The organism is Pandoraea faecigallinarum (assembly GCF_001029105.3).
GTDB classification, from domain to species: Bacteria; Pseudomonadota; Gammaproteobacteria; order Burkholderiales; family Burkholderiaceae; genus Pandoraea; species Pandoraea faecigallinarum.
Genome location: NZ_CP011807.3, coordinates 2,476,169 through 2,706,854 on the forward strand (window position 1 = coordinate 2,476,169; position 230,686 = coordinate 2,706,854).

The 230,686-nt window shown below is 64.4% G+C and carries 187 protein-coding genes and 1 pseudogene (2 of these 188 cut by a window edge); 68 read left to right on the forward strand and 120 right to left on the reverse strand.

The features are described 5' to 3' along the window. Together AB870_RS10945 and AB870_RS10950 are read left to right on the forward strand one after the other, a co-directional pair. Positions 1-2,361: the 3' portion of a TonB-dependent receptor gene (locus AB870_RS10945; protein ID WP_047908017.1), read on the forward strand. It extends 150 nt beyond the left edge of the window; the window shows 2,361 of its 2,511 coding nt (coding positions 151-2,511); the start codon falls outside the window, past its left edge; its stop codon occupies positions 2,359-2,361. Between the two features lie 154 nt (positions 2,362-2,515). Beyond that, a complete protein-coding gene (locus AB870_RS10950; protein WP_237170096.1) occupies positions 2,516-3,388 on the forward strand; it encodes an IclR family transcriptional regulator in 873 nt (290 codons plus the stop codon). A 72-nt stretch (positions 3,389-3,460) separates the two neighbouring features. Here AB870_RS10950 and AB870_RS10955 read toward each other — a convergent pair whose 3' ends face one another. The 14 genes from AB870_RS10955 to AB870_RS11020 form a co-directional block, all read right to left on the reverse strand. After that, positions 3,461-3,964, reverse strand: coding sequence for a flavin reductase family protein (locus AB870_RS10955; RefSeq protein ID WP_237170097.1), 504 nt, complete (start codon positions 3,962-3,964; stop codon positions 3,461-3,463). 82 nt (positions 3,965-4,046) lie between these two features. Next, the gene (locus tag AB870_RS10960) at positions 4,047-4,475 is read right to left on the reverse strand and encodes a MaoC/PaaZ C-terminal domain-containing protein (protein WP_053059676.1); all 429 of its coding nucleotides are present in this window, start codon (positions 4,473-4,475) and stop codon (positions 4,047-4,049) included. Next, on the reverse strand, positions 4,472-4,957 hold the full coding sequence (locus tag AB870_RS10965) for an FAS1-like dehydratase domain-containing protein (RefSeq protein WP_047908018.1): 486 nt from the start codon (positions 4,955-4,957) through the stop codon (positions 4,472-4,474). Before AB870_RS10965 ends, AB870_RS10960 begins: the two co-directional genes overlap by 4 nt. A gap of 59 nt (positions 4,958-5,016) precedes the next feature. Further along, on the reverse strand, positions 5,017-6,183 hold the full coding sequence (locus AB870_RS10970) for a thiolase family protein (RefSeq protein ID WP_047908019.1): 1,167 nt from the start codon (positions 6,181-6,183) through the stop codon (positions 5,017-5,019). Beyond that, positions 6,180-7,367 (reverse strand): acyl-CoA dehydrogenase family protein, encoded by a 1,188-nt coding sequence (locus tag AB870_RS10975; protein WP_047908020.1) that lies wholly within the window; start codon positions 7,365-7,367, stop codon positions 6,180-6,182. The genes AB870_RS10970 and AB870_RS10975 overlap by 4 nt, the downstream gene beginning before the upstream one ends. Before the next feature lie 54 nt (positions 7,368-7,421). Further along, the gene (locus tag AB870_RS10980; RefSeq protein WP_047908021.1) at positions 7,422-8,600 is read right to left on the reverse strand and encodes an acyl-CoA dehydrogenase family protein; all 1,179 of its coding nucleotides are present in this window, start codon (positions 8,598-8,600) and stop codon (positions 7,422-7,424) included. After that, complete coding sequence (locus tag AB870_RS10985; protein WP_084663562.1) at positions 8,597-9,670, reverse strand: ABC transporter ATP-binding protein; 1,074 nt, start codon at positions 9,668-9,670, stop codon at positions 8,597-8,599. Before AB870_RS10985 ends, AB870_RS10980 begins: the two co-directional genes overlap by 4 nt. After that, positions 9,670-10,752, reverse strand: a complete 1,083-nt coding sequence (locus tag AB870_RS10990; RefSeq protein ID WP_084663564.1) for an ABC transporter ATP-binding protein — start codon at positions 10,750-10,752, stop codon at positions 9,670-9,672. Before AB870_RS10990 ends, AB870_RS10985 begins: the two co-directional genes overlap by 1 nt. After that, entirely contained in the window at positions 10,752-11,651 is a 900-nt protein-coding gene (locus AB870_RS10995) for an ABC transporter permease (RefSeq protein WP_047908022.1), read from the reverse strand. The genes AB870_RS10990 and AB870_RS10995 overlap by 1 nt, the downstream gene beginning before the upstream one ends. Beyond that, positions 11,644-12,561 (reverse strand): ABC transporter permease, encoded by a 918-nt coding sequence (locus AB870_RS11000; protein ID WP_047908023.1) that lies wholly within the window; start codon positions 12,559-12,561, stop codon positions 11,644-11,646. The genes AB870_RS10995 and AB870_RS11000 overlap by 8 nt, the downstream gene beginning before the upstream one ends. Continuing rightward, positions 12,558-14,348: an AMP-binding protein gene (locus AB870_RS11005; protein WP_167362695.1), complete on the reverse strand. Its 1,791-nt coding sequence runs from the start codon at positions 14,346-14,348 to the stop codon at positions 12,558-12,560. The genes AB870_RS11000 and AB870_RS11005 overlap by 4 nt, the downstream gene beginning before the upstream one ends. Before the next feature lie 47 nt (positions 14,349-14,395). After that, a complete protein-coding gene (locus tag AB870_RS11010; protein ID WP_084663566.1) occupies positions 14,396-15,961 on the reverse strand; it encodes an ABC transporter substrate-binding protein in 1,566 nt (521 codons plus the stop codon). 64 nt (positions 15,962-16,025) lie between these two features. Next, entirely contained in the window at positions 16,026-16,799 is a 774-nt protein-coding gene (locus AB870_RS11015) for an SDR family NAD(P)-dependent oxidoreductase (RefSeq protein WP_047908024.1), read from the reverse strand. Positions 16,800-17,159: 360 nt separating this feature from the next. Beyond that, the gene (locus AB870_RS11020) at positions 17,160-18,809 is read right to left on the reverse strand and encodes an FAD-dependent oxidoreductase (protein ID WP_084663568.1); all 1,650 of its coding nucleotides are present in this window, start codon (positions 18,807-18,809) and stop codon (positions 17,160-17,162) included. Positions 18,810-18,880: 71 nt separating this feature from the next. Here AB870_RS11020 and AB870_RS11025 point away from each other — a divergent pair, with 71 nt between their 5' ends. Next, positions 18,881-19,102: an acyl-CoA carboxylase biotin carboxyl carrier protein subunit gene (locus AB870_RS11025; protein WP_047909101.1), complete on the forward strand. Its 222-nt coding sequence runs from the start codon at positions 18,881-18,883 to the stop codon at positions 19,100-19,102. 92 nt (positions 19,103-19,194) lie between these two features. Here the strand turns inward: AB870_RS11025 and AB870_RS11030 are convergent, their stop codons facing one another. Next, on the reverse strand, positions 19,195-20,796 hold the full coding sequence (locus AB870_RS11030) for an ABC transporter substrate-binding protein (protein ID WP_237170098.1): 1,602 nt from the start codon (positions 20,794-20,796) through the stop codon (positions 19,195-19,197). Positions 20,797-21,053: 257 nt separating this feature from the next. Here AB870_RS11030 and AB870_RS11035 point away from each other — a divergent pair, with 257 nt between their 5' ends. The 11 genes from AB870_RS11035 (at position 21,054) to treY (ending at position 44,210) form a co-directional block, all read left to right on the forward strand. After that, positions 21,054-22,592 (forward strand): acyl-CoA carboxylase subunit beta, encoded by a 1,539-nt coding sequence (locus tag AB870_RS11035; RefSeq protein WP_047908026.1) that lies wholly within the window; start codon positions 21,054-21,056, stop codon positions 22,590-22,592. A 62-nt stretch (positions 22,593-22,654) separates the two neighbouring features. Beyond that, positions 22,655-23,443 (forward strand): enoyl-CoA hydratase/isomerase family protein, encoded by a 789-nt coding sequence (locus tag AB870_RS11040; RefSeq protein WP_047908027.1) that lies wholly within the window; start codon positions 22,655-22,657, stop codon positions 23,441-23,443. A gap of 97 nt (positions 23,444-23,540) precedes the next feature. After that, the gene (locus tag AB870_RS11045) at positions 23,541-24,494 is read left to right on the forward strand and encodes an IclR family transcriptional regulator (protein WP_084663572.1); all 954 of its coding nucleotides are present in this window, start codon (positions 23,541-23,543) and stop codon (positions 24,492-24,494) included. A gap of 100 nt (positions 24,495-24,594) precedes the next feature. Next, positions 24,595-25,947 (forward strand): acetyl-CoA carboxylase biotin carboxylase subunit, encoded by a 1,353-nt coding sequence (locus AB870_RS11050; protein ID WP_047908028.1) that lies wholly within the window; start codon positions 24,595-24,597, stop codon positions 25,945-25,947. Positions 25,948-26,314: 367 nt separating this feature from the next. Then, a complete protein-coding gene (locus tag AB870_RS11055) occupies positions 26,315-29,656 on the forward strand; it encodes an alpha-1,4-glucan--maltose-1-phosphate maltosyltransferase (RefSeq protein ID WP_053059680.1) in 3,342 nt (1,113 codons plus the stop codon). Further along, positions 29,653-33,045 carry a maltose alpha-D-glucosyltransferase gene (gene treS / locus AB870_RS11060; RefSeq protein WP_047908029.1) on the forward strand — a complete coding sequence of 1,131 codons (3,393 nt, stop codon included), beginning with the start codon at positions 29,653-29,655 and terminating at the stop codon, positions 33,043-33,045. Before AB870_RS11055 ends, treS begins: the two co-directional genes overlap by 4 nt. Then, the gene (gene glgB, locus AB870_RS11065) at positions 33,042-35,402 is read left to right on the forward strand and encodes a 1,4-alpha-glucan branching protein GlgB (protein WP_047908030.1); all 2,361 of its coding nucleotides are present in this window, start codon (positions 33,042-33,044) and stop codon (positions 35,400-35,402) included. Before treS ends, glgB begins: the two co-directional genes overlap by 4 nt. A gap of 3 nt (positions 35,403-35,405) precedes the next feature. Continuing rightward, complete coding sequence (gene glgX / locus AB870_RS11070; protein WP_064674815.1) at positions 35,406-37,529, forward strand: glycogen debranching protein GlgX; 2,124 nt, start codon at positions 35,406-35,408, stop codon at positions 37,527-37,529. A gap of 47 nt (positions 37,530-37,576) precedes the next feature. Continuing rightward, positions 37,577-39,361, forward strand: a complete 1,785-nt coding sequence (gene treZ, locus AB870_RS11075) for a malto-oligosyltrehalose trehalohydrolase (RefSeq protein ID WP_047909106.1) — start codon at positions 37,577-37,579, stop codon at positions 39,359-39,361. After that, positions 39,358-41,583 (forward strand): 4-alpha-glucanotransferase, encoded by a 2,226-nt coding sequence (malQ, locus tag AB870_RS11080; RefSeq protein WP_047908031.1) that lies wholly within the window; start codon positions 39,358-39,360, stop codon positions 41,581-41,583. The genes treZ and malQ overlap by 4 nt, the downstream gene beginning before the upstream one ends. A gap of 20 nt (positions 41,584-41,603) precedes the next feature. After that, complete coding sequence (treY, locus tag AB870_RS11085) at positions 41,604-44,210, forward strand: malto-oligosyltrehalose synthase (RefSeq protein WP_167362696.1); 2,607 nt, start codon at positions 41,604-41,606, stop codon at positions 44,208-44,210. 37 nt (positions 44,211-44,247) lie between these two features. Here the strand turns inward: treY and AB870_RS11090 are convergent, their stop codons facing one another. The 7 genes from AB870_RS11090 to AB870_RS11120 form a co-directional block, all read right to left on the reverse strand. Next, complete coding sequence (locus tag AB870_RS11090) at positions 44,248-44,475, reverse strand: hypothetical protein (protein ID WP_047908032.1); 228 nt, start codon at positions 44,473-44,475, stop codon at positions 44,248-44,250. A gap of 1 nt (position 44,476) precedes the next feature. Beyond that, positions 44,477-46,897, reverse strand: a complete 2,421-nt coding sequence (locus AB870_RS11095) for a catalase (protein ID WP_047908033.1) — start codon at positions 46,895-46,897, stop codon at positions 44,477-44,479. An 18-nt stretch (positions 46,898-46,915) separates the two neighbouring features. Then, positions 46,916-47,551, reverse strand: coding sequence for a DUF4142 domain-containing protein (locus tag AB870_RS11100; protein ID WP_053059682.1), 636 nt, complete (start codon positions 47,549-47,551; stop codon positions 46,916-46,918). A 47-nt stretch (positions 47,552-47,598) separates the two neighbouring features. After that, complete coding sequence (locus AB870_RS11105; RefSeq protein ID WP_047908034.1) at positions 47,599-48,465, reverse strand: SDR family oxidoreductase; 867 nt, start codon at positions 48,463-48,465, stop codon at positions 47,599-47,601. After that, positions 48,462-49,028 carry a hypothetical protein gene (locus AB870_RS11110; protein WP_047908035.1) on the reverse strand — a complete coding sequence of 189 codons (567 nt, stop codon included), beginning with the start codon at positions 49,026-49,028 and terminating at the stop codon, positions 48,462-48,464. Before AB870_RS11110 ends, AB870_RS11105 begins: the two co-directional genes overlap by 4 nt. A 46-nt stretch (positions 49,029-49,074) precedes the next feature. Then, a complete protein-coding gene (locus AB870_RS11115; RefSeq protein ID WP_047908036.1) occupies positions 49,075-49,371 on the reverse strand; it encodes a DUF2795 domain-containing protein in 297 nt (98 codons plus the stop codon). 121 nt (positions 49,372-49,492) lie between these two features. Next, on the reverse strand, positions 49,493-50,524 hold the full coding sequence (locus AB870_RS11120; protein WP_047908037.1) for an SDR family oxidoreductase: 1,032 nt from the start codon (positions 50,522-50,524) through the stop codon (positions 49,493-49,495). A gap of 682 nt (positions 50,525-51,206) precedes the next feature. Here AB870_RS11120 and AB870_RS11125 point away from each other — a divergent pair. Both AB870_RS11125 and AB870_RS11130 read left to right on the forward strand, forming a co-directional pair. Beyond that, complete coding sequence (locus tag AB870_RS11125; protein ID WP_084663576.1) at positions 51,207-52,544, forward strand: glycosyltransferase family 4 protein; 1,338 nt, start codon at positions 51,207-51,209, stop codon at positions 52,542-52,544. Beyond that, positions 52,541-53,569 (forward strand): UDP-glucuronic acid decarboxylase family protein, encoded by a 1,029-nt coding sequence (locus AB870_RS11130; RefSeq protein ID WP_047908038.1) that lies wholly within the window; start codon positions 52,541-52,543, stop codon positions 53,567-53,569. The genes AB870_RS11125 and AB870_RS11130 overlap by 4 nt, the downstream gene beginning before the upstream one ends. Here the strand turns inward: AB870_RS11130 and AB870_RS11135 are convergent. Both AB870_RS11135 and AB870_RS11140 read right to left on the reverse strand, forming a co-directional pair. Further along, positions 53,467-55,275 carry a thiamine pyrophosphate-requiring protein gene (locus tag AB870_RS11135; protein ID WP_047908039.1) on the reverse strand — a complete coding sequence of 603 codons (1,809 nt, stop codon included), beginning with the start codon at positions 55,273-55,275 and terminating at the stop codon, positions 53,467-53,469. The two genes, AB870_RS11130 and AB870_RS11135, sit on opposite strands and share 103 nt — an antisense overlap. Positions 55,276-55,465: 190 nt before the next feature. Continuing rightward, positions 55,466-57,241 carry a PAS domain-containing hybrid sensor histidine kinase/response regulator gene (locus AB870_RS11140; protein ID WP_157112295.1) on the reverse strand — a complete coding sequence of 592 codons (1,776 nt, stop codon included), beginning with the start codon at positions 57,239-57,241 and terminating at the stop codon, positions 55,466-55,468. A 32-nt stretch (positions 57,242-57,273) separates the two neighbouring features. On the opposite strand from AB870_RS11140, the gene AB870_RS11145 reads away from it, so the two are divergent. Together AB870_RS11145 and AB870_RS11150 are read left to right on the forward strand one after the other, a co-directional pair. Further along, entirely contained in the window at positions 57,274-58,044 is a 771-nt protein-coding gene (locus tag AB870_RS11145; protein WP_047908040.1) for a PIG-L deacetylase family protein, read from the forward strand. Beyond that, the gene (locus AB870_RS11150) at positions 58,023-58,982 is read left to right on the forward strand and encodes a glycosyltransferase family 2 protein (RefSeq protein ID WP_047908041.1); all 960 of its coding nucleotides are present in this window, start codon (positions 58,023-58,025) and stop codon (positions 58,980-58,982) included. The genes AB870_RS11145 and AB870_RS11150 overlap by 22 nt, the downstream gene beginning before the upstream one ends. Before the next feature lie 62 nt (positions 58,983-59,044). On the opposite strand, the gene AB870_RS11155 is transcribed toward AB870_RS11150, so the two are convergent. Then, a complete protein-coding gene (locus AB870_RS11155) occupies positions 59,045-60,418 on the reverse strand; it encodes a sigma-54-dependent transcriptional regulator (protein WP_047909110.1) in 1,374 nt (457 codons plus the stop codon). A gap of 241 nt (positions 60,419-60,659) precedes the next feature. Between AB870_RS11155 and AB870_RS11160 the strand changes: the two genes are divergently transcribed. Continuing rightward, positions 60,660-61,652, forward strand: a complete 993-nt coding sequence (locus tag AB870_RS11160) for a sigma-54 interaction domain-containing protein (protein ID WP_047908042.1) — start codon at positions 60,660-60,662, stop codon at positions 61,650-61,652. A gap of 43 nt (positions 61,653-61,695) precedes the next feature. On the opposite strand, the gene AB870_RS11165 is transcribed toward AB870_RS11160, so the two are convergent. The 9 genes from AB870_RS11165 to AB870_RS11205 form a co-directional block, all read right to left on the reverse strand. Next, positions 61,696-62,640, reverse strand: a complete 945-nt coding sequence (locus tag AB870_RS11165; protein ID WP_047909111.1) for a glycosyltransferase family 4 protein — start codon at positions 62,638-62,640, stop codon at positions 61,696-61,698. A gap of 5 nt (positions 62,641-62,645) precedes the next feature. Further along, positions 62,646-63,785, reverse strand: coding sequence for a glycosyltransferase family 9 protein (locus tag AB870_RS11170; RefSeq protein WP_047909112.1), 1,140 nt, complete (start codon positions 63,783-63,785; stop codon positions 62,646-62,648). 74 nt (positions 63,786-63,859) lie between these two features. Then, on the reverse strand, positions 63,860-64,864 hold the full coding sequence (locus AB870_RS11175) for a glycosyltransferase family 2 protein (protein WP_047908043.1): 1,005 nt from the start codon (positions 64,862-64,864) through the stop codon (positions 63,860-63,862). Continuing rightward, on the reverse strand, positions 64,861-66,672 hold the full coding sequence (locus AB870_RS11180; RefSeq protein ID WP_047908044.1) for a carbamoyltransferase family protein: 1,812 nt from the start codon (positions 66,670-66,672) through the stop codon (positions 64,861-64,863). The genes AB870_RS11175 and AB870_RS11180 overlap by 4 nt, the downstream gene beginning before the upstream one ends. A 1-nt stretch (position 66,673) precedes the next feature. Continuing rightward, on the reverse strand, positions 66,674-67,879 hold the full coding sequence (locus AB870_RS11185) for a glycosyltransferase family 9 protein (RefSeq protein ID WP_053059685.1): 1,206 nt from the start codon (positions 67,877-67,879) through the stop codon (positions 66,674-66,676). After that, the gene (locus tag AB870_RS26770; protein ID WP_167362738.1) at positions 67,876-68,499 is read right to left on the reverse strand and encodes a D-glycero-alpha-D-manno-heptose-1,7-bisphosphate 7-phosphatase; all 624 of its coding nucleotides are present in this window, start codon (positions 68,497-68,499) and stop codon (positions 67,876-67,878) included. The genes AB870_RS11185 and AB870_RS26770 overlap by 4 nt, the downstream gene beginning before the upstream one ends. After that, on the reverse strand, positions 68,496-69,278 hold the full coding sequence (locus AB870_RS11195; protein WP_047908046.1) for an SDR family oxidoreductase: 783 nt from the start codon (positions 69,276-69,278) through the stop codon (positions 68,496-68,498). Before AB870_RS11195 ends, AB870_RS26770 begins: the two co-directional genes overlap by 4 nt. A gap of 335 nt (positions 69,279-69,613) precedes the next feature. Continuing rightward, the gene (locus AB870_RS11200; protein ID WP_418304006.1) at positions 69,614-70,138 is read right to left on the reverse strand and encodes a hypothetical protein; all 525 of its coding nucleotides are present in this window, start codon (positions 70,136-70,138) and stop codon (positions 69,614-69,616) included. After that, a complete protein-coding gene (locus AB870_RS11205; RefSeq protein ID WP_064674816.1) occupies positions 70,113-72,413 on the reverse strand; it encodes an ATP-binding cassette domain-containing protein in 2,301 nt (766 codons plus the stop codon). Before AB870_RS11205 ends, AB870_RS11200 begins: the two co-directional genes overlap by 26 nt. 297 nt (positions 72,414-72,710) lie before the next feature. On the opposite strand from AB870_RS11205, the gene galE reads away from it, so the two are divergent. Next, positions 72,711-73,730: a UDP-glucose 4-epimerase GalE gene (gene galE / locus AB870_RS11210; protein WP_047908048.1), complete on the forward strand. Its 1,020-nt coding sequence runs from the start codon at positions 72,711-72,713 to the stop codon at positions 73,728-73,730. A gap of 8 nt (positions 73,731-73,738) precedes the next feature. Here galE and AB870_RS11215 read toward each other — a convergent pair whose 3' ends face one another. From AB870_RS11215 to AB870_RS11345, 27 genes are all read right to left on the reverse strand, one after another. Next, a complete protein-coding gene (locus tag AB870_RS11215; protein WP_053059687.1) occupies positions 73,739-74,509 on the reverse strand; it encodes an FAD-dependent oxidoreductase in 771 nt (256 codons plus the stop codon). A gap of 20 nt (positions 74,510-74,529) precedes the next feature. Next, the gene (locus AB870_RS11220; protein ID WP_047908049.1) at positions 74,530-75,597 is read right to left on the reverse strand and encodes an asparaginase; all 1,068 of its coding nucleotides are present in this window, start codon (positions 75,595-75,597) and stop codon (positions 74,530-74,532) included. Between the two features lie 142 nt (positions 75,598-75,739). Further along, the gene (locus tag AB870_RS11225; RefSeq protein ID WP_047908050.1) at positions 75,740-77,185 is read right to left on the reverse strand and encodes an NAD-dependent succinate-semialdehyde dehydrogenase; all 1,446 of its coding nucleotides are present in this window, start codon (positions 77,183-77,185) and stop codon (positions 75,740-75,742) included. A gap of 51 nt (positions 77,186-77,236) precedes the next feature. Then, positions 77,237-77,539 (reverse strand): hypothetical protein, encoded by a 303-nt coding sequence (locus AB870_RS27530; protein ID WP_174554709.1) that lies wholly within the window; start codon positions 77,537-77,539, stop codon positions 77,237-77,239. Beyond that, on the reverse strand, positions 77,499-78,818 hold the full coding sequence (locus tag AB870_RS11235; protein WP_071386865.1) for a type II toxin-antitoxin system HipA family toxin: 1,320 nt from the start codon (positions 78,816-78,818) through the stop codon (positions 77,499-77,501). Before AB870_RS11235 ends, AB870_RS27530 begins: the two co-directional genes overlap by 41 nt. Continuing rightward, a complete protein-coding gene (locus tag AB870_RS11240) occupies positions 78,811-79,176 on the reverse strand; it encodes a helix-turn-helix domain-containing protein (protein WP_237170099.1) in 366 nt (121 codons plus the stop codon). Before AB870_RS11240 ends, AB870_RS11235 begins: the two co-directional genes overlap by 8 nt. Positions 79,177-79,236: 60 nt before the next feature. Further along, positions 79,237-79,923, reverse strand: coding sequence for a hydrolase (locus tag AB870_RS11245; RefSeq protein WP_047908052.1), 687 nt, complete (start codon positions 79,921-79,923; stop codon positions 79,237-79,239). A gap of 231 nt (positions 79,924-80,154) precedes the next feature. Beyond that, positions 80,155-83,343 carry a hypothetical protein gene (locus tag AB870_RS11250; RefSeq protein WP_157112296.1) on the reverse strand — a complete coding sequence of 1,063 codons (3,189 nt, stop codon included), beginning with the start codon at positions 83,341-83,343 and terminating at the stop codon, positions 80,155-80,157. Between the two features lies 1 nt (position 83,344). Then, positions 83,345-84,751, reverse strand: a complete 1,407-nt coding sequence (locus AB870_RS11255; protein WP_237170100.1) for an ATP-binding protein — start codon at positions 84,749-84,751, stop codon at positions 83,345-83,347. After that, positions 84,715-89,148 (reverse strand): contractile injection system tape measure protein, encoded by a 4,434-nt coding sequence (locus tag AB870_RS27400; RefSeq protein ID WP_053059689.1) that lies wholly within the window; start codon positions 89,146-89,148, stop codon positions 84,715-84,717. Before AB870_RS27400 ends, AB870_RS11255 begins: the two co-directional genes overlap by 37 nt. Before the next feature lie 2 nt (positions 89,149-89,150). After that, a complete protein-coding gene (locus AB870_RS11265; RefSeq protein ID WP_047908055.1) occupies positions 89,151-91,916 on the reverse strand; it encodes a hypothetical protein in 2,766 nt (921 codons plus the stop codon). Beyond that, a complete protein-coding gene (locus tag AB870_RS11270) occupies positions 91,913-92,305 on the reverse strand; it encodes a hypothetical protein (protein ID WP_071386866.1) in 393 nt (130 codons plus the stop codon). The genes AB870_RS11265 and AB870_RS11270 overlap by 4 nt, the downstream gene beginning before the upstream one ends. Then, positions 92,302-93,120, reverse strand: coding sequence for a hypothetical protein (locus tag AB870_RS11275; protein WP_071386867.1), 819 nt, complete (start codon positions 93,118-93,120; stop codon positions 92,302-92,304). Before AB870_RS11275 ends, AB870_RS11270 begins: the two co-directional genes overlap by 4 nt. Further along, the gene (locus AB870_RS11280; RefSeq protein ID WP_047908058.1) at positions 93,092-94,687 is read right to left on the reverse strand and encodes a baseplate J/gp47 family protein; all 1,596 of its coding nucleotides are present in this window, start codon (positions 94,685-94,687) and stop codon (positions 93,092-93,094) included. The genes AB870_RS11275 and AB870_RS11280 overlap by 29 nt, the downstream gene beginning before the upstream one ends. A 21-nt stretch (positions 94,688-94,708) precedes the next feature. Then, complete coding sequence (locus AB870_RS11285; protein WP_064674817.1) at positions 94,709-96,946, reverse strand: hypothetical protein; 2,238 nt, start codon at positions 96,944-96,946, stop codon at positions 94,709-94,711. 9 nt (positions 96,947-96,955) lie between these two features. Further along, positions 96,956-97,423, reverse strand: coding sequence for a GPW/gp25 family protein (locus AB870_RS11290; protein WP_047908060.1), 468 nt, complete (start codon positions 97,421-97,423; stop codon positions 96,956-96,958). A 16-nt stretch (positions 97,424-97,439) separates the two neighbouring features. Beyond that, positions 97,440-97,742 carry a PAAR domain-containing protein gene (locus AB870_RS11295; RefSeq protein WP_046292002.1) on the reverse strand — a complete coding sequence of 101 codons (303 nt, stop codon included), beginning with the start codon at positions 97,740-97,742 and terminating at the stop codon, positions 97,440-97,442. Positions 97,743-97,857: 115 nt separating this feature from the next. Further along, positions 97,858-99,648, reverse strand: coding sequence for a type VI secretion system tip protein VgrG (gene vgrG / locus AB870_RS11300; protein WP_047908061.1), 1,791 nt, complete (start codon positions 99,646-99,648; stop codon positions 97,858-97,860). Between the two features lie 4 nt (positions 99,649-99,652). Then, positions 99,653-100,336 (reverse strand): CIS tube protein, encoded by a 684-nt coding sequence (locus AB870_RS11305; RefSeq protein WP_047908062.1) that lies wholly within the window; start codon positions 100,334-100,336, stop codon positions 99,653-99,655. A 3-nt stretch (positions 100,337-100,339) separates the two neighbouring features. After that, complete coding sequence (locus AB870_RS11310) at positions 100,340-100,534, reverse strand: DUF5908 family protein (RefSeq protein ID WP_047908063.1); 195 nt, start codon at positions 100,532-100,534, stop codon at positions 100,340-100,342. 30 nt (positions 100,535-100,564) lie between these two features. Further along, on the reverse strand, positions 100,565-101,029 hold the full coding sequence (locus AB870_RS11315; protein ID WP_047908064.1) for a phage tail protein: 465 nt from the start codon (positions 101,027-101,029) through the stop codon (positions 100,565-100,567). Positions 101,030-101,117: 88 nt separating this feature from the next. Continuing rightward, positions 101,118-101,576 carry a phage tail protein gene (locus AB870_RS11320; RefSeq protein WP_039398341.1) on the reverse strand — a complete coding sequence of 153 codons (459 nt, stop codon included), beginning with the start codon at positions 101,574-101,576 and terminating at the stop codon, positions 101,118-101,120. Between the two features lie 106 nt (positions 101,577-101,682). Then, positions 101,683-103,359: a phage tail sheath family protein gene (locus AB870_RS11325; protein WP_047908065.1), complete on the reverse strand. Its 1,677-nt coding sequence runs from the start codon at positions 103,357-103,359 to the stop codon at positions 101,683-101,685. 22 nt (positions 103,360-103,381) lie between these two features. Then, a complete protein-coding gene (locus tag AB870_RS11330; protein WP_157112297.1) occupies positions 103,382-104,296 on the reverse strand; it encodes a hypothetical protein in 915 nt (304 codons plus the stop codon). Between the two features lie 14 nt (positions 104,297-104,310). Beyond that, positions 104,311-104,886 carry a Pvc16 family protein gene (locus AB870_RS11335; RefSeq protein ID WP_047908067.1) on the reverse strand — a complete coding sequence of 192 codons (576 nt, stop codon included), beginning with the start codon at positions 104,884-104,886 and terminating at the stop codon, positions 104,311-104,313. Between the two features lie 335 nt (positions 104,887-105,221). Then, complete coding sequence (locus AB870_RS11340) at positions 105,222-106,985, reverse strand: ATP-binding cassette domain-containing protein (protein WP_047908068.1); 1,764 nt, start codon at positions 106,983-106,985, stop codon at positions 105,222-105,224. Between the two features lie 145 nt (positions 106,986-107,130). Then, positions 107,131-110,427 (reverse strand): hypothetical protein, encoded by a 3,297-nt coding sequence (locus AB870_RS11345; RefSeq protein ID WP_047908069.1) that lies wholly within the window; start codon positions 110,425-110,427, stop codon positions 107,131-107,133. A 286-nt stretch (positions 110,428-110,713) separates the two neighbouring features. Here AB870_RS11345 and chrA point away from each other — a divergent pair, with 286 nt between their 5' ends. Beyond that, positions 110,714-111,958, forward strand: coding sequence for a chromate efflux transporter (gene chrA, locus AB870_RS11350; protein WP_047908070.1), 1,245 nt, complete (start codon positions 110,714-110,716; stop codon positions 111,956-111,958). Between the two features lie 74 nt (positions 111,959-112,032). Here the strand turns inward: chrA and AB870_RS11355 are convergent, their stop codons facing one another. From AB870_RS11355 to pdxR, 3 genes are all read right to left on the reverse strand, one after another. Then, positions 112,033-114,750: a penicillin acylase family protein gene (locus AB870_RS11355; RefSeq protein WP_084663584.1), complete on the reverse strand. Its 2,718-nt coding sequence runs from the start codon at positions 114,748-114,750 to the stop codon at positions 112,033-112,035. Between the two features lie 97 nt (positions 114,751-114,847). Continuing rightward, positions 114,848-115,786, reverse strand: coding sequence for a serine O-acetyltransferase EpsC (gene epsC / locus AB870_RS11360; RefSeq protein ID WP_047909120.1), 939 nt, complete (start codon positions 115,784-115,786; stop codon positions 114,848-114,850). 189 nt (positions 115,787-115,975) lie between these two features. Further along, positions 115,976-117,412, reverse strand: coding sequence for a MocR-like pyridoxine biosynthesis transcription factor PdxR (pdxR, locus tag AB870_RS11365; protein WP_047908071.1), 1,437 nt, complete (start codon positions 117,410-117,412; stop codon positions 115,976-115,978). A 129-nt stretch (positions 117,413-117,541) separates the two neighbouring features. Here pdxR and AB870_RS11370 point away from each other — a divergent pair, with 129 nt between their 5' ends. The 5 genes from AB870_RS11370 to AB870_RS11385 all read left to right on the forward strand — a co-directional run bounded on the left by AB870_RS11370 (position 117,542) and on the right by AB870_RS11385 (position 122,042). Next, a complete protein-coding gene (locus AB870_RS11370) occupies positions 117,542-117,973 on the forward strand; it encodes a carboxymuconolactone decarboxylase family protein (protein ID WP_047908072.1) in 432 nt (143 codons plus the stop codon). 256 nt (positions 117,974-118,229) lie between these two features. After that, positions 118,230-119,162 (forward strand): D-alanine--D-alanine ligase family protein, encoded by a 933-nt coding sequence (locus AB870_RS25585; RefSeq protein ID WP_157112298.1) that lies wholly within the window; start codon positions 118,230-118,232, stop codon positions 119,160-119,162. Then, positions 119,162-120,340, forward strand: a complete 1,179-nt coding sequence (locus AB870_RS25590) for an MFS transporter (RefSeq protein WP_084663588.1) — start codon at positions 119,162-119,164, stop codon at positions 120,338-120,340. The genes AB870_RS25585 and AB870_RS25590 overlap by 1 nt, the downstream gene beginning before the upstream one ends. Beyond that, positions 120,337-120,960 carry a C39 family peptidase gene (locus tag AB870_RS25595; protein ID WP_084663589.1) on the forward strand — a complete coding sequence of 208 codons (624 nt, stop codon included), beginning with the start codon at positions 120,337-120,339 and terminating at the stop codon, positions 120,958-120,960. Before AB870_RS25590 ends, AB870_RS25595 begins: the two co-directional genes overlap by 4 nt. A 53-nt stretch (positions 120,961-121,013) precedes the next feature. Then, complete coding sequence (locus tag AB870_RS11385; protein ID WP_084663591.1) at positions 121,014-122,042, forward strand: threonine ammonia-lyase; 1,029 nt, start codon at positions 121,014-121,016, stop codon at positions 122,040-122,042. A gap of 76 nt (positions 122,043-122,118) precedes the next feature. Here AB870_RS11385 and AB870_RS11390 read toward each other — a convergent pair whose 3' ends face one another. Beyond that, positions 122,119-123,060, reverse strand: coding sequence for a LysR substrate-binding domain-containing protein (locus tag AB870_RS11390; RefSeq protein WP_047908075.1), 942 nt, complete (start codon positions 123,058-123,060; stop codon positions 122,119-122,121). Between the two features lie 254 nt (positions 123,061-123,314). Here AB870_RS11390 and AB870_RS11395 point away from each other — a divergent pair, with 254 nt between their 5' ends. Genes AB870_RS11395 through AB870_RS11405 form a run of 3 tightly spaced genes read left to right on the forward strand, consistent with a single transcriptional unit; the run spans position 123,315 to position 126,787 of the window. Further along, on the forward strand, positions 123,315-124,706 hold the full coding sequence (locus AB870_RS11395; RefSeq protein WP_084663593.1) for a 2-hydroxycarboxylate transporter family protein: 1,392 nt from the start codon (positions 123,315-123,317) through the stop codon (positions 124,704-124,706). Between the two features lie 53 nt (positions 124,707-124,759). Continuing rightward, on the forward strand, positions 124,760-125,947 hold the full coding sequence (locus AB870_RS11400; RefSeq protein ID WP_047908077.1) for a CaiB/BaiF CoA transferase family protein: 1,188 nt from the start codon (positions 124,760-124,762) through the stop codon (positions 125,945-125,947). A 3-nt stretch (positions 125,948-125,950) separates the two neighbouring features. After that, positions 125,951-126,787 (forward strand): HpcH/HpaI aldolase/citrate lyase family protein, encoded by an 837-nt coding sequence (locus tag AB870_RS11405; RefSeq protein WP_047908078.1) that lies wholly within the window; start codon positions 125,951-125,953, stop codon positions 126,785-126,787. A 66-nt stretch (positions 126,788-126,853) separates the two neighbouring features. On the opposite strand, the gene AB870_RS11410 is transcribed toward AB870_RS11405, so the two are convergent. Further along, positions 126,854-127,246, reverse strand: coding sequence for a carboxymuconolactone decarboxylase family protein (locus AB870_RS11410; protein ID WP_047908079.1), 393 nt, complete (start codon positions 127,244-127,246; stop codon positions 126,854-126,856). Further along, positions 127,243-128,847 carry a methyl-accepting chemotaxis protein gene (locus tag AB870_RS27410; protein ID WP_071386868.1) on the reverse strand — a complete coding sequence of 535 codons (1,605 nt, stop codon included), beginning with the start codon at positions 128,845-128,847 and terminating at the stop codon, positions 127,243-127,245. Before AB870_RS27410 ends, AB870_RS11410 begins: the two co-directional genes overlap by 4 nt. A 488-nt stretch (positions 128,848-129,335) precedes the next feature. On the opposite strand from AB870_RS27410, the gene AB870_RS11420 reads away from it, so the two are divergent. Then, positions 129,336-130,601, forward strand: coding sequence for a phosphatidylserine decarboxylase family protein (locus AB870_RS11420; protein ID WP_047908080.1), 1,266 nt, complete (start codon positions 129,336-129,338; stop codon positions 130,599-130,601). 292 nt (positions 130,602-130,893) lie between these two features. Here AB870_RS11420 and AB870_RS11425 read toward each other — a convergent pair whose 3' ends face one another. Further along, a complete protein-coding gene (locus AB870_RS11425) occupies positions 130,894-131,784 on the reverse strand; it encodes a LysR substrate-binding domain-containing protein (RefSeq protein ID WP_047908081.1) in 891 nt (296 codons plus the stop codon). Positions 131,785-131,885: 101 nt separating this feature from the next. Between AB870_RS11425 and AB870_RS11430 the strand changes: the two genes are divergently transcribed. Next, on the forward strand, positions 131,886-133,187 hold the full coding sequence (locus AB870_RS11430) for an aspartate aminotransferase family protein (RefSeq protein WP_047908082.1): 1,302 nt from the start codon (positions 131,886-131,888) through the stop codon (positions 133,185-133,187). 133 nt (positions 133,188-133,320) lie between these two features. Here the strand turns inward: AB870_RS11430 and AB870_RS11435 are convergent, their stop codons facing one another. Then, entirely contained in the window at positions 133,321-134,226 is a 906-nt protein-coding gene (locus AB870_RS11435) for an alpha/beta hydrolase (RefSeq protein WP_047909123.1), read from the reverse strand. Between the two features lie 210 nt (positions 134,227-134,436). Between AB870_RS11435 and AB870_RS11440 the strand changes: the two genes are divergently transcribed. From AB870_RS11440 to AB870_RS11505, 15 genes and pseudogenes are all read left to right on the forward strand, one after another. Continuing rightward, positions 134,437-134,844 (forward strand): hypothetical protein, encoded by a 408-nt coding sequence (locus AB870_RS11440; RefSeq protein WP_047909124.1) that lies wholly within the window; start codon positions 134,437-134,439, stop codon positions 134,842-134,844. 225 nt (positions 134,845-135,069) lie between these two features. Next, the gene (locus AB870_RS11445) at positions 135,070-136,596 is read left to right on the forward strand and encodes a glycosyltransferase family 39 protein (RefSeq protein ID WP_197683859.1); all 1,527 of its coding nucleotides are present in this window, start codon (positions 135,070-135,072) and stop codon (positions 136,594-136,596) included. 78 nt (positions 136,597-136,674) lie between these two features. Beyond that, a complete protein-coding gene (locus tag AB870_RS11450; protein WP_047908084.1) occupies positions 136,675-137,652 on the forward strand; it encodes an aliphatic sulfonate ABC transporter substrate-binding protein in 978 nt (325 codons plus the stop codon). Positions 137,653-137,670: 18 nt separating this feature from the next. After that, a pseudogene (locus AB870_RS27535) lies at positions 137,671-137,792 on the forward strand (DSD1 family PLP-dependent enzyme); the annotation flags it as partial. 93 nt (positions 137,793-137,885) lie between these two features. After that, a complete protein-coding gene (gene hutC, locus AB870_RS11455) occupies positions 137,886-138,641 on the forward strand; it encodes a histidine utilization repressor (protein WP_047909125.1) in 756 nt (251 codons plus the stop codon). 214 nt (positions 138,642-138,855) lie between these two features. Then, the gene (gene hutU / locus AB870_RS11460; RefSeq protein ID WP_047908085.1) at positions 138,856-140,535 is read left to right on the forward strand and encodes a urocanate hydratase; all 1,680 of its coding nucleotides are present in this window, start codon (positions 138,856-138,858) and stop codon (positions 140,533-140,535) included. A 58-nt stretch (positions 140,536-140,593) separates the two neighbouring features. Further along, a complete protein-coding gene (hutH, locus tag AB870_RS11465) occupies positions 140,594-142,126 on the forward strand; it encodes a histidine ammonia-lyase (RefSeq protein ID WP_047908086.1) in 1,533 nt (510 codons plus the stop codon). A 188-nt stretch (positions 142,127-142,314) separates the two neighbouring features. Then, complete coding sequence (locus AB870_RS11470) at positions 142,315-143,694, forward strand: amino acid permease (protein ID WP_047908087.1); 1,380 nt, start codon at positions 142,315-142,317, stop codon at positions 143,692-143,694. Between the two features lie 7 nt (positions 143,695-143,701). Continuing rightward, positions 143,702-144,919, forward strand: a complete 1,218-nt coding sequence (hutI, locus tag AB870_RS11475; protein ID WP_047908088.1) for an imidazolonepropionase — start codon at positions 143,702-143,704, stop codon at positions 144,917-144,919. A 28-nt stretch (positions 144,920-144,947) separates the two neighbouring features. Beyond that, positions 144,948-145,910, forward strand: coding sequence for a formimidoylglutamase (gene hutG / locus AB870_RS11480; protein WP_047908089.1), 963 nt, complete (start codon positions 144,948-144,950; stop codon positions 145,908-145,910). Positions 145,911-146,162: 252 nt separating this feature from the next. Next, a complete protein-coding gene (locus tag AB870_RS11485; protein ID WP_047908090.1) occupies positions 146,163-147,125 on the forward strand; it encodes a LysR family transcriptional regulator in 963 nt (320 codons plus the stop codon). Positions 147,126-147,213: 88 nt separating this feature from the next. Continuing rightward, complete coding sequence (locus tag AB870_RS11490; RefSeq protein WP_047908091.1) at positions 147,214-148,218, forward strand: ABC transporter substrate-binding protein; 1,005 nt, start codon at positions 147,214-147,216, stop codon at positions 148,216-148,218. 70 nt (positions 148,219-148,288) lie between these two features. After that, positions 148,289-149,056 carry an ABC transporter permease gene (locus AB870_RS11495; RefSeq protein WP_047908092.1) on the forward strand — a complete coding sequence of 256 codons (768 nt, stop codon included), beginning with the start codon at positions 148,289-148,291 and terminating at the stop codon, positions 149,054-149,056. 164 nt (positions 149,057-149,220) lie between these two features. Then, positions 149,221-149,988, forward strand: a complete 768-nt coding sequence (locus tag AB870_RS11500; protein WP_047909126.1) for an ABC transporter ATP-binding protein — start codon at positions 149,221-149,223, stop codon at positions 149,986-149,988. Between the two features lie 50 nt (positions 149,989-150,038). Then, positions 150,039-151,367, forward strand: a complete 1,329-nt coding sequence (locus AB870_RS11505) for an NAD(P)/FAD-dependent oxidoreductase (RefSeq protein WP_047908093.1) — start codon at positions 150,039-150,041, stop codon at positions 151,365-151,367. 175 nt (positions 151,368-151,542) lie between these two features. On the opposite strand, the gene AB870_RS11510 is transcribed toward AB870_RS11505, so the two are convergent. The 3 genes from AB870_RS11510 to AB870_RS11520 form a co-directional block, all read right to left on the reverse strand. Further along, positions 151,543-151,941 (reverse strand): GFA family protein, encoded by a 399-nt coding sequence (locus AB870_RS11510; RefSeq protein ID WP_047908094.1) that lies wholly within the window; start codon positions 151,939-151,941, stop codon positions 151,543-151,545. Positions 151,942-152,140: 199 nt separating this feature from the next. Beyond that, on the reverse strand, positions 152,141-152,584 hold the full coding sequence (locus AB870_RS11515) for an Rrf2 family transcriptional regulator (protein ID WP_047908095.1): 444 nt from the start codon (positions 152,582-152,584) through the stop codon (positions 152,141-152,143). Between the two features lie 22 nt (positions 152,585-152,606). After that, positions 152,607-153,314 (reverse strand): class I SAM-dependent methyltransferase, encoded by a 708-nt coding sequence (locus tag AB870_RS11520; RefSeq protein ID WP_237169921.1) that lies wholly within the window; start codon positions 153,312-153,314, stop codon positions 152,607-152,609. 212 nt (positions 153,315-153,526) lie between these two features. On the opposite strand from AB870_RS11520, the gene AB870_RS11525 reads away from it, so the two are divergent. Then, on the forward strand, positions 153,527-155,149 hold the full coding sequence (locus tag AB870_RS11525) for a hypothetical protein (protein WP_053059693.1): 1,623 nt from the start codon (positions 153,527-153,529) through the stop codon (positions 155,147-155,149). A gap of 136 nt (positions 155,150-155,285) precedes the next feature. Next, on the forward strand, positions 155,286-156,782 hold the full coding sequence (locus tag AB870_RS11530; protein WP_047908096.1) for an MFS transporter: 1,497 nt from the start codon (positions 155,286-155,288) through the stop codon (positions 156,780-156,782). A gap of 13 nt (positions 156,783-156,795) precedes the next feature. Here the strand turns inward: AB870_RS11530 and AB870_RS11535 are convergent, their stop codons facing one another. The 9 genes from AB870_RS11535 to AB870_RS11575 all read right to left on the reverse strand — a co-directional run bounded on the left by AB870_RS11535 (position 156,796) and on the right by AB870_RS11575 (position 166,007). After that, complete coding sequence (locus AB870_RS11535) at positions 156,796-158,205, reverse strand: amino acid permease (RefSeq protein WP_047908097.1); 1,410 nt, start codon at positions 158,203-158,205, stop codon at positions 156,796-156,798. A gap of 50 nt (positions 158,206-158,255) precedes the next feature. Continuing rightward, a complete protein-coding gene (locus AB870_RS11540; protein ID WP_084663597.1) occupies positions 158,256-159,623 on the reverse strand; it encodes a porin in 1,368 nt (455 codons plus the stop codon). Positions 159,624-159,629: 6 nt separating this feature from the next. After that, the gene (locus AB870_RS11545) at positions 159,630-160,535 is read right to left on the reverse strand and encodes a dihydrodipicolinate synthase family protein (RefSeq protein WP_047908098.1); all 906 of its coding nucleotides are present in this window, start codon (positions 160,533-160,535) and stop codon (positions 159,630-159,632) included. Between the two features lie 93 nt (positions 160,536-160,628). Then, positions 160,629-161,585 (reverse strand): alpha/beta hydrolase, encoded by a 957-nt coding sequence (locus AB870_RS11550; protein ID WP_047908099.1) that lies wholly within the window; start codon positions 161,583-161,585, stop codon positions 160,629-160,631. After that, positions 161,585-162,346, reverse strand: a complete 762-nt coding sequence (locus AB870_RS11555) for an ABC transporter ATP-binding protein (protein WP_197683867.1) — start codon at positions 162,344-162,346, stop codon at positions 161,585-161,587. Before AB870_RS11555 ends, AB870_RS11550 begins: the two co-directional genes overlap by 1 nt. Positions 162,347-162,483: 137 nt before the next feature. Then, the gene (locus AB870_RS11560) at positions 162,484-163,227 is read right to left on the reverse strand and encodes an ABC transporter permease (RefSeq protein ID WP_053059695.1); all 744 of its coding nucleotides are present in this window, start codon (positions 163,225-163,227) and stop codon (positions 162,484-162,486) included. A 68-nt stretch (positions 163,228-163,295) separates the two neighbouring features. Continuing rightward, positions 163,296-163,853 carry a VOC family protein gene (locus AB870_RS11565; RefSeq protein WP_047909132.1) on the reverse strand — a complete coding sequence of 186 codons (558 nt, stop codon included), beginning with the start codon at positions 163,851-163,853 and terminating at the stop codon, positions 163,296-163,298. Between the two features lie 74 nt (positions 163,854-163,927). Next, positions 163,928-165,013, reverse strand: coding sequence for an ABC transporter substrate-binding protein (locus tag AB870_RS11570; RefSeq protein ID WP_084663599.1), 1,086 nt, complete (start codon positions 165,011-165,013; stop codon positions 163,928-163,930). 37 nt (positions 165,014-165,050) lie between these two features. Then, complete coding sequence (locus AB870_RS11575; protein WP_047908102.1) at positions 165,051-166,007, reverse strand: fumarylacetoacetate hydrolase family protein; 957 nt, start codon at positions 166,005-166,007, stop codon at positions 165,051-165,053. A gap of 158 nt (positions 166,008-166,165) precedes the next feature. On the opposite strand from AB870_RS11575, the gene AB870_RS11580 reads away from it, so the two are divergent. Next, the gene (locus AB870_RS11580; RefSeq protein WP_047904833.1) at positions 166,166-167,170 is read left to right on the forward strand and encodes a 2-hydroxyacid dehydrogenase; all 1,005 of its coding nucleotides are present in this window, start codon (positions 166,166-166,168) and stop codon (positions 167,168-167,170) included. A 138-nt stretch (positions 167,171-167,308) separates the two neighbouring features. Here the strand turns inward: AB870_RS11580 and AB870_RS11585 are convergent, their stop codons facing one another. The 3 genes from AB870_RS11585 to AB870_RS11595 form a co-directional block, all read right to left on the reverse strand. Then, on the reverse strand, positions 167,309-169,141 hold the full coding sequence (locus AB870_RS11585; RefSeq protein WP_047908100.1) for an LVIVD repeat-containing protein: 1,833 nt from the start codon (positions 169,139-169,141) through the stop codon (positions 167,309-167,311). Positions 169,142-169,245: 104 nt separating this feature from the next. Then, positions 169,246-170,295, reverse strand: coding sequence for a porin (locus AB870_RS11590; RefSeq protein ID WP_047908101.1), 1,050 nt, complete (start codon positions 170,293-170,295; stop codon positions 169,246-169,248). Between the two features lie 265 nt (positions 170,296-170,560). Then, positions 170,561-171,028 (reverse strand): VOC family protein, encoded by a 468-nt coding sequence (locus tag AB870_RS11595; protein WP_047904834.1) that lies wholly within the window; start codon positions 171,026-171,028, stop codon positions 170,561-170,563. Between the two features lie 253 nt (positions 171,029-171,281). Here AB870_RS11595 and AB870_RS11600 point away from each other — a divergent pair, with 253 nt between their 5' ends. From AB870_RS11600 to AB870_RS11625, 5 genes are all read left to right on the forward strand, one after another. Then, on the forward strand, positions 171,282-171,935 hold the full coding sequence (locus AB870_RS11600) for a GntR family transcriptional regulator (RefSeq protein ID WP_044455870.1): 654 nt from the start codon (positions 171,282-171,284) through the stop codon (positions 171,933-171,935). 516 nt (positions 171,936-172,451) lie between these two features. Next, a complete protein-coding gene (locus AB870_RS11610; RefSeq protein ID WP_047904836.1) occupies positions 172,452-172,955 on the forward strand; it encodes an inclusion body family protein in 504 nt (167 codons plus the stop codon). Positions 172,956-173,034: 79 nt separating this feature from the next. Continuing rightward, positions 173,035-173,598, forward strand: coding sequence for a hypothetical protein (locus AB870_RS11615; RefSeq protein WP_047904837.1), 564 nt, complete (start codon positions 173,035-173,037; stop codon positions 173,596-173,598). Positions 173,599-173,901: 303 nt separating this feature from the next. Further along, the gene (locus AB870_RS11620; RefSeq protein ID WP_047904838.1) at positions 173,902-175,149 is read left to right on the forward strand and encodes an amidohydrolase family protein; all 1,248 of its coding nucleotides are present in this window, start codon (positions 173,902-173,904) and stop codon (positions 175,147-175,149) included. Between the two features lie 164 nt (positions 175,150-175,313). Then, positions 175,314-176,153, forward strand: a complete 840-nt coding sequence (locus AB870_RS11625; protein ID WP_047904839.1) for a bifunctional allantoicase/(S)-ureidoglycine aminohydrolase — start codon at positions 175,314-175,316, stop codon at positions 176,151-176,153. Positions 176,154-176,220: 67 nt separating this feature from the next. On the opposite strand, the gene AB870_RS11630 is transcribed toward AB870_RS11625, so the two are convergent. The 10 genes from AB870_RS11630 to AB870_RS11675 all read right to left on the reverse strand — a co-directional run bounded on the left by AB870_RS11630 (position 176,221) and on the right by AB870_RS11675 (position 187,555). Continuing rightward, complete coding sequence (locus AB870_RS11630) at positions 176,221-177,093, reverse strand: LysR substrate-binding domain-containing protein (RefSeq protein WP_197683842.1); 873 nt, start codon at positions 177,091-177,093, stop codon at positions 176,221-176,223. Between the two features lie 170 nt (positions 177,094-177,263). Beyond that, positions 177,264-179,057, reverse strand: coding sequence for a gamma-glutamyltransferase family protein (locus AB870_RS11635; protein ID WP_047908103.1), 1,794 nt, complete (start codon positions 179,055-179,057; stop codon positions 177,264-177,266). Positions 179,058-179,192: 135 nt separating this feature from the next. Continuing rightward, a complete protein-coding gene (locus tag AB870_RS11640) occupies positions 179,193-179,729 on the reverse strand; it encodes a DUF1097 domain-containing protein (protein WP_047904841.1) in 537 nt (178 codons plus the stop codon). Between the two features lie 28 nt (positions 179,730-179,757). Beyond that, entirely contained in the window at positions 179,758-181,029 is a 1,272-nt protein-coding gene (locus AB870_RS11645; protein WP_053059325.1) for an amidohydrolase family protein, read from the reverse strand. Between the two features lie 251 nt (positions 181,030-181,280). Continuing rightward, positions 181,281-181,943, reverse strand: a complete 663-nt coding sequence (locus tag AB870_RS11650; RefSeq protein ID WP_047904842.1) for a hypothetical protein — start codon at positions 181,941-181,943, stop codon at positions 181,281-181,283. Between the two features lie 120 nt (positions 181,944-182,063). Next, positions 182,064-182,708, reverse strand: coding sequence for a response regulator (locus AB870_RS11655; RefSeq protein WP_047904843.1), 645 nt, complete (start codon positions 182,706-182,708; stop codon positions 182,064-182,066). Beyond that, positions 182,696-183,811, reverse strand: coding sequence for a PAS domain-containing sensor histidine kinase (locus AB870_RS11660; protein ID WP_047904844.1), 1,116 nt, complete (start codon positions 183,809-183,811; stop codon positions 182,696-182,698). The genes AB870_RS11655 and AB870_RS11660 overlap by 13 nt, the downstream gene beginning before the upstream one ends. 316 nt (positions 183,812-184,127) lie before the next feature. After that, positions 184,128-185,753, reverse strand: coding sequence for an AAA family ATPase (locus tag AB870_RS11665; RefSeq protein WP_047904845.1), 1,626 nt, complete (start codon positions 185,751-185,753; stop codon positions 184,128-184,130). 90 nt (positions 185,754-185,843) lie between these two features. After that, positions 185,844-186,572 carry an alpha/beta hydrolase gene (locus tag AB870_RS11670; RefSeq protein WP_047904846.1) on the reverse strand — a complete coding sequence of 243 codons (729 nt, stop codon included), beginning with the start codon at positions 186,570-186,572 and terminating at the stop codon, positions 185,844-185,846. A 92-nt stretch (positions 186,573-186,664) separates the two neighbouring features. Then, the gene (locus AB870_RS11675) at positions 186,665-187,555 is read right to left on the reverse strand and encodes a LysR family transcriptional regulator (RefSeq protein WP_047904847.1); all 891 of its coding nucleotides are present in this window, start codon (positions 187,553-187,555) and stop codon (positions 186,665-186,667) included. A 96-nt stretch (positions 187,556-187,651) separates the two neighbouring features. On the opposite strand from AB870_RS11675, the gene AB870_RS11680 reads away from it, so the two are divergent. After that, on the forward strand, positions 187,652-188,674 hold the full coding sequence (locus AB870_RS11680; protein WP_047904848.1) for an NAD-dependent epimerase/dehydratase family protein: 1,023 nt from the start codon (positions 187,652-187,654) through the stop codon (positions 188,672-188,674). Between the two features lie 50 nt (positions 188,675-188,724). On the opposite strand, the gene AB870_RS11685 is transcribed toward AB870_RS11680, so the two are convergent. Together AB870_RS11685 and AB870_RS11690 are read right to left on the reverse strand one after the other, a co-directional pair. Continuing rightward, positions 188,725-189,582: an IclR family transcriptional regulator gene (locus AB870_RS11685; protein WP_053059326.1), complete on the reverse strand. Its 858-nt coding sequence runs from the start codon at positions 189,580-189,582 to the stop codon at positions 188,725-188,727. 33 nt (positions 189,583-189,615) lie between these two features. After that, positions 189,616-190,293, reverse strand: a complete 678-nt coding sequence (locus AB870_RS11690; protein WP_047904849.1) for a cupin domain-containing protein — start codon at positions 190,291-190,293, stop codon at positions 189,616-189,618. Between the two features lie 212 nt (positions 190,294-190,505). Here AB870_RS11690 and AB870_RS11695 point away from each other — a divergent pair, with 212 nt between their 5' ends. Continuing rightward, complete coding sequence (locus tag AB870_RS11695; protein WP_047904850.1) at positions 190,506-191,768, forward strand: MFS transporter; 1,263 nt, start codon at positions 190,506-190,508, stop codon at positions 191,766-191,768. Positions 191,769-191,916: 148 nt separating this feature from the next. Here the strand turns inward: AB870_RS11695 and AB870_RS11700 are convergent, their stop codons facing one another. The 5 genes from AB870_RS11700 to AB870_RS11720 form a co-directional block, all read right to left on the reverse strand. Further along, a complete protein-coding gene (locus AB870_RS11700) occupies positions 191,917-193,806 on the reverse strand; it encodes a feruloyl-CoA synthase (protein ID WP_084663601.1) in 1,890 nt (629 codons plus the stop codon). After that, positions 193,791-194,975, reverse strand: coding sequence for an ABC transporter substrate-binding protein (locus tag AB870_RS11705; protein ID WP_084663603.1), 1,185 nt, complete (start codon positions 194,973-194,975; stop codon positions 193,791-193,793). The genes AB870_RS11700 and AB870_RS11705 overlap by 16 nt, the downstream gene beginning before the upstream one ends. Positions 194,976-195,039: 64 nt before the next feature. Beyond that, positions 195,040-195,963, reverse strand: a complete 924-nt coding sequence (locus AB870_RS11710) for a beta-keto acid cleavage family enzyme (RefSeq protein ID WP_047908108.1) — start codon at positions 195,961-195,963, stop codon at positions 195,040-195,042. Between the two features lie 70 nt (positions 195,964-196,033). Then, positions 196,034-196,960 (reverse strand): 3-hydroxyacyl-CoA dehydrogenase NAD-binding domain-containing protein, encoded by a 927-nt coding sequence (locus AB870_RS11715; RefSeq protein WP_047904851.1) that lies wholly within the window; start codon positions 196,958-196,960, stop codon positions 196,034-196,036. Positions 196,961-197,005: 45 nt separating this feature from the next. Further along, positions 197,006-197,764, reverse strand: coding sequence for a crotonase/enoyl-CoA hydratase family protein (locus tag AB870_RS11720; protein ID WP_047904852.1), 759 nt, complete (start codon positions 197,762-197,764; stop codon positions 197,006-197,008). Between the two features lie 221 nt (positions 197,765-197,985). Between AB870_RS11720 and AB870_RS11725 the strand changes: the two genes are divergently transcribed. The 5 genes from AB870_RS11725 to AB870_RS11745 all read left to right on the forward strand — a co-directional run bounded on the left by AB870_RS11725 (position 197,986) and on the right by AB870_RS11745 (position 204,861). After that, the gene (locus tag AB870_RS11725) at positions 197,986-198,900 is read left to right on the forward strand and encodes a helix-turn-helix transcriptional regulator (RefSeq protein ID WP_084663605.1); all 915 of its coding nucleotides are present in this window, start codon (positions 197,986-197,988) and stop codon (positions 198,898-198,900) included. Between the two features lie 103 nt (positions 198,901-199,003). Then, complete coding sequence (locus AB870_RS11730) at positions 199,004-199,525, forward strand: sigma-70 family RNA polymerase sigma factor (RefSeq protein ID WP_047904853.1); 522 nt, start codon at positions 199,004-199,006, stop codon at positions 199,523-199,525. Continuing rightward, a complete protein-coding gene (locus tag AB870_RS11735; protein WP_047904854.1) occupies positions 199,522-200,571 on the forward strand; it encodes a FecR domain-containing protein in 1,050 nt (349 codons plus the stop codon). Before AB870_RS11730 ends, AB870_RS11735 begins: the two co-directional genes overlap by 4 nt. Positions 200,572-200,686: 115 nt before the next feature. Further along, a complete protein-coding gene (locus AB870_RS11740) occupies positions 200,687-203,287 on the forward strand; it encodes a TonB-dependent receptor (protein ID WP_237169923.1) in 2,601 nt (866 codons plus the stop codon). Positions 203,288-203,295: 8 nt separating this feature from the next. After that, complete coding sequence (locus AB870_RS11745; RefSeq protein WP_053059328.1) at positions 203,296-204,861, forward strand: enterochelin esterase domain-containing protein; 1,566 nt, start codon at positions 203,296-203,298, stop codon at positions 204,859-204,861. Between the two features lies 1 nt (position 204,862). Here the strand turns inward: AB870_RS11745 and AB870_RS11750 are convergent, their stop codons facing one another. Then, positions 204,863-205,312, reverse strand: coding sequence for a helix-turn-helix domain-containing protein (locus AB870_RS11750; RefSeq protein WP_047904855.1), 450 nt, complete (start codon positions 205,310-205,312; stop codon positions 204,863-204,865). A 115-nt stretch (positions 205,313-205,427) separates the two neighbouring features. On the opposite strand from AB870_RS11750, the gene AB870_RS11755 reads away from it, so the two are divergent. Next, positions 205,428-205,958: a DUF2938 domain-containing protein gene (locus AB870_RS11755; protein WP_237169924.1), complete on the forward strand. Its 531-nt coding sequence runs from the start codon at positions 205,428-205,430 to the stop codon at positions 205,956-205,958. A gap of 164 nt (positions 205,959-206,122) precedes the next feature. Next, positions 206,123-206,908 carry an FRG domain-containing protein gene (locus tag AB870_RS11760; protein ID WP_047904856.1) on the forward strand — a complete coding sequence of 262 codons (786 nt, stop codon included), beginning with the start codon at positions 206,123-206,125 and terminating at the stop codon, positions 206,906-206,908. A 12-nt stretch (positions 206,909-206,920) separates the two neighbouring features. On the opposite strand, the gene AB870_RS11765 is transcribed toward AB870_RS11760, so the two are convergent. Both AB870_RS11765 and AB870_RS11770 read right to left on the reverse strand, forming a co-directional pair. Beyond that, positions 206,921-208,285: a sensor domain-containing protein gene (locus tag AB870_RS11765; RefSeq protein ID WP_053059329.1), complete on the reverse strand. Its 1,365-nt coding sequence runs from the start codon at positions 208,283-208,285 to the stop codon at positions 206,921-206,923. 151 nt (positions 208,286-208,436) lie between these two features. Next, positions 208,437-208,685, reverse strand: coding sequence for a hypothetical protein (locus tag AB870_RS11770; RefSeq protein ID WP_064674819.1), 249 nt, complete (start codon positions 208,683-208,685; stop codon positions 208,437-208,439). A gap of 282 nt (positions 208,686-208,967) precedes the next feature. Between AB870_RS11770 and AB870_RS11775 the strand changes: the two genes are divergently transcribed. Then, positions 208,968-209,438 carry a VOC family protein gene (locus AB870_RS11775; RefSeq protein ID WP_047904859.1) on the forward strand — a complete coding sequence of 157 codons (471 nt, stop codon included), beginning with the start codon at positions 208,968-208,970 and terminating at the stop codon, positions 209,436-209,438. On the opposite strand, the gene AB870_RS27090 is transcribed toward AB870_RS11775, so the two are convergent. The 3 genes from AB870_RS27090 to AB870_RS11790 all read right to left on the reverse strand — a co-directional run bounded on the left by AB870_RS27090 (position 209,371) and on the right by AB870_RS11790 (position 214,696). Further along, positions 209,371-212,517 carry a VTT domain-containing protein gene (locus tag AB870_RS27090; RefSeq protein ID WP_064674820.1) on the reverse strand — a complete coding sequence of 1,049 codons (3,147 nt, stop codon included), beginning with the start codon at positions 212,515-212,517 and terminating at the stop codon, positions 209,371-209,373. The genes AB870_RS11775 and AB870_RS27090 overlap by 68 nt on opposite strands. Next, complete coding sequence (locus tag AB870_RS11785) at positions 212,518-213,141, reverse strand: DUF4142 domain-containing protein (protein WP_047904860.1); 624 nt, start codon at positions 213,139-213,141, stop codon at positions 212,518-212,520. A 70-nt stretch (positions 213,142-213,211) separates the two neighbouring features. Continuing rightward, entirely contained in the window at positions 213,212-214,696 is a 1,485-nt protein-coding gene (locus tag AB870_RS11790) for a sigma-54-dependent transcriptional regulator (protein ID WP_047904861.1), read from the reverse strand. Between the two features lie 166 nt (positions 214,697-214,862). Here AB870_RS11790 and AB870_RS11795 point away from each other — a divergent pair, with 166 nt between their 5' ends. After that, a complete protein-coding gene (locus AB870_RS11795) occupies positions 214,863-215,852 on the forward strand; it encodes a sigma-54 interaction domain-containing protein (protein WP_047904862.1) in 990 nt (329 codons plus the stop codon). Between the two features lie 39 nt (positions 215,853-215,891). Here the strand turns inward: AB870_RS11795 and AB870_RS11800 are convergent, their stop codons facing one another. Continuing rightward, positions 215,892-217,076: a BON domain-containing protein gene (locus AB870_RS11800; protein WP_064674821.1), complete on the reverse strand. Its 1,185-nt coding sequence runs from the start codon at positions 217,074-217,076 to the stop codon at positions 215,892-215,894. A gap of 565 nt (positions 217,077-217,641) precedes the next feature. On the opposite strand from AB870_RS11800, the gene dapA reads away from it, so the two are divergent. Continuing rightward, positions 217,642-218,673 (forward strand): 4-hydroxy-tetrahydrodipicolinate synthase, encoded by a 1,032-nt coding sequence (gene dapA, locus AB870_RS11810; protein ID WP_084663611.1) that lies wholly within the window; start codon positions 217,642-217,644, stop codon positions 218,671-218,673. Between the two features lie 50 nt (positions 218,674-218,723). On the opposite strand, the gene AB870_RS11815 is transcribed toward dapA, so the two are convergent. Both AB870_RS11815 and AB870_RS11820 read right to left on the reverse strand, forming a co-directional pair. Then, positions 218,724-220,388, reverse strand: coding sequence for a methyl-accepting chemotaxis protein (locus AB870_RS11815; protein ID WP_084663613.1), 1,665 nt, complete (start codon positions 220,386-220,388; stop codon positions 218,724-218,726). Between the two features lie 187 nt (positions 220,389-220,575). Beyond that, positions 220,576-221,097: a DMT family transporter gene (locus AB870_RS11820; protein ID WP_047908116.1), complete on the reverse strand. Its 522-nt coding sequence runs from the start codon at positions 221,095-221,097 to the stop codon at positions 220,576-220,578. Between the two features lie 97 nt (positions 221,098-221,194). Here AB870_RS11820 and AB870_RS11825 point away from each other — a divergent pair, with 97 nt between their 5' ends. Continuing rightward, positions 221,195-222,112: a LysR family transcriptional regulator gene (locus AB870_RS11825; RefSeq protein WP_047904864.1), complete on the forward strand. Its 918-nt coding sequence runs from the start codon at positions 221,195-221,197 to the stop codon at positions 222,110-222,112. Between the two features lie 100 nt (positions 222,113-222,212). Here the strand turns inward: AB870_RS11825 and AB870_RS11830 are convergent, their stop codons facing one another. From AB870_RS11830 to AB870_RS11840, 3 genes are all read right to left on the reverse strand, one after another. After that, positions 222,213-222,677, reverse strand: a complete 465-nt coding sequence (locus AB870_RS11830) for a nuclear transport factor 2 family protein (RefSeq protein ID WP_047908117.1) — start codon at positions 222,675-222,677, stop codon at positions 222,213-222,215. Between the two features lie 86 nt (positions 222,678-222,763). After that, positions 222,764-223,618 carry an MBL fold metallo-hydrolase gene (locus AB870_RS11835; protein WP_418304007.1) on the reverse strand — a complete coding sequence of 285 codons (855 nt, stop codon included), beginning with the start codon at positions 223,616-223,618 and terminating at the stop codon, positions 222,764-222,766. A gap of 44 nt (positions 223,619-223,662) precedes the next feature. Next, a complete protein-coding gene (locus AB870_RS11840) occupies positions 223,663-224,199 on the reverse strand; it encodes a hypothetical protein (RefSeq protein ID WP_047904866.1) in 537 nt (178 codons plus the stop codon). 174 nt (positions 224,200-224,373) lie between these two features. On the opposite strand from AB870_RS11840, the gene AB870_RS11845 reads away from it, so the two are divergent. Beyond that, entirely contained in the window at positions 224,374-225,285 is a 912-nt protein-coding gene (locus AB870_RS11845) for a LysR substrate-binding domain-containing protein (RefSeq protein WP_047904867.1), read from the forward strand. 42 nt (positions 225,286-225,327) lie between these two features. Here the strand turns inward: AB870_RS11845 and AB870_RS11850 are convergent, their stop codons facing one another. The 7 genes from AB870_RS11850 to AB870_RS11880 all read right to left on the reverse strand — a co-directional run. After that, positions 225,328-226,080: a sulfite exporter TauE/SafE family protein gene (locus AB870_RS11850; RefSeq protein ID WP_237169926.1), complete on the reverse strand. Its 753-nt coding sequence runs from the start codon at positions 226,078-226,080 to the stop codon at positions 225,328-225,330. 112 nt (positions 226,081-226,192) lie between these two features. Further along, positions 226,193-227,083, reverse strand: a complete 891-nt coding sequence (locus tag AB870_RS11855) for a helix-turn-helix domain-containing protein (protein WP_047904869.1) — start codon at positions 227,081-227,083, stop codon at positions 226,193-226,195. A gap of 90 nt (positions 227,084-227,173) precedes the next feature. Then, positions 227,174-228,052 (reverse strand): trans-aconitate 2-methyltransferase, encoded by an 879-nt coding sequence (gene tam, locus AB870_RS11860; RefSeq protein ID WP_084663615.1) that lies wholly within the window; start codon positions 228,050-228,052, stop codon positions 227,174-227,176. A 46-nt stretch (positions 228,053-228,098) separates the two neighbouring features. Continuing rightward, complete coding sequence (locus AB870_RS27095; protein ID WP_047908119.1) at positions 228,099-228,950, reverse strand: anti-sigma factor family protein; 852 nt, start codon at positions 228,948-228,950, stop codon at positions 228,099-228,101. Further along, a complete protein-coding gene (locus AB870_RS11870; RefSeq protein WP_053059697.1) occupies positions 228,943-229,632 on the reverse strand; it encodes an RNA polymerase sigma factor in 690 nt (229 codons plus the stop codon). Before AB870_RS11870 ends, AB870_RS27095 begins: the two co-directional genes overlap by 8 nt. A 124-nt stretch (positions 229,633-229,756) precedes the next feature. Continuing rightward, a complete protein-coding gene (locus AB870_RS11875; RefSeq protein WP_047904871.1) occupies positions 229,757-230,128 on the reverse strand; it encodes a cupredoxin domain-containing protein in 372 nt (123 codons plus the stop codon). 14 nt (positions 230,129-230,142) lie between these two features. Continuing rightward, positions 230,143-230,686, reverse strand: the 3' portion of a protein-coding gene (locus AB870_RS11880) for a metallophosphoesterase family protein (protein ID WP_084663617.1). It continues 440 nt past the right edge of the window; 544 of the gene's 984 nt are visible here — the last part of the coding sequence; its start codon lies beyond the right edge, outside the window — the gene reads right to left on this strand; the stop codon is at positions 230,143-230,145.

Below are 230,686 nucleotides of genomic sequence, written 5' to 3' on the forward strand. Positions count from 1 at the left end.
GGCGCGGCGATCGAAGTCGACGTGCCGGCGCAATCGCTGTCCGATGCATTAGTGCTCTTCGGGCGTCAGGCCGATCTCCAGCTCTTCTTTTCGCCGGATCTCGTGAGCGACAAGGCGGCGCCGGCCGTTCGCGGCACCATGACTGCCGAGGCGGCGTTGTCCGCGCTGCTTCGGAACAGCGGGATCGGTTATCGGCGCAGCGGCAATACGGGGTACGTGCTGGTGCCCGTGGCAGACAGGAAGGGCGAGGCGTCGGTGAGCGTCCCCGCAAGTTCGCTCGCGCTGGCACCGGTCGAGGTGACGGCGTCGCGCACGTCGAGCGACCTTGTCCGCCCCACGCGTCAGGTAACGGTCATCGAACGCGCCGAACTCGATGAGCTCAAGACCGCGTCGGGCAATCTGGCAACGGTGCTGGCCAAGGTCGTGCCCGGCATGGCCGACTCCAGCCGCACGGTAACGGACTACGGCCAAACGCTTCGCGGCAGGGGCATGCTGGTGCTGCTCGACGGCGTGCCGCTCAATACCAATCGCGATTCCGCGCGCAATCTCGCCAACGTCGATCCCGCGCTGGTGGAGCGTATCGAAGTCTTGCGCGGAAGCAGCTCGATCTACGGCGGGGGCGCGACGGGCGGCATCGTCTCCATCACCACGCGGCCTGCCGGTGGCGAACCCAAGGCGGATACCACGGTCTCGCTGAGTTCCCCGCTCTCGCGATTGCGGGCAGACGGCCTGAGCGCCGACATCCAGCAGCATTTCTCCGGCAGTCACGACATGATCGACTATGCGTTCGATGTCGGCGGCCGTCGCATCGGAAACAGTTATGACGCGCGCGGCAACCGCATCGCCCCGGAGCCGAGCCAGGGCGACCTGTTCTCTTCGAACAACTACAACATCGGCGGCAAACTCGGCCTGCGGTTCGCGCCGGACCAGCGTGTGCAACTGTCAGTGAGTCACGTCAACTCGTCGCAGGAAACGATCTACGCCTCGGACCCGTCGGTTGCGCGGCTGCCGGCAGGCAGCGTGCCCGCGCGCGGTATCGGCGGGCTTGAGCTCGACGAACAGAACCAGATTCGCAATACGCTCGTCAATCTCGAGTACGAGCATCGCAACCTGCTGGGCAGCCAGGTGTCGGCGCAGTTCTACTATCGCGATTACTTCACCCGTTTTACGCCCTTCGATGCGCGTGCCGTGGCCACGCGCGGCGCGAACGTCGACCAGACGATGCAGGATTCCACCGTCTTCGGCAGCCGCCTGACGATCAAGACACCCTTTGGCGCGGAGAAAAAGACGCGTCTGGTCTGGGGCATGGACTTCGAGCAGGAAAAAAGCGACATGCCGCTCGACATCTTCGACCCCAAACTGTATGACGCGAGCGGTGGACGCGTATTTCGCAAGGTTGGCGAGGCGACGTATCTACCGCCGCTCACCACACGCAGTCTTGGCGGCTTTGCGCAGCTTCAACACAAGTTCAACGATCACTGGTCGACGGAAGGGGGGCTGCGCTACCAGTACGCGGCGGCAAGCTTCAGCGATTTCGTGCCGTTGTCGCAGTCCAAAGTCGCCAATCCCGTTGGTGTGAAAGGCGGCACGGTGAACTACAGCGCGGTACTGGGCAATATCGGCGTGACGTATTCGCCGGTCAAGGGCCACGAATTCTATGCCGCATTCAGCCAGGGTTTCAGCTTGCCGGACATTGGCGTGCAGGTGCGCAACGCCCGGCCGGGCTTCGACATCAATTCTTCCGATCTTCGTCCGGTCAAGACGAACAACTACGAGTTGGGATGGCGAGGCATCTTCGGCAATACGCTCACCTCGCTTGCCGTGTTCTACACGACGTCGGATCTCGGTGACGTTCAAAGCTTCAACAACGGCCTGATCCTCACGCGGACGGCGGAAAAGATCTTCGGCGTAGAAGGGGCGGCGGATTATCTTTCGGACGACGAACGCTGGGGACTCGGCGGGACGTTCACGTGGATGCAAGGCCGCGAAACGCCGCAAGGTGCGAATAGTCAGGACATGAGCGGCTATCGGATACCGCCGCTCAAGCTAACGGGCTACGTCCAGTTCAAGCCGACGCCGAAGTGGAGCAACCGGCTTCAGCTCACCTACTTCTCGGGGCACGACTACCGTCTCAACGGTGTGAACAGCTTTGGCCGGATGGACACGTCGAGCTACACGACGGTCGATGTCATCAGCCGCTACGAAGTCACGAAGAACGACATCGCGACCATCGGCATCCAGAACCTGTTCAACCGGTATTACTACCCGCTCTACAGTCAGTTGCTTCGAAACAGCAACAATACGAGCCACTTGCCCGCGCCGGGCATCACGCTGACGGCGACGTATCAACACCGTTGGTAAAGGTGAAGGTAAAGCTAAAGGCAAAGGATCCGATGCGGGCGCCGATGGCAGCGCGCGCATCGGCCCCGCAATCACGTCTCATCCCCGCAGGCGGATATAGTACGATCTCGGTATCGCAAGACCCGTTGCGCTCACTCTTCCGCCCTCTTCCATCGTGCCCACGAAAAGCGTCGAAATTGCGCCCAAGGCGCCCAAGTCAAAAGCCAAGGCGAGCGTCTCTCCCGCGCTGGAAAAAGATGTTGGCAACGCTCCGCCGCTCGGCACGCAAAGTATCCACCGCGCCGTGACCGTGCTGCGCGAGGTCGCCGCCCATGGCATGAAAGGCCTGCGCCTGTCCGACATTGCGGACGCCCTGGGGCTGGAACGCCCGACCGCCCACCGCATTGTCAAAGGGCTCGTGGCGCAAGGCATGCTGATGCAAAATGCCGAGTCCCGGCACTATCACCTCGGTCATGTCGTGTATGAACTCGGGCTCGCGGCTTCCCCCCATTTCAGCTTGCGCGAGCTTTGCCAGCCGACGCTGCAAACGCTGGCCGACAAGTCGGGCGACTCCGTCTTCCTGATGGTGCGCAGCGGCCTGGACGCCGTCTGCATCGACCTGCTCGAAGGTGGCTACCCCATTCAGACCCGTACGCTGGAGATCGGTGGACGCCGCCCGCTCGGCGTCGGTGCCGGCAGTCTGGCGCTGCTCATCTCGTTGCCGGACGACGAACGCGCACGCGTGATGTCGACCAACGCCGGGCGCCTCGCCACCTTCGGTAATTTCACGCAGGCGCGATTGGAAAAGGCGATTGCCGCCTCGACGCAGGCAGGCTACGCGATCAACGAGGAAGATGTGCTGCCCGGCGTCTCGGCCATCGGCATGTCGATCCGGCCGCGCCAGGGCACGCCGTACGCCGCGATCAGTATCGCTGCCATCGAGTCCCGGCTCTCCGGCGCCCGGCGCATCGAAATGGCCAAGCTGCTGCAAAAGGAAGTGCGCGCCCTCGAGAAGAAACTTGAAGCCGAAGCGCTGCACTGGGAATAAGGCGGTGCGGGGCGTCGGAGCATCGTGCCGCCGCATCGCCCCCCCTCACTCAAGCCCGACGCCGCCGGCACATCACCCCAGCGCAAGGTCCGGGTGCGGCGTGGGCACGCCGTAAGCCCCGCCCGCGTAGAGCAGCGGCACCCGGTCGCAATGGTGCAGGTCCATCACCTCGCCAACGAAGATGAAGTGGTCTCCCCCTTCGTATTTGAACGCCAGCGTGCATTCGAACCACGCCACGCAGCCGTCGAAAATCGGCATGCCGCCCCGGCCCGCGCGCCACTCCACCCCTTCGAAGCGGTCCGGCACGGGCGACGCGAAACGCGCGGCGAGCGGCATCTGATCCGCGCATAACACGTTGATCGCAAAGCGTCCCGACGTCTCGAAGACTTCGAGACTGCGCGAGCGCTTGTTGATGCTCCACAGCACCAGCGGCGGCGAGAGCGACACCGAATTGAATGAGTTCGCCGTCAGGCCCACTGGCGTTCCGTCGGGCATGGTGGTCGTCACGATGGTCACACCAGTAGCGAAACGCCCCAGTGCGTGACGAAAATGGCTGGCATCGAACGTCGTATTCACGGAAGCCTCCTCGAAAGACATCATGACTGTTTCGACCGGTGACACCGCGCCCGGGCGTGGCGCGGCACCACAGGCAATGCCGTCAGTGCGTGCGCGGCGCCGCTACCACGGCTGCCCCGCTCGCGACCGTCTTTTCGCCGACACGCGCCACGATTTCGCAGCGCAGACGCCGGCGCCCGTCGCTGCCCGGCGCACAGTCCGCCACCGTGCCGACCACCATGACGACGTCGCCCGGGCGCACCGGCGCATTGAATCGCGCCTCGATATCGACGATGGCCGCCGCCGGCCCGGCCCAGTCGGATACCGCGCGTCCCATGAATCCCATGGTCAGCATGCCGTGCGCGATCACGCCGCCCAGACCCGCCTCCTGGGCGTAGGCGTGGTCGTAATGGATACGGTTGTAGTCGTCCGACGCGCCCGCATAACGCACGAGTTGCGTGGTCGTCACGGCCGGTATCGACAGCGCGAAGGTGTCGCCCACCCGCGCCTGCAAAAGATGCATCCCGTTCATGCCAGACTCCTCGACGCGACTTGCTGCGCCGATCGATAGACGGTGGTGCGTCGCACGGTAAACACGCATTCCTGCGCCACACCGTCGTCGCCCAACAGATACCCCGACATCACCTGACGCAGCAGCGACATCGCGCCCCGTGCGCCGGTCTTTTCGTCGACGCCGACGAGTTGGAGCCGGCATTCGAAGCGCATGCCGGCCACGATGGGCCGGTGGTAATGAAACCCCATCTCGCCCGCCACGATGCGCCGCCGGTCGAGCGCCGCAATCCATGGCGGGTCTGCCGGTGCGCGAAAGCACGTCGGAAACGTGGGCGGTGCCACGATGCCCTCGTAACCGTGGCGGCGCGCGAACGCCGCGTCGCGGTACAGTGGATTCCCGTCGCCGATCGCATCGGCGAATTTGCGAATGGCGCCGCGCTCGACTTCCACCACAAACGGCGGTGCGCTCGTGCCAATCAGCGAACGGTCGATCTCGCTCATCGTTATCCTCCAGCGTCGCACTCCAGCGTCGCAATAATTCCCGTCGAACGCGTCGCCGCTCACTCGACGCGCTCGACAATGGTCGCCGTGCCCAGTCCGCCGCCGCAGCACATCGACTGCAACCCGTACAAGCCGCCGCGCAACTCCAGTTCGTCGACGAGGCCGGCCATCAGACGCGCGCCCGTCGATCCGAGCGGATGGCCCACGGCAATCGAGCCGCCGTTCACGTTCACGCGCGCGAGATCCGGTTTGATTTCCGCGAGCCACGCACCGAGTACCGACGCGAAAGCCTCGTTGATCTCGAACAGATCGATATCTTCGAGGGCGAGTCCACTGCGCGCGAGAATCCGCTGCGTGGCCGGAATCGGTCCGGTGAGCATCATCGCCGGATCGACGCCGACCACGAGTTGCGAACGCAATATGGCGCGCGCACGCAGCCCATACTCGCGCGCCCTGGCCGCCGTCATCATCAACACGGCCGCGGCGCCGTCCGAGACCTGGCTTGCATTGCCCGCCGTGATCCGGCCGTCCTCGCGAAACGAGGCCTTGAGCGTTGCCAGTTTCTCCAGCGAGGTATCGCGGCGCACCCCTTCGTCGCGGGTCAGTGCCTGGGCATCGGCACCCATCACGGGCAGAAGCTGACGCGCGAACCTGCCGGCATCGTGCGCTGCCGCGCTGAGGGTATGGCTGCGCAGGGCGAGTTCGTCCAGATACGGACGTTCGAGCTTCCAGTGCGCCGCGATGCGTTCGGCGGCAATTCCCATCGACGGCATCGAGAAACGCTCGACCAGCGATTCGGGATAACGCCGTCCGTAGCGCGTGTCGTCGTTGCCGCCCTGCGTCGTCGACATCAACTCGACACCCGACGCAATCACCACGTCGCAAGTGCCGCTGCGAATCAGGTTGTCGGCGAAGTGGATCGCCTGCTGCGACGATCCGCAGGCACGCTGCACCGTCGTGCCCGGCACGGTGACCGGGAAATCCGCCATGAGCAGCGCGGTGCGTGCGACGTTGCCCGCCTGCTCGCCTACCTGCGTGGCGCAGCCCGCGACAACGTCGTCGACGTCGCCTGCCGGCACGCCGTTGCGCGCGAGCAGCGCGCTCAATACCTGAGCGAGCAGCGCCGCGGCATGCCACTGCCTGAGAGCGCCGTTGCGACGCCCAACCGGCGTGCGCACCACGTCGACGATGACCGGATCGCGGTCGGCCAGCGCAGAGATCTTCATTCGCCGGACTCCCCGGATCGGGGCGCCCACTGGCTATTCTTCCGGCCCAGCAGGTGACCCGCGATCATGTTCTTGTGGATTTGCAACGTGCCGCCGTAGATCGAGCCACCGCGCACCTCGCGATACAGACGCTCGACGGGGTACTCCGCCATGTAGCCATAGCCGCCGAGCAACTGGATTGCGTCGTCGCAAATCTCCTTGGCGGCTTGCGCGACGTAGACCTTCGCGACTGACGTCTCGAGCGGCGATGGCAGCCCGCTCGCCGTGTTCGAGGCCGCCCGGTAGGTCAGCATCTGCGCCGCTTCGAGCTTGACCTTCATGTCGGCCAGCATCCATTGCAACCCCTGGAAATCCGCGAGTTCGCGCCCGAACTGGCGGCGTTCCTGTACGTACTGCAATGCGAACTCGAACGCAGCCTGCGCCGAGCCGAGCATGCGTGAAATGCTGCCCAGGCGCTCCACGTTGTACACGCTGATGAGTTTCGCGAAGGCGTGGCTCTCGGCGAGAATGTTTGCCTTCGGCACGCGGCAGTCGTCGAAGTAAAGCTCATATTGCCGCTCGCCCGCCATGTTCAGCGTGCCGCCGCTGCACGAGAATCCGGGCGCGTCATGCGGCACCATGATCGCGCCGATGTCGCTCGCCCGCCCCGTGTTGCCGAAGCGGCAATACAGCATGGTGTAGTGATGTCCCTTGGCCGCACTGATGAAGATCTTCTGACCGTTGATGATGACGTCGTCACCCTCGATGCGCGCACGCGTCTTCATCGCAGTGGCCGCCGAACCGGCATCCGGCTCGGTAATGCCGATCGACACGCCGATTTCGCCGCGCGCCACCCCGCTCACGAAGCGTGACTTCTGCGCGTCGGTGCCGAGTTCGAGCACGGCGCCGATCGCGCCCGTCGACGTGCGATGCGCCAGACCACCCAGCGTGGAGTCAACACGCTGAATGGTCTGGATCAGCAGCAGCGTCTCCAGTAGCGGCAGGCCGACGCCGCCGTATTCCTGCGGCATGTTCAGCGCCAGCAGGCCGGCTTCGGCCATTTGCCGGCGAAGGCGTTGCAGCGGTGCGAAATCACCCTTCGTTTCGGCCTCGTGGGCCTCCTTCGCAAGCGGCAGCAACTGACGACACAATTTTTCGGTCGCATCGATCAATTCGCGCTGCGATTCGGTAAGCTGAAAATCCATGGAAACTCTCGAAGACTAGGTTGACGAGGGCGAACCCGGCACAGACCTGCGCACTCAGCGCTGCAACGTCGAATCGAAGGACTCGCCGAGTTCGGCGGCACCCACGATCTGCGCAGTTTTGTCGTGCCCCACGTGCAGGATGTGCGTGTTCAGATCCCGAATCAGGCGGGCCAGCGGGAATTCATCGAACAGCGCTGTCGAGCCGGCCAGCATGATGAGCGTGTGCGACATCTCCAGCGCGGCATGCGCGCAGATCGACTTCGCCTGCATGGAGATCAGCTCGGCACGCTGTACGTCGCCCGCACGCCAGGCGTCGATGGCGTTCTCGAACACGACCTGTGCACCGTGCAGTTGCGTCTTGGCTTCGCCCATGCGCAGCTGCACGAACGGATCCTTGCCACGGCCGCGCTCGACAAGGCTCTGACGTACCCACTCGTAGGCGCCCTCGATCATGCCGAGATAGTTCGCCGTGAAACCCAGATGGAAACGTCCCTGCCAGCGCCCGCGCGGGTACACGCCCGGCTCGCCCAGCACGTGCAGTTCGTCGATGAAAACATCGTTGAGATAGATTTCCGGGCTCGGGCACACGCGCATGCCGGTCGGGCGATACCAGTCATGATTGATGCTGAGTCCTTCCATGCCCGGCTCGACGATGACCATCAAGTGGGACTTGAAGTACTCGGTCTCGCCCTCGATGGTCGCGAACACGATGGCGACGCCGTTCTCGTAACCGTTGGTCGCATAGTTCTTGTTGCCGTTGACGATGTAGCCGCCTTCGACCTTCTTCGCAGTGGTTTTCAGCACATACATGTGCTTGCGCCCTGCCTCGCTGCCGACGAACGACGACACACTCATCTTCTGCGTCATCGGCTTGACAAAGCGCTCGCGCTGCGCGTCCGTGCCGAGTTCGTCGAGCGCCCACGCCACATGGTTCTGCACCTGCATGCAGTGCGCGGTGCCCGGCGACACGCGCGCGACGCGTCGCATCGCTTGCAGGAACGTGGCCGGATCCGCCGACATCACGTTGCTGCCCAGGCCCCCGTGCTCCTTGCGCACGGTGGCGGTCAGCAGGCCGAGTTCGAACAGATCCTGCAAGTTCTCGAACGGCATGGCCGCCGCGTCGTGATATTCGCGCTCACGCGCCGGGAAACGGCTTTGCACGACCGATTCCAGCGCCGCCAGCACATCGGGGTTGCCCTGCCTGGACAACGAAGGGGTTTCCGCAAAATTCATGTTGCCTCCTGAAAGGGGACCGCCTGTGCCTCCGAAGCGGAAGTCTTGGCGGTTTCTATCGCTTTCGGGCCGATGGCGTGCGCAGCGGTGTTCGCTGTCGCAACGGGAATCGTCTCCGCGAAATGACATGTCACCCAGTGGCGCGGCGCAATCTCCCGGGCCACCGGTTTTTCTTCACGACACCGTGCTGCCGCATGCGGGCAACGCGGATGGAATGGGCATCCCGACGGGGGATTCATCGGCGACGGAATCTCGCCCGCAACGGCCTGCCCGCCCTCGCTGCTGCCGCGAGCGTCCACCGAGGCGATCAGCGCCTGCGTGTACGGGTGACGTGCGCCGCCCATCAGGGTCGAGGTGTCGGCTACCTCCATGAACTCGCCGAGATACAGCACCCCGATGCGCTGGCTCATGTACGCCACCACTGCGAGATCGTGCGAGATCAGCAGGTACGTAAGATCGAACGTGCCTTGCAAGTCCTTGAGCAGATTCAGGATTTGTGCCTGAATGGACACGTCGAGCGCCGAGACCGGCTCATCGAGAATCATGCAGCGCGGACTCAGACTGAGCGCGCGTGCGATCGCCACGCGCTGGCGCTGGCCTCCCGACAGCTCGTGCGGGAACTTGCGCGCCGCCGCGTCCGGCAGGCCGACGAGCCGAAGGAGTTCTGCGACGCGCCGGGCGCGTCCCGAGTCGTCGAGAGTGCGGTGAATACGCAGGGGCTCGTCGATGATCCGGCCGATACGCATGCGAGGATTGAGCGCGCTGTACGGGTCTTGCAGCACGGGTTGCAGCATCCGGTGAAACTGCTCGCGGGCCGACGCGCTCAACTGCTGGACATCCTGCCCGTCCACCGTTACCTCGCCGCTCGTGGCCGGTTCGGCCAACATCAGCATCTTGGCGATGGTGCTCTTGCCGGAGCCGGACTCGCCTACCAGGCCGAAAGTCGCGCCCGGTGCCACGTCGAACGTCACCCCCGCCACGGCATGCAACGGCCGCGCCCGGCCCAGCAGCCCGCGACGCACGTCGTATGTCTTGCGCAGATTGCGCACGCGAAGATACGGTTGGGCCATTACGCCACCTCCCTGCGCACTCGCGCTTCGCCGTCGATGTCCACCGGGGCGCCGGTAGGGTCGCGACGGCCCTGATGGTCGTGAGCACGCGGCGCCGCCGGCTGCGACCATAGGGTCATCGCCTCCCAGCACGCGCTGCGGCGGGCCCCACCTTGCCATTCGAACCAGTCGGGATAGGTCTCGCCGCACTGCTGCGTCGCGAGCGGGCAGCGCGGCGCGAACCGGCAACCTCGCGGCCATTCGGTGAGTCCCGGTTGTTGTCCCGGAATCGCTTCGAGACGCTTCTCGTACCGCCCCAGCGATGGCACGGCGCGCAGCAGACCGGCCGTGTATGGGTGTGCCGGGCGCGCAAACACGTCGGCGATCGGGCCCGACTCCACGATGCGTCCGCCATACATGATGGCGACGTCGTCGCAGAACTGCGACGCCAGATGTAAATCGTGGGTGACGAAGATCAGCGCCATGTTGCGCTGCTGCTGAAGCTCGCGCAGCAGCTTGAGGATCTGCAATTGCACGGTGACGTCGAGCGCGGTCGTCGGCTCGTCGCAGATGAGCAACTCCGGCGAGAGGGCGATATTGATGGCGATCGACACACGCTGACGCATGCCGCCGCTGAACTGGAACGGGTAGCTGTCCAGACGTTCCAGCGCGGCGGGAATCTTCACACGTTCGAGCGCATCGACGCAAAGCCGGCGCAGTTCGACCTTGTCGCGAATGCCCTGATGCACGCGGAAGATCTCGGCGACCTGATCGCCGATGGTCAGCAAGGGGTTCAGCGAGGTCATGGCGTCTTGCAGAATCATGCCGATCTCGCGGCCGCGAATTCTGGCCATCTCCGCATGCGAGAGCTGTGTCAGATCGCGCCCCTTGTAGCGCACTTCGCCTTGCACGACACGGCCGTTCGACGGCAGCAGCCCGAGCAGCGTGTTGCATGTCATGCTCTTGCCGGAACCCGATTCGCCGACGAGCGCCAGCGAGCGCCCCGCTTCGACGCGCAGACTCACGTTGTCCACCGCCGTCACGACGCCGTGCTTGCCGCGCAGCATCGTCGTGAGATTCCTGGCTTCGAGAAGCGCTGCCATTACCACCCCCTCGACATCGTCGGGCTCAGCCGGTCGCGCAGCGCGTCCCCAAGCTGGTTCGCCAACAGCACGGTCACCATCAGCACCATGCCCGGAATGCCGCAGATCCACCACGCGGTTTCGAGGTATCCCCGTCCGTCGGCGATCATGGCGCCCCATGAAGGCGTGGGCGGCTGAACACCCAGACCGAGGAACGACAGCGTGGCTTCGAGGATGATGATGGTGCCGATGTCGAGCGTGGCGAGCACGATGAACGTGTTCACGACGTTCGGCACGATATGGGCGAACATCACGCGAAAGCGCGACGCTCCGGCGAGCTTCGCGAGCAGCACGAAGTCGCGCGAGCGCAGCGACAGCGCTTCGGAGCGCGTCACGCGTGCGAAACGTGCCCAGTTCGCCAGACTCAGGACGATCACGAGATTGAACACGCTAAAGCCGATGGCACCGACCAGTACCAGCGCAAGAATGACCGCCGGCAGCGCCAGTTGAATATCGGCCACGCGCATCGCCACGGCATCGACCCATCCGCCGAGATAGCCGGCGGCGATACCGAACAGGCTGCCGAAGATGCCCGCGATCAGCACCGCGCAAAACGCCACGTACAACGAAATCCGCGACCCCCAGACCACCCGGGAGAGCAGATCGCGTCCCAGCTGATCCGTGCCGAACCAATGGGCGGCAGACGGCGGCTTGAGAATGTCGCTCAGCGAAATCGCGTTCGGGTCGTAGGGCGCGAACCACTGCGGTGCGAGCGCAACGGCGATCAGTGCCAGCGCGAGCGCCATGCAAACCCAAAGCTGAACGTCGCGCCAGATTCCCCGGCGCGCGCGCGTGGGCGGCGCCGGTACGCTGCGTTCCGCCGGGCGCTGTTGTAAGTCGAGAGGGGTGAGCTCATGCATAGCGAATCCTCGGGTCGACGTAGGCGTAGAGCACATCCACCGCCAGGTTGAGCAAGGTGAAAATCAGCGCGCCGACGGTGACGGCCGCCTGCACGACCGTGTAGTCGAGATTGGAGATCGAATCGAGAATCAGGCGACCGATGCCCGGCCACGAGAAGATGAATTCGACCGACACTGCCCCGCCCATCAGAATGCCGAACTGCAACGCGGTGAAGGTAATCATCGGCAGCAGTGCATTGCGCAGCGCGTGCCGGAAGATGATCGTGCGCTCGGGCACGCCCTTGATGCGCGCGAACTTGATGTATTCCGTATCCAGCACTTCGGACATGCTGGAGCGGGTGAGCCGCATGATCCCTGCCGCCGAATACCAGCCCAGCGCAACGGCCGGCATCACCAGATGCCAGAACGTGCCGTAGCCATTGGTCGGGAACCACGACAACTGGATCGAGAACAAGCGGATGAAGAGCAGGCTGAACAGGAACGGCGGGGCGGCCTGTCCCAGCACCGCGAAGAGCTTCGCGCACTGGTCGACGGCGCCGCCACGGCGCACGGCGGCAATCGCACCGAGCGGCACGCCCACGAGAATGCCGAGTCCGAGCGCCGAACTCGTGAGCAGCAGCGTCGGTCCGAGGGCGCCCAGCACGACGTCGAGCGCGGGCCGGGAGAACCGGTACGACATGCCGAGCTGCCCTTGCAGCAGATGCAGCAGGTAGCTGCCGTACTGCACCGCGACCGGGCGGTCCAGCCCCATCTGGTGGCGCAGCAGCGCGCGGTCGGCCTCCGTTGCCTCGGGCGGAAGCATCAGGTGCGTCGGGTCGCCGATCAGCCGCACGATCAGGAAAATCACGAGGGTGACGAGCAACACCGTCATCAGCGATTGCGCCACGCGGCGCGTCAGATAGCGGATCATGCGTGCGCCCCTGCGTCGGCCCCCGTATGCGGCGGGGCGTCGCCGTCCGGGGTCAGATTTCGTATGGCGCGATCGCGCAGTTCCAGCTTGCGGATCTTCTGGCTGCCGGTCAGCGGCCAGGCATCGACGAACTCGACGTAGCGCGGCACCTTGTAGCTCGCGATGTGCTCACGGCAGTACTGCTGCAAGGCGAACGGCGAAATGTCCGCCCCGTCCTGCCGCTCGATGTACGCATAGCCCACTTCGCCCAGACGCGCGTCCGGGACACCGACCACGACCGCCTGACGCACGCCCGGGTAGGTTTTCAGGAAGACTTCGATTTCCTGCGTAGCCACATTGAAGCCCCCCGGTTTGATCATCTCTTTCACGCGGCCGCGATACGTCAGATAGCCGTCGTCATCGAGTTCGCCCAGATCGCCGGTGAGCAGCCAGCCGTCGGCGTCGATGGCCTTGCGGTCCTCCTCGGGCATGCGGTAGTAGCCCTTCATCACCACATAGCCAGAGACGCAAATCTGCCCGACCGAGCCGGCCGGCAGGGTCTTGCCGGTTTCGATATCGGTAATGCGCACCTTGACGCCGCGCACCGGGCGCCCGTTGGTGCGGGCGCGCTTCTCATAGGGATCGTCCCAGCGCGTGCGCACGACAGCGTTGGATGTCTCCGACATGCCGTACGCGCTCACGAGTTCCGGCACGTTCAGCGTATGGCTGACCCATTCGAACGACGCCGTCGGCAATGGCGCGCCGGTGCCCGTGCGCAGACTCGACAGGTCGTACTTGCCGATGTCGGGAAACGCTTTGAGATCCTGCACGATGGTGTCGACGAAAAAGCTCACGGTGATGCGCTCACGCTCGACGCACTCGCAGAAGGTCTGCGGCGAGAACTGATCGGCGATGACCATGGCCGCGCCGGAAAGCGCCATTGCCAGGGTGTAAAACGTGCCCGTGGCAGTGAATAGCGGGACACACGACAGGTAACGGTCCTGCGAGGTCAGCCGCAGGCATTGAGCCGCGTAGTGGTTGTTCGCGAGCAGCGCGCCGTGGCGCACCATCGCCCCCTTGGGAAACGATGTCGTGCCCGATGTGTAAAGAATCTGCGCCACGTCGTCGGGCTTCACCTGAGCGAAGCGGCGCTCCAGTGCGCCGTCGTTCAGGCACGACTTCCCATGCGCCTCGATGGCATGGAAGTTTTCCATCCCGCCAGGCAACGTCCGCTCGGTCGGCAGGCCGATGACACGACGCAACGCCGGCATGCGCTCGCACTGCCACGCGCCGCGCCGTTGCGCGGTCCACTCCGGATCGAGTTGGGCGAGGATGTCGAAGTAACGCACACCGCGCGCGGACGATCCGCCACCGCGCTCCTGCACGATCAGCGTGGTGGCTTCGGATTGCCCGAGTACGTATGCCACGTCGCTATCGCGAAAGCGCGTGTTCACCGGCACGAGTACCGCGCCGACGAGCGGCACGGCCCAGCGGGCGATGAGCCACTCGGTGCTGTCGGACATCCACAGTGCCACGTTCTCGCCGGGCGCCACGCCCAGCGACATCAGGCCGCGCGCAAACGCACGAATACGCTGTGCAAGCTGGGCGAAGGTCAGGCGGGTCTCGCCGTGCACGACGGCTTCACGCGTTGCATGCGCGTTGGCGATCCAGGTCAGTGCACTGGCGAAGGTCTCGCGCGTCCAGTCGATCGCATCGGCCCGCGCAGCAGCAGCGGCTGCAGCAGCCGTCGCGTCCGTGGCGGCGGGCGTACGGCCCGCGCCCCAGGCGCTTTCGTCATCTCTGTTCATGATGGAGTTGTTCATCGGTTCGCGTGCGTTGCACTCTCTGAGACGGCCTACTTCCAGCTCAGGTTGCGCAGGTTGTAATACCCGCTGCCGTGCTGCGGCTCCCAATTCAGCTTCACGTCTTGCGCGAAGGTGTAATACAGCTCCGTAATCAGCACGGCATGGCCGTCGTCATGCAGCACGCGGCCGATCTTCTTGAAGATTTCGTCGCGTTGCTCGCGCGAGGTCGCGGCGTCGCCCTGCGCGACCAGCGTCTCCACTTCCGGATTGAAGTAATCGGACCATGTCCCCTCTTTCGTGGCCGCGCCGCTGATCGGGTGCACCGGGTCGTAGATGGCGTTGGAGAACTGCATCATCGTCATCGGCCCGCCCTTGTGCGTGTTGTTCAATCGGCTCCACGCGGCGTAGTCGATAACCTTGACGTTCGTCTTCACCCCCACGGCGCTCCAGTACGCGGCGATCACCTCACATAGCTCCTTCGGGTTGTCGGTCGGGCACAGCAGATCGGTCGTGAAGCCGTTCGGATAGCCCCCTTGTGCCAGCAGCTTGCGCGCCTGCGCCGGATCGTACGGATACGGCTTGAGCGTGCGATCGACGCCATACGGATAGCTCGACGACACGTATGACGACATTTGCGCCCCTACACCATGCAGCGCCTGGCTGATGATCGCCTTGGAGTCGAGCGCGTAATTCAGCGCAAGACGCACGTCGCGCTTCGAGAGCGGCGTGCCCGGCACGTTCGAGTACAGGCGTACGGCGAGCGGGCTGCCGACCGGCACCGACTTCACGCTCAGGCCGGCATTGCCCTTCAGGCGCGCCACGTCGACACTCGGCACATAGTCGATGACGTCGACCTCGCCATTGAGCAGCGCATTGATGCGGCTGCTCGCCTCCGGAATCACCTTGAAAACGAGGTGTTTGATCCCCGGCTTCGGTCCCCAGTAACCGTCGAAGCGGTCCAGCGCGACCGACTGTCCGATCTTCTGCTCGACGAACTTGTACGGCCCGGAGCCGACCGGCGCCCGCGCGAACGCTTCCGGAGATGCCAGCCCCTCCGTATAGGCCTTCGGTACGAGCAGCAGATAGCCTGCGATCTTGTTCAGGAATGCCCCGTCCTGACGCTTGAGATGGAAGATGGCCGTGGTGTCGTTGGGCGCATCCACGCGCTCGACGAGATTGGTGAAGTACGGCCGCCGCGTGCTCTTCGTCTCGGGCGCCAGAATCCGTTCGAGCGAGTACTTCACGTCCTTTGCCGTGAGTTTGGCGCCGTTGTGGAATTTCACGTCGTTGCGCAGCGTGAACGTGTACTGCAAACCGTCGGGCGAGATTTTCACGCCGGTGGCAACGCTCGGCTTCAGGTTGCCGTCGATGTCGAACGCGTAGAGCGTGTCGAACAGCTGCCAGCCGTAGCGCTGCGAATCGCCGGTAGCCGCCACTTGCCCGTCGAGATTGTTGATGTCTTTGCCGACCGCGAAAACGACCGTTTCGCGATCGACTGCGGGTTTGCCGCCGATGGCCTGCGCAGCCGTCGATGTCCACAGGCTCGCGCACAGCGCGATACCCGAACCGATCCACGCCAGCGTGCGCGGCCATGCCTGCAATGCCCGTGTGTGCATTGAATTCTCCAAAGAAGTGCCAGGAAGGGCAAATCGGGACGATGCGATTTTCCGCCTGCCGGCGTTAGCGCAACGTCTCCGGACCGCCCTTCACATAGATGATTTGCCCCGAAACGAACGATGCGTCTTCGCTGCAAAGGAAGGCGACGACGTTGGCGATGTCACGCGGGACACCGACGCGGCCGAGCGGAATGTTCCTGGCTCGCTGGCGTTTGTATTCTTCGGGATCGATGCCGCGACGCTGCGCGGTCTGGCGCGTCATTTCGGTGTCGACAAACCCCGGCGCCACGGCATTGACGTTGATGTTGAACGGGCCCAACTCGATGGCGGCCGTTCTTGTGAAGGCTTGCAGGCCCGCTTTGGCGGACGAGTAATTCGCCTGCCCGCGATTGCCGAGTGCGGAGGTGGAAGACAGATTGACGATCTTGCCGCTGCGCTGCTCGACCATGTGGCGCTGCGCCGCGCGAGTGCACAGGAAAGTGCCCCGCAGGTGGACGTTCATGACGCGGTCCCAATCGTCGACCGACATCTTGAACAACAGATTGTCGCGCGTGACGCCCGCGTTGTTCACGAGTACGTCGAGGCCGCCGAATTGCGAGATCACCTGTGTCACTAGCGTCTCGACCTGCGTCTCGTCGGTGACGTCGCAGCCGAAGCCCACGGTGTCATACCCGCCCTCGTGCAGCAACGCGTGCGCCGCGCTGTGCGCAGCCTCTGCGGAAATGTCGCAGATCGCCACGCGCGCACCCTCCTGCGCGAACCGTTCGGCCGTTGCGTAGCCGATGCCACGCGCGCCGCCCGTCACTAGGACCACCTTTCCCTGGAAGCGATTGCTCATGCGCTTGCGTCTCCTGGTTGTGGCGCTGCCTGGTCTATGCCGGCAGTCGTCGTAATGGAAACCAGTCTAGACACGCATGGCGCGATGGTCAATATTTGAAACAAATAACTTTGCGTAAATTTCATCAGGGATAACTCTCAGTTCATTCGATTCGCCATCGGTTATCTTTATAACGCAAGCAAGAGCCAGTCTTTATATGGATTGATGCTTTGCAAATCACCTCACGCCGCCCGGTGTTTTCTGAGAAAATTAGTGCAACAATAATTCCACCATTTGAACATTTATCAGGAATATCGAAATTCAAGCATGGAAAGCGCGGCTTACTCCGACACTTCGGCGTTACCGGATTCGCAATCTTCGTCAGGCGCGTCGCGCGTCTTCCGCTGTTTCGTCGCCTGCGTTGTTCGCGCCGGCGCTCTGCGGTGCCGTCGCGTGTTGTGCGGTGGCGGCGTTGCGCCCGGCAATGCGCCCGCCAACGATGCATTCCGCGAGATTGCCGCCTGCCATGTAGATATGACCGAATACACTGCCCAGTTCGCCTGCCGCATAGAGGCCGGCAATCGGCTCGCCGAACGGATCGAGCACGCGCTGTTCGGCATCGTGCACGGGGCCGCCCTGTGTATTGATGACGACGGGCCACAGCGAGGCGGCGTAGAACGGCCCTTCGCGCAGCGGCGCCATCGTCTCGGGGCGACGGCCGAAGGCGTCGTCGTGTCCGGCGTCGCACGCTGCGTTCCACTGGCTCACGGTGCGCACAAGCTCGTGCGCATCGATACCCAGTTTCCCGGCCAGCGCTTCGAGCGTGTCGGCCTTTTGCAGCAGGCCGTTTTCCACCTCCTTCAGGTTGTCGCTGCTCCATTCGTACCAGGCCTCGCGATCGTTGGTGATCGAGCGGCCCATCGGGTACATGCGACGCCCGGCCTCATCGAATATGAGGAACGACGGCAGCCGGTCGTGCCGATAAGTGTTCGGGTCGTAGTGATCGAATTGACGCACGCCAGTATCCGAGATGTACGGCGGATACTCGTTCACATAGCGGCGAGCGCGCTGATCGACGATGATCCACGCCATTTTCGGCAGCGGCTTCGTCTCGCGCTCGGGGGTCCACATGGGCAGGATCTTGGCGTAGATGCCGAACGGATATGCCGGGTCCGGATGACGAATGCCGTACGGCCCGTGGTGATGCCACATGTGCCACAGTGCCGCGCCCGCTGCCTGCGCCATGCGGACGCCGTCACCCGTATTGCCGCGAAAGCTGCCGGGCAATACCGGCGTCGAAACGAAGAACTGACGTTTCATCTCCTCGTCGGCCTCGAAGCCGCCGCACGCGAGCACGACGGCGCGATGCGCACGAACGTGCAGCGATTCGCCGGCGCGACACAACCGTACACCCTGCACTTCGCGCTGCGCGTTCTGCACCAGACGCTCGACGCTCGTCGAAAGCCATACGTCGAGGCGTCCTGCCGCGCGTCGCGCCTCGACGTTATCGAGCAGCAGCTTGAAAAGCAGACATCCGGGGCGGAACGGGCGGGCAGCGAGATAGCCCGCGGGGTCGCCGAAGCCGGGAATTGCCTCGATATCGGCGTACGCCAACGCATCGCAGCCGGGGAACGGGTAGTTGCCGCTTGCCGCCTCGACGCGCACGACCGCGCCGTTGATGCGCGCCATCTCCCGAAGATAGTCCGGCACCTGCGTCATGCCGACGGCCAGCGCGCGCAGCACGTCATCCGGCGTACGGGCGCCGCAGGTGTGTTGCAGATAGGCGAAGGCCGCGTCGGCATCGTCGCACACGCGCACGCCGCCGGCCGACAGGATCGAAATGCCGCCGGGGTCGGGCATCTTTTCGACCAGCAGCACGCGCGCGCCCGCGTCCGCCGCCTCGATGGCGGCCACCGCGCCCGCGGCGCCGTAGCCCACGACAATCACGTCGTATTGCGCATGCCAATGCCCGTTCGCCACGGGCAATGCGCCCGTACCCCGATGTTCCGAAGCTCTCAGGAAAGCAACCATGTGTCGACGACTCCTCGTTGTCCACTGCCTGTCATCTGTTGATCGTTCATTACCACCCGGAGGAAACCGAAATGTCCAACCAGGCTGTTCGTTCTGAAATCACCGGCACCGTCTGCCACGTACTTGTCGCCGAGGGCGACGTCGTGTCCGAGGATCAGGCGCTGCTGATGGTCGAATCGATGAAGATGGAAATTCCCGTGATCGCGCCGCGAGCCGGGCGCGTCACGAAGGTGCACTTCAATGTGGGCGATTCGATTGGCGAGGGCGACGAGGCTGTGAGTCTCGACGCCTGAGCGCTGCGCATCGCCCGCCAGCCGGCCGGACCGTTGGTCCGCCGATCGGTTTGCCGTGGGGTGCGTCACGCGCCCCACGGCGCAGCGCCGAATCAGCGCCAGGCCACCTTGCGGAAATTCAGGAAGCCCGAGCCCTGCTGCACTTCCCAGGTCAGCGCCTTTTTCTTCGCGAAGACATTGAACAGTTCGGTCACGAGCACCGCGGATGCGTCGTCATGAAGCAGCTTGCCGATCTTGCGAAACAGCGCGCCGCGCGCCTGTGCGCCCGTCGTCGTATCGAGTTGCTTGAGCAGCGCCTCGACCTCGGGGTTGTAATAGTCCGACCATGCGCCCTCCTTCGAGAAGGAACCGGCGACCGGATGGATGGGGTCGTAGATGGCATTCGTGAACTGCGTCGTCGTCATCGGCCCTGTCTTGTGAGTGTTGTTCAGGCGGCTCCACGCGGCGTAGTCGATACGATTGATGTCGACCTTGACACCGACCTGCCCCCAGTAGGCGGCGAGCGCCTCGGCGAACTCCTTGGGCGTGCCGACGGCGTCGTAGAGCTTGATCGCGAAGCCGTTGGGATAGCCGGCCTGCTTGAGTAGGGCGCGCGCTTTGACCGGGTCGTACGGATACGGCGCGATGCCGGGATCGCCGCCATACGGGAAGTATTTCGAGATGAACGTTCCCATCGGTGCGCCAACACCATGGAACACGCCCTTGATGATCGCGTTCGCGTCGATGGCGTAGTTGAGTGCGAGGCGCACGTCGCGCTTGGCCAGTGGGGAGTCCGGCACGTTCGAGTACAGGCGCACGTGCATCGGGGAGGAGACCGGGTTCGTGATGATGTCCAGCGCCGCGTCCTGGCGCAGCCGGGCCACTTCGGCCAGCGGGATCATCGCGGCAATGTCGACCTCGCCCGACACGATGGCGTTCACCCGGCTCGACGGTTCGGGAATGTACCTGAACACGAGCGTCCTGATGGCCGGCTTGTCACCGTAGAAGTCGTCGAAGCGTTCGAGTTCGAGGTATTGCCCCACCTTGTTCGTTTTCACGCGATACGGTCCTGTGCCGATGGGCGCCGCCGCGAAGGCTTCGACGTTGGGCAGCGACGACGTGTACTTTTGCGGAACGATGAACAGAAAGCCCGCGATCTTGTTGAGAAATACGCCATCGGGCTGCTTCAGGCGGATGCGAACGGTGAGCGGGTCCGGCGTATCGACACCATCGATGACCGGCGCGAAATACGGGCGCCGGGTGCTCTTGGTGGCCGGATCGATGACCCGTTCGATGGAATATTTCACGTCGGCCGATGTGAATGGGTCGCCGTTGTGGAATTTGATGTTCGGCCGGAGCTTGAACGTGTATGTCAGGCCGTCGGGGGACATCGTGTTGCTGATCGCCATGCGCGGCACGATGTTGCCTTTCGCATCGAAGCCGTAAAGGGTATCGAAGATCGACATGGCGTAACGCTGCGAGTCGCCGCTCGCCGTGACCAGTGCGTCGAGGCTCTGAATCTCCTTGTCGAGCGCCACGACGAGTGTATTGCGGTCGAGCGCCGGACCGGTCTTGTCGGCCGCCGTCGCTGCCGGTGTCAGCCCTGCCATACCCAGTGCACCTAGCACGCCAGCGGCGAGCGCCCCGGCGAGCGCTTTGGCGCGCAACCCCGACGCCACGCGCGCCGCAGCGCGCCATCCCGTCAATCGATTCATCTCGTCCTCTCTATAATGTTCAAATATTGAAACTATGAAAACATCGAAAACCCCACCTGAATCCGCATCAATTTCTCTGGCACGTTGTTGAAATATCCGCTATAAAAGCTAGGAAACATGATCATCGATGTCAATAAGCGATCATACCGACGCGACATCGAAGCTCGAATAGCGCACCATATAATCGTTATTTATTTCAATATATGGATATCTGGAAAGCCCGCCGCTTTCCATATCCTTCGTATCGCAGGACGCTCATGGACAAACGCAAGATCGACGAACTGCATGCCCGCCGCGAGGCGATCCGCACGGCGACGCCGACGGCAGCCATCGAGAAATTGCGCGAGCAAGGCAAGCTCACGGCGCGCGAGCGAATTGCGTTATTGCTCGACGACGGCAGCTTTGTCGAGATGAGCGTGCATGCCCGGAGCGCACATCCAACGTTGCGCGAGCGAACCCCCGCCGATGGCATCGTGACCGGACACGGCAGGATCGACGGCCGCATCGTCTATGTCGCCGCAGACGACGCGACAGTGCTGGGCGGCACGCGCGGACGCGTGGGCGAAATCAAGATTGCGCGGGTGCGCGAGGCGGCTTTGCGGCATCGCAAGCCGTTCATCGCCCTGATGGAGGCCGGTGCGGCCCGCGTGCAGGAAAGCTTCGGGGCGATGGCCGCCAACATGGGCGCGCGCTTTGCCGATCACTTCCGGATGTCGGGACAGGTTCCCCAACTCGCCGCAATTCTCGGACCGGCCTTCGGCGGCCCGTCGTTCACGGCGGCGCAATCGGATTTCACGGCGCTGGCGCGCGGCACGGGCGTGATGGGGATGTCGGGGCCGCTCGTCGTCAAGGTCGGCACGGGCGAGTCCGTCACTTCGGACGCCATTGGCGGCGCCGACGTCAGCGAGACCGTGACCGGACAAGCCGATTATGTCGGCGATACCGAAGCCGACACGCTGCGCAGTCTGCGCACGTTCCTGTCGTTCCTGCCCAGCCACAGCGGCGAACTGCCGCCGGTTGCCGAGGCGAAGCCTGCCGCCGTCGACACGGAGGAAGGACGCGAGAAACTGCGAGCGCTCATTCCCGACATCGGCCGTCAGGCGTACGACATGAAGCGCGTGCTGAGCCTGATCGTGGACGCGGGCGATGTCTTTCACTATCGGCCGCGTTATGGTCCGAACCTGATCACCGCGTTCGGTCGCGTCGACGGTCAGCCGGTCGGATTCGTGGCGTCGAACCCGATGGCGCGCGGCGGGGTGATGGACGAAAAAACGGCGCAAAAGGCGCGCAAGTTCGTCGATCTTTGCGATGCGTTTCACGTGCCGCTGGTTTTCATCTGCGACGCCCCCGGCTTCCTGGTCGGTCCCGACATCGAAAAGCACCGGATGATCTCCCTCGCGGCGCGGCTGCTCAACACGGTGTGTGCGGCGTCGGTGCCGAAGATCACATTCGTGGCGCGCAAGGCCATCGGGCTGGCTTATCTCGCGATGTGCGGGCGCGCCATGCGCCCCGACTATCTGGCGGCGTGGCCGGGCGCGCATTTCGATGTGATGGGGCCTGAGGCTGGCGTGGAACTCGTGTACGGGCGCGAGATTGCGGCGGCCCCTGACCCGGCCGCGCGCAAGGCGGAGATCATGGCGAAGCTCGACGAACAGTCGAGCGCCTACGAAGCTGCCGCGCAGGGCTGGATCGACGACGTCATCGATCCGGCCGAGACGCGCGATGCCATTCGCCGTGCGCTCGCGGCAGTCGCAGATTCGCGCGAGCCCGGCTTCAAGCACCGCATCGATCCGTGAGGTAACGGTATGCCAACCCTGCATCGGCCGGGCGTCGTTGCATTCGACGGGCCATCGACACCATGACCATCGACTTTTCCGTGATCGACGGCGTCGCCACCGTACGGCTGAACCGTCCCGAAGCGCTCAATGCCATCGACTATCCGATGCGGGCGCGGCTTCAGGAACTATGGCGACACATCGGCAGCACACCCGAGATCCGCGCGGTCATCGTGACGGGCGCGGGCGAGCGCGCGTTCAGCAGCGGTGCGGATCTCAGGCAAACGCCGCCTCCGGCGACATCGTTCGCCGCACAGGTCTTTCGCGGCGAAGGCGCCGCGCCGGAGGCCGGATCGCTTACGCTGGGCATGGACTTCGACACGCCGTTGATCTGCGCCTTCAATGGTCTCGCCTATGGCGGCGCGCTCGAAATCGGTCTTGCCTGCGACATTCGTATTGCGGCCGACACGGCGCGCTTTGCATTGCCGGAGGTCGCCGTCGGGTCGATGCCCGGCTCCGGCGGCACGCAACGGCTACCGCGCCTGATCGGCGGCGCCAACGCCATGTGGATGCTGTTGACGGGCGATGCCATCGACGCAGACACAGCGTTGCGCGTCGGTCTGGTCAGCCACGTGGTACCGCAGGACACCCTGCTGGAAACCGCCACCGGTATCGCGCGCCGTATCGCCGACGCCGCGCCGCTGGCCGTGCGCGCGATCAAGCGCTCGGCGCGTGACGGCATGGACATGCCCTTGCCGGTCGCGCTGACTTACGAGCGGCATCTGTGGGGCTTGCTGCGCGACACGGAAGATCGCAAAGAGGGGCGCGCGGCGTTTGCGGACAAGCGTCCACCGGTGTTCCACGGACGGTAATGGACGCACCGATGCGAGACAATGCCGAACGCTGGCGAAACGTTCGCCAGCGTCACCTGGCCTGCATGCCGCAGGCCCCCGAACCGGACAGATTCTCATGACCTCACCTCGACGACACGCTGGCGAGATCGACGTCGATCTCGCTGACGGCCACGCCGAAAGCCTTGCCGGCAATCTCGCGTGCGACGCCGTGCAGGGAAGCGAGGCCCCCGCGAATGGCCATCATCGCGTCGCACCCGCGGAACGTCGTGCGAACGAAGGCACGCAGAGCATTCAGCGGGCCATTGCCGTCTTGCGCCTGATCGCCATGCGCGGGCCGCAGGGCTTGCGGCTTCACGAAATCGCCGAAGGCCTCGGACTGGAACGCATCACGGCACATCGCATCGTCAAAGGCCTGGCGTTCAGCCACATGCTGCAACTCGAACCGCAGGCGCGCCGCTACACGTTGGGTCACATGGCGTATCTGCTCGGGCTGACGGCGGCGCCTGCGTTCGACCTCCGGGAGCGTTGTCAGCCGACGCTGCGGCGCCTCGCGGACCTGACAGGCGACTCCGTCTTTCTGATGGTCCGAAGCGCACACGAGGCCGTTTGTTTCGATCACTTGCAAGGTAGCTACCCCATTCGCACACATAGCCTGAAGATCGGCGCCCGCCGGGCGCTGGGCGCCGGCGCGGGCGCCATGGCTCTGCTGGCCGCCCTGCCCGATCACGCTGTCGAGAGCGCCATCGCGGCGAACGCCGTGCATCTGCCTCGCTATCGCGATATTTCGCCGGCGCGTTTGCGCGAGATGGTCGCCAGGACACGCGAAGACGGCTATGCCACCAATGTGCAAACCGTGATCGCCGACGTGAGCGCAATCGGCATGACGCTGCCGCGCAAGGACGGTCCGGCGTTCGTATCGATCAGCATTGCCTCGATTGCCTCGCGCATGACCGGGGCGCATCTCGACGAGGCGCTGCACGCGCTGCGTCGGGAGACCGACGTGCTCGGCCGGCAACTGGATGACGCCCGTGTGGCGTGGGGTGGCATGGCCGAGGGCATCGCCGGATAACGCCCGGGCCGGGCACGGAAATGCACGACGCGTGGAATGCGTGGCATGCGTGGCATGGGCGGCATGCACTGCACGTACAGATCATTCGGAAGGAGGAGACATGTTTGAAAAGGTCCTCGTCGCGAATCGCGGCGCGGTTGCTGCGCGCGTCATTCGCGCATTGCGTCAGATGAACATCCGTTCCGTTGCCGTATGTTCCGAGGCGGACGCCACGTTGCCCTATCTGGCACAGGCCGACGAAGTCTATGCCATCGGTCCCGCCCCCGCCATGTCGAGCTACCTCGATCAGGACCGTCTCATGGACGTGCTGGTGCGCTCCGGGGCAGACGCCGTGCATCCCGGATACGGGTTTCTTTCCGAGAACGCCGCGTTCGCCCGTCGCGTCATCGCGGCGGGGGCAACGTTCATCGGCCCGTCGCCGCAATGGATCGAAGCGATGGGGCACAAGACACGTGCGCGTGAGTTGATGGCGCGCTACGGCATGCCGATGTCGCCCAGCTCGGGGCTGCTCGACGATCACACCGAGTCGATCAGTGCCGCCGCACGGGCGATCGGCTACCCGGTCCTCATCAAACCCGCCGCCGGTGGCGGCGGCATCGGCATGGTGCCGGCGCGCGACGAGGTCTCTCTGCTCGCGGCGATCGCTCAGGCGCGCTCCGTCTCCCAGAAGAGTTTCGGCAATGCGGAGCTTTACCTTGAAAAGCTGATCGAGCGTCCGCGCCACATCGAGTTCCAGATGCTTGCGGACAAGGCGGGCAATGCATGCCACTTGTTCGAACGGGATTGCTCCGTTCAGCGCCGCCATCAAAAAGTCATCGAGGAGTCTCCCGCGCCGCTGCTCCCGCGCCGCGATATGGAGACTACCGCGCAGAAGATCGCCGGGCTGCTCGAAGAGATCGGCTACGACGTCATCGGCACGGCGGAAACGCTGTTCGGTGCGGACGGCACCTGTAACTTCCTTGAAATGAATACGCGCCTGCAGGTCGAGCACGCGGTGACGGAGGCGATCACAGGCGTCGATCTCGTGAAGTGCCAGATCCGGCTGGCGGCGGGCGAGGCGCTCGCGACGGTGGTGCCGGACACGCCGCGCGTGAACGGGCACGCCATCGAAGTGCGCGTGTACGCCGAGGACGCCGTGCGCTTCTTTCCGTCGCCCGGAAAACTGACGGCGTTCGAACTGCCGGCAGGCGACGGCATTCGCGTCGAGACCGGCTACGCCCAAGGCAACACCGTCACCCCGTATTACGACCCGCTACTGGCGAAAATCATCGTGCACGCACCGGAGCGCACCGCCGCCATTCGCCGCATGCGCGAGGCTCTGGGCGCGACCGGTATCCAGGGCGTGAAGACGAATATCCCGTTTGCGCTTCAGGTGCTCGATGACGAGCTGTTTCAACTCGGCCATGTCCATACCGCGCTCGGCACGGACATTCTCGCGGGGGCGCGGCATTGACGTGCGCGGCCCGTTCGGCACCCGATTGACGTCCAACACGCGGCGCGTACCCGCCGCGGCATTCTCTCGGCGCTCGGGCGGCTTGCGCCCCGCCCCGTGCTCCATCGAGGCGCTTTCTACAAACCTTTGCCAATAGTGTCGGGCATATCGGCCGCAAGGCTACAGCCACGTGGGTCGCCGCGACGAGGCACGGAATTTGCTGCATTGACGACGTCATCCGCCCGTGAGGGCTCGGGAGCTCGTCGCAATGTCAAACTCGCTGTCACGTAAACGCGTCCACGACACCGGGCCGCTCAGGACTACGGACGCGCGCGCCGGTGCAGCGCCCGACCGGAACCCTCCACGCGACCCTCCACGCATATACGCGTTGACGGCCCGCACGCTGCCCGCTCCGGACGACTGGTCAAGGCTCGTCGAACGGGTTGCGGGGCTCGGCTTCTCGCGTCTGCTGATCGACGAGGCGTCGTGCGGAAACACACTCCACGATTATCTGCCGGCGCCGCGTCGCTTCGGGCTCGCGCTCGACGTTGCGGTCAATGGCGACCTCGCGCGCCGTGGCTCATTCGCCGGCCCGGCCGCGCCCGATGCCGATTCGACTGGTCCCGGCACCGGCGCGGCCCCCCACCGCAACGACGATCCTCCCGATCCGCGGCATCCGCCTCGGGGTAACGGACTCGGCAGTGGCCTCTACCGTGCGCCGGTGTCCACTCCCCCGGGCGGCCTGCCCACCGCAAACGAGATGTCCGACGCGTTCGCCGTCCGACTGCGTCGGCTGGCGGAGCAAGGGGCCGACGGATTCTGTCTGCATGGCTTGTCGTCGCGGCCTGCCGCCGCGTGGCGGCGGCTGATCCGCGACATGCGCCGTCATTTTCCCGCACTCCAATGGTTCGGCTGGACGCCCGGACTACCGCGCGAGCAGATGGTGGCGATCGCCGGCGCCGGTTTCGACGGCGTGTTTCTCTCGTCGTGCTGGTGGGACATGCGCGCGTCGTGGCTCTTCGACGAGCATGCCGATCTTGCGGGATGTACGTGGCGCGTCGCGCTGGCGGGAGATCCGTTCGAATCGCCCGGCGATCTCGTCGCGCGCAGTCACAACGTGCTCGAATGTGCGCGTGCGCTTCAACTGGCGTTCGAACTCGGCGACGGCATTCTGATGCCCGCAGGTATGGAATACGGTCATGCGCACGCGGGCAGCGAACTGCCGCTCATCGAGCCGTCGGCTGACGAGGCTCCCGCTGCGTCGGCCGTTTCCGATCACGAGATCGATTTCAGCCCGACCATTGCCGCCGGAAATCGACGATTGGCGGCGCAGGCGGCGAGTGCGGGTGCATCGCAAGACGCCACCAGCCCCCTTCCGGCCGCACGGGCCACGCTGCGATGCCTGTCCGGCGCCGACACCGCGATAACGCTCGTCACGCAGGAGATGCCGGGGGTGCCGACGCGTCGTATCGTCGCGATCAACCGTAGCCTGACGCAGGCGGCAACGCTGCCAATGGCTGCCTGCGCAAGCATCGATCAGGTGAGACTCACCCCGCTCGATGCCCATGGCAACCCTTCCGGCGCGCCCGAAACGCTGACCCAGCTTACGCTCGCGCCCGGCGAGGTCCGCTTCTGGCAAGCCGGGACCGAGCGCAGCGTGTCACGCCACGTTTGGCCCAGAGCGAAGCTCGGCACGGCGAACGAGCAGGACCGGCGTGCCGTGCGCGACGCCGCCGCCGAATCGCGCGTGGTCATCGAAGCCGTCGAGCCATCGCTCGAAGGCGGACGGTTCGCGGCGCGCGCCGTCGTGGGAGAAAGCGTCACGGTGTGCGCCGACGTCTTCACCGACGGCCACGCGCAGCCGAGCGCGGTGCTGCGCTGGCGGGCGCTCGACACCACGACGTGGCGCGAAATTCCCATGACGCCCCTCGGCAACGACCGATGGCACGCGGAATTTCGTCCGACACGGCTGGGCCGTCACGAGTATCAGATCGAGGCCTGGCAGGATCCCTATGTGAACTGGTGTCGCGAAGTGGCGAAGAAACTCGACGCGGGCCAGTCCGTCGCGCTCGATATCCAGGAGGGGATTGCGTGTCTGAGACAGATCGCCGAAGCCGCGCCGTCCGCGCGCGCCCGCAAGCCGCTCGACGCCATTGCGACGCAGGCGCAGCTTCAGGCACAGGCAGACGATCCCACGCTGGCCTACCCTGCCCTGAGCGCGCCGGCCACGCTCGACGCCGTCGCGGCGGCTCGCTATCGTCCCTTCGTAATCCGGTCGGGCGCACTGCCCATTGACGTGGAACCGCCGGAAGCCGCATTCGCGAGCTGGTATGAGTTGTTTCCACGCTCGCAAAGCGGGGACGCTTCAAGGCACGGCACGTTCGACGACGTGATACGGCGGCTGCCGGCCATCGCGGACATGGGATTCGACGTGCTCTACATGCCGCCGATTCACCCGATCGGGCAAACGCATCGCAAGGGCAAGAACAACCGGCTCGAAGCGCAACCGGGCGATCCGGGCAGTCCGTATGCGATTGGCGACGCTTCGGGCGGTCACGATGCCATTCACCCGGCGCTGGGCACGCTCGACGATTTCCGGCGGCTGCGCCTGGCGGCAAGCGCCCACGGCTTGCGCATCGCGCTCGATTTCGCGGTGCAGTGCTCGCCCGATCATCCGTGGCTGCGCGAGCATCCGGGCTGGTTCGACTGGCGTGCCGACGGTTCGCTGCGCTATGCGGAGAATCCGCCGAAGAAGTACGAGGACATCGTCAACGTCGACTTCTATGCGCGGGACGCCGTGCCGGGACTGTGGTTAGCCTTGCGCGACGTCGTCCTGTTCTGGGTTTCGGAGGGCATCGACCTTTTTCGCGTGGACAATCCGCACACCAAGCCGCTGCCATTTTGGGAATGGCTGATCGGCTCGGTCCGGGCGGCGCATCCCAGAACGGTCTTTCTTGCCGAAGCCTTCACGCGCCCGAAGCTGATGTACCGGCTTGCAAAGATCGGCTTCTCGCAGTCGTACACCTATTTCACGTGGCGCGAAACCAAGGCCGAACTCACCGAGTATCTGACGGAATTGCAGCAACCCGGCGTCGCCGCATGCTTCCGTCCGCATTTCTTCGTGAACACGCCGGACATCAATCCGTACCACCTGCAACACGGCGGCCGTCCCGTGCATCTTGCGCGCGCCGCGCTGGCGACCACGCTCTCGGGGCTGTGGGGGATGTACAGCGGGTTCGAGCTGTGCGAAGCCACGCCGTTGCCGGGCCGCGAGGAATACCTCGACGCCGAAAAGTACGAGATTCGCGCGTGGGACTGGGCACGCCCCGGCAATATCGTGCGGGAGATCACGGTGCTCAATCGCATCCGCAAGCGGCATCCGGCGTTGCAGACGCACCGCGGCGTGACCTTCCTCGGCGCCGACAATCCGCATGTCCTGTATTTCGAGAAAGCAACGCCAACGCGCTCGGATGTCGTGCTCGTCGCGGTCAATCTCGATGCGCGCCAGTCCCATGACGCCACCATCGAGTTGCCGCTTTGGCGCTGGCAATTGCCGGACGCCGCCGCCCTCGCGGTCGAAAACCTCCTCGACGGCGCGCACTTCGTGTGGCACGGCAAGCACCAGCGTGTGCATCTGCCCCCGCACGCCCCTTATGGCATCTGGTCGGTTCGCCCGCAACGCGAACACGACCCGCGAGAAGAACGCAACGAGCGCCGGGAGACCCTATGAAACGAGAACCCCAGCTCGGCAACATCGCCTTGCGCGACGATCCGCACTGGTACAAGGACGCGGTCATCTATCAATTGCACATCAAGTCGTTTTTCGACGCGAATGGCGACGGTATCGGCGACTTTGCCGGCCTGATCGAAAAGCTCGACTACATCGCGGAACTGGGCGTCGATACGCTGTGGGTGCTGCCCTTCTACCCATCGCCGCGCCGCGACGACGGCTACGACATCGCTGAATATCGGGGCGTGCATCCGGACTACGGCACGATAGCCGACGTGCGGCGCCTCATCGCCCAGGCCCACGCCCGCGGGATTCGCGTGATTACGGAACTGGTCATCAATCACACTTCGGATCAGCACCCGTGGTTCAAGCGGGCGTGCCTGGCACGCCCCGGCACCTCGCATCGCGACTATTACGTGTGGTCCGACACGGGGCGCGAATACGAAGGCACGCGCATCATCTTCGTCGACACCGAGGTCTCGAACTGGACGTGGGAACCGACTGCGGGCGCGTATTACTGGCACCGCTTCTACTCGCATCAGCCCGATCTGAACTTCGACAACCCGCAGGTGCTGCGCTCAGTCCTGGGCGTGATGCATTTCTGGCTGGGGATGGGGGTGGACGGACTGCGTCTGGACGCCGTGCCGTATCTCGTGGAGCGCGAAGGCACCAGCAACGAAAATCTGCCGGAAACGCACGCCATCCTGCGACGCATTCGCGCCGATCTCGATGCCAGGTATCGCAACCGTCTCCTGCTGGCCGAGGCCAATCAATGGCCGGAAGACGTGCAACAGTACTTCGGTGCGGGCGACGAATGCCACATGGCGTTCCATTTCCCGCTCATGCCGCGCATGTACATGGCCATCGCCCGGGAGGATCGCTTCCCGATCACTGACATCCTGAGCCAGACGCCGCAGATTCCCGACGCCTGTCAGTGGGCCATCTTCCTGCGCAATCACGACGAACTGACGCTCGAAATGGTAACCGACAGCGAGCGCGACTATCTGTGGGAGGTCTATGCCTCCGACCGGCGCGCGCGTCTGAACCTCGGCATTCGGCGACGGCTCGCCCCGTTGCTGGAGCGCGACCGGCGGCGCATCGAGTTAATGAACAGCCTGCTGCTCTCCATGCCGGGTACGCCCGTCATTTACTACGGCGACGAGATCGGCATGGGCGATAACATTCATCTGGGCGACCGCGACGGCGTGCGCACGCCGATGCAATGGTCGTACGATCGCAACGGCGGTTTCTCGCGGGCAGACCCTGAACTGTTGACGTTGCCCGCCATTCAGGGCGCGCTGTATGGCTATGAGTCGGTGAACGTGGAGAGTCAGGCGCGCGATCCGCATTCGCTGCTCAACTGGATGCGACGCCTGATCGCCACGCGCCGGTCGCGGCGAGCCTTCGGCCGGGGCTCGATCGAGTTTCTGCATCCGACCAACCGCAAGGTGCTTGCCTACCTGCGCGAATACACGGACGAAGCGCCGTTGCTGTGCGTGGCGAACCTGTCGCGCGCGTCGCAGGCGGTCGAACTGGATCTGTCGCGTTTCGCCGGACGCACGCCGGTAGAACTGCTCGGCGGCACGGCGTTCCCCGCCGTCGGGCAGTTGACATATCTGTTGACGCTGCCGCCCTACGGCTTCTACTGGTTCGAACTGACCGAAGCGACGCAGGCGCCGCGCTGGAACGAAGAGGCCTCCGAGCAGCTTCCCGAATTCACGACCTTCGTCTGGCGTGCCGGGGCGCCGCTGCTGGATGCATCGATTTGCGATGCCATCTCGAAGACCATACTGCCTCGCTATCTGCCACGACGCCGATGGTTCGCGGCCAAGAATGCCCGTCTGCAAACGGCCCGGCTCAATTGCGTGACCCAGCTCCTGCAGGGCACGCCGGAAGACGGCGGTGCCGACGCGCCTGTGTGGCTGTGCGAAGTCGAAGTGCAACTCGATGCCGACGGGCGGCGGCAGGTGCAGACGTACCTGCTGCCGTTGACCGTCGTCTGGGAGCAGGTCGGCATGCGGCCCCTGCCGATTCAGCTCGCGCTCGCGCGTGTGCGGCGCGGCCGCCGCGTCGGCTATCTGGTCGACGCCTTCGCCAGCGAAGCACTCGGCCCGGCGCTCGCGACGCTGATGCAATCGAATGCGCGCGTGCCTGCGCGCCGCCCAGGCGAGAGGGGGGAGATGGGCGACGCCCCGGACCTCGGCGTCTTCGAGTTCGAAAGCGCTCCCGTGCTGGCGGACGAGCCGATTCCTCCGGGGGAAGCCACGCAGTGGATGGCCGTCGAGCAGACCAACAGTTCGTTGGCGATGGGCAATTCGCTCGCGCTCAAGCTGGTGCGCCAGATCGTGCCCGGCGTGCATCCCGAGGCGGAGATGCTGCGACGCCTGAGCGAGTGCGGTTTTGCCAATTCGCCGCAATGGCTCGGCGAGGTGCGTCGTCGCGACGCCGATGGGAATCCGCACACCCTGGCGATCTTGCAGCGCTTCGTCGGCAATCAGGGCAACGGCTGGAATTGGGGCTACGACACCCTCTCGCGGCTGATCGAGGCGCTCTCGCACGACGACGTGAGCGCTGGCGAGACGCGCGACGAAGCGGCGCCGTACCTGCAATTGGCGCGTCAGATCGGCAAGCGTCTTGGCGAGATGCATCTCGTGCTTGCACAGGACACCGATGACGAGGCGTTTTCTCCTGTCGTCGCAAGCGATGCCATGCTGTCCCGATGGACGTCGCACGCGCAGGCGATGGTGTCGCAGGCGTTCGCCTGTCTCGAAACCCATAAGTCGACGATCCTCGACACGCCGGACGCCAACGCACAGGTCGCCGCCATCGACGCGCTTGCGCATCGGCGCGACGACGTCGTCGAGCGGCTTGCCGGTCTGATCCGGGAAGGTGCGGGCACCTTGTGTCAGCGCGTTCACGGGGACTTCCATCTGGGGCAGGTGCTGGTAACGCCGGGCGACGTGGTCATCATCGACTTCGAAGGCGAACCGGCACGGGACGTTGCGGTGCGCCGGGAGAAGACCAGTCCGTTGCGCGACGTGGCCGGACTGCTTCGCTCGCTCGACTATGTAGGACGTGCCGTCGCGAGTACGGAAGAACCGTTGCCCGCACCGATGCTCGCGCGCCGCGAGGCGCTTTTGCACCGGATCATGGACGAAGCGGGTGCCGCCTTTCTCGATGCCTATGCGCGCGCCGTCGCGTACGGTGCACCGCGACTGGCCGACACGTTCCGATGCCGTCCCCTGCTCGACGCGCAACTGCTGGAGAAGGCGGCCTACGAGATTGTGTACGAGTGTGCCAACCGGCCTGCGTGGGTCTGGGTGCCGCTTGCCGGGTTCGAGGTGCTGGTGCGCCGGCTGCTGGACACCGGGGAGGACAACGCGTCATGAGTCACGCCCAGCCCTCGCGCTCTGCGGTGCCCCATCACACCGAGGTGGACGGCGGCGACCGGCTGGCCTTGCCCGTCATGCAGCAACATGACGTGCAGGCGCTCATCGACGCGAGTCATCCCGATCCCTTCTCGGTGCTGGGGCCGCATCGCGAAGCGAGCGGCTGGAGCGTTCGGGCATTTGTGCCCGGCGCCGATAGTGTGGGGATCGAACGCCTGTCCTCGCCTGATGCGCAACCGATACCGATGCACCGGATTCACGCGGACGGACTGTTCGTCGCCGCCCTGCCCGCCGATGTCCCGGGCGTCGCGCACGCCCCGGCATATCGACTGCACATCGACTGGCCACAGGCACGGCAGATCACGGCCGACCCCTACGCGTTCGGCCTGCTGCTCGGCGAGTTCGATCTGCATCTGTTGCGCGAAGGCCATCACTGGCGCATTGGCGATTGTCTGGGCGCCCACGTCATGACGATCGACGACGTGCCGGGCGTGCGCTTCGCCGTTTGGGCACCGAACGCGAGCCGCGTGTCGGTGGTCGGCGATTTCAACGGTTGGGACGGACGCCGGCATCCGATGCGCCTGCGGCACGACGCGGGAGTCTGGGAACTTTTCATTCCGCATCTGGGTGCGAGCGAGCGATACAAGTTCGAGGTGCGCACCGCGGGCGGGACCGTGTTGCCGCTCAAGGCCGATCCTCTGGCGCGCATGACGGAAGCGCCTCCTGCGACAGCGTCCCGGGTCGCTTGCCCGTCGCCGTTCGTCTGGCACGACGACGCGTGGCTGGACGAGCGCGAGCATCGTGTCGCGACGAACGCGCCCGTCGCCATCTACGAAGTCCACGCCGGGTCGTGGCTTCCGCCGGGAGACGACGGGCAGGCGTCCGCCCCCGCGCACTGGGATGCCCTCGCCGAGCGGCTGATCCCGTACGTGCGCGACATGGGCTTCACACACATCGAATTCTTGCCGGTGACCGAACACCCCTTCGCCGGTTCGTGGGGCTATCAACCGTTGAGCCTCTATGCGCCCACCGCTCGCTTTGGCGATCCGGCAGGGCTGGCGCGACTGGTGGATGCGGCGCACTGCGCCGGACTGGGCGTGATTCTCGACTGGGTGCCCGCGCACTTTCCGTCCGACGTGCACGGCCTTGCGCAATTCGACGGCACGGCGCTGTACGAGCATGCCGATCCGCGCGAGGGATTTCATCAGGACTGGAAAACGAGCGTCTATAACCTCGGCCGCCGGGAAGTCGTCAATTTCCTCATCGGCAGCGCGCTCGACTGGCTGCGCCGGTTCCATGTCGACGGGTTGCGTGTGGACGCGGTGGCGTCGATGCTCTATCGCGATTACAGCCGCAAGCCGGGCGAGTGGGTGCCGAACCGGTATGGAGGACGCGAGAATCTGGAAGCGATTGCCTTCTTGCAGATGCTCAGTGAGCGCGTTGCACAGGACGCGCCCGGTGCCGCCTTGTTCGCGGAGGAATCCACGGCGTGGCCGGGGGTCAGTGCGCCGGTGGCCTCGGGCGGTCTGGGCTTCCATTACAAGTGGAACATGGGATGGATGAACGACACGCTGCGCTACATGGGCCGCGACCCCGTGTACCGCCGTCACCATCACGACGATCTGACCTTCGGTCTCGTCTATGCGTTTTCGGAGCACTTTGTCCTGCCCCTGTCGCATGACGAAGTGGTACACGGCAAAGGCTCGCTGATCGGGCGCATGCCGGGCGACGCGTGGCGCAAGCATGCCAATCTGCGCGCGTACTTCGGTTTCATGTGGACGCATCCGGGCAAGAAACTGCTCTTCATGGGCGCAGAGTTCGCCCAGCACGCCGAATGGAATCACGACGCACCGCTGGCGTGGTCGCAGCTGGACGACCCGGCCTGCCGTGGCGTGCAGCGCTGGGTCCGCGACCTGAACCGATGCTATCGCGCGCTGCCCGCGCTGTACCGGCTCGATGCGCAAGCCGCAGGCTTCTCATGGATCATCGGCAACGACCGCGACAACAGCGTGCTGGCGTATCTGCGCCGCGGCTCGCCCCCTCATGACGGCGTGCAGGCGAAGGACGTATGCCTGGTCGTCGTCAACTTCACGCCGCTGCCGCGCCACGACTACCGCGTGGGCGTACCGGTCGGCGGACGCTGGCGAGAAGCGCTGAATTCCGACTTGCCGTGCTATGGCGGCAGCGGCGTAACGAACGAGATCGATATGCCCGATCGCGCTCACGGCGAGCCGGGCGATGCTCAACGTCCCCAGAGTCCCCTTCAGACGCAGGGCGTGCCGTCGCACGGACACCCGGTATCGCTCGCGCTGACGTTGCCGCCGTTGGGCTGTCTTGTGCTGATACCGGAGGAATAGCCGATGCCGCATTCGCACGTCGACAAGCTGTCGCCCGGGCGCCCCTCCCCGCTCGGCGCGACGTGGGACGGTCTGGGGGTGAACTTCGCCGTGTTTTCGGCCAACGCCGAACGTATCGAACTCTGCCTGTTCGACGATCGCGGCCGCAAGGAACTCAAACGTCTCGCCCTGCCCGAATGTACCGACGAGATATGGCATGGCTACCTGCCGGGCGCCGGGCCGGGGCTGGTGTACGGCTACCGCGCGCATGGCCCCTATGCGCCAGAACAGGGGCATCGTTTCAATCCCGCCAAATTGCTGCTCGATCCCTACGCGCGCGCGTTGCTCGGCAAGGTTCGATGGTCGGATGCGCTGTTCGGCTATCGCGTGACGTCGCACAAGGCCGACCTCTCCATCGACCGGCGCGACAGTGCGCCCGCCATGCCCAAGGCGGTCGTCGTCGAAGCGCCGGACACGTTGCGCCACGACACGCGCCCGCATACGGCATGGGACGACACCGTCATCCTCGAAGCGCACGTGCGCGGCATGACGATGCAGATGGACGGGCTGCGTCAACCGGTGCGGGGCACCTTCGAGGCGCTCGCCTCGCCGAGAGTCGTCGACCATCTGCACCGGCTCGGCATTACCGCCGTCGAACTGCTGCCGGTCCACGCGTTTTTGCACGACCGCATTCTGGTGGACCGGGGATTACGCAATTTCTGGGGCTACAACACGTTGGCGTTCTTCGCGCCCGAGGCATCGTATCTCGGCAGCGGCGGTGTGGACGCCATGCGTCGCGCCGTGCGCGCGCTGCACGCGGCGGGTATCGAAGTGATTCTCGACGTCGTGTACAACCACACGTGCGAAGGCAACGAACTCGGTCCGACCCTCTCGTGGCGCGGGTTCGACAACGCCAGCTACTACCGGCTGGTGCCGGGCGACGAGCGGTACTTCATCAACGATACCGGGTGCGGGAACACCGTCAATCTGTCCCATCCGCGCGTATTGCAGATGGTGATGGACTCGTTGCGGTACTGGGTGGAGACGATGCAGATCGATGGCTTTCGCTTCGATCTGGGCGTCACGCTGGGGCGCGAGGGATATGGCTTCGATCCGGGCGCAGGATTCTTCGACGCCATCGGGCAGGATCCCGTGCTGGCCCGCACCAAGCTCATCTCCGAACCGTGGGACATCGGGCCGGATGGTTATCAGTTGGGACAGCATCCACCGGGCTTCGCGGAATGGAACGGCAAGTTTCGCGACACCGTGCGCCGCTTCTGGCGCGGCGACGACGGCATTCGGCCGGACATCGCGGAGCGCCTGCTCGGCTCGGCGGGCCTGTTCGCGCGCCGCTGGCGCAAGCCATGGGCGTCGCTGAACTTCGTGACGGCCCACGACGGGTTCACGCTGGCCGATCTGACCGCCTACGCCGAGCGTCACAACGAAGCGAACGGCGAGGACAACCGGGATGGCGCAGGCGAGAACTTCAGCGCCAACTGGGGCGTGGAGGGACCGGCCGACGACGCGGGGATCATCGCGCTGCGCGAGCGCGTTCGGCGTTCGCTGCTGATGACGCTGCTGTTCGCCAGCGGTACACCCATGATGCTCGCCGGCGACGAGTTCGGGCGGAGCCAGCGGGGCAACAACAACGCCTACTGTCAGGACAACGACATCTCGTGGCTCAGTTGGCGGCAGGCAGCTTCCCCCGAGGGGGTCGCCATGACCGGTTTCGCCGCGCGCGCCATCGCCTTGCGCCGCGACGTGCCGCTGCTGCGCATCGTTCGCTTTTCGTCCGAAGACGAATGGGTCACGGACGAGCTGGCGGCCATTTCCTGGTATGACGAACGCGGCCTGCAACTCGCCGACGAGGACTGGCACAACGTGAAAGGCCGCGCGCTCGTGCTTCGTCGCGCGGCGCGGCGCGCGGATGGCGGTATCGATATCGCACTGCTGATGATGAATGCCGCCGACGTGCCGCTGTTGTTCCACTGGCCCACGCCCGGCGGCGACTGGCAATTGCATCTGGATTCCGCCGATGCGTCGCGAGAACCGGCGCCGCTTGGCGGCGACGGCGTCGAAATCGAAGCGCACGCCGCCATGGTGGTGACCGGCCGGTGGCGCGACAGCGCGCCGGCCTCGGCCGCCTGATTCCGCTCCCCGTCTACCTGTCCCTGCTACCTGTCCCTGCGTCCATCATGACCACAACTTACGCATTTCCGCTCCCCTTCGGCGCCGCATTGCAGGCAGACGGCACGACGCGGTTTCGCATCTGGGCGCCGGACGTGGCCGCGCTGCAACTCGTCATCGAGCAAGAGGCGCCCGTACCGATGCTTCCGTCCAGCGAGGGGCACTTCGAGTTGACGGTGCCGTGCATCGCCGGTACCCGGTACGCCTTCGTCCTGCCCGACGGCCGGAGAGTGCCCGACCCGGCTTCGCGAGCGCAGGCCGGGGGGCCGCACGACATGAGCGTCGTGATCGACCCGCGCACGTACGCATGGCAAACGCCCGGATGGCGCGCAAGGCCGTGGCACGAAACAGTGATCTACGAACTTCACGCGGGCGCGCTGGGCGGCTATAACGGTGTTCGGGCGCGTCTGCCATACCTTGCACAGTTGGGCGTGAGCGCCATTGAGTTGATGCCGATCGGCACGTTCGAGGGCCGCCGCAACTGGGGTTACGACGGCGTCTTGCCCTTTGCGCCCGAGAGCGCCTACGGCACGGTAGAAGAACTCAAGGCCCTCATCGACGCCGCGCATGCCGAGGACATGATGGTGTTCCTGGACGTGGTCTACAACCACTTCGGTCCGAGCGGCAACTACCTCGCCTCGTACGCGTCGCGCTTCTTCGACGGCACGGCGCAAACGCCCTGGGGCGCTTCGCTCGACTTCGACGAACCCTGCGTGCGCCAGTACTTCATTCAGAACGCCTTGTACTGGCTGTTCGAATTCCGGGTGGACGCGTTGCGCCTGGACGCCGTTCACGCCATCGGCAACGACGCGTTCGTGCAGGAGCTGGCCACTTGCGTTCGCGACGAGATCGCGGCGCGCGATCCGGGGCGGCACGCTCATCTGATTTTCGAGAACGAACATAACGCCGCCGCATTGCTGGCGAACACCGGCGCCGCGCAATGGAACGACGATTTCCACAATTCGCTGCATGTGCTGCTCACGGGCGAGCGCCAGGGGTACTACGCGGACTTTGCCGAAAAGCCCGTCGCGCATCTTGCCCGCGCGCTGGCCGAGGGCTTCGCTTACCAGGGCGAGCGCGTGGGCCGCCTGGACAGGCCGCGAGGTGAGCCGAGCAGCTTTCTGTCTCCAACGTCGTTCGTCTCCTTCCTGCAAAACCACGATCAGGTGGGAAACCGTCCCTTCGGCGACCGGCTCGCAACGCAGGCGCATCCGGCTGCGCTGCGTGCCGCCGTCGCGCTGCTGCTGCTGTGTCCGCAGATTCCGATGTTGTTCATGGGCGAGGAATGGGCAAGCGACGCGCCGTTCCTGTTCTTCACCGACTACCGGGGCGCTCTGGCCGACGCCGTACGTGAGGGCCGGCGCGAGGAGTTCGCACGCCTTGGCGGCGACATGCGCGCAAGCGTTCCCGACCCGAACGATCCCGAGACGTTCGCTGCCTCATGCCTCGCGCCCGGCGAACAGAACACGCTTGCCGCCGACGACTGGCTGTCGTGGTATCGCGGCCTCATTGAACTGCGGCGCACATGGATCGTGCCTCGGCTGCCGGGGGCCACCTCCGCAGGCGTCGAGGTACTGAGTCCGACCGCGCTCAGTGCACGCTGGCGTCTGAACGATGGCGCGGTGCTGGCCATCGTCGTGAATCTTGGCGAGCTGGGTGTGGCGACGGACACCGAAACGCTGCATCCGGCGGGCGTCACGCTTTGCCAGACCCCGCCACAAGCCGCCGACGCGCTCGCCGAAGGCTCGCTACGCGCTCACGCCTGCGTGGCCTGGCTGGAGGAACCGTTATGATCAGAACCGCCGCTTCGCTACTCTCCCCGCCTTCGCAAGACGCGCTGCATACGCTCGCGCAACGAGCGGGCTTGCTGGTTCACTGGGACGACGCCGCCGGTCAGTCGCACACCGTCTCGCTCGACGTGTTGCGTGCCTTGCTCGACGCCATGGGGCTGCGCTGCGGCAACGCTGCGCAGTGCCGCGACAGTCTGGCCTATCTCGAATCGCCGGCGTCGCTCTCCGACGAAGCGCAGATCGTCACGCGCGTCGGGGTGCCGGCGACGCTGCCTGCGCTGTCGCTGACGGCCGGGCGCAAGCGGTTGGCGTACCGGATTCATCTCGAAGATGGCGAGACCGTCGACGGGACGACCGAAATCGATCCGGACTCCGGGGCGTCGCTGATCCCATCGATGGACGTGCCCGGGTATCACCATCTCGAAATCGGCAACGTGCGGCTCTCGCTGATCGTCGCGCCGCCGCATGCTCACCGGTTGCCCGCCACCGCGCGCCATTGGGGCATGAGTGTGCCGCTGTACGGACTGCGCAGCGAAGGCGACGGCGGCCTCGGCCACTATGGCGCGCTGGCCGACGCCGCGGCAGCGGTTGCCGCACACGGCGCACACGCGCTGGCGATCAGCCCTGCGCACGCGATGTTCGGGGCGCGTCCCGCGCAATACAGCCCGTACTCGCCGTCGAACCGTCAGTGGTACAACGTGGCGCATATCGATCCGGCCGCGCTGTGTGGCATGCCCGAAGCCATGGAAGCCGCGCGACGGCTCAGGCTGATCTCCGGATACGCGCAGCGCGAGCGCCAGCGTCTGGTCAACTGGCCTGCGGCCTCCGTCGCGCGCTTGCAGGTGCTGCGCCATCTGTACGATCAGCGCGAGCATTGGCTCTCTGCCGATCAGGCGGGCTCGCTCAAGCGCTTTCGCCGCGATGGGCGTGACTCGCTGGAGGCGCACGCGCGCTTCGAAATGCTCCACGAGCGCCTGCACTCGACGCATGGCGACGACTGGCGGCGCTGGCCGCCGGGGTTGCGCTCGCCGTGGGCGCCTCAGGCAGAACGCCTGGCATTCGAACACGCGGACGCGGTGACATTTCACGTCTTTCTGCAATGGCTGGCTTTCCAGGGGCTGCATGACGCGCATCGACAGGCGCAAGCGGCGGGCATGGAAATCGGGCTCATTGCCGACATGGCCGTGGGTGTCGATTCGACCGGAAGCGAGGCATGGTCGGACGCCGGGCATCTGCTCGAAGGCATATCGCTCGGCGCGCCGCCGGATGCGTTCAACCCGGCCGGGCAGGTATGGGGACTGACGACGTTTTCGCCGTGGGCCTTTCAACAGCGCGGCTATCGCCCGTTCATCGCCGCGCTTCGCGCCGCGCTCGCATTCTCGGGCGGCGTGCGCATCGATCATGTGCTGGGACTCTCGCGTCTGTGGGTGTGCCCGGCGGGCGCGCCGGCGAGCGCCGGCGCCTATCTTCGCTATCCCCTCGACGAGTTACTCGCGATCGTGGCGCTTGAGTCGTCTCGCCATCGGGCGATCGTGATCGGTGAGGACCTCGGAACGGTGCCGGCGGATTTCCGCGCTCGCGTTGCCACGCAAGGGGTGCTCGGCACGGACGTCCTCTGGTTCGCCCGCGACGACGTGCCGCCCGGGCCGAAAAAAACGCCGCGCGCGTTTCTGGATCCGTCGCAATGGCGTGTAGACGCCGTGGCCACGACCAGCACGCACGATCTGCCGACGGCCGTCGGCTGGTGGACCGGTCGCGACATCGCCTGGCGGGTACGCCTCGCGCCCTCGTCCATCGACGCGCGCATCGCGCGCCGTGTCCGTCGCGAGGACCGCACAGCGTTATGGCAGGCGATGAGCGCGGCGGGAGTCGTCAACGAGAGCGGCCACGCGGCCGCGCCGCAGCCGCCCGGTCCGGCGTCGGACGCGCGCATGGCCGAACGGCTGCCGTCACCGGCGGGACGCGCCCCGTCCACCGCGCCGCTGGACGCCATCGTCGATTTCGTCGCACTCGCGCCCTCTGCGCTGGTCCTGCTGCCCATCGCAGACGCCATCGGTGCGCAGGAGGCCGACAATCTCCCGGGCACGACGACCGAACACCCCAACTGGCGCCGCCGCCTGCGTGCGCCGGCCGACGCCCTGCTGCGCGAGCCGGACGTTGCGTCCCGGCTGACGCGCTTCGCGCGAACGCGATCCGCAAGCGCGCGCCGGTCCGTCCGGTCGTGAGTGCGCGAATGGGGGCCGACATGACACCGCTGTCCACGCTGCGCATTCAGTTCAACGCCGGCTACACATTCGTCCAAGCCGAGCGCGACGTCCCGGCCTTTGCCGCACTGGGTGTCACGCATCTTTATGCGTCGCCCATCTGGACGTCCACGCCCGGCTCGACGCACGGCTACGACGTCGTCGATCCGGGCACGATCAGTGAAGGGCTCGGTGGCGAGTCCGGGCTGCGGCGTCTTCATGACCGGCTCGCAGCGCATGGCATCGGGCTCGTGGTGGACATTGTCCCGAATCATATGGGCAACGGCTCGCGCAATCGCTGGTGGCGGGATGTTCTGCGACGCGGTGCTCACAGCGTGTACGCCCGGTATTTCGACATCGACTGGGAGGGCAACGCTGACGTGCCGGCGGGCAAAGTTCTTCTGCCCGTTCTCCCCGAGCCTTTGGCCGACGGCCTCGCACGGCGCAAGCTCTCGGTGATTCACGGCGGGCGCGGCGAGGCGTCGCTGGCTTATGACGGAACGCGCTGGCCGCTCGCGCCCGAGACGTCTGCCCAAGCCGATGCGGCACGCACGCCACAGGATTGGCAAGCGGTGCTCTCGAACCAACATTTTCATCTGACGTATTGGCCGCTCGCGCGCGACGCGCTGAACTGGCGACGGTTCTTCGACATCACGTCGCTCGTCGCCGTGCGCGTCGAACAACCGGAAGTCTTCGAGGCCGTTCACGCCCTGTTGTTGCGTCTGTTCGCCGACGCCGTGATCGACGGCGTGCGTATCGACCACGTCGATGGGCTGAGCGACCCGGGCGCCTACTGCCGAAAACTGCGGGCTGCGCTGCGCGAGCAGGGACACGGCCGCGAGCCCTGGATTGTCGTCGAGAAGATTCTGATGGACGGCGAGCGGCTCGACGCGCGCTGGGAGACGGACGGCACGACCGGTTACGACTTCATGAACGATGTCGGTGCCCTGCTTCACGACGAACACGGTGCGACGGCGTTGGACGGCTTTTGGCAAGCGTGCACGCACGACCGGCGCGACTTCGACGCGCATGTGCGTGAGGCACGCCGCCAACTGCTCGACGAGCGCTTTGGCAGCGAGACGGCGCGGGCCGTCAAGGCGCTGAGCGCATTGATCGACGCCGAACCGGATACCCGCGCGCGCGACTATGGCGTGACCTGCTTGCGGCGATGCATGTGTGCGCTGGCGGCGTCGTTCCCGGTCTACCGGGCTTATCCGGACGCCTCGGAGGAGGCTCACCCTGTGCTGGCGGCGGCGACGGCCGGTGCGAAGCGTCTGCTGCACCCGATCGATCACGCCGCGCTGTCGCAGTTGGTCGAGTGGCTGACGCCCTCCGAGGGGCAGACGTCCCTGCGGCGCGAAGTGCAGATCCGCTTCGCACAGGTCACCGCGCCGCTGGCGGCCAAGGCGGTCGAGGATACTGCGGGTTATCGCTGGGGACGCCTGCTCTCGCGTAATGACGTGGGCTGCGAAGCGGCGACGCTCGCCCGGCCGCTCGACGCCTTCCACCAAGCCAACGCCTATCGTGCCCGCCATTGGCCGCGCGCCATGTTGACGACCGCCACGCACGATCACAAGCGTGGCGAAGACATTCGTGCGCGATTGGCGGTGCTCTCGGAAATTCCGTCGCAATGGGCCGAAGCGGTTCAGGGGTGGCGCGCGGAAAACGACCGGTTCCGGCACGCCTCGTCGGACTCGCCGTGCGCGGCCCATGAATTGATGCTGTACCAGACGCTGCTCGGTGCGTGGCCATGCGCTTGGCACACGGCATCGCCAAGCGCGGCGTCCGTGCGCTCATTCGCCGAGCGAATCGCCCAATGGCAACGCAAGGCGAACCGGGAAGCCGGGGTTCGCACGTCGTGGCTCGCGCCGGATGCCGCTTACGAAGCGGCCTGCGATGCCTTTCTCAACGAGATCATGGGCGCGAGCGCATTCGTCCGGTCGATGCAGGCGTTCTCCAACGCCATCGGGCCTGCCGGTGCATTGAATGGTTTGACGCAGATGTTTCTCCGGCTGACATGTCCCGGCGTACCCGATACCTATCAGGCGAGCCTCGGCTGGGACCAGACACTGGTCGATCCCGACAATCGCCGCCCGGTACGTTTCGATGCCGCGATGTGGAACCCCCCTGCATCGAACGGCGTCGTGGGCCCGCAAGCGTGGCGCTCGCTGATGAATCGATGGCGCGACGGCGAAGTGAAGCTGACGCTGCTGTGTCGCCTGCTGCATTTGCGCAAACAGTTTGCCGCTGCGTTCGCGCAAGGCGACTACGTTCCCCTGAGTTCGGGCGGGCCGTGCCAGGCGCAGGTCGTGGCTTTCGCACGTGTGCCGCACGCCGGTTCGGGGTCGAGCGTCGTGTGCGTCGCCACGCGGCACGCTGCGCGTCATCTGGGCGCGGCGAGCGAAGCGATGACACGACCGGACGGCGTGAACCCATGCCTGCGGGCGCAGGACTGGCAAGACACGGTAGTCCACGTCGGTACGGTCTCACAAGGCGCGCGCTGGCGCAATCTGCTGACGGGCACGCCGGTCCGCGCGGCCGCGCACGGCAATTTACCGGTTGCCGAGATGCTCGACGTCTTGCCTGTGGCGCTGCTTGCCCCACAATGATTCCTTCGTTGCGCCTTGACCTGTCCGGAACGACCGATCATTGGTACTGCGCGTCGATCCATTCGCGCGCGACGCTCGCAGCTTCCTCCAGCGCGGTTTGCTCGTCGGGATGTATGTCGTCTTTCAGCGTTTCGACTTCATGATGACGAATCATGCCTTCGGTGATTTGCACCAGTGCTTTGCCGGTGAACCCGCCGCTCGGATGCGGCAATGCGGAACAAATGACGCTGTAGCTGCGGTAACGGAATGTCAGGACGGCGGCCATATCAAATCTTGCGCCAGCCGGCGCTCTCCTCCCTGGCGAAGTGCCGGTGCGCAGAGACAGCCTGGATAAAAGCGTCGAGCGTCTGCGCGTCCGGCGTCGCGCTAAAGCAAACCCCGCGGTCGTCGGCCTCGGGGGCGATTCCGGCAGCGTCGAGCAACTGCCGGCCTTCGCCAATGGCAAGCAGCGTCTTGCAATGGCGGAATTGATTGCGGACGAACTCCAGCGCGTGGCCGTTGCTGCACAGCCGGTCCACCGCGGGATCGCCGGGAGCAATGACGACGGCGTCGAAGAGAAACCCCGGCTGGCTGTCCAGAGCAGCGTCGGCGTCGAGCATGCCGCCGCACGCCGGGCAAAGCCCGATGTGTTCGCCAACGAGCCGAACGTCTGCACGCCTCGCGCCGAGCGCTTCGGACACCGTCCGGACGACTTCGACGTCGGTCCCATCGGTCACGAGCACGGCGATCTTGCGCGCGGCAATGCCTGCTTCGCCCGGATGCGCCTCCATCGCGAGCGCCGCGGAGCGCTCGACTTCGGGTGCGGCCGGTGCGTCGGCCGCCGGCGGCATCGGGTCGGGCAGCGGCATGCCGAGCCCCTTCGCGATGGCCGCGGCCATCGGCTCGGACACATTGCGCAGCATCGAGAGCATACGGCGGCGAATGCCCGGCACCGTCACGTGACTCAGCTCGAAACGATACGCGTCGACGATATGGCGCTGTCCGGCTGGCGATTGACTCTCATAGAACAGTGTTGCCTGAGCAAAATGCTCGGCGAACTTCGCGGGCTTGCCGCGCATCTCCACACCGCCAGGCGGCATCGGTTCGGGGAACGGCACATAGCCGGTGGCGCCGGTCTGGAACGGACATCCGCCGCCCATCGAGTTTGGGTCGTAGGCGACGCGACCACGATGGATCGTCTGACGGTGCATGCCGTCGCGCTGATGGTTCTGCACCGGCACGACGGGGCCGTTGATGGGCAATTCATGGAAGTTCGGCCCGCCCAGCCGGCTGATCTGCGTATCGAAATACGAATGGATGCGACCGGCGAGTAGCGGATCGTTGGTGAAATCGATGCCCGGCACCACGTTCGCCACGCAGAATGCCACCTGCTCCGTCTCCGCGAAGAAGTTGTCGGGATTGCGCTCGAGTACCATCCGGCCGATGGGCATGACCGGAATCAGTTCTTCGGGAACGATCTTCGTGGCGTCGAGCACGTCGAAGCTGAACGTATCGGCCTGCGCCTCGGTGAAGATCTGCACGCCCAGTTCCCACTCCGGGTACTGCCCGTTTTCGATGGACTCCCACAGATCGCGGCGGTGGAAGTCCGGATCCGCGCCGGCGATCTTCACCGCTTCGTCCCACACGAGCGAATGTGTGCCGAAGCGCGGCGTCCAGTGAAATTTGACCAGCTTCGACACACCCTGCGCATTGACGAAGCGGTACGTATGGACGCCGAAGCCCTGCATCGTGCGAAAGCTCCGGGGAATTGCCCGGTCGGACATCAGCCACATCATCATGTGGGTCGATTCCGGGGAGAGCGAAATGAAGTCGTAAAACGTGTCATGCGCCGACGCCGCCTGCGGCATGGCATGGTGCGGCTCGGGCTTGACCGCATGCACGAGGTCGGGAAACTTCATGGCGTCCTGAATGAAGAACACCGGCATGTTGTTGCCGACCAGATCCCAGTTGCCGTGGTCGGTATAGAACTTGACCGCGAATCCGCGCACGTCGCGTGCCGTGTCCTTGGAGCCGCGTTCTCCGGCCACCGTCGAGAAGCGCACGAAAACCGGCGTGCGTTTGCCGGCTTCGGCAAACGGGGCGGCGCACGTCAGCTCGGTGAGCGATTCGTACGATTCGAAATATCCGTGCGCGGCAGAGCCGCGCGCATGCACGACACGCTCGGGAATCCGTTCATGATCGAAGTGCGTGATCTTCTCGCGCAACATGAAATCCTTGAGCAGCGCCGGGCCGCGCAGCCCGCCCACGAGCGAGTTCTGGTTGTCTGCCACAGACACGCCCTGATTCGTCGTGAGCGGCGTGCCCTGTGCGTCGGCGCGCACCCGGGAGAGCTCGCCCGTCACGGCATTCACACCCGGCGTTGCCGCGCCGCCGGTCTTGGGCGTCGCAAGTCGTTCTCCGAGCGTACTGGCATGGGCCGCGGGCGACGCAGACTTCGACGTGTCGCCCGGGGCTGGAATGCCGGCGCCGGCGCCATATTCGGATGCCTTCTCCGTGTTGTAGGGCATGCCGTCGACCGTCTGTCCCAACTCGCGGGATCGCTTCACGCCCGGATCGCGGCTCGCGGCGTCCGGCGCCGACGCCGGGCCTCCGTCGGACTGGCGGTAGCCGCTTACGGCGGCGAAGGCAGGCGTACCGGTCTGCGGCGTGGATGGCGCGCCCGATTGCGGCGTTTTGCGACGAGTCATGAATGGCTCCTGTACGTTTTAACGTGACTTCGTATTGGCAACGGACGTAGCGAGCTTGCGCGCCATCGTCAGGTGGCGTTGCAACGTGGGCAGTGTGCTGCGGGCGAACGCCTTGATTTCCGGATCGTCCCCGCTGTCCGCCTCGCGCTGGAACAGCCGTACGGCCTGCTCGTGCGCCGCCGGCCCGGCAGTCGCGACGTAGGCGACGTCGAAGTCGTGGCCCTGCCTGGATGTCAGCGTTTGCAACTCGGGGTTGACCTCGGCCGCCGCCGGGACGCGAATACCCTTGCGAGCGGCGATCTGTTGCAACTGATTTCCCGCCCTGGTGTGATCGGCGACCATCTGGCGCGCGAAGTTCTTGACCTCGGTGTTGGGCGAGCGCTCCAGCGCCAACTGGCTCGCCTGAATTTCGAGCATGCCCGAGCGCCCCGCCGCATCGACGAACGAAGCGTCGGCGCCCCCGGGCGGATGCGTCATGAGATCGGCGTCGCGCGGTTTGCCCGGGTCGATCATGTCGGTGCCGCCCGGCGTGGGTTCATGCGGCGTGAGCGGCGTTTGTGCGACGGCCATGATCGGGGTGACCAGCGCCAGTTCGGCGAGTACGCCGTAGAACCTTCGGTAGAAGCGTCCCTGACTGCGGTGTCTGAGTTTCATGACGAATCTCCTCAAAGTCGTCGAACATGGCGCGCGGGCCACCGGGCCTACCCGCCAACGGCCGTGCCCCCGTTCGGATGCAGCGTCTGGCCGGTCATGTAGCTGCCGTCGCGGCAGGCGAGCAGGACGTAGCTCGCCGCAAGCTCGTCCGGTTGTCCCGGCCGCTTGAGCGGCGTATTGGCACCGAACTTGGCTACCTGATCGGCGCTGAAGGTCGAGGGAATGAGCGGCGTCCAGATCGGTCCGGGCGCGACGGCGTTCACGTAAATGCCCTTGGGCGCAAGATTCGCGGCCAACGCCCGCGTGAACGAGACGATCGCGCCCTTGCTGGCGGAATAGTCGAGCAGCACCGGATTGCCCTGGTACGCGGTCACGGAGGCCGTGTTGACGATACGTGCGCCCTCCTTCATATGCACCAGCGCCGCTTGCGTCATGAAAAACATGCCGAACACGTTGGTCTGGAACGTCCTGAGCAACTGGGCTTCGGATATCTCGGTCAGGTCTTCGCGAACATGCTGCTCGCCCGCGTTGTTGACCAGCACGTCCAGATGGCCGAACGTTTTCACCGTCTTTTCCACTGCGTTGCGCGCGCTCTCGCGGTTGCTGATGTCTGCCTCGATGGTCAGACACTTGCGTCCTGTTTGCTCGATCAACTCGCGTGTCGTGGCAGCGTCTTCGGATTCTTTGAGATAGACGATGGCGACGTCGGCGCCTTCTTTGGCGAAGGCGATGGCCACCGCACGCCCGATACCGCTGTCGCCGCCGGTCACGATCGCAGCCTTGTCGACGAGTTTGCCGCTGCCGACATACTCCTTGGCCGTATCCTGCGGCTTGGGATCCATTTCGGCTTCCACACCGGGCTGCTGCTTCTGCGTTTGCGGCGGCGGGTGCTTGTCGTGTTGACTTGCGGTCATAGGTCGGACTCCTTGGTCGTTGGGGGTTGAGCAGGCGAAAGCGGTGAGAAGTCGCGCCATTCCCCGTCTTCCCATACGCCTTCGGTACGTTGAATGTCGTCGGCGCCGGCATTGCGAAGCACGGTCATGGCCGAGTCGGCCGTTTGCGCCGTGACGTGAGTAGCGACGATGACGCCGGCGTCGCGCGCGTCATAGCTTTGCGCTCGCGCGCGGCGGCTGCGCATGCGCGAGAGCGCGCCGGCCAACGCACCACCGTAACCGCCGACGAGCGCGGCAATGATCGGTATCGGCCACCACGGCACGCCGAACCGATAGATCGTCGCGCCGATGGCGGCACCGGCGATCAGGCCCGACACGAGGCCGAGCACCGCGCCCAATCCGCCCGGCCGCGCGCCCGGGTCCGCGTGCATGTCGCCGCCGATGGGAAAGCGCGCGTGCTGGCCGGCGGGATTGAGAAAGAAGATCGACACGTCATCGGTCCTGAAACGACGCGCGTACAGCCGGCGGGCCACCTCGCCCGCCTGGTCGAAAGTGTCGAAGCGGCCTGCGACGATCGTTGCCATGCCGTGCCTCCTGAATCGTGCCTCGTACGATCATGCCCGAGGCGCGTCACATCAACCGGCCGAGTTCCTTCGACACGGATGCGGGTGACTTGTATTCGATGTCCGGAATGTTCTGGAGCGTGTCGAGCACCTTCCGGTCGGCATGCTGATCGCGGGCGCACGCCAGAATTTCCGCCTTGCTGCACGGGTAATCCATCCCCTTGAGCGCCTTTTGCACGTCGACCGGGCTCGGCGGCTGGTTGTGCCCGGTTTGATGGCCGCCCTTGTCATGCGTGGCCTTCTCGCCCTCGTGCGAGCGTGAACGGCTCAGTTCGTGTCCGGTGTGCTGCTGACGATGCGTCATGGTTGTCTCTCCAATAATCGATGTTGCCGGGGGAATCCCGGGGGATGCCGAGTCATGTCGTGCCACTCCGGGCGCGGATGACAAATGCGACGTTGGCGCGGTGGCAGTGGTGTCTGCCGTGTCAGTGGGCCGCATGTTTGCGCATGCGCGTGATCGCCGTGCAGGCCAGCACCGCCGCGCCGACGGCCAGTGCGCCGCTCAGGCGCGGCCGTTTGGCCATCGTGGTGTACGGGCAGCTTCGGAACACCAAACCGTCCATGCCCTCGCGCTCCTGCATATCGCGCCCAGGCTCGTGCAGCGCGTTCTCTTCGCGGGGACGCGGCGGTTTGTCCGTGCGCTGCGAGCGGGAGAACAGGTTCGATGCCATCCGGTCGAAAAGCCCCGGCATGTGGTAAGCGCTCGACGAGATCACCTTGGCCGCCGCGCCGACGAACAGGTCCCGGTGCGGATGAGTCGCCGCGTGGAGAATCGCGTCGGCGGCGAGCGTCGGGTCATAGATGGGGGGCGGCAGCTTCGGTTCGACGTCGAGGTAATTCTTGGCATGCTTGACGAACATCGTGTCGAGCGCGGCCGGTTTGATCAGCGTGACGCTGACCGGCGCCTGCACCGATTCGAGTTCGAGGCGCAACGAGTCGGTAAATCCCTTCACTGCGTGTTTGGACGCCACGTAAGCGCTTTGGAGCGCAATCGGTGCGTCCGAGGCTTCGCTGCCCATGTTGATGATGGCGCCACCCACGCCGTCCTGCTTGCCGCGCAGATATTCGGCGGCGACCAGCGAGCCATGCACTACGCCCCAGTAGTTCGTGTCGAAAAGCTTGCGCTGGTCGTCGAGCGGCACATCCGAGGCCGCCCCGAAGATCGACACGCCGGCATTGTTGACCCACGTGTCGAATTCACCGAACGCTTCGATGGCCTTTACGGCGACGTTGCGCATCTGCTCGGCATCGCACACGTCGGCCTTGACAGGAATCGCCTGCCCGCCCTGCTCGCGGATCTCCTCGCAAAGTTGTTCGAGAGCGACTTCGTTACGGGCGACGAGCACGAGCTTTGCGCCACGGCGCGCCGCTTTGCGGGCCGTGACGAGCCCCACACCGCTCGTCGCACCGGTGATGACGATGACCTGCTCGGCGAGGGGTTTCAAGGTGTAGCTCATTGGGCAGACTCCTGAGTGAGAGAGTGCGGGAGACGAACACCGCATTGCAGCGGCATCGAAAAACGCTCGCCACGCCGGTCATCGGGAACGATGAACGGGTATTGCGCGGGCATGAAAGGTGGAATGTGACGGAACCAGGCATCCGGCGGTATCACCACGGCGGGCGCGAGTTGGCGTTGGGCTATGGGTAAGGCGGCGTTCATACGGATCCTCCGAAATGCGGCTTGCGATGGCATGCATTGCCTTCGCCTGCCTGCAAGCGATGCAAGTCGCGTTCCATGCCGTTCGTGCTCCGAACACGCATGCGTGGATGTCGTATGTCCCCCGGTTCATAGGCATCGCGAGAGGGCGTGGCGCGCGCATCGTGTCGCCGCGGGGGACACTGCCCGGACTTTTGTCCAACGTTTTGTAAGAAAGGTCGGCAACCTCTCGCGAAGATTGCGACACCCGGCAATGCGCGATCCTGCGTTCGTGAACGCGAAACCGACGAAGGCGAGAGCCGTTGCACGTCGTGAAATGCGGTTCGACGGGTCTCGCGCACACATGCCCTCGCGCGGCGGCGGAGCGTCGCCGAGGTGGCATGCGGCGTCTGTGCGGCATCGGCCGGACACTGGCACGCCACTTGCACAAGACGCAGGACGGGGCCGATACCTGACGCCTCCTGCTCAGCCGGAGTCACACCATGCAAAAAATAGCTTTGATCAGCGAGCACGCATCGCCGCTGGCCGCCATCGGTGGCGTCGATGCCGGCGGCCAGAACATCTACGTTGCCAACGTTGCCCGGCAACTCGTCTCACGCGGCTACCGCGTGGACATCTTCACCCGACGCGATGCCCCGTCACTGCCGGACGTCGTGCCGGTGGGCCGCAACATTCGCGTCGTGCACGTGCCCGCCGGGCCGCCACGCGAGATACCGAAAGAGCAACTGTTGCCGCATATGCATGAGTTTGCGGAATTCATGGTTCGCTACTGCGCGCAGGCCACGCCCGGATACGACATCCTGCACGCCAATTTCTTCATGTCCGGACAGGTCGGCATGCGGGTGCGCCAGGTGCTGGATATTCCGCTGGTGGTGACCTTTCATGCGCTGGGGCAGGTGCGGCGCCAATGTCAGGGCGCTTCCGACACCTTCCCCGACGAGCGCATCCAGATCGAGCGCGCACTGGCGCGCACCGCCGACGCGATCATCGCGGAATGCCCGCAGGACGAAGCGGATCTGGTTTCCCTTTACGATGCCGACCCGCATCGCATCGAGATTGTGCCCTGCGGGTTCGATGCACATGAGTTTCATCCCGTCACGCGCGCCAATGCGCGCGCGGCACTCGGCTGGGACGATGACGAGTTCGCCATCCTGCAACTCGGCAGGCTGGTGCCGCGCAAGGGCATCGATAACGTGATCCACGCCTTGCGGATCCTGCTCGACGATGCGGCCTGCGAGCGCAATGTTCGGCTGCACGTGGTCGGCGGGCCGGATTACAACGTTGACTTTTCGCACTGTGAGGAGTTGGCGCGACTGGCGCGACTGGCCGGGGATCTCGGCGTTGCCGATCACGTCGATTTCGTCGGGCGGCGTGATCGCGACGCCCTCAGAGACTTCTATAGCGCGGCGGATGTTTTCGTCACCACGCCCTGGTACGAGCCGTTCGGCATCACGCCGGTCGAGGCGATGGCCTGTGCGACGCCGGTGATCGGCAGCGACGTGGGCGGCATCCGCACGACGGTCGTCGACGGCGAAACAGGGTTTCTCGTGCCCGCCAAGCACCCCGAAGCGCTCGCCGAACGCCTCGCACAGTTGCGCGACGACCGTTGTCTGGCACACCGGCTGGGACTCGCCGGGGCGCGACGTGCCAATCGCCATTTCACCTGGAGCGGTGTCGCGGATCAGCTCTGTGCCGTCTACTCGCGACTGGCGAGCGCGCAGCGCAGCAAGGCGACCGTCGTGCCGCTGCCCCCCGTGCGCACCATGACCATCAAACCGGCGGTGCCCGTCACCGCCACGCTCAAGGAGAGCATCCGATGAAGGAACTGCATCGCAAGCGCGTGCTGGTGACGGGAGGTGCCGGCTTTCTGGGGTCGCATCTGTGTGAACGGCTCGTGCTCGCCGGCCACGACGTGCTGTGCGTCGACAATTTCTATACGGGCGTGAAAGACAACATCGCCCATCTGCTCGACGCCGGCAACTTCGAGCTGATGCGCCATGACGTGACCTTTCCGCTCTACGTCGAGGTCGACGAGATCTACAACCTCGCATGCCCGGCCTCGCCCGTACACTATCAACGCGATCCCGTGCAGACGACCAAGACGAGCGTACACGGCGCGATCAACATGCTCGGCCTCGCCAAGCGGACCGGTGCGCGCATACTGCAAGCCTCGACGAGCGAAGTGTACGGCGATCCCGGGGTGCATCCGCAGGCCGAATCCTATTGGGGCAACGTCAACCCCATTGGGCTTCGAGCGTGCTATGACGAGGGAAAACGATGTGCGGAGACGCTTTTCGTCAATTACCACCGGCAGCATGGTGTGACCACGCGAATCGCCCGCATCTTCAACACGTACGGCCCGCGCATGCATCCGCTGGACGGACGCGTCATTTCGAATCTGATGACGCAGGCACTGCGCGGCGAACCCTTGACCGTGTATGGCGACGGCTCGCAGACCCGGGCGTTGTGCTATGTCGACGATCTTGTCGACGGGCTGATCCGGCTCATGGCGGCCGACGTGCCGCCGGAGGTGCCGGTCAACCTAGGCAGCGATCACGAGTTGTCGATGCTCGACGTGGCGCGCGAAGTGCTGCGTGCCACGGGATCGAATGCGTCTATCGAGTTCCGGGCGCTGCCCTCGGACGACCCGCAACGACGTTGTCCCGATCTCACGACGGCACGCGAACGGCTCGGGTGGGCGCCGTCGACCCTGCTCGCCGACGGGCTCGCCCGCACCGTTCGCTACTTCTCCCAGCGACTGGCGATGCTCTCCCAGGTCTCGCGCATCGACGCCCGGGCAACGCCCATCGCTTCGCTGTCGCCGCTGAGCAATGCCCCGGTGTAATTGCGGAACATCTCCATCGTCATGTGCGGCGGGATAGGCGGAACGTTCGGGTCGGTGACCACATCGAGCACCACGGGTAGATTCGCATCGAACGCCTCCCGCCATGCCGCGCCGAGATCGTTGGGATCTTCCACGCGGATTCCGCCTAATCCCAACTGCCGGGCATACGCCGCGTAGTCGAAGGGCGGCAACGACTGCGATACCGCGAAACGCGGATCGCCTTCCTGTGCGCGTTGCTCCCACGTCACCTCGTTCAGATCGCCGTTGTTGAGTACCAGCACGGCCAGCCTCGGATCGTCCCACGTTTTCCAGAGTGCCGACAGGGTGATCAGCTCGTTGATGCCGTTCATCTGCATCGCCCCGTCGCCTGCGAGCGCGACCACGACCCGCGACGGATACGCCATTTTCGCGGCAAGCGCATATGGCATTGCCGCGCCCATCGACGCCAGCCCGCCCGAGAGCGAACCCATCATGCCTTCGCGAAGCTGAACGTCGCGCGCGTACCAGTTCGCCGCAGTCCCGGAGTCGGCAGTGACGATGGCGTTCTCGGGCAATTGGTGCGACAGTTCACGAAATACGCGCTGTGGGTTGATCGGCTTGGTGTCCGACGCCGCGCGACGGTCCATCACACGCCACCAGCGCGTTACGCGCTCCTGAATTTGCCGGCGCCAGTCGTCGTTCTGCCGCACGTGCAAGCGAGGCAGCAGCGCGTCGAGCGTTGCACGGGCGTCGCCGACCATCGCCACCTCCATGGGATAGCGCAGGCTCAGCATGCGCGGATCGATGTCGATCTGAACGCCGCGCGCCTGCCCCTCTTCCGGCAGGAACTCGGCATACGGAAATGCCGAGCCGATCATCAGCAGCGTGTCGCAATCGTTCATCATCTCCCAACTGGGCTGCGTGCCGAGCAAGCCGATCGCGCCCGTGACCCACGGCAAGGTGTCCGGAATGACGGCTTTGCCGAGCAAGGCCTTCGCCACACCCGCTTCGAGCCGATTGGCGACGTCGATAACGCCCGCCCCCGCCCCCATCGCGCCCGCGCCGACGAGTATCGCCACACGGTTGCCCGCATTGAGCACTTCGGCGGCGGCGTCCAGTTCGTCGTCCGAGGGAACGATGTGGCGCGGCGGCAGGCCCACGCCGTCGCGAATCGCGCCGCTGCGCACGGTGCCGTGAACACGTGGCGGAACGTCGACAGCCGGCAGATCCTGCACGTCGTTCGGCACGATGATGCAAGTGACGGCGCGCTGGTCATGAGCGATACGAAAGGCGCGATCGATCACATGCCGTGCCTGGGCGGGTGTAACGATCTCCTGCACGTATTCGTGCGCCACGTCCTTGAACAACGCGTGCAGATCGACTTCCTGCTGGAAATCACCGCCGAGCGACGCGCGCTTTTGCTGTCCAACGATGGCGACCACCGGCTGGTGATCGGCTTTGGCGTCGTACAGGCCGTTGAGCAAGTGAATGGCGCCTGGGCCGGAGGTGGCTAGGCAGACACCCGTTTCCCCCGTGAATTTCGCGTGAGCGCACGCCATGAAGGCCGCCATTTCCTCGTGCCGCACCTGCACGAAAGCCGGCTCGTTTTTCGCCCGCCCGAACGCCCCCACAATGCCGTTGATCCCGTCGCCCGGGTATCCGAATACACGCCGTACGCCCCATAGACGGAGCCGTTCGAGCAGAAAATCCCCTACGCGCTGTGTCATGACGTCGACCTCCCGGTAAATACCTCATCGCCGCAAGGTTCGTGCCGTGTCGCGCAATATCGCGTGCCGGCCGGCGGGATTGCCATGCACGGGTCAAGGGGCGGCGCACGCGCGAGCCGCCCTGTACGCTATCGGTGTTATCGGGTAATTTTCACAGGGCACTTGAAAAAATGGCATGTCCCGACGCCGGCTATTGCGACGTCAGCGTCAGAATCTGTCGCGCCAGCGAACGCAAGTCGACGGGCTTCGCGACGTACGCGCCAAAGCCGGCGGAAAGGGCCTGACGGCGCAGCGCATTGTCGGCGCGCGCGGTTACCGCCACGAGTGGAAGATTCGCCATGCCGCCGCGCGCCGCGCGGATCTCGCGAAGCTGCCGTGCGAGCCAGAACCCATCGCCGTCGGGCATCGCAAGGTCCGAGAGCACGATGGTCGGCATCGTTTCGCCAAGCGCGTCGAGCGCCTCCCGGCCGTTGCCGGCTTCATGGACTTCCGCGCCCAAGGTACGCAATGCGGCGGCCAGGCTCTCCCGCGACGGATCGTCGTCGTCCACCAGCAGGATGCGGTGCCCTTCGAGCACGGTCGACGGGTGCGTCGGCCCAGGCACGGCGTCGGACGGGACACCCGCCGCCACGGGCCGGTCATACGGCAGACGCACCGTGAACCGGCTACCGGTCCCGGCGCCGCGGCTTGCCACCTCGACACTACCGCCGTGGAGTTCGGCAATGTGGCGCACGATCGATAGTCCCAGTCCGAGGCCCCGGCGCGGCGACACCGGCGCGTTGGACTCGCGCCGGAACGCGTCGAACACATGCGGCAGAAATTCGGGCGCGATGCCCTGACCGGAGTCGATGACGGACAGCCGCAGCCAGTGCGCGTCCTGTTCCAGAGACACGCTGACATGCCCGCCGCGCGGGGTGAACTTGATAGCGTTCGACACAAGGTTCGTCAGCATTTGCCGCAGCCGCTCGCCGTCACCGAGAAGCAAGCCGGTGGTAGCCGACATGCTCGACGTGAGCGTCACGCCCTCGGCGTTCGCCATCGTCTGCATCGTGACCGTCACGTCATGCACGATGCGTTCCACGTCGACCAGTACCCGCTCCAGACGCAGCTTGCCGGTCGCCAGCGACGAGACGTCGAGAATGTCGTCGACCATGTGGGCCAGCGAACGTGCGCTACGGTCGATGGCGTCCACCGCCTGCGACTGCATCGGCTGACCCGAGGGGTGACGCAGCACCTCCACCCAACCGTAGATGGCGTTCAGTGGCGTTCGCAACTCATGCGAGACCGTAGCAAGCAACTCGTCTTTCAGACGATTGGACGTGTCGGCCTGATCGCGTTCGTCACGCGCTCCTCGCAGCGACTGCCGGATACGGCGGTTGTCGAGATGTCGCGCACTCTCGTCGCGCAGCAGAACCGTCGCGCCAACGCATTTGCCCGTATCGTCACGCAGCGGTGCGCTGGAGAACGTGGCGCGAAATGGCCGTCCGTCGGCACGCAGGCAGACGACGTCGACCGCCGTCGCTCGTGCGGCATCGACATTCCGGGGAAGCCGCAAGGGATGGCGGCTGAGCCAGTGGCGGGCGATGAAGCGCTGCGCACACTGCCCGATGGCATGCTCGGCCGGCACGCCGAACATGCGCTCGGCCGCAGGGTTCCACTGCGTAATGCGAAGCTCGGTATCGACACTGAATGTCGCATTGGGCATGGCCTCCAGCACACGCTGTGCGTGGCGCGCGCCGCCCGGGGCACCCTCTGCGTCTTCGCCGCCATCGTCACCCTTGTCGTCATTGTTGCCATAACGTCCGAACGAGTAGGCCGCCAGCGCGATCACGGGGAAATAGAGCCATCCGCTCAATTGCGCGACACCGTGCGGCGCGCGGTGTCGCAGCCACAGGTCCAGCCCCCAGACCATGACAGCGCTCAGGAGAATGAGGGTCCAGCGCCCGGCACGGAATTTGCTGTTCACGATGGCCACCGCAAAGATCGAGGACCTCGCATATGACGCAACGCTACCTTCCCGAGACGTGGGAGACGTCGAACTGGCTGGTGATATCGCCCCATCTCGACGATGCTGTTTTCAGTTGCGGGCGGCTTCTCGCCAGCGCCCCCGGCGCCGTCGTCGTCACGGTCTTCGCAGGTATACCGCCCGACGATGTCGCGGCCCCCCCGTGGGACGAAGCTGCTGGCTTTGCGTCCGGCAATGCCGCCATGCAAGCGCGGCGCGCGGAGGACCGTTCCGCCCTCGAACTGCTGGGGGCCGAACCCGTCTGGCTGCCCTTTCTCGACCGGCAGTATGTGGAGGGCAATACGCCGGACGCCATTGCGCCAGCGCTCAAGGCCGTCATGGACCAATATCCGGAGCGCCGTGTGCTGAGCCCGCTGGGTCTGTTTCACAGCGATCACGCGCTCGTGTTCGATGCGGTATGGACCCTGCTCAACGAGCGCGCCCACGCCCTCGTCGGCGCCGGACCCGAGCCCGACCCCGGTATGGCGCAGCTCGAACGGTGGTGGTTTTACGAGGACATGCCATATCGCCGCCTCAGCGGTCTGGTCGGGGCGCGCATCGCGGCATGGCGCAACGACGGTTACGCCGCGCGTCGCGTCGACCCCGTGCTGCCCGAGCTTGCCGACGCGGATTATGCGGTGCGCAAGGTGCAGGCCATGGAGGCATACGAGAGCCAACTGGGTCTGCTGGATCCCGAGGCGTTGATCGAACTGAATACTTCCGAGAGTTATTGGCAACTGCAATGGTCTCCTGTATCGCGCTAAGTGCATCTCCCGCTCGTGTTGTCGTACGGCGGGATCCCCGTCTGACCGTCGTCGTCCTGTCCCATCGGCGCCCCTTCGAACTGCGGCGAACGTTGCGACGTCTCGTCGCGCTGCCCGAACGGCCCTCCATCATCGTGGTCGACAATGGTTCCGACCGCTCGCTCATGGACATGGTCCGGGAACAATTTCCCGACGTCACCCTGCTTCGCTCGGCGACGAATCTCGGCGCATGCGCCCGCAACATCGGTGTACGCCACGCCCGAACGCCTTACGTGGCGTTCTGCGACGACGACACCTGGTGGGAACCCGGTTCGTTGTGCCTTGCGGCCGACTGGCTCGACAAGCACACGCATATCGGCGCCATGACGGCGCGGGTGCTCGTGGGCGTGGAGCGCCGCGAGGACACCACGAGTACCATCATGCGACGAAGCCCGCTCGACACGTTCTCCCGGCAACCCGGGCCGACGATTCTCGGCATGCTCGCCGGTGCGACGGTATTTCGCAGAGCCGCATTCATCGCCGCAGGGGGCTATCACCCCCGCTTCTTCCTCGGCGGTGAGGAGGCCCTTCTCGCACTGGACATGGCGGCGCGAGGCTGGACGCTCGTCTACAGCGATCAGTTGACGGTGCATCACTACCCCTCCCTCGTGCGCGACGTCGCCACACGACGGGCCACCCTCGCTCGCAATGAGGTCTGGACCGCCTGGCTGCGTTTGCCGCTCGGCGCAGCATTGCGTCAAACATGGCGGCTCGCCCCGCGCGTGTGGCGCGAAGCAGGCGGCATTGCCGGCTGGGGCCACACGTTGCGCGGGCTGCCATGGACGTTGCGCGAGCGTCGCGTCATTCCCCCTCGCGTGGAAGCGATGCGCCGGCGCGTCGAAGCCGAGGAACGCCTCGCTGCCATGACCAAGGCCTCGGGCGCACGCCAACGCCGCTGAACGAGCCGACCGGGCTGGCCCCACCGGATGATCTGCACGAGGCCAGACGGTCCGCACATCGCTCATCCCGAGCGCGCCTTCGAACCGTCGTCCTTGCCGGGCGTCTCGGCCAGGCGGCTGTAGAGTGTCTTCAGGCTGATGTTGAGCATCTCGGCCGCCCTCGCCTTCACACCGCCGCATCGCGCCAGTGTGCCCAGAATCAGTTGCCGGTCCATGTCTTCGAGCGGCGTTTCTAGCGGGACGGTAACGCTGTCGTCGTTCACGATGGCCTCGTCCAGCTCGGCAAGGATCGGCGGCGGCAGCGTCTCGATCACCTCGCCATCGTTGAGAATGCGCGCTCGATGCACAAGGTTGCGCAATTCACGCACGTTGCCCGGCCAGTCGTACTCGCTGAGCGCCTTGAGTGTCGCGGCGTCGAAGCGCATCGTGCGGCCATCGGTTTCGGTCAGCGACGAAAGGAACGCCTTGGCCAGCATGGGGATGTCGTCGCCGCGTTCGCGCAGCGGCGGAAGTGTTACCGGAAACACGTTCAGGCGGTGATAGAGGTCGAGACGGAAACGCCCTTCGCTCACGGCGGCTTCCGGATTGACGTTGGTCGCTGCAATGATTCGCACGTCCACGTCGATTTCCTGTGTCGAGCCCAGACGCATGAGCCGTCCGGTCTCGAGCACCCGAAGCAGTTTGACCTGCGACTCCGGTGGCATCTCCGTCACTTCGTCCAGAAACAGCGTGCCGCCGTCCGCCCGTTCGAAGAAGCCTTTGTGCTGGCGCTCCGCCCCCGTAAAGCTGCCACGGTCGTGACCGAACATTTCGCTTTCGACGAGATTGGCCGCAATCGCGCCGCAGTTGACCGCGATGAAAGGTCCTTTGCGTCGCAGACTGAGATCGTGCACCGTTTGCGCGGCAAGCTCCTTGCCGGTGCCCGATTCGCCCATGAGAAACACGGACGCCTCGCTCGGCGCTACCCGGCTGATCGCGCGATAGACCGTCTGCATGGCCGGGGAACTGCCGAGCATTCGGCCGAATCGTCCCAGTTGCTGAAGTTCCCGACGTAACGCAAGAATCTCGCCGCGAAGCTCGTCGGGACGAGGCACCCGCGCAATTATGCTGGTCAGACGCTGCATATTGAGGGGTTTGACGAGATAGTCTGCGGCGCCCTTACGCAAGGCATCGATGGCGGTGTCGAGGCTGGCGTGGCCCGTCATGAGCACGACTTCCACATTTGCCGCATGCGGAAAATCGCCGAGCAAATCCATGCCGCTGCCATCGGGCAGCATGAGGTCCGCCAGAACCAGATCGGGCACCCGTTTGGCGGCCCGTTCGCGCGCTTGCGCGAGCGTGGACACGGCATCGCACGTCAACTGTTGCGTCTGCACCAGCGCGCTCAGCATGTCGCGTGTGTCCGCGTCGTCTTCGACGATAAGAATGTATGGCATTGCGGTGTGCCCCATGAGGACCGATATGGTCGCAATGTTCGGACAGCATCGGAATTTCGAGGTTGCCTGCGGCGTCATGCAATGTGGCTATCCGAAACGCTTCAGGTGCGCAAACAATCAATCCGGTGCTGCGTTCGATACGTTACTCTTTATAGATCGAAATCCATCGAGCGTCTGTCAGCGCCGTCTTACAGATCCGGCTTCACCGGACGTTGCCGTCGGGGCAAACAGGGAGAAATGCATGGCAGTGCATCAGAATGCGTGCACGCGACTCGCCGGAGACTCGCGAAGCGTGATGGCGTTGCGTGCCAACGTCGAACGGTTAGCTAACGTACCGGCCAGCGTGTTGATCGTTGGCGAAAGCGGCAGCGGCAAGGAGGTCGTTGCCCGGTGTCTTCATGACGTGAGTCCACGTCGCGCAGGTCCGTTCGTCGCCGTGAACTGCGCCGCCATTCCTCACGAACTGGCGGAATCGCAGTTGTTCGGTCACGAGCGGGGCAGCTTCACCGGCGCCGTTTCGCAACGCGTCGGCTTCTTCGAAGCTGCGTCGGGAGGCACATTGTTTCTCGATGAAATCCAGGACATGCCAATAGCGCTGCAGGTGAAGCTCCTGCGCGCTCTGGAGACACGCACGGTGGTTCGCGTCGGGGGCTATGAGCCGGTGAGCTTCGATACCCGGGTCATCGCCGCCACGCACGCGAATCCCGGCCGCGCCGTTCGTGACGGCCGTTTTCGGCAGGACCTGCTCTTCCGGCTGGCGGCATTCACGCTCCACGTGCCGCCGTTGCGACGCCGTGAGAACGATGTCGTCGCGCTGGCACAGTCTCACGTGGACCGGCTCAACGCTCTCGACGGCACGGTGAAGCGGCTGTCGTTGCAGTCGCTGGCCGTGCTTCGCCGGCACTCCTGGCCAGGTAACGTGCGAGAACTGCACAACACGATTGAGCGTGCGTTCATCATGGCGGACCGTGATCTGGAGCTTCAGCCGCTTCCGGTCCCGAAACAACGGGAAGAAGTGCTCGACGGCGCGCTCAACATCCCTATCGGCGCCACATTGGCGCAGGCGCAACAGTCGTTCATCGCCGCCACGCTGCGCCATTTCGGTGGGGACAAGCCGCGCACCGCGAAGGCGCTCGGCATCAGCCTGAAAACGCTTTACAACCGTCTCGCGCTAATGACCGGCGATGCGGAAAAATCGGAGAATAGCGAGGAAGCGGCCAACGCATTGTCTTGATCCTGTGCCGGTTTCATACGCTCCGCCAGCGCGCCCGGCCGGGTCACTGCGTGAGTTCTCTGAGCGCGCGATCCCAGTCCTGCGCAAATCGTCCGATGTGAAACCGTGCCTGTGCATCGCGCCGGGCCGCCTGTCCCCATTCGTTCGCCAGCGATGCGTCGCGGATCAATCGACGCATCGCGTGCGCGAGCACGTCGAGCCGCGTATCGGCCACGCCGTTGTGTCCCGAACGGATCAGCATCGCCATCTCCGTCGTGGCCAGCGCAACGACCGGCAGCCCCGCCATCATCGCCTCGATCACTGCCAGCCCGAGGCTCGTGTAGCGGATCGGGTTGAAAAAGAACCGGTAGGCGGACATGAAGCGCGGTAGCTCCGAGGCTGCAATTTCGCCGATGCCCCCCAACGCCTGCGCGTCCATGCCCACGAGATCGAGCGGGATCTCGTTGCGAAGCTGTTCGAAAACATCCGCCCCGAGCCGTCGGCCGCGGCGTGCCAGATGGTTCACGACCGTGATGCCTTTGGGCAGCGTGCCGTGCCAGTCGACGTCGTCGACGAGTTTCACGCCGTGCTCGATGACTCGCGTGGGGGTATCGCCCGAATCCCACATCAGGGCATTGAACGGTGTCACGTGAATCAGCATGACATTGCGATCCTGCACCGGGTGACGCGTGTTGGTCGGATGTGCCTGAGGCGGATCGTGCTCGACGAACGCCGTGGGCAGGCGCCGTTGCGCTTCCGAGAGCAGCGCCGGACCGTCTTCGAGATAGTGGCGGTGGTGCTGATACAGCACGCAGTCGAATTCCGTGTGAGGCACCGCGTGGTAGGGCACCTCGTGCACGTTGCCCCCCCACGGCAGCGCGCTGCCGCAACCGGCATAGCCGGCGGGATTGCCGGGCTTGGTCACGATATAGAAGTCATGTGGCGCGTGGGACAGATAGAACAGGTAGTTGCCGTGAACCTGCCATGTGAGAACTTTCAGGCGTTTCATATGTTTCATATGGACTCTCCCGCAATATCCTGCGCTGCGAGCATAGCGTGCACGCGTCGCATGACCTCGGCCACCGAAATGTCCTTCGCGCATTCGTGGCCGTATGGACACGTATGAAACATGCAGGGACGGCACGCCGGATACTTCGCCACGACGTTGTGACGCGCGGTGTCGGGCGGCGCCCAGCGTGCCACGTCGCTTCCGCAGGCGACGACGATGCTGCGCGTACCGAGCGCGGCGGCGATGTGCGAGACGCCGGTGTCGTTGCAGATCAGCAAGCGGGCATGCGCGACGAGCGCGGCCAGCGTGCCCAGCGATGTCTTGCTGCAAAAATCGACGATCGGCTCGTGTGCCCGCGCGTTCAGGGCCTCGGCGATTTCCCGTTCCTGTGCCCCGCCTGTCAGAATCACCCGATATCCCTGTCGCGTGACCTTGTCCGCAATGCTCGCGAAACGTTCCACCGGCCAGCGGCGCGACGGCATTCTCGATCCCGGATGCACGATGACGTAGCGGCCCGGCTCCAGCCGGAACTTGTCGCACAGTACCTGGAACGTTGCGTAATCCAGCGCCGCGAGCGGAAATTCGAGGTGATCGCCCCAGTCCTGATAGCCCATGGCTCGCGTCAGCGCGAGGCATCGGTGCACCTCCGAGCCCGACTCCGGCCACGGAAGGCCGTGTTGAATGTCGTGCGCCGGCATGCCGGACGCATCTGGCGAAACGCAACGCATATCGTCTCCCATATTGGTGCCCATATCGGACACCGTACCCGACGGCACGAATCCGGCGCAGCGCTGCGCACCCATGCTGTTGACGACGGCGTTCGAGTATGCCCCGCTGCCATGTAGTTGCACGGCGAGATCGAAGTGACGCGCCCGGCACTCACGCTCGAACACGCGGCGCTTCTCGAGGTCGATGCCCTGCTCCGGCAAGCCGGGTGCCCCCGGGAACGGCAGAAAATCGTCGATGTACTCCTTGAAGCGTGCCGCAAACGACTCGGCCCAGGGCAATCCCACGAGCGTGATGCGTGCGCCGGGTTCGCCCAGCCGGATCGCTCTGAGTGCCGGTACCGCGCACAGCATGTCGCCGAGTTGCAACGCCCGGAACACGACGATACGGCGGTGTGTGCCGAGGCTCGGAATGTCCATGCGCGCGGGCATCCCGGCGGGAGGCAACGGTGTGCCCGTCGCATGGGTGGCCGTTAGGGACATCGGAAGCCGGCTCATAGGAATAGCACCCTGAAATGAAGACCGCCCCGCACGCGCCAGTACAACGACACCGGCGGAATGGCGATTGAAGTCCAGATCATCTCGGCGACGTGTGCAGGCGTGCGCGCGGTATGCCGGAGTCGTCTGGCACAGAACATTGCGGTGGACGCGGCCCAGACCGTGAGCGCCACGATGGCCGCGGCGTACTGCGCGCAGGCGAGTAGCACGACGGCAGCCAAAAGTGCCACACCGGCGGTGTAATACAGCCACGGCGGCGAAGGCCGGATATGGCGCCGGTATAGCGCCGGATACTTCTTGTAAAGCAACGCATCGAAGAATACTTTCGATTGCTGGCCGATGCTCACGCCCCAATGCGCCGGGCGCACCGGGTGCACGACCTTCGCCCCCCGGGCGAACGAAATGGGGCCGACCGAGCGCAGTGCAAACATGAGATCGGCGTCTTCGCGCCATGCACGGGTGAACCGTTCGTCGAAACCGCCCACCGCGTCGAGCGCATGTCGACGTACGAAACAGTTCGCGGTGGCGAATTCGGCATGCGCAAGCCCGCTGGCATCTCGCTCGTAATCCGTTGGCGGGTCCGAAATGGGCATGTCGATCTCACCCGCGACGGCGACGGCGTCAGGTTCGCGAAGTAGCGCCGCACAGCCGCCGCGCAACCAGAGAGGGTCAGGAATCGTGTCGTCGTCGGTGAATGCCACGACCGGTGCCCGGGCGCAGCGCCACCCGGCATTGCGCGCAGCGGCCGGCCCTTGCGTCGCGGTGACCGGCAGGTAAGCGATCCGGGGCGCGCCGGCCGTCAGCGCCTGACACCTTGCTACGACTTCGCGAGTGGCATCGTCCGGCCCGTCGTCCGCGACGATGATTTCAAAGGCCTCGGCGTCGAATTGCTGAGCGCACAGCGCCGTCAGGCATCGATGCAGCAGATCCGGTCGCCGCCACGTGGGCACCACGACGGAGACGACCGGTGCGACATCGGTTGAACCGCGATCCTCCGTCATTGCGATTTCTCCAGCAGAAACGGACCGATGACAAGGGCGTCGAGCGGCGACGCCCAGAAGCACTCGATGGCGTCCCGCGGTGAACAGACGATGGGTTCGCCGCGCGTGTTGAACGATGTGTTCACGAGCACCGGCACGCCGGTCAGCGCTTCGAACTCGGTGAGCAACGCGTGATACATGGGGTTTTGCGAGGCGTTTACCGTCTGCACGCGCGCGGTGCCGTCCACGTGACAGACGGCAGGGATGCGCGTCTCCTGTCCGGGCACGATGCCATAGACGAAAAGCATGAACGGCGCGTACAGCGATGCGCCCTGTGCGCTCTGCCCCGCCTGGCGTGTGCGGAACCACTCATGCGCCTTCTCTTCGAGAACCACGGGCGCGACGGGCCGGAAGTCCTCGCGATCCTTGATCTGGTTCAGGCGCTGCTGCATGCCCGGGTCCAGTGGCGAGGCCAGAATCGAGCGCGCGCCCAGAGCCCGGGGGCCGAACTCCATGCGCCCCTGGAACCAGCCGATCACCCGATTTTGCGCGAGCAGCGCGGCCGTCTCGCGCGGCACGTCATCCATGCGGCGATAGCGGAGCTTCGCCTCGTCGAGGAACGCATGGATGGCCGCTTCGCTGTAGGAGGGCCCGAGATAGGCGTGCTCCATGCGCCAGTCGCCGCGGCGGCCGCGTTGCTCGAAATCCACCCACAGGGCCGCGCCCAGTGCTGTGCCCGCGTCGCCTGCGGCCGGCTGCACCCAGACCTGGTCGAACGGGCCGTCATCGCGCACCCGGGCATTCATCACACAATTGAGCGCCACGCCGCCGGCCATCGCCAGACAACGCTCGCCGGTCTCCTGCGAAAGCCATGCCGTCATGTCGAGAACGACGGATTCGAGCGTGTCCTGCAAGGATCGTGCGATATCGAAATGGCGCTGCTCCAGTGGCCAGCCGCGCTGCCGCGCCGGCCCCAGCAGTTCGGTCAGATCGCGTTCCGGGACGATATAGCTGCCATTGCCTGCATACCGCGCGAGGGCTTGCATCTCCCGCATGAACGCAGGCTGACCGAACGACGCCAGCGCCATGACTTTGTACTCGTCCGACGAATGCAAAAAGCCGAGATGCCGGGTGATCCGCTCGTAGAGCAGGCCAAGCGAGTTCGGCAGGTCGATCTGTTTGATGCGCTGATACCGGTTACCGTCGAACACGCCATAGCTGGTCGTGGCGATCTCGCCGCGACCGTCCATCGTGAGCACCGCGCAGCGCTCGAACGGTGCGGCGAGAAACGCGCTCGCCTCGTGTGCGAGATGGTGTTCGACGTAGCGCCACGCATACGGGCCGTCGTGACGCAGTCCGCGAAAGCGCTTTTGCAAATGATGCGGCGCACCGTCGGCGAGCTGGCGCGGCGCGTTGACAACGTACGACAGAAACAGCGGGTCCCACGGCGACCCGTCGCCCGTGGGCCGTGCGTGCGCAGACGGCATGAGCGGCAATTGCATGAAGGCGTTGTGCGCCGGGTCGGCGAACTCGCTGCGCATGTCGATGCCGGCAATGCCGCCACGCGAGACTTGCAGCCACGGATCGTAGGCGTAAGCCACGTCCTGGACGTCCCGCATCTCGATGTCGGCGGTTTCCAGGCAATAGTCGATGGCGTGATACGGCAATTCCCACGCCGAAAACGGCACCGGCCGCTTCCCATGCTTGATATGGGTGAAGCGTTCTTCTTCTGCCGCGGCAATGACTTCGCCGTCGCGGATCAGGCAAGCGGCGCTGTCGTGAAAGGCGGCGTTGATGCCCAGCGTGTAACGTGTTGCGGACAGCGGCATATTATCGGCTCCTGGAGTGGATCGGGCGCACATTGCTGGCCTCGCGGCCGGTCGATGCGGTTTTACGCGGGCTGGCTTGCGGACTCGGCTGCGGAATCGATTGCGGCGCACGCAGCAGCGCAACGGGCGAAACCTCATGCGGCACCGGAGACGGCAGCAGGTGGCGGGCGGCGGCGACCACCGCGTCGGGCGACACGCCGCTCAGACAGGGATGCCCCGGCACGGCGCATTCGCTGCGATAACAGTTCCGGCATGGCACGTCGACGTTGAGCACGCGATGCGGCACCTGCCACGGGCGATGTTGGGGGTTCGTGAGCGCATAGAGATCCACCACCGGAGTCCCCACGGCCGCCGCGATATGCACCGGCCCGGTATTGTTCGCGACGAGCAGATCCGCGCGCTCGATCAACGCGGCAAGCCTGCCCAGCGACAGCGCCCCCGCAAGCGGGAGCGCCTTCTTGCCGATCCGCGCGCACACGGTCGCGACCAGCGCATGCTCGTCCTGCCCTCCGGTGACGGCAACGCCGTCGAAGTCCCGCGCGAGTTGCGCGCCGGCTTCGGCAAACCGCTCAACAGGCCATCGACGCGACGGCGCGCTCGCGCCTGGATGAATCACCAGCCAGCGTCCCGAGGCGTGCCCATTGCCGACCGAGGCCAGCAATTCCGCGATGGCGCGCCGGTCCTGACGCTGCACGGCGAAGCCGAGTCGCTCGTCGGAGGCAATCGCGCCCACCGACTGTACGAGTGCCAACTGGCGAACGACTTCATGGCGCGTGCCCGAATGCGGTTCCGTCTCGACAATGCGGTCGGTGAGCAGCGCGTACGGATTCTCGCGGCAATGCGCCAGGCGCAGCGGGATACCTGCCAGACGGCACATCATCGCGGCGGGCAGCGGACTCTGCGAATAGACGGTGAAGATCACGGCGGCATCGAAACGCGCCGCGCGAAGCTTGTCGACGATGGCGAGGTCCGCGTCCGCCGATGCAACGACGGGATGCTTGACCCAGGGCGCGTCGTAGGCCCAGACGTCATCGACCATGTTCAGATACGGCGCGAGTTTTGCCGCCGCCGACGACGTGAGCAGTGTGAGATGACGCCCGCTGCCGGATTGCCTGAGCGCTCGCATCGCAGGCGTCGTCATCAACACGTCGCCCATGTTGTCGAGCCGCACGCACAGAATGCGCCGTGCCGCACGCCAGTAGCTCATGATGGTGTCCCGAAGGTCGGCCGCCCCGTTCGCCCCGTTTCGCGAACCTGGGACAGGACGAGCCGAGCAGCGGCATCGACAGTTCCCACGGTGTGATCCGGCGTTCGGTGCGCGCCGCCGCGCCACATCGTTTCGTTACCGCAGTCCACGAGGATCGTCCGGCATCCGGCGACGTTGCCCGCTTCGACGTCGTCGAGAATGTCACCGATCATCCAGCACGCCGACAACGGCACGCCGATATGACGCGCGGCCGCCTCCAGCAGGCCGGGGGCGGGTTTGCGACACGCGCAGACGATGCGATACGCCGCCTCGCGTGCCTGGGGATGATGCGGGCAGTAGAAGAATCCGGCGAAATCCACGCCGTAATACGCCAACGCCCGCGAGAGATAATCGCGCACGTTGCTCAGCGACGACTCGGCGAAATAGCCGAATGCCACCCCCGGCTGATTGGAGACGACCGCGACCGGCCATCCGAGCGACGCGAAGTCGCGCAGCGCCTGCTGCGCACCGGGCGCAAGCCGGATCCGGCCGGCATCGACGTTGAACGGCTCGTCGTCGATCAATGTCCCGTCCTTGTCGATGAGAATCGCGCCGTCCATGGCGAGCGCCCCGCCGATCATGGCCATGATGTCTCGCGCATCGGCAGCACCATCACCTCCGGGATGACCGTGCCTTCCGGTTGGGTCAGAACGAACCTCACCGTGTTGGCGACGTTCTGCGGCGGTTGCAGCGTCGATTCGTCGATGTCCGGGAAGCGGTCGAGCAGGAACGGCGTACGCATTCCCCCCGCGACGATGGCGGACACCTTGATGCCTGCGTCGCGCAACTCCGCGTGCAGTGCATGCGACAGGCCGAGCAAGCCCCACTTCGTGGCGTGATATGCCGAAGCGTTGGGCCACGCGCGTTTGGCGGCGGTCGAGGCGACATTGACGATATGTCCGCCGCCGCTCGCACGCATCATCGGCACCGCCGCATGGCACATGAGATACGGGCCGAAGAGATTGGTCATGAGCACGTCGTGCCATGCGTTGGGGCTGACCTCGTCGACCGGCGCGGTGATGTCGATGCCCGCGTTGTTGACGATGATGTCCAGGCCGCCCATGCGGGCACGCGCGTCGTGAACGGCTTCGGTGACGGAAGCCTCATGGCGTACGTCGAAGCATTGGCATGCGACGTCGAGCCCGCGGGCGGCGAGCGTCTCGCAGGTCGTCGAGGCGCTCGCGCGATCGACGTCGGCCAGCGTGACGCGTGCCCCTGCGCTGGCGAGGTTTTCACAGATCGCTGCGCCCAGTCCTCGTGCGCCGCCCGTCACGAGCACGTTTTTTCCGCGTAGCGGTAGCTCGGCGCGTTCGGATCGTTCGGGGGCGAGACTGGCATCGCGGATATCCTTTGCTGACATGCTGGCTCCTGAGAAACGTAGGGGATGGGCGCACGCTTGATTCGACAAGCGACTGTCTCTGACAGAGCGAATTGCGTGCCAGGGGCGAAGGGCCGCGTCACGCGAAGTGAAGGTGGCTCGCGCAACCCGTTGTTTCGCATGGGCTTATGACGTTCGTGAGGGAGTCGGTCCCGCGGCCAGTGGCGAACGGCGCGCGCAAACCGCGCGCCGCTCCCCTGCCTTTCTGCCAGCCGTATGTAATTTGGCGTTGACGGCACCGCAGATTCGCGACATCGCCGCCATTGGCGGCGGTCGTTCACGCCTTAGTCGCACATCGTTCGAACGTCATTTGCGCGTCATTCGGATCTCAGGGCCAGCGTCTCCGCCGTCCCGTTCGCGCGATGTTGCGCCATGGCCCGCAGGCAGTGCGCGACGCACCCGGCAAGGGCCTCGTCGAAATGCGGCAACGCGCCCGACACCGCCACGACGATGCCGTGCTGGGCCACGCTGCCCCAGAGATTGGTATCGCCGCAGCGCAAACGGTACGGCTCGCACAGTTGCACCACGCGACTGTCTTTGCCGGTGAGCCACGAGACACGAGCCTTGGCGCGCGCGTATGCGCCGTAGTCGGCGTCCCACTGTTTCGGATCGGGCAGCGACAACTCATAGAGGATGGATTCTTCGAACGTCGCCACGTTCGGGCCCATCGCAGGGTCCATGACGACGATATGCAGGCAACCGCTCTGCCCGACGATGTCGTTCTGCATGGCACTCAGCAACGTCGGCATGAGCAGTTCGAGCGCGGCAATGGCCGCCGCGCGATTGGCGAAGTGACTTCCTTGAAAGCGTGTCATATCAGAGCCGGTGAGGTTCGCAGGGATGTTGCGTCGTTGGGGCACTCGCCGCATGGACGTCGTCAGTGCCAGACGGCGTGAGGCTGGGACGGACGTCAGTAAGGACATCCGTATCGTCGGCACGCAGCGGCACCGAGATGCGCAGCGCGACACCGGCGTCGTCCTGTGTGCGGGTGATATATGCGCCATGCTGTTCGAGGCTCGCCTGAATCGAGGCAAAGTCGAGCAGCGAAAGTTCCGGCGCATCGAATAGCGGGCTGGCGATGTCGACCATCGCGTCGGTGGCGTCGTGTCGCACGCGCACATCGAGGCGACCGCCTTGCCCCGTCGCTTCCACCCCGAACCGGCACAAGTCCCACAGGACATGATGCAGGCTCGGCGCGTCCGCGGTAACGACCGGGTTGTCCGTCGCCATCTCCCGGTTGACCTGGGTGCCGCGCGCCTCGATCGACTCGCGCAAGGCGTCGAGCACGCCCTCGACCAGCGGCACCAATGGCACGGCCTGCATGACGATATGACGCTCGATCTGTTCGAGCGCGCGCTGCTGCTCCTGGAGTTGCCACATCTGCGCGTAGACGCTGCCGCGCGCGAGCAGGTCATCGTGCCGGCCCTGTTCGACGATGCGCCCGCGCTCCATTACGAGAATCCAGTCGGCGCCCACGACCGTGGACAGGCGGTGCGCGATCAGCAGACTCGTGCGGTGCTCTGCGAGTTGCATCATTTCGTCCTGAATCGCGCGTTCGGTACGGGTGTCGAGCGCGGAGGTCGCCTCGTCGAATACAATGATCGGCGGACGTTTGAGCAGCGCGCGGGCAATGGCGATGCGCTGGCGCTCGCCCCCTGACAGCCGCATGCCGCGCTCGCCGACTTTCGTCTCGTAAGCGTCCGGGAGCGCCTCGATGAATGGCGCGAGCTGGGCGCTGCGGGCGGCCTTGACGACGTCGGCGCGTGTGGCACCGGGGCGCCCATAGGCGATGTTGTAGGCGAGCGTCTCGTTGAACAGTATGGTGTCCTGCGGCACGATGCCGATGGCGTCGCGCAGGCTGTGCTGCGTAACGTCGCGCAAGTCCTGACCGTCGATACGAACCGAGCCGGCGTCTGGCTGATATAGCCGGAAGAGCAGACGCGCCAGCGTGGATTTTCCCGAGCCGCTGCCGCCCACGATGGCGACTGTCTGGCCGCTGCCCACGCGAAACGAGACGTCATGCAACAACTGGCGGCCGGGCTCGTAGCTGAAGTCGACGCCCGAGAACTCGATGGCGCCGCCTTCGATCTTCAGCGCATGGGCGCCGGGCGCGTCGTCGTCCTCGTCGTCTCGTCCTTTTGCAAACAGCAATGCGAAAAGGCGTTCGATATTCGTGATGGCGTCGTTGGTCTCCCGAAATACGAAGCCCAGTGCGTTGAGCGGCAGACTGACCTGGATGATGTACGCGTTGATGAGCACGAGATCGCCGATCGTCATGGCGCGGGTCATGACGTGCTGCCCCGCGAGCAGCATCACGGCGGCGATGCCCGCGCCGATGCAGGCGCTCTGCCCGATATGCAGCGCGGAGAGCGCGGACTGGTTGGCGATACCGGCTTTCGTCCAGTCGTGCGCGACACCGCGAAGCCGTTCGGTCTCGAACGACTCCCGGGCGAAGTACTTGACGGTATCGGCGTTGAGCAGGCTGTCCACGATGCGGCTGCTTTGGACCGCTTCAAGGGCGTTGACCTGCATCTGCATGCGCATCCGGCGGCGCGTCGCATACGCGGTCCACACGGCGTACGACAGGAACGTCGCGGCGATGATGGTGAGGAAACCGCCGCCGTAGTTGCGCACGATGATGACCAGAATCAACCCGATCTCGAACAGCGTGGGGACGATGGCAAACAGCGATACCCCGAGCAGGAACCCGACGGCGGCCGTCCCCTTCTCCATGTCGCGGATCACGGCGCCGGTTTCGCGCTGCGAATGAAAACGCGCCCCCAGCCGATGCAGATGCGAGAAGGTATTGACGGTGAGGTCGGCGACCGTGCGTTGCGTGACTTCGGAGAAGACGACGTCCCGGACTTCGTTGAAGGCATTCGACAAGAAGCGCACCACCGCATAACCGAGGATCAGGAACACGGGAAGCATGGCCACGGTCGGCGCGCCGAGTTCGTCCACGATGCGCTTGAGCAGCACCGGGACCGACACCGAGGCCAGTTTCGCCGCGACGAGCAGGCTCAGCGCGATGACCACGCGCCTTCCGTGCGCACGTACGGCCTGCCACAGATAAGTCGCGATTCTCCATCTCACATTGCCTGACTCGAGCCTCATCATCGGATGCCTGTCCTTCAGGGACGCGGGTTGCCGGACATCCGTGCGGGATTTCGATGCCCGGCGCTTGCCGCCGAAGTTCATTGCGGTGCAAGAGCCGTACCAGCGTGCCCATGCGGTGCGGGTGTGTGGCGGGGGGCGCGATGCAGGGAGAAATCTGCAAACCGATGCAATTTGGCAGCGAAGCGCGCCGACACGCCCGCGCGGGGGCGTCGCGAACCGACGCCACGGCGCAAGGCACGATATTTGCGAGACGGCAGGCCATCTGACCCAGGACCTTGGCACGCAAGGCAATCATCGATGCGTCGAGAAACCGTTCTCGTGACGGGTGGCACCGGCTATATCGGCTCACACACGTGTGTTGCGCTGCTCGACAGCGGCTTCGACGTGGTGATCGCGGACAACCTCGTCAACAGCCGAAAGGCCGTCGTCGGGAGGATTGCCGGCATTTGCGGGCGCACGCCCTCGTTCATCGAAGCGGACATTTGCTCGCCAGGCGTTCTCGACCGGATTTTCACGACATTCGACATCTCGTCGGTCATTCATTTCGCGGCGCTCAAGGCCGTGGGCGAATCCGTGGCGCGTCCCGTCGATTACTACTGCAACAATGTGGGCGGCGTTCTGGCGTTGATTCATGCGATGCAAGCGCATCATGTCAGGCGTCTGGTCTTCAGTTCCTCGGCAGCCGTGTACGGCAATCCCGAACGGGTGCCCGTCGACGAGTCATGTGCGCTGTGCGCGGCAAGTCCCTATGGGCAGACGAAACTGGTCGCCGAAACCATGTTGCGCGACACCGCTCATGCCGATCCGACATGGCGCATTGCGGTGCTCAGATATTTCAATCCGGTGGGCGCCCACGAAAGCGGACGCATTGGCGAGGACACGGTTGGCGCACCGAACAACCTGATGCCGTGGGTGACGCGCGTCGCGCTTGGGCGCGCCCCCAGACTGAAGGTGTACGGCAACGATTGGGACACGGTGGATGGGACCGGCATGCGCGACTACGTCCACGTCATGGACATCGCGCAAGGCCACGTGATGGCGCTCGACGCGTTGCAGCGTCTCGGTCACGGCTTTACGGTCAATCTGGGAGCGGGTCGCGGTTACACGGTCTTGCAGTTGATCCGCGCCTTCGAGGCGAGTTGCGCGCAGCGCGTGCCTTACGAACTCATGCCGCGGCGCGAAGGCGACGTCGCCTGCTGTTATGCGGCGACGTCGCGCGCGCGCGAATTGCTCGGGTGGGAGGCCAGCCGGAGCCTGGAGCGCATGTGCATCGATCACTGGCGCTGGCAGGTTCGCAACCCGAACGGCTATGGATAGCCCCGGCCTTACAGCGCCATATCCGGGACTTTCTTCACCACGCCGGGGTTCGTCATCGGTGCCGTGCCCGGGACCACACCCTCCAGGCTCGGCGGGGCGATGGCCAGTTGCAGGGTCTCGGCCGTCGTCGCCCATTGCGCCGCCATCTTTTCCTCGCGGTCCGGATTTTCGGTGACGAGAAACTCGCCGCCGACCGGGAAACCGCCGTACGGCTTCGCCTCGGGAATGCCCGAGAGCTGAAGCAACGTCAAGGCGGCGCCCCCTGCACCGATGAAAACGTGGCGCGCATCCACCGTCTGAATCCTGGAACCGTTGATCATGTCGCACGTCGACACACGCCATGTGCCGTCTTCGTTACGTGTGATCGAACGCACTTCGTATCCGGTCGTGACCTTGACACCCGACTTCGTCGTGAGATGCTCATAGAACTGGCGGGTAATCTCGCCGAGATCCACGTCGGTGCCGAGCGGCGAGCGCGTGGCCGTGACCACCTCGTCGGCCTTGCGGCCTTCCATCATGATCGGAATCCCCTCGGCGATCTTGGCCGGATCGGTCGTCATTTCCATACCGGCGAACAGCGGCGAAGTCTTCAGTGCCTCCACACGCTTGCGGATGAACTCCCGGTTCTCTTCCCCTAACACGAGATTCATGTGCGGCGTCGAATTGATGAATTCGCGCGGATTGCCCAGAACGCCCTTGCGCACCTGATGGGCCCAGAACTGGCGGGAGATCTTGAAATTTTGGTTGATGTGCGGTTTCCGGCGCGATCTTCGCGACATGTGGGGAGGGATCGACAGGATCAATACGTGGCGTCGAACGCCTTCTGCACCTTGTCCGCCGAGTTGACGCCGTTGCCGATCAGCAGTTGGGTGAGTACGCGCGCTTTCTGCGGATTCAGATCGTAGGACACCACGAACCCGGTCTTGTCGTCGGAGACTTCGACGTTGCGGTTCACGAAACCGCTACCGACCCGAGACGACCGGACCACGACGACGCCCTGCTTCGCCGCGGACGCCAGCGCATCGAGCGCAGCCTTGGATGCGTTGCCGTCGCCCACACCCGCGAGCACGATGCCCTTCGCGTTGTGCCGCAACGCGTCGTCGATTTGCGTGGCGTCCATGTCGGCATGCGCGTAAACGATGTCGACGCGTGGCAATCCGCCATTCGGCACGCTCAGCGGCGGTTTGCGCGCCGCGGGCGCTGGCGTCAGATAACGCACCGACGCGGGATCGACATAGCCGAGCGGTCCGCCGTTGGGATTGCCGAACGTCTGTACCGAGGTCGTGTGGGTCTTGGTCACCCAGCGCGGCCCGTGGATCGTATCGTTCATGACGATCAGCACGCCGCGATTGCCGGATTGCGCGCTGGCTGCGACTTCCACGGCTTCATAGAGGTTGCCGGGGCCGTCGGCACTCACCGCCGTGCTCGGGCGCATCGACCCGACGAGCACAACCGGTTGACGGGTGGCGAGTACGTTATCGAGGAAGAAGGCGGTCTCCTCCATCGTGTCGGTGCCGTGCGTAATCACGACGCCATCGGCCTCGTTACGATCGAAGGCCTGCTTGATTCGGGCCGCCAACTGGTACCAGACCTTGCTGTTCATGTCCTGCGAGCCGATGTTCGAGATCTGCTCGGCCTTGATGTTCGCCAGTTTGTCCAGTCCGGGAACGCTGGCCATGAGTTGCTCGCCGGTCACGCCGCCGGCGTTGTATCCGATCGCCGAGCGGGCGTCTCCGGTGCTGGCGATGGTGCCGCCCGTCGCCAGCACCAGAATGCGCGGCTTGGCCGTGCCGGCATCTGCTGCTGTCGCGATGACGGCATAACTGCCGGCGCTCAGAGTGAGTGCGGCCAGTGCCATCGTTTGCATCACAACTTCTCGAGGGGTCTTCGACGTTGTCATCGTTATCTCCAATGCTGTCGTTTATCGAACATCGCACAGACGGCTTGCGCGATGCCCGACGCTCGAGCGCCGCGCCGCTGAGCCGCACTCAGACCATGAACCCTGCCGCTCAGTTGGCCATCACGGAAACTGCCTTGGTCACGAGGTAAGCTTCCATTGCCTCCGGACCGCCTTCCGAGCCGTAACCGGAGTCCTTCACGCCGCCGAACGGCATTTCCGGAGACGGCGTTGCCGGCTGGTTGACCCACAACATGCCGACTTCCATTTGCTGCGACAGCAGATGCACATTGCGGAACGACTGCGTAAAGGCGTAACCGGCCAGTCCATACGGCAGACGGTTGGCTTCGGCAATCGCATCTTCGAGCTTGTCGAAACCGCGAATCGCCGCAACCGGGCCGAACGGCTCATTGTTGAAGACGTCGGCATCGAGCGACACGTCGGTGAGCACTGTCGGCGCGAAGAAGTTGCCTGACGTACCCACGCGTTCGCCGCCCGTGGCGATTGTCGCGCCGGTCTTGCGCGCGTCGTCGATCACACGGCTCATGGCCGTCAGGCGGCGGGCGTTGCCCAGCGGCCCGAGGGTCGTGCCCTCGGCCAGTCCGTCACCCAACTTCAGGCTTTCGGCGTGCTTCACAAGCGCTTTGGCAAACTCGTCCTTGACGCTGTTGTGCACGAGAAAGCGCGTCGGCGAAATGCACACCTGACCGGCGTTGCGGAACTTGGCACCTCCGGCGGCCTTGACCGCCAGCGCCAGATCGGCGTCTTCGGCAACGATCACCGGCGCATGGCCGCCCAGTTCCATCGTTGCGCGCTTCATGTGCAGACCGGCCAGCGAGGCCAGTTGCTTGCCGACCGGCGTGGAGCCGGTGAACGTGACCTTGCGGATGATCGGATGCGGGATCAGGTAGCCGGAGATCTCGGCCGGATCGCCGAAGACGAGACCCACGACACCTGCGGGAACCCCGGCGTCGACAAACGCCTGGAGCAGCGCCGCCGGCGACGCCGGCGTTTCTTCCGGTGCCTTGACGAGGAAGGAACAACCGCAGGCCAGGGCCGCACTGAGCTTGCGAACCACCTGGTTGACCGGGAAGTTCCACGGCGTGAACGCGGCGACCGGGCCGATCGGCTCCTTGAGCACGGTTTGTTGCGCGCTCAGATTCCGCGACGGCACGACGCGGCCGTACACACGCATGCCTTCGTCGGCAAACCACTCGATGATGCCGGCACCGGACAGCACTTCGATACGCGCTTCCACGAACGGCTTGCCCTGCTCCTGCGTCATCAGACGGGCGATGGCGTCGGCGCGCTCGCGCACCAGCGCAGCGGCCTTGCGCATCGTCGCGGCACGCTCGACGGCCGGCACCTTGCGCCAGGTGGCGAAACCGCGTTGTGCGGCGTCGAGAGCGCGGTCGAGATCGGCGATGCCCGCATGAGCCACTTTGCCGATCACCTGCCCCGTGGCCGGGTTGACGACGTCGAGCGTCTTGCCGCTGGCGGCATCGCACCATTCGCCGTCAATCAGAAGCCGGGTGTCTGTGTATCCTGACGTAACCATTTGAATTTCCTAAACAATTGGACAATGGGGCGAAGTGCGCCTCGCCCCGCTTTACATCGACGCTTCCAGCATCTCGCGATGATCCTCGGCGGAGGCGTCCCGCGGGTGGGTCCTGTGGCTGTGATCCTTCAGCGCACCCTCGATAATGCGCGGGAACGGCTCGCGAGTCACGCTCGCTTTCGCCGTCCTTTTGGCAATCGACGGCCCCGCGTCATCGCCGGATGCCGGATGCCTGGCGTGGCCGGGCCTCATCGAGTTCCGGCGCGAGCCCGGCATCGTCGCGCAGCGAGAAACGTTGCAGGAGCACTGGCGGTCATGAGGGGCGAACGATGCTTCGCCGTTGGCGTTGACCAAGAGTTTTCGCGTCAACCGCCGTCGCGCCTGTTGCGATGGCTTCGGCGAGTTTGAATGCTGGCCGTTGCTGTTCGAGGTCTTTGTCGCCCAGTTGGCATGCCTGCACGTACATTTCGCGCCACGATGCACTGACCGTTTGCGCCATCGTGCGAAGCGTCTCCCATGCCTCGACGTGATCGTAAGCAAACAGCGGCGCGGCCGAAATCAGGCTTTCCGGCGAGGCGATCCGGGTTCCTCTGGCGACCTCCATCGCTTGCACGCGTTGGCTCTGCGGCATTGCGACGATATCGTACGCCGGCGACAAGGTCCACGAACCATCGCGATAGAGAAGACCGTGATTTCTCGGATGGTCGTCATAGTTACCGACCAGTGCGTTGTACGCCATTCGGCGCCACAGTTCCCGCTGTTGTTCCACGGCACTCCGGTGGCGGTCGGCACACCAGCGTCTCAATTCATGGGACAGTTTTGGATAGGATCGATCCGGATCTTCGCGTGTGACGTCGCTGTCCAGGCGAAGCACCGTCGCCGCGCTGGCAAACAGCAAACGCTCGACACCGCCCTCCGAGACTTTCCGGTCGAATCGCTTCACCATCACAACGTCGTGCGAACCGACGCGCTCGAACGTCACATCCGCCACGTCGAGTCCACATCGTTTTGCCAGGGACATGGCCACGTACTCGCGTGCGGGAAGCAGCCGTGCGCCGTTGCGTGGCTGCAATTTTGCAATCCACCACTCCGAGCGCCCGTCCACCGCCCGAGCGACCGTCAATTTCGGTTTCTCGCCGCCGAGACTGGTGCCGTCGTCGTCCCCCGTCAATTGGCGAACCAGGCCTGTAATCGACTCGCCGATATCGGTACGCGTGAGTTGCGCATGGAGTTCATCCTCGCGCGGAGGCCGAAACGCGACTTTGCGCGCGATGTGTTCGGGGGAACAGACTTCGATCGCTCCGACGCCGTCTCCCACGGCGAAATCCATCCGCTCGATTTCATCCAGCGTTCTGTTACCGTATTTGGCGTTCAACAGGTCAAGGCCGAACCCTTCCGGAGCGGCATCGCGCAACACACCGAACACGCCGTTCATCTTCGACGTCGTCACGGGTTTCGTCGAGCGCGAGAATGGAAGATTGATGGGATCGATGGCGACAGCCTCCTGCCGGGCGCGGTAATCGTCCGAATAGCGGAAGGCGCCATGCCCCGGCGACCAACGGAAGGTACCGCACACCACGGGGTCAATTGCGCCAGGCAACCAGACCCATACCGGACGCTCCCGTTCACCCATGCGGGGCTCTCCTGCGTCCTTTGAGGCGCTCCATGGCCGCACGCTGGATGACCGGGTCCTTCTCCGGATCCAGCGCTTCGCGCAGTCCATCGAGCAAATCCAGGACCCATAAGGCGTTCAGGACTTGTCCAAAGCCGACGGACGGTCTGCCTTTCTCGATGTTGACCACGGTGTTCACACTGGTCCCCATCTTGGCAGCCAGGTCGGACTGCGTCCATTCGCGCGCTCGGCGGGCGAGCGCCACCGTCTCGCCCAATGCAGTGACAACCTCCTCTGCCTCAAAGGGCAAAAGGTCGGCGTGCATCTGTTTTTTCACAATAAACTCAAAGAAATTGCGGAATATTTTGAGTTTATACAAATTTTATCGGTTTGCAAGGTGACTTTGCACCGACCCGCGCAGAGTACGGGGCGCAGACGGTCAGCGCGCCGGCACCGGGGCAACCGATTCGTGCGACGTGAGCGTGCGTTGCGGCGCTTTGTGCACCATGGTGTAGGCATAGTCCACCCCCATGCCATACGCGCCGGCATGTTCCTTGACGAGTTTCATCACCGCATCGTAAGTGTCACGCCGTGCCCAATCGCGTTGCCATTCGAGCGCCACCTGTAACCAGGTCACGGGCACAGCGCCGGCCTGCACCATGCGCTGCATCGCGAAGTCGTGCGCTTCCTTGCTGGTGCCGCCGGAGGCGTCGCCGACCATATAAATCTCGTAGCTGCCTTCGAGCATGGCGCAAAGCGCGAACGTCGTATTGCAGACTTCCGTCCACAGGCCGGCCACGACGACCTTCTTGCGGCCGTTTGCCTTGAGGGCGTCGCGCACCTTCTGGTCGTCCCACGAGTTCATCGAGGTCCGTTCGAGCGTCTTCGCATTCGGGAAGACGTCGAGCACTTCCGGATAGGTATAACCGGAGAACGATTCGCTCTCGACGGTGGTGATGGTCGTGGGGATATCGAAGACCTTTGCGGCCTTGGCCAGCCCGACCACATTGTTCTTCAGCGCCTGGCGATCCATCGACTGCACACCGAACGCCATTTGCGGCTGGTGGTCGATGATGATGAGCTGGCTGTTCTGAGGGGTCAAAACTTCGAGTTTGGGATTCGACATGGTCGGGGTCCTGAGTCCTGGGTTCGTGAATAGAGTTGCGCCGTGCAACCCGACAAAAGACTAGTCGACCGAGGCCCGGCCGGAACATCAGATTATGGTATTAGTGCGCGAAACCCTCCCTGCCATCGCCGTGACATTCAGCGGGCACCGGCCTGACCGACCTGACCGGCCAACGAGGCCGGCCGCAACGCTCATGACGGCGGTCATGACGACGGACCGGGCGCGATGCGCTCATGGCTGATCGTCACGCGCTTTGAGCTGGTACTGGTACCACGCGATCAGGGCGATGATGAACAGCACGAGGAAGATCGGAATCATGTAGCCGCGCGCGAGCCATCTCAGGAATGGATCGCAGAACAGCAACGCCAATCCGAGCAGAATCCAGACAGCGGCGACCACGAGTGCAGGCACGTGATAGTAGCGCGCCATGAGTTCGCGCCAGCGGCACGACGCGTAGTACGCCACACCACACCCGGTCAGCAGCAACAGCACAAGCTTGGTGGCAAGCCGGAACGCATACAGGTTCTCGCACACCGTCTTGCAGACGGCCGAGGACTGAGCGCCCGCCGGGATCTGGTAATGATCGGCCAGACACTCGCTGATGCTGCGAGTCATCGCACAAGCCTGAACGCCCGGCGTGGGCGTCGGGATGCGCGTGCCCGCAGACGGCAACACCGGCGCGGCCGCATCGGCAGAAACCGCATTGCGCAATGGCATCGGCCAGAATCCGATGCCGCCGAAGTTGTCCTGCGCGTACACGATATCGTCCTGAAGCTGCTGCCAGTTGTCGTTGTCGAACGTGATGACGGGAATGATCCGACGCAACACCGTCCTGCGGTCCTCGCCATGCAGCCCCGCTTCGACAGCCTCGCGCAGCGTTTTTTTCGAATCGGTGGTTGGTTCGTCGAGCAGTACCAGAAAGTTCGGACGCCGCATCCGGTCCCGGTCCACGCGTGCAAGCAAGTCGGTCGACGCGTTCTTGTCGGTGTCCGTCACCAGTTGCAGCAAGTTCGCGTAGGCGTAGATGCCATGGCCCACCCGGTCGTGCCGCATCATGATGTCGATGCGATCCCCCGCCCCGGCCTCGCGCAATTGGCTGCGCAGTTGATCCACGAACTGATTGAACACGACGATCGACACCGGGTCTTGCGGATACCCGTCGAAAAAAAGCACGACGCCGCTGCCGTTGGTTGGCGCGAATCGCGCGCCGAACGGTAAGTGGTTCGACACGGTTGCCGTCCAGTTCCGCAAGCCCATCGAGAGCAGGCGCACGATGTCGTCGCTCAGGCGGTTCATCACCGCCACTTTCCGGTCCTTGTCGAGACGCGCCCACGTGCGCCAGTCGTTACGCTGGATCACCCACTGCACGTTGCTCTGGTGCCGTTGGGCAACGGACACGAAGTCGCCGGAGAGCGATGCCGACGTCTGTGCCTGCTCGACGAAGCTGCCGCCGTAGTTGGCCTGCACGAGGCTGCCGGTGTCGTCGAACGTCGCGCCGTAATAGCCGATACGCGTGAGCGTGCTGAAATCGACCTTTTGCCTGGGGCCCGCCATCCAGAACGGGAAAAAGCCGTAGACCGTGCCTTGCAGATGGTCCAGCAGGCAACCGCAGCCGTCTCCGCTCCAGTTCACCGGCTTCGTGGGATCGAATGCCGGTCTCTTGCGCGCGGTGGCAACGAGCGACGGCCGAAAGCGGTCATAAAGCGCCTGCATCAACTGGGGCAACGACAACGTGTCGACGTTGCTGCACGTGCCTTTGCGCCACAGCGCTTCGAGTTGGGCGAAGAGCGCCGGGTCGCGCAGTACCGCGGACAACTGCTGCATCTGCTCGGCGGAGATCCTGCGCGCGTCTGCCACGCTGCCCGGAATCCCCGTTGGACACGCGCCCACGCCGTCGCGCAAGCGCGCCATCACTGCACGGTCGAACAGCCACAATTGGGGATATTGCAGCCCCTGCAAACCTCCGAGCATGTCGAGAATGACGGGCGGCACCGATTCGTTTCGGCGGCTCGCCGCCAGTTCCGCCAATGCCTGCGCCGACAGTACGTAGGTAGTTTGCGCCTGCGCGGCGTGCAGGATCTCCGGCACGTACGGATCGACCGGTGTCTTGATGTCCGAGGTGGCATCGAGAATCGCTTCGTTGAAGTCTGCCTGGCTCGCGTACTCCTGCGTCAGATCCGAGACGGCGTCCACGATGTCCTTGGGCACGCGCGCACCGTTGCGTAGCTGCTGGAGCGACGCGTCCGTCAGTTGGTATGTCGTGGTCACTGCCACGGCGCGCGCCTCGGGCAGATAGGTCTCGGCCTGCTTGCCGAGGTCCTTGAGCGCGTCGAGCACTGCCGCGTCGAATAGCGGCTGGTTGAGAAAGATCTTGTCCTGCAAGGCAGACAGGTGATCGACGACCTTCGATTTGGAGGCCAGCAGCTTGAAATCCGCAGCGTCGAGCGTGTAGTTGTAGATCGTGAGCAAGGCCCGGTCCGGATCGGGACCCGCGTTGCGGTTGCCGTCGGTATCGAGATGGTACAGCCAGAGCATGGCCGCAATTTCGTCGTCCGTACCCGCGAGGCGGATCTGGTAATAACGCGCCTGCTCCTTCGGCGCGAAGCCGTCGATCCAGCGACCGAGGTCGGCACCGACCAGATCCGCCTTCCATTGCGGATGCGCGCGCACGATCGATGCGAACTTCAACAATGCCTGCACCGATGCACTGGTCAGATTGCCGACCGGCTGCATCTTGAAATCGAGCCAGAAGCGGTTGAGCCACGACAACGTAATCGGGCCGACCAGGTTGTCCGACAGCGGCCGGGCGCTTTCGCGATAGGCCTGAAGATAGGCCGGATCTTCCGAATAGATGACCAGAAGCGCCTGCTGGATGGCGCGGCGGGTCGCGGGCGCGAGATGCCGCACGACGTCGGCGGAAATCAGCACGGTGCCGGGGCCGGATGTCGGCTCTGGCGCGACCTGAACGGTATTGACGATGCGCCACGCCTGCTCGGGCGTCATCGGTTTGCCGTCGTTGCCGATGGGCGGCGCCATGCGCGAGGCTCGTGCGGCGGGCGGCACCGTTTCGGCCGGGGCCGCTACCGGCTGCGTTGGCGCGCCTTTGACGGGTGCAGGTTGGGCCACCGGTGGCACGGCGGTGGTGGCCGCTGCACCCGGCGTGGAGACCGGTTCGGGAGCTTGCGCGGCACGCGCCGCCGATGGCGCGCTTGTCGCGGACGCGGCCTCGGTAGCCGCCGGCGCAACGGGTGCCGACGACGGCGACGACGGCGATGAGGGCGATGACGGCGATGATGGCGTTATGCGCGGTGCCGAAGCGCCGACGGCGCTGGCCGTCAGCGACACCGTCATGGCCATCAGTACGGCGCATAGGGACGACACCCGTCTGCGGGAACGCCTCGTGAAGTCGACGTGGCTCATATCAGATCGTGCGTCCTTCTTTGATGTGTTCGCGGCGGATTGCGCGTTGCAAGTCGGCCTGCGTGACGATATCGCGCCCATCGCGCTCGGCCCACATCACGGCGTGGCGGGCCACATTGAGCAGTGCGCCACCGGAGAGCACGTGCGCGGCGGCCAGTGCGGGAAGATCGACGTCGTGCGCCAGCCCACGGCGCTCGGGAAAGAGGTTGCGCCAGAGTTGCAGGCGCTGGGTGTCGTCCGGCATCGGAAAGTGAATAGCGCTCTGAAAGCGTCGTGCGAACGCCTCGTCGATATTGCCCTTCAGGTTGCTCGCGAGCAGTACTACGCCGGGATAGTCTTCGATTCTCTGAAGCAGGTATGCGACTTCCTGATTGGCGTGACGGTCGTTGGCGCTGCTGCCTTCGGTGCGCTTGCCGAACAGCGCGTCCGCTTCGTCGAAGAACAGGATCCAGCGCTTGTTCTGCGCCTGATCGAACACGTTCGCCATGTTCTTTTCGGTCTCGCCGATGTATTTCGAGACGATCTTCGACAGGTCGATCCGATAGACGTCGACGCCCGCGGCCTTGCCGAGCAATGTGGCCGTGAGCGTCTTGCCGGTGCCGGGCGGCCCGTAGAACAGCGCACGAAACCCGGGCTTGACCATGCGATCCAGTTGCCAGCGGCGCATGACGGCCTCGCCGCCGTCGAGCCACTGACGGATCTGGTCGATTTCCTCGACGACCTCGGGCGTGAGCACGAGATCGCGCCAGTCGTGCCGCGTGGTAATGCGTTTCGCAGGGAATCCCGCGCTGTAATCGGGCTTATGCTCGCGCCCGGAGGTGCTTCGCTCCAGAAAGTCGCGCTCGATATGCAGCGCGGCGGCCAGCGCCGGTTCACCATCCGCGCGGCGCTCCAGGCGCAAGATTGCGGCGCGTGCGAACACGTGGTCTGCGTCGAACAGTTCAAGAATTTCGAAGCGGCGCGTGAGATCGTCGCCCGCGAGCACGAACGCGGCCGTCTCGCCCGTCGGCAACAGGCCGGTGTGATGCTGGGCACGCCAGCCGCCGAACTCCGTGAACTGGCGTTCGGTGTTCTTGTTCTGCGTGAAGAGCAGATCGAGCGCCTGCGGCCGCACGTGGGGCAACATGGCCAGCATGAGGACGACGCGCGCGTCGAAGTCGTCCGCCAGACCATAGTCGAGCAGTGCACGGGCGAATGGGGACGGGTCGTGCGCCAGGTCCGGCGGCGTATGGACGTGAATGTCGTGCGGCACGCCTTCATGCATGAAGTAGGCGTGCAAACGGGTCTCCAGCACGGCCGAGAACCATGCGATTTCGCGCGAAAGACTCTCGGCGTTGGCGGCCAGTGCAGCCTTGGCGGTGTTCGCGCTGTTCATGTCCAGTTCACCCAGATTGTTTTTTCCATCCACGACAGTCGAATCGTGGAGATGCTCCACGGTAGCCGCGCGAGCAGAACATCGAACGCGATCCGGCGCACGTCGAGATGCCAGCCGTCCTGCGCGAGAGACAGACGGCCCTCGCGTTGCAGGAACGTTTCGCGCAATCCGGCGCGAGAGGTATTCCCGAGCGCCGACCAGTGCCGGATCATGGCGTCGATCATCTGGTCACAGATCCGCGCCTCGTCATCGGTGATGTCCAGATGGCGCGTCACCGGTGTGGTAAATGGCGCGCCGCAGAGCAGCTTGTGTATCGTCAGTTCGTATTCGGGGACTTCGGTCAACCCCGTGCCCACGTAATGGAGCAGCAGGACGGCACGCTGCGCTGCGGCTTCGTCGACGAATCGGTGTTCGGCCGTGAGTCCGAGATAGCTCCAAAGGTGGGACAGGAACGGCCATGTCAGCACCAGCCCGGCGTGACGCACCACCGCGTCGACCGGCGCGCCGGACGTTTCGTGCGGGTTCGAGGGACTTGTCCCCATGTCGATTCCTGTTTGCTGTTGGATGCGCACCGCGAGGGCCGGGGAAACGGCAACGTTGGCGCGATGCGCCAGTTGCGTTACCAGGGATCGGGCGAATATCGAGGCGTCGAACGGACGCTGCGGCGTGAAAAGCCACGAAAACAGGAACGCCCAGCGCGCTCGCTGCAACTCGGCCGACATGAGGGTTCCGGGCGCCTCAGGCATCGTCGCAAACCATTCGGCGACGTCCGTGGCGACGCGCAGCATTTGGGCGACCTGCGGCGTGTCGCGCGGCGACAGGCGCGCGATACCGGGCCAGAGCGGTTGAGGTATGAGATCCAGCCAGCGCCCGGTCAGAACCTCGTCGTCGGCGGCCAGTGCGATGATCGGACGCAGCGAAGGCGCCCCCGAATAGACGGATTGCCGCAGCCAAAGATCGAACCCGGGCGGCGGCGGATGTCCTGCGCGCAACGCCGGCGACCTGAGGTGATCGATGTAGCCGTCCGGGGTGGCGGAGCGACGGCTGACGGCGTGCGGCCGCGTCTCCGCCGATGGGCCGGGAGGTACAGCCGCTACGGTCGCTACGGTCGCTGCCGCCACTGCCGCTTCGCTCAGTGCGTCAAGTTCGAGTGTGGCGTCGCGTGCGAGCGCTGCGGCAACGCTCGCGTAGTAGCGTGTGACGGCATTGCGCGGTATGTCGTCGGCGTCTGGCGCGTGATCGGCGATGGACCGGTGGAGCAGGTCCCGATGGACCGCGGGGATTGCGTGGCTCACGGCGATCATCGTGTCGACGACAGCACGCCAGTCGTGCACCGAGAGCGCGTCCACGACACGCATCGCCTCCGCCTCGCCCGCCCGCCCTTTCTCCGCGCCGGCGTGGTTGTCGCCGCTACGGTCAATGGCCCTATTGTCGCTACCGTCGCTACCGTCGCCACCTTCCCCACTTAGGCCGTACACTTCCGCTGCTACGCGCGTGAGTATGCGATTGACGCCGGCAACGTCACGTTCAAGCGCCGCCCGTTGCGCGCCGGACAAGCGCGCCGCCTGCTCGACCAGATTGCCACCGTTGGACACGATCTCATTGCGGCGCCGGATCAGACGGCGCAAACGCTCGACCGGCCCCCCATCCGCCTCCGCAACGGTCTGGGATGCACTCATCGACGCAGGCGGGGATACGTCAACGCACTCAGGCCCAGCGACATTGCCCTGCGGTGCATCGACAATGGCGGATGCAGCGAATAGCGAGTCGACCACGTCGCGCTGCCAGGCAGACGCGGCCACACTGCGCAGGATCGCACCGATTTCGGCGAGCGACGCGGGTGAACCCGAAGGGGAAGAATGGGAATCGAGAAGATGCCGGAACACGCGTTTCCAGACGACGCGCTTCCATTGATCCCATGCCATCGAAGCCACAGCGCCCGAGGCGAACGGTCGATCGGATGCTGCCGCGTGATTCCCTTGCGGCTCGTTTCCCCTCCCCCGCGACGAGATACGCTCGGCCCAACCGCCGCGAGAACGCATGATAGTGTCGACGTTGGTGTCGACGTTGGTGTCGGCGTTGGCGTTGGTGTCGATGTCGGCATCGACGATCCCGTTGAGAGCACTGGCGTCGACCGCATTCCAGCCGGACGCGGTGTAAGCCGTCGAATGGACTTTACGATTCGGTCCATCGACACTGATCGCCGAGAACGTATGCCACAACGGCGACAGGGATGGCGCCAAAAGACGCGCCAGCTCGGCAAGCATCTCCTCCGGAAAGCCGTCGACGACGCGGGTAAGCACGGTGTCGATGTTCCCGTAGTGCCGCCACAGGGTTGCCATCGTCGTGCTGTCCTCGGAAACCCAACGTTGCCAGTCCGCCCAAAGCGTCGCGGACGACCCGCTCAGCAACGCCCGCACGAACAGCGTGGGTATCGAGTCCGTGAACGTTGGGATGAGCGGTGTGTCCGAGGTGGGTCCAGATACGGGCGTGGTCTCTGAGCGCGCTGCATGGTCCAGCGGTTCGGAGGACGCGGAAGCCGCCGATGATTCGAAGGTCCCGAGGGTCTCGAAGGTCTCGATGGTCTCGGAAACTTCGGAGATTTCGAAGGTCGACGAAGTCCCCGAAACGCCCGCCGGCACGAGGGGCTCGGTAGACGCCGTTGCCGCCAGTTGCAGCAATGACGCCACGTCGCGAGACCAGTTGCGCCTCCATCGCCACGCCGCCTCGGCGGCGCCTTCGCCATCTCCTTCACCACCGGCATCGTTCACCATTTCGTCGTGGGTCGTGAGGACTTCGAAGCCCGCGCGGCGCCCGGCCCCGGCATCGCCTGTCGAGGTTGCTTCACCGCCACCGCCAACCGAAACACCAGACCCAATGCCAGACGCCCTCGTCACTTCCCGCTCAACCGAAGCATGCCGCCCCCTTGCATTGCCGGTCGTCGCCCGGTCTGCATCGAACTTCAATGCCTGCCGCAACAGCACGGACAGCATGTCCTCCAGCATCGACACGGGGAACGTCAGCGCCATGCGTTCGCGCAAGTCCGGCAGCGAAGCATAGTGACGTATGGCCGCGCGCAGAAGGCCGGGATCGCTGATCAGTATCTGCGGCCACGCGCCGTAGAGCCGCTGGGCGCGGCCACGCGTCATGGCGATCGCCAATGCCTTTCCAGGCGTCTCGCTCGACGCCCCGAGCGATGCTTGCGGCCGCGCCTCGGCGCCCTGCTCATGCTCGTCCCCATCATGGGACTCGCTGCCGGCCTGCGATCGCATCGTTCGCCTGAGCGCGTCGAGCATCGGCGCGGGGAATTCGCTTGCGCGTCCCGCCTTGCCTTCGGTCTCCATGAGAGTTCGCAGACGATCCGCCGCTTCAGTGTTCAGCCGGCCCATACCGCTGTCGCGCGCAGGCGTCCGGGTTCCCCTTGTCGACAGAACGGCCTGCCACACCTCATGCCACGGCATTTCCCGCACCGCGGCGCCGGAGGGAAACAGCCCTGACGCAATCAACCGGGCGCGAGATGTCCGCTGCGCCTGGGCGCGCGATGCGGTGTTCCATCCGGCGTGCGCCAGCATCCGGTCGAGTGTATCGAGCTCGCGAAGCCATCCGCCAGCGCGGGCGGGATGCAGCGCCCGGATCAGTGCGTCGATGCTCGCGAGCGAAAACTGCTGCGTCAGCCGACGGATCGATGTCTCGGGTGTGGCCGTGGCGCGAAGGTGCTGGCGAACCGCCTGAACGTCGCCCGCCGCAACACGTGTGAGCAAACGGTCGAGCGCATTGTCTGAATCGGCGGCTTGACGTTCCTCGGGTCGCGGCCCCGTCGCCGCATCATCGTTCGCCCACGACGCTGCCCCGGAGCGCGACGCGCCGTCAGACGTCACCGTCCTCGCGTCGGCCAGGAACGCCATCAGGTCCGCCACGTCGGCCGCGGCCTGCGATGTGAAGCGCCCAACCTTCGGCGCCCTCGCCCCGGCCATCGGTTGCGCCATGGTTTCGCTGCCCAGCGCGTGCGGCAGCCGCGCCATGCGCTCAGGCCATTCAGTCGTCAGGCTATCGCGCGCTCCTTCGACACGCTCGTCAACGCTTCCGTCGACGCTTCCCTCGCCTCGTCCTCCGCCTCGTCCGTCATCCGGCGCGTGGTCCGGCGTGCCTGCGTCGGTCCGATATGCCAGCGCGTGGCCCAACGCCTGCGAGAGTCGATCGGCGAGCGCCTCGGGTAACTCTTCGACAGCGACATCGCCAAGATCGACATCGAGCCTGTCGATCCGGTAGAGACCGGCCTGCGGCGCCGCATCATCGAACACCGCGGCCACCACGGGCAGCAGACGGTCGACGACCAGCGTGCGAAGCGGCTCCCCCTGCGACTCGGCCAGCGCCCCCGACGTGAACGTCAGGTCGAAGTCGAGCGTGCGGATGCGATGGCGAGCGTGCATCGCTACACCCAGAGCGTCAGGTTGTGCGCACGACGGCGGCGCATCAGGAACGCGCGCAGACTCGCGCTCGCCGCGTCCAGCCGATCCGGCGCTTGCGCTGTCTCACGTGCTGCCTCGCGTGCTGTCTCCCGCGCGGTTTCCCGCGCAGTTTCCCGCGCAATTTCCCGCGCAATTTCCCGTTCACGCAGGCGCGCGCGCCAAAGACGATGCCGATGTTCGAAGTCGCGCATGGCGACGTAATCCAGCCAGTGAAACTCCGGCACCAGATGGGCGGGCAAATTGCGGCATACCGTCTCCTGCGCCATGAGTCGAAAATCCGGATCGCTGAAACGTGCGGTCCATGCAGGAAAGACAACACTCACACGCGCATCGAAGAACGATTCCATGTCGCGCGCGCTCGCGCCCTGCTCATTCTCCTGCTTATCGCCCTTCTCATTCCCCTGCGATTCCGAGCCGCGTTGCGTGCGCAGCAACACGTGCTCCACCAGATAGAAGCCCTCCGACTGGCGGTTCAATTCGCAAAGGAACCCGCGCAGCGTTTCGACATAGCGGTCGGCGTACGAGACCGCCTCATCGCCATGGAACCGGGCCAGTTGCACTTCGCCGGATGGCGCTGCGCCAACACGCGCGTCGTGCGTACGGAAATGGACGTGGACGGCATCGCCATGTTGCCTGAGCACGTAGTTCTCCAGGCGCACGCCGTGTATGAGAAGCCTCGCCGGCAGCGTGTCGCCGGACGACACAAGGGAATCTCCCTGGTGCGCGTTGTGCATGGGCGGTTCGCCCTGCGACTTGAGGACGATCAGACGCGCCGCCGCGTGCTCGTAGCTCTCCTTCGTCGCCGCATGGTCGGGTTGCAAACGCAGACGCCAGCGCAACAACGCGTCGCCCAACGGCGCACGCGGCGGCTCGGCAGGCAGCCCCAGCAAGATGGAAATCTTGGTGTGAACGCCGGCCACGTTGGCGCGTCCGTCCGGCCGGAAGTCGCTCGCCGTGATGTCGAACGCGCAGGCCCTGTCCCGGGAGAGCGTGGCAATGTGCCGCAGGAAGTCCAGCTTGTTGTCGATCAGCCAGCGCGCTCCGTGCGCGTCCTGATAGTCGTCGAAGCGGCGCAGCGACTTTTGCGAGTATGTCTCGCCATACATCGCCAGCAGCACGTCGAGCAACCGGCTGCGCCGGTCCTCGGCACGGTCCTTTCTCGACACGATGTGTTCGAGCCGGCTGCGCACGGCCTCGGGCGCAGCCGTATAGAACGCTTCGATGTCCGGCAGCGCATCGTTGCCGATGGTCTGCGAGAAGTACGTCTCGTACAACGTGTCGACCGAGAACATGCGCCCGACCGATTGCAGGTTTTCCAGATAGTTCGCCATCAGTTGCTCGGCCAGATACAGATACGCCTTGAGCTGATGGGCGCTCACGCGATTGGCGAGCGGAGCTGTCGGCGGGACGCCGAAGCGATTGATGCCGTAGATCGCCGGAAACTGGTGCTGGATGGAAAAATAGTCGCGCAGCATGCGCTGTGTGCCCTGCGGTGCCGGAACGATCCCCGCCACCGACTGCGTCGTGTTGCGCAACGTATCGAACTCGAAGCGCGCCTTGGCAAGCGCCACGCGCGCGTCGTCGAGCACGACCCGCGACTTTTCCTCGCGACGATGGTCGCTTCCGCCATTGTCGCCATTGCCGCCGCTTCCATCGCCTCCACCGTCGTCAGCTGTCTCCGGACTGGCCCCGTGCGCGTGCGCCCGCGTGCCGTTGCCGAGCGCGCCGCTGGCGAAACGCAGCCGAAGAAAATTGCGTTGCGCATCCCCCGGAAAGCACAGGCGCAGCACCGCGCCGTGCGCGCCCGTCACGCTGTCGCCATTCACCGGCGAGCCGTGGGCATTGCACAGCGCCAGCCGCTGCACGTGGGCAACGCCGTCCACCGCCTGCACCAGCCCCACCAGGCGTGCGAGCGCCACCGGCACTCCCTGCGCCGGCGCACCGGTACTCGCGATGTAGCCGTGTACCGTGCGTGGCCCCGCAAATAAGGTATCGAGCGGAATCCCGGCTTGCGCGGCCTTCACATAGCGCTCGATCCTGAACCCGGAGTGCACAGCCCTCGCACACTGGAAGAAGATGTCCGCGAAGATGGAGGCCGGGTCGCGTTCGCTGTGTATCTGGATTTCGCCGCTCAGATACACCGGTAGCACGGGCACGACGTTCACCTCGGAGAGGTCTTCGCCCAGATTCCGGTGCGCATGGAAAACCTGACGCACACGCAGGCATACCGCGGCTTCATGCGCTTCGCGCGTTCGGGCGTCGACGTTGTCGTACAGCGCGTCGTTGAGCTTAATGGCGACGCGGCAGCGGCCATGCGCGGCGTGCCCGGTGGTGGTCGGCCGATCGTCACGCGTGAGCCAGACATCTTCAATCTCGGGGATCGTGTCGTAAAACAGCTTCCGATAGTCCTCGAAAGTCAGGACTTCGCTCGGAAATATCTCATCGGCCGGGTGCAGCGCATGACGCGCGTAGTCGATTCGCCCATCGTCGCCGACCAGATAGTCCTCGGGCGGGAAGTCGGACCGGTACCCCAGTTCGGTAATCGCGTAGCACAGTTGCTCGAGAATCGTGACGCCCGGATCGTGCAGGTTGTAGTCGGTCCAGCGCTCGCCGCACAAGGCCTGCAAGGTCGAAATGCCCGCCCGGCGCAGGGCGTCGAAATCCAGCCCGTGCGGATCGGGCCGCTTGTCGTGGCTATCGTGGCGAGCGATGGACTCGGGCGCGTTCATTGCATCCTCTTGCCCGCAACGCCGGGGATGCCTGACATATCGGGCATGCGGCGCGTGTGGTCGGACCGCACACCGTCTCCCGCACCGTCTCCCCCATTACGCGCCGCGTGTAACTGCGCCTTCAGGTCGTCGACGAGCGCGTGCACGCGGTGGTACGGCAGTTGCCCCAGCGCTTCCACCACCAGCCCGAACGCAGCGGCATCCAGCGAACACACCACGGGCGCGCCCGGAGAGACGGCGTTCGCCTGCCGGTTCAACTGGCCGATCAACTCGAAGACGCGCCTGAACGGCAATTCCCCGAGTGCGGCCATGAGCAATTGAGCGTCGTCGGACGCGATGACGATGTCCACCGTCGCAGGCGCGGCGCTCGATACGTTCATTGCGCTCATTGTGCCCCCTTCGGTTCCGGGTCCGTCGCGCTGCCCGTCATGTCCGAATCAAACCATAGCGTCGTCAGGTAATACGTCACCCACGTCTTCGGTGCCCCCGCCGCGTCTCGCGTCGAATCGTATGGACAGCCCACGCGCATTTGCAGCACGTAAGTGTGCTTTGCGCCGTCGGGCGTGTCGGCCCACCGGAGCTGGAGACGATTGCACTTGCTGCCGAAGTGGGACTGGCGATAATCGATATCGCCCTTGCCGTTGTACGCCATGACCGCGTAAGCGTGCATCAGCGCGAACTTGCCGCTGCCGCGTTTGCCCACACCGGCCGTGATCTCGAACGCCTGACAGCCGGTGAGCGCATCCGTAATGTCGTGCCACTTGCCGTCGGCGAGCACTGCGCGTGCGCCGGGACGCCCACGCCGCCCGTCGGCGACCACACGCCCGGCGACATCGAGTTCGAAACCGGTCGCGCGGGCCGGCGGGTCCGACGCCGTTTCGCCGCGCGCAGTGCTCAACTGCCGCAGGGTGAGTGCCGTGGGATTGTCGCCGTTGCCGAAGGCGAGACCGCCTGCCTCACCGTCCAGTTGTATCGTCCAGATCGGACTCTTCAGATCGATGTTCTGATAGAAGCTCAGCAACTTGCCCTGATTGAGCTGAGAGACTTTCAATCCGTCGACGGGGGTCTTGTCGAAGCCCTCGTCCACAATGTTGAGCATGGAGTCGATCAGTTCGGAGAATGCCGTCGCCGAAGGCATTTCGCCGTTGCCGAACTTGCGCCGCAGGGTGTCCCGGTTACGCCGGGCGATCGGTTTTCCATTCATGGTCGTCATCCGAAATGATGAAAGTCGTGCCGATTTCCAACTGACTCAGCGTGGTCGGCACGCCCTCGTAGTCCCTGTCGTCGTCTACCGCTTCGATGGCGTGATGCGCCGCAGGAATTGCGATGCTCCACGGGTACAGCGGCAAAATATCGGTCTGCGGACCGGCGGCACCGCCCGGCTGCCGAGCCGTATCGAACAGCGTGAACGTCTGCATCCCGGTCGCACCCGGGTGAGCGCCACCGGGACCGGTTTCGGCAGCCGTCACCGAGGCAATGCGCAACATCGAGAATCCCGAGACGTATTGCACATATGGCAACGCACCGATAAAGGCCTCGATGTCGTGTTGCCGGATGCACCAGCCGAAATGCGTGCGATAGCCTTCGCTGTCCTGCCATGGGGTGAGGAAGCGGGAAATCGCGTCGTTGAGCAACTCCAGGTAATGCCCGTTGCCTGCGCGCTCGGTAAAGCGCACCTTGCATCGGACCTGGATGCGCTCGTAGACGGGGTTCTCCACCGAGATGCCCGCCCATGGTGACGACAGGGTGTTGACGAATTCGGCGATCTGCCGAACGACATTGCCATCGAGCATCGGCATTTGCTCGCCGTCGCGCCCGACCGGCCAGTACGGCAAGGGCACGATGAGCGCCTGCCCGGGCCGAACGCAGTCGTGCGGTCCGTGCTTCGTCGTGAGATTCGCGAAACACTTCACCTTATAGACCTCGGGGAACGCTTCCAGGATCAACGACTCGAAGTCGGCCGGCGTCACGGCACGCTGCTTGTGGCGCAGACGCTCGCTTACCCGTGTGCGCATCTGTTCGCGGGTCTCCTGCGCACGCCCCCCGCACGAGGGCAGCGGCTGCGTGACCGAGAGGATGCCCGGCAGCGGGCGTCGAGCGCGCGTGATGGCGCCTGCCGGCAGGACCATGGGCGCCGACGGCGGTACGTCGTCGCCACGCCGCACCTGCACCGCTTGCGCGTGCACGGCGTACAGGCTGCAATACTTTTCCATGTCCCGGTCGGCACTCACGCGCAGCCAGTAAAGACCGTCCGGCATGACCGAATTCCCGTTGCCGATATCGGCGGGTACGCGCAGTGTCACGATGCCCGACGTCATCAATCCATGCGTGCCATCGGTCAGGATGTCGCGCCGCGAAAGCGGCTTCCAGACGTTACCCGAGAGATAACTCCAGCGCAGCCCCGCCGGATGCGCCTCGTCGCGCGCGGCCTCGGCGACTGCCGCAACCGGCCGGGAGTCTTCGCGCAACTGGAAGAGCAGCGTGAGCGTATCGCCCAGGTCGTCGCCGTCGATACCGATGTAGAGATTGCCCGCGTCCTCGAAGCGTGGCAGCAGTTCCGGCGCCGGATAGCTCGTCACGTCGAGCGATTCCCAACCGGATGGCAGCAGATGGAGAAAGCGGCCGTCTTCGTCGCGATTCGCGATGCGCTCGACGCTGATCGCGCCGGTCGCGGCGTAGTCGAAGGCGATCGTGTTGACGATGGGCGTGTACGGCGCGCGCGGCATCGCACGCGTGCGACGCCACATGCGCCTGCGCGCGTTGGCGAGCATGGTTGTCGACAGGGTCTGTGCTTACACCTCATGGCCAAAGGCAAACGCCGGGGCCGCGAACGTGAACTTGAAAAAACCGTTCTTCGCACCGGGTCCCCAGGTCAGCGGATGCGCGGGGCCGACCCCGGCGTCCGGTTCGAACAGGTGCACGAGCGATCCGGCATCCCACACGATGGTGTTGTCGATCCGCTCGCCCTTGCCCGGCGTCACCCGCGTGTGAAACAGGGGAACAACCGGACGCGGCGGGTCTCCCGCCGGTAGCCAGCCGCCTTTGGCGAGTACCTCGACCGAGGCCAGATAGTCCTCGTTGGTCACCCGCACGTCGTAGCCGTCGTACCACGTGCCGAAGCCGCCCGTCACCCGGGGCAAATCGGCCCACTCTATCCTCAGGCGGAACCGGCTAATGCGCTTGGACGCCATCTCCGTGCTACCCGCCACCAGATAGCTGCCTAGGCGCGGAATCGGTCCGAACGGGGCAAACGGCGTCGCGGCGCTCAACTGGCCGATATTGTTGTAGAGCACCAGATCGCGGCACCCCAGCGCCTCGACGTCGATGCGCGCGCCGGTGACCGGCAGATTGCGCAGCAGACCATAAGGAAACAAGTACGCGCCGGGATTGATGACGCATCGGACCAGCGGCGTGTCCACGTCGAATGCCTCGCCATGCAGCGCCGGCGAATATCGCACGATCGATGGCGCTTGCGGCGGCACCACGAAACTCAGCCTCATCTCCCGGTCTTCGAGCCAGGGCACGTATCCCGCTATCTCGATCCAGCCGGTCTCACCGGTCAGTGCGACCGAAAACAGACTGCGAAGCATCTTGAGATACAGGTCCTGGCGCCGCAGATGCATCTGGTCGGCCACTTCACCGCTTTCATCGCCTTCACGACTGGCGCTCTCGCCGGGGACACGGCCGAACACCGCATCGGCGACCTCTGCCAGGCGCGTGACGAGCCTGTCGTCGGCAAAGGTAATCGTCAGCGTGACGACCCGCTCGCCCTCCTTGAGCAGCAGCACTTTGCTGGCCAGCGCAAATCCGATGCGCGCCGCGCTGTGCTGGCCGATGCCCGCCCCGGGTTTCGGCGCACCGAGGATGGGCCACGCCCGCGAATGCACCGTTCCTGGCGGGGTGCACGGCACTTCGTCGAACCAGGCCGCCGTGGGCCATTTCCTTGCGCTTTTCCCCGCATCGGCATCTTCGGGCAGGAGATTCTCCGGCATGCTGTAGCCGTTGTGATCGAGGTAGAGTGTCTGGACCCGGCTCACTCGTGCGCCGCTCACGCGCAACTCGTCCTCCGACCGGTAAAGGATGTCGTGGCCTTGTGCATCGATGCCGGCGGGAAACGCCGTACCGGCAGGCACCACGACGTCTCCGGCATCCGGGTTGCGGCGCATGACCAGCCACGTACGATCCGGCACCACGCCGCGCGGCACGCTGCCGAGCATGCGCTCATAGTAGAAGTCGATGAACTTCTGCGTGTATCCGTTGAGCTTGCTCTGAAGCTTCTCGAACTGCCTGACGAAGGCGATCAGCAGACCGACGGCCGGATCGTGCGTGCCACTATGCAACGACGCTGGCAACCGCGCCAGCGCCTCCGCGCGTACCATCTCGATGGCTTTCATGTACGCGTGAAAGTCTGCGCGCACATCCGCCTTGCTCAGTCCCGGGCGCGCCGCTGGCGGGCGGGCCGCCGCATCGCCGGCCTGCGCGATCACGGATGTCGGGGCCTCGGTCCACACCGGGTCCAGCGGCACGCGCAGTTGCGCGGATTCCAGGGCCCCAAGCACGCCCGTCTCGCGACGGCTGAGTTGCATGATGACGGCACGCAACACCGTGCGCAGCCCAAGCCCGTTATCGCTCTGTGCCTGCGACAGCGCTTCATACCAGCCGTTGAGCGTTTCGATGAGTGCCGGCACGGGCGAGGCGCGCAACATCGACCTCAGCCCGGCGCCCGTGGCGCTCACTCCGTCGTATTCGGGCGTGTCGCGCCACCACTGAGCGAAACGCGCCGTCTCGCGCGTCAGATCGAACGCGAGAATCCGGCTCATGACGACCGTTTCGTCGGCGCGAAAGAACGGCGACCAATCGCCTTCGGGCAAGTCCTGCGCGTTATGGAACCGTACCAGTGCCGCGAACTCGACGACAATGTCGAGCAGTTCGTGAAAGGTCATCTCGTCGAGATCGAAATACCGGTCCTGCAACGGGGGCAAAGCCCGCATTGCCTGACTGGTCCCGTCCCGGATGATGAGGTTGTGCATCGGCGCGCGCTATTCCGATGATTCGGCCGATGATTCGGCCGGTGACCCGATCTGCACCGCAGGCAGGTTGGTGCCTTCAAGGAAATAGAACGGATAAACCATGTTGGTTCGCGTATTCGTGGCGGGAACGGTGTAGTCGATCAGGATATCCACACGGCCCTGCATGGCGTTGGACGCGTCGATGTCGATATGCTCGACGCTCACACGCGGCTCGAAAAACAGGATGGCGCGCTCGATGGCATCGCGCATCTCGGTCATCACGCTCTCGCTGATTTCCTCGAAGACATACGCCTTGATGCCGCAGCCGAAGGTAGGCTGCATGATGCGCTCGCCCGGCACCGTGGACAGGATGATGCCGAGGCTCTCGCGAATGTCGGTTTCCGCTTCAACCATTTGCGTACGGCCATTCGCTGCGCTATCACCGAAACGCGGGGGAAACGACCACCCGGTGCCGAGAAACGATTTGTCTGTGCTCATGCGTAGTCCCCGCGCCTCACCCGCCGATCATCACCGTCGGACAGCCCATGACGATCGCGCCGCCATGGGCGCACGTGTCGCCAACGCGAGCGGCCGGTTTGCCGCCGATCATGACGGTCGTCGAACCCATGACGATGCTGTCCGGCGGCCCGACGCAGATGCAGTTGTCCGTCACGACCGCCGCAGGCAGCTTGCCGACAAGCACGGTCGGTACGCACGGGCCGATGATCGGGCCGCCGACGTGAGGAATCGGCGCCGGTACGGCAGGCGTCTGCATCGGGCAGGTGTGCATGTCGGTCAGTCTGGCGGCCATCGGCATGGCGCAGTCTCCTCGGTAATTCGTTCTGTTCGTGCCTCATTGACTGAGGCGGCTGAGGTAGTTGACGGGGGGCGAACTTCGTCGTGCGTGCTTCTGCCTCGCCGTCAGCGGCGCCTCAGTTGATCATCACCAGCGCTCCCTTGACCGTCGTCTGCCCGCTCGCGGACAACTCCGCGGTGGCCGATCCCTTCGCCGTAAAACCGACATTGGCGGTGCTCGTGATGTTGAGTGCTTCGCTCTTGAGATCGGCCTTCGCGGACTGCTCGATGTTTCCGAGCGCGCTGATGCTGACCTTGCCCTGCGCGTTGATGACAATGTCCTTGGGGCTGTCGAGCGTGATGCCGTCCGGCGTCATCCGGATCTTGTTGCCGTTCTGGTCGGTCAGGCAGATCGACCTGGCGTCGTCGCTCATCTCGATGGTGTTCTTCTGCGGGGTCACCAGCGTAATGACCTTCTTCTCGTCGTCGAAGATCACCTTGAGCAGGCCCTTCGTCCACAGCGCCTTGGTGTAATTTTCGGCCGTCAGTTCGTACGGCATTTTGCGCTGGCTGCTGTAGACGCTCCCCAGCACCACCGGATAGGACGGATCGCCGTTGAGGTATCCGAGAATCACCTCGTCACCGATTTCCGGAATGAAGAACGCTCCGATGTCCGAAGATCCGTAGAAACTCGCCAGCCGCGCCCATACGCCGACCGTCTCCGCCTGCAAGACCTGCACGGCGACCTGAATGCGGTACTGACTCTCGGGGTCCGCATCGAGCTTCATGACCTTGCCAATCTGCAACCCGCCCACGCCGGGCAGCAGCCCGGACGCCATGACGTCACTCGCCCCGCGACGCTCGGAAAAGCGCTCCGGCGACATGCCGAACTCGACTTCCGTAATCCAGTTGCCGTCCGAGATGCGATGCTGCACGCCACTCACGAAGACACTGCCGCTGAACCGTTTCCCCACGCCTGCCAGTTCGATCATCGCGCCCGGTTTGGCCAGCGCGCTGCCCTGAAACGACATTCGCCCGCGAATTCGCGCAAGCGCCGCGCGCATTTGGGTCGCGTCGCCCCAGGACCTGAGGTCATCCGACGGCACCGGCACCGTCGATTGCAGACGGAACGTCGACGGCCCCGCCACGGCGGCCAACGTCGACGCACTCAGGTTGCCCTGCGCGTAGAGCGAGACCGGCGCAGAGGTCTGCTGCACCATGGCCTGCGTGCCAGGGTCCCACGCCGCGGCAACCACGCTTTGTAATTGCGTACGCGCGTCGATGTCCGCCGAGAACGACATGAGGTCGATACCGTAAGTCACCTTCAGTACCGCCGCCGACGACGTCTGGGGTGCCTTGACGATGACCGTGCCGTTGTCGTCGGCGATGACCAGCGCGCCGTTCGCTTCGGCCCGCAGCAGCATGAAGTCCCAGTCGGTGCTGTAGAACTGCACGATTTCCTTGTGCTGCGTGGTCGTCGCCGCCACGTCCGCCGTCGCCCCGGCCTTCTCGATCAACTGGCTCAGAATGTCACTGTCCTTCATGTCGACGTAATTGGCGTTGTTGCAGCCGATCGTCATCTTCACGGCCTTGTGGCGACACTCCACGACCAGCCGCGCCTCGTTCCGCTCGGAAATCCGTATGCTGTGACGGATCACCACACCGTCGAAGATCGGCATCGCACTCGACCCATACCCTGCACTGATAACGATGGCCGCGCCCGGCGCGAACGTTTCCAGATCGCTGACGGGGAAGTCGTTGTCGGGCATGTCGCCGTCGAGAATGTCGATGCGTGCCTGGCACACGCGACCGACGGCACGCTCGATGTCCACGGCAATCACGCGAATCGTGTCGGCAATGGCGTTGCCGTTGCTCGTGATGGAGAGCTTGAGCACGGCGCTGGTATTGAGGGCGGGAGAATCGGCCATGGGATCAGACGAGCGGCGGGAAGCGCAGCATCGTGCCCGGTTCGAGCTTGCGAAAGCCCGTCAGGTTGTTGATGCGCGCGACCTCGCGGTAATACGACGGGTCGTTGTAGATACGGTTGCAAAGCAGCGGCAAGGTGTCGCCCGCCTTGACTTCCACGAGATGGCTCAGGTCCGGCGAGCTGAGATTCGCGCGCAGCGAACTCTCCGTCGCACTCACCCAGCCGACGATACCCAGCGTCACGCGTGCTCGCAGCGGTTCGCCCGTGGGTTTGAACATCGTGTAATCGAGCCCGATCGACTCGACTCGCCCAAAGAAAATGAAGGTGCCCCACAGCAGGCGCACGTAATTCGGCTCATGCTTCTTGCCGTCGTATTTGTAGATCACCGCCAGCATGGCGTCGATCATGTCTTTGACCGTGCGCGATCCCGTGCCGTCCACCACGCCCGTGCCGTCGAGCACGAGATTCTCGATGGTGATGGTCTCGGGGCGCACGGCACTGAAACGCGGGGTGGCGCTCGGCTGACCCAGCGTCTGCTTCTTGTTGTATTCGATGCTCAGCTTGCGTTTGTAGCCCACGGGGTTGATCAACGCTTCGAACGGCGCGCGACTGCCGTCGACCGAAATCTGCCCGCTGGATACCGTGCACGGCGCAATGCTGAACTTGCGTCGGGTGAGACTCGTCGCCACGGCTTAGCGCTCCCTCGCACGTTCGAGCATCTCGCGCACCAGCGCGCGGCATTGCGCAAGCAGTTCGCTGCGCGCCTGTTCGTCGAACGTGTAAGTCGTTGCGGACTCGTCTTCCATGGTGGCCGGCAGGCCGGCGTGGTCCGCCGCGCGCTGCACCACCGTCGATTTGATGCTTAGATGGCCGATTTCGATTGGCATCGCCAAATCCCCGGAATTCGCTGATTCGTGTTACGCCATGCGCGTCGAGTATGTGTAGCTCAACACGATCTTCTCGATGGCGACTTCGTTTTTGGTCGAGCCGAAACTCTCGATTTCCCACTTCACCGGATAAGCGTTCGCGAACGTCCAGATGCGAATCGGCAGATGCAGTTCGTCGAGCAACTGCACCATCAGCGACTGCGGCCGTATCGGCACGATGAACTCGCCTTCGAACACCGAACGGCACCACATCACCAGCGGCGACGTCACGGAGGCAATGCCGCGTTTGAGTTCCAGAGGCGGATGCTTCACGCCTTTGGGCAGCGTGTGGACGAACCGGTTCTCGCCGCCCTCCGGCACCGATTCGGTATCGACTTCCGTACTGATGCCGGAGACGTCCCGAAACGACGCATCGACGGCGCCCGCCGTGGAGGCGAACATCACACGGAAGTGAAAGGCGGACGGCGGATAGGGATCGAACGGCGATGACGGCATGTCGGCAAATCGGGAAGCGGGAAATCGGGAAAGCGGGACTCGGCGCTGGCGGCCCGTGATGCGGGCGCACCAGCGTGGCGACGCCAGCTCAGCTGTTGGCGATCGTCAGACCTTCGTGCACGATCTCGATGGTCTCGATGGCGACTTCGTTGCCTTCGGACTTCAGATCGGTGCCGGTGATCTTCGTGGGCCATGCGTTGGCGAGCGTCCAGACCATCGTGGGCTTGCCCGCCTCGTCGAGCAGACTGATCGTGACCGGCACCCGTTTGATCGTGTTCATCTTGATCTGGTTGAACCAGTCCCAGAACTTGTTATCGGACTTGAACACGCCCTTCTTCATGGTCACGTTGCCGTACTTCTTCATGCCCGGCATCTTGATGACGGAGAATTCCGGGCTATCGCCATGGCGGTACTTGATTTCTTCGGACTGGACGTCAAGTCCGCTGACTTCCTGAAACGACATGACCTGCGAATCCCACTTCACCTGGAAGTAGAACTTCGGAAGGGGCCAAACCGTGGTGGATTGTTTCGAACCATCGTCTGCCATCACACACCTCGTCTATTGATTGCATGCGGAAAATGCCGGACGGCACAGGCATCGCACGTGGCGCTACCGTGCCACGCCCGGCCAAGCGGGTCGTGCCAGGTCGGCATCAGGACTTCTGCATCTGTTGCTGGAACGTCAGCTCGATGAACTCGGCCGGACGGCTCACTGCCACCAGCACCGTCACCTTGAGCATGCCTTCGAGAATGTCCTCGCCGGTCATCGTCTCGCCCAATCCGACGAACACCTGGAAGGCGTCGTCCGGGCTCGCCCCCGCCAGCCCGCCGCGCTTCCACACACTGGTGAGAAAGTTGCGCACCATGCTCTTGATCGTCACCCACGTGTTGGCGGTGTTCGGCTCGAACACGTAGGCCTTGCAGGCCAGGCGCAGCGATTCCTCGATCATGATCATCGTGCGGCGCACGCTCAGGTAGCGCCAGTCAAGGCTGTTGCCGTCGAGCGTACGCGCGCCCCAGACGAGCACCCCTTCGCCGATGAAGCTGCGAATCGCGTTGACGGACTTGCCCGAAGTCGGCACGTTCAGGTCTTCCTGATCGGCGTTGGAGATGTTCACGCTCGGCGAAACGACACCGTTCAGGCTGATGTTCGCGGGTGCCTTCCACACGCCGCGGGTGTTGTCGACGAGCGTGTACAGCCCCGCCATGCCCGCGGCCGGTGGCATCAGGTTGACTTTCTTCTGAAGCGCCTGAAGCACCTGAACGTAGACGTTGCTGATGACGCTCAACGTCTTGTGCAGCGTGGCGATGTCGTCCTTCGACATTGGCGCCGCAGCCTTGGCATCGCCGCCATCGGCCGGGGCCGTGCCGGCGTCGCCCTGCGCGGCGGGGGCCGCCCTCGTCAACTTGGCAACAACCGATTTGACCTGCGCCGCTTTCGCCTTGTCGGCGGGCGACGCGCTTGCGGGCGGGTTGATGACTGCGTCGAGTTCCGCCGTGATCAGTGTCTGGAGTTGCGCCGGATTGGCAATCTTCGTGAAGTCGAGATCCTTGTCCGTCACGATGGACGTGTTGACCCACGGGTAGTACGCCGCACCGAAATCGAGGAACGACGTGCCGACGTCGTCGCGGAAGTTCGTGATGCAGTCGCCGCCGGGCGCCTGGCGGTCCCACATGCCGTCGAATACGTCGAGAATCGCGAACCGGTTACGCATGGTGTAACCGCAATGCTGGAGCATGTGCGTCTGCACCTTGGCGCAGTCCTGACGCGAAAGACGCACGGCATCCGGCACGAGCACCATCGTCGGCTCCTGCTCCTTGACGAGTGCGTCGATGCCCGCCGTCAGCTTGTCCGAATCGACGTCGCCGTCGGCGTAGGTGCCGACCGAGACGATGTAGCACGGGCCACCGCCGTTCTGGAAGAAGAGCAGCATGCTGTAGTACAGCAGATACTCCTTCGCTTGCGCCGTGAACTTGAATGGCTTGCGCGCGCCCACGGCGCCGATGAAGAGATCGGTGACGACCGGACGTGCGGGCGCCGCGTCCCCGCCGCCGGCATCGCCACCGGCGTCGGCCGGAGCATCGGCGGCGGCCTTGCCGGCTGCGACGGCATCGAGCGAATAGGTGGTCGGCGGCGGTCCACCGAAGTACATGAGGAATTCGGCCATCGAGCTGATACGCCACGGCGTACCGGCAAGCGGTGTGCCCTTGTTGTCGGCGAATTGCGTGTAGCCGATGAACGCGGGCACCGCCGTGGCGACTTCGACCACGGAGTTGGGAAATGCGTTTTGCTCGACTACGTACACGCCTGGTGTTTTGTATTGCGCCATGAGTTCACCTCGGTCATCGATGTCAATTGACGTAGATCTCGGATACCAGTACTGCCCGGCTTTGCGCCGCTTGCTCAGCTTCCTGCGGTTTCTGCACCTTCGGCGTCTTCTGCGTCAGGCTGCCGATGTCGGCATTGGGCAGTCTCCGGATCAACACGCGTTCACCCGACCGGCCCCGTTCCCGCAACTGAAATCGCTGCGGGTACTGCTGCTGCATTGCGATCTCCTGCTCGCTCTCGAAAATCACTGCCCGGCGCCCGCCCGGGCGCGCCTCGCTGCCGACGTTGACGAAACTCACCTTCTCGTCGAGGTCGACGACGCTCAACACCCCCGCGTCCGGCGCGCACACGTAGTAGTAGCGCCAGCAACTGGCGCGCGCGGCGAAGTTCGCGACGTAATCGACGCCGGTCGCGCCGGCCGCCGCCACGTGATCGGCAAGATCGATCCGGGCGACGAGTACCGGGGGATTCACTCGGTCGGTGCGATCGAGTTCGCACGCGAGCGCCGGTGCATCGACGCGAACGGCGTCGGTTGCCTCGATGCACGCTCCGGCATGCAGACGACGCAACGGCGCCGGCCCCTCGACGGCAACGCTCGCCCCGCTGCCGACGACATAGACCGACGATCTGTCCGGCGATACCGGTTGCGTGCAAAGCGCAAATTCGGTGTCCTGTGCATACCACTTGAACGTGGCGACCGCGTCGCCGGGCCCGATGGCATCGAGCAGCACATCGCGCCGGTTCTCCATGCAGAACACGGCGACACCTTGCCGGTGCGCCCGCACCAGCAAATCGCGACGGCTTACCCACTGCGCTGTCGCAGGCGTGGGCGCATGGCGAAGCCACACGTGCGGCGTGGGCCAGTACGCGTGAGTGACGTCGACAGTGAATAGCCGCGTGTAGCCCGGCACCACTGGCGCGGAAGCCGACGTAGGCATGCCCGCGATTCCGCTCAGTGATTGAGCGCCGGCACCGGCGCGCGCACGGTCGGCACAGTGCCGGTGATGTCGTCGGTGTCCGGCGCCATCAAACGCACTTTGTAAAGTACGGACGGCAGATACCTGCCGCCGAGCATCGTCCAGAGATTGCTGAGTTCGCGGATATTCAGGTTTTCGATCTCGAGCACGAGACGGTCGATACGGGGATCGAGCGACGGCGAGGATCGATGGTCGAAAACCGGATGGCGTTGGAAGAAGGCGATGGCGCCGGAGACGAGTTTCAGGGCGTCTTCGTAATTACCGCCGGTGAAATTGGCGGCGACCATCAGATAGAGATTCAGATAAAGCGGTGCGACGCCGAGCGATTGGCGCGCATTGCCCGCATCCCCGGCAATGCCCTTGCGCACCGGTCCGGTATCCCGTTCGATATGCGTGAGAATGACAACCAGACGGTTGTTCGTGTTTGCGACGGCCTGTCCGTTGACGTCGACCAGCCCGGACATCGTCGCGATGTCTTCGGTGAGCGCGTAGGCTTGCCTGAGATATTCGTTAAGCCGCCCTGTCAGGTGGCTCACAGCAGCGTTAATCATGGTTCCCCGATACCCTTTCGCAATGCGGTTGCAAAAACTGATTCGGTACAACACTTTCGACTACTGGAACTGGCGTGTCGCAAATTTTCCTACATCGTCTCGTACGGCGAAACGCAACGATCTGGATTCCTGAGCGTTATTTCGGTGCTCGCTGAATTCGCGTTTGATTTTTTGCTGCGGAACTTTAGCACAAGCGCGTAACGAATAGCGCGCTCGCTAAAAAAACGTCATGAACGGTTCGCCTTACACGAGGTATCGCACGACGCAAAAAGAAATTCCTTACGGCGGCGCGGATAAAGTGGTTCGCGGCGGGCGCGCGGTCCGGTGCATGCGTCTTACTGGTTGGCATGACGATGTAATGACGTGCGTCTGGCGAGCACTTCGTCGCGCGGACCGGCATCGACGACACGCCCGCTTTCCATCACGACGATGGTGTCGAAGCGCTCCAGCAGGCCTGGCCGGTGCACCGATGCGACGATGCACGCCGTAGGGAACGCCGCGTACATCCGCTCGAAGACCCTCGCCTCGGCCAGCGGATCGAGCGCGCTGGTTGGCTCATCCAGAAGCAGCAGCGAACTGCCCTGCGCCGCCAACACGCCGCGCGACAAGGCAAGCCGCTGACGCTGGCCGCCCGAGAGATTGCCGCCGCGCTCGTTCAGGGCACTGGCCAGGCCGTCGGGCATCGTTTGCAGAACGTCGTCGAACACGCCGGCGTGCACGGCGCTCCGCAAAGCATGGGCATCTGCCGGTTCACCGAACGTCAGGTTCTCCTCGACGCTCGCTTCGAAGACTTCGGCCTCTTGCGGAATCAGCGTTGCCAGCGTACGCAACTCGGCCCAGTCGGTCGTCACGCTGTCTCGTTGCAGTTCCCCTTGCCGGGGAATGTAGAGGCCTGCGAGCACGCGTAGCAATGTGCTCTTGCCGCCGCCGCTCGGGCCGATGAGCGCCACACGCGCGCCGCGCCGAAGCACGAGATCCACGCCGCGCAGGCCGCCGCGCGCATCGTCGGCATAGCGCCATGACACGCCATGCAGCGTGAGCGTGTCCCATGGCGCATCGGGCACGACGGCGGGCACTGCAGCGTCGGGGTCGCCCGGCGCCTCCCAGATCGGTTCGGCGCTGCCGTAGTCGGTGTGCATGCGCGCGAAGCTCTGGAAGTTCGACGCCATGGCGCCGACCACCGTAGCCGCCTGCTGCGCGTATTGATAAATCATGAAAACCGTGCCGAGCATCACGGCTTGTCTCGGCTCGCGAGACTGCAATACATAGACGACGACCAGGATCCAGGTCAGTCCCATGCCGAGGATGTCAACCGCGAACCACTTGCCTTCGTTGACCGTCACCGCGCGCCGCAGCGGGGTCATCACGGCGTCGAGGCGATGCCCGAGGAGTTTGCGCGACGCGGCCTGAAGGCGCAGCCCGATCACCGTCCCGGCATTGCCGACGAAGTCGAGCAGCGCGGCGGCATAGCGGCGCTCCGCATCGTTCTCCGCGCGTGCGAGCTGCATCAGCACGCGGTCGAAACGCAGGATGATGACGGCAATAACGACGTAACCCGACACCGCGATCACGCCGCTCGTGCCCGAGAGCAGCGTCAATGCGACCAGCGGGCCGACGAAGTTGAATACGCTCTGGAGGTAGCCGAACTGATTCTGCGCGAAGTCGGAGAGCGCGCGACTCGACTGAACCACCCGGTGCTGCAATTCGCCGGAGTGCCGCCCGTCGCGCCATGCCAACGGCGCGGCGGCAATACGTGCGTATAACTCGTGCGCCAACCGCACGCGCACGCGAACCCCGACATTGCGCTCAAGGATCCGCCCCGGGCCATGCAGCAGCCATGACAGCAGGTAGACGCCTACGAGATACGCGATCCAGCGGCCTGCAAGCGCCATGTTGCCTTGCTGAAGGGCATTGATCGCTTGCGCCGCCAGCCATGGCATCGTCAGGCGCAACAGTTGCGCGGCGGATAACAACGCCGCGGCACCGAGTAGATGACTACGCGTGCCTCGCGCGTGACACCATAGTGCGCGGTAGAGATCGCGGGCGGCACCGCCGAGGCCGATAGCGGGTTTGCGCGAAGAAGAATCAGGCGCCGTCATGCGTTCGTCGCTCCTTTGCCGTTGTCATGAACTGACGCGGCGACCGGGCCCTGAGAACGTCGACGGCCCGGCCGGTCATGGGGTCACTCGCAGGGAATGACTTCGAGACCGATCAATATAGGGGAAAAACGCACGGACGTCGGCGTCAGAGCGTCGAATGCACGTGGGCGTGGCTGGCGCCGGGCGGGTTGCCAGGCGCGCGTGACGGCGCAGGGCGAGTATCGGAAACGGCATCGACAGTGGCGGGCGTTGCCCTCGCCTGCTTCTTGTCGCGCGGCGACGGCGCTACGTAATAGAACCGCAATTCCGCGTCCGGATAATGATACGGCGTCATCGCCAGATTGACTGCACATGAATCGCAGAACGGCATGCGCGAGCACATCACGATCGAGCGCACCACGCCTTCACCCGCCGGGTGGTCCATATAGATCTGCGCCAGAATCAGCCGCTCGGTGTCCAGCGTGCGCGCCTTCGCCTCGCCGGACGCCGCGTGGTAAGTCGGCAGGTTGGCGTCGGCCATGACCAGGCGCAGCGCCGGCGGCTCCGTCGGATCTTCCGGCCGTTGCCCCGCGGCACCGCCACGTCGCTGCGCGATGACACTGTGTTCGCGCTGCGCGTAAGCGCGGCCCGCATCGACCAGCCTCGCACCCGGCGCGTTCGTCGGCAACGTTGCGCGTTGCAGTCCGGAGAGGCAGTAGTAAATGGTGCGCGTGCCGTCGACGAGCGTCACCTCGGCCAGCGCGATGTTCGCGTTGCGGGAAAGCTCGCGTAGCCGCTCCTGAACGTCTCGCGCGGCGCGGGCTCTGCCCGTCACCAGCGCTTGCAGTCCCGACATGCGCGGAAACACCTCTTCGAACAACGACAATACGTTGCGGGTCGTTTGCACGTCGCCGGTGAATGGCAATTGCGACCACACCGCCAGCGGCGACGGGCGCGAAACGAAATCCCGTGCGATAGCGTTGACGAACGCGTCCGCCTGCGCGGGGTATCGCTGCCAGTGAGACCATAATTGATGAAACGTGGGCAACAGCGCCGGATCGACATGCGGCGGCGACGCGCGAAGGTCGTCCACCTCGCCGGCACCCTCGCGCGCGGCCCGGGCAGAAGCCACGCGGTGCTCGATGGCACGGGCGAGCTGGCTCACTGCGCGTCGCGCCTGCGAGACCGTCAACGGCACGTCTTCCAGACCGCGCCATACTGCCGCCGGCGAAGGCGACTGCTCCCACATTCGCAAATACAGTTGCAGCAAGGTCCGCGTCTCGCCATAGGAAATGGTGGGCAGCACGATGGCGTTCTCGGCGGCGGCCCGGTGCCGCTGCGCCCTCCAGTACTCGCGAATGTCGCGATCCTGCGCATCGCGGCGGCTCAGTCGCACGTGGCGGCGCGTAGCGCCTGCATCGCCGTGCGCCAGCGCGAACCGGTAGTACACATCCTGCGAAACCTGCGCTACGCCATGCAATATGCCGTGAGCATCGCGATATGTGCCGAACGGCACCGCGATCCGCATGCCGCCGAGCACAAGGTGCACGCGGCGGCCGCCGACCGGGCCATCCGTCGTTGCCTGCTCGAAGAATGCCAATTCGCCGTCGAGCGTCTGCAGGTAGACCGATGCGTCGACCCGTGGCGCCTCCGGCCGGACGTGCGGCATATCGTCCTCGTCGAACTCTCCGAGACGCCCGAACGCGAAGAAGCGTCGAGCGCCATCGGCCGCCTCGAACGTTTGCGCGTAGATGGCAACACGCAAACGCAAGACCGGCGACGCCTCGACAATCTGATGCTGCGTCACCGTCGCCCCCTGCTCGGTGACCGTTACCTGGCCGGCACGCTCGGAGTGGCATTCGAGGCACATGCCGTCGACATCCGTGCCCATGCCCCGGGAGATGCGACATAACGAGTGCGGCCCGGCTTCGGCGCGGATTTCGTCCAGCGGCCGGAGATGGGACGCATGCTTGCGCGTATGTGCCACCGTTGCGCCGTAGAGGACACCGTCGACGTCGAAGACCTGCACGCCATTCTGCGTCAGGTCCGGGCGGTACTCGACATAGGTGTCCGGCGGTAAGATCCATTGCACGCCCCGTCCCAGTGGCCCGTCGAACGGCTCTCGCTCATACGTGACGTGTTCGCCGTGCTGCGACGCCAAGGTCTTCGCAACGGGGTCTGCCATATTGCCTTGCGCCGGCTCCCGCGCTGTCTCCGGCCACAGGTGCGAGAGCAGCGCAATGGCGTCGTGCCGAAGCGAATCGGGGTGCACCACCGCCGCAAGACATCCAAATCCGGCCATTGTCATGCGCGCGGCCAGCCCCCTCACCTCATCGATGCTTGCCGCCTTGTCGGGTTGCGCTTGACGCGGCAATCGCGCACCGCTCGCATCGCCCGGCGCATGACGTCTGTCCCGCGGCAAGTGCTGCTGCACCGTGTCGAGCAGCAATTCGGCGACCTCGTCCAGATCCGGCGAGTCGAGGACCGTGGCATTCGCCGACGGCCATCCCGGCGATATCGATGCGCCTGCGCGCCTGTCCCAGAATCGCAGGTCGTCGTCCTGCGCAATGCGCGACGCTATCGACGGCCAGTTGTCTCCCCACAGCGTGGCGCCATGAGTCTGCGCAAAGCACCGCGGCCAAAAGGTGTGACGCGGCACGCAATTCAGCAGGGGCGAGACCAGCCCCGGCGCACTGCCGGACAGCGATAACGCGTATTGCCGCCACTCACCTGCCGGACTTCGAAGCATGAGTACGATCGCGTGGGTCGCGTCGTACATCACGCGTTGCGCCGGCAAGTCTCGCCCGCCGGCGTGATCGACGATGAGCGACGTACGGAACGGGATCAGCACCTCGGCATTGGCAAATGCCTCGCGTGTGTCGCTCCCGCACGCCGCAACCGCATCGCGAATCAATATCGCCAGCGCGCGTTGAACGTCGCGTCGATAGGCGGTGCGGCCCGCGCGTAACGCTTCGGTGCCGTTCGATGCGAGGCGCGTCACGCCTAATGGTTGCATGTCGGCGGGTGGCAGGCACACCGTGTCGACGTCGCGTGTGACGTCCCTTCCCGGGCCGGACGTCAACAGTCCGAATACACCCGCACTGAGATGCGATTGCGAGGGCATCGCGGGCCGCATCGCACTTTGCGCTTCCGGCAACGCATTGCTGCGCTCGGGACGCCGGGCACCGCTGGCGGACGCCGCCAGTGAGGTGAGCGCGAGCAGCGACAACGCAAAAGCGGCATGCGAGACGCCCGGCCGCAAGGCGTGCGTGCCCGCCTCGGGGGCCATCGTCGCGTCGGCGCGTCGTCCAGACGCGGCTCGCTGCCCGTTGCGGCGTCGCGACGACCGGTTGCCACGCCAGTCGTCGACGAACACCGTGCGTCTGAAGTGCTGTGGCGCGCCATGAAAATGCGACGCGGGTCGATGCGCATGGTGCGGTGTTCCCAGATGCAAGCGTGTCATTGAGCGTTCCTCCGAGGAAACTTGCTGCGAACGGCCGTCGTGCGGGTGCACGTCGGATCGCCTGACGCAACAAGACGAAGCACGCTAACGCGGCGTGGCGCCGTGCGATTGCTGAAACGGACCGGTGTTTGTGCGGCAGTTGACGACGAACTCGACAAGGACCTCACCGCGAACGCCGCGTCACCGCGCCGGCCGTGACATCGTGTCACTCCGGCGTCACGGCATCGCTGCTATGCTCATGAAATTTCGCCCCACCCGTCATATCTCCCGTTGCGGACAACCAGCGTTGGACCCTTCGAAAAAAACCGCTCGCCGCCCTGTCCCGGGCGATAACCGCGCCTCGCATGCCGCCCTCGACGTGCTGCGCGCCTTCTTCGTTCTTGGCCTGACGAGCTTTGGCGGACCGCTCGCGCACATCGGGTACTTCCATCGCGAATTCGTCGAGAAGCGCCGGTGGGTGGACGATGCAGGATTCGTCGACCTCGTGGGGTTGTGTCAGTTTCTGCCCGGCCCGGCGAGCAGTCAGGTGGGGTTCTCGATTGGGCTGTTGCGCGCGGGCTGGCTCGGCGGTCTTGCCGCATGGTGCGGCTTCACGCTCCCGTCCGTGCTGCTGCTCCTCGTGTTCGCGCTGATCGCACCGCATCTGGGCGGCACGCCCGGCGCCGGGCTCGTGCACGGTCTGAAACTGGTCGCCGTCGCGGTCGTGGCACAAGCCGTATGGGATATGGCGCGACGACTCTGCCCGGACACCCGCCGCGCAGGCATTGCGTTGGCGGCAATCGCCGTGCTCGCCGTCGCGACGACCGTCTACGCGCAGTTGATCGTGATCGTGCTGGGCGCCATCGCGGGTTACGCATGCCTGCGGCAAGCGCCGCTCATGCCGACGCCCGCGTCCGTCTCCTCCCTGCAATTCCGAATCTCACGTACGGCGAGCGCTGTCGCCTTCGGTCTCTTCTGCCTTCTACTGGCCGGACTTCCGGTGCTGCACCACGTCACCGGCGAACGGGTCATTGCGATTTTCGACGGCTTCTATCGCGCCGGTGCGCTCGTCTTCGGGGGCGGCCACGTCGTGCTGCCATTGCTGCAAGAGCAAACCGTGGCGACGGGATGGGTACCGGCGAACGACTTCCTTGCCGGGTACGGTGCGGCACAGGCGGTGCCGGGGCCCTTGTTCACCTTTGCGTCGTTTCTCGGATGGCTCTCGGGGAGTCCGTCGCACCCCGGGTGGGGAGCGGCGCTCGCAACGGTGGGCATTTTCCTGCCAGGACTGCTGCTCGTGGTCGCCGCGTTGCCGCATTGGCAGGCGCTGCGATTGCACGCGTCCACGACGGCCATGCTGGCGGGCGTCAACGCCGCCGTCGTGGGGATTCTGGCGTCTGCGTTATATGCACCGGTCTGGACGAGCGCCGTGCACAGCGCTGCCGACTTTGCCGTCGCCGCGATCGCGTTTGCGCTGTTGGTCCGCTGGAAAACGCCGCCGCTGGCCGTGGTCGCGTTGGGTGCGCTGGCCGGAGCGACGGTGCTGGCCTGAGCCGCGGGAAGGCGGTTCGAAGCGCTATCGAAGCGGCGCTATCGAAGCATTTTCGAAACGCCCTCCCACAGACGTTACTCTGCGCCGGACAGCGGTTCGATGTGCAGACGCTCCACCGACTTCGTCGTGCGGCTGACGTCCGCCGGGTCATGCCACAACGGCTTGCGGCCGAACGTCGTGTACATCTCCAACTGGTCGGCGTAATGGGCAGATCGAGTGCCGTCCGGTGCGATGAATCCGCTTTGCCCCGGCGCGACGACGTCGTATGCGGCCACCTTCGCGGCACTTCCCTTGGGACCGAACACGATCAGATCGTTCTCCGTTCCCCGGTTCATGTAGACCGGCGTGCGCACCGCTTCGTCGGCATTGGCCTGCGGCACGCCGAAGAAGTTGTTCGCGCGAAACGTCAGCGCAACGGTCGGCGCGCGCCATGCGGACATGTCAGGCCCGAGTTTGTCTTTCAGCGCCGCCACCGCGTCGTCGAGCGCGGCGAGAATCACCTCGTCCCGACGCTTGCCGCCGAAGATATCGAAGGTCTGCGGCACGCCCGATTTGTCGCCCCGCAAGGCTTCGTACAGCACCTTGCTGCCATTGCCGATATTCAGCGAGCCGGTCGGACCGTCCTGGGGAGCGGCATAACCGCTCGCCAGGAACCACTTGTCGTACGGCGCGGGCACCACCTGGCCCAACGTGCGTCGCAGCATCGCGCTCAGCCAGGCGTCCATGATGGCCGGTCCCGCCGTGTCGTAGTGACCGGTATGCTGCGCGTCGTAACTCAACCCGCTCCACGCGTTCAGTTGCATGGCGAGTTGACGGCGGGCGTCGGTCGCGGGCAGCCCGGCCGTCGCACGTTCGATGAACGGCAGGAAGTGCGTGCGGTTGACGTCCACCGCACTGGTGTCCTTGAGAATCTGCCACATCTCGTCGACGCCAAGCCTGTCGTGCGCCTCTATTCGCCTGTCGATCTCGACGACGCGATCCGCTCCGCCCCACACGAACGCGAACAGATCGCTTGCCGGATAGCCCTTTTGCGGGGAATTGTTCCAGTTGGCGATCCAGCCCTGCTTCGGGTTGTAGACCTTCGGGTTGGTCGAGAACGGCAGCAATCCCTTCCAGTCCCACTCGCCCGTGCCGGGTACGGGAAGGCGGGGATCGTGCCCCGGCCGGCGCGCCGGATAGGCGCCGGTATGAACGTAGCCGATATTCCCGGATACGTCGGCGTAGTACCAGTTGATCGTCAACGCGTGGCGTGCCGCCTGCGCCGTCCATGACTTCCAGTCCTGCGCCTGCGCCTGATGCGTCCACGCGAGCAGCGATTGCACTTCGAGGCCGTCCCATGCGCGCGCCTTCGCGTAGGCGACGGACCGTTTGGCGTCGCGCTGCATGACGATGCCATGCACGGTGCGGTACACCTCCTGCACGACCGGCTCGGCCCCCTTCACGCGAATGATCTCGACACGCTTTTCCATGTCGTGCCACCGACCGTTGTGGAAATAACGGTTCGGATTGGTCGCATCGAGCTTCTCGGCATAGATGTCGATGTCGTCACCGAAACCGGCCGTCGACCCCCACGAGACCTTGCCGTTGTGGCCGAACAGAATGCAGGGATACCCGAACGGCGTATTGCCAACGAGATCGAAGCCCGCGCCGTGCAGACCGATACCGTACGTGTATGCAGGCGCGAACCAGCCGAACTGCGGGCCGTTGAGCATGATGGCACGTGCATCGCGCGCCTTGTTCCGGCCAACGATCCACATATTGCTCGTCGTCGGGAAACCGGCGAGACCGGGCTGCCCCGACTCGGCGAATTGCGCGAGCATCGTCGCGGCGTTGGTCTCGGCGTCCTGACCGAGCAGCCCACCGTCGCTGCCCCGCGCGAGGCGCGCAAATGTGGGCGCCGGGCCGTCGTAACGGGCGAGGGGCTGCATCGGTGCGCCGGACGCCTGACCGACCTTCACCGGATAGACACCCTCGGGTGCGGGGATCGTCGACGGTGCATCCGGATTGACGATCCACTTCAGTTCGTTGAACAGCGCCATGCCCTTCTGTTCGCCGTACTTGTCCCTGAGCGCTGTCACGAGGGCCAGATTGTCGATTTCACTCGTGGCATCGGAGAAGCGATTGGCCATCGTGCCAACGAACACCATTGCCACGTCAAAGGCATCCCATCGGGTCGGCTGGAAGCCGAGATCGATGAATTGCTTCGGCATGCGCTTGTCCGGCTGCGCGCGAATCTGGGCGATCCAGGCGTTCATGCCGGCGGCGTAACCGTCGAGAATATCCCGCTCGCGTCGGGGCAGGTCGGCCAGCTGGCGGCGAATCGATGCAGGCCAGTAGTTGCCGCGAATCGACTTGTCGAAGTCGACGAACTTCTGGCCAAGCACTTCCGCCACGGTGCCCTGCGTGCTGCGGCGCGCCATCTCCATCTGAAACAGGCGATCCTGCGCGATGGCGTAGCCGTAACCGTAGAACAGCGCGTAAGTCGTGGCCGCGTAGACGTGCGGCACACCGAACTCGTCACGCTTGATGGTCACATCGGCACGCCCGGGGACCTTGCCGGGGGACGCAGCACCCGATGCAACGGATGCGCCCGATGCAGCTGTTACCGTCGATGTATTCGATGCCCCAACACCGGGAACGGCCAGGGCCGCGGCCGGTGCCGCCAACGCGAGACCGAGCAGCGATGCCGCGACACCTGCCGAAAGCCGGCGGCTGCGAGGATGTCCGCGGCGCGAGCCGGCGCTACCGAGCGTTACATCAACCGAAACAGGCGAGCGAAAAGTCAGTGCCATCAATGTCTCCGTAATTGTTATGAGAAGCGCATTGAAGCCTAACACATCGAAAACCGACCGGTCGGTTAATTATTCCAAAGATAACGGCGATGGTGCCCTATCGGTCGTTGTCGCAACCTGAGACCGGCGGTGAGCCGGCTTCGGTACGCGAACGGGCCTGCGTGATGTTGCTGAACGGCGGCACGTCCTGCGTAAGCCACACGTTACCGCCGATGACGGAGCCCTCACCGATCGTGACGCGGCCGAGAATGGTCGCTCCGGCATAGATGACGACGTTGTCTTCGACGATAGGGTGACGAGCGAGCCCTTTGCGCGGATTGCCGTCGTCGTCGGCCGGAAAGCGCTTCGCGCCGAGCGTGACGGCCTGATAAACGCGCACGCGCTGACCGAGAATGGCGGTCTCGCCGATGACCACGCCCGTTCCGTGGTCGATGAAGAACCCCGCGCCGATCTGGGCACCCGGGTGAATGTCGATGCCCGTCTCGGAATGCGCCTGTTCGGCAATGATGCGGGCGAGCAGTGGCAGTTCGAGACGATACAGCTCATGCGCAATCCGGTGATGGATCATGGCGTGGATGCCGGGATAGCAGATGAGGACCTCGTCGACACTGCCCGCGGCTGGATCGCCCTGATAGGCCGCGAGCACGTCCTGATCGAGCAGATCGCGAATTTGCGGCAGCTTGGTGGCGAATTGCTGGATCGCCGAATGAGCGCGTTCCTCGATCAGGGTGGCCGTGATGCCAGTATCGTGGCGCGCCTTGTAGCGCCATTCGAGGCGGGCTTGTTCTGCCAACCCGTTGAGCGCGCTCGTGAGCGTATGGCCCACGTAGTAATTCTCGCCTTGCTGGTGGAGGTCGAGCGGGCCGAGGCGCATCGGGAACAGCGCGCCCTTGAGTTGCACCACGATCTCGGCCAGTCGCTCGCGCGAGGGCAGATCGCGCCCGCCCGGTTCGAGCAAGCGGCGCTGGCCGTCACGCCAACGCAAACGGGCGGCATGCAATGAAGAAACGATGTCGTCGATGTCGAATGCTGCCACGGGGGGAACTCCTGAAAAGCATTGAATGCCGGCGAGTCTGTCGTCGCCGGCGGCACGGAAATTGGGACGCGCATGCGTCGCTTCACGAAGCATAGCGGGTTTCGAAGGCACCTGTCCTGACGTGGTCTTGTCGGCTCGACGGTGACGCGTGGGCCCGAACGGTGACCTGAGCCGGTGTTTGGGCGGGTCCTAAAGCGAGTCGATGGCCGCCTTCAACCGTTGGCTCAACGCTATCGCCGTCGCCGTGTCCGCGATGTTGGTGAATCCCATGAGCAGTCCTAAGCGCAGCGGCTTGTCGGCGTACCAGCGACTGAGTGCATGCACGGCCAATCCCTGTGTGCGAGCGGCGTCCGAGATGCGCACGTCGCCTTGTCGCGCGGCGGCACCGCCGAGGTAGGCCAGCGTCTGAATGCCGCCGGCTTGCGGCTGGACATATAGCTCCTCGCCGAACACTTGCGCGAGGGCGTCCACGAGAAACCGGCGCCGCTCGGCATACAGCGCGCGCATCTTGCGCAGATGCCGGGCGAAATGGCCCTGCTCCATGAACTCGGCGACCGTGGTTTGTACAGGCACACTGCCCGGCCCGCCCAGTAGATCGGCCGCGGCGGCGAAGCGATCGATGTGCGCCTCGGGAACCACCAGGTACGCCAGCCGAAGCCCCGGAAACAGCACTTTGCTGAACGTCCCCGTGTAGAGCACACGGTCATCGCGATCGAGACTTTTCAATGCCGGCAAGGGGCGTCCGTGGTAGCGGAACTCACTGTCATAGTCATCTTCCACGATCCACGATTGTTGCTGGCTGGCCCACTCCAGCAGCGCGAGCCGGCGAGGTAACGACAGGGTGGTGCCCATCGGACTCTGGTGCGTTGGCGTTACCACGGCGAAGCGGGCACTGGGGGCGCGCCGGACGCCGGCATTCACGTCAAGCCCCTCCTCGTCGACGGGAATCGGGGCAAGGCGCATGCCGATGCTCGTCAGGAAATGTCGCGCATAAGGATATCCCGGGTCTTCGAACCACCCTTCGGCCCCCGGTTCGATCAACGTGCGGCACACCAGGTCGAGCGCCGCGCGATAACCTGACGTGACGAACACCTGCTGTGCCGTGCAGGCGATGCCGCGCGAGATGCCGAGATACGTCGCAATGGCGTGGCGCAGCGGCATGAATCCCGCCGGTTCCGGATAGGACATCGAAGCGGGATCCATCGCCCGCAGGCTTTTACCCGCCAGACGCGCCCAGGTTTTGCGCGGAAACGCGTCCAGCGCCGGCATTCCGAGCTGGAACGGACGCGGCACACCGGCTGCGGCGAAGGAATCCCGATGGACGGGGGGCTGAGGCGCGGGTGCGGCGGTCGGCAGCGCGCTCCCGCCAAGCGGCTCCAGATGCGGCGACACGAACGTTCCGGCCGCACCGCGCGCAATGAAGTAACCTTCGCTCGTGAGCATCTGATAAGCCAGTTCGACGGTGCCGCGCGCGAGGTTCAGTTCACTGGCGAGACTGCGTACGGACGGGACCCGATCGCCCGCCCCGAGTTTTCCGGTGGCGATTGCGTCGCGGTAGCGGCGGTATAGCTGGAAGTAGAGCGGCGCGCCGTCGCCGGGACCGGGCTTCAGATAGGGATGGTCCATTCGGAATGTCCTATTGATTTCGTCAATTCTTGCATCTGATCACTGGGACATGATTCTCGTAAATTGGTGACGTTGCGACAAGCCCCCGCCATTCGCACATTGCGTCACTAACTTTCCTGGAGAAATTTGATGAGTACGCTTCGTTTATCTTATTGGACGCTGTCCAACGAGGCCTATCAGGGATTCACTGCGACGAAGAAGGCCTTGGAAAAGAGCAGTCTCGGCAAGCCGCTGGTGGAATTGGTGTATCTGCGCGTGTCGCAGATCAATGGCTGCGCGTTCTGTCTCGAGATGCATGCGAAAGCGCTGCGTGCGGGCGGCATGCCTGATCACAAGATCGACAGTCTGGCCGGCTGGCGCGTGAGTTCGCATTACAGCGCCCGCGAACGCGCGGCCCTGGAGTGGACGGAGTCGGTCGTCGCCATCGATCGCACGCACGCCCCGGACGAAGACTTCGAGCCGCTGCGAGAACATTTCTCCGACGCCGAAATCGCCGACCTCACCTTCGCTATCGCGTTGATGAGCGCATTCAACCGGCTCGCGATTGGGATGCGGCAATAAGAATCAAAGAGATAGGCCGGACATCCTGACCAAGATGGAGCCCGGCATTTCGCAGAAAAGGTGTCGCGACTTTATTCCGTACGATTCGCATTCCGTTCCCGCACCAATCGTTCAACGCTTTCTGCGTTAATAGCCGAAACTCAGAAAATTCCCATCCGGGAAATGACAAGCCAAACGTCATTGTCTGCTCTAATAGCGGCAAAGTGCCCCCCTTGCTTTTCACCCGGCGAAGCATTTGCCGAAGGTGGGGATAATCATGCAACTGGCTATTGTGACAGGAGGCTACGGCCCCGAGAGAGCAGGCTCAATTCTTTCCGGGAGACATGTGCATGAGGCGTGCATATCTTTAGGAATCGATGCGCGGGTCTACGACGCCGCTCACCTTGACTTCAGGGAAATAGCGACTGCTGAACGGCTATTTCTCACAACACATGGATGGTTTGGTGAAGATGGAAAACTGCAAGGCATGCTCGACATGCTGCGCATTCCGTATTCTGGGTCTGGTGTGGCGGCAAGTGCGGCGGCCTACTTTAAACCATTTGCCAATGCAATCGCACAAAACGCCGGTTTACGAGTACCGAAAACACATCTCCTTGACCTAAGCACCAGAGACGCGTTTAGTTCACCCCAATTAATACAAGAGTGCGGTCCGGTAATTTTCGTAAAACCGGCTTCCAATGGGTGTAGTCAAGGCGCAAAAATTCTTCGTTGTGTTAATGAAATCGACGAATGGATGGAGGTTGCGGGGAACGATGATTTCCCAATTTTTCTCGCCGCCCAATACATCCACGGAAAGGACCTCAGCGTTGGAATTGTCGAAATCGAGCGTCAACCGGTGGTGCTACCACTACTCGAGACAAAACATGATGACCAGTTTTACAGCTACGAAGTGAAAAGTGGAAAGTCACCCCACCTCCACATTTGCCCCGCCGAAGTTAGCGATTCAGTCGAAATAGAAATAAAAAACCAGGCCTTAGCCATTTACCAAGAATTGGGATGCAGAGGATTTGCTCGCGTCGATTTCATTTTATCAAATGAAAAACCATGGTTTCTTGAGGTAAACACCATCCCCGGACTTTCGAGAAATGGAAATCTTTCTCAAATGGGCGCCGCATTTGGCTGGACCTACGAGGATATGATCTTCCATTTAATATCCACGATCGACGATTCATTTAAATACAAGCCGTAATGAAGAATCTCAACTCGATCTTTCCAACCGCGATATCAAGCTTTCTCACAGAAGGCCTCTATCGAACTTCGATTCCGATAGCCGCGACCTCTCTCAGCGAAGATGCTTCGTCGGTTGGAATTTCCATTGCGATATCAAAATTTCCATGGATATTTGTTTCAATTATCGCTGGATTCGCTATAGATCGATATTCTCCGTTTTCCGTTATTCGCGCAGGGGCGCTAATTCGATTTTTCGGACTACTCATACTTTCCATTTTTTTGCTGCTTGGGGAATTAACATTTAGCAGATTCCTCATTATCTCATTTTTTATGAGCACATGCGATGTCGCGATAGAATTGTCGACTCAAGCCTCCATCCCTGCCTCCTATTCATCAAGCGAAATACCAAGAGCAAATGCAAAAATATACCAGACTCAAATGCTGTTTTCCCAACTTCTTGCCCCGACGATAGCGGGAATATTGCTTGCGAGCGGACTGAATCTTTTTTATATATCCGTAACAATAATTCAATTATTTGTGATTTTTTTCGCTTATCGATGCCCCCCAAGAAATTTGCAAAATTTTCCGTCAAGATCGATGGACGGCAAAAGATTTTCCAATTCATCTCGCGATCCGACGCTTCGCGGCATGTTCGTCGTTAGCGCACTCATGATGGCATCTTACGGCGTATGGAGTTCTTCATTCGCTCTGTATGCACTTAAGATAAACGACGGTTTAGAAGCCAACACCATGGAATATGGAATTATGATGGCATTCATTGCTATCGGCGCATTGATAGGATCCGAATTGATTTCGCGCCACAGACTCCATGCAAGAGGATTTATTCTTATTTGCCTATCATCGATTTGCATATTTTTATTACCAATTTCCTGTATTTTTTCAAAAAATAAAATATTAATCATTATAATGATATTCATTTACGGAATTTCGCTGAGCGCGTGGAACATTGTCGCCGTGAGCTACAGACAAAAGTTCATACCCCATCACATCTTCGGTCGAATTAATGGAGTGTACCGAACCGTTTCGTGGGGATTTATGCCAATCGGCGCTCTTGTGGGCGCAGGCATCGTCGAGAAATTTGACTATCAGGCGGCATTCGGTATTTCGGCATTGATCTCAATATTTCAAATATTTGCTTTACCTCTTATGAAAAACATCCAGAGGCAGTATCAATGATCAACGAATATCGGCACGTCAATGTTCCGTACAGATCACAATGGAGCAGCGAAAACCTGAATGAAGCAATAATAATCGGTGCACTCGACCCTTGCGCAGATCCGGCATGGAAGAACTCCGGCTTTGAAAACGAAAACGAGTACAAATTTTGGAGCCGAAGAATATGTGGAATTGCCTGCCTAGAATCAATACTCGATTACAAAAAAATACCGCACGAAAATAGAAGAAAAATGCTCCAAGATGCGATCGATCTTGGGGTCTACAAATTACTAAAAGATAAATCCGTTAAAGGTTTAATTTACAAACCATTTTGTGATTGGATTTTTGATAGATATGAAATAAAATCAAATATATATGAAAACACGTCAATTCGCGAATTGACATCAATAATTTTCAATTATCCGATGATAATTTCATCTGTCAGCACAGAAATAAGATCGCCAGATTCTCCAAATATGAGAAAAGGTGGACATTTAATATTAATACACGGAATTGAACAAGATAACGTCTACTTCCATAATCCATCTGGCATCCCACCATACCAGAGAGACGCCAAACTACAAATTGCGGAATTTGATAGGTTTCATGCCAATCGAGGAATTATCGTTGATGTAAATTAATTTTGATATAAATTTAATAAAAATACGGGGCTCGCGAATGGAGAAAATCCAGCATGCAAACAAACTATCGATCAGAGGCTCAGAAGAAATTTTCGGGAAAACACTTTAAAGATTATGCGGAAAAAAAATTTGAAACAATATTCAGAAGAATATCGCCCTTCATCCAATCAACCCCGATTCTTAAATCCGAGAAGCTCAATGAATTTCTGAAATGCAACCTGCTGATAAAAGCCGAATGCCTTCAAAGGACAGGGTCGTTCAAGATACGGGGCGCCCTGAACAAGATATTGCTATCCGCGCACGAAGCTAGCCCGAAGCATCTCGTCACCTGGTCATCTGGAAATCACGGCACAGCTTTAGCAGAGGTTGCTCGTATGTTGAAGATTCCCGCAACTGTTGTGGTTCCGCCATGGATTCCCAGCGAGAAGATCCACAACATTCTTAGCCGTGGGGCTGACGTGCTTTCTGCAGCTGATGGCCAAGACATTGCCAAACTGGGGCACGAGATCGCCCGTGATCTTGGTGCCTTGGTTATTCCTGCGTATGACGACATCGCCGTTATCGAAGGACAGGCCACTGTCACTCGGGAAATGCTTTCGCAATTTTCAGCGTTGCAGCCAGGCATGACGCCTGACGCATTCCTCTACCCCTGTGGCGGAGGCAGTCTCATCGCAGGCGCCGCGTTAGCAACCGTCGACCTCGACATTCCGATTATCGGTGTCGAACCCGAAGCCGCGGCCGATATTAAGATCTCGCTCTCGAAGAACCGAATCTGCAAAGACCCTAAAGCTAGAGCAACGATATGTGACGCCCTTCGAAACCCCCGTCCCGGGAAAGTCACGTTCGAACTCATGAAGAATGCAGTTAGTGATATCTTGCTTGTCGACGACAAGAGGGTCCAAACCGCGATGGGAATGCTCTTCGAACACCTTAAGCTTGTGGCAGAACCCGGCGGCGCCATTGCGGTCGCCGCGGTCGTCGCAAACCCACACAAGTTTGAAGGGAAGAATATTGTTGCGGTCGTTTCGGGCGGCAATGTTTCCCCTGATACGTTCGTTAGCGCGCTACGAATGAAGGCGTAGGCATTCGTCTTGATTAACTATGCCCGGTGTCCATCAAGGGTGAGCCCCATCAAAGTTGGATGGATGCCGGCTCTGCTCAACGCAGCGTAATCCCCTTCCAATGTCCTTCCGTCTGGAGTTCGCGAATCAGGCCGGCAATGCACTCGCGCACCGCGACGGTGGCGGAGCCCACAGGCAGCGAGTTGGACCAGCAGATGCTGGCCGGCCGTTGCAAATGCGGTCCAACGATGCGACGTGACGGCGGCCGCAAAGCCGGGTCGCGAGATGCCAGCGCCGAGACCGGCAAGATCGAACAGGCGTCGCCCGTACGTGCAATATCGATCAGCGTTGGCAGCGAATCGATGTCGGCGACAATGTTCAACTCCACATTCGCCTGCGCAAAACTTCGCTCGATGAGCAAACGCAACCCGTTCGTCGCACTCGGCGCCACGATCGGCACATTCGCCAGCGCTGTCAGCGCGCAGGTCTCGTCATCAGCGTCCGCATAAATCGCCGCGCATACGCGGTGACCACCCAATACATATAGCGCCTCGTCGAACAGCGGCATGACCGAGATGCCCCGCGTCTCCGAATCGCGAAAAAGCATCGCCAGGTCCAGCCGCCCGTTGGCCAGCAACTCGCCAATGTACCCGCTCATGCTTTCGAAGATTTGCAGACGAATGCCCGGGTACTGCTCGCGCACCCGTGTGAAGAGCGGCACCGCGAGAATCGACGCAATGGTCGTCGGAAAGCCTACGGCGACCGGCCCGGCTTCGCTGCCGCCGCCCTCGCGCACCTCCTGTCGAATTTGCTCCATCTGACGCAACACCACCCGCGCGTGACGATACAACGCCTTGCCAGCGTCGGTCGGCGTCACGCCCTGCGCGCTACGAACCAGTAACTGCGTTTGCAGTTCGTCCTCAAGCCCACGCAGTTGCGCACTCAGCGACGGCTGCGCAATGTGCAGGCGCTCTGCCGCCTTGGAAAGGCTGCCGCTATCCACGATGGCTACGAAATTTCGGAGTTGTCTGACGTCCATGACGTAAAAGGCCACCGTGAGCTACGCGCCGCATCGATTGGCAGAAACGAAAAGCCATAGCGTAGCGCTATATAAGACGGCGCGAAACTCGGCCGTTTTGCCGATTTGGTCAGACTTCCCCACGGTTCCCGTATGTCGAGAACCTGAGACCATAGGTTGTTTCTATACCCGCATTCAAAATCGGTATTTCCTCCCCGACCGTCCGCGCGCCTATAGTCCCGTCAACAAACCCATTCCAATACGGAGACAGCAGGATGCGAGACGGACTTTCTGCCACCGCCGCTCACGGCGGCCGCGGCACGGCTTCACCCGCAGTGCAACACCACCCGCTTCGCGATCTGTGGTGGCGAATCATGGACCTGCGCGTCGGCATCGTGCCGCTGCCGGTGCATCTGGTACTCATCGCCGCCATCGTCACAACGATCCTCACAACGGGCAAACTCTCTGCCGAGCTCTCCCCGATCATCGCCCTGCTCGCCGTGTGCAGCTTCACCTGCATGGAAATCGGTCAGCGTATTCCGGTCTTCCGCAGTATCGGCGGGCCGGTGATTCTGGTGACGTTCCTGCCGTCCTGGCTCGTCTTCTCGAATCTGCTGCCGCCGTCGGTCGTCACGCCCATTGTCGCGTTCTGGAAGCAAAGCAACTTCCTGTACCTGTTTATTCCCGGCATCATCGTCGGCAGCATTCTCAGCATGGACCGCAAGGTGCTGATCGGCGGCTTCGTGCGTATTTTCGTGCCGCTCGCCGTCGGTTCGGTGCTCGCGGGCATCGTCGGCACCGCGGTTGGCACGATGCTCGGCATGGGGCTGTTCCATACCGTGTTCTTCGTCGTTATTCCGGTGATGTCCGGCGGCCTCGGCGAAGGCGTGATCCCGCTGACCATCGGTTACTCCGAAGTGATGCATCAGAGCGCAGGCGACTTGCTCGCGCAGGCACTGCCCGCCGTGATGCTGGGCAACGTCTGCGCCATCGTCTTCTCCGGTGTGCTCAATGCCGTGGGCAAGCGTTATCCGGCGCTCACCGGCAACGGCCAGCTCATGCGCACCGGCACGCACGACATTGGCGACCATCGCGCGGATGCACACGAAGCGCACGACGCTCTGCCCGCAAAAGCCGTCGACGCCACCGACATCGCAGCCGCGGGCATGATCGCCGTATGCCTGTACTTCGTCGGCATGCTCGCCCAGAACACCATCGGCCTGCCCGGCCCGGTGATGATGTTGGTGCTGGCCGTTGCGGCAAAGATCGGCTTCATCTTCTCGCCAAAGCTCGAAGCGGGTGCCGGCGTCGTCTACAAGTTCTTTGCGACGGCCGTGACTTATCCGCTGCTGTTTGCCATCGGCGTGGTGATTACACCGTGGCAGAAGGTCGTCGCCTCGTTCAACGTGCCGACGCTCGTCACTATCGTTGCCACCGTTATCACGCTCATGGCAACGGCCTTCATCGTTGCGCGCCGCATGAACATGCATCCCATCGATGCGGCCATCGTCGTGGGCACGCACAGCGGCATGGGCGGCACCGGCGACGTCGCCATCCTCACCGCGGCCAATCGCATGCGACTCATGCCGTTCGCGCAAATTGCCACCCGCATCGGCGGCGCCATCACGATCACGCTGAGCCTCATTGTGCTTGCCAAGATCGTCTGATCCGGCGAACGCCGCCCGCTCAACCCGTACTTTGTATTTCGGAGATTTCTGTCATGAGGCCCCTGGACGGCATCAAGGTCGTTGCGCTCGAACACGCCATTGCGGCACCGTTCTGCACCCGTCAACTGGCCGATCTCGGCGCACGCGTCATCAAGATCGAGCGCCCCGGCGCGGGCGACTTTGCACGGGCTTACGACGCCCGTGTCAACGGCATGTCGTCGCACTTCGTGTGGACGAACCGCTCCAAGGAAAGCCTCACGCTCGATCTGAAGCAAACGGCGGCGCAGTCCGTCCTTCATGACCTGCTGGCCGATGCCGACGTGCTCGTCCAGAACCTGGCCCCGGGCGCGGCAGACCGGCTCGGCCTGAGCTACGACGCGCTCTCGGCACGCTACCCGCGCATTATCGTATGCGGCATTTCCGGCTACGGCCCCGACGGTCCGTACCGCGACAAGAAGGCCTACGACCTGCTCATTCAGAGCGAGTCGGGATTCCTGTCGGTCACGGGCTCGCCCGAGGCGTCCGCCAAGGCCGGCTGCTCCATCGCCGACATCGCTGCCGGCATGTACGCTTACACGAACATCCTCTCGGCGCTGATTCAGCGTGGCAAGACCGGCAAAGGCTCGCGCATCGACATCTCGATGCTCGAATGCATGGTCGAATGGATGGGCTTCCCGCTGTACTACGCCGTGGACGGCCAGATGCCGCCGCCGCGCGCCGGTGCCGCACACGCGACGATCTTCCCGTATGGTCCGTTCGAGACGGGCGACGGCAAAACGGTGATGCTCGGCCTACAGAACGAACGCGAGTGGAAGACGTTTTGCGAGAAGGTACTGGAACAGCCCTTGCTCGCCGAAGATGCGCGCTTCGCGTCCAACCCGAAGCGTCTGGAGAACCGCGACGCCCTGCGCGCCATCATTCGCGACGTCTTCATGCAGCTCAGCGCACCGCAGCTGGTCGGCCGTCTCGATGCGGTCGGTATCGCCAACGCGAATCTCAACGACATGCACGCCGTCTGGCAGCATGCGCAGCTCGCCGCACGTGGGCGATGGGCCGAAGTCGCAACCCCAAGCGGCAGCATCCGAGCCCCGATTCCCCCGGGTATGCCGAGCGCTGGCCCGGATTTCACGCCCCGCATGGATCCAATCCCGGCCTTGGGCGAACACACCGACGTCATCCTCGCCGAACTGGGGCGCTCCCCGGCACAGATCGAAGCGCTGCATGCAGCGCAAGCGGTGTAAGCCATGCAGACGTTGCCCATCGTTCACAGCTGGCTCTTCGTGCCCGGCAATCGGCCGGAGCGCTTCGACAAGGCATGCGCTTGTGGTGCGCACGCCGTGATTCTGGATCTCGAGGACGCCGTGCCGCCCGCCGAAAAGCACACGGCGCGCGAGCACGTTCTCGCGTGGATCCGGGCGCGTGCCGAAGCCACGTCCGTGACCGGGCGCGTGCCGGTCTACGTGCGAATCAACGCCGTATCGACCGAGTGGTTCGAGGAGGACCTCGCCGCACTTTCGTGTCTGCCGGGGCTCGACGGCCTCATCGTCCCGAAGACGGAAGACGCGGCCACGCTCGACAAGGCCGCCCGGGGCGCGACGCCTTCATTGCGTCTTGTCCCGCTAATCGAGACGGCAAAGGCGTTTGCGGCGCTGCGCGAGATCGCCTCGGCACCCCGCGTGGAGCGGCTCATGTTCGGCACCATCGACTTCCAGCTCGATATCGGCATCGAGGGCGACGGGGACGAATTGCTGTATTTCCGCTCGCAACTGACGCTGGTATCGCGCATCGCGGGCATCGCTGCGCCAGTCGACGGCGTGACGACGGCACTCGACGATGCGGCGCTCGTCGAAGCGTCGGCGCGTCGCGCACGTGCCCTCGGCTTTCGCGGAAAGCTCTGCATCCATCCCCGCCAGATAGCGCCGGTGCACGCCGCCTTCGCCTGGCGCGGCGATGAGATCGAATGGGCAACGCGCGTGATTGCGGCGGCCAGCGCCAGCGGCGGAGCTGCCGTGGCGCTCGACGGCAAGATGATCGATGCGCCGGTGATCGCCAAGGCAAATGAGATTCTGGCAAGCCGCTGACGTCAGCGCAAAATACCGGGACGTGCGCACGACGAGCCCGCAGGTGTCGCCGGTGCGCCCATCCCGCTATTCGAAAGCCGGATCGACCGGTACGCGATAACCGACGGCGAGCCGGTTGGTTTCGTTGGCCATACCGACGACGGCCAGCAACTCGCCGAACATGTCGTCCGTCATGCCGGCACGACGTGCCGCCGCCGTATGGCTTGCGACACAGTATCCGCAGTTGTTGGTGACGCTCACCGCAACGTAGATCAGCTCCTTGACCAGCGGATCGAGTGCCCCGGCGGACATGATGTCCTTGAGGCTGCCCCAGGTCCGCTCCAGTGTTGGCGGATGCTGCGCAATGTACTTCCAGAAGTTGTTGACGTCGGGCACACCGCGCGTGGCCTTGATGTCGTCGAAAACCGCTTTGACGTCAGGCGAGGCGCACGCGTACTCGACAGGCTTTTGCTGACTCATGGATGGAGGGCGCCGGGCAGGCGTTCGTGGTAAGGAACGTGTAGGTTAATCGATCCGGGTTCGCCGCTCAGACGAAATACGGCAACGGCGGCTTTGAGCGATTCGGCCTGTTCGGCCAGCGACTGCGCCGCTGCCGACGCCTGCTCGACGAGCGCCGCATTCTGCTGCGTGACCTCGTCCATCTGCGTGACCGCGCGCGCGACCTGATCGATGCCCGCCGTCTGCTCTTCCGACGCCGCCGAAATTTCGGCCATGATGTCCGTCACCCGTTGCACGCTGGTCGCAATGGAGTGCATCGCGGCCCCTGCCTCACCGACGATCCGGCTGCCCTGCGCCGAACGCTCCGCCGACGACTCGATCAGCGTCTTGATGTCGCGAGCGGCACTGGCCGAGCGCTGCGCCAGCGTGCGCACCTCGCCCGCCACGACGGCGAAACCTCGTCCCTGCTCGCCCGCACGCGCCGCCTCCACGGCGGCGTTCAGCGCGAGGATATTGGTCTGAAACGCAATCCCGTCGATGAGTGCGATGATGTCGCGGATTTTCGCCGAACCGGCGTCGATGGCGCGCATCGTCTCCGTGACCTCGACCATCGCCGTGTCGCCCGCGCCGGTCTGCTCGCTGGCCTGACGCGCCAACTGGTTAGCCTGTCGCGCATGTTCCATGTTCTGCCGCACGGTGCCCGTCAGTTGCACCATGCTCGCCGCCGTTTCTTCGAGCGACGCGGCCTGCTGCTCGGTACGCGCCGACAGGTCCAGATTGCCCGCCGCAATCTCCCGCGCACTGGCAGAGATGGCCTCTGCGCTTTTGCGCACCCTGGCGACCGTCTCGTCGAGTTGCGCCTTCATCCGGCCAAGCGCCCCCAGCAGACGCCCCATCTCGTCGTTCGACGTCACGGGCACCGGGCGTTGCAGATCGCCCTGGGCAATCTCGTCGAAGTGTTCGAGGACCTCATCGAGCGGACGGGTAATGGCACGGTTCAACGAGCGCGCCGTCAAAATGGCGGCGACGACGGCGAAGACAATGGCGCAAAGCGTCACGGCAAACAGCCGGTCGTACGTCGAGACGGCCGAATCGAAGCTCGATTTGGCCCGTGCGTCATACAGCGCCTTGAGCGCATCGTTGGCATCGACGTAAGACGTGTAGCGCTTGCCAAGCACGGCCGCCTGCGCGTAGTACCCATCGGTCTGTCCCGCGGCAATGCTGTTCTGGAGCAGCGAGAACGCCTCCTTGAGCGCCTGCCGCGCACTCGTGACCTGTGCGGCGAGACGTTGCTCCTCGGCATCGGACGGCAGCGCCAGATAGGCCTGCCACGCTTTCTCCGACTCCGTCCAGTATTCGGTGCCTTTCCTGACGTCGGCCGCCTTGATCTCGTCGCTCGGCGCCTGCGGCGCACGCAATACCACGGCACGCGCGCGGCCGATGTGAACTTCCGATTCACCCAGCCACCGCGTACTCGCCAGCTCCTTGCCGTACACCTCGCGCAAACTGCCGACAGTGTCTCTCAGTCCGAGCAGCGCAAGGCCTCCGATGATGAGCACCAGGCAGGCCAGGCCTGCCACGGCCAGACGCAGCCGCCAACGAATCGTCCAATTTTTCAACATTTGCGCTTTCGCCTTTCTTTCCTGTTCGCCGCCGCCGGTCGCGGGAGCCGCCGTTGGCCGCCGCGCACGAAATACCCGCTTGCGCGACGGCGTTAGCGGCTCCAACGGCGCGAACCCGGAAAACTTGAGACACAGCGCGAATACCGCCGCAGATTCGGCGAATCGACGGTGAAGTCGGCTGATCGACGGGAGACACGGGCCCCCATGCCACACCTTGGTGCGAGATTAGTGTCCCGCGAACGCGTTTCGGCGCTTGCAAGGAGACGCGGCAAGGAGGCGTGGCACGGAAAATCCGCCCACCCCAGCGAAAACTACATCGATTTGTACCAAGTCCATGCGCCGAGCGGCTTGAATCGCGACGTTGCGGGCGATTGCCGACAAGCCACGGGCGATTGCGCGGACCCGAACGCGTGCGCATGAAACTTGCTGTGAGATGTAACGAGAAGGACTTCGGCCCCGCGTTCTGACTCAGGAGGATCTTCGACACCATGACGTCAACCGACCGTTCACCGTCGCAATCCGGTACACCGTCCTCCCGCCGCCGCCTCGGTGCGTGGATCACCGAAAACGAATCGGCCATCGCCGATCTGCGTGCCGAATTCGTGCGACGCGCCCGGCATCGCTCGGTCACCGAACCGCCAAGCCCCGCCGTTGGGCGGCTGAGGGCCTGCATCGTCGACGATCCGGTGCGGCGCATGGACCTCAATCGCGCCATCTCGCAAGCGCTGGACGATGGTCACCGTCTGGGATACGAAGATGTCGACACACTGATTCGGACCATCGATTTCGTGGTCACGACCGCGCCCGCGTTCGACGACAAGAGTCTCATCGTCTGTCCGCTCAACGCCCTGCTCGACTGGCTGATGTGCGTGCCTGCCGGATATGCGTTCTTTCGCGATCCGGAACTCAATCGCTGCATGCGCGACGTACTGGCGCAATGGTGTCAGTTTCTCAGCGGCCCCGAGTCGCGAACCTACCTCAATACACGCGCGCCGGACGGCTGGCTGAGCGCCGCCGCGCGGGAGCGCCTGCGACTTGCCGAATTCGAGGTGGATCTGTCGCAGCCGTTTGGCGGCTTCGATTCATGGAACGCCTTTTTCACCCGGCGATTCAAGCCCGATGCGCGGCCGGTGGCCTCGCCCGGCGACTCGCGTATCGTCGTCAACGCCTGCGAAAGTACGCCCTATCACGTGCGACGCGACGTCCGCATGCGCGATGCCTTCTGGATCAAGTCGCAACCCTATTCGCTGGTCGACATGTTCGGAGGGTCGCACAAGGCGCTGGCCGCGCCGTTTGCGGGCGGATTGGTCTATCAGGCCTATCTGAGCGCCTACGACTATCACCGCTGGCATGCCCCCATCGACGGGACGGTCATCGCGTCGTACCGGCTGCCGGGAACGTATTTTTCGGAAACGGAATACGAGGGCGAGGATCAGGCGGGCCTCAATGACTCGCAGGGCTACCTCACGGCAACGGCCACGCGGGCAGTCGTGGTCATCAAGGCGGACGATCCGGCCATCGGCACGCTCGGGTGCCTGTTCGTCGGCATGGGGGACGTGTCCTCCTGCGTGCTTCAGGTGGAGCGCGAGAGACGGGTCAGGAAAGGCGATCCGCTGGGGTACTTCCAATACGGCGGCTCGACGTATTGCCTGATCTTCGAGCCCGGCGTGGTGGCGTCGTTAAGCGTCGACGAAGCGAGCTTGCCGCAAGACAGGCCGGTTCGGGTGAATGCCGCACTCGCTCGCGTCGGATAAGTCTTACAGCGCGCGCTTGACGGTGCGTGCCGCCCCCGAAATATCCTGCCCGACGCCGTCAACGGTATTGCAGCCGGCCAGAGCAAACAACGAACCGACCACCAGAAGAAACGCCATTAAACGCGCCAACATATCGACCTCAATGCAAAAAAGCTGATTAACTCCGGGTTTCCGGCCATCGATGCCCCCAATGCCTGGAACCCGAATTCTATGAAATGAAGCAACGCGCAATTGTGCTTCAAATTCGTCCGGACGGGAACGCGTGCCGTCGTCCGGTCCGGCAGACCCGGTCTTACATCACGGCCAGCGTCTGCCGAATATGCTCGGCAAACGCCACGCTCAGGTGTCCGGGACGTGCGCGATCGAACTTTACCGTAATCCCCACCGTGGGCAAGGCCGGCAAGGTATCACCTGTAACAATGCGTAAGTCCGCAGGCACCGCCGTCTGGGTCATGACGGCAAAGGCCTGACCGGAGCGCGCGAGCGCGGTCAATCCCGCCAGATTGCTGCTTGCATAAGCGATCCGGTAGGCGCGCCCGGCTTTCGCCAGCGCTTCGCACGCCGCGATATGGTCGAGCGTATCGGGATCGGAGAGCGCCAGCGGCAGCGGCTGACCGGGGGCCGAGAGCATGGCATCGAGCCCGGGGCTGCCGATCCACACCAATGGCTCGCGCCGGATCACATTGGGCTCGTCCACGCCTTCGGGCAACGAAATCAACGCCAGATCGACGGCATGGCGCGACAGCTGCTCAAGCAAACGCGGCGTTGGCTCGCAAATGACCTCGACCGACGCGTGCGGATGCATTACCGCGAACGTTCGCAGCAAATGGGGCAAAAAGGCAGCGGCATAATCGTCGGGACATCCGAACCGGATCGTGCCGTTCAGCCCACGGCCCGACATGTCGGCCATCGCCTCGTCATGCGCGCGCAGAATGCGCTCGGCGTGCGCCAGCAGCCGCTCCCCCGGCCCGGTCAACACCACACCGCGTCCGGTGCGCTCAAGCAGCGGCTGCTCCACGGTCGCTTCCAAACGTTTCATCTGCTGACTCAGCGCCGACTGCGTGCGGGCAAGGCGCTGCGACGCCCGGCTTAACGATCCGGCCTGCGCAATTGCCACGAGCGAACGTAGCAAATCGATTTCCAGAGACGAACTCAAGGTATTAGCCTCGCTTCTATCTTTCATTAGCATTATTCGCTTTCATGAAAGCAGAGGGCTGCTTAGACTGCAAGCGGTAGTTGTCCCACGCGCTTCGCACCCCGCCCGAATCTTTGGAGAGTCCTGCCGTGCTCACGAACCAAGACGCCGATTTCTGGCGTAATGCCCGCCAGCATCTGATCCGCTACGGCGGCACCTTCGAGCCGATGATCGTCGAGCGGGCTCAGGGCAGTTTCGTCTACGACGCGAACGGCCGCGCGATCCTCGACTTCACCTCGGGACAAATGAGTGCGGTGCTCGGGCACAGTCATCCGGATATTGTCTCGGCCGTAACCGAATCCATTGGGAAGCTCGATCATCTGTTCAGCGGCATGCTATCCCGGCCCGTGGTGGACCTCGCGACGCGTCTGGCGGAGATGACCCCCGACGGGCTGGAGCGGGTAATGCTGCTGAGCACGGGCGCCGAGTCGAACGAGGCCGCCATTCGCATGGCCAAGCTCGTAACCGGCAAGTACGAAGTCGTGGGCTTTGCGCAGTCATGGCACGGGATGACGGGCGCAGCCGCATCGGCCACCTACAGCGCGGGACGCAAGGGCGCGGGGCCGGCAGCGGTGGGTTCCTTCGCCATTCCGGCGCCGTTTACCTACCGGCCGCGCTTCGGCCCGCCAGGCCAGTACGACTATCTCGCCGAACTCGACTACGCGTTCGATCTGATCGACCGTCAATCCAGCGGCAATCTGGCAGCTTTCATTGCCGAACCGATTCTCAGCTCCGGCGGCATCATCGAACTGCCGCCAGGCTATCTCGCGGCGCTCAAGCGCAAGTGCGAGGAACGCGGCATGCTGCTGATTCTGGACGAAGCGCAGACCGGCATCGGCCGCACGGGGACGATGTTCGCGTTCGAGCGCGACGGCGTGACGCCGGACATCCTCACGCTCTCGAAGACACTCGGGGCCGGGTTGCCGCTCGCCGCCGTCGTCACTTCGGCACAGATCGAGGAACGCGCGCACGAACGCGGCTATCTGTTCTACACCACGCACGTCTCCGACCCGTTGCCGGCTGCGGTGGGCCTGCGCGTGCTGGACGTCGTCGTGCGCGACAATCTCGTCGCTCGCGCGAACGTACTTGGCGAGCGTCTGCGTAATGGTCTGCTTGGGCTGATGGAGCGTTTCGAGTGCGTGGGTGACGTGCGCGGACGCGGTTTGCTGCTCGGCGTGGAAATCGTCAAGGACCGCCACAGCAAGGCGCCGGCGGACGGCCTCGGTGCGAAGATCACCCGCGAGTGCATGAACCTCGGCCTGAGCATGAACGTCGTGCAGTTGCCGGGCATGGGCGGCGTGTTCCGCATCGCGCCGCCGCTGACCGTGAGCGAAGCGGAAATCGATCTGGGCCTCTCGCTTCTCGGTCAGGCCATCGAACGCTCGCTGTGAACCGTGTGAACGCAACGACTCGCGGTAAGCCCGACGCGGTGAGCAGCAACGGCCCCGCCGCAGCCATTGCCGGTGCATGCGGGGCCGCGTCACGTCCGGCGCATGGCGGGACGTGAACAGACGTTGTTGCTACTCAGTCGTTGCGCTGCGGGCGCTGCACGTCGCGGAAGATGTACTTCAGTGCGTCGGCCAGGGTGCTCGACCACACGGACCATTCGTGCTTGCCGTCGACAATGCGCAGTTCTGCCGGCTGCTTGTTCGCGCGCAACAATTCGTAAAAGCGCGTCGCTTCCATCTCGATGTTGAAATCGTCGTCGTCGCCCGAGTTGATGTACATCGGCACCTTGATGCCCTTCTTCAGGAACTCGTCGAAATACGCCGGATAGTTGTTCTGCTGCCAGACGCGAGCGCTGTACTCGCCGTTGCCGTTCGGCTCGGCGAAGACCTTCACGAACCGTGCCGACGAATCCCTGGGCGGCTCGGGGTTATAGATGGCCGGGCTGAGCAGGGCCGCCGCCTTGAACTTCTCCGGATACTTCAGCGCGTAACTCATGGCGCCGTAGCCCCCCATGGACAGACCACCGATCAGACGGCCGTCGCGCGTCTTGATCGTGCGGTAGGTTTTCTCGACGTGCGGGATCAGCTCGCCGAAGAAGGCCGTCTCCATGCGCTCCTTCAGATCGACGTACCAGTTGGTGTTGGCGTCGGGCATGATGACGATGGCAGGCGGAATGTCGCCGTGGCCGATCAGCTTGTCCATCGTGGACTGCATATGTCCCTTGACGACCCAATCGTTCTTCACGCCGTCGTTGCCATGCAGCAGGTAAAGCACCGGGTAGGTGGTCTTGCCGCTGGTCTCGTAACCGGTCGGCAGATAGACGTTGTAGGTCAACGGGCGCGACAGATGCTTGCTATAGACCTCGCTCGACACCACCTCGCTCGCATGCGCGCTTGCGCCGGCCAGCGCGAGCGCCGTCACCAGCCCTGCGGCGACCGTCGGCACCTTTTGCGCCAGACCCGCACCATATCGACGGAACATTTCGAACACATACCCTCCTGATGAAATCATTGTCTTGTTATCCATAACATCCGCCCTCACTAGGCCACGGGCGAACGGGGAATATTAACATCTGAAATGATTTTTCGGCGTGCCGGGCGTGCCCCATCCGCGCCGTCGCGTTACCATATCGCACACCATCGCATTGCGCCCGACATGGGCGCTCACGGCACGCAACCACCCGAACCTCCCATGCGCGACCTTCCTTACCTCGATTACGCTGCGTTCGTTGCCCATGCCGACGCCGCCGGTGATCCTTCCACCGATTGCCAGTGCACCAGGACGCCGCTCGACGGCTGGGCGAGCCTGCCCAACTCCCTGCCCGATACCCAGCTGGAAGCCGTCGGCACGTTGTTCGATCGACACGATACGCAGGAGCCGACCTTCGCCGAATATCATCCGGACGGCACCTCCTACTGGGCCGCCAATGCGCCGATCGCGCCGCGCTACTTCCCTTACAACCGGGCGAACCTGTGCCGGTGCCGCGACTGCGGCCGCCTTTATCTTCGCTATCAGGAAGGCGGCGGATACTTCGTCGATCAACGTATCCGGCGCGTGAACCGGGCATGGATCGTGGACGCGCCTGCCGAAATTGCATGACGTTCGCCGGCGGCAGTCGAAAATTTGTTGTCTTCCTTTTTCATTCGTTTTCAATTGTTCACGTCTGTGAACGCTTGTATCCGGCGCCGCCCTTTCCGCGGCACAAATCCGACAACAAAAGCTAATAGAAACAATCGCCTACGTCACATTTTCGATCCGCTTCATTTGGTTTGGACCGCAAAATAACGTGATGAACATGTGCGTCTTCGGCCAGTCGAAGCGCGCATGCCAAAACACGACGCTTCCACGACCCCACCGGTCTTCGCGCCGCCCCGGCGCACCATGTCCGCACGCGCCTTCGCGCGACGTGCCGCCACGACCGTTCGATACTCGCCGTCGCTTTATGTGACGCTTTACGCCTTCGTCTGGACGATCGTCAGCGCAACGCTCGACCCGACCGTTCCGTTCGATGCGGTCGAGGCATTCAACTGGGCACGCAATACCGAATGGGGGACACCGAAAAACCCGTGGCTCGTCGGCTTTTCCATGTGGCCGGCGCTGGGACTGAGCGGCCAGGGGCTGGCGTTCTATTGGTACGCGTCGCACTTCGCCGCCGCTGCCCTCGGCATGCTGGGCGTGTGGCACCTTGCCAGACGCCTGTCCGGCGACGCCCGTCTGGCATGGCTCGCGATGCTCGGTCTGCATCTGACGGGCGCGATCAATATCGATATCCTGCCGTACAACGACAACTACCTGCTGGTCATGCTGTGGCCATGGATGCTCTGGCTGTTCGTGCGCGCGACGTGCGATTCCCCTCGATTCTGGGTCGCGTTCGGCGTGGTTGCGGGGCTGGCCGCCATGACCAAGTATTCGACGTTTGCCCTGTTGGCGCCGGTTTGGGTCGTCACGCTGCGCTCGCCCGGGATGCGCCGCCATTACCGTCATCCGGGCTTTTGGCTCGGCGTGGCGATCTTCGTCGCCCTCGTGACACCCAACGTGTGCTGGCTCTTCGAGCATGATTTCGCCGCGTTCCGATGGGTCGACGACCAGATACGGCAACGGCTGAACCTGCGTGGCCTGCGCGGTGCGCTCACCGCGTTCTATCCCGTCGCCACGTTGGCGCTCGTCATGCATCTGGCCGGTCTGCGTTTGCGTCTGCCGTCTTCGGCGGCGAGGCTCGTCGCCTGCGTCGTGCTGCCGCCGCTCCTTCCGATTCTGGTGTACTTCACGCTACACGAGGGCGGACGCATCTCCGAATGGCTGCAACCTTTCGCCCTGCCGCTGCCCGCGCTGCTGGTCGCCTGCGTCGTGCCCGCGACGGCGAAACGCGCCCGGCGGATTTCGCGCTGGCTTCCCGCCGTCGGCCTGATGGTCCTGATCGGTTACGCCACCGTCCTCGGCACGAACCTGCGCAATGCCGGGCAGAAGTTCGCCGGCATCAAAGCCGCGAGCCTCATGCTGGAACAGCGATGGCAGGCACGCTACCGCACGCCCTTGACTTTCGTGGGCCATGACCATCTCGCCAGTTGGCTGACGTTCTACGCGCCCGGTAATCCGCACCTGCTGACCCGCTGGTCGGTCACACATCGGCCCAATATTTATACGAAGGATCTGGACGAGACCGAGGTGCAGGCGCGAGGGGCGATTCTGCTCGGGCATCCCGGCCAGTCGTGCCGGCGAACGAGCTTCTCCCGAACGCTGGCGATGTGGCCGTCGCTGACGATCGAGGCGCAGGAAACGGTACCGTTTGCCTACCACGGCGGTGCCGAGCCGATTCCACTTTGCGTTGCTTACATCGCACCGCAGCCGTGAATATCCAAAGCACAATCGCTTCGTTGCCCCACGCAACGCCACCCGGATAATGAAAGAACGTCAAACGGGGCAACGCTCATGAAACCGCTCGATCCACGCTCTCGTCGTCACTTCCTGTCCATGCTCGGTGCCGGTGCGGCGTCGAGTGCGCTGCCCTCGCTGTCCGCCCGTGCGGCCTATGAACCCGGCAAATTCCGCATCGGCTACCAAAAGGCGGCAAGCACGCTGGTGCTCGCCAAGGCAAATGGATCGCTAGAGGCGCGCTTGCGCCCACTCGGCGTGGAAGTGGCGTGGGCCGAATTCGCCGCGGGGCCGCAACTGCTCGAAGCGCTTAACGTCGGCGCCATCGACTTCGGCTATGTGGGCGAAGCGCCGCCCGTCTTCGCCCAGGCCGCTGGGGCCGACTTCGTCTACAGCGCCTATGAAGTTCCGACACCGCTCGCCGAAGGCGTGGTCGTCGCAAAATCGTCGACGATCAAAACGGTTGCCGATCTGCGCGGCAAACGCGTCGCGCTCAACAAGGGGTCGGACGTCCATTGGTTTCTCGTCGCGCTGCTGCGCAAGCACGGTCTGGACTATGGCGATGTCAGCCCGGTATTTCTTGCGCCAGCCGACGCACGCGCCGCGCTCGAACGCGGTTCGGTCGATGCATGGGCCATCTGGGACCCGTTCCTCACCGCGGTCCTCGATCAAAGTCCCGTGCGGCTGCTCGCGAACGCCGAAGGCGCTGCCGACCACCATCAGTTTTTCCTGAGCCAGCGCGCATTCGCGAGCAAGCGCGGCGACATCATCAAGGCCACGCTCGAATCGCTAGGACAGACCGGCCAGCAAATTCGGGGAGACTATGCGGGCGCGGCAGCGCAACTCGCGCCGATTCAGGGACTCGACGCGAAAATCGTCGAAAAGGGCTTGCGCCACTACGCGCACATCTACAGGCCGGTATCCGAGCCGGTGCTGGCCGCGCAACAGCGGATCGCCGATACGTTCTTGCAACTTCGGCTGATTCCCAGGCAAATTCGCGTGGCCGACGCCACGCTGCGTCAAGCGCTCGCCTGAACGCTCTCCGAACGTTCTCTGAACGGCGCCAATCAGGAGCACGGCATTCTGTCGCGCGAAGGCGGCGCCGATCCCGACATCTCGTGGCACGCTTTCCCATCGGCACGATGCTGTGCATCTTGCGCTCATGCGGCACTGGGTGCGGGCATACCGTTTTTTTCCTCCACGGCAGACGATTGGCTTATCCTTCAGGCTTTCCCACCCGCACACACGTGACCGGAGAGGCCAACAAGGTGCCACGTCAAACCGCTCAGCCGACTGTTGAAACGCTTGCCGATCAAGGGCCTGCGCCCCGCTATTTGCAGCTAAAGCAGTTCATCTGCCGTCAGATCGACACCGGTGCGTGGCCGCCGCATCATCGCGTGCCGTCGGAAAACGAGCTTGTCGAACAGTCGGGCGTGAGTCGCATGACGGTCAACCGTGCACTGCGCGAACTCACGGCCGAGGGCCGGCTCGTACGTATGCAGGGCGTGGGGACGTTCGTCGCCGAGCCGAAATCGCACTCGCCATTGCTGGCCGTCAACAATATTGCCGACGAAATCTCCGGGCACGGCCATCGCCACCGTGCCGAGGTGAAGCTGCTGCGCGAGGAACTGGCCGGCCCCGAACGCGCGCTCGCCATGGGGTTGCAGGAACGCGAGAAGCTGTTCCATTCGGTGATCGTGCACTATCAGGACAATATTCCGGTGCAGATCGAAGACCGCTTCGTCAATCCGGCCCTCGCGCCGAACTACCTGGAACAGGACTTCACCAAACTCACGCCTAACGTGTATCTCCAGCGTACGTCTCCGCTAACGTCCGGTGAGCATGTGGTCGAGGCTGTCACGGCCACGCCCGACGAGGCGCACATGCTGCAAATCCAGCGCACCGAACCCTGCCTGCTGATCCGTCGGCGCACCTGGTCCGGCAAACGGGTCGTCTCCGTCGCCCGGCTGCTGCACCCTGGATCGCGCCACCGGCTCGAAGGCCGCTTCGGAGACCCCGAGTAAGCTCGCACAGCCCCCGCCTGCGGTTCTGCGCGGGTGTCGCGGCGCGCTCGCCTCCAGGTCGCGCCGCCTCGCACCCGCCGTCCCACCCTTTCCCGTTCCGCTTCCCGTTCCGCTTCCCGGCAGCACAGCATCCTTCGTGAAAACCCTAGTTCACGGTTAGTTGTATATACAATACTGTACAACTCATTATCCGCTCAGAACCAAAGGAATCACAGTGAGCCAATTCACCCGATACCGCGACGTCACCATCCGCGCCCCGCGCGGCACGCAGCTCAATGCCAAAAGCTGGCTGACCGAAGCCCCGCTTCGCATGTTGATGAACAATCTCGACCCGGACGTCGCCGAGAATCCAAACGCCCTCGTGGTCTACGGCGGCATTGGGCGCGCCGCGCGCAACTGGGAATGCTTCGACAAGATCGTCGAAACGCTCAAGACCCTCAACGACGACGAAACGCTGCTGGTCCAGTCGGGCAAGCCGGTCGGTGTGTTCCAGACCCATGCCGACGCCCCGCGCGTGCTCATCGCCAACTCCAATCTGGTGCCGCACTGGGCCACCTGGGAACACTTCAACGAACTCGACGCCAGGGGGCTCGCCATGTACGGCCAGATGACCGCCGGGTCGTGGATCTACATCGGCAGCCAGGGCATCGTACAGGGGACTTACGAGACGTTCGTGGAGGCGGGCCGTCAGCATTACGGCGGCAATCTGAAGGGCCGCTGGGTACTCACCGCCGGTCTTGGCGGCATGGGCGGCGCGCAACCGCTGGCCGCCACGCTGGCCGGCGCATGCTCGCTGAATGTCGAATGCCAGCAGACGAGCATCGACTTCCGTTTGCGTACGCGTTATGTGGACGAGCAGGCCAAGGATCTCGACGATGCGCTCGCGCGCATTGCCCGATACACCGCCGAAGGTCAGGCGGTCTCGATCGCACTGTGCGGCAATGCCGCCGAGATTCTGCCGGCGCTGGTACGTCGCGGCGTGCGTCCGGACATGGTCACCGACCAGACCAGCGCCCACGATCCGCTCAATGGCTATTTGCCGATCGGCTGGACATGGGACGAGTACCGCGAACGCGCCCGCTCGAAGCCCGCCGAAGTCGTGAAGGCCGCCAAGCAGTCGATGGCCGTGCACGTGAAGGCCATGCTCGACTTCAAGGCCATGGGCGTGCCGACATTCGACTACGGCAACAACATCCGCCAGATGGCCAAGGAAGAAGGCGTAGCGAACGCATTCGATTTCCCCGGCTTCGTGCCCGCCTATATTCGTCCACTGTTCTGCCGCGGGGTCGGCCCGTTCCGCTGGGCTGCGCTCTCGGGGGATCCGCAAGACATCTACAAGACCGACGCCAAGGTCAAGGAATTGATCCCGGACGACGCACATCTGCATCGCTGGCTCGACATGGCGCGCGAGCGCATCAGCTTCCAGGGCTTGCCGGCACGCATCTGCTGGGTGGGCCTGGGCCTGCGCGCAAAGCTGGGACTGGCGTTCAACGAAATGGTACGCTCGGGAGAACTCTCGGCACCGGTCGTGATCGGCCGCGACCATCTGGATTCCGGCTCGGTCGCCAGCCCCAACCGCGAAACCGAAGCCATGCGCGACGGCTCCGACGCCGTCTCCGACTGGCCCCTGCTCAATGCCCTGCTCAACACGGCCAGCGGCGCAACGTGGGTCTCGCTGCACCACGGCGGTGGCGTCGGCATGGGCTTCTCGCAGCACGCCGGCGTGGTAATTGTGTGCGACGGCACCGATGCCGCGGCGGCGCGCATCGCCCGCGTGCTGAACAACGATCCGGCCACGGGCGTGATGCGTCACGCCGATGCCGGCTACGACATCGCGATCGACTGCGCCCGCGAGCATGGCCTTAACCTGCCGATGCTGGGCACGGCGAAGTAAGCCGCGCAACGACAAAAGACAAGACACTCCGACTATGTCGCATCAAGGAATTCCGTCCATGGCACAACTGTTCGTGACGCCCGGCACACTCACGCTGGCGCAACTGCGCGACGTCTATCAGAACCCGACCACCGTTACGCTCGACGAGAAGGCATATGCCGCCATCGACAAGAGCGTCGCCTGCGTCGAAGGCATTGTGGCAGAAGGCCGCACCGCCTATGGCATCAACACCGGCTTCGGGCTGCTCGCGTCGACGCGCATCGCCCACGAGGACCTCGAAAACCTGCAACGCTCGCTCGTGCTGTCGCACGCGGCGGGTGTCGGCGAGCCGCTCGACGACGCCCTCGTGCGTCTCGTCATGGTGCTCAAGATCAACAGCCTGGCGCGTGGCTTCTCGGGCATTCGCCGCAAGGTGATCGACGCGCTCGTCGCGCTGGTCAACGCCGGGGTCTACCCGCGCATTCCGCTCAAGGGCTCGGTCGGCGCATCCGGCGACCTCGCCCCGCTTGCCCATATGTCGCTGTTGCTGCTGGGCGAAGGTCAGGCCCGCTATCGCGGCCAGTGGATGAACGCACGCGAGGCGCTGGCGGTGGCCGGGCTCGAACCGCTCACGCTGGCGGCCAAGGAAGGCCTCGCGCTGCTCAATGGCACACAGGTCTCGACGGCCTACGCCTTGCGCGGTCTGTTCGAAGCGGAAGACATGTACGCGGCGGCCAGCGTTTGCGGCGCCATGACCGTGGAAGCCATGCTCGGCTCACGCGCTCCATTTGACGCCCGCATCCACGCGGCGCGCGGTCAGCGCGGGCAGATCGACGCGGCAGCGGTCTTCCGTCACCTGCTCGGTGAGACGAGTGAAGTCGGCCAGTCGCATGCCAACTGCGAGAAGGTGCAGGACCCATATTCGCTGCGCTGCCAGCCGCAAGTCATGGGCGCGTGCCTGACACAGATCCGTCAGGCAGCCGAAGTCCTCGCCGTAGAAGCGAACGCCGTGTCGGACAATCCGCTGGTGTTCTGGGAACAGGGCGACGTGATTTCCGGCGGCAATTTCCACGCGGAACCGGTCGCAATGGCGGCCGACAATCTGGCCCTGGCGCTGGCCGAAATCGGCGCACTGAGCGAGCGTCGCATCTCCCTGCTGATGGACAAGCACATGTCGCAGCTGCCCGCGTTCCTCGTGGCCAACGGCGGCGTGAATTCGGGCTTCATGATCGCGCAGGTCACTGCGGCGGCACTCGCGTCCGACAATAAAGCCTTGGCACATCCGGCCAGCGTTGATAGTCTCCCGACCTCGGCCAACCAGGAAGATCACGTCTCCATGGCCCCGAACGCCGGTAAGCGGCTTTGGGAGATGGCCGATAACGTCAAGGGCATCATCGCGATCGAATGGCTGAGCGCCGCTCAGGGCCTGGATTTCCGCGAGGGTGTGAAGTCCACGCCAGTCCTGGAACGTGCCCGCGCACTGCTGCGCCAGTCGGTTCCGTTCTACGATAAGGATCGCTATTTCGCCCCGGACATCGAAGGCGCGAGCGAACTCATTGCACAGCGGCAACTGAGCGCGCTCGTGCCGGCCGGTACGCTGCCGAGCATTTAAGTCGCGTTTGATGGTCGCCCTGCCGGGGCGAAACGAACAGTGATTCGCGCTTCGGCACCATGGCGTACCGGGTTGCCCCCTCGCATGCCGGTCCCGTCGGTTCGCCGACGGCGGCCGGTGCGCGTACAACCCGATCTCACTTGCCGCCCGCGTATGCGGGCCGGCGCATTACGCATTCAGGAGACAGCTTGAAAAACCTGCAACGCAATCTGAGCGCGCGGCACATCCGCTTCCTCGCGCTCGGTTCCGCCATCGGCACCGGCCTGTTCTACGGCTCGGCGTCGGCCATTCAACTCGCCGGTCCGGCGGTCATCCTTGCTTACATTCTCGGCGGTGCTGCCGTCTACATGGTGATGCGCGCCCTGGGCGAAATGGCCGTGCGTGAGCCGGTCTCCGGATCCTTCGGCCGTTACGCCCGCGACAATCTCGGCCCGCTGGCGGGGTTTTTGACGGGCTGGACCTACATTCTCGAAATGATCATCGTCTGTCTGGCGGACGTGACCGCGTTCGGTATCTATATGGGATTCTGGTTCCCGGACGTGCCGCAATGGATCTGGGTGCTGGGCATCGTCATGCTGATCTGCGGACTGAATCTGTGCAACGTGAAGGTCTACGGGGAACTGGAATTCTGGCTGGCACTGGTGAAGATTCTCGCCATCGCCGCCATGATCGCGGGGGGCGGCGTGATTCTGTTCGCCGGCGTGCAGATGCACGGCGAACATGCGCCGGCAGTGAGCCATCTGTGGATGCATGGCGGTTTCCTGCCGAACGGCTGGGGCGGTCTGGTGGCATCGCTGGCCGTGGTGATGTTCGCTTACGGCGGCATCGAGATCATCGGTATTACCGGCGGTGAAGCCAAGGATCCGGAGAAGGTGATTCCGCGCGCCATCAACGCAGTGCCGGCCCGTATTCTACTGTTCTACGTGCTGACGATGTGCGTGCTGATGGCGATCTTCCCCTGGACAGGCATCGGCAGTCAGGGCAGCCCGTTCGTGCAGATCTTCTCGGGTCTGGGCATCAAGTCGGCGGCAGCCATCCTCAACCTGATCGTGATTTCGGCAGCGATCTCGGCGATCAACAGCAACATCTTCGGTGCGGGGCGCATGATGTTCGGCATGGCCGGGCATGGTCAGGCGCCGGCGATCTTCACGGCGACGTCGCGTCACGGCGTGCCGTGGGTCACGGTGCTGGTGATGACCGGCGCATTGCTCGGCGGCGTGGTGCTCAACTACCTGATCCCGGAAGACGTATTCCTCATCATCGCGTCGATTGCGACGTTCGCGACCGTGTGGGTGTGGCTGATGATTCTGCTCTCGCAGGTGGCGATGCGACGCCGCCTGTCGGCCGGCCAGGTCGCGGCGCTGAAATTCAAGGTGCCGCTGTGGCCGGTGGGTCCCGCGCTCGCCATCACGTTCATGCTCTTCGTGATCGGTGTGCTCGGGTACACGGAAGACACGCGCATCGCGCTTTATGTCGGCACCGGATGGATCGTGCTGATGTCGGTGGCGTATCGATTCGGCGTCAAACCCAAGCAAGCGCAACTGCGCAACGAAATGCGTCTGGAATAAGGCTCACATGAAACGTACCTACTGGAAGCACTGCCATGTCGCGACCATGCGCGACGGCCGCTACAACGCGATCGAGGACGCCGTCATCGTCACGCACGGCGCGCGGATCGAATGGGTCGGCCCGCGCGGCGAGCGTCCGGCTTGCGGCGCGGATGAATGCGTCGATCTGAACGGGGCGTGGGTCACGCCGGGGCTGATCGACTGCCATACGCATCTGGTGTTCGGCGGCAACCGCAGCCTGGAGTTCGAACAGCGCCTGCAAGGCGTGAGCTACGCGGAAATCTCCGCGGCGGGGGGCGGCATCAAGCACACCGTGCGGCACACCCGCGACGCCACGGAAGATGCCCTCTTCGCGTCGGCCCGCAAGCGCCTGCTGGCCTTGATGCGCGACGGTGTCACCACTGTCGAGATCAAGTCGGGATATGGTCTCGATCTGGCCAGCGAGCGCAAAATGCTGCGCGTGGCGCGCCGGCTCGGGGAAGCGCTGCCTGTCACGGTGAAGACGACCTGTCTGGCGGCGCACACAGTGCCCTCCGAGTTTGCGGGCAAGGCGGACGAGTATGTGAATTACGTCTGCTCGGAGATTCTGCCGGCGTTGGCGCAAGAGCGCCTGGTGGACGCGGTCGATGCGTTCTGCGAGACCATCGCGTTTTCTCCGGCGCAGGTCATGCGCGTGATGCTGCGCGCGCAGAAGCTGAAGCTGCCTGTCAAGCTTCACGCCGAGCAACTCTCACCGCTCGGCGGGTCGAGCATGGCGGCGGAATTGGGCGCCCTGTCGGCCGATCATCTGGAGTACATGACACCGGAGGACGCGGCGGCGATGGGGCGTGCCGGCACGGTCGCCGTGCTGCTTCCCGGCGCGTTCCACATGTTGCACGAGACGCGTCGCCCGCCCGTCGATCAGTTGCGCCGTCATGGCGTGGACATCGCGGTGGCGTCGGATTTGAATCCCGGCACGTCGCCCGCGCTGTCGTTGCGCCTGATGCTCAATATGGCGTGCACGCTGTTCGGACTCACGCCCGAGGAAGCGCTGGCCGGCGTCACGCGTAACGCCGCAAAAGCGCTCGGCATGCAGGACACGCACGGCACGATCGAGGCCGGGAAGACGGCGGACTTCGTGGCATGGGAGATCGAGCGTCCCGCGGAGCTGTCGTACTGGCTTGGCGGCGAGCTGCCCTCGCGCACGGTCCGCCATGGCCAGTGGCGCGATCTCGCGAGCGCCTGAACGCCACGCACCGACAGGAGACATCCGAATGGCTACGCAATGTAAACCGGCGCCGGGCGACACGCCGATCTGGCACGGTCGTGCGGACAGCGGCGAGCGCGGCGATACCCGCCGGCTGTTTAACGTCGTGCGCGAAGTCGATGCGCGCACCGATACCGCGGCGAACGGCGCGCCGGTGCTGCTGGGCTTTGCCTGCGATGCCGGTGTCAGGCGCAATCAGGGGCGCGTCGGCGCCGCCGAGGGGCCGCAGGCGATCCGCCGCGCCTTGGCGAACCTGCCGGCGCACGGCATCGACTGCCTGTATGACGCGGGCGACGTGACATGCGATGACGACGCACTCGAAGCGGCGCAGCACGCCCTCGCGCACGCGGTTCGCCGCCAGCTCGATGCCGGGGCGCAACCGGTGGTGCTCGGCGGGGGGCACGAAATCGCCTGGGGAACGTGGCAGGGCCTGCGCGCCCACCTCGACGCCCTGGGCGATCGATCGCGTGTCCTGATCCTGAACCTGGACGCGCATTTCGATCTGCGCACGGCGCGGCCCGGCACCTCGGGCACGCCATTCGACCAGATCGCGCAGGCTTGCGAAACGGCCGGACTGCCTTTCGATTACGCCTGTCTGGGCGTGAGTCGTCTGAGCAACACGGCGTCGTTGTTCGAGCGTGCCCACGCGCTGAAAGTGACGTACGTCGAAGATACGGAAATGCAGGACCGTCATCTTGAGGAGCGTCTGGCACAGATCGATGCACTGATCGCAGACGTGTCTCACGTCTATCTGACGATCGATCTCGACGTGTTGCCCGCACCGGTCATGCCGGGGGTCTCGGCCCCGGCAGCCTACGGCGTGCCCATGCCGGTCATTGAAGCCATCGTCACGCACGTGCGCCGCTCCGGCAAATTGCGCGTGGCCGATCTGGCGGAATACAACCCGCGCTTCGACGCGCAGGGCACAGGCGCACGCGTGGCCGCCCGTCTCGCCTATCGGCTGCTCTGAATTCACTGCACCCGCTGTCTCCGGGGCATGACTTCATGTCCCGGTGTCTTTCCCGCCTCAGCCGCCTCCCCTCCTCTCTCCCGCCTGGAATTCCCGTGACCTAATACAAAGTATTAGTTTTGCTTAACTTGTTTTTGTTTTTTGGCCTCTTATCCCTACAATCGCCAGAAATTCTTATGCCGATTCACTGCCTCGCCTCAGGAAGACCTTTCTCGATCCCTGATACGCGATGCCCGGACTGGAGACACGCCGATGAAAAAGCGCGCAGACCTCGACGTCAGATCGTTGCGGATCTTCGAGGCCGTGGCGTCCGCCGGCAGCCTGTCCGGCGCCGCCGAAACGCTCGGCGTCACGCAGTCCGCCATCTCCCAGGCCATCGCACAGATCGAACAGACGGTCGGCACACGGGTGCTCGATCGCTCGCGCCGCCCTCTCAAACTCACGCCCGCGGGCCTCGCGCTCTCGCGCCACGCACGCCAGATCGTGGACGACATGGATCGCCTCATCGCGCAGGTGCAGGACGCCGACGTCGCCAGCCGCGCCGCCGTGCGCGTGGGCATGATCGACTCGTTCGCCGCAACGGTAGGCCCATCCATCGTGCGTCAGATGTCGGGCAGCACCAGCGAGTTGCTGCTCTGGTCGGGCCTCGCCAACGGACACGCGCAGGCGCTGCTGGCGCGTCAGCTCGACCTGATCGTCACCAGCGACCCGATGCACGACATGGAGCGCCTGGTGCGTCGCCCGATCTTCACGGAGCCGTTCATCGTCGTGGTGCCGAAGTCGCGGGAAAGCGATCTGGCGAACGCCGATCTTAGCGAGCTGATCCGCTCGCTCCCGTTGATCCGCTTCTCGGGTCGTTCGCACTTCGGGGCCGTGATCGAGCGTCATCTGCGACGCACGGGACATTCGCCGCGCATGCACCTCGAAATCGACACGTCGGACGTGGTGATGTCGATGGTCGCCGCCGAAGTCGGCTTCACGATCGCCACACCGCTTTGCCTGCTGCAGGGACGCGCGTCGCTGCCGCAAGTCGCTGCATTGCCGCTGCCCGGCCCCGCGCTCTCGCGCACGATCTATCAGGTATCGCGCGAAGGCGAAGTCTCGGAAATGGCATCGCAGTGTTTTCTCGCCGGCCGACTTGCGCTCGCACAGGAGGCCTTTCCGGAACTGCGCCGCGTGATGCCCTGGCTGGGCGAACGGCTGGCGCTTTGCTGATCCACCGCCCGGGGCGCCGGGCCAGATGACTCACCTGAAGTGCGCCCATCGTTCAACGCGAATAACACAACCTACAAAGGAGACACGCATGAATCTCTCACGACGCAAATTCCTTCATACCAGCGCCGCCATGTCGGCGGCGGCTGCGGCCGGCGGACTGTCGCTCCCGGGCATGGCCCGTGCCGCGGATGCCACAACGATTCAATATGGTGGCTCGGCCTGGCTGGGTCACTATCCGGCGTATCTCGCAATGAAGTCGGGCGCTTTGAGCGCCGCGGGCATCGACCAGCAGTGGCAGTCGTTCGGCACGTCGTCCGCGCGCATGAGCGCGGTGCTCTCGGGCGGCATCGACATCGCGTGCACGGGCATCGTGTCGGCGCTCGCGCTGATGGCGCGCGGCTCGAAGCACTTCTCCATCGTGGCCGTGCCGGAGAGCTTCGGCAAGGTCGAAGGTCTGTTCGTTCGCGACGGTGTGAATTCGTTGCAGGATCTCAAGGGCAAGAAGCTGGGCGTGACGTTCGCGTCGAGTGCGCATTTGCTGGTGCTCGATCTTCTGGGCAGCGCCGGTCTGTCGAACGACGTGACGGTGCTCAACGTCCCCGCGCCCGAAATTCCGGGCGCAATCCAGTCGGGGCAGATCGACGCCGCAGCGGCCTGGACCCCGCAGTTCAACCGCATCCGCGCCATGTCTGGCATGAAGCTGCTGGCCGACGATACGCAGTTCTCGCTCTACAAGAAGTACAACGTGACGCCAGGGCCGGACGTGCTGATCGTGCGCAACGCGTGGGCGGAAAAGAACGGCGAGGCCGTGCGCAAGTACCTGAAGGTCTATTTCGACGCCTGCCAGACGCTGCGCGACAAGCCGGACGAGGCCGCGCGCTCGCTGATCCCGCTCACGGGCATGTCGGCGCTCGACCAGATCGAGACGATCAAGGGTGCGGACTGGTACAACCTCGCGCAGCAGACGCAATTGCTCAAGTCGCCGGGCAACTATGCCGACGGCTTGCAACGTCTGGCCGAAATGCTCGTGACCTACAAGCAGATCGACAAGGCGCCGGCCGTACGCCAGTGGGTCAACACGTCGTATCTGTAAGCATTCGCGTGCCGGTACGCCCCCGATCGTCGTTCGATCCCGTACCGGCATATGCCTGAGGAGTCTGATTGTGAATCATCGTCAACCGTCCCGTGCCACGTTGCTGGGCGTGGGATTTGCGTCCGTGATCGTGTTTCTGCTGGCATGGGAAGCGGCCTGCCGCACCGGCATCGTCGATGCCCTGTTCCTGCCGCCGCCGTCTGCCGTCGCGGAAAAAATCGTCGCCATGATGGCCGACGGCACCTTGCTCGCCAACGTGCTGGCCTCCACCCGGCGTGTGATGACCGGCTTCATCGCCGCCACGGTCGTGGCCATTCCGCTGGGGATCGTCCTCGGCACGTCGAGTTACGCGCGCGCCGCATTCGACCCGATCCTGTCGTTCCTGCGTCCGCTGCCGTCGATGAGCTGGATTCCGCTCTCGCTGCTGTGGTTCGGCATCTCGGAGACGCAGAAGTACAGCATCGTGTTCATGGGGACGTTCGCCCCGGCACTGGTCTATGTGATCGAAGCCACGCGCAACGTCGACCCGCTGCTGATCCGTGCCGCCAGGAATCTGGGCGCAAGCCGATGGCAGGTGATGCGCGAAGTGATCCTGCCCGCGAGCCTGCCGCAAATCCTCTCTGGCCTGAAGATCATTCTCGGCCTGTCGTGGACGTGCGTGATTTCGGCAGAACTGGTCGCCGCGCGCGAGGGGCTGGGCTTTCTCATCATGAACGGCAAGGAGTTCTTCCAGACGGAAGTCGTGGTGCTCGGCATGGTCATGATCAGCGTCACCGTGCTGGTGACGGATATCGTCTTCCGCGCTATCGAGCGCAAAGTGTTGGGGTGGCAAGCATGAACGATCGCGTCGATTCACAGGCAGGGGCACAGCCGACTAAGGGGATTCAGGGGATTCAGGGGATTCAGGGGATTCAGGGGATTCAGGAGATTCAGGAGATTCAGGGGATTCAGGAGATTCAGGCGACGCAAGCGAGGCAAGCAGGCGCCCCGCCCTCCGACACGATGATCGCCATCGACGGCGTGTCGAAGCGCTACGGCGACTTTCAGGCGCTCGAGCGTGTGGACATGAACATCGCGCGCGGCGAGTTCGTGGTGTTGCTCGGCGCGTCCGGCTGCGGCAAGTCGACGCTGCTCAACCTCATCACCGGTTTCGACGAACCGACCACCGGCTCGATTCGCGTCAACGGCCGCGAGGTCAAGGGCATCGATCCGCATTGCGGCATGGTCTTCCAGCAATACGCGCTGTTCCCGTGGCTGAGCGTGCTCGATAACGTGGCCTTCGGACTGAAGATGAAAGGAATCGACAAGGCCACACGCCATGCCACTGCGCGGCGCTACATCGAGATGGTCGGTCTCAAGGGCTTCGAGGATCGTTATCCGAAGGCGCTCTCCGGTGGCATGCGCCAACGCGTGTCGATTGCCCGTGTGCTGGCCAACGATCCGGACGTGATCCTGCTCGACGAGCCATTCGCCGCGCTCGACGCGATGACGCGTCAGGTGTTGCAGGAAGAGTTGCTTCAGATTTATCAGAAGAGCGGCAAGACCATTGTCTTCATCACGCATTCCATCGACGAAGCACTGATGCTCTCGACGCGCATGGTCATCATGAGCGCGCGTCCCGGCCGAGTCGCGTGCGATATGCCGAACGATCTGCCGATGCCGCGCGACGCGCAGGTCCAGCTCTCACCGCGTTACAACGAACTCAAATCGCAAATCTGGAACACCGTGCAGACCGAAGTGATGCGCAGTCTCGAGAGTCAGGCCGCATAAGGCTGCGCAAGGATTCGGAATTTTCGGTAAGCCCCCGCATTTCATTCGTCATGTCCAATCAAGTCATTGCTTCCCGCCCTGCGCGGGACACGTTCCCCGCCTATCAGGCGGGCGCCGGCTGGAACGCCTTGCTGCCGGCGCGCGCGCCGCACACGCGAGCGCCGGCCGAGCGAAGTTTCGACGTTATCGTCATCGGTGCGGGCTTTACCGGCCTGGCGGCGGCACGCCGCGTAGCCGAGCTTCGGCCGGACGCCTCCGTGCTGGTCGTCGACGCCACGACCGTCGGCAACGGTTCGGCAGGACGCAATTCGGGATTTCTCATCAACTTGCCGCACAACACCGGCATGGGCGGTCACGGCAGCCCCCTGGAAATCGCGCGCAAGCAGATCCGGCTGTACGACATCGGCCTGAAGTGGCTGCAGGAACTCGTGACGGCACATGGCATCGACTGCGGCTGGAACCCTGTCGGCAAATACCACGCGGCCGCCACCGCCGACGGGGAGCGCCGCCTGCGCGACACTCTCGCGCAATACCGCGAATGGGGCGTGACGTACCGTGAATTGTCGCGCGACGCGTTGCGTGACGAGATCGGCACCGATTACTACGGCTATGGTTACCACTCGAACAACAACGTCTTCGTACAGCCCGCGGCGCTCATTCGCGGGCTGGCGGACAGCCTGCCGGCGAACGTCCGCCTGTGGGAGAACGAACCGGTCGTGTCGCTCGACGGCACGGGACCGTTCACCGTGACGACCGCGTCGACGCAATTGCGTGCGGGTCAGGTTATCGTCGCGAACAATGGTTTCGCCCGCAAACTGGGGCTGGCGCGCGATCGCGTCTTCACGATCTACACATACGCCGCCATGACGCCCGCCTTGGCCACCGAGGAACTGGCGAAACTCGGTCCCGCCCCCGAATGGGGTGTGATTCCGGCAAACCGTCTGGGCACGACGCTGCGCAAGACGCTGGGCGGCCGCTTCGTGGTGCGCAGCGCCTATTCGTACGAGAAGGAACGCCCGATGGCAGACGTGAGCGCCATGCTGACCGACGCCTATCGACGCCGCTACCCGCAAATGGCATCGCACAAGTTCGAGCACGTCTGGGGGGGCGTGACGGCGCTCACGCGCAACGGAGCGCTCTACTTCGGCGAGATTCGCAAAGGGTTGTTCGCGTCGCTGGGTTGCAACGGCGCGGGTGTGCTCAAAGGCAGTATGTTCGGAAAGCTGCTCGGTGAGATGGCTTGCGGGCTTCCCTCCGCGGAACTGAGCGATGCACTTGGTTTCGAGCGGCCGACGTGGCTCCCGCCGGAGCCAATCCGGCGCGTGGCCATCGTGTCGGCGATTCAGTATCAGAAACATCGGGCGGGGTTGGAGCGCTAGCGTTACCGTCCGGGAGACGTTCGTCACCCACTGGCGCGCAAGGCCCTGCCATGCGCGATGCGCTGCGTTTCGGGCAGTCTTCGACGGCTCGCCGGCACGAGATCGCATTGCAGCGGATGGACGACTCCGGTGCTCAAGCCGCCCGCCAGGAACGCGAGCAAACCGGGCAGACGCCTCATGCGTCACCCACGACGGAATGTTTCTTGCCGTCGGAGACCACGTAATCGATTGCATACGGATCGACCACGTCTTCCAGACAGCCGATGTTGGCGCGCCACATGCCAGGCATCGTGCGCGAGGCGTGAAACGGATAAATGCCGCAGTGCTTGCAGAAATAATGTTGCGCCACGCGCGTGTTGAACTGGTACAGCGTCAGCGCGTCTTCGCCGCTGAGGATGCGCAGGTTCGCCTTCGGGAAGGGGGGCGTCATCAACGCGCCCTTGCGGCGGCACAGGCTGCAATTGCAACGTGCGGCGGGTTCGACAGGCGTAACGACTTCAAAACGAACGGCGCCGCAATGGCAGGAACCTTGATGCACAGCGCACGATGTTTCCGACGAAGTTTCAGACGACATGAGGGACTCCCGGTTGGCCCGCACCGGCGGCGCGGTCGCTCATAGCGTTATAGCCTAATCGTTATCCCCGTTTGTATCACCGTGTATTTCCCCACCGTTCCGATACACGACATTGCCGAAATGCTCCTGCAAGGTCGTGCCGGTCGATTTCGCCATCAAAGCCCGGTTGGTGGCCACCCAACCGCAGTGAACATCCCGGCTAACCCGCCTCCATCTCGTGCTGGTTGCACAGCGCATCGAAGTTGTGCGCCAGATCCGCCAGCGACACCGCGCCCAGGCGGGCAACGAGGATCGCCTCCGCCTCGCGCAATGCACTGTCGAGCGCCGCGTTCACCGCGCGTTCGACGGCGCACCCCGGGTTGTCGCTTTCCACGCCGATAGCAAATATACTCGGGCCGCCCACGGCGCGATGGACGTCGAGCAACGTGACCGTGCTCAGGTCGCAAGCGATGGTCCATCCGCCGCCGTGCCCCTTGCCGGAACGCACGTAACCGGCGTCGCGCAGGCCCGCCATCGTGCGCCGCACCACGACCGGGTTCGTGCGCAGCATCCTGGCAAGTTGCCCGGACGTGAACGGGGCGTCATGCCGCGCCATGTGCAGCAGCACGTGGAGCATGCGCGAGAGTCTGCTGTCGCTTCTCATGGGAGGCTTCGTTGGCCGTCGATCATCGCGCGTCAAGCGCCTGACGCGCGAACCACGCGTGAATCAATCCACTCTGGAAAAACCGCACCGGCCGGTCGAATCCGCCCTCCTGGAGGATGTCGTCCATCGCCTCGGGAGGCATCACCGCCACCTGCGAACCGTAGATGGCCTTCGCCCGCTCGCGCGCCTGCGCAGACACGGACATCATGTCGAACCAGACCTCGAGCAGGCGCTTGCCGGCCTCGGACCCCATATCGCAAGCCAAATCGGCGCTCGCGAGCAGGCCGCCCGGACGCAGCCGGTGTGCAATGTCCCGGAAAAAGACGCGACGCTGCGCGGAATCGGTGACGAACTGAGAGACCAGAATCGCGGTCGCCGCATCGAATGCCTGCCCTTCGGCCAGCGAATCGAGAAACCCCTGATGGAATAAACAACGCGAAACGATGCCCAGCGTCCGGGCCTTGCCCCGAAAGACGTCCAGCATCGGCCCCGACGGTTCCACCGCCGTGAAGCGCCACCCGGGATGGTGCTCGGCAAGCGCCAGAATCTCCGCCCCGGTACCCGCGCCGACGCACAACACATGCGCATCATCCGGCAACGGCGCGAAAACGCTGTCCAGCACCAGTTGCAGCGCATCGCGCAACGGCGCCATCGCACTCCACGTCTGGTCGTACGTTGCGGCATGCTCATCGAACATGGCAATCGTGTCCTGCGGCATGAGCGGCTTCATCGGTCCTTCACTTATGTAACTTTTGAAGTTTCATTATGCCGCGATTCGTCGCCGCGAAGCAAGCGCGCCGGGCAACGCTCCATGGCCGCGGCAGGGACCTCCAAAAATTGAGGGGTGGTGCTAAATATTGGCGTCCGGAAGTCGTTATCGCTCTTGATCGCCCCCGGTTTCCTTACCGGGGCTTACAAAGACAACCGGACGACACGCCCCCGATGACGTCTATCAATACGGCCACCCAACTTCTTTCGCTGACGAGCGCCGGCATCGCATCGCGCGCTGCGGCCGCGAGCGGACTCAATGCTTCGAGTACGACGGCCAACGACGTGGCCGGCCCGACGGATTCGACGCGAGTCACGCTCACGCAAACGCCGCCCGTTGCCCATTGGCCGGCGTACGCACAGCCGGTCGCCAACGGCGCGGTGCTGACCTGGCAACGGGTCCCCTCGGACGCGCTCTCGCTGCTGATGTCGGGCAATATGTCGACGTCCTCCCTGGGCAATCGGCTCGACCGGATCGGCTCGACCCTGCTGTCGGCCATCGCGTCGGGGGCAACGTCGTTCTCGCAAACGGTCTCGCGCTCGACCTCGGCCGCCCCTGCGACCGAGACCGATCTGGCCCTGCAACAGGCGAAACTGCGATCGGGCGCGGATAACCGGTTCGCGCTTTCGATCACCACGGCGAGCGGCGCACAGGTCACCGTCAGTATCGGCAGCAGCGATAGCGACGTGAATGGCCTGTCCGTCGAGTTCTCTGTCACGAAGGGCGCGCTCACAGACGCCGAACGCGAGCAGCTTGGCAAACTGGGAGACGCGTTCCAGCAAGCGATCGACGGTCTCGCCAAACAGCCGCCCGCCATCGATTTCAGCGGATTGACCGGCTTCGACACCGCGCTGCTCACCTCGGTCGATCTGTCGGCGACACTGGGCGCCAACGGCAAGACGCCCCAGACCGTCGCCTTTCATGCAGACGCCACGCAGCGCACGATGCACGTCGAGGGCGCAACCGGCAAGTTCGACGTAAACGTCGATCTCACGAATCTGCAAGCGTTCGGCAGCCCGAAAGCGCAGAAGGCCTCACTCGACGCATGGCTCGACCGTTTCGACGCCGCGCAGACCCGCGGCAATGGCGACGCGGCGCTCATGAGCCTGTTCAAGGCAGCGTTCAGCGGCCTCAACACGCACTACCCGCCCGCCGCCACGCTGCCGCGCATTGCGCTCAGTCACGCCGACAAGTCGGTACTGAGCGGACTGGCGGACTTCAGCGCGTCGATTTCCCAGACGCAGACGTCGCCGAACCCGATGCGTCCGTCCGAAGTCGACGGTTTCGACTACCGGATTTCGCAGAGCACACAGATCGGCGGCCCCAACAGCCTGAACCGCACCATCGACCAGCAGACGCAAGCCACACTCAGCGCAAGCTATCACCGCTCCCTCTGGGCCGGCGTGCCGCTCGACCTGAGAGACGATCCGAAGACGCAGAACTACGAGTACGTCAAAGTGGAGGACTCGGCAAAGAGCGCTGTCGAAGTGGGCTATCGGGACGGCTTGCTGACGCACGCCGGCGCGAGCCGCTCCGCCAGTCAGACGACCCGGGTCCAGCGCTACGAAATGGCGAAACTGGTAAGCGATGTGACGACACCGGTATCGGCCTCGGACAGCAGCAATCTGATGACCCTGCTCCAGTCCATCACGCAGAACGACATCGCGCGCGCGGCCAAACCGTCCGCCAGCGCGACGCACGACGATGACGACGACTCCCCGGCGCTCGCCGATGTGCGCCGCCGCACCGTGCTCGAAGCCGGTCCGGCGCATCTGGGCGCGGCGTCCGAAACGTAATCGGCAAAGACTGCGATTTCCCGGCCCGCGACCGCCTCACTGCGTCTTGGCGTCTCGGCGTCTCGGCGCCGCGGGAGTAAGATGTCAGGCAAATACCGACGAACCACGGGGGATTTCCGGTGCGCTTTACAGCCTGATGGCAGAAACGACAGACGAGACAAGTCCTACTTCATCCAATCAATGCGCCGCGGCGTCGCTCGTCGATACCGACCTGCCCGCCCGCCTCGACCGCCTGCCCTGGGGACGATTTCACACGCTGATCGTCGTCGCCCTGGGCGTCACGTGGCTGCTCGACGGCCTGGAAGTCACCCTGGCGGGTGCCGTCGCAGGCGCGCTCAAATCGAGCCCCTCACTCGCCCTCACCAACGCCCAGATCGGCCTTGCCGGCAGCGCTTATATCGCGGGCGCCGTGCTCGGCGCGCTCGGCTTCGGCTGGCTGACCGACCGGCTCGGGCGTCGCAAACTCTTCTTCGTCACGCTACTGCTGTACGTTGCCGCCACGGCCGCCACCGGGCTGTCGTGGAGCTTCACCAGCTTCGTCGTGTTCCGCTTCCTCACGGGCGCGGGCATCGGCGGCGAATACACCGCGATCAATTCCACGATTCAGGAATTCACACCGGCCCGCGTGCGCGGCTGGACGGATCTCGTCATCAACGGCACTTTCTGGGCGGGCGCCGCATTCGGCGCGGCGGGATCGCTGGTGCTGCTCGATCCCGGCGTGCTGCCACCGGACTGGGGCTGGCGGGTGTGCTTCTTCATTGGCGCAACGCTCGGACTCGGCATTCTCCTCATGCGCATGTGGGTCCCGGAGAGTCCTCGCTGGCTAGTGCTTCGGGGCCATACCCGCGAAGCCGAGGCCATCGTCCACGGTATCGAACAGTCCCTGCGCCGGCGCGGGCACGCGATTCCCGATACTGCCGCGCCGCGTCTCCAACTGCATGCCCGGCACGCCACGCCGCTTCACGAGGTCTGGCACACGCTCATGCACACGTACCGCCGCCGCTCCCTCGTCGGACTCACGCTCATGATCGCGCAGGCGTTTTGCTACAACGCGATCTTCTTCACGTATGCGCTCGTGCTCACCGACTTCTACGACGTACCGGCCGCGAACGTCGGCTGGTACCTGCTGCCGTTTGCGGCGGGCAATGTTCTCGGGCCAATCGCGCTCGGACACTGGTTCGACGTTCTCGGCAGACGCGTGATGATCTGCGCAACCTATGCCGTCTCGGGGGTATTGCTCGCGCTGAGCGGCTGGGCCTTTGCACAAGGCTGGCTGAGCACGCATACGCAGACGCTCGCGTGGTCGGTCATCTTCTTCTTTGCCTCGGCGGCGGCCAGTTCGGCGTACCTTACCGTGAGCGAGAATTTCCCGCTGGAAATTCGCGCGCTGGCGATTGCCGTGTTCTACGCCATCGGCACGCTGCTCGGCGGCGTGGCCGGTCCGGCGCTTTTCGGCTGGCTCATCGACACGCACCGGCGCGCCGACGTGTCCGTGGGTTATCTGATCGGCGCGGCGTTGATGCTTCTGGCCGCGGCCGTGGCGGCGCGCTGGGGGATCGCCGCGGAGCGCCGCTCTCTCGAATCGGTCGCCGCGCCGCTCTCGCTGCACTCGGCGCGGCGCGATCCTCCCTGAGCGGGCGCTCGCGTCAGTTGCCCTGCCCGCGCGCCGGGACAGCGACCTGCGCGTCGCGCCGGCGGTACCACACCGCGTAGACGACAGACAGCGCGACCACGAACGGCACGCCGTAGACCAGCGTCATGCGGAACTCGCTCGTGAAATACGTCGTAACGAGCGTTGCCACCATCAGCAACGCGCCGGCCAGACTCGCGTAGGGATAGCCCCACATGCGAAACGTCAGCGACGTGGCGTCGTGCGCACGGCGGAAATACAGATGCGTGACGAAAATCATCAGCCACGTGAACATCGCGCCGAACATCGAGACGGACATCATCAGCGTGAACGATGCCTGCGGCGCCATCACATTGAGCGCAACGGCCAGTGCGATACCGATGGTCGAGAGCATGAGCGCCGGGACCGGCACGCCATTGCGGCTGAGTTCGCCAAAACGGCGCGGCGCATAACCCGCACGCGAGAGCGAGAACATCATGCGCGTGGTGATGTAGAGCTGGCTGTTCATGGCCGAGAGCGCCGCCACCAGAATCACCAGGTTGATGACGCCCGCCGCGCCTGGAATATGCGTTGCGGCCATCACCTTCACGAACGGGCTGCCGTCTTCCCCCGCCGCGTTCCACGGGACAATGGCAAGCGTGAGCGCCAACGTCAGCAGATAGAAGAACACCAGACGGAACATCGTCGCGCGGAACGCCCGGGTAATCGCGCGCTGCGGGTCCTGTGCCTCGCCCGCGGCCACGGCGATCATCTCGATGCTCAGATAGCTGAAGATCGATACGATCACGGCGACCCACATGCCCCATGCGCCCTTGGGAAAGAAGCCGCCGTGCGCCGTGTAGTTCGCCACACCGACCCCGCTTTGCGGCGGCGCGCGGAAAACGATGTACGCGCCGAGGATGAGAAAGGCGACGATAGCCGCGATCTTGAGCATCGAGAACGCATACTCGACCGCGCCGAAGACCTTCACGCTTGCCGCATTCACGGCGATGAGCCCTGCCGAGAAGCCCACGATCCAGTACCACCCCGGCACGGCCGGGAACCAGTATTTCATGTAGACGGCAATGGCCGTGACTTCGGTGCCCACGGCGAACACGATCGACGACCAGTAGCCGTAGCGCACCAGAAACCCCGCCAGCGGGCCGATGTAGTGCTCGGCATAGGCGCCGAACGATCCGGAGGTCGGGTGCGCGACCGTCATCTCCGCAAGACACCCCATCAGCAGCAGCGCGATCGCCCCCCCGATGGCGTAACTCAGCAGCACGCTCGGGCCCGCAAAACCGATGGCGAACGCGCTACCCAGAAACAGGCCGGTGCCGATGGCCCCGCCAATGGCGATCATCGATAACTGTGCGCTGCTCAACCCTCGGTGCAGCCCTTTTTCTCGCTCGACAATGCTGCCGAAGCCCGGTTGTGTCGTACTCAAGATCGTCTCCTGTGAATCTGAAGTATGGGGAATTCGTGGTTAATTCGTATTCAAAAGGTATGTTCGATACCGATGCCCGCGCCGCGGTAGTGCACGCCCGGCGGGGCATTGCCACCCGCAAAGTTGGGACGCGGCGAAAAGCCATAGCTGCCCCACGCCCGGTTGATGACCTGGTAGTAGGCGACGTACACGTCGGTCCGTCTGGAAAAGTCGTAGCGATACCCGAGGTTGAGTTGGGTGGCGCCGAGATCGTCGGCATTGCACACCGCGCCGCCAGCGCGCGAGCACGTGCCATTCATCGCGTAGCCGCCGCCCAACCAGACGGAATGCCGCCCGCCGCCGAAGAAGTGCTGCACCATCGCGTAGAACGCGTCGCGTCGATAGCGGTTGAGATTGCCCGTCGTGCCGTCGTCGGTGCGATAGGCCAACCGGTCCCAGCCCACGACCCATTTCGTCTGTGCGTAGGTGAAGACGATGAGGACCTTGTGAGCATCGTCGGTCGAGCCGGTAGCGCGCGAACCGGCGTTCGACGGATTCGCGCTTGCCGGTGCGCCCAGCCACGCCAGGCCGAAATAGTCCTTGTGCAACTCGTAGGCATAGCGCACGCGCAGCGGGCCGCTCACGTACTCCAGTCCCGCGCCGAAAATCTGCGGCGAAATCTCGCCTGCCGGGGTGCCGACCCTGCCGTTCGAGAGCGAGTACGAGAAGCGCAATTGCAGCCCTGCCCACTCGGGTGTCCAGTATTGCAGCGTGTTGCCCTGACGCCGGTTGAACGTGGCGTCCGACGCGTTGTTGACCCGCCCTGACTGCGTCGTGGTGTTCGGTACGTTAAAGCCCGGATTGCTCAGGATCGTGCTCAGGTCGCCCGTGTAGGGGTTGCGCACGGGAGAGCCAACGGAAAGCGTCGACCACTGATACGGCGTATCCCAGTTGCCAAGAAACGCCGTGCCGAACGGTCCCTTCAGGCCGACATTCGAATTGCGCCCACCGATGGAACCGGTGGCCTTGCCGTCGATTGAGACCGGGGTCTCGATCTGCCAGATGGCGGCATAGCCATCGCCAAGATCCTCCTTGCCGCGCATGCCGAAATACGAAATGCTCGAGAGCATGCGCGTGCCGCTCATCGCCGGGGCGTCGATCGCGCCCGCGGGCGCCTGCGCCGGACGCGGTGCCGATGCCGGCGTCTGACGCCCGCTTACACTGACCCAGTCCGTCATCGGCGTGAGGTGTCCGTAGATTTGGACTTGCGCCTGAGATAACTCGCAAGCGCCCATGCCGAACGCCATCGCCGGCAGGGCACCCGGCGTGCACGCGCGGGCGCGCGCCGTCCAGTGAGCGCCATCCCCCCCACGACGCTCAAGGCGCTCAGGGTGAGCACCTCGCCGGCGAGACGTCAGATACCGCAACGCGCCGCGCATCGTGGATCAACCCGGCAACGTGAAGCCACAAGCGGCCAGCTGCGCATGCAGCTGCTCGTGCTGCTCGTCCGAGAGCCGCGAAAGCGGCGCACGTACCTGCGCCCACGCCGCGTCGTCGCGATGCGACGCCAGCACGGCCTTGAGCGCCGGGATCATCGGGAACGACTGGACGATGCTGCGAACGGCATCGGCCTGCGCCTGAAGCGCCGCGCCGGTGTCGTCCGCCCACTCGCGGCACAAGCGTGCAATGACCTCCGGATTGATGTTGACCGTCGCGGAAATGCAGCCCTTCGCGCCTCTGGCCGATGCACGCGTGATCAGCGACTCCGACGCGGGAAAAATACCGAAACCGGGAAAGGCGTCGAGCATCGCGCTGAGGTTTTGCCAGTCGCCCGAGCTGTCCTTGATGCCGGCGACAGTGCGGGGGAAGTCGCGAATCAGGCGTTCGATGACGGGCAACGTGATCGGCACGCCCGAGAGCGCGGGAATGTGATACAGGTACAGCCGCAAACGCGCGTCGCCGACCTGTTCGATAACACGTGCGTAATAGTCATACAGACCGTCGTCGGAGATGCCTTTGTAGAAGAACGGCGGCAACATCAGTACGCCGGCGCATCCGTGCGCTACGGCATGACGCGTGAGCGTCACCGTCTCCGGCAGCGAACAGCAGCCCGTACCGGGCAGCATGCGCCGCGTATCGAGCCCGTTGTCGACCAGCAGGTCGAGTAACGCCATACGCTCGGCCAGTCCAAGCGAATTCGCTTCGCTGTTGGTGCCGAACGGCGCCAGACCCACGCCGTGCGAGAGCAACCATGCGCAATGCGAGACAAAACGGGGGGCATCCGGCGTCAGATCCGCCTGAAACGGCGTGACGACGGGCGCAAACGCCCCGGTCAATTCGTGATCGACCATGACAGTTCCTAGTAGGGAGAAAGAGAGGTTCGTCGCGACCCGCGCCGGGCACTCATCGCACGCGCTCGGCGCTTCAGGCAGACGCGGCCCCGATCAGGGCGATGGGTTGAGTTCGTGCAGGAATTGCAGGATTTCGCGGCCGAGCGAGTCGTCGCCGGTGTCGATGTGGGCCACGATGGAGGTGTGGTTGTGATCGCGCACCTGGACGAAGCGCTGCGCACGCGCGTCGCGCACGGACAACCGGTGGCAGAACTCCAACGCATAGGTATCGAGATGGGGATTCTCGAACTCCGCGACGACGGTCATCACCGGAACGGGCATCGCCTCGGCATGTGCCATCGGCGCATCCGACGCGTAACGCGCCGGGTCCTCGCCGTAGTACGCCACCACCCCTGGAGCGTTCGGATTGTCCGGCAGCACGTCGGCACGCAGCCGCGCGCTGATGAGGACAGCGCCAGCCACCTCAGGCGTTGCCGGTCGTACACGCGGATCGCAGAGATAACTCGCAACGTGCGATCCGCCGGCCGAGTGCCCGATCAGCAACACGCGCGACAGGTCCGCGCCGCCCTCGCCCGCATGCGCGTCGAGATTCGCGCGAATCCAGGCCATGGCCAGTGCGATGTCCTGCGCGCCGCCGGGAAACGGGGCCTCGGGCGCGAGACGATATTCCACGTTCACGGCAATGCAGCCATGACGTGCGAAATACCGCGGCACGTTGCCGTAGATCTGCGTGTTGGCGTTCCGGTCGCCTCGCACGAAGCCGCCGCCATGTACGAACACGACCACCGGGGCCCGACCGCGCGCCGCGCCCGCTCCGGGCGTTGGCCGATAGACGTCGAGCCGGTGGCGGGCATGCGGGCCGTACGCCAGATCGCACTCCACGGCGAAGCCATCGGCCGGCGCCCTGGCCAGCAGCGGCGTATAGACGTCGAGCACGGCGCGCCGGCCCGCGGCAATATCCTCCACCCAGCGCGGACCGAGCCCGCGCATCAGGCCGCGTGCGGCCAGCCAATCGATCGGCGCCGGTGTGGCCAACGTTTGCCCGTCCATCAATACACTCCCATCAACTGCGAGAGCTGCGCAATGTACCCGGCGTAGCGCGGGTGCTGCTTGATCGTCTGCGGCGAGCGCGGACGCGGCAGATCGATCGCCACCTCCTGCTCGACCTTGCCCGGACGCGCCGACATCACGATCACACGATCCGACAGGAACACCGCCTCCTCGATGCTGTGCGTGACGAGCAACACCGTTTGCCGGTGCTCCTGCCAGATGCGCAGCAATTCGACGTTCAGGTTGTCGCGCGTGAGCGCGTCGAGTGCCCCGAACGGTTCGTCCATCAGCAGCACCTTCGGTTCGAGCGCAAGAATCTGGCCGATCGACGCGCGCTGACGCATCCCGCCGGACAACTCATGCGGATGGTGATCCGCGAATTGTGCAAGCCCCAGCATTTCGAGCAGCGCCGCGACGCGCGGCTCGCTCTTCTCTTTCGGAATCTTGCGAAGCTGGGTGCCGAGCATCAGGTTCTGCCGCACGGTGAGCCACGGCAGCATGTTGCTCGACTGAAAGACGACGCCGATCTCCGGCAAGGGCTGCGATACGCGCTGGCCGCCCACGCGCACTTCGCCGCCGTCGTGCGGCACGAGTCCCGCGACGATACGCAGCAACGTGCTCTTGCCGCAACCGCTCGCGCCGAGTATCGACACGAATTCCCGGTCCGCAACGGACAACGAGACATCCTCGAGAATCCTGACAGGCGCGGCCTTGCGTTGCCTGGCTGCGAAGGCCTTGTCGACATGACGCACTTCGATCATGGTGTCGGCTGGCGGCGCGGACGCGGCCGGGGCGCCGGAGGGCGACGCTGTCGCGGCGCGCGTGCCATGAAGGGGCGTCACGGCGTTCGGCTTCGCGTCGGTCATGTGGGTCATGTTCGTGATGTGGGTGACGCCGTTCATACGTTGATCCCCCGCCACCAGACGAAGCGCGCGAGGCGCTCGATGACCCAATACAGCACCACGGCAAGCAGCGTCACCATCAGAATGGCGGCGAACATGACGTCGGTGCGAGCGGCAGCCGACGCGAACACGATCAGGTGTCCAAGCCCTTCTTCCGAACCGATGAACTCGCCGACGATGGCCCCGATCACCGCGAGCGGCATCGCGATTTTCAGACCGTCGGCGAATGCCGGCAGCGCCGCCGGCAGATACAGACGCCAGAAGGTGTCCCACGGGCTCGCCCCGAGCGCGCGGAAGTGCTCGTCGAGATTGCGCGCCACGCAGGCGAGTCCGCCCATCGTCGCCACCACCACGGGGAAGAAGGCAAACAGGAACGTGGATGCCAGTTTCGAGGCGAAGCCATACCCGAACCACACGATCATGAGAGGCGCGAGCGCGATCTTCGGCATGCTTTGCAGCGCAGTGACGAGCGGATACAGCGTGCGACGCGCAAACGCGCTGTAGCTGATGACCACGCCGATCACGAGGCCGCCCAGCACGGCCGCAACGAAGCCCGTCAACACTTCGACGGTCGTCACCCAGGTATCCGTGAGCATCTGCGGATGCACTTCCCATGCCGCGCGAAAGATGCCCGACGGGGGCGGCATCAGGTACGACTGCACCTTGAAATACGTCACGGCCATTTCCCACAGGGCGAGCAATACGCCCCAGAACACGATCGTCTGTGCGATGCGTTTCATTCGAATGTCTCCTCCGGTTGCCGATTCTGCGATCGGCCATGGGGCCTGTTGGCCCATTGACGAGCGCGCTATGCCTTGCCGCCCGACTTCTCCTTGACCATGCCCGGCGGCGGCGGCACGACGAAGCGCTCGAACCGGAACCGGTCGAAGCTCTCGATGTTGCGCTCCCAGACCTTTGCCTCGTACGGATGCTCGGCGTCGATCTGCGTCATCTCGCAATACAGTTCGACGTTGTTGCCGTCGGGATCCTTGAACACGAGGAAGTAGTTCGCACCGGGACCGTGGCGGCCGATGCCGCGCACGATCTCGACGTCATGCGCACGCAGCACCGCCACGGCGTTCTCCATCTCCTCCACGCTATCGACCAGATACGAAAAATGCTCCATGCCCGGCCGGCTGTAGCGCGGCAGGTCGTCGATGTCGGGCGAGTTTTTCGGGATTTGCGAGAGCGCCAGATCGTGGTGGTCGCTGCCCGCGCGCAAAAACACCATCTGATCGTCGATCCAGTCGGAGACCGTGAGGCCGAGCACTTCGGTGTAGAACCTCACCGACTTCTGAATATCACGCACGACCAGCACGAGGTGTCCGAGTCGTTTCGGGTTGAGCCGGGGTTTGGGGCTTGTCATCTGCACTCCTTGCATTGCATCGGTTCGGGTCCGTTTCCGTTCGACCGGGAGCCCGTTCGGCACGGGTTCGCCGCTCACTCGACGAACTGGTTGGTATAGATGTCGGTCGCTTTGAGCGTGGGCGCCAGATGGAAAGCCTCGCGCACGAATCTGGCGGTGGCCTCCATGCGCGGCACCGGCAGCCAGCCCGGCTTGTGTCCCTTCGTCTCGCGATCCCCCTCCAACGCGCCGATCTGACGGATCTGTTCGACCATGACCTGCTTGTCGAGCATGGGGTATTGCGAGGCAATCACGCCCGCCGACGCCTCCGGGTTATCGCGCATCCACGCATAGCCGCGATAGGTCGCCTGCACGAAGCGGCGCACCACGTCGGGCTTTTGCTCGATCATCTTTTCCGTGGTGACAATGCCGTTGCCGACCATGTCCAGACCGAAGTCGCGATACCGCAACGATCCGATCTCGCGCCCCTGCTTCGCGGCCAGCGACTTGAGCACGGGAAGATTCGCGCCTTCCCAGCATTCGGTAAGATCGACGCGTCCTTGCAGGAACGACGGATTGATCGTCGACGGATCGAGGCGCAGCAGCTTGATCGACGTCGGCGGCAGACCGTTGGCTTGCAGCCAGGCGGGTACGATGTTCTGCAACGGCGACGCGCCACCGCCGCCCATCGACATCCCCTTGAGGTCGGCCGGCCCGGCGATCTTTCGCCCGGGCTTGGCCAGATAGCAGATCGCGCCGGGCCATACGGTGTTGATCGAGCCGACCATCTTCGTCTTGCCGCCCTGCGCGCGGTTGAGCATCACGCTGATCGGATCGCCGTAGCCGAACTCGAACAGCCCCTGATCGACTTCGTTGACCGTGCGCTGCCCCCCGTGACCGACGATGGCCGAGACCTCCAGCCCCGCCTCGCGGTAGTATCCCTTGTTGATCGCGACGAGCACGCCGCCAGTGCTGCCCTGCGGCAGCCACGAGAGGTTGAACTTCACCTTCTCCTGGGCGGCGACAGGGCTCGCCCACAACGCCATCGCACCGATGGTGCCGACGGCGCCGGCCCATACACCGGCCCATACACCGGCCCATACACCGGCCCATACACCGGCACATACACCGGCATATACGCGCGCCGCCCACCGGCGTCTGGTCCACTGCCACTGCTGCATTGCTGTCTCCTTCCGGCCGCCCCATGAGCGGCCCTTGTTATTTGCGCTGTGCCACGACACGGTTCTCGATGGCGCCAATGCCTTCGATGCCCGCCACCATCACGTCACCCGCCTTGAGATACACGCCGCGTCCCATACCGACGCCCGTCGGCGTGCCCGTGGCGATCAGGTCGCCGGGCTTGAGCGTCAGAATGTCGGACAGGTAGGCGATCTGCTCTGCAATGTTGAAGATCATTCCTGCCGTCGTGTCGTTCTGCATCGTTTCGCCGTTCACAGACAGCGTCATGCGCAGATTCTGGGGGTCGCGAATGACGTCGCGCGGCACAAACCACGGCCCCAGAGGAGCGAAGGTATCGAAACTCTTGCCGCGAAACCAGTCGTGCGTGAACGGATAGTCGGTGCGGCGGTTCAGATCCCGGGCGCTCACGTCGTTGATGACGGTGTAGCCCGCGATCCACTCATGCGCCTGCGCGGCCGGAATATGGCGCCCGGGACGGCCGATCACCACGGCCAGCTCGACCTCCCAGTCCACGCGCTCGGCATTCGGCGGAAGCACGACGTCCGTGCCGCTCGCCGTCACGCTCGTCTCCGCTTTCATGAAGATGTATGGCGAGCTTTCGCTGCGCGGCGCGAGTTTGGTGCCCATTTCCGCCGCGTGCTCGTAAAAGTTGGATGCCGTCGCAAAAATCCGTCCCGGCTGATACGGCACGCACAGCCGATACTCGCCGCTGACCAACGCGCCGACCCTGGCCGGCACGCCCGCTTCGATGGCGCGGCGCACCGCCGCACAAACCGCCTCGCCGTGGACGTACCAGTCCGATAGCAGCGCCGTTAAATCCCGTGATGCCGTGACACCGTCCTCGGCCCCGGCGCCCATGTGATCGAGAACGGCCTCCAGATCGTACAGACGTCCGTGTTGCACCAGCGCCGTGCGACGTGCCGCGACCGCGCCCGGGACCAACGATTCATAAGTTGCGATTCCAAACCAGCTCACGCCTATCTCCTTGTCTTCCCTCGGGGAACCGATGTCGCGTCCGCGCATCGGCTGTCTTTTTGATTGCTATGTTCAAACACAATACATAGCATATGTATACATAGCAACAGATTTGTATTTTATTTTTTAATCCATCCGAACGAGGCGATTAACCTTCGATGAACTCCGTGAATTCCAGGAACGGCACACCCTTGCCGCTCGATCTGCTCAATCTCATTGCGCTCGAACCGCTCGCCCGTGCGCAGTTGTTCGCCGCTGGCCTGCGGCTTCACGACGTCGACGCGGCGGACCTGCGCCTCGACATGCCCGGCATGTCCGACATCGCCAGGCGCATTCGGGTCGTGCTCACCAATGGCACCACCGGTCTGAGCGCCGCACAGATGGATGCGCTGCCGCAGCTCGGGCTCGTGTGCGCCTTCGGCGCCGGGTACGAGCGCATCGACGTAGCCGCGGCGGCCAGGCGCGGTATCGCCGTCGCGCATGCACCCAACACGAACGGCGAAACCGTGGCCGATCACGCGCTGGCGCTGATGCTCGCGGTATCGCGCGGGCTCATCACGCTCGATCGCGCCGTCAAAGCCGGAGGCTGGGCGAAACATCGCGCGCCGCGCCCGACACTGCACGGCGCACGGCTCGGAGTCGTCGGCCTGGGCAACATCGGTCACGCTATTGCGATGCGCGCCGAGGGCTTCGGGATGTCCGTCGGTTATCACGCACGCACCGTTCGCCCCGGGTGCCGCTGGCAACACTTCCACACCATCGGCGAACTGGCCGATGCGAGTGACTTCCTCGTACTCGCGTGCCCCGGCGGTCCCGCGACACGGCATCTCGTCAATGCCGAGGTGCTGGCGCGACTCGGGGCCTCCGGATTTCTCGTGAACGTGGCGCGCGGCAGCGTCGTCGACACGTCGGCCCTGATCGAAGCGTTGTGCGACGGCGTCATCGCCGGTGCGGCACTCGACGTTTTCGAGGACGAACCGACGGTGCCTTCGGCACTGCGCATGCTGGAAAACGTGGTGCTCACGCCTCACGTCTCTGGCCGCTCGCCTGCCGCGTTGCAGGCACAGGTCGACTTGCTGCTGGCCAATGTCCGCGCGTATCTGGCAGGCGCGCCGTTGCCGGCTGCCGTCAACGCCACGGCACATCGCAAAGCGCAGGAATAAAAAGGAAGCGGGCAACCGGGAGACCATCGGAGGTTGCCCGCTTCAACACTTCACGCTTTGGAGGCCCTGTGAAGTCGTTCGCAAGGACCGTGGGACGCGCTCGGCCTTATTACCTGGGTGCCTACGTGCCCACGCGATTTACCGTGCCGGCCAGGGCTTCGCCGGCGCCCCCATCACCGGCTCGCCCAGCAGCGGGCTCGACAGTGCGTAGGCACCGTTCTCGGTGAAAGCCCACATGATGTTGCGGTCGTATTCGGTGTACATCGCAAATACGCCCTTGCCCAGCGTGTAGACCGGCAGTTCCGTCTCGTCCGCCAGCCCCGGCACGAAATAGCCGGCGATGCGCGGTTTGGCGGGGTCCTTTACATCGAAGATCTGCACGCCGGCGTTGTAGTACGAATACGGCACGATGCCCTGACGCCAGGTCCCGGGCTGACCGATCGAATTCGAACGTTTCGGGCCGTAATTGCCGCCGCGCTGACAGAAGCTCGTGAACGGGGCGCCTTGCGGGATTTCCGGCTCCGGCAGCTTGGCCGCGACCTTCATCTTCGCGGGATTGCGGGCGTCGACGACGAAGATGTCCTTGAACGGCTCGTAGCAATCGCGGTTCATCGGATAGCCGCTGGTGAATACATAGCCTGTGCGCTCGTACTGGCTCACGTCGGCGTTGTCGTACTCCGTGCCCGCGAAGCTCGGTGCCGTATTCACATTGCCCATCACCTTCGGATGCGCCGGATCGGACAGATCGAACGACCACAGTCCCAGACCTCCCATTGCGCCGAAGCCCACCTTGCCGCCCTGTTCCAGCGGCTTGGGCAGGAAGATCGGCATGCGCGAGCCCATCCACGACGTGCGATTGCCCGCGCGCGGATTTTGCAGATAGGCCTGCTCGTGTTCAGGGTCGCCGAGAATCTGACCCGGCACCGAGATCTGCGAGACGAACTTCGGATTGGCGGGGTCCGACATGTCCCATATCTGATAGCCCGGCGAGTAGAGATAGTTCGGGTATTCGGTGAGCGCGTAGCTGTCGTCCGGTGCGGACGAGAGAATCATGTACTTGCCGCCGTAGAACTCGGGGGAGTCGAGCGAGCCCGAACCCTGTTGCTGGCCGACCGGGGCGTCCGGATGCCGGTAGTCGGTCGTGCGCGTGGCGATCAGCTTCCAGTCGGACGGCAGCGGGCCGTCCATGACGAACACCTTGAAGCCTTTGAGCGAGTTGTAATTGCGTTGCGCAGCGACCTTGTCCGGCTGCTTCGACTTGTCGCGCATCAGGCCGTAGCGGCCGATCTCGAACGACGCGACGAGGATGGGCTTGCCGAGCTTCTTGTTCCACACGATGGTGGCGCCGCCGAGGTAGTCCTGAACGTTGTCGGCGTCGAACTTCTCGCTCGATCCTTTCGGGCCCCACACACCGCCCTTCGAATACACGACTTTGCCGTTTGCGGGATCGGTCACGTCCATGATGCGCAGATAGTCGCGATCGTGGATGTACAGATAGCGCTTGCCGTTGAAGTCCGCAATGTTGTTCCACGCGTGAAATGGCGAGTCGACGCCGGGGTAGAACGCGAGCACCTTCACGTTCTTCGCATAGCTCTTCTTATCCCAGGACGTCAGCTCGCCGGGGAAGCGCTGTCCGGTATGGACTTCGGGAGTAGCCTTCGGCCAGATGAACTTGCCGGTGGCCGGGTCCATGCCATAGTCGACGCCGGGCTTGAGCGGCCTGGGTTCGCGCTCCGGCGTGAGACGCAGCCATCCGGCCAGATACGGATCCTTGATGAGCGTGGGGTTCGGTGCGCCGGGTGTGCCCGAGGACTGTGCGTCGACCGGCGCCGCCTGCGCTGCCTGCGCCCCCTGCGCGCTGTCGGGCGCCGAGGCGTGAGCCGCAAGCGTCGTCAGCGTGGCGCATGTGGCGAGGGCGGCGAGGGCGGCGGTTGCCGTCAAAGGAACGCCCAGGGTGTTCTTGCGAAACATGTCTTCCTCCTTCGTCTCAAAAGTCTTCTCGCCAGCGCGGGACTCCCGCGCTCACCGACGCTGGCGGTGTGATGCGGTAAAACGGAATCGCCACAATGGCAGGCTCAGAATGCGTGACGAATTCCCAACTGCACGCCCGACGGGTTTTGCGAGCCCGTCGGCGTGACCTGGAACGTCACCGGGTAATGGACGAGCGTGTCGTTGCTGTGCTGAACACGGGCGTAAGTGGCATAAAGCGTGGTGCGTTTGGACAGGCCGTACATGTAGCCGACGACGAAACCGTTTGCGTTCGAAAGCGCCTTGTTGTCGTCGTCCTGACGGTGGACGAAGCTCGCGTAGAAGCGATGACGGTCCGTCAGCGCATAACGCACACCGGCCTGAATGTCCCAACCGCGCACGTTGAATGCAACGTACGGGGGATAGGCGTAGTAGCCGTTGTACGTGTGATAGATCAAGGTCGGCTCTACGCTGCCGAACTTGTACGTTGCAGAAAAGTAGTTGTCGCGCGAGGACCGGATCTGACTGGCCGAGTAGATATCGCGCGTGTATTGCAATTCGCTGACCGCACCCAGAAAGAGGTTGCCGCCGCGGTATTCGAGCGCGGCGGAGTAGAAGCGTCCCGCGCGGGTGCCGTCGCCCAGACCGGTGGTGGCCATGAAGCGCGCATTCAGGCCGTACCAGCTTGGCGTCTTGTACTGAATGGCGTTATCGACGCGATACGACGCGTAGAAGAACTCCATGTTATTGACCATACTGAAATCGGCCGCCCAGCTCGGATCGGCGTACCCCGCGATCCAGTACGACGGCGTGAACTGACGCCCCAGCGACAGATCGCCCCACGGGCCTTTGATCCCCACAAACGACTGGCGCGCTTGCGCCGATTGCACGCCATTCGTGGCGGTAAACATCGGTTCATAGGTGAAGAATGCGCGGTTGCCGCCGCCGAGTTCTTCATAACCGCTCAGATTGAAGCGAGAGTTGTTCAGCCCGCCGCTGGACATTCTCGTGACCTTGCCGCCGTTCGCCCCCGACCCCCACAACTGCTCGAGATTCAGATCGATGAAACCCGAGAGCGACACCCCCCCGGAAGATTGCGCATACGCACCGCCCTGCATTGCACCCAGCAGCAATGCACACAACACTCGCTTCTTCATGCTGTCTCCTGATATTTCTCGTTTTAATCGCGGCGCCCCCTCGTCATTCGCCAGGATGTCTGCCGCTTGCCCGTTGTATGTATACAATCTTTGCAATAATTATACATATCAAGGAAATTGAATTTCTACTGCTATTTTTTTATACAAACAGGCTATTTTGTTATAGCGGGTTACCCCTGATGCCCCCCGTGTATCGTGGCCGCCGCCGGCACGAGCCGACCGGCGGGGTACTGGCGCAGGAACGACGGCGAATGTGCCGCGGCGATCAGAGGCCGGTGCGATCGGCTTGCAGGCCTTCGTGACGAAGCTTGGGCGCGTTGTCGGCACCGGTGCCGTCTTTCGATGCGCCGCCCCACCCGTGCGCCGTCACGTCGAAGATCACGCCGTTCGGATCGAAGAACTTCACCTCATAGAAGATGTTGCTCTTCACCGGCACTTCGCCCATGTAGTAGCGCCCTCCCGCCTGTTCGATCTTCGCGCGCGCGGCTTCGACGTCTTCCACCCAGATCCCGATGTGATGCAGGCCGACGAACTCGCGTCCACGCTCGCCGGCCGCTTCGTCGTTCTTATAGTTCAAGAGCGCGAGATTGATGACGCCATCCGAGAGATACACGCCCCGGGCGAGCGAAGAGTCCGTCTCCCCGACCTTCCTGAAGTCGAATGCCTGCATGTAGAACTCGGCCGCCTTCCACGGATCGGGAACGGAAAGCGCGATATGACGCAGTTTGGCCATGGTGTATGTCTCCTTCCAATTGAGGTAGTAAGCCCCGCCGGCAACGGCCGGCGACTGGCTTATGTATACTATCTCAGCAGTTTGCATTCAAAAACGTATTTTTGAATGCACATATCTCCCAATCCGTTGTGAACACCCGCCAGATCTTGTCCTGTATGGCGTCCGGACGGGAACAGACGCAAAAAATACTCGTATAATCCGCATGTATACAATTCAGTCAAAACGACGCATCCACGGAGCGAGATAGACAAGCATGGCCGAAACCATTGCCGCACGAATCTGCCGGGTGTTGACGGGCGAGATCATCGACGGGCGCCTGCCACCGGGACAAAAGCTGGAAGAAGTCGCACTGGCCGAGCGCTTCAAGGCGTCGCGCACACCCATTCGCGAAGCGCTGCGCGAGCTCAACGCCCGGGGCCTCATCGAACTTACGCCGCACAAGGGCGGTGTCGTGGCAAGCATCAGCGTCGACGACTTGTCCGACATGCTCGAAGCGATGTGCGAACTTGACGCCCTGTGCTGCCGTCTGAGCGCCCAGCGCATGAGCGCCATGCAGAAAAAACAGCTGGAAATGATCCACGTCCAAAGCAAGCAGTGCATGGATGCGGGCGATGAGGCGGGCTATCTCGCGCTCAATCGCGAGTTCCACCAGTTGCTGAGTGCCGGTACGCAGAACAAGACACTCATGGCACTCATCGACAGCCATCGCGAACGTCTGGCTCCCTTCCGGGCCGCGCAGTCCGACGTCGAAGAGCGCTTCACGGTGTCGTTCGACGAACACGAACGTGTCGTCGAAGCCGTGCTCGCCGCCGATGCCGAAGCCGCGTACAACGCCATGCGCAGCCACACCGCGCGACTGAGCATTCACGTGCTCGAACGCCTGCAACATAGCCGTAAGCTGTCCTGAGCGCCCTCTGCCGGGCCGCCCGCCGGCGCGCCCTGCCCGGCTTCTCACACCTGCGCCGCCTTCCCACACCCTTCCCACACCCTTCCCACACCCTTCCCACACCCTTCCCACACCCTTCCCCACCCATTCACTCGCGTCTCGCGTTGGCGCGCGTCATGCATTGGCAAGTTAAGTCACGCCGCTCCAATTTACCGATTGGTGAGCAACACTCTGGCGCGCCGTCGCCAGACACGGCGCGCCCTGCCGCGGGAATGTCACTGAAAGTGCGCTCCCTGAGGAGGTTGTACTTCCTGCCTTCGCTTCCTACGCTCCTGCGGTGAAACGCTGCAAGACGGTCGATAGGGACGATAGGGTCGATGCGGTCGACCTTCGTCGGTCGCCGGCCGTCGCCCGACGTCATGCCGGTCCTCGATTCGCTTTCGTCGACCTGCATTCTTCGACGCGCATCTGCCAGCGTTTGCGCGCCGTCACCGGCACGGGTCGACGGCATTCACCCAGTCTTTCGTGGAGACACACATGTCGCAAATCACCGATGTACTGGTCAGCATCGACACCAAGACGATTGTCGACCGTTACGGCAGGAACGCCAGCATGGCGAATCCCCCGATCATCAATTTCAACCACGTCTTCATGATCGTGACGCAGGGCAATGTGGTCAGCGGTCAGGCAGGCGGCGAACTCGACGTCGCCGCCACGGTCGGCGACGTCATCCGGTGGCGCGAATGCTCGTTGTCCCTTGGCTTCGAGCAATCGTGCATCTTCTACAAATTCGTGGGCAATCAGGGCAACGAACTGATCTCGCCGCCGTCGCCGCGCGAGGCCGAAGTGACGATTCCCGTGCCGAACCCGCCCGACCCGACCAAGCCGAAGAAGCAGCAATGCTCGAACTACTTCTGGTCGTGCGAGACGCTCAAGACCGGGCGCGTGACTTATCACTTCCAGTTCATGGTCCTCGACCGCGGCGGCAATCTCTGCGGTTGCTATCAATGGGACCCGTTCATCACCATTCGCAACCATTGAGTCACACAGGCTTGCCATCCGGTTCGCTTCGGCTCGCGGGGCGGATGGCGCTGCCGACCACTCACGGCAAGGAACCCTCATGTCCGACGCACCGACCCGTGGCGGCCCTCGTGACGAAAGCACCGCCGTCACCGACGCCTTGCTCGTCATCGATACGGTGACGCTGCTCGACTCGCCCGCAGATTCGTCCCACTCGCCCGATTCGTCCCGCTCGTGCGTCCACGCCGATCGGACGTCCCACGTCGGCGGCGACGCCTGCTACTGCCTGGCGCCCGGTGCGCAGGCGCTGCGCGGCGTGCGCGCATCGACATGGACGATAGATGTCCCGGTGGGCGAGCGATTGCGACTGCGCTGGACGCCCCTCGCCATGCGCGGCGAACATGCCGTGCTGTTGGAACTTTCACTGACCGACGAAGCGGTACTCGGCGATCTGCGTCTGCACGTCGAAGACCATGCCGTGCGCTACGCGCCGCAGCCCGGCAAACCGCAGGAAGCCGTCGCGCGTGAGGCGCCCGACGCCTACTGGCAAGCGGACGTCGTCGCCAGCGGCACGGCGGATCTCGGAATCGATGCCATCGTCACGGACCGCGACGCTACCGTCCTCGCTCGCTTCGGATGGACGCTGCGGATCGTCGTGCCCTAAGGGCCTCTTGTCCACTCGCTGCGCTCGGTCCACTGGGTCAACGCAGTTCCCCGGCTCACCCTCGCCTGTCCTGCGCAAATGTCTCTCGCGCGCGCCGCGGCCCGGTTGGCGTCAGCTATTCGAAAATCGAATGCCACGCATTTTGATATTTAATTTGTCGATGTGTGACCGGTTCGCTATCTTGTAAGTCTGACTCCGCAATTTCGCTCCATTAAGAGACCTTAAGAGACCCCGCGGCGCGGCTGCGCCCACCCAAACGGAACGCAGCGCCAGCGAGGGCCCGGGCAGCACAGAGATCGTTCCATGAGTTCCTCCGGTCATCATCGCATTTTCAAGGGCGCCGTCGACGCCGATGGCAATCCGCTTACGCTTGCCACGCGCGACGGACGTTTTACCTACGTCGGCGCCCCCATGCCGGACATGCCCGAGGCCACGGGCGCGCAAATCGTCGACCTGCAAGGCAAGCTGGTGCTCCCCGGTTTTGTCGACGGCCACATCCATCTCGACAAGAGCTTCGTCGGCGACCGCTGGCGCCCCCATCGTTGCGCCACCACGCTGCGTGAACGCCTCGCGGCGGAGAAGCAGGAAATCGCGGCAGCGGCCCCGATGGCACAGCGAGCCGACGCGCTGATGCGGCAAACGGTGTCGTTCGGCACGGTTTCCATGCGCTGTCATGTCGACGTCGATGCGAGTACCGGTCTGACTCACCTGAACGAAGTCATGGCCATGCGCGACAAGTGGCGCGAATGGCTCGACATCGAACTCGTCGCCTTCCCGCAAGCGGGCGTAATGAGTTGCCCGGGCACCGCCGAAGTCCTGGAAGACGCCGTACGCGCCGGGGTGCAGGTCATTGGCGGCATCGACCCCACCACGCTCGACGGCGATCCGCACGGCCAGTTGAACGTGATCTTCGGCATCGCGGAAAAACACGGCACGAAGATCGACATCCATCTGCATGAACCCGGCGACATCGGACTGGCGCAATTGCATCGCATTGCGTCGCGCACGCAGGCCGGCGGCTTGCAGGGACGCGTGTCGGTGAGCCATGCCTACGGCCTTGGCGACATCGGAGCTGCCGAACTCGATACGATTGCCCGCGCGCTGGCCGACGCCGGCGTCTGCATCATGACCAACGCCCCGGGCGATCGCGCTTTCCCGCCGATTCTGCGCCTGCGCGAAGCGGGCGTGTGTGTCTTCACGGGCAGCGACAACATTCAGGACAGCTGGTGGCCGTACGGCAACGGCGACATGCTGCAACGCGCAATGCTCATCGGCTATCGATCGGGTTTCTACACGGACGACGACCTGCGCGTCGCACTGGAGATGGCGACGACGGCGGCCGCCCGCGTGATCGGTAAAGCCGACTACGGCCTGCACGTGGGCAACGAAGCGAGTTTCGTCGTCTTCGACGCGCCGCATGCGGCGGCCGCCGTCGCCGCGGCGCCGGCGGCGCGCGCAGTCATTCGTCACGGACGTTATTGGGGCGGTCCGGCGCAACTCGCGCTCGATCCCGCTCTGCTCAGGGACACAGCAGGGTCCACCCCGACCTGACTGTCATGCGCGGGGCCGACGCCTGCGCATGGCGGCGGCATCGCACGCGTTCGTCGCACCGAGGACAAGCGTTCTGTGCGCGCCCCCAAGCGCGGATACGCGGCCAAGGTGCCCGGCGACGGACGATGGGGAGAAAAATCAGAAAGCATCAGGAGTCAACCACTATGTCGAAGACCACGTATTACGCGCCGCATGGCGGGCATCCGGGCCAAACGGAACTGCTCACCGACCGCGCGATGTTCACCGAGGCATACGCCGTCATCCCGAAGGGCGTGATGCGCGACATCGTCACGAGCCATCTCCCGTTCTGGGACAACACGCGTCTTTGGGTGCTGGCACGTCCGCTATCGGGCTTCGCCGAGACGTTCGCGCAATACATCATGGAAGTCGGCGCCGGCGGCGGCAGCGACAAGCCGGAACAGGACGACAAGGCCGAAGGCGTGCTGTTCGTCGTGGAAGGCGAAATCACCGTCACGATCCAGGGCAAGGCGAATACGCTCACGCCGGGCGGCTACGCGTTCATCCCGCCCGCGACCGACTGGCAACTGCGCAACAACAGCCAGAGCACCGCGCGCTTTCATTGGATCCGCAAGCACTATCAGGCGGTGGAGGGCCTGCCGTATCCGGAACCGTTCGTGAAGAACGAGCAGGATGTCGAGCCGATTCCGATGCCGGGCACCGATGGCCGCTGGGTCACGACGCGCTTCGTCGACATTCAGGATATGCGCCACGACATGCACGTCAACATTGTGACGTTCCAGCCGGGCGGCGTGATTCCGTTCGCGGAAACGCACGTGATGGAACACGGCCTGTACGTGCTCGAAGGCAAGGCTGTCTACCGTCTGAATCAGGACTGGGTGGAAGTCGAAGCAGGTGACTTCATGTGGTTGCGCGCGTTCTGCCCGCAGGCCTGCTATGCCGGCGGCCCCGGCCCGTTCCGCTACCTGCTGTACAAAGACGTGAACCGTCACATGACCCTGACGCTGGGCACTCAGCCGAAGTAACCGGCACCGCCGTCATACGTCTCGTATGACGACGCTCCCAACCGCGCGTGTCGCACCGTCGAATCCTTCACTTCGATGCGCGCGGTTTCGACTCCAGCATCCCCACCAGCACCTTCGCGAGCGCGCCGACCATCGGATCGGCCGTCGGGCGGTGAAAGATCGCCAGCTCGAACGTGTCGACTACCGGCAGGCCCTGCGCGCGCCCCAGCACTACATGCCCCGGCAGGACCGCGCGTGGGGGCACCAGACTGATCCCCATTCCATCGGCCACGGCGCCCTGAATACCGCTCAGACTCGAACTGGTGAAGCTGATGCGCCAGTTGCGCCCCATCGCTTCGAGCGCGTTGATCATGTCGTCGCGATACAGGCCGCGCGTCGGGAATGTCACCAGCGGAACCGGATCGAGGCCGAACGACGGATGCGTTGCACTGTCGATCCATGCCAGCTTCTCCGGGCGGCTGGCCACCGATTCGCGGCTGTTGCGCCGCTGCTTGACCAATACGAGATCGAGTTCGCCGCGATCGTAGCTGCCGAGCAGGTCCCGGCTCAGTCCGCTCGTCACCTCCAGCTTGACCTGCGGGTACTGACGGTTAAAGCGTGCGAGCACCTGCGTCGTCGCGCCCGTGGCGAAGTCTTCCGGCACGCCCAGACGCACTGTCACCGCCACCACGGCGCCCGAGAGCGCCTCGAACATCTGGTCGTTGAGCGCAAGCATCTGACGCGCATAGCCGAGCAGCAACTCGCCCGCATCGGTCGCATGCACTTCGCGGTTGCCCCGGTCGAGCAGCTTGCGTCCGACCATGTCTTCGAGGCGCCGCACCTTCTGACTGACGGTCGACTGCGTCGAGTGCAGACGCGCGGCCGCCGCGGTGAAGCTGCCGCAGTCGGCCACCATGATGATCGAGCGCAACAAATCCAGATCGAATAACGGGCGATTCAATTTCGCACTGCCAGCCATGTGATGTATTTACTTTGTCGATGGATGGCTGCACTTGTATCACGCGCGGCGAACGCCCGGCAACTGGGGGTTTCCGGCGCGCCCGGAGATAGCGCCGCACGCGATTGTCGAGCTGATTGCCGAGCCTGATTGTCGAGCCTGATTGTCGAGCTTTATACGCCGAGCGCCCGGCCGTCGCTGCGCGGATCGTGCGCGCCGCTCATCTGCCCCTGCGAATCGATGCGTATTGCGCCGGGATGCCCTGCCAACTGGCTTTGCGGCGGTAGCGGACTCATTTCGTGCCCGCGCGCTGCAAGGGCCGTGAAAACGTCGGCGCCGGCATCCTGTTCGAGCTTGAGGCTGTCGCGCGAATCCGAGAACGTCTTGCCGAGCAGGAAACGCGGACGCCTGAGCGCCGTGAGAGGATCCATGTCGTAGTCGATAAGGCGCGTGAGCACCGCCGCGAGCGTTTGGGGCTGACCGTCGGCGCCTTGCGTCCCGTAGAGCAATTGCGGGCGCCCCTGCTTCAGGTACATCCCCGGATTGAGCGTGTGGAACGGACGTTTGCCGCCGGCCAGCACGTTCGGGCTCGCGGGATCGAGACTGAACGATGCGCCGCGGTTATGCCACAGCACACCGGTGTCGCCGAGCACCACGCCGCTGCCCCAGTCGAAATACACCGTTTGCAGCATGCTCACGCAGTTGCCCTGACTGTCGGCAGCGCCGATATAGACGGTGTCGCCCGTTCTGAAGACGTGCGGCCACGGCATTGCGCGGTCCATGCGGATGCTGCGCGCATGGGCGTCCAGGTTCGCACCCGAGAGCAGGCGCTCCACCGGCACGTCGACGAAATCGGGGTCCGCCACGTAACGATTGCGATCGAGGAAGGCGAGCTTCACCGCCTCGACGAGCACATGGTAATAGTCCGCACTGCCTTCAGGCATCGACTTGAGATCGAAGCGGTTGAGAATGCCCATGATCTCCAACGTCGTCACGCCTTGCGTCGGCGGGCGAAGTCCCAGCAACTCGCCGTCCCGATAGGCCACCCGCAGCGGCACTTCCTCGCGCGCCTGCGCTCGCGACAGGTCGCTGGCCCGCAGCGGGGAGCCGACGCGCTTGAGTCCGGCGGCGATGCGCCCGGCCAGATCGCCCTCGTAGAACTCGCGCCCGCCATGCGTCGCGATGCTGTCGAGGCTTCGCGCCAGCGCCGGCTGATGAAAACGTTCGCCAGCCGCGGGGATACGGCCGCCCGGCATGAAGACGGACGAAAAGCCGTCCCAGTTCGGCAGGTCCGCAGCGCGAAACGTCTGCCAGAAGTGCTGCGACGGCGTCACCGGGAAACCGTTTGCCGCGTATTCGGTGGCACGCGAAAAGAGCGAGGACCACGCCTGCTGCCCGTTCCACTGCGTGCGGCTGAACGCGAAAGCCTTGTCCCAGATGGCAACGGTCGCCGCCGTGGTGAGCGTAGCACCCGGTCCGCGCACGGGGATCGCGCTGCCCGTCGCGCTGCCATATGCCGGTGTGTGCGCCGCCGCCTGCCCGATGCCCGAGAACGTGCGCACATTACCGTCGCGGTCGCTGATGACCATGAATGCGTCGCCGCCCAGGCCGGTGAAGTGCGGATACGTCACGCTCAACACCGCGCCAATGGCGATCGCGGCCTCGATGGCGTTGCCGCCCGCGCGCAGGACTTCCAGCCCGGCTTCGCTGGCCAGTTCGTGCGGACTGGTGACCATGCCGCGTGCGGACTGCGCGAGCCGCGCATCTGTGGCGCCGGTCCTGGCCAGCGCGGCTGGCGCAGTCGAGGCAACCGCTTCGGCCACGGGGGCCGCCGACGCCGCCGACGCCGTCGATGTCGCGGACAGCGGCAACACGGCGCTGCCGGCCAGTGCGGCCGTGCCCATCAGAAAGTGTCGACGAGCCGCGACACTGGCGGCGTCTGCCGCCGTTGCCGGTTGTGTCGTCATCGGCCCATCGGCCATTTTTTGTTCGAACGTCATGCCCTCTCCCCCCTTCGGGATGTCATTGGCAGACGAAGCGCGCCCGACACTGACAACGCTTCGCCCGTCCTTCACTGAGTCGACCGTCGGCGAATCGCCGGGTCAGACTTCCGCCTTCCAGCCCTTCCAGTTACGCTGATGCGTCACCTCCGGCGCCGAGTAGCGCTCCTTGAGCCACGCGTAGACCGGGCCGAGAGCGTTCATCGCCACCGCTGCGGCCAGCGCCGCGAACGGATCCTGCGCCACCGGGCCGAAGCCGCCGAACAGCGTGGCGAAATACGTCGCGAAGCCGAAGAACATGCCGGGAATGAAGTTCAGCCCCGGGAAGAAGCGCGCGAGCGCCATCATCGAACCGTTGCCGGCAAAGAGAATCGCCATCTCTGCCAGCACCAGCGTGTTGCCGCTCAATTGCGTGGCCGCCTGTTTGAAGCCCAGCACGATCAGGAACGCGAAGCACGACCCGACAGGCAGCGTCGCCCAGATACGTTTGAGGTTCACCAGCGTCGGGCCGCCCATGGCGAAGGTGGCCGCCCAACTGATGAAGATCGCCCACGGCGGCAGATGCAGCGGCAGCATCGCGATCGGGATGGTGGTCACGGCAAGTAACGAGGCAACGACTTCCGCAGGCAGTTTCTTCATGATTGTCTCCTTGGGTTTTATGAGAACTTCATTGCGCACAACAACATGAATGCCGGTGAATCTCGCAGTGGTGCTGCGTCACGACCGTAATGCGGCCGCGTTTGACGACCCACAGGCGTGGCGGGATATCGAGCAGCGCATCGGCCACCCGGAACGTGTCGAGAATGATGAGATCGGCCTGCTTGCCCACGGCAATGCCGTAGTCGTGCGACAGCCCGATGGCGCGCGCGGCGTTGTGCGTGCCCATGTCGAGAATCGCCTGCTGGTGCTCGGGCACGCCGAACTGCGCGACGTGGGCGAGCAGATTGCCGATCTGCAACATGTCGGCCTTGCCGAAGGGAGTGAACGCGTTGCGCACGTTATTCGACGAGTACGCGACGTTCACACCGGCGCTGTGCAGCGCCTTCACCGGGGTGAGGCCGCGGCGCGGGTTCTGCGCATCCTTGCGTCCGCCGAGGTAGAGGTCCGTCGCCGGCAGCGTGACGATGCTGATGCCCGCGAGGCGGATCTGTTCGATGACGGGGGCGAGTGCATCGTTGTCGAGCGCGCCAAGACTTGTCACATGCCCGAGCGAGACGCGTCCCTGATAGCCGGTATCGATGGTCTTCTGCGCGATGTAGGAAATGGCCGCGAAACGCGGGTCGCTCGTGTCGTCGGCGAAGTCCGCGTGCATGTCGACAGGCGCATCGAATCGCTGCGCCAGCTCGAACACGATGTCGATGTGCCGCTTCGTGTCTTCCCAGTTCAACTCGTTGTATGGGCAGCCGCCGACGACATCCGCGCCCATGCGCAACGCGTCGATCATCAGTTCATATGTGCCTTTCGACTTGAGAATGCCTTCCTGCGGAAACGCGACGATTTGCAGATCGAGCAGGCTGTCGTACTCGTCCTTGAGCGCGAGCAGCGTCTCCACGCCGATGAGCCCCTGGATCAGATCGACATCGGGATGTGCGCGCACGGCCACCGTGCCATTTTTGACTGCCATGTCGAGGACCTGACGCGACCGGTCGAGCACGTCCTCGCGCTCCTGCTTGCTCTTGAGAATGCCGGTCACGCGAATGGCTTCGTCAAGCGTACCGAAGCGAGCCGGCAGGCGGCGGTGCAGCAGCGCCTTGTCCAGATGCAGGTGCGCCTCGATAAGTCCGGGGATCGCGGCCCGCCCTTGCGCGTCGATCCGTTCGTCGGCGCTGGCGTCGATGCCCGGCTCCATCGCCGCGATGCGCCCGCCCTTGATGGCGATGTCCACGAGCGGCGCGTCGTCGCGAACGCACACGTTATTGATCAGCAGGTCCACATGCATGGTGCGGTCTCCTTACGTCACGAAGTCGATGAGGTTGAATGGATGGCAGATGCCGGGAACGCTGCCGGCCGGGTGGCAGAGGCCTGAGCCAAGAGTAGAAGAGCGCCCGCAGAGGGGGCATCGGGATTTGCTGGTTTTCGTCTAGGAATTTCCCTAGACGCAGTGCAGCATGCCAAGGACGTCAGGCGTCCTCTGGCAGGGAACGGCCGGGCTCCTTGCAGGACAAAGCCCAGCCGCTGGCGACATACGTCTTAGTCTTCGTCACTGGAGATGAACGGCTTCAGACCGACATGGCGCACTTCGCGCTCGTCTGCCGCCGGGCAGGTTGCGACCTTCGGAGGCGTCCGACAACCCTTCGGCGGTGCATAGTCGTCTTTGTCGCTCGGTTCGTCAGGGTCGGGGGCCAATCGCAAGGAAGCCGCTTGCCGCGAGGCGTCGTCCTTGTCGCCTACGGTGCCGGGGCGCTGCGCTCCCGCCGCATAGACGTCCGGCCGAGAATAATAGTCTCCTTCGTCGCTGTCGACGCTGACGCGCCGCGCTCCTCCCACATAAGCCGCTTGCCGCGAGTCGTCTTCCTTGTCGCCTACGGTGCCGGGGCGCTGGGCTCCCGCCGAATAAAACTTCTGCCGCAAATCGTCTTCGTCGCCGCCCACGACGCCGGAGCGCCTGCCGGGCTGTTGAATGCTCTCGGCGGCCGGGCGAAGGCTAAGCGAAACTTGTGAGTTGGCGGAGAACGTGATCGTCGCGTGGACCACAGGATACGGCGGCGCGGCGGCAGTCCAGGCGGCATCCGTGCGGGCCTGCCGCGCGTGGCCAAAATGGACGGCGAGCGCATTTCTCGGGACGCTGGCCGAAGGCCGGTCCTGCGTCGCCGTGGTGACCGGCGGTGTAGTCGAAGGGGTAATCGTATTCATGATGGATCTCCATCGAGTGAAGGGAGATTCCAGTTTGTCACCTATATTGCGTGCTCCTTTATGAAACCGGCAACCGCCTTCGGTATCTTGTCGACGCGACGCGCCATTGGGAAGAAAGGCTCACGCATCGGTCCCGGCGACGATCAGCCCGTGCTCGATGGCGTAATGCACCAGACCGGCCGTCGATGGAATGTCCAGCTTGGTGAGGATGTTCGCCTTGTGCGTGCTCACGGTCTTTGCCGACAGCGACAGGCAGCGCGCGATATCGTTGATACCGTTGCCCTCGACGAGCATCTGGAATATCTGAAACTCCCGGGCGGTGAGGCGCGTGTGCGGCAGCGCCTCGGCGGGCTGTTGCAACTGACGCACGAGCTTCTCGGCGACGAGCGGCGAGACGACCGTGCCGCCGCGCGCCACGCGCCGGATCGCACTCATCAGTTGCTCCGACTCGGCATTCTTCGTCAGGTATCCCGCCGCACCGGCACGAATGGCCTGCACCGCGTATTGCGACTCCCGGTACATGCTGAGCACGAGTACCGGCAGCGACGGGTAGCTCGATTTGATCTGCGCGATGAGCGCGATTCCACTCTTGCCCGGCATCGACATGTCGAGCAGCAACACGTCGACGCTCGTCAGCCGCAGGCGTTTGAGAACGTCATCGCCGTCCACCGCCTCGGACACCACACACATGTCGGGTGCCATCGAGATGATTTTTTTCAGACCGTCGCGAATGATCGCGTGGTCGTCGGCAATCATGACGCGCATGACCACCCCGCCTCACCCGCACCGCCGGGTGCGTCACCCGCTGGCCTCGCGCCGGGCACCGAGCGCGCCGGAATCCGCACCATGACACGCGTGCCCTGCCCGGGTGCGCTGTCGATTTCAAATGCGCCGCCAAGCATCAGCGCCCTTTCGCGCATACCCATCAGCCCGAGCCGCTGACCCTGCCCGGCGCGCGTGCTGTCCATGCCACGCCCATCGTCGGAAATGCTCACGTGGCAATGACCGTCGCGCAGATCGAGCGCCACGCGAACATGCGACGGCTGCCCGTGGCGACTCGCGTTCGTCAGCGACTCCTGCACGATGCGGAAGATCGCCGTGCTGCACTCACTGTCGAGACAGGCGGTGAGCGCTTCGGGCATCGCCAGCTCGCACGGCAGTCCGTGACGCTGCGCGAACGACTCCGTCAGCCATTCCAGTGCGGCGTGCAGCCCGAGTTCGTCGAGCACGGCCGGGCGCAGGTCCGCCGCAATGCGATGGACGGCGTCGATGGTCTCGTCGACCAGTTGCTTGAGCGTTTGCAGGTGCGCGGATTGATCGGCCGGCGACATATCCGGCTGCGTTTCGAGATAGTTCAGGCCGAGACGCAGGCCGCCGAGCCACTGACCGAGTTCGTCGTGCAGTTCGCGGGACAAACGGGTGCGCTCCGCTTCGCGCACGGTCTGCAAATAGGCCGAGAGCTGACGCAGCTGGGCGCGCGAGTCGAGCAAAGCCATCTCGGAGCGCTTGCGGTCGGTGATATCGCGCGAGATACCGACTGTGCCGACGATGCGTCCGAGTTCGTCGCGCACGGGCATCTTGACGGTGTCGAACCAGCGCGGTGCGCCGTCTGCGCCGGGACGGCTTTCTTCATAGCGACGCCGCACGCCGCTCGCGACCACGGCCCTGTCGGTGGCGAGATAAACGCGCCCCCACTCGGATGACCAGACCTTGTCGGGGGTGCGCCCGATGATCTCGGCTTCGCTGCGCCCGCACGCGGCCATGAAGGCATCGTTGACGAGGATGTAGCGCGACTCGGTGTCCTTGAGCCACGCCTGATCCGGGATATTGTTCAAAATCGCCCGGTGCAGTTCGCCATGCGTCTCCACTGCATCTCCTTGCCTTCCGAATGAATGACGCGGTGCAACACCGTCGGCGGCTCACGAACAAGGCGCTGGCCTTGCCGGAGGCACCCCACGACGCAAGCACCGGTCCGCACCCAATATAGCCACACCGGGGATCTCGCGCGCCTCTAGTTTTCCCGTATATCGCGCTGCCGCGACGTGTCATGAATTTTGGCCACGGCCGCTGCAAGCCTCACCCGGCCGGCCCCTTCGGCCGAACGTTCCGAACACCGCGTGCGGCCAGGCACACGTGCGTTATCTGGGCGACACTTTGAACGGCGGCCCGCATTTCGCGCACCGGTCAGGCGTCGTAGCCGCGGAACAGGCCGCACAGGCGGAAGACGTCTTCCGTGTACGGCATGTTCTTGACCTTGCAGTAGCGGCTTGCCAGCTTCATCAGTTCCTTGATGTCGCGTCCGCTCGCGTTCGGATAGCGCGCAGCAAGCGTCTCGATGAGGCTGTCGTCCAGGTACGCCCCGACCTGCTCGGCCTGCATGCGCCACAGCCGGCGGGCATGCGCCGCACACGGCACTTCGTAATGGATCGTCGCAATACAACGCGAGAGGATCGCGTCGTCGACATCGCCGATACGGTTGGTGGTCATGAACAACAGACCGTGGAAGTACTCCAGCGAGCGCAAAAATTCCGCGACGATGGCGTTGTGCTCCAGATCGTTGTCGCGTCGGCGAATGTAGACGTCCGCTTCGTCGAGCAGCAGGATCGCGTTCCAGCGCTGGGCGCGGCGCAAGATGCTCATGAGCGTTGCGCCGACCGACGCCGCCGTCGTGCCCAACTGCCCCGAATGCACGCGATAGAGCGGCTTGCCAACCACCTCGGAGTAAATTTCGGCGGTGAGGGTCTTGCCGAGACCGGGCGCGCCCTGACAGAGAATCGTTGCCCCGCCCGATTTTCCCGGGACGAAGTCGGGCATCATCACGTCCATGTTCGACGTCAGAATGTCGATCAGGTCATGATGGTGCGCCGGCAGCACCAGCTTGTCGCGCAAACCCGGCTGGTATTCGTACTCGGTCATGTTCTGCACGTGCACCCAGAGGTTACGGTGCCAGTCCAGATGGAAAACATGCACGTAGCAGTGCAGCGGGATTGTCTCGAAGGCCTGCGCAATCTCGGCGTTGCGCCAGAAATCCGCGTCGCACGCCATCTCGAAATTGCGCTCCAGCCGCTCCTCGTCGTTGACGCATTTGGCAGTGATGCCGTCACCCACGCGGATCAATTCCGTCGCCCCCTTCGGATCGACGGAAAACGCCGCGCGACGCAGTACGAACTGCGCACCGAACGCGCGCTGCACGCGCAGGAAGCGCTGGGCATGCTGTTCGTACTCCGCCTTGAATTCGGCGCACTCCTTGTAGAAACCGAACTCCGCGAGCAATTCGGGAATGGTGCGATTCGCGATGTCGTCACGCGTGAAAACGAGCGACGTGGTCATGCCCGAGCGGCGCGGACGGTGCTCGGTCGGGCTGAGGTTGGCCGACTGCATCGTATTCGCGAGCATGTCCACCACGACGTACGGCGCCCCCTGATCCGGTTCCACGTACCGCAGGCGGCGCACCAGCCAGGGCAGCAACGCGCCGTCGCGATGGCGCTGGTACAGCCAGCCGTCGATGACGTCGCGTGCGAGGTATGCGACGAGCCCCGGCACAAGCTTGTCCAGACTGGGAATCACCCGGGCCTGCGGCGCGTTGTAGACGTTGTCGAGCGCAAGCATCTGAAACATCAACGCGCGCTCGTTCTGCGATTTGCTCAGCACGTAGAGCGTGTTGAGCGACTTGGCGTCGAACCATTCGCTCGAGACCAGCATGTTGCCGCGGCACACGCCGTACGCCGTCAGTTGCTTGCCCAGCGGTGAATCGGCGCCGATCAGTTGCATCAGCGGATGAATCAGCGATTCGGGAATTTCGAAATCCATGGACGGCACTCCCCCGTGTGGCAGGTAAGGCTTGTGAGGCAGATAACACGCAACGACCGTGCGCCGTGTCGACGCGCGCCGACGCGCATGTCAGGCGAGGAAAAAGTCGATGGCTTGCGCCACGACGCCCGGCTCCATGATGTGCAGCCCGTCGAATTCGACGTATTGCACATCGTAGCCCGCCGCTTTGAGCTTGTTTGCGTTTTGCCGCCCGCTCGTGGCGATCGGCAGTTGTTCATCGATCGTTCCATGGGCGATGAAGATTTTCGGCTGCCCTTCCTGGACGAAGATCGACATGAAGCCGCCCGAAAAAGCGATGACATGACTCGCAATGTCGCCGTTCGTCACGCCAATGGAGAGTGCGTAGCTCGCGCCATCCGAGAAACCGGCGAATGCCACACGCCGCGCGTCGATGACGTAACGCGCCGCGACCTCACGCAATGCTGCCTGCAGGCGCTCCAGATCCGGACCGTTGCCGCCAATCACGATGTCCCACGTCGGGAATGTGGAATGCGGCGCGAGCACGAGAAACCGATGCCGCTGCGCGTGCGCTTCGATAAACGGCAATACCTTTTCCGGGAAACCGCCCGCGCCATGAAACATCACGAACAACGGCACGGGCCGGTCCGTTGGCAGTTCGGCGGGTACGTAGAGCACTGCATCGCGCGTTTCGCTCAAACCGAGCGGATTGCGCCCGGGGGCAAAGACGGCGCGTGCAGGCGGCGAAGTCGCGGACGCGGTGTCAGGCACGGTCGTGGCAATCGGGGCGGATGCGATGACGTCCGGTGACATGCGTCCGAACAGTGATGGGTCGAACATGGCGCGGTGTTGTCTCGTGATCGTTGATATTATTGATATATTGTATATCACACACTTGGCCACTGGCACCCGGTATTGACTTCGTGACCGCCTTATCCGGCCATGTACGCGGTCAATCCGGCCACGAGTGCGTCGAACGTTACCTTGCAGCGCGCGCTGGTGCGCAGGTCTTCGTGCATCGTCACCCACGTCGTCAACCGGAAGCGAAAGGCGCTGGGGAGAACGCGCACCAGCCGGGTGTCACGCCGGGCCAGCGGCACCTGACATCCTCCAATGCCATACCCTGCCCGGATCATGGCCAGTTGTGCCAGGTCGCTGTCGGCACGAAATCCGAACGCGTCCCTCGACCATGCCGGTACGCTGCGCGTGGCCTCCCGCAGAAACGGCGTCAGCTTGTCGAAACCGATTACGGTGTGACGCGCTAGCTCGGCCAGCGACGACGGTGTGCCATGGCGTGCCAGGTAGTCGTCGCGCGCATGCAGCCCGACATCGATGACGCCAATACGACGCGCGATCAGCGCCTCCTGTTGCGGCGCCGCCATGCGCACCGCGATATCCACTTCGCGATGCAGCAAATCCTGAATGCGGTTGGTCGGCACCAGTTCGATGGTCAGCTCCGGATGCGCCCGGCGCAGCCCCGTGAGGATCGGCGGCAGGACTTCGACGCCGACGACCTCGCTGGCCGAGAGCCGAACGACACCACGCACGCCGCCGCCATGGCTCGCGGCGGCACGCTCGAACGCCAGCGCCGTGTGCTGCATGGCGTGCGCGTGGGGGCGCAGGGCCAGCGCGGCATCCGTCGGTAACAAGCCCGTCTGCGAGCGCGTGAAAAGCGTTTGCCCCAGCGCCGCCTCCAGCGCGGCGATATGGCGTCCGGCAGTCGGTTGCGTCATGTCGAGGGCGCGCGCGGCGCCCGAGAGAGAGCCCTCCGTCAACACGGCAAGAAAGGTCCGGCAAAGATCCCAGCTGAGATTCGATGTCATACGAAAATGTATAGCCGATAGATGATCTTCGGCAATTTTATTCGCATTGCCTTGCGCGGAGAATGGCATCACCGACAACGAACCAGGAGGACTCTCATGACGTATTCGACCCAACGGCGCGTTTCACGCGCGCTGGTGCTCGGCGCGACGGGCGGCATCGGCGGCGAGGTCGCGAGGCAATTGACCGCTGCCGGTTGGCATGTGCGTGCGTTGCGGCGCGGTGGCGCACCGCGTGCCTCGTTCGGCGATACCGCGCGGGACATGGACATGGGCATCGGCATCGAATGGGTCGGCGGCGACGCCATGCGTGCCGACGATGTCCTTGCCGCCGCCAGCGATTGCGACGTCATCGTGCACGCCGTGAATCCGCCGGGGTATCGCCATTGGGATACACAGGTATTGCCCATGCTCGAGAACACCATCGCGGCCGCGCGCCGCCACGGGGCAACCGTCGTGCTGCCCGGCACCGTGTACAACTACGGCCCGGAGACTTTTCCCGTGCTACGCGAAGACGCACCGCAACGCCCGCTCACCCGCAAAGGTGCAATTCGCGTCACGATGGAAAGCCGTTTGCGCGACGCCAGCCGCAATGGCGTGCAGACAATTGTCGTGCGCGCGGGCGATTTTTTCGGGGCACGAACACGCAACAGCTGGTTCGGACAGGGTCTCGTGAAGCCGGAGCGAACCACGCGCCTTGTCCATGTGCCCAACGCCCTGGGCGTCGGCCACGAATGGTCGTATCTGCCCGACGTCGCACGCACGATGGTCATGCTTATCGAACGGCGTCGCGCGCTCCCCGGCTTCGCCAACTTTCACATGGCCGGACATTGGGACGCCGACGGCACGGAGATGGCCGCGGCGATCACGCGCGTGATGGCGCGCCACGGCGTCGAGGTGAGAACGCGGCGCTTTCCGTGGTGGCTGACCACGGCACTGTCCCCCTTCGTCACCACGCTGCGCGAATTGCGGGAAATGCGTTATCTGTGGCAACAGCCGGTGCGCATGGACAACGCACGGCTCATCGACGTACTCGGCGAAGAACCGCACACGCCGCTCGACGTTGCCGTGCACGCTACGCTCGAAGGCCTCGGATGCCTGCCGCGCAAGCCGTCGGCCTGACGTTGCTCACGCTCACGATTGCCGCTGCGGCCATGCTGCGCCTGTCGGGATCAGCCGCCTCGCGCACCGCCCAGCAGACGCGAGATGCGACGCGCCGCGTCGGTGAGCGCCGCGACTGTCTGCGGGTTCGGATGCGCCGGCAGATAGTGGATCGAGCCAACGATGGCGAGCGTGCCGAAGAGCGAACCGTCGTCCTGCACAATGGGCGCCGCCAACGCATTCACGCCAAGGAACACTTCCTCGGGTGCGTCCGCCCAGCCGCGCTCGCGCACCAGCGCGAGTTCGTGCGAGAGACGCATCGTGTCGGTGATGGTGTGAGGCGTGCAGGCGTCGAGCGGACCGGCGAGTACGGCGTCGCGCCGCTCCTGCGCGCCGAACGCCAGCGCGATCTTGCCCTGCGCCACACTATGCAGCTTGAACTGCGTGCCCGGGTGCAGCAGGATCTCCAGCGGGCTGCGCCCGCGCATCACGTCGAGCACGACCACATCGGTTTCGGTAAACGAGCTGATGACGATGGTCTGGCCCACCGCATCGCGCAACTCTTCCATCACCGGACGTGCCAGACCCACGACGTCGAACTGCTTGACCAGCTTCTGCCCGAGCAGGAACAGACGCCAGCCGATGCGATAGCGGCTCGTGCGCGGATTTTGCACCACGTATCCCTCCTGACGTAGCGCCGTGAGATGCCGGTGAACCCGCGCCTTCGGCACGCCGAGCGCCTCTGCCAGATGCGTCACGCCGCATTCGGCATTGCGCTCGGCCAGCAACTCCAGAATGCGCAGCGAAATCACCGAAGTCGACGACGTGTTGAGTTCGTCACCGCCCGAGTCGGACCGTTCAGCCCGTTCAGCCCGTTCGGTGCGGGAGGTGTCGATGACGTCGTTCGCGGTGTCCTTCGATCGTTTCACTGAGTGTCCTTTGTCACTGTCGCCGCGCGTTGACTACTGTGCGTCGAGCGAGATGAAACGCTCGCCGAACACGTGATAGCGCTGCGGCTTGTTCTTGTTGGCGTCCTCGGGGCGCACGTAACGAATCGAGCTGCGATTGCGGCATGCCCGCGGCAGGATGAAGCAGCGGATGAACGTCGTATCGCGCGCCTCGGTCGTCGGTGCCAGCACCGGTGCGTGACCGAGTTCGAGCCAGGCCTGTCCCGGCCCGTGGGTGTGCGACGCACCGAGTGTCTCGATCGTGATCTCGCCTTCGAGCGTGCAGCGCACACCGGGCCCTTGATGCACGTGCGTATGCGCCACGCCGCCGGGGGGGAATTGTACCTTGTCACAACGCATGAGCCACTGTTGACGCGGGTCCAGTTCGACCGGCGCTGCCAGCTTGAGCGTGGAGGACGCCCCCGGCGCCGACGCGATCTCGCCCGGCGTCGGCTCGCTGCCCGACATCAATTCCCAACGCCACAACGTTGCCCCTTCGCTGCCGGCGATCAGCGCCACGCTGTCCTCGCCCAGCCAGGCACTTTGCTCCGGATGATGCTGCGCACCGGTATCGAACTCGATGGCGACGTCGCCTCGCACGACATAAATGGCCCGGCGTGCGGACGGCAAATACACCGGCGGATGGTTCGGCGCGATGACATCTTCGAATAAACGCAATTGAAACGGCTTCACTTTCCGATCTCCTGTGACAACGGGTTGCCTCGACTGCCGAGACAACATGGACACAGAGTATCGACTATCGATACGCAAAGAACTATTTATGGTTTACCACGAGACCCGGATTCCGAATGTGCTGTTATTATTCGAACGAAATCATTCCCATATGTATCGATAGACGATACATGAGGTATGACATTAAGATGGATTCCTTGAAGGAGACAAGAATGGACACTGGCACGACCGCCCTGAAATCGGCGGGCGCGGCACGTCGGCCGTGGTATCGCGGCGCGAGTCCCGCGCAATGGCGCGCATTTGGTTCGGCATACATCGGCTGGATGCTCGACATCATGGATCTGATGCTGTTCGCGATGGTGATTCGCTACATCAGCGCGGATTTGCATTTCGACAAGGGGGTGGCAGGCATCATCGCGTCACTCACGCTGCTCGCCACGGCCTTCGGCGGCCTGTTCTTCGGCTTTCTGGCCGATCGCATCGGCCGTACCAAGTCGATGATCCTGTCGATCCTCTGCTATTCCATCGGCACCGCGCTGTGCGGCTTCGCGGACTCGGTGACGTCGCTGCTCATCTTCCGCTTCCTGCTTGGGCTCGGCATTGGCGGCGAGTGGTCGGCTGGCGCCGCACTCATTACCGAGACGTGGCCCGCCGAGCATCGTGCCAAGGTCATGGCCTGGGTGCAGAGTGCGTTTGCCGTCGGGTATGCCGTCGCCGCCGTCGTCGCGGCCGTGATCCTGCCGCACTTCGGATGGCGCTGGGTATTCGCGTTCGGTCTGGTGCCCACGGTGCTGGCGTTCTGGGTGCGCCGTCACGTGGAAGAACCCGCCATCTGGCGTGAACAACGCGTGCGTCTCACGCTCGGCCAGACACTTGGCATGCTGTTCGGCCCCTACGCGCGCAGCACGATCGTGGGCCTCGCCTTCACGGCAGCGGCGATGTGCGGTTACTGGGGCTTGTTCACGTGGATCCCGGCGTATCTCTCGACGCCCGTCGAGCAAGGCGGTCCGGGCTTCGATCTGATTCGTTCGACGACGTGGATCGTCATCATGCAGATCGGCGCCGCGGCGGGCTTCGTATGCTTCGGCTACATTGCCGATCGCATCGGTTGCCGCAAGTCGTTCCTGCTGTTCTTTATCGTGTCCGCGATCACCGTGCCGCTCTATGTGGCGATCCGGGAGCCGATGCTGCTGCTGGCGTTCGGCCCGGTCGTGGCGTTCTTCGGTACCGGCTTCTACAGCGGCTTCGCCCCGACGTTCGCGGAGATGTTCCCCACGCAAGTGCGCGCGACGGCACAAGGCTTCATCTACAACACGGGACGCGCCGCCAGCGCCCTCGCCCCGGCCGCCGTCGGTCTGCTCTCGCGTGGCGAGAACGTGAGCGTCGCACTGGGCGCGACCGCCGGCTTCTTCCTGCTCGCGGCGATCATCGTCTACTTCTTCCTGCCGGAAAGCCACGGCGAAGCGCTCGCCTGATCCGGCACGCGTGCGCCACAGCGGCGCCCGTCCATCGCCCGATGCGACCTCGCGCGCCGATGGCATTGACTGCCATCGGCGCGCTGTCGCACTCACTTCCCCCTGCCTCTCAAGCTGTCGACCGGGGCTTACGGTCGAGATCGTTACGTCAATCGAACAGGCGAATCACGGACGGGCAATCCGAGTAGAGCCTTGCGACGTCGTCCGCGCGCAGCGTCAGCACCGCACGCTGGTTGACATACCCCTTGTCGGTGATCTCCCCTAGCTCCAGTGACGGCGGCGATGCCAGGATAGCCGCGCGAGCCGCGCGTTGCGAACTGCCGGCGTCCTGTGCCAGTTGCGCAAGCGCCTGCACGAGCGCGCGGCGAAGCTCGCCGTGCATGGCCATGGCTTTGCCGGCGTGCGGCTCCGAAGACACATCGGTTTGCGCAACCTTGGCCAGCATCGCGGGACTCGGGAAGATCAGCAGCCCGATCTCGTCGCGGTCGTGTCCGGCAACAACGACGTCCGAGGCGTAAGGCGCCAACGCCGTGACCGCGCGCAGACGCAGCGCCCCGACCGAAACCCACGTGCCGCTCGTCAGTTTGAAATCCTCCGAGACACGACCGTCGAAAATCACGCCCGCAGCGGGGTTGTCGACGTCGCACAGACGCCCCGCATCGCCGGTCCGATAAAACCCCTCCTCGTCGAACGCTTCGGCGCTCGCCTGCGGATCGCCCGCGTAGCTGCGAAACACCGACGGGCCGCGCACGCGCATTTCGAGCTTGTCGCCGTTGGGCACGAACTTGAGTTCGTTGCCCGGCGCAGGCAGTCCGATGTTGCCCGCCCCCGGAATCGGAAAATGCACGCTCGTGATGAGCGGCGAGGTCTCCGTCGCGCCCCATGCCGACGTGAAGAACGGCATCGTCTCGCAATGCCGGGACGCCAGCCGTTCGAAGCGCTGCCAGACCGCGGGCGGCAAACTCGCCGCCGCGTAAAACAGCACTTGCAGACGACCGAAGAAGCGTGCGGCAAACGTCTCGTCTTCCTCCAGAAACGGGGCCAGCGCCTCGAATCCCTTGGGCACGTTGAAGTGCAGCGTCGGCGACACGTCGCGAAGCGCTTCGACCGAGCGCCCGATCAGCTCGGGTACGGGCCGCCCGTCGTCCACATAGAACGCCCCGCCATTGCGCAACGCCATGTGAAAGTTATGATTCGCCCCGAACGTGTGACTCCACGGCAGCCAGTCGACGACCACCGGCGCCGCCTCGTCGATGAAATGCCAGCACTGCGCAATCATCTGCTGATTGGCGGCGAGCATGCGATGCGTGTTGACGACGATCTTGGGCTTGCCCGTCGAACCGGAGGTCAGCAACAATTTGGCCGTGTCTTCCGGATGCACCTGCGCGAATGCGTCGTCCAGTGCGGCGCGCGCCGGCGTCGCCGCCAGTGTGTCGAACGTCAGCCAGCCCGGGCGCGCATTGCGGGTCGCCACGATGGGGCAGCGGATCGGCGCTCCCGTCAGCGCGCGCGCATAGGCATCGCCATCTTCCACGTACACGAGCGCCGGGTCGAGCCGCGCAAGAATGCCGTGCAGCTTGCTCATGTCCCTGGCAATGCGCGAGTACGCAGACGACACGATGGCCGTCTGACGCCCGGCCATCATCGCCCCCAGGACAAGCAGCGCATGATTCACGCTGTTGTCCGACAGAATGACCACCGGCCGCTCGCGCGGCACCTCGAGGTCGAGCAATGCCTGGCCGATGCCGCGGGCCATCGTCAGCGCGTCTCGATAGCTGATACGTCGCCAGAGATCGGTGGACGATGTGGCTGCACCCGGCGCCTTGCGCTCGGCGACGAACACCGCATCGGGCGTTCGCGTCGCCCACTGCACGAGCCAGTCGGCCGGGCTGCGCGCGAACTCCCCCAGCACGGCGCGCGAACGGATGATGAAGCTGCCGTCCGCGCACACCTCGCGTTCGATATCGGGCGTGGCGAGACGGCGCGTGCCGCCCCCGGGCGCGTTCACCGCATTCGGCGTGTTCAGTCGATCGTCCACTTGCCGCCCTTCACCGTGACGAGCACACGACCGTCTTCGCCATATGCCGAATGGTCCTGTGCGTTGACATTGATCATGCCGTGCGTCGCCGCAAGGCCGCGGGTCTGTTCGATGGCGGCGACCAGAGCGTCGCGAAACGCCTGCGTGCCCGGTTGCGCCTGCTTCGCCGCCACTGCCACGGCGCGGTCGAGCACCAGATAGGCGTCGTAAGCATAGCCTGCGAAGAGGTTGCGCGAACCGGCACCGTACTGCGCCTCGTAACGCCGGGCGAAGTCCGTCGCCACGGCCTTACCCGGGTGATTCGCCGGCAGTTGCTCGGCCACGAGGATATTGCCCACCGGCAGAATCACGCCCTCCGCGCTCTTGCCCGCCACCCTCAGGAAATCATTGTTGGCGACGCCGTGCGTCTGATAGATGCGCCCTTTGTAGCCACGCTCGCGCAGCGTGCTCATGGGCAGCGCGCCAGGTGTGCCGCTCGCGGCGATGATGACGGCGTCCGCGTTGGACGCCATCACCTTGAGGACCTGTGCCGTGACGGACTGATCGTTGCGGGCATAACGCTCGACAGGCGCGACCTGAATCTGACGCGCAGTCGCGCGCGCCTGCACGTCCTTGAGCCACGCTTCGCCGTACGAGTCGTTGAAGCCGATGAAGGCCAGCGTCTTTACCTTGTGCGCCTTCATGTCGTCGAGTACGGCGTCGGCCATGACGGCGACCGACTGCGGCAGCGAGAAGACATAACGCATCTGCGCCGCACTCGGCACGAACGGGCACAGGCCCAATTGGGGCGTGCGCGTGTCGGCCGCCACCGCCGCGACGGCCAGACACGCCGGTGTGGTGGACGAGCCGATGATCGCGTCGACCTTGTCCTCGGTGGCGAGCCGCCGCGCATTCTTTGTCGCCGTCGTCGGATCGGTGGCGTCGTCGAGCACGACATAGCGCGCCGGCAGGCCGCCGAGCGTGGGCGGCAGCATGCCGATCGCCTGCTTCTCCGGGATGCCGAGCGATGCGCCCGGGCCCGTGCTCGAGAGCGTCACCCCAACCGTGACGCCCGCCGGTTGGGCGCTCGCCTGTGGTGTCGCGCACAATGCCGCGACGCACACGGAAAGGACCGTCAGTGAAAAAATGCGCGAGAACGCGAGGCCGCGCGTGAACCTGTTTGCCGCCATGTGTCATGTCTCCTGGGATCGTTTTCGTTCTGGGGCCGGACAGCTTGTGAGGCACGCCCGGTGATCAACGCACGGCGAACTCCGGCAGCACTTCCCGGTTGCGCGGCAGGCCCATGATTTCGCGCGCTTCCTTCGGCGTGGCCGGCTCGTAGCCCATCTCGCGCACGAGACGCACCACACGCTCGGTGAGTTGCTGGTTCGTCGCGGGTACGCCGTGTTCGTAATAGAGGTTGTCTTCCAGCCCCACGCGCACATGGCCGCCGAGCAGGAGCGAATTCATGGCCGAGGGCAATTGCGCCGGGCCGATGCCGCTCACACAGAAGATGCTGCCCTTCGGCAGGAGATCGACCATCGACTGCAACACGCGCGGCGTGTACGGCATGGCGTTCTGAAAACCGCGATGGACGCCGAGCACGAGATTGACGAAGAACGGCTCGTCGTCGAATCCGGCCGCCGTGAGCGTGGCAAGATCCTGCACGATATGCGTCGGGCTGAAGACTTCCCACTCGGGCTTGATGCCGCGCTTCTTCATCTCCATGGCGAGATGCTTCGAGCGCTCCGGCGACGTATGCATCAGCAGTTCCTTGCCGCCGAAACTCGCGATGATCGTGGTGGCGTCGAGGGTGCACATCTCGGCCCCGGCGTCCATGCCCTTCAAACGCTCCTCCCAGAGGATTTCCCAATAACCGTTCTCGGCTGTCTGCCCGATCATGTCGCCGTGCACGCCGCCGCCCGTCGAGTTGTTGATGACGATGTCGCACTTGTCGCGAATCCGGCGATTGATGTCGCGATAGATCGCCGGATCGCACGTCGCGCCATCGTCGCCGGGACGCCGCGCGTGAATCGCGACGACGCTCGCCCCCGCGTTGTAACAGTCGTAGACGTCGCGCGCGATTTCATCCGGCTGCGTGGGCAGATGCGGGTTCTGCGACTTGTACGCCATGCCGCCGGTCGGCGCGATGGTGACGATGACTTTGGGTTTGCTCATGGGTATCTCCTCCTTCTGGTCGTTCATTAGCCCGGAATGCGTGCGGGGGTGGCGCGGCTTCGAGACTTGCCTAGGACTTGCTCGCGAGAATGCCGAGGATGACGGCGTCGCGTTGCGCTTCGAGGCGAGCGTTGCCGCGCCCTGCGAGTTCCGCCTCGACGCCAGCGGTAATGCGTGCCTTCAATTCGTCCGTCAGCACGGGCTGGCCGAGGTCGGCCCACCACGATTCGATGGGCTGGCCGAGATGCTCTAGCAGATGCGCGATACCGCCAGCGCCGCCGGACAGATGAAGGTTCAGAAACGGGCCGAGCGCCGCCCAGCGCAGGCCGGGACCGTAGGCGATGGCGTCGTCGATGTCTTCGACGCAGGCCACGCCCGTGTCGACGAGGTGCATCGCCTCGCGCCATAACGCCGCTTGCAGACGGTTTGCAATATGGCCTTTCACCTCCTTCCTGACGTGGATCGCGCGCTTGCCGATGGCGCGGTAAAACTGCATGGCCGTGTCGATGGCGCCTTGCGACGACTGCGCGCCCCCAATGACTTCGACAAGGGGAATCAGATGCGGCGGATTGAACGGATGGCCGAGCACGACCCGCTCGGGATGCGCGCACACGGACTGCACGCGGCTCATCAGCAGGCCGGAAGAACTCGACGCGATGACCACGGACGGTGGCAACGCGGCGTCCATCTTGCGGAACAGATCCTGCTTCAGGTCCTCGCGCTCCGGGCCGCTTTCCTGCACGAAGTCGGCGCCTTCGAGCGCGGCGTCGAGCGTGTCGTGGAATGTCAGCGCCTCACGCGTCGCTCCCGGCGTCAGCCCGATGCGGATCAACGTGGGCCAATGCGCGTCGAGCGCGTCACGCAAGCGCTCGCATGCGCCCGGCGCGGGGTCCCAGGCACTCACCCGCAGGCCGCGCGCCAGAAAGTACGCCGCCCAACTGCCGCCAATCACGCCGGTGCCGATCACGGCGACCTGCTCGATGTTGTCGTATTTCATATTCGTCTCCTTGGGCGATGGCCGCACGCGCGACGCCTTGCCGGCTCAGCGCGCCGTTCGACCCAGAAAGCTCTCCATGCGTTGGCGTGCTTCGGGGGTGGCGAGCATCAGCGCGCTGGTCACCGATTCGGTGAACAGGCCATCGGCCATCGACATATCGTGAATGCGCGAGAGCGCATGGATCGTCGCCCAATTGGACAACGGACTGTTGGCGGCCGTGTCCCGCGCGAGCCGGGTCGCAAGCGCGAGCCCCGCCCCCACGTCCGTGAGGTAATGACCGAGCCCCAGACGCTCGCCATCGGCGGCGTCGTAACGACGGCCGGTGAGCATCATCTCCGTCATGCGATCCGGCCCGAGAATACGCGCCACCCGTACCGAGGCGCCGCCGCCGACGAAAATGCCGCGCTTGCCCTCGGGTAGCTGGAAGAACGCGTTGCGCTCGATCACCCGCACGTGCGCCGCCAGCGCCAGTTCGAGTCCGCCGCCGATGACGGCCCCTTGCAACACGGCCACGACAGGGCGTCCACCGAACTGGATGTCATGAAATACCTTGTGCCAGCGCTGCGAGACGCGCAGCACGTCGACGGGTTCACGCGTGCTGTTCTCGGCCAGATCCAGTCCGGCGCAAAAGTGCTCGCCCGCGCCGCTCAGTACGACGGCGCGCACGCCGTCGTCGAGATCGCGAAACACCGCTTCCAGCGAGTCGACCGCGGCATCGCAAAGCGCGTTGCGCTTTTCCGCGCGGTCCAGGGTCACGAAGGCGATGGCGTCTTCGACGCGTACGCGCAAGTGGGGATAGGTCATTGTCTGCATTCGCTCAAATTCGTGAAAAGTATCTTATAAGATATTTCTCTCGTTGCGCGATTTGTGCAATGCAGTTCAGGGTTAACAGGGATAATTTCGCTAATTATGCAATTTGATGCACATTATACCGAACAAATAGGTAACACAGCGAACAGACCTCCCCCGTCGACCGATATCTCATAGTATATTTATCCATCCACCAGCCGCTCTCACGTTCGCCCATGCCCCACCCGCCCGCCGACACTGCCCCCGATCTGGCCGACGATGCCAGCGCCGGCGTGACGTCGCGTCTGGCGTCGCTCGCGCGGCAGGTGCGAATGCTGCGTGCGCAGCGCGGCATGACGCGCAAGCAACTGGCTGCGCAGTCGGGCGTCTCCCTGCCATATCTGGCACGCGTCGAAGCGGGCACCGGCAATGTCTCGCTGGCGGTACTGCACAAGCTGGCCGAGGCACTGAACGTCGGTGTCGAGACGCTCGTCACCGAGCACACGGCGCACAACGGCGACTTGCTCATCCTGATCGAATACCTTCGTCAGCAACCGGCCGACGTGCTCTCGCGACTGCGCCGTCAGATCGTGGCGCCCGGCGCCGGCGACGCTCGCCAAACCGGGCAACGGATCGCGCTTATCGGCCTTCGTGGGGCAGGCAAATCGACGCTCGGACCGCAACTGGCGAAGGCCATGGGCGCGCCGTTCATCGAACTCGACAAGGAAGTCGAGCGCGAAGCGGGCATCGCCATCGGCGAGGTCATCACGCTGTACGGTCAGGCGGCAATGCGTCGCATCGAACGGCAATGCATCGAGCGAATCGTGGCCGGGCACGAGCATGTCGTGCTGGCGACCGGCGGTGGCATCGTCTCGGAAGCGCCGACCTATGAACGCGTACTTCGGGCGTTTCGAACGGTGTGGCTGCGCGCGCGTCCCGACGTCCATTTTCAGCGCGTGATGCAACAGAACGACGCGCGCATCGCCACGGAAGCCTTGCGCAACGAAGCGCTTGAACACATCCACCGCATGCTCGATGCCCGCGAGTCGCTCTACCGTCTGGCCGACATTACACTCGATACGTCCGATCTCACGCCCGACGCAGCGCTCGCTTCCCTCAAAGCCCGTCTGGGCCCGGCCAAGGCAGCCTGAAGTCTCTGCGTCTGCCACCTCGAACGACACGCCTATTGCGTCATCCGATGATTCACCCTTAGAATTAATAAGAATCATTATCATTTGTGGGTCGGCGTCATTCATGGAAAGTCATTTTCAGCGCGAGGTGGGGATGCGGGTGGGCGAACTGTATCGCGACCATCACGGCTGGCTGCGCGGGTGGTTACGCAAGAAGCTCGGCAATGCCCTCGACGCGGCCGATCTCGCTCACGATACCTATCTGCGCGTGCTCGCCACCGGCCGTGCGCCACATATCGACGACTCGCGCCGCTATCTCGCCCGCATCGCCAACTGTCTGGTAGTCGATCTGTTCCGCCGGCGCCATATCGAAGCCGCATATCTCGAAACGTTAGCCGCCCTGCCCGAGCCCGTCGCCCCTTCGCCCGAGACCCGTGCGCTCGTGCTCGAAGCGCTGATCGAGATCGATGCGCTGCTGGCCCGCCTGCCTGCCAAGGCACGCACCGCCTTTCTCCTGTGCAAGCTCGAAGGTCTTGGCTATCGCGAAATTGCCCGGCAGTTGCAGGTATCGGTCTCTTCGGTCGAGAAGTACGTCGCTCACGCGCTGCGCGAGTGCTACACCGTGCAGTTCGGGAGCGACGCGTGAGCCGGCCGCCGGGCACGCCATACCAGACGCCAGCCCCCGCGACGCCCCTTGCCCCTGAAGTGGTCGAGCGCGCCAGTCTCTGGCTCGCGCGACTGTGGTCGGAAGCGGTGACGGCGCAAGACATTGCCGCCTGTGAGCGCTGGCGTGCCGCGCATCCCGATCACGAGCGCGCGTGGGAGCGGCTGGGCATCATCGGACAGAAGTTTCAGGCGCTCGAATCCCCGCTTGAGACACTGCCGGCGGGTGTAGCGTACCGGACCCTGACGGCGCCCGTGCCGGCGCGTGCGAACAACGCGGGACGTCGTCGCGCGCTGCGTGTGCTGGGTGGCGTCGTCACGCTGGCCGGCGCGGGCTACACGTTGCGTCGCTCGCCGGGGTGGGACACCGTCGTCGCGGACTATGCAACGGGGGTCGGCGAAGTACGGCGCGTGACATTGGCGGACGGCACGCGTTTGTGGCTCGATACGGCGTCGGCGGTCGATGTCCACATCTCGGCGGGAACGCTGGACTCGCCGGGCGAGCGGCGCATTGTCCTGCGACGCGGCCGGATCTGCATCGAGACGGCATTGTCCTCCGGCAGCGCGCCGCTGGTCGTTGCGACGAGGCAAGGCGAAATCCGCGATATCGGCACCCGCTTTACGGTGCGCGACGACGGACATCGAACGCAGGTCGCCGTCTACGACGGCATTGTGCTCGTGCGCGCGTCGGAAGGCGTCCGCACGCAGCGCCTCGACGCGGGGCAGGCCGTGAGCTTCTCGTCCACGGAAATCGACCCGGTGAACGTTTCGGGAACGTTCGACGAGAACGGTGCCGCGTGGACGCGCGCGCAACTCGTTGTCGAACGGGTTCGTCTCGGCGACCTCGTCGAGGCGCTCGCGCGTTACCGGCGCGGCGTACTGCGCTGCGATGCCGCCGTGGCCGATCTGCGCGTGAGCGGTGTGTTCTCGCTCGCCGACACGGACCGGGCGCTGGCGAGTCTTGCCGTCGGTCTACCCGTCGAAACCGTCTATCGCACGCGATTCTGGGTCACCGTGAAAGCCCGATGAGCGGTCGCGACACGCTGCCACGCCGCGACCCGAGAACTTCTTTCATTTTTTTTGCCGCATCGGTTGAGGGTTTGCCGATCTCGTTCGGAATACCTGTATGCACCGGCGCAATTGCATGGCATCGCCTCCGGATGGCGGGCCGCCGGTATCCCTTTCCGAACCCTCAGGCACCACGACCGTGTTGATTTCCGAAGCTGTTCCTCTGCGCCCGACGCCTTCCGCCCTTCGTTCCACCGCCCTCAAGTCCTTCGCGCTTCAGCCCACCGCCGTGCGCTGCGCTGCTGTGCTGCTGATGGCACTGGCAGCCGCGGGGGTAGCCGATCGCGCCAACGCCGCGTCGCCCGGCGCCGCCCCCGCCACCAAGGCCGCCCCGGCTTCATCGGCCCCGCGGGCCTCACCGGTGACCTCAGACGCCCGCCGCGCGTGGCGGATCGCCCCTGGCACGCTGGACGCCGTGCTCAACCGGTTCGCCAGCGCCGCAGGCATCGAACTGACGGTGGACGCTTCGTTGACGCAAGGACGCCAAAGCGCGGGACTCGATGGCGACTACACGCTGCCGCAGGCGCTCGACCAGTTGCTCTCACCGCATCGGTTGCAGGCAATGCGAAGCAATCAGGGCGTCTACACGTTGCGCGCGGCAACGCACGACGCGGCCAACGTGAGCGCGGGTGACGCCGTGGTGCTGCCCACGACACATGTTGTCGCGCAAGCGGTCGGCCTGCCCGAAGCCTACGAGGGCGGTCAGGTCGCGCGCGGCGGGCGTCTCGGCCTGCTCGGCAACAAGGATCTGATGGATGTGCCATTCAACATTGCGTCCTACACGGCCAGGACCATTCAGGATCAGCAGTCTACGACCCTCGCCGACGTGCTCGACAACGACCCCTCGGTGCGCTTCACTACGTCGAGCGGCCACATGTACGAGAATTTCAGCGTGCGCGGCTTTCCGCTCACCGCCGACGAGGTGTCGCTCAACGGCATGTTCGGCCTCTCGCCGTACGGGCACGTACCGACCGAGTTCATCGAACGCGTGGAAGTGCTCAAGGGCCCGAACGCGTTGCTCAACGGCATGTCACCGTCGGGTGCTGTCGGCGGCGCGATCAATGTCGTGACGAAAAAGGCGGAAAGCACGCCGCTCGCCCGCGTGACGGCAGACTATCTGTCCGACGCCCAATTCGGTGTACAGGCCGATCTCGGGCGCCGATTCGGCGACGACGAGCAAATCGGCATCCGTTTCAACGGCGCGCTGCGTGACGGCCGCACGACCCTGGAAGGCCAGAACAAGCGCCGCCAGTTCGGCGCCGTCGCGCTGGACCTGAAAACGGATCGCGTGCGCATCGGACTGGACGCCTACACCGACACCGAGAAGTACACCGGCGGCAGCCCGTGGATGGCCACCTTCGCGACGAAGGTCGTCCCCCCGCCCGCGGCCGGCACCAACGTGCTGCGCGGGGAGTTCGGCGATCTCGAAAGCACGGGCGCGCAACTTCGCGGCGAAGTCGACATAACCGACGCCATTACCGCGTATGCCGGCATCGGTGCACTGAGCTATCGGTACGCGGGATTCATCACGGGCACCCGCACCGGCCCGATCAAACCGGACGGCAGTTACACCGGCGCGACGTACTACCAGCGCGGCTGGACCGATACCCTGTCGCTCGATGCCGGCGTGCGCACACGTTTTCGCACCGGCGCGCTCAAGCACGAACTGACGCTCTCGGCGACGTCGCTCGACACGACCAGCGGCAACGTCTTCACCACGAGTTCCAACTACACGTCGAACATCTACGCCCCCGTCGATCCGACGCTTGCCCAAGACCCCGGTGCCGCGCCGAAAACCGCCGACACCACGCTGTCGAGCTTTGCGCTGGCCGACACCATCTCGATGTGGCACGACCGCGTGACGCTCATCGCCGGGGTGCGCAGCCAGCGCGTGCGCGCGGCGGCCTTCTCGGCGAGCACGGGGGCGCGCACGTCCAACTACGACGAGAACGCGATCACACCCGCCTTCGGTCTGGTGCTCAAGCCCTTCGGACCGAACGTCTCGCTCTACGGCAATTACATCGAAGGTCTCACGCAGGGCGGCATGGTCACCGACGTGAGCGCCGCCAACTACGGGCAGATCTTCGCGCCATATCGCAGCAAACAGGCCGAATTCGGCGTGAAGTGGGATGCCGGCAGCTTCACGAACACGCTCGCGTTCTTCCAGATTACGAAGCCGGGAATGATCAAGGACACGGCGACCAACACCTATAACCCGGATGGCGAACAGCGCAACCGTGGCGTCGAGTGGAACGTCTTCGGCGAGTTCACGCCGCGCTGGCGTGTGCTGGGCGGCGTGGCGTACACGCGCGGCGAGCTGACCAAAACGGCGGGCAACCTCTACAACGGCAACACGCCGTACGGCGTGCCGAAGTGGACCGCGAATCTCGGCACCGAGTGGGATCTGCCGTGGGTGCCCGGCATGACACTGACCGGCCGGATGATCACCACCAGTTCGCAATACGTGAACTCCGCAAACACACAGAAGATCGGCGGCTGGACGCGGTACGACGTCGGCGCGCGCTATGCCACCCGTCTGTACGGCAAAGGCGTGGTGTTTCGTGCCGCGGTGGAGAACGTCACCAATCGCATCGCATGGTCCGGCACGTTCAACGACGGTTACGTGATTCAGAACGCACCGCGCACGTTCAAGCTCTCCGCCAGCATCGATTTCTGAGGTCCGCCATGACACCGACTCTGACCCGGGCGGCGATGGCCGCCGCCAGCCTTTGCGTGGCCAGCCTCGCTGGCGCGGCCGGCGCAGCGCAAGCCATACCTTCGGACACCGGCGCGGCCTCATCCGCGTGTGCCGGAGACCCGCACGCGCCGAAGCCGCGGCTCGGACTCGTCAGTCCGCGTCTGCTCGCGCTGAACGCGGTCCTGTGCGCAGGCGGAACGACCGACGCCTTCTGGCGCGAAGTCACCGTGGCCGGGACGCCCATGGTCGAAAAGGTCGCGCCCGGCACCGTCACCGGCGACGAAACCGCCTCGCTGCTGGCGCAACCGGCGGGCAGCGTTTCGCTCATGACCTTCCTGTGGCGCGGCCATCCGAAGCATGTGCGGATTCTGGGCGCGCCGTCCGGCGATCACGACGACATGCGGCGCCTCGGCGACAGCGATGTCTGGTATCGCAGTTACGTGGTGCCCGACAGCACGCGCCTGTCGTATCAACTCGCGCCCGACGTGCCCGACATCGACGGCACGGCGCTGGAGCGTCGGCGTGCCGTGATGGCGACGTTGCAGGCCGATCCGCTCAACCGGCATCCGTTCGTGGTGGAGGGATTCGATGGCAAACGCGTCGTGAAATCCTCGGTCACGCTGCCGGAAGCGCCACCGCAACCGTGGATCGAGCGACGTGCGCACGTGCCCGCGGGGACTTTGCACGCCGCCCGTCTGACCAGCAAGGTGCTCGGCAACACGCGAGACGTGTACGTCTATCGCCCTGCCGGATACCGTGCGAGCGACCCGTCGCAAGGCCTGCTCGTCGTGTTCGATGCGCACGCCTACGTCAACACCGTTCCGACGCCGGTCATTCTCGACAACCTGATCGCCGAGGGGCGCATCCCGCGAACGGCCGCGTTGATCGTCGGTGTCATCGACGGCCGTACGCGCAGCGCAGAATTGCCGCCGAACCCGGCGTTCGCGCGCTTTCTCGCGGAGGAGTTAATGCCGTGGGCCCAGGCGCAGGGCGTGTCGGCCGCTGCCGCGAACACGCTGGTGGCGGGGTCGAGCTACGGCGGGCTGGCGTCCGCGTGGGCGGCCCACGAGGCGCCGCAGTGGTTCGGGAATGTGCTCTCGCAGTCCGGCTCGTACTGGTGGGCGCCTTCGCAGGGCGATGCGCTTACGCGCCATGGGAGTGATGGGAAAGATGGGAGTGCCGGGGGTGACAGGGGTGACGGACATGAGACGCCCGAGCCCGGCTGGCTGATCCGTCGATACGCCGAAGGCCCGCGGCTGCCCGTCAGGTTCTATCTGGAATCAGGGATATTCGAAGACCGTCGCGGACCGACGGGCATCGGCACGTCCGGGCGCCACATGCGAGATGTGTTGCGCGCCAAAGGCTACCGCGTGACATATGCGTCCACGGCCACCGGACACGACTATCTGAACTGGCGCGGATCGCTCGCGTGCGGGTTGATGGCACTCATCGGCACCGCCGAGACCCAGCGGGCATTGCACGCGCGCCCCGCCGTGCCGGGCAGTCTCGCCAGCGTATGCTCGATGCCGTCGGTCAACACGCCCGCCGGCTGATTCAGACAGCCTTCGTCCCTTTGCCGCGCCGGGGCGGCACATCACGAGCCGGCGCCTTGAGCGCCTTCGCGCTCGCGAGTCGCATCAACCGCTGAAACTGGGGGCACGCCAGATGTTCGGGCGCCGGGCAGACGGCGGCGTGCCGCAGTCCGTCGCGCAACGCGCCCAGCTGGCGGATCGTCTTGTCGATGTCGTCCGCGCGTGCCGTCAGACGTGCGCGGTCGATGTTCGCCTTGCCGCGCGGCAGCAGCATGCCCGCAATGTCGTCAAGCGAGAACCCTGCGGTGCGCCCCAGCGCGATCAGCGACAGCGTCTGCAACACCGAGTCGTCGTACTGACGACGCAGGCCGCGCCGCCCCGTCGCGGCGATCAATCCCTTGTCTTCGTAATACCGCAGCGTGGACGCAGGCACCCCCGCCTGCGCCACGACTTCGCCAATGTCCAGTGCCATATCGCCCCGCTTGACTTCAAGTTGACTTGAGTTCGTATAGTGCCCGAAATGCGGGCGTGGCGTCACGTCTCACGTCGTATACGCGCCGACGGCATTGTTTATCTGGGAGATGAAGATGGGAACACCTGAAACGCTCGGAATGCCCGGTCTCGCGGCACAGATCCTTGTGGTCGGCGTATGTGCCACCGTTGTGATGGACCTTTGGGCCGTGTTGCTGCGCCGCGTGTTCGGCATTGTGCCGCTCGATTTCGCGATGGTGGGACGCTGGCTCGGCCATATGCCTGCCGGACGCTTCGCCCACGCGGGTATCGGACGGGCAACGCCGATTCCGGCGGAAAAGGCATTGGGATGGTTCGCCCACTACGCCATCGGCGTCGCTTTCGCGGCGGGACTCATTGCGCTCGCCGGGCGGCACTGGCTGGCCGCACCAACGCTGCCGCCCGCACTCGCTTTCGGTGTGCTCACCGTCGTCATGCCGTTCTTCATCATGCAGCCAGCCCTCGGCGCGGGCATTGCAGCGTCGAAAACGCCCCATCCCAAACAGGCGCGGCTGCGCAGCCTGCTGACACACGGGGTGTTCGGTGTGGGGCTGTATGCCGGTGGCCGGCTCGTGCACGCGCTCGCTGGCATGCTCGCCCTCGTGTAGTGCAGCCGGGCGCGTCGCCGCCCGGCTACCGTGAAATCCTTCGAAGCCCGGCGTGATCCCGGCTTCGCGCTTGAGCTGTCACGCACGCCGTACTATAGTGGCCGACGCCATGGCGCGTTGGCCGTGTCCAGGCGCCCTCACAGAAAAAAAGGATTTCGCGCACTATGGACACCACCGTCGTCGAGAGCTGGAAGGATTTCATGGAGTTGTCCTCTCGCTTCGAAGGCTGGGCGTTTCGCGGACAACAGGACGCGCGGTGGCATCTGCAAAGTTCCTTGTCGCGATATTTGCATGCCTATGTGTCCGACAAGGACCAATGGCGCAGCCGCGAAGCCCGCGCGATCCGTATCTTCCGTCGCAAGGCGCACAACCATGTGCCCTGGCCCAAATTGCTGCACGACGACCTTCGCTGCCTGGGCCTGATGCAGCACCACGGCGCGCCGACGCGGTTGCTCGACTTCACCAAGTCGCCGTTCGTCGCCGCGTTCTTCGCACTGGAGCGCGCCACGTCCGACTCCGCCATCTTCGCGCTCAACACCCCGGCCCTGTATGACGACCGCGCGCGTCCGCGCCACGCGCCCTGGCTCACGCGCGACACCATCGATCCGCGCGTCAAGGGCAATATGGAGAAGTACTTTCTCGGCAACGACAACGAGGTGGTGTGGTTCGGCGAGCCGGAAGAAATGGATGGCCGTCTGATCGCACAGTCCGGCACGTTCGTCGTACCCGGCGTGATCGACCGGCCGTTGCATCGTATTCTCGACGGATACGAGAGCGACGAGCCGCTGCTGCGCAAGATCGTGCTGCCGGTCGCACTGCGCGCCGACGCCATGAAGTGGCTCTACCGGATGAACGTCACGAACGCTTCGCTGTTTCCGGATCTCGACGGGCTGGCACGCTCGATTGCCGTCGAAATCGAGATGGTCTGGCCGACGCAAACGCTGGGCTGACCCCCGCGCGAATCAAAGCAGACGTTCGAGAAAACTCGTGCCGCCGGACTTGCGCGCGGCCTTGTTGGCATACATTCGCTGATCGGCCACGCGAATGAGTTCGCTCATCGATTCGCCGTCGTCGGGAAACACCGCCACGCCGACGCTCACGCGCACCGTCAAACGGGCATCGCCGACGGAAATCGCCTGCTCGATCTCGGCGCGCAGACGCGTCACCGCAAAGTCGATCCGCTCGACGATCTCCGCATCCTGAACGATGGCGACGAATTCGTCGCCCGAGTGGCGCGCCACGAAGCCGCAATCCGTCACCCCTGCCTTCATACGCCGTCCGATTTCCTTGAGCAGCAGGTCGCCGGCGGCATGCCCGAGACTATCGTTCACGTCCTTGAACCCGTCGATGTCCGCGAACAGCAATGCCAGCTTGCCGTTGGTGCGCTGTGCGCGACGCACGGCCTCGCCTGCATATTCGCTGAAGGTGCGACGATTCGGCAGCCCCGTCAATTCGTCGAAGCGCGCCGCGTTGTAGAGGTCGTCGATCAATTGCTTGCGCTCGATGGCCAATGCCGTCTGATCGCAAACGAACGCCAGCAGTCGTTGTGCCGCCTCGACCTGCAAGGCACGAACCGGACCGTAGATCATGAGCGTGCCGACCGCGCGACGCGCCGTGTGCATCGGCAGCACCGCGAGCGCATGGCGCGCCGCCTCCACGTTGTCGTTCAGCGAGAACGGCTCGGTGCGCACTTGCGCGGGGATGCCTGCCGCCGCGTCGCCGGGCACGGTTTCCAGCAAACGCCACAGCGGCTCCTGTGCGTTCGTGGCCTGCGTCGAGAGACGCTCGGCCTGCGGCCAGTCCAGCAATGGCACCTCGGCGCTTTCGCGAAACTGATACGCCTTTTCCCATACACGCAATTGCGCGTCACACGTACTCACGACGAAAGCGTCGATGGGAAACAATGTCCCCAGCGTGTCGTGAACGGCCTTGCACAGGGAGCGGACATCGGCGGCGTCGTGGGCCGCTTCGGAGATCGAGTAGGTAGCGCGCTGAAGCGCTTCAGCGCGCTTTCTGGCGGAAACGTCGCGGGCGACACCGATACGCAGGCCATGCGCTTCGGACCAGCGAGCCGACCACATGATATGGACGTAATGACCGTCTTTGTGAATGTACCGGTTCTCGAATCCGATCCGGGGACGTCCCGCCATGACGAGTTTCGATTCTTCGATGGTGCGTTCGCGGTCTTCCTTCGCCACGAAATCGATCATCGAGCGGCCCATCAATTCCTGCGACGAATAGCCGAGAATATGCTCGCAGGCCGGGCTCACATATACGAGAGTCCCGGTGCGATTCACGAGAAACACGGCGTCCAGCAACAACTCCATGCAGCTAGCCAGGACGTCTTTTGTTACGAATTCCATTTATTTCAAACGGCCACGAAGCGTTTGGCCCGCGCGGGAAATCTCAATATATGAATATTTCATCGCTGTGACAACGCAACCTTCGCGATTGCCTTCTCGCCCCGACGCGCGCCGTCTAAAAAATGAGCTGCCTGCCCCAGCGAGGCGTGGCCACCCGGGCGGCACACTCCGCGCCAACCTTACGGCATGCAACGCCGTATTCATGACGAAGCAGCTTGATTCTCGCCGCCACGAGGTGACGGAACTCCAACTCCCGTTCGCTAAACCCCACCCGGTCGATATATCTCGTGCCGTCGGGCAAGGCGCCTCGAATTTCGTAATAAATTACCCCGTCGCGGGAATACTTCACCACTTTGGCTGCCATCTTGTCCCGATTCTCGTTCGTTTTTGCCCGCCCCACGCGTCCCGTTATTTTTTTGCTGCCCGGGTTTCGGCGATTGTCACTTGGGCCGTTCAAATTGGCAACCGCGAAAACGTGCACGTGGTACGCGCGCGACTCGCTTCATCATGCCGGCGCCGGGTACGCCGCTCATTCCCGCCGGGCGTGGCACAGCCCGGCCCGATACCGTGAAGATCGGCGACGAACAGGTGTAGTAACCTGACTTCGCCTGGCGCTCCGGCAGGCCACTCACGACAGGAGACTCTCATGACGAAGCTCGTCACATGCGTTTGGTTCAACGGCGAAGCCCGCGCAGCCGCCGAGTTCTATGCGGCAACGTTCCCCGACAGTCATGTTCAGGCGCGGCACGTCTCGCCCATTCCCGGCATTGGCGCTGGTGACGAGCTGACGGTCGAATTCACGGTGCTTGGCCAATCGTTCGTCGGACTGAACGGCGGGCCGGAGTTTCAACCGAACGAAGCCGTCAGCTTCATGGTCGTGACGAAGGATCAGGAAGAAACCGACCGTTACTGGAACGCGATCCTCGGCAATGGCGGCAAGGCGTCCGCCTGCGGCTGGTGCAAGGACCGCTGGGGCTTTTCGTGGCAGATCACGCCCAAACGGCTGCTCGACCTGATGGCGGACCCCGACGTCGCCAAGGCGCGCCGCGTCATGGAAGCCATGATGACGATGCACAAGATCGACATCGCAACGCTGGAGCGGGCCGCCGCCGGGTGATCTGGCGCCCTGCCGTCATCGCTTCGACCGTTTGCGTTGCGGCGACCGCCTCGCGCGGTGCCGCCGGCTCGCGCTGCACCGGAACGGTCGTGCGCAGCACAGACACCAGCGGCAGGTGGTCGGAGGCGCGTCGCGACAGCGGACTCGCGTGTGCGTGCACCTTGCCCAGATGCGCACGGGGCGACGTCCAGATCCGGTCCAGTGCGAGCAACGGCCAGCGCGACGGGAACGTCGCCACATGCGGCGCGCGTTCGAAGAAGCGATGCAGCCAGCGCAGCGGACGTCCCCACAGACACCATTCGTTGACATCCCCCATCAGGACGGTCGGTGCACCGGGCTGGTTGGCGAGGCACTCCAGCAAACGCTGAACCTGCTCGCGTCGCTCGCGCGGACGCAGACCGAGATGCGTTGCAATCACGCGCAATTGTATGTCGCGCCCATAGGTGTCCTGCCATGCGAGCGTCGCGTCGATGGCCGCACGCGGCTCGCGACCCGAGACGCTCAGGTCGATGTGACGCACCGCGACCGGCGCAAAGCGCGTCATGATGGCGTTGCCGTATTCGACGTCGTCGCGTTTGAGCGTCGGCCCGGGAATGAAGTGCATGTCGCGCGCCGTCGCGAGTCGCGCGAGTGTGCCGACATCCGCGGCGCTCGCCTCGATTTCCTGCAATGCGACGATATCGGCGTCGATCTCGTCGAGCACGCGTGCAATGCGCTCCGGGGAATGCTCGCCGTCGGTGCCGACACACCCATGCACGTTGTAGCTGGCCACGGTGAGTTCGCGGCTCACGATCTCCGCTCGCCGCCCCAGGTCGTCGTGGGGGGCCGGCGTGGCGGGCGATGTGGGCATCGAGTCCGTGCCGTTCGGCGCGTCGCGCGAGGCGCCGTCGTCGCTCATGCCCCGGATACGTCGCCGCAACGCCACTACCCCCATGCCCGGCAGAACGAGCACCACCACGAGCAACGCTGCCGTCCATCCGCTCGGCCGCTGCGCGAGCGCCGCGACCCGGTCCACCAGCGCAGCGGCAATCACGATGCCCGGCAACATGCCAATCACGGTCCCCATCAGGCAGTCCCGCAAACGGATGCGCGATGCACCGACGACCAGATTCACCAGCGTAAACGGCGCAATGGGCATGAGACGCAGCACCACCATCGCCAACAATCCGTGATTGCCGATCTGCCGGCTCAACGCATTCAGGCGTTGCCCCCCGAAGCGCTGCACGGCGTCGCGCCCGAGCGATCGTCCCACGCCATAGCCTGCCACGGCCCCCAGCGCCGTGCCCGCGAGCGCATAGGCCGCGCCCGCAAAGGGGCCGAACACCACGACGGTGACGACGATCAGCACTGTCACCGGCACCATGACGAGCGTTCCCGCCACGTACACCGCCATGATCAGTGCGGGTGCGAGCGGCATCTGGCGAATCCGTTCGACGGCACGCAATACACGCGGCAAGTCGGCCCACTCGCGCAGCGGCGTGTAACGCCACGCCAGCGCCATCCCCGCCAGGGCGAGCAGCAGCACGACGAGAGCGACGATGCGCCCGGCCAGTCGCGGGCGCGCTTCGGTCTCGATGAACGTCCCCATCACGTTCTCGAAATCGATCGGCTCCATCGGGTCGAGCACGACGGCGCCCGGCGACGCGGCGTCGTCCGCGTCGTTGAATTCCGGTGTGAAGGCCGAGAGCGTTCTCTCGCCATCCCGATGCAGCCTGTCGATGGCGGCGTGCAACCCCGGATGGCGCGACAGCGCCGACGCCACCGCCGCGTCGGTGACACCAAGATGTTCGGCCAGCAGCCGGTTTCGGGCGCGAGCGATACCGGCTGCAATGCGCGCATTGCCGTTCGAAGCGACGGCAAGGTTGCATTCGGTATCGAGCGCCATCGAACGGTTGTTGAGATTCGCGGAGCCGATGACGAGCAACGCATCGTCCACGACCATCACCTTGCTGTGCACGTTCACGCACGCTGGTGCGATCCCCGGCACTTCCGGGCAGTACAGGCGAAAACGTGCCTGCGAGTCGGACTCGCGCAGCCGGCGATAGAGGCGCGCGCGCAGCACGCCCATGCTCTGCTCCTGCAACCAGCCGGTCTCGGCGCGACGGGACACCACGGCGATGTCGGGGCAATTCGGGGACCTCATCCGTTCGATCAGCGCGTCGCCGATGCACTTGGCCGTGAAGTACTGATTCTCGAAATAGAGCCGATGGCGGGCGCTGGCGATGGCATCGAGGTAGAGTGCCTCGATTTCCTGAATGGCCGGGCGCCCCTCGAACGCCGGTGCGGTGCGCGAGATGGCCACGTCGACGTCGGTCAGATCCGGTGCCACCGATACGGGCCATGGGTCCAGAGGCGCGTACGGCGCGTCGCGTTCGGTGCGAAGGCGCAGATCGACGTGCACGCCCGTCGCACGGTGCCATCGGTCCTCGGCAAGTTCGGCCAATGCACGCGCGGCCTGCCCGTCAACGAGTGCCTGCACGTCGTGAAACGGAGGATAGGCATGGCCCGAGGGATCGCGCCGCGCCGGTTCGCCGGGGGCGTGTGCGGACGTGTCCCAGCGATTGCGCGTGAGATCCAGGCCGCCCACGAACGCCAGCCGCTGATCGATGACGACGACCTTCTGGTGATGCGATGCACCGCCGGGATGCCGACCGTCTAGCCGGAAGCACAGCCGCCGGTGCGTTTGCCAGTCGAGCTTGACGGAGGGCAGCCACTCGCGCTCCAGCGCGTAGAGCATCGCGAAGTCCCAGCTCAGACAGTAGATCCGCAGCGTCTTGCGGCGTCTTACGAGGGCGTCGAGAAAGTCGCGCAAGCCGGGCGGAAAGCCGTCGTCCGGCCCGTTGGGCGTGAGTTGCATGCGGCTGTCGATGTCCCAGCCGAGGATGAATACGGTATGGCGCGCCGCGAGCAACGCCTCGCGCAGTGCGCTGAAGTACGCGTCGCCGTCGACCAGCATGCGCATGCGCGCGGCGCGCGCGATGCGCCAACAGTTTCTTCCTTCCCTGAGCAGCGCCGGGGTGCCGTTGGCCGTACCGTCATGCGTCTTCCCGGGCGTATTGCCCGATCTCGGGTCGAGCACTTACTTCCCCATCTCGACCTTGGCGGACACTTCGCGCGCCTCGCTCAGATGATGGCGCAACGTGGGCAGCGTCTTCTGCGCGAAGGCCTTGAGGTCGGGGTCCTGCCCTTTCTGCGCCTCGGTCTGGAAAAGCGTGACGGCCTGCTCATGCGCTTCCGGGCCCGCGAGATTCATATAGGCCACATCGAATTCGCGCCCCTTCTTGCCCTTCAAGGCCTCGATATCGGGGTTCACTCCTGTATCGTTCGGCACGCTTACGCCCTTTTTCGCCGCCAATTGACGCAACGCTTCGTTCGCCTTGCTGTGATCCGTCACCATCTGTTGTGCAAAACGTTTGACGGCCGGATGGCTGGAGCGCTGCACCGCCAACTGGCTGGCTTGCACCTCCGACTTGCCCGCCTTTTGCGCCTTGTCGACGAACTCGACATCGATGCCGGTCGCCGGTTGTGCCGCACGCGTCGCCTTGGCCCCTGTGTGCGTCACATCCTCGCCCGCGGAGATGGTGGCCTGATCGGTGCCCCCATCCTGCCCCGGCACGCCCTTGGGCAGTTCCTGTGCAATGGCGAATGGGCTGACGAGCAGCGCCGCGCTCAACAGGCAGCCGCTATAGCGGTTGCGCAACATAGTGATTCGTGAATGCATATTGCCCTCCCGGAACCTGCATGTTGTTGGATGGAAAGACTGTCGTTGCCGGTCAATCGAAGTCTTGCGCGAGGGGTTGTGCCGCCGCCCGCGCAGCCCCTTGTGCCGGCATCTGCGACAGTCGCGCGTACAACGTTTTCAGACTGATGCCGAGTTGGCGCGCAGCGCGCGCCTTCACGCCGCCACATTGCGCCAACGCACCGAGAATGACGTGACGGTCGAGTTCCGCGAGCGGCGCGTCGAGCGCCACAGCGGTGCGGTCGTCGCGCACGGGAAACTGCGCCAGTGTTTCGATGATGGGCGCCGGCAGGGTGTCGATGACCGTCGTGGGACTCAGGATGCGCGCTCGCTGCACGAAGTTGCGCAACTCACGAACGTTGCCTGGCCAATCATGACGTTGCAATGCGCCGAGCACCTGCGGTGCGAAGCGCATCGCGCGTCCGTCCAGCGCATTGGCGTCGTCGAGCATGGCTTGCGCGAGCAGCGCCACGTCGTCGCCGCGCGCACGCAATGGCGGCATCGTGACGGGGAAGACATTGAGGCGATGGTAAAGATCGGGGCGCAGCCTGCCAGCGCGCATTGCCGCATCGGGACAGACGTTGGTGGCAGCCACGATACGAACGTCGACCGCGATTTCCTCCGATCCGCCCAAACGCATCAACTTGCCGGTTTCGAGCACCCGCAGCAGGTTGACCTGCGACTGCAACGGCATTTCGGCAATCTCGTCGAGAAACAACGTGCCGCCGTGTGCGCGCTCGAAAAATCCGCGATGCCGCCGCTCGGCCCCGGTGAAGCTGCCCCGGTCATGGCCGAACACTTCGCTCTCCACAAGGTTCGGTGCGATGGCGCCGCAGTTGACCGCGAGATAAGGACCATCGCGCCGCTCGCTGAGGTCATGGACCGCGCGCGCGGCAAGTTCCTTGCCGGTGCCGGATTCGCCCGTGAGCAGGACCGCCGCATCGGTGGGGGCAACGTGTTCGAGCGCGTCGATGACGCGGCGCATCGCGCCGGAGTTACCTACCAAGCGCGAAAACGGGTGCGGGCCGTCCGGCGAGCGGGTAACGCCATCGCGGACAGGCGCCACAAGGCTTCCGCTCGCTTCTCCCGCATTCGAAGCATTCGCGGCTTTCGCTAGGTTCGCGACTTTTGCGATCCACTCGCCCGCACGCTGGCGGTCGCCGGGCAGCACCAGATAGTCGCGCGCGCCGCGGCGCAGCGCCTGCACGGCGCTCTCCCAACCGGGCCGGGCCGTACACATCACCACGTCGAGATCGTTGCGGCTTGCCCAGCTATCCAGCACGTCGAAGCCGCTGCCATCGGGCATCTCCACGTCGGTCATGACGAGCGAAGGCGCCCCTCGCGAGAGGCGCGCGTCTGCCTCCGCCAGCGTGCCTGCCCAGGCGGGCGGCGCAAACTCCGGCGGAAAAAGCGCCTGACATAACGAAGACAGCGCATCGCGAGTCACCGCGTCCGCGCCGACCAGCAGAATCGGAGACCGGTCGGCGGTATGACGCGATACGTGTGAATCGGTTGACATGTACCCTCCGGACGACGGCAGATGGCTGTTCGACTACGTGATCTGCGATGCCGTTCGGCGCAACATCATCGAAACTTCCTATGCGTTGCCGCTAACGCTTACAGAATTTCAATGCCGAATTCATGCATGAGCGGGATATTCGACGAACACTTCGCGTCACATCAAAATGACACGTGAGTTCGTCCTCTCCCGTCCCTCCATCCCGTCCGACGGCGCTACCTTCCTCGGTCAGTCCCCGGCCATCCGTGCATTGCGCGCGCAGATCGAACGCGTTGCGTGCACGCCGCTAAGCGTGCTTATTCTTGGCGAGAGCGGCAGCGGCAAGGAACTGGCCGCGCGAGCCATACACGCGGCCAGTACGCGGCGCGACGGGCCCTTCGTCGCGGTGCCCTGCGGCGCGATGCCAGCCGAGCTTGCGGAATCCCAATGGTTCGGACACGAGCGCGGCAGCTTCACCGGCGCGCTCGTGCGGCATCGCGGCTATTTCGAGGCGGCGCACGGCGGCACGTTGTTCCTCGACGAAATCGGTGACATGTCCCCTGCGATGCAGGTGAAGTTGCTGCGGGCTCTGGAGTCGGGCGCGATATGCCGTGTGGGGGGTAGCGAGCTCATTCACGTGAACGTTCGCGTTGTCGCGGCCACATGCCACGACCTCACGCAGGCGCTGCGCAGCGGCGCGTTACGCGAAGATCTCTTCTACCGTTTGGCGGCTTTCGTGTTGCATGTGCCGGCGCTGCGTCATCGCGAGGGCGACATCCCGGCGCTGGCCAATGCCTGGCTCGACACGCTCAACGCGCGCGTGCTCGCGCGAAGCCCGTCAGCGAACCCCAAGCGGCTCTCGGCGGCGTCGCTTCGCCGGCTCTGCGCGCATGCCTGGCCCGGCAATGTACGGGAGCTGCGCCATGTCATCGAGCGCGCGTTCATTCTGGCGAACGATGTGTTGCACATCGAGATCGATGCCGCGCCGCAACCCGACCCCATCGTGCGTGACGGCACACTGGAGTTGCCCCGCGTCATCACGCTCGCGCAGGCGCAGCATCAGTTCATCGCCGCGGCGCTTGCGCATCACGAACACGACAAGCCGCGTACCGCCCGCGCGCTCGGCGTGAGCCTGAAGACACTCTACAACCGCCTCTCGACGCCGACGCGACCGTAACCGTGCCCGGCGCGGCGGCCGCGGCGGCAAACCGTTGCGTCAGTGATGCTTGCCCGTGTCGCCAGATCCGCCGGATGCCCCTGACGACGACCCGGTGGAGCCAGCGGCGCTGGAGACCGTATTCGATCCGGCAGTGCCTACCGTGCCGGTTTGTTGCGACGCTAGTTGCGACGTGCGCTGCGACGATCCCGCTCCCGAGCCCTGCGAGCCGCGCTGCTGATCACCCTGCCCGTACGACGGCTGCGTGCGAATGCGGTTCTCGACGTCCTGCACGCCGAAGCATTGATCGGCGACGTCTTCGATGGCGTGTTTCATCCAGCGCTCGGGCACGTTGCCCTGCAACTCGACGCGCCCGTCCTTTACCTGCACGCTGACGTCCTGCACCTCCAGATCGTGCGCCATGCAAAGGCGTTCGCAAACGTCTTCACGGATGCGCTCGTCCGTACGGCTGTACCCCCTCGGTCCCTGACGGTGACGCATGTCCATCGCCCCACCGCCGTAGCCGCGCTGCGCGGCACTGCCCTGCCACGATCCTTGTCCCCGGCCCTGTTCGTATCCGCCACCGCCATAGCGACTCTGCTGCCCCTGCTGACGCTGGCGCCCCGCGCCCATCCCAGCCTGGGACACCCGGCTGCCGTAGTCGCGGTCGTAATCGCGCCCATAGTCGCGACCGTAGACGGGGCCGAAGTCGCCGCCGAAGTGACCGCCGAAATCTGCGCTGTAATCGCCCAGGTAATCGTCCTCATAGTCGCGGCCGTAATCGCTGCCGTAGCGCCGGCCATAACTCCCGCCCATGCTGCCCATGCTGCCCATGCCGCCCATGCCGCCCATGTCCCGCGTGTCACGGGATTCGCGATAACCACGGGTGCCACCCGCCCCTCCTGCGCTGCGCGACCCGTAAGCGTCGCGGTTCTGCAACCCGCTGTAGTGGTCGCGCCAATATCCCTGCCCTTCGTCCTGACGGCTGCCGCCATAGCGCTCGTAGCGTTCGCGGCGTCCTTCGTCGCCGCGTGCACGGCCGGCCTCGCTCCAGTCGGCCTGCCATTCCCCACGCTCCCCACGCTCCCCACGCTCGCGCGAAGGCTGCATTCCATAATCGTCGCGGTCGTATGCGGCGACGTCGCGCTGCGTCGCCTCATCGTCGTAGTCGCGACGGTATTGGCTGCGCTGCCCGCCCCCTTGCAATTGCCGTTCGTCATCGCGCGCTGCGTATCGTCGTTGCATGATGATTCTCCTGTCGAGCGGCACCGGCGGCCCAGAGGCAATGGCGTCTGTCCAACCGCGTCGGCACCGGCCCGAAAGACGTGCAAGTCGTGTGCCATCGCGGGATACCGGGCACATCGGACGTTCGCACCGGCCACATGGCCGGCCGGCGAGGAGAATTTTCCAACGCTGGCAAGTTCGCGCCGGCTGGCAGGCATCGCTCATGCGGCACATTTCCGGTCGACGTGCTTGACGTCACCCGCGCATCGCGTATAGAGTCACCGCATGACGAATTCCAGCACCTACCGCTCGCAGGCTCTGCGCGCTGTCCTGACGGGACAGGCAGGTGCGTTCGTCAAAAGCAAAAAACAGTCGCTCAACTGACCGGAGCGTGCTGTTCCGTCAGTTGAGCGACGGAATAGCCACGTGGACCCGGCAGTCCCTCCCCGCGCCTCGCGCCCGCCTGCATCACCCGGCCAGTCTGCCCCGAGTCACCCACGCGTCTCGATCTCTGCGTCGCCCTGCTGAACGGTTTCCGTACGGGTCACCACACGTTCATCGTATTCGTATCGTCCAGGGAGACACCATGCAAGACGCACAATCGCACGCCCCTTCGCACGCCCATTCGCACGCCCCTTCGCACCCATTGAGCCCCTCGGCCGCAGCTGCGCCATCGACACCTGCGGTGGCGGCCCGCCCGGCACCGTCCGGTTTTCGCGGCATCTGGCTACCGCTCGTCACGCCGTTCACACGCACACGCACGGGCACGGGCGAGCCGGTCGACCACGCGGCCCTGCGGCGGCTCGTCGAGCACTACCGGCAGTCCGGCATCGCCGGCTTCGTGATCTGCGGCACAACGGGAGAAGCCGCGGCGCTGGACGACGCCGAGCAGCTCGCCGTCCTCGAGACCGTGCTGGCACATGCGAACGGCCTGCCGGTGATCGCGGGCCTTGCGGGCAATCATCTGCCCCACACGCTCGCTCGCCTTGACGCCCTCAACACGTTGCCGCTGGCCGGTGTGCTCGCTCCCGCGCCGTACTACATCCGCCCTTCGCAGGCTGGGCTCCTCGGGTGGTTCCGTACGCTGGCCGATCGCGCCGGTGCACCGCTCGTGCTTTACGACATTCCGTACCGCACCGGTGCAACACTCGCTCTGGACACGTTGCTCATGCTCGCCGGTCACGGCAACATTCGCGGCATCAAGGACTGCGGCGGCAATGCGCTCACCACGCAGGCGCTGATCGCCGACGGACGTCTGTCGGTGCTCGCAGGGGAAGACCATCAATTGCTCTCGACGCTGACGATGGGCGGGCACGGCGCGATCATCGCCTCTTCGCACTGCCGTCCGGCGCATTTTGTCGCGCTGTATCGCGCGGTGCAGTCGCAACAACTGGATGTGGCGCGGGTGCTGTTTCACGCTGTCATGCCGGTCGTGAAGCTGCTGTTCGCCGAAGCGAACCCCGGCCCGGTGAAAGCATGGCTTGCGCGCGAGGAACTGCTGGAGGATGTGCTGCGTGCGCCGATGACAAGCGCCTCGCCAGCGTTGGCGCAGCAATTGGTCGACGCCGTTGCCGCCGTCGACGCCGCGTTTGGCGCAACGGCGGCACACGCGGCGTAACCTTCAGAAGGACGTTCGGCGGCTTGCCGCCGATACGCAGGTCGCGAACCTCACGCGACGGCGCGCAGGTGCGCGTCGTCGTGCGCCCCGTACATTGGCACCGTCGCCGGCGTCATCGATGCAGGCAATGCCGCCGAGGCCGCCGACGTAGGTATGGCGCGGGCAGCGCCGTCCCGATTCACACGGAACTTCGACGCTTCGCCAACCAGCTCGGCCGCCTGGGCGCGCATATGTTCGGCCGCAGCCGCCGCCTCCTCCACGAGCGCGGCATTTTGCTGCGTGACCTGATCCATCTGCGTGACGGCCTGATTGACCTGTTCGATACCGCGCGCCTGCTCGTCGCTCGCGGCGGCGATTTCCGTGATGAGTTCGCTCACCCGGCGAACCGACACGACGATCTGGTCCATCGTGCGTCCCGCAACTTCCACACGCGACGAGCCATCCTGCACCTGTTGAACGGAGGTCGCAATCAGCTCGCGAATGTCTTTCGCAGTTCCCGCCGAGCGTTGCGCCAGCGTGCGGACTTCTCCGGCGACGACGGCAAACCCGCGGCCCTGCTCGCCCGCACGCGCGGCTTCCACCGCCGCGTTGAGCGCGAGGATGTTGGTCTGGAAAGCGATACCTTCGATGGCCGCGATCATTTCGCTCATGCGCGCCGATGCACTGGCCATTGCCTGCATCGTCTCGACAACGGCGCGAACGCTGTGGGCACCGGCGTCGGCCACGCCGGACGCCTCCTGCGACAGACGCTTCGCCTCAAGCGCGTGCTCCACGTTCTGACGCACGGTCGACGTCAGTTCCTCCATCGAGGCCGCCGTCTCCTCCAGCGAGGCTGCCTGCTCCTCGGTACGTTGCGACAGATCAGTGTTGCCCTGCGCGATTTCGCGGGCGGCGGTGTCGATGGCGCCCGAGGCGCTCTGAATGTTGCGCACGAGATGGCCCAGTTGCCCGACGGCGACGTCGAGCGCGCTTGCCATCTTGCCGATTTCGTCGGCCGAATCGACCTGCACGCGGTGCGTCAGGTCACCGCTTGCCAGCGCCGCGGCGCCGGCAGCGACAGCCCGCACGGGGCGCGTGACCGAACGCGCAATCGCAACGCCCGACACGACCGACACGGCAACCGACACCAACAAGGCGGCGAGCAGCCACAACCGGGCGGAGAGGTACGCGGCGTTCGCGTCCGCTGCCTCCTTCGCGCTGACTGCCTTGCCAACGCCCATCAGGTCGTCGAGCGGCGAGAAAAACGCCAATTGCGCCTTTTGCATCGGCCCCATCAATTCGGCCCTGGCCTGTGCATAGTTACCGCTGCGCACGAGCGACTTGAATGCATCGAGCTGCCGGCCATACTCGGCGCTCGCCTCGGTCAGCGTGCGATACAGCGCTTTGCCCTTTTCCGTATAGAACATCGTCGCCATGCCTTCGATGCCCTTCAGGTTCGCCTGACGCAGTTCGTCGACCTGAGACAGGCGCGCGTCGAGTTGCGATGCGTCTTCCGACATCGCAATGTCGCGCATGAGTACCGCCACATGCGCGGCACGGTCCTTGAGGTTGTGGAACTCGAGAATCTTGTTGTTCAGATCGGAGACGATCAATTGGGTGTTCGCGTCCATCGTCGCCATTTTCGTCACCGCGACGACGGCCACGACCAGCAGCATGAACACATTGATGGAGAAGGCGGCGGCGAGCCGTTTGCTGATACTCAGATTCTTGAACATTGCCTTGCGCGCTATAGGGGAGGGTTTTGCTGCTTCTGACGAGACTTAACGAATGCTTTTGATGAAACTTGAGCGTCATCGCAACAAAACTGCGTCCCCCTCTCGCAAACCCCTATGACGCCATACTTTCCACTGGTGGAACGCCAATGCCTGCCGCGCGCTGCCCGGCGGCATTACCGAACGGCGTTCACGTTCCCATGGCCTTCGCGGCGGCACCGGCGCTCGCGGTCGTCGTTCCCCATTGCACGAGGAGCATGCCCGCGACGATGATCGCGACGCCCGCCACGCGTACGAGATTGACCGGCTTTGCCGGCAGCCCCATCAGCCCGAAGTGGTCGATGAGCAGCGACGCAACGACTTGCCCGGCGACTACGCAAACGATGAAGCTGGCCGCGCCCAGACGTGGCGTGAGCACCAATGCCGCCGTGATGTACGCCACGCCCGCGACTCCGCCGATCCACAGCCACCAGGGGCCTCTCGCCGCCGCGGCGAGCTTGGGCAGGCCAGCGCGCATGCCGATCAGCACGGGAATCACGACGAGCAGACTGACCAGCAACGATGCGACCGTCGCCCATAACGGATGGCCGAGCGCGCGTCCGAGCGACGCGTTGCTGCCCGCCTGAAACGGCACGGCCGCCCCGGCGGCCATCGCGACGATCAGCGGCAACAGCACAGACGCCGGCAGCTGCGGACTCAGGGATGCATTCATGGTGTGACCTCTCGATTCGTAGAAATGGCTTGCCATCAGCATGACTCATCCATTTCAATAATGGAAATTCGAAATCGTCACATAAACTATTCGTCATATGGATGATCTGCGTCGAATCGATCTGAACTTGCTGCTGACGTTGCATGCGCTGCTCGCGGAGCGTCACGTCTCGCGCGCGGCGTTGCGGCTGCACCGCAGTCAGCCGGCGGTGAGTCATGCACTGGCGCAGTTGCGCAGCCTCTTCGACGATCCGCTGCTCGTGCGCCGTGACGGCGGACTCGCGTTGACCTCGCAGGCGCTGGAATTGCAGCGGCCGCTCGAAGACGCGCTCGATCAGTTGCAGGGCTTGATGCACGCACCGGCGTTCGACCCGGGCCGGGCCAGGAGGACGTTTCGCGTCGCGCTGTCCGACTACGGCTCGCGCGTGGCGCTGCCCGCGTTGACGCGCCGGCTTCGCGAGCACGCGCCGCACGTCGATCTGGCCGCCACGCAGGCGAGCCGTGAAGCGATGCTCACGCAACTGCTCGATGGCGAGATCGATCTGGCATTGGGCGTGTTCCACGAAGTTCCGGCCGAACTGGAAACGAAGACGCTGTTCGAAGAGTCTTTCGTGTGCGTGGCCGACCGGGCGACCTTGCCCGCGCGCGGCGGTCTGACGATGGCGCAATGGCTGGCGCGGCCACATGTGCTGGTCGCGATGCGCCCGGGCGCGGACAACGAAATCGATCGCGCCCTTGCCGAGCTGGGCCACACGCGACGCGTTGCCGTCACGCTGCCCCACTGGAGCATTGCGCCCGAACTGCTCGCGGGCACCGATCTCGTGCTGAGCGTTGCGCGGCGCGCGGTGGCGCACCTGCAACAGGATCGTCAATTGCGCCAGCTACGCCATTTCGCTGCGCCGTTCCCGATCCCTCCCTTCCGCTTTCAGGCCGTATGGCACGCGCGGCGCGAGGTGGACCCCGCGCATCGTTGGCTGCGCGAACAGATCGTGGCGGTTTGCTCGGACATCGGCTAGTGCGGCGCGTGCACGCGAGCATGACGGGAAGCGCCGTCGTCGGAACGACCGCTCACGCGGTACCGCCGAACTGCGTGCCGGTCCACGATCGCGACGCGGCTCAAAACATCGAATTGCCGCTGACGGTCTTCGCTGGCGTTTGCTGAGAGACATCCCAGTGTTCGACGATCTTGCCTTTTTCCAAACGGAAGATGTCGACGATGGCAATCGGCAGATCGCCAGGATGCGGGACCTTGCGCACGTGCAGAATCACGAAATCGCCTTCGGCGAAGACGCGCACGATGTCGCTGTGCGATTCCGGCTGATTCTTGCGCAGAAATTCCAGAAACTTGCCGAAGCCGTCGACGCCATCGGCGGCATTCGGATTGTGCTGGACGTATTTGTCGCCGAGGTACTGGCGCGCTGCGGCGAAATCCTTACGGTTCAACCCGGCGTCGTAGAACGCAAGCACCGTCTGCTTGTTCGCGGCCAGTTGCGAGGCCGGCACGGCAGACGCGGCGCCGGACGACGTACCGAGCCCCTCGGTGGCGGCCGCCGAGATCGCCGAGCCGGGCAACGGAGGCATGCCCTCGGCAGCGCCGGCCATGGGTACGGTCATGGACGACGCGACAACGGTGGAGGCGACGGCAAGCGACGAAGCAATCGATAGTTTCATGGCGTTTGGCGATTTGGGGTAAGGGGTACGTCATTGTCGCCGCAATTCTCGTACTCGATGCCGTAGCGGCCCTTCGTTCGCCGGATTCTCGCGAAGCCGGGCTCGCCCAGATGCATCCCGGCGATCAGGAGGCGGTCTGCACATACCTGATCGAGAAGCCGCGAGCGCGTGTCGGCAGCAACGGACGAGTCCTGATCGAACGCGATCGAGACGTCCGGACGGTGAATCTGGATGTGGGGAAAATGCACGATGTCGCCCCAGACCAGCAGCCCCGTATCGCGAGATTCGACGAGATAGCCGGTGTGCCCCTCGGTATGCCCCGGCAGCGAAACCGCACGGATACCGGGCAGCACTTCCGCGGCGGCCCCCACCATGGCCGGCCCGACCGTCCGCAACCGGTCGCGGTATCCCTCGAACACCCGGCGCGCCATCAGGAAGTTGCCACGCGTGCGCTCGCTGGCGCGCGCCAGGTTGGCATCGTCCCGCCAGAATTTCACTTCCCGGCTGTCGACGACAAGTTCCGCATTGGGAAAAGCGGTGCCGCCCTCGGGCGTCATCATTCCGCCCACGTGGTCGGGATGAGCATGCGTGAGCAAGACGGTGTCGATGGCCTCGGGCGCGATGCCCGCGCGCGCGAGGTTGGCGCTCAGCTGACCACCCCACTGCCGGATACCGCCTGCGCCGCTGTCGACGAGAATCGTGCGGCCCCCGCCTTGCACCACATAGCAGTTGATGTGAATGGCGGCGGGCGTGGGCTCGCCAGCCTTGCGTTGAATGTCGGCGGCCTCGGCGGCCTCGATGTTCGAGAGCAGATCGAGGCTCGCCGTGAGATAGCCGTCGCTGATTGCCATCACCGTGAAATCGCCGACCTGCTGACGCGGAAAGTGGTAACGGGTCACCGTGCCGCTCCCGACTCGTTGGCGGTCAGTTGCGGCCCCATCGGTGTATAGAGGTAAACGCCTTCCGGTGGATTGCCCGCCTGTGTGGCTTCCCCCGCGGGTACCACCGCCAGCCACCGATACGCAGGAACCTTCTCCAGCGCCGCCGCACGCATGGCGAGCGGTTTGAGCCCCATCTGGACGAGCGGATCGGGCCCGCCGGCACACAGCGCAAGCCGCTCTGCCGCATGCACCGCGGGAGCCGGGCCGATATCGCTGTAGAGATTCCGGTGCCAGTCGGTAATGTGCTGCTGCCACCGCGCGAAGTTGCCACCGCCCTTGCGGCGGTATTCCTCGGCTGTCAGCACTTCCGGGCCGTCGATCGTGTGGACGGCGAGATACGTTGGACAGCCTGGCGTGATTGCCTTGAAACGTTGCGAGGTCTGAAAACCCGTCACGGAAATCAGCGCAGGCAGCTTTTCCAGGCTGTAGAAGTCGTTCCATTCGGCTTCGCCGGCAGCGCCGGCAAAGCTGCATTCCACGGTATAGATCATTGAAGTTCGTCGTTCTCGAGCGATGAGCATTCGCGAGCGACTCGCGAGTGATTCGTGCGTTTTCATTGCAGTTACGTAATGCTAACCTTGGGTTTTTCGCTCATATAGCGAGTAAACGTCAATCTTCAGTGATATTTGATCACGCTGACACACTCCTGCCGAGGGCCGATTCCGATGCGACGCAAGATTCCCAGCCATTCCGCCCTTCTGGCCTTCGAGGCCGCCGCCCGGCATGGGAGTTTCGCGCGTGCCGCCGACGAGCTGGCGCGCACCGAAGGCGCCGTGAGCCGACAGATCGGGCGATTGGAGGCGTTTCTGGGCGTTACGCTGTTCGAGCGCGTGGGAAACCGGGTACGACTGTTGCCGAACGGCATGCGATATGCCGGGCAAGTCCGCGAAACGCTGGACCGGCTGGAGCGCGATAGTCTTTATCTGATGGGGCAACCGGTCGAAGGCGCGAGTCTCGACATTGCCGCGACGCCAACGTTTGCGACGCGCTGGCTAATCCCGCGGTTGAAGCATTTCCAGCAGCGGTATCCGAACATCACCGTGCACCTCGCCGAATGCATGACGCCATTCCTGCTGGCCGGAAGCGGATTCGACGCGGCGATCCACTTCGAACACCCGGCATGGGCGGGCATGCATCTGCATCGTCTGCTGGAAGAAGTGCTGATCCCGGTCTGTAGCCCGGCGCTGCTGGCACAGGCGGGTGGGACTGCGTCGCTCGACGCGTTGCCGCGCCTTCATCGACGGCAAAATCCGCACGCCTGGCAGGCCTATGCGCAAGCCACCGGCATTACGCTGACCAATTCGGCGGTCGGCGCCCGGTATGACCTTCACGCCATGCTGATCGAAGCGGCACTGGCCGGGCTGGGCGTCGCCCTTGTCCCGCGTCTTTACATCGGTGCAGAGCTGGAGGACGGTCGACTGGTCGCCCCGTGGCCGGAGCACACCGCGGTATCGAAAAACTTCTGCCTCGTGCTGCCCGAGCCGTTGGCACTGAGCCAGGGACCGGTTCAGGTTTTCGCCGAATGGCTGTTAGGCGAGGCGCGAGGCAACGACACGGGCCAGCGCCAGGGGCATTGAGGGCATCGAGGGTGTGATGGACGTCACGAACGTTAGCGCCGCCTACCGCCAGGCCGCGCTCAACATTATGCCGCCGGAGACGACCAGCAGGGTATCGAGCAAGCGCTCGAAGACGTTTGGCGCCATGCCGAGCACGAAGCGCTTGCCGAGCATGGTGCCCAACATCAGCGTCATGCCGACGATCAGGCCGTTGGCCCAAGCATGCACCGGAAGTGCGCCGAGCCCCGAGAACATCACCACTTTGGCGACATAGATGAAGACGGAACTGGCCGACTCGGCGCCGAGAAACGCGCCGCCCGAAAGCCCGTACGCCGCAAACGCGGGCACGCTCAGCGGTCCGGTCGACAGCACGATCCCGGTCAGGAAACCGATGATTGCGCCCACGACCGCCAATTGCCACAACGACAAGCGCCACTGACGGCGTCGAAGGTAGTGCCGTGTGGGCACCATGGCGATGAAGAACGCGCCGAGCGCCACGTCCACCACGGTCGATGGCAGGCTCCACAACGTCTTCGCACCAAGCGCCGCCGCCGGCGCCCCCGGCAACGAGTACGCCAGCACCGCGCGCCAGTCGATCTCGCGCCACCACGCCAGTACCTTGGAGAGGTTGCCGAACACGGCGGCGACGGCCATGATCGGCACGGCCTGCTTCGGGCCATAGGTGTAGACGAGCACCGGCAGCAACATCATCGACGAGCCGGTGCCGACCACTCCGCTGACCGCCCCGGCCGCTGTCCCCACGACGGCGATCATCGCCATGCCCCACGCGTGTTCCGCCAAAAATCCTGCCAGCATCCCGCCCTCGCCGTTTGCCGTACTGCTCGCACGGCCGCCGTTGCCTGTTGGTAATTTATTGTTCGTTGCCCGTTGCCCGATGCCCGTTATCGGTTATCAAGACCGCCTGTGGCTATGTCCCGGGCCTGACGCTCCACTTCCCGGGCGACACGCCAAACGCGCGGCGGAAATAGCGGGTGAAATGCGAGAGATCGTTGAAGCCTTGCGCCAGCGCGACGTCCGTTGCGGACGCCCCCGCGCGCAACGCAGGCAACGCCCGCACCAGACGCAATTGATTGCGCCACGCGTGCGGTGCCAATCCCGTCTCGCGCGAAAACAGCCGGGCGGCATGGAACGGCGAGAGATCGACAGCTTCGGCCAATGTCGTCAACGACAGCGACTCGGTGAGATCGGCCGACAAGCGCGCCTTCATTGTCTCGACGCGCACGGCGTCGCGATGCCTCGCCGTCTCCGGCATACGGGCCTGTGCATGGCGCACCAGCATCATCGACACCGCCTCGATCAGTACGCTTTCCGCGAGCAATGGATCGGCGTCGAGCTGTAACAGCCGGTGCGCCTCAAGCAGCCGGTGCATGGCAGGCGCGTCGCAGATAACGTTTTCTCCGAACCACGGCATGGCGTCGCCGGGGCTAACGGCGTCCGACAGGCCCGCTGGCGGATGCGTCAATTGGCGCTGCACGCCCTGCACGAAACCGACCGGCAGATAGAAGACGCGATACCGCCAGCCAAAGTCGGTTTCGCGTGCTCCGGTGTGAACTTCACCGGGATGGATGACGGCGATGGACCCGGCGTGCGCCACATGTTCGCCACCCCGATAGGCGTACCGCTCGGCCCCTGCAACAATGCACGCGAACGTATACGCGTCGTGCCAATGCGGCGCAAACGTGTGATCGTTGTATTCGGCCGTGAGCATATCGCCTCCGGGCACGAGCGACGAGCGCCAGTACAAGGGGGCGTTACGGAACGGCTGAAACGGCAGAAGGGGTTGGAACAGGGCATCCATGCCCGCTACTTTACACCGGGCCACGCGCCGGGACCCGGATGGCGCGCTGCTCGCCGTTGCAGCCGCGGCCTGCACGGCGGGTCGGCTCGATCAGCGCGTTGCCACGACGAAAAGTCGCGGAAACGGCAGCAACACCGTGCCGTCCGCCAGTGCGGGATAAGCTTTCGCGACTTCGTCGGTGTAACGGGCGAGGAACGCTTCGCGCGAGGCGTCGTCCAGCTTGGCAAGGAACGGGCGCAACGCGCTGCCCTTGAACCATTCCACGACGGCCGGCGCACCGCCGGTGAGCGGGTGGTAATACGTGGTGCGCCAAATATCGACGCGCGAACACAGCGCGCGCAGCATCGGGTAATAAAACGAAGCGCCATGACGCGCGGTGCGCTCCGTGCCCCTGAGCCGGTCCGCCCAACGGGCATCGGCTGCGACTTCGCGCATCAGCCGATGCGCGGGTTCGTCGAGATTGTCCGGCGTTTGCACCGCAAGCGAACCGCCTGGTGCCAGACACGCGATCAGGCGCGGGTAAAGCGTTTCATGATCGGGCAGCCATTGCAGCACGGCGTTCGCAAGAATGACGTCGAACGGGCCGTCCTTCCACGCGGCGATGTCGGCGACGTCGAATTTGCATTGCGGCAGGCGCCTGCGTGCCGCATCGATCATGTCCTGCGAACTGTCCAGACCCAGCACCTGCGCCTGCGCATAGCGCGCTGCCAGCACTTCGGTCGAGTTGCCCGGACCGCATCCGATATCGACCACACGCGCCGTCGCCCCGCCTTGCCCCTTGCGCGATGCGGGAAGCGGCGGGATGGCGGAGACGAGATCGCGCACGGGACGCGTCCGTTCGTCTTCGAACTTGAGGTACTGCGACGCCTGCCATGCCGGACTCGTCGGATTCGTCGGATTCGTCGGATTCGCGGGATTCGCGGGATTCGTTGCAACGTTCGCGGGATTCGGCGGCGGGTTTTGCGGCATGAATCAACTCCATCGGAATAACTATGAATCAACAGCGCTCACGATATCAGGTCGCCGCCTGCAATGCCTCCACGAAAACGCGCAGATGCGAAGGCTCGGCGTCGGTGATGGCCCAGTACGTCATGCCGTTGCGCCGCCAGCGCGCAATCGCGTAGCCGTCGGACCCCGAGATGGAGGGGGCTGCCGATGCCTTGTCGCGGGCCGGAAACACATACAGATCGATCGGATGTTTGTCGGTGCGATAGACGAGTACCGACACCGTGCGGCCACCCACGTAGTCCAGCCTCCCCCCCGCGAGCGGGAATCCCTTGTTGGCGAGGTCGACGACGGGCGGCGCGTAATCGAGGCGTCCGTTGAACCACGGTTTGACGGTGTGCTGATCGGTCGAGATCACGTCCAGAGGATGCTGCGAGAGCAACGCCCGCACGTGGCTCGAAACGATCTCCTGCGCTTGCAGGCCGGCCGCCGCCTGCGGCTCGGGCACCGGCGCAGGGGCAGGCGCACGTCCGGCGAGCAATGCCATCGCCACGGCAAGTCCGCCGAGGATCGCACCGCCCGCGCCGCCGAACAGCCACGGCGTCAGGCTCGATCCCCACGCGGCCTCGACAGGCGCGGGCGCTACCGGCTTGCCAGACGTGGAAGGTGTCGCCCCGCGCGCCGGTTCAACAGTCGACGACGGAGCGCAAGCCGGGGCCGGGACTGCGGCCGACGTCGGCCCAGGCACCGATGACGGCGTGCGCTGCGCGTGCGACTCCGCCTTCGCCAATGCCTCGCGAATGCGCTCGCGCAGTGCCTGCGGTGCCTCGTGTTGCAGCGATCCGTCACGCAGCATCTTGCCCAGCGTCGTGGCGTCGTTCCGGCTCGTCGCCGAGGCTTTGGGATCGTCGGGCTTATTCATCGCGCTCTCCCCGAGGAGTCCCGTCGTGCGGCAGTCCCGCATGACGTGCGAGACGGGTGACTTGCGCCGACGAGGAAGATGAGGAAGACGAGGAAGACGAGGGTGGCCGTTCTGCCGGCTTGTCGCGCGCGGCCAGCACCGCCGCGGCCAGCATGCGACGGCCGCGCGCGAGACGCGACATGACCGTGCCCGCCGGTACCCCGACAATCGTCTCGATCTCCCGATAGCTCATATCCTCCATCTCCCGCAGGACCAGCACTTCACGAAATACCACAGGCAATGTGGCAAGCGCCTCGCGCACCAGCGCGCATTCGTCGCGACGCACGGCGAGCCGTTCGGGGTCGCCCGGCGAGGCATCGTCCCAGCCGGGCAGACGCACGTCTTCGTACAGCCCCTGCACCGCTTCGTCGAACGAGGTGCTGTCGGTCGCATCGGAGCGGCGACGCCACTCCGTCAGCCAGGTGTTGCGCACGATGGCGAGCAGCCACGCGCGGGCATTTTCGCCGCGAAAGCCGTCGAAGAACCGCAATGCGCGCAGATAAGCTTCCTGCACGATGTCGTCGGCATCGCTTGCGCTGCCCGACAGCCAGCGCGCGAGGTTGTACGCCGCATCGAGGTGAGGCAAGGCCAGTGCTTCGAAACGTCCTGACGCCTGCGCGCCGGACTTGTCAGCGTCGGTCACCGGAGTCTCCCGAGTGCGGGCAGCGCGTGCCCGGGTGAGTCGGACGGACGTGGCGCCGTCGTCCATCGGCAACGACTACGCAACGTCAGTAGGCTCATTGAATCACATCTGTGTCGGTGGGCGGCTATTTCACGACGACCACGCCGGTCATATGCGGATGCAATGCACAGAAATACGGATAAGTCCCCGGCGTGTCGAAGGTGAACGCGAAGGAGCGGCCGGTATCGAGGGCGCCGGAAGCAAACGCGCGCGGCGTGGACGAACTCGTCACGGTGTGCGGCTCATCGTCGCGATTGGTCCACGTGACGCGTGTGCCGGCCTTCACGGTGAGAGCGGCCGGGGAGAATTTGAAGTTCTCGATCTGAACGGTGTTCGCTTGCGCCGCGCTCGCGCGTACGGGCCAGCGAAACGTCAGCATGCTCACCGCGGTGAGCGCCAGGCTGCCGAGCAGGACACGACGCCGCACGGCATGGGGGGGCAATCGAGGGGATGTCATGATGGGGCTACCGCTCAAGATACCAGCGTGGCATCGTCCAGCCGCGGCGTACCGTCGAGCGACGCGAATTCGACGCGGCGAATGCCCAGTGTCTGGCGCAGCTGCGAGGCTTCGACCTTCCACGGCCCCGGCCCCGAACCATTGCCGGGCGCCGCTTGAGGGAACGCCGTGGACATGGCTGTGTGCAGTCGCACATTGCCCTCCACTTTTTGCAGCACCTGATGGACGTGGCCATTGAGCACCGTCACCGATCCGAACGGGCGCAGCAGCGCCAGTGCCCGGTCGCCGTCGTCGGTGCCCCAGCCCCAGGCCGGATAGACCGGCCATAGCGGCATGTGCGTGAACACCACCAGCGGTGTGCTGTGCGAGCGAGCGCTGAGATCGTCCGCGAGCCAGGCAAGTTGCGTATCGCCGAGGTACCCCATGCCGCCGGCTTTGAGATTCAGAACGTTGACGAGCGCGACGAAATGCACGCCCTGCTGATCGAAGCTGTACCAGCCCCTGCCCCGGGTGTCGGCGGCAAAGCGGGAAAAGAAGGCACGACCGTCGTCGCCGATG

Bases quoted from the DNA above. Each gene is read 5' to 3' on its own strand.
- AB870_RS10960 (WP_053059676.1), bottom strand. From the start codon at position 4,475: ATGAACGGGATGCATCTTTTGCAGGCGCGGGTGGGCGACACCTTCGCG.
- AB870_RS10965 (WP_047908018.1), bottom strand. From the start codon at position 4,957: ATGAGCGAGATCGACCGTTCGCTGATTGGCACGAGCGCACCGCCGTTT.
- AB870_RS10970 (WP_047908019.1), bottom strand. From the start codon at position 6,183: ATGAAGATCTCTGCGCTGGCCGACCGCGATCCGGTCATCGTCGACGTG.
- AB870_RS10975 (WP_047908020.1), bottom strand. From the start codon at position 7,367: ATGGATTTTCAGCTTACCGAATCGCAGCGCGAATTGATCGATGCGACC.
- AB870_RS10980 (WP_047908021.1), bottom strand. From the start codon at position 8,600: ATGAATTTTGCGGAAACCCCTTCGTTGTCCAGGCAGGGCAACCCCGAT.
- AB870_RS10985 (WP_084663562.1), bottom strand. From the start codon at position 9,670: ATGGCCCAACCGTATCTTCGCGTGCGCAATCTGCGCAAGACATACGAC.
- AB870_RS10990 (WP_084663564.1), bottom strand. From the start codon at position 10,752: ATGGCAGCGCTTCTCGAAGCCAGGAATCTCACGACGATGCTGCGCGGC.
- AB870_RS10995 (WP_047908022.1), bottom strand. From the start codon at position 11,651: ATGCATGAGCTCACCCCTCTCGACTTACAACAGCGCCCGGCGGAACGC.
- AB870_RS11000 (WP_047908023.1), bottom strand. From the start codon at position 12,561: ATGATCCGCTATCTGACGCGCCGCGTGGCGCAATCGCTGATGACGGTG.
- AB870_RS11005 (WP_167362695.1), bottom strand. From the start codon at position 14,348: ATGAACAGAGATGACGAAAGCGCCTGGGGCGCGGGCCGTACGCCCGCC.
- AB870_RS11010 (WP_084663566.1), bottom strand. From the start codon at position 15,961: ATGCACACACGGGCATTGCAGGCATGGCCGCGCACGCTGGCGTGGATC.
- AB870_RS11015 (WP_047908024.1), bottom strand. From the start codon at position 16,799: ATGAGCAATCGCTTCCAGGGAAAGGTGGTCCTAGTGACGGGCGGCGCG.
- AB870_RS11020 (WP_084663568.1), bottom strand. From the start codon at position 18,809: ATGGTTGCTTTCCTGAGAGCTTCGGAACATCGGGGTACGGGCGCATTG.
- AB870_RS11025 (WP_047909101.1), top strand. From the start codon at position 18,881: ATGTCCAACCAGGCTGTTCGTTCTGAAATCACCGGCACCGTCTGCCAC.
- AB870_RS11030 (WP_237170098.1), bottom strand. From the start codon at position 20,796: ATGAATCGATTGACGGGATGGCGCGCTGCGGCGCGCGTGGCGTCGGGG.
- AB870_RS11035 (WP_047908026.1), top strand. From the start codon at position 21,054: ATGGACAAACGCAAGATCGACGAACTGCATGCCCGCCGCGAGGCGATC.
- AB870_RS11040 (WP_047908027.1), top strand. From the start codon at position 22,655: ATGACCATCGACTTTTCCGTGATCGACGGCGTCGCCACCGTACGGCTG.
- AB870_RS11045 (WP_084663572.1), top strand. From the start codon at position 23,541: ATGACCTCACCTCGACGACACGCTGGCGAGATCGACGTCGATCTCGCT.
- AB870_RS11050 (WP_047908028.1), top strand. From the start codon at position 24,595: ATGTTTGAAAAGGTCCTCGTCGCGAATCGCGGCGCGGTTGCTGCGCGC.
- treS (WP_047908029.1), top strand. From the start codon at position 29,653: ATGAAACGAGAACCCCAGCTCGGCAACATCGCCTTGCGCGACGATCCG.
- glgB (WP_047908030.1), top strand. From the start codon at position 33,042: ATGAGTCACGCCCAGCCCTCGCGCTCTGCGGTGCCCCATCACACCGAG.
- glgX (WP_064674815.1), top strand. From the start codon at position 35,406: ATGCCGCATTCGCACGTCGACAAGCTGTCGCCCGGGCGCCCCTCCCCG.
- treZ (WP_047909106.1), top strand. From the start codon at position 37,577: ATGACCACAACTTACGCATTTCCGCTCCCCTTCGGCGCCGCATTGCAG.
- malQ (WP_047908031.1), top strand. From the start codon at position 39,358: ATGATCAGAACCGCCGCTTCGCTACTCTCCCCGCCTTCGCAAGACGCG.
- treY (WP_167362696.1), top strand. From the start codon at position 41,604: ATGACACCGCTGTCCACGCTGCGCATTCAGTTCAACGCCGGCTACACA.
- AB870_RS11090 (WP_047908032.1), bottom strand. From the start codon at position 44,475: ATGGCCGCCGTCCTGACATTCCGTTACCGCAGCTACAGCGTCATTTGT.
- AB870_RS11095 (WP_047908033.1), bottom strand. From the start codon at position 46,897: ATGACTCGTCGCAAAACGCCGCAATCGGGCGCGCCATCCACGCCGCAG.
- AB870_RS11100 (WP_053059682.1), bottom strand. From the start codon at position 47,551: ATGAAACTCAGACACCGCAGTCAGGGACGCTTCTACCGAAGGTTCTAC.
- AB870_RS11105 (WP_047908034.1), bottom strand. From the start codon at position 48,465: ATGACCGCAAGTCAACACGACAAGCACCCGCCGCCGCAAACGCAGAAG.
- AB870_RS11110 (WP_047908035.1), bottom strand. From the start codon at position 49,028: ATGGCAACGATCGTCGCAGGCCGCTTCGACACTTTCGACCAGGCGGGC.
- AB870_RS11115 (WP_047908036.1), bottom strand. From the start codon at position 49,371: ATGACGCATCGTCAGCAGCACACCGGACACGAACTGAGCCGTTCACGC.
- AB870_RS11120 (WP_047908037.1), bottom strand. From the start codon at position 50,524: ATGAGCTACACCTTGAAACCCCTCGCCGAGCAGGTCATCGTCATCACC.
- AB870_RS11125 (WP_084663576.1), top strand. From the start codon at position 51,207: ATGCAAAAAATAGCTTTGATCAGCGAGCACGCATCGCCGCTGGCCGCC.
- AB870_RS11130 (WP_047908038.1), top strand. From the start codon at position 52,541: ATGAAGGAACTGCATCGCAAGCGCGTGCTGGTGACGGGAGGTGCCGGC.
- AB870_RS11135 (WP_047908039.1), bottom strand. From the start codon at position 55,275: ATGACACAGCGCGTAGGGGATTTTCTGCTCGAACGGCTCCGTCTATGG.
- AB870_RS11145 (WP_047908040.1), top strand. From the start codon at position 57,274: ATGACGCAACGCTACCTTCCCGAGACGTGGGAGACGTCGAACTGGCTG.
- AB870_RS11150 (WP_047908041.1), top strand. From the start codon at position 58,023: ATGGTCTCCTGTATCGCGCTAAGTGCATCTCCCGCTCGTGTTGTCGTA.
- AB870_RS11155 (WP_047909110.1), bottom strand. From the start codon at position 60,418: ATGCCATACATTCTTATCGTCGAAGACGACGCGGACACACGCGACATG.
- AB870_RS11160 (WP_047908042.1), top strand. From the start codon at position 60,660: ATGGCAGTGCATCAGAATGCGTGCACGCGACTCGCCGGAGACTCGCGA.
- AB870_RS11165 (WP_047909111.1), bottom strand. From the start codon at position 62,640: ATGAAACGCCTGAAAGTTCTCACATGGCAGGTTCACGGCAACTACCTG.
- AB870_RS11170 (WP_047909112.1), bottom strand. From the start codon at position 63,785: ATGGACATTCCGAGCCTCGGCACACACCGCCGTATCGTCGTGTTCCGG.
- AB870_RS11175 (WP_047908043.1), bottom strand. From the start codon at position 64,864: ATGACGGAGGATCGCGGTTCAACCGATGTCGCACCGGTCGTCTCCGTC.
- AB870_RS11180 (WP_047908044.1), bottom strand. From the start codon at position 66,672: ATGCCGCTGTCCGCAACACGTTACACGCTGGGCATCAACGCCGCCTTT.
- AB870_RS11185 (WP_053059685.1), bottom strand. From the start codon at position 67,879: ATGAGCTACTGGCGTGCGGCACGGCGCATTCTGTGCGTGCGGCTCGAC.
- AB870_RS26770 (WP_167362738.1), bottom strand. From the start codon at position 68,499: ATGATCGGCGGGGCGCTCGCCATGGACGGCGCGATTCTCATCGACAAG.
- AB870_RS11195 (WP_047908046.1), bottom strand. From the start codon at position 69,278: ATGTCAGCAAAGGATATCCGCGATGCCAGTCTCGCCCCCGAACGATCC.
- AB870_RS11205 (WP_064674816.1), bottom strand. From the start codon at position 72,413: ATGATGAGGCTCGAGTCAGGCAATGTGAGATGGAGAATCGCGACTTAT.
- galE (WP_047908048.1), top strand. From the start codon at position 72,711: ATGCGTCGAGAAACCGTTCTCGTGACGGGTGGCACCGGCTATATCGGC.
- AB870_RS11215 (WP_053059687.1), bottom strand. From the start codon at position 74,509: ATGTCGCGAAGATCGCGCCGGAAACCGCACATCAACCAAAATTTCAAG.
- AB870_RS11220 (WP_047908049.1), bottom strand. From the start codon at position 75,597: ATGCAAACGATGGCACTGGCCGCACTCACTCTGAGCGCCGGCAGTTAT.
- AB870_RS11225 (WP_047908050.1), bottom strand. From the start codon at position 77,185: ATGGTTACGTCAGGATACACAGACACCCGGCTTCTGATTGACGGCGAA.
- AB870_RS11235 (WP_071386865.1), bottom strand. From the start codon at position 78,818: ATGGGTGAACGGGAGCGTCCGGTATGGGTCTGGTTGCCTGGCGCAATT.
- AB870_RS11245 (WP_047908052.1), bottom strand. From the start codon at position 79,923: ATGTCGAATCCCAAACTCGAAGTTTTGACCCCTCAGAACAGCCAGCTC.
- AB870_RS11250 (WP_157112296.1), bottom strand. From the start codon at position 83,343: ATGAGCCACGTCGACTTCACGAGGCGTTCCCGCAGACGGGTGTCGTCC.
- AB870_RS27400 (WP_053059689.1), bottom strand. From the start codon at position 89,148: ATGCACGCTCGCCATCGCATCCGCACGCTCGACTTCGACCTGACGTTC.
- AB870_RS11265 (WP_047908055.1), bottom strand. From the start codon at position 91,916: ATGAACGCGCCCGAGTCCATCGCTCGCCACGATAGCCACGACAAGCGG.
- AB870_RS11270 (WP_071386866.1), bottom strand. From the start codon at position 92,305: ATGAGCGCAATGAACGTATCGAGCGCCGCGCCTGCGACGGTGGACATC.
- AB870_RS11275 (WP_071386867.1), bottom strand. From the start codon at position 93,120: ATGAATGGAAAACCGATCGCCCGGCGTAACCGGGACACCCTGCGGCGC.
- AB870_RS11280 (WP_047908058.1), bottom strand. From the start codon at position 94,687: ATGCTCGCCAACGCGCGCAGGCGCATGTGGCGTCGCACGCGTGCGATG.
- AB870_RS11285 (WP_064674817.1), bottom strand. From the start codon at position 96,946: ATGCACAACCTCATCATCCGGGACGGGACCAGTCAGGCAATGCGGGCT.
- AB870_RS11290 (WP_047908060.1), bottom strand. From the start codon at position 97,423: ATGAGCACAGACAAATCGTTTCTCGGCACCGGGTGGTCGTTTCCCCCG.
- AB870_RS11295 (WP_046292002.1), bottom strand. From the start codon at position 97,742: ATGCCGATGGCCGCCAGACTGACCGACATGCACACCTGCCCGATGCAG.
- vgrG (WP_047908061.1), bottom strand. From the start codon at position 99,648: ATGGCCGATTCTCCCGCCCTCAATACCAGCGCCGTGCTCAAGCTCTCC.
- AB870_RS11310 (WP_047908063.1), bottom strand. From the start codon at position 100,534: ATGCCAATCGAAATCGGCCATCTAAGCATCAAATCGACGGTGGTGCAG.
- AB870_RS11315 (WP_047908064.1), bottom strand. From the start codon at position 101,029: ATGCCGTCATCGCCGTTCGATCCCTATCCGCCGTCCGCCTTTCACTTC.
- AB870_RS11320 (WP_039398341.1), bottom strand. From the start codon at position 101,576: ATGGCAGACGATGGTTCGAAACAATCCACCACGGTTTGGCCCCTTCCG.
- AB870_RS11325 (WP_047908065.1), bottom strand. From the start codon at position 103,359: ATGGCGCAATACAAAACACCAGGCGTGTACGTAGTCGAGCAAAACGCA.
- AB870_RS11330 (WP_157112297.1), bottom strand. From the start codon at position 104,296: ATGCCTACGTCGGCTTCCGCGCCAGTGGTGCCGGGCTACACGCGGCTA.
- AB870_RS11335 (WP_047908067.1), bottom strand. From the start codon at position 104,886: ATGATTAACGCTGCTGTGAGCCACCTGACAGGGCGGCTTAACGAATAT.
- AB870_RS11340 (WP_047908068.1), bottom strand. From the start codon at position 106,985: ATGACGGCGCCTGATTCTTCTTCGCGCAAACCCGCTATCGGCCTCGGC.
- AB870_RS11345 (WP_047908069.1), bottom strand. From the start codon at position 110,427: ATGACACGCTTGCATCTGGGAACACCGCACCATGCGCATCGACCCGCG.
- AB870_RS11355 (WP_084663584.1), bottom strand. From the start codon at position 114,750: ATGGCACTGACTTTTCGCTCGCCTGTTTCGGTTGATGTAACGCTCGGT.
- pdxR (WP_047908071.1), bottom strand. From the start codon at position 117,412: ATGGACCATCCCTATCTGAAGCCCGGTCCCGGCGACGGCGCGCCGCTC.
- AB870_RS11370 (WP_047908072.1), top strand. From the start codon at position 117,542: ATGAGTACGCTTCGTTTATCTTATTGGACGCTGTCCAACGAGGCCTAT.
- AB870_RS25585 (WP_157112298.1), top strand. From the start codon at position 118,230: ATGCAACTGGCTATTGTGACAGGAGGCTACGGCCCCGAGAGAGCAGGC.
- AB870_RS25590 (WP_084663588.1), top strand. From the start codon at position 119,162: ATGAAGAATCTCAACTCGATCTTTCCAACCGCGATATCAAGCTTTCTC.
- AB870_RS25595 (WP_084663589.1), top strand. From the start codon at position 120,337: ATGATCAACGAATATCGGCACGTCAATGTTCCGTACAGATCACAATGG.
- AB870_RS11385 (WP_084663591.1), top strand. From the start codon at position 121,014: ATGCAAACAAACTATCGATCAGAGGCTCAGAAGAAATTTTCGGGAAAA.
- AB870_RS11390 (WP_047908075.1), bottom strand. From the start codon at position 123,060: ATGGACGTCAGACAACTCCGAAATTTCGTAGCCATCGTGGATAGCGGC.
- AB870_RS11395 (WP_084663593.1), top strand. From the start codon at position 123,315: ATGCGAGACGGACTTTCTGCCACCGCCGCTCACGGCGGCCGCGGCACG.
- AB870_RS11400 (WP_047908077.1), top strand. From the start codon at position 124,760: ATGAGGCCCCTGGACGGCATCAAGGTCGTTGCGCTCGAACACGCCATT.
- AB870_RS11405 (WP_047908078.1), top strand. From the start codon at position 125,951: ATGCAGACGTTGCCCATCGTTCACAGCTGGCTCTTCGTGCCCGGCAAT.
- AB870_RS11410 (WP_047908079.1), bottom strand. From the start codon at position 127,246: ATGAGTCAGCAAAAGCCTGTCGAGTACGCGTGCGCCTCGCCTGACGTC.
- AB870_RS27410 (WP_071386868.1), bottom strand. From the start codon at position 128,847: ATGTTGAAAAATTGGACGATTCGTTGGCGGCTGCGTCTGGCCGTGGCA.
- AB870_RS11420 (WP_047908080.1), top strand. From the start codon at position 129,336: ATGACGTCAACCGACCGTTCACCGTCGCAATCCGGTACACCGTCCTCC.
- AB870_RS11425 (WP_047908081.1), bottom strand. From the start codon at position 131,784: ATGAAAGATAGAAGCGAGGCTAATACCTTGAGTTCGTCTCTGGAAATC.
- AB870_RS11435 (WP_047909123.1), bottom strand. From the start codon at position 134,226: ATGTTCCGTCGATATGGTGCGGGTCTGGCGCAAAAGGTGCCGACGGTC.
- AB870_RS11440 (WP_047909124.1), top strand. From the start codon at position 134,437: ATGCGCGACCTTCCTTACCTCGATTACGCTGCGTTCGTTGCCCATGCC.
- AB870_RS11445 (WP_197683859.1), top strand. From the start codon at position 135,070: ATGCCAAAACACGACGCTTCCACGACCCCACCGGTCTTCGCGCCGCCC.
- AB870_RS11450 (WP_047908084.1), top strand. From the start codon at position 136,675: ATGAAACCGCTCGATCCACGCTCTCGTCGTCACTTCCTGTCCATGCTC.
- hutH (WP_047908086.1), top strand. From the start codon at position 140,594: ATGGCACAACTGTTCGTGACGCCCGGCACACTCACGCTGGCGCAACTG.
- hutI (WP_047908088.1), top strand. From the start codon at position 143,702: ATGAAACGTACCTACTGGAAGCACTGCCATGTCGCGACCATGCGCGAC.
- hutG (WP_047908089.1), top strand. From the start codon at position 144,948: ATGGCTACGCAATGTAAACCGGCGCCGGGCGACACGCCGATCTGGCAC.
- AB870_RS11485 (WP_047908090.1), top strand. From the start codon at position 146,163: ATGAAAAAGCGCGCAGACCTCGACGTCAGATCGTTGCGGATCTTCGAG.
- AB870_RS11490 (WP_047908091.1), top strand. From the start codon at position 147,214: ATGAATCTCTCACGACGCAAATTCCTTCATACCAGCGCCGCCATGTCG.
- AB870_RS11500 (WP_047909126.1), top strand. From the start codon at position 149,221: ATGATCGCCATCGACGGCGTGTCGAAGCGCTACGGCGACTTTCAGGCG.
- AB870_RS11505 (WP_047908093.1), top strand. From the start codon at position 150,039: ATGTCCAATCAAGTCATTGCTTCCCGCCCTGCGCGGGACACGTTCCCC.
- AB870_RS11510 (WP_047908094.1), bottom strand. From the start codon at position 151,941: ATGTCGTCTGAAACTTCGTCGGAAACATCGTGCGCTGTGCATCAAGGT.
- AB870_RS11515 (WP_047908095.1), bottom strand. From the start codon at position 152,584: ATGAGAAGCGACAGCAGACTCTCGCGCATGCTCCACGTGCTGCTGCAC.
- AB870_RS11520 (WP_237169921.1), bottom strand. From the start codon at position 153,314: ATGAAGCCGCTCATGCCGCAGGACACGATTGCCATGTTCGATGAGCAT.
- AB870_RS11525 (WP_053059693.1), top strand. From the start codon at position 153,527: ATGACGTCTATCAATACGGCCACCCAACTTCTTTCGCTGACGAGCGCC.
- AB870_RS11530 (WP_047908096.1), top strand. From the start codon at position 155,286: ATGGCAGAAACGACAGACGAGACAAGTCCTACTTCATCCAATCAATGC.
- AB870_RS11540 (WP_084663597.1), bottom strand. From the start codon at position 159,623: ATGCGCGGCGCGTTGCGGTATCTGACGTCTCGCCGGCGAGGTGCTCAC.
- AB870_RS11545 (WP_047908098.1), bottom strand. From the start codon at position 160,535: ATGGTCGATCACGAATTGACCGGGGCGTTTGCGCCCGTCGTCACGCCG.
- AB870_RS11550 (WP_047908099.1), bottom strand. From the start codon at position 161,585: ATGGACGGGCAAACGTTGGCCACACCGGCGCCGATCGATTGGCTGGCC.
- AB870_RS11555 (WP_197683867.1), bottom strand. From the start codon at position 162,346: ATGATCGAAGTGCGTCATGTCGACAAGGCCTTCGCAGCCAGGCAACGC.
- AB870_RS11560 (WP_053059695.1), bottom strand. From the start codon at position 163,227: ATGAAACGCATCGCACAGACGATCGTGTTCTGGGGCGTATTGCTCGCC.
- AB870_RS11565 (WP_047909132.1), bottom strand. From the start codon at position 163,853: ATGACAAGCCCCAAACCCCGGCTCAACCCGAAACGACTCGGACACCTC.
- AB870_RS11570 (WP_084663599.1), bottom strand. From the start codon at position 165,013: ATGCAGCAGTGGCAGTGGACCAGACGCCGGTGGGCGGCGCGCGTATAT.
- AB870_RS11580 (WP_047904833.1), top strand. From the start codon at position 166,166: ATGAACTCCGTGAATTCCAGGAACGGCACACCCTTGCCGCTCGATCTG.
- AB870_RS11585 (WP_047908100.1), bottom strand. From the start codon at position 169,141: ATGTTTCGCAAGAACACCCTGGGCGTTCCTTTGACGGCAACCGCCGCC.
- AB870_RS11590 (WP_047908101.1), bottom strand. From the start codon at position 170,295: ATGAAGAAGCGAGTGTTGTGTGCATTGCTGCTGGGTGCAATGCAGGGC.
- AB870_RS11595 (WP_047904834.1), bottom strand. From the start codon at position 171,028: ATGGCCAAACTGCGTCATATCGCGCTTTCCGTTCCCGATCCGTGGAAG.
- AB870_RS11600 (WP_044455870.1), top strand. From the start codon at position 171,282: ATGGCCGAAACCATTGCCGCACGAATCTGCCGGGTGTTGACGGGCGAG.
- AB870_RS11610 (WP_047904836.1), top strand. From the start codon at position 172,452: ATGTCGCAAATCACCGATGTACTGGTCAGCATCGACACCAAGACGATT.
- AB870_RS11615 (WP_047904837.1), top strand. From the start codon at position 173,035: ATGTCCGACGCACCGACCCGTGGCGGCCCTCGTGACGAAAGCACCGCC.
- AB870_RS11620 (WP_047904838.1), top strand. From the start codon at position 173,902: ATGAGTTCCTCCGGTCATCATCGCATTTTCAAGGGCGCCGTCGACGCC.
- AB870_RS11625 (WP_047904839.1), top strand. From the start codon at position 175,314: ATGTCGAAGACCACGTATTACGCGCCGCATGGCGGGCATCCGGGCCAA.
- AB870_RS11635 (WP_047908103.1), bottom strand. From the start codon at position 179,057: ATGACGACACAACCGGCAACGGCGGCAGACGCCGCCAGTGTCGCGGCT.
- AB870_RS11640 (WP_047904841.1), bottom strand. From the start codon at position 179,729: ATGAAGAAACTGCCTGCGGAAGTCGTTGCCTCGTTACTTGCCGTGACC.
- AB870_RS11645 (WP_053059325.1), bottom strand. From the start codon at position 181,029: ATGCATGTGGACCTGCTGATCAATAACGTGTGCGTTCGCGACGACGCG.
- AB870_RS11650 (WP_047904842.1), bottom strand. From the start codon at position 181,943: ATGAATACGATTACCCCTTCGACTACACCGCCGGTCACCACGGCGACG.
- AB870_RS11655 (WP_047904843.1), bottom strand. From the start codon at position 182,708: ATGCGCGTCATGATTGCCGACGACCACGCGATCATTCGCGACGGTCTG.
- AB870_RS11665 (WP_047904845.1), bottom strand. From the start codon at position 185,753: ATGGATTTCGAAATTCCCGAATCGCTGATTCATCCGCTGATGCAACTG.
- AB870_RS11670 (WP_047904846.1), bottom strand. From the start codon at position 186,572: ATGTTCGACCCATCACTGTTCGGACGCATGTCACCGGACGTCATCGCA.
- AB870_RS11675 (WP_047904847.1), bottom strand. From the start codon at position 187,555: ATGACATCGAATCTCAGCTGGGATCTTTGCCGGACCTTTCTTGCCGTG.
- AB870_RS11680 (WP_047904848.1), top strand. From the start codon at position 187,652: ATGACGTATTCGACCCAACGGCGCGTTTCACGCGCGCTGGTGCTCGGC.
- AB870_RS11695 (WP_047904850.1), top strand. From the start codon at position 190,506: ATGGACACTGGCACGACCGCCCTGAAATCGGCGGGCGCGGCACGTCGG.
- AB870_RS11705 (WP_084663603.1), bottom strand. From the start codon at position 194,975: ATGGCGGCAAACAGGTTCACGCGCGGCCTCGCGTTCTCGCGCATTTTT.
- AB870_RS11710 (WP_047908108.1), bottom strand. From the start codon at position 195,963: ATGAGCAAACCCAAAGTCATCGTCACCATCGCGCCGACCGGCGGCATG.
- AB870_RS11715 (WP_047904851.1), bottom strand. From the start codon at position 196,960: ATGAAATACGACAACATCGAGCAGGTCGCCGTGATCGGCACCGGCGTG.
- AB870_RS11720 (WP_047904852.1), bottom strand. From the start codon at position 197,764: ATGACCTATCCCCACTTGCGCGTACGCGTCGAAGACGCCATCGCCTTC.
- AB870_RS11725 (WP_084663605.1), top strand. From the start codon at position 197,986: ATGCCCCACCCGCCCGCCGACACTGCCCCCGATCTGGCCGACGATGCC.
- AB870_RS11730 (WP_047904853.1), top strand. From the start codon at position 199,004: ATGGAAAGTCATTTTCAGCGCGAGGTGGGGATGCGGGTGGGCGAACTG.
- AB870_RS11740 (WP_237169923.1), top strand. From the start codon at position 200,687: ATGGCATCGCCTCCGGATGGCGGGCCGCCGGTATCCCTTTCCGAACCC.
- AB870_RS11745 (WP_053059328.1), top strand. From the start codon at position 203,296: ATGACACCGACTCTGACCCGGGCGGCGATGGCCGCCGCCAGCCTTTGC.
- AB870_RS11750 (WP_047904855.1), bottom strand. From the start codon at position 205,312: ATGGCACTGGACATTGGCGAAGTCGTGGCGCAGGCGGGGGTGCCTGCG.
- AB870_RS11755 (WP_237169924.1), top strand. From the start codon at position 205,428: ATGGGAACACCTGAAACGCTCGGAATGCCCGGTCTCGCGGCACAGATC.
- AB870_RS11760 (WP_047904856.1), top strand. From the start codon at position 206,123: ATGGACACCACCGTCGTCGAGAGCTGGAAGGATTTCATGGAGTTGTCC.
- AB870_RS11765 (WP_053059329.1), bottom strand. From the start codon at position 208,285: ATGGAGTTGTTGCTGGACGCCGTGTTTCTCGTGAATCGCACCGGGACT.
- AB870_RS11770 (WP_064674819.1), bottom strand. From the start codon at position 208,685: ATGGCAGCCAAAGTGGTGAAGTATTCCCGCGACGGGGTAATTTATTAC.
- AB870_RS11775 (WP_047904859.1), top strand. From the start codon at position 208,968: ATGACGAAGCTCGTCACATGCGTTTGGTTCAACGGCGAAGCCCGCGCA.
- AB870_RS11785 (WP_047904860.1), bottom strand. From the start codon at position 213,141: ATGTTGCGCAACCGCTATAGCGGCTGCCTGTTGAGCGCGGCGCTGCTC.
- AB870_RS11790 (WP_047904861.1), bottom strand. From the start codon at position 214,696: ATGTCAACCGATTCACACGTATCGCGTCATACCGCCGACCGGTCTCCG.
- AB870_RS11795 (WP_047904862.1), top strand. From the start codon at position 214,863: ATGACACGTGAGTTCGTCCTCTCCCGTCCCTCCATCCCGTCCGACGGC.
- AB870_RS11800 (WP_064674821.1), bottom strand. From the start codon at position 217,076: ATGCAACGACGATACGCAGCGCGCGATGACGAACGGCAATTGCAAGGG.
- dapA (WP_084663611.1), top strand. From the start codon at position 217,642: ATGCAAGACGCACAATCGCACGCCCCTTCGCACGCCCATTCGCACGCC.
- AB870_RS11815 (WP_084663613.1), bottom strand. From the start codon at position 220,388: ATGTTCAAGAATCTGAGTATCAGCAAACGGCTCGCCGCCGCCTTCTCC.
- AB870_RS11820 (WP_047908116.1), bottom strand. From the start codon at position 221,097: ATGAATGCATCCCTGAGTCCGCAGCTGCCGGCGTCTGTGCTGTTGCCG.
- AB870_RS11825 (WP_047904864.1), top strand. From the start codon at position 221,195: ATGGATGATCTGCGTCGAATCGATCTGAACTTGCTGCTGACGTTGCAT.
- AB870_RS11830 (WP_047908117.1), bottom strand. From the start codon at position 222,677: ATGCCTCCGTTGCCCGGCTCGGCGATCTCGGCGGCCGCCACCGAGGGG.
- AB870_RS11835 (WP_418304007.1), bottom strand. From the start codon at position 223,618: ATGGCAATCAGCGACGGCTATCTCACGGCGAGCCTCGATCTGCTCTCG.
- AB870_RS11840 (WP_047904866.1), bottom strand. From the start codon at position 224,199: ATGATCTATACCGTGGAATGCAGCTTTGCCGGCGCTGCCGGCGAAGCC.
- AB870_RS11845 (WP_047904867.1), top strand. From the start codon at position 224,374: ATGCGACGCAAGATTCCCAGCCATTCCGCCCTTCTGGCCTTCGAGGCC.
- AB870_RS11850 (WP_237169926.1), bottom strand. From the start codon at position 226,080: ATGCTGGCAGGATTTTTGGCGGAACACGCGTGGGGCATGGCGATGATC.
- AB870_RS11855 (WP_047904869.1), bottom strand. From the start codon at position 227,083: ATGGATGCCCTGTTCCAACCCCTTCTGCCGTTTCAGCCGTTCCGTAAC.
- tam (WP_084663615.1), bottom strand. From the start codon at position 228,052: ATGCCGCAAAACCCGCCGCCGAATCCCGCGAACGTTGCAACGAATCCC.
- AB870_RS27095 (WP_047908119.1), bottom strand. From the start codon at position 228,950: ATGAATAAGCCCGACGATCCCAAAGCCTCGGCGACGAGCCGGAACGAC.
- AB870_RS11875 (WP_047904871.1), bottom strand. From the start codon at position 230,128: ATGACATCCCCTCGATTGCCCCCCCATGCCGTGCGGCGTCGTGTCCTG.